This window comes from Catenuloplanes niger, assembly GCF_031458255.1.
Lineage (GTDB): Bacteria > Actinomycetota > Actinomycetes > Mycobacteriales > Micromonosporaceae > Catenuloplanes > Catenuloplanes niger.
Genome location: NZ_JAVDYC010000001.1, coordinates 978,495 through 1,209,180, shown reverse-complemented (window position 1 = coordinate 1,209,180; position 230,686 = coordinate 978,495). Strand labels below are relative to the sequence as shown.

The window sequence follows — 230,686 nt, the reverse complement described above, 5'->3', positions numbered from 1 at the left end:
TGCCCGGCGGATGCAGCTGGCCGTAGCGGTCGATCCGGCCGTTGCGCTGCTCGATCCGGATCAGGCTCCACGGAATGTCGTAGTGGATCAGCTCGTGGCATTGCGAGTGAAGGTTGACGCCCTCCGAGGCCACATCGCCGGTGACCAGGATCCGTACCGGCGTGTGTGCTTGTTTGAAAGCGTCGACGACCCGCTGCTGGTCGTCGTCCGGCAGCCCGCCGTGCATGATCTCGACCGCCTCGGCCGGCATGCCGAGGTCGGCGGGTAGGTGCTCGTGCAACCAGGTGAGGGTGGCGACCCGTTCCGCGAAGACAACGGCACGCGTCGACGATCCCTTGCCGACGCCGAGCTCTCGAAGCCGCGAGATCAGGCGGGCGTACTTGGCGGAGCCCTCGGCCTGGGAGACCGCGTTGAGCGCGGCAAGCCGCTCCAGAGCAACTCGCTCAGCCTTTGCCGCAGCTTCAGCGCCGAGTCGATCTATACGCTGTTTGACCGTCTCGGCAAGGGCGGCCGGTGAGGACAGAAAGGCCTTGGCAAGAGTCCATGGGAAGAGCGATGCGTTCTGGCCGGAGTACGGGGTGCGTTCGTTCGAGGGCCACAGCCAGACGTGCTCCAGCTCCGCGGCGACCGCGTTCTCCGCGGGACCGGCCGGGATCAGGATGTTCTCCGGTTCGCGGCGTTCGGCCCAGTCGGCGCCGACCTCACCCGCCACCTCAGGGCTGTGCCGGTGGCGGCGGACGCGGAGACGTTTGATCTCGGCATCCATCAGCTCGCCGTTCGGCGGGATGGCAGACGGGTCGAGCAGCCGGATGAGCTCGGCGAACGACTCCGCCCGGCCGTTGTGTGGCGTCGCTGAGGCGAGGATCAGCGTTTCGGTGTTTCGCGACAGAGTCCGCGCCAGCTTGTTGTTCTGTGTGGTCGCGTTGGAGAGGTTGTGCGCCTCGTCGATAACGACCGCATCCCACCGCTGTTTACGCAGGCTGGCGGCGTACCGCTCCGACTTCAGTGTGTCGATGGAGATGATGGCACGACGGAAATAGGTGAAAGGATTCCTGTTCGCCGGCAGTTTCTGCCGAACCCGCTGAATTCCCGCCGAGTCGAGCCTGACGAACGGCAACGCGAAACGCGACCACAATTCCTGTTGCATCTGCTCAAGGACGTGGCGCGGGGTGACGACCAGGATGCGGTCACCGCGGCCACGCCGGACGAGTTCGGAGAGGATCATTCCGATCTCGAGGGTCTTGCCCAGGCCGACCGCGTCGGCCAGCAGGATCCGTGGCCGAAGATTGGCCGGATCGAGCGCTTTGCGCACAGCGGCCTGCTGGTAGCGCAGCGGCTTGGCCAGCGCCTGCGTGGACACGGAGAGGGATTCATCGCCGAGCGGGACCGCGGTTTTGCGGAACGTGGATTCGAGCCAGAGGCGCGCCCGGCGGTACTTCGGGCTGTCGTCGGCCACGACGAGTGCCTCGGCCGGGTCCAGCGGCTCGATGCGGTCCAGCGACCTGTAGAAGACGGCAGTGGTGTCCCGGACCAGCTCGCTGAGGCCTCGGGCCCGGATGAGCAGTCCGTCCGCTGTGTCCTCGGCAGTCTGGACGAGCCACTCCTCGTCCCGGACGACCACAACCGACCCCGGCGCTATTTCCAGCGGTTCCCCGGAACGATTCTCGCTCATGGTCGCCTCACCTCTGTCAGTCGTTGGGCAGCGTTGATCGTATCCAGATCAACACAGCCGGATGGAACCGCACGTACGGATTCTTTGCCGTCGTTCGGTTGTTGCGCCTATCAGCCGAAAGAGGGAATCGTCGCTGGCAGAGACCTCATATTTGCGTTGTCTCGTCCAGTATCTCGACGCTGGTTACCCTTTCGATGCGGCCTCGCACAGCAACCCCGGTGATGCGCACCTGCTGCTGGCGTCCATGCGCGCTGACGACGCTCTGGTACAGGTGATCGGGCAGCAAGACCCTTACCGGGCGTTCCGACGAGCCGTAGGCCGTCGAGAGCGGACCGCGGACCGTGGCCTGACCGCCCTCGCCGATATCCCGCCGGAGCTTGCTGACCGTACCCTCGATCGTGGTTTCACCGTCCGGGACCGCAACCTTTAGCTGCTCGGCGGCAGTCCGCAGCACTTCGATCCTGGCGGCATTGAAGCGGAACGAGCGCGCGGGAACGCTGGCCGGCAGGGACCGTGCCCAGCTGAACCGCATGTCATACGGGACGTTGTCCCGACCGAGCTTGGCGAGCGCATCGCACACATTCGAGGAGACCCCTTCGCCGGTACGACTGAGGAAGAGCCCGATGTCGTAATCGCGCAACGCCTCACCGGACGCGGCGTAGCACGCACGGACCGCGCTGTGCATCCGCAGTGCCACCTGACGGGCTAGAGGTATCTCGCCGTTCGTTGCGTTGTCGGGCAGGGCCAGTTGTGCCGCGATGGCCCAGCTTCCGGCCCGGGGCGTTCCGAGCCGAACAGACTTCGCGAAGTCGAGCACCGCGTCTGGCCGGCGCCCCTGTACGAGCATCGGTTCGGGGCTCAGCAGGGAGAAGGTCGATGAGACGACGAGCTCCTTCACACCAGCAAGCGCATCGGTCGCGTTAAACAGCGGGATGGTGCCGGAGGGGCCGCCGGGCAGGAGCCGGAACGAGAGTGTGTCGACACCGCCGGACTCCAGCTCGTCGAGCAGTAGCCGAACCGGTCGTTCCTCGACGGTGGCGACCGTGGCGAGGAGATCGGACACCCGGCTTGCGTAGTCCCGGAGAGCCCGGTCCCCGGGCACCAGCACCTGAAACTCTCCATCGGTCTCGCTGCGAGTCCATAGGGTCGCTCGTTCGAGCTGCTGTGCAAGAGACCAGCCGGTGGTCGACAGGTACTGGGCGAAGGCCTCGGGCTCAAGTGCCTCGGCGGTGCGCAGCTCATCCGCGCTGACGGGGGTCATGATGCGGGCACCCGCTGAATCGGCACCGGCTGCAGCAGAGTGCGGAGCGCCTTGACGGTCAACAGGTTCTGCTTCGGCACCCGCACCGTGATCGTCTTCTGGGAACCGTCCTCGATCACCGGTAGGTTGCGAAGGGACGCCCAGTAGCCGCAGTGGCTGAGCCGCGTGGCGGTCTCGTCCACGTGTGCGTACTGGTCAACGTCATCCGGCACGACGATGAGGAACAGATAGCGGGGCACCGAGAACCCCTCACCCGCCAGGTTGTTGTAGTTGCCGACTTCCATCGGGTACTGCCAGTAGAGATCGTTACCCTTGGGCGCGGACCATGACTTGACCTGCGCCTCGATCTTGGGAAATCGCGCCGTGCCCCGAACGCCGGGAAGATCAATCGAGAAGTCCACACCGGTGTGATCGACATCCTGCTGGCCGGCGATCAGGCCGGCGGCACTGACCAGCACCCGGACGAAGCTCTCTCCGAAGTAGCCCTGATGGTTGAACTTGTTGTACGCCATCCACCTTGTCCCGAGCCGGCAACCGAAGCAATCCGTGGGCGTAAAGATACTTCTTGTTACCTTGCGGGTGAAGTCCTGATGCCTATTGGCGGGATGGTCGTGCGGATGGCGGGTGCAAATTTTGGGTGATTTTAGAGGAAATGTCGCCTCAAGTCGACTGTCGAGTGGAGTTCTGGAAGGCGCTCGGATCCGTGTCGATGGCGGCCAGCCCTGGCGTCCTGTTTTGGACGACGGTCGCACGAAGATCGCTGACGCGGCCGGCGCGAGAGCTGATGCCCGGTGCCCCGCCATCTCCCGGACATCGACTTGCCGGATGGGGCTCGGGCGCGCAGTCTGCTTGTCCGAACGGCGATATCGTCCATGCGCGTCAGATTTGAGCCGGGGCTCGCTCGGGTGGGCGCGGTCGCGCGGTTGCGTGGACCAGGCGTCCCGCAACTGCGGTTGTGGAAATCGGGACACGACGATCAGTTGACGTCGCTCAGTGACTTATTCGGGTTATGGCGAGAGCGATGCAGGTATTCGGCTACTCGCGAGTTTTGCCTGACCGTCGAGGAGTGCGGGTTTGTTGCCGTGAGCGGGGGCGCGGAGGCTGAGTAACCTCGGGTGCCCGCATTTCGTTCACCATTACCCAGGCCACCTGTTCGACTGTCACATCGATTTGTGAGCGGCGAAGATCAGACTTGATCCGGGACGGGCTGACTTTGGGTCGATTCGGTCCCTTTGCGCGACGCCTCACGGCCCGCGCGATGGCATCAACAATGGCTGGTAGCGGCCGGTTCGACATTCTCGCGGCCAGTTCCTTCATGCTCTCTAGCGGCAGGCTTAGATGCACTCGCCGCCCGGTGTCATCGTCATAGACCACTGTGAACCCCTGAATTCGACAGTAGGAATGTTGCCGCGCGCCGGTCTATGACAGATCTGGGTCATGGCCCTGCCAGATGGTGTCCCGGGCGCGCCGCCCGCAACGCCCCCGCGGTGCGAAATGATCCAGGGTGCCGGACTAGAGAAGGGATCACGCCACGGCTTACGTCGCGATCATCGACCCCCTCCCGATGTTCAGAGAGGGGGTGGCCAACGTGCTGTCCGCCGCCGGCCATCAGGTCGAGACGCCCACGGACCCCGTTAGCTGGGCCGCTCGACGGCCGTCGGCCTTGGTTCTGCTGACCATGGCTGGCATACCGCAATGGCGACTACTTGACGGCCTGCGGACGGTTCAGGTCATCGCACTTGTCGACGAAGGTTCCGCCTCTGACGGCGTCCGCGCGGTGCGGGCTGGCGCACGCTCAGTTCTCCCACGGGGCGTTGCCCATGACTCGCTGCGCCGAGCTGTCGAAGCCACCATAGACGGCCAGTCAGTCCTGCCTACGGCAGTGGTGTCTCTGCTCGCCAACGGCGGTGAACAGCAGGCCGGGGCAGTCGATCCGGATCGGATCGCATGGCTCGGGAAGTTGGCGTCGGGCATGACGGTGGCTCAGCTGGCTACCCAGATGGGGTACTCCGAGCGAGCCATGTTCCGGTTGCTGGCCGCGCTGTACCGGGAGATAGGCGCAAGTAACCGGATAGAGGCTGTCGTGCATGCCCGCGATCGCGGCTGGATCTAGGGGCTTCGGAGGGCGTCAATCGCGGGCTGGAGCATCCCGGGCCGGGGCCCGGACTCATCGAGTTTCTGCACGAGGAACACCATCCGGGCGATCAGTCCAGGCGCGTGTGGTTTGTGCCGCAGGTCTACCACACCCAGCGAGCGTTTGGCCGTTTCCATGTCACCGTGACCGGCGACGAACAGCCCGCACATCGCGAATCCGTGGAAGTGCCGGGCGCCGAAGTCGCTCGGGGCGCCAGGTTCTCGGTCGATGCGAGTTGCTGCCCCGGCTCGGAGTTCGTTGAAGTGCTGGGTAGCTGCGTCGTGATCGCCGACCAGGCGGGTGGTCAGCGCGAGCAGGGCCGGTATGACGAGATGACGGCCTTCAGGGCGGTATCGTACGGCTCTTCGGATCTCCTGAGCGGCCTGCGGGTATCGTCCACGCTGCAGCTGAGCGACGCATAGGGTTGTTCGGGATTGCAGCAAAACTGCTTGGTCCTGGACACGGTAGGCGAGGCTGATGGCTTCGCGGGCCGCGGCCTCCGCCTCATCGACATTGCCGTCTACCAGGCCTTCAGTCAGCCGTAGGTCGGCTAATGCATCCAGGTAGACAGCCCGGTGCCAGGCTTTCCCGCTGCTAGAGAGCTCTTCGGCCCGCGCCAACCACTGGCGAGCTTGGCCGAGGTCGGCGGACCCATCGTGTTCGGCATGCCAGCGGGCCAATCGCACGGCCGCAGTGACCGCTTGGACTCGGGCCTCCCAGTTCGTCGTGACCAGCTTCGCGAGCTCGTCGATGCTGAAGACCTGATTCGCGCGCGTGATTGCGGCAGTGAAATCGCCCCGACGTCGATGGCAGTCGGCCAGGCCGATGAGCGACTTCATCACGGCGAGCTGGTTGCCCGCCTCGGCCGCCTTCGCCAGCGCTATCTCGTTGGAGCGCTGCGCACGGCCCATATCGTTGGCGGCCCAATACATGTCGGCGATGTTCGCCTGCAATTGGGCCATGACCGCGGGCGGGGTATCAGGTCCGGCGAGCCGCAGTGCACGTTTGTACGCTTTGCCAGCCCGGTCCAGCTTGCCCATGTCGACGTAGATGCCGCCGAGAGCATCCTCGTTGTGCATCTCCTGCCGCGTCGTGTCGAGTCGCCCACGAATCTGCTCGCGCCGGCGCAGCAACAGCCTGGCGCAGTTCCACTGCACCAGGTACTTGTCGATCTTAGCAATCTCGTCGCAAGCAGCGCCATGAGCGCTGGCATCGATCAGGCAGTCCACCTCGGCGAGGTGGTAGCGGAGGTCGTCCACCCGCCGCGGAGCGGGCTGAGATTCCCTGTACGCGGCCAGGACATCGGCGGCGGCGTCGTACAACTCCAACCGCTTCGACTGCCGGACGGTATGGATAACAATCGTCGCTTCCGCAGGTGAGATGAAGTAAAAATCTCCCTGTTGGCCGATCACTCGACGGCCTGAGAGGTTATCGAGGGACTGGCGAACCATGCTCTCTGGCTCTTCCACCAGCTTCGCGATGATCACGGCAGGCAGCGGCACTCGGAGCGCGGCGAGTGCGCGCATAGTTCGCCTCGCGACTCGGGGCATGCCCTTAAGAAGTCGCTTGATCAGCCAAGCAACTGGCTCTTCGCGGTATCTGTACAGCTCCACGACAAGTTCCGGCAGGGTCATGACGGGGTGCTCGCACACCGAGGCACAGATGAGCTCAGCCATCCGCGGATTACCGCCGGCCGATTCCCACAACGACCCCTGCTCGGCGTTCGGCAGGTCGTCCAGCTGTCTGCCCATACGCGGATGCAAGGCGCGCAGCATGTCTAGGAAGTCGTTCTCCTCCATAAGGGGAACGACCACAGGCTCATTGTCGGGCCAGGACTGTGTCGACGGCAGCACGGCACCGTGCTCCGTTTCGAGCACAACCGATACGCGGTGGCCCGGTTCCGTGCTGATCATGTCAAAGGCTTCGGCTAGGTCAGGATCGGCGATCTGATGGGTATCTGGCTCCAGCAGGTTCTCCGCTTCCGCGACGGTGACGACGACCGGTGTGTTCCGCAGCTTGCGCAACACGGACTCGAGTAGCACCAACGGTGAACCGGATCTGACCGGAGCACGTCGGGCACTGATGAGCTCAACCAAGGTCCGCAGGTCCAGGCTTCGATTTGCGGTAGCGTGGTGTCGCTCGGCCCGCAGCCCATCCCTACCGTGATGCTTGGCCACATCCTCCAGCACCACATCGACCAGCTTGGTCTTGCCGATGCCACGCTTCCCCTCGACGGAAACGACCCCATGCGGGCCGTACGCCAATCGATAGGTTAGGTCTTCACGCTCGAAATATCGGTCGATGATTGGAGGCGTGGGCCCGTCGGGGTCCCGAGAGATCCGCGGGGGGTCCTCGTACTGCTCGCATACCTCCTCGAACCGGTGCGCAGCGGCGACCGCGAGCTCATAACACCAGCGCTTGACTTCCTCAGGATTCTTCACTCGCCGATCACGTCCGACGTGGCGGAGGGCGACACCGACCAACGCGAGCAGACATTGCTCGCGCATGTGCCGGGAGAGTCCCCGCCGTCTCGGGAAGCTATCGGCGCAGGCGTTATGGATCGCCGCACTGACAAGAGCGAAGTCGCCGACCTCGGGAGAAATATCCGGGTTGCCGGGGTTGACGATCGCCTTAATAATCTCTCCGCGTACCGCCGGTCGATCGGCGAACTCGTCGAGAGCTAATCCCACAAGCAGATGCATCGGATCGCGGGCCAGCGGGGCGTCCTGGCTGAAGTGGTCGTAGTCGATCAGGTGAAACCCGCTGGACTCGACCCGAAGGTTGGCAGGGATGAGGATGTTACGCGAGCTCAAGTCACCGTGCGCCTTGCCCAGTAGCACGCTCTGGACCACCTGACGGCCCGCCTTGCCAGCCAGTAGGGCGATCGGCGAGAAGTCGTCCAAGTGCGATGCTGCACGAATCCAACGGAGCGCTGGCCCACGCCATCGACCGACGATGCGGGCGACCACAGATCGTGCGGACCGGTTGACCGGGATCGGCTTACCTTCGTTCCATTCACCAACCACCGCCCGGACGATGAAGCCGTAGTCGACCGTCCGGCCTCGGGCACGGAGGTCCTCCAACGACAGAAGATCATCAACGTCGTCGCCGGCGATCTGCATGTAGACGGCGCATCTGTTGCCGCCGAGCGGGATCCGCTCCCTCTCGACCGTGGCCAGATGTTGCGCGACGAAGGCGTTCTCCCCAAGTAGTGCTGCTTCCATGCGCTGTTGTTGCTCATCGGTGCTGAACTTGAGGATGCGGTGGTCGGGCCCGTCCTCGTAGCGGATGATACTGGCTACCGGGTAGTCACTGCGGCCGGCGCCGAACCACTTCACGTGCTGGAGTTGGCAGTTACGTGTCTCCAGAGCCTTAGCCAGCGCATCGAGAAGCTTCTTGTGTGCCTTACCCGGTCCCCGGTCCCATGCAGGCCGGTCCATGAGGCGCTCCATCTTGTCAATCTAACCGGCCATGGATATCAACTGAACCGGTGAGGCGTGGCAGGCTTTCGGCATGAGGATGAGTGCCTGGCGACCACGCGGAATCGTGGTTCTCGCCGTCGTGCTGTTTCTGCTCGCGACCGGTGTCACGGTCGCCGGGATCCTGTTGTTGATCGGCGCGCCGACAGCCTCCGGGGTCTGGTCTGAGATCGGACGGTGGTTGCTTCAGCTCGGTACGGTGCTGGCCGGCACTGGCCTCATCACTGCGGTGTTTCGGCAAGTCGACATCACCCGGGCGAGGAGGGAGTCGTGGACGGCAATCCTGCAAGACCTCGTCGTAGGTCAAGACGCGATCGAAGGCGCGGCGATGCGTCTGGTCTCGACACCGGATGCCAGGACATACGCGGATCTCGTGGAGCGATGCCGCGAAATGCGGGCGTTGCTGCGGCGGGTCATCGCCCTGCCTGAGGTGTACAACAGTGACGGCACGCTGCGGCAGCAGATCCACCGAATGCGGCACTACCTCAAGCCGATCGTGAAGGAGCACGAGCTCAGGCTGCTGCGCGTCAGCCGGCAGGAATCGCTGGACAAGAAGATCTTGGAGATGAGGATCCAGAGCTTGGCGAAGAACACCGATAGATCCCAGTCAGCAAACTCTGAGCAAATGTTTCGGCCGATGGGAGTCAGTAAGATCCTTCGCGACGAGGACGAGTTTCCAGCTCTGGCAGCATTTCTCCGCGACTTCGACGATACCGAAGGAGAATTTCGGCCACAAAGCGAGATCGACAAGGCTTACGAAGACGTCAAGGTCATCCTGCGGAGGAACTCGGGCGCCTACAGAACGCGGCGTGCGGGATGATCCGGAAGCCGTCTACGTGCCTGAGGAGGAACGTGGACCGGCAGGGGTCTCTGCGCTGCTGAGATGCCAGTGGTCGGCCCTGAGTTGGGCGCCGCTGGCGCGCGGTCGGCATCCCGGCAGCATTTGTCGTCATTTAGCGGCTACTAACTCGATCCACGTTGACCATGCTCCGAGCACCGGCGTGTGTGTTACGAGTTCGAGTCGATCCTCGGACACCAGTCATGGTGGAATTTCACCATGAGGGGCGGCAGCCGAATCGGTTGATCGATTCGGCTATTAGTCGTTACCGGCTTTTGGGATATGTGCGCGCGGCTGCCTGCGGGCGGCGATCATGGACGGTATGAGCCCCGAGCGGTCTCACGATGCCGGCCGCGAGCAGGTGATGGGGGCGCTTCTGCCGCCTGATCGGCCGTCTGCTGATCTCAAGCGGGCTGCGATGCCGGCCCTGCCCCGTCCTTCGCTAGTTGGTGTTGCTGCCGCTGACGGCGGCGCGCTCGACGTGGCGCGTTGTGACCGATCGGGCCGGGTGTCCGCGCGACGACTGCTCCGGGCGCTTGGCTGGCCGCCGGGACACCGCATCACTGGACGTTTTGTTCAGGGATGCGGTGATTAGGAGGGCTTCGCATGTCGACTGGGGCCTCGCCTGGCCCGATCCGGCCGATTTGCCTCACTCGTCCGCATGGGCATTCGTCCGATTGACGTCGGCTCTCGCCCAGCAACGGTGTGCGGCGAGTGTCTGATCTCGGTTCGTGTCCCCTGTAACCGGCGCGGCTCCGGTTCGGACCGCGGGAGTGCCTCCGGGCGGCGGTCCACCACCATCAACCCGTCTACATCTGGTGGTGGTCATACTGGCACCGCGCCAAGCTTGACTCAGCCGCTACAAACGCCGTGGCTGAGCATCCAGCTGACTGCCTTTGCAGTTTCAGTGGCGCGCGGGTGCTTGCTGCCGCATGACGAATGTGGCGTGGAACAGCTGGTCGCCGATGAACTCGCCGAAGGCGTAGAAGCCGGAGTCGTCAAGGTAGTCGATGCGATCCCCGTCGAGCCAGTAGCGGCCGGTGTAAGCATGTTCGCGCCCACCGCGGGTCTCGTCGTAGCGTCCTCGCGGGAGCAACTCCTGATGGAGCCAGTCGTTTTGGTCGACCCATACTCCGATCCGGGCGCCTTCGGGGTTCGCCGGCCGGTCCAGCGGGTCACCATCGCGGATCATCACCTGGCCCCGGGTCAGCAGCGCGCGGACGTCACGGCGGGTCACGATGACACGCCACCAGGGCGTGCCGAGTTCAGGCATCGCCGCCTGAGGTACCAGGAGCAGGTCGGCCGGGATGCCCGGTTCGACGCGCCCGACCATGTGCCCCCGATTCCCACCGATCGCGGGCACCACCGCAACCAGGCCGAGACCCGAGCCGTCGATCACCTCGGAGTCCGGTCCGGCGGCGGTGACGTAGCCGTCCCTCACCCGTACGTCCGCGAGCAGGCTCCCCGCAGGGCCATGGACCTGAACGTTTTTGAACAGCACGGTTCCTCCTGCAGAAGTGGTGGCCGACGTCCGGGTGACCCCGGCCGAGCACGCCTGCTGAGATATGACCGTCACGGCTACGACGGTCGCGGCAAGCGCACGAAGACCTCCGCGCACCACGGTTCTCCTCTCGGCCGGACCCTGCATCCAGGATCGGAAGTTCGCGCCCGGTTCGCATCGGTGATTGTCGCCTATCGCCGCTGGGACAGGCGACCAGCACGGATACCCGGGACTCGGCAGGCGGCAAGTGTGTTACCTACCGCGCTCACCTCAGCGGGGCCGGCAGGCCGGCATCCGCCCGCGGCCAAGGCCGGAGCCGCGCGTGGGGACCGACGGTCGGGAACCGTCTGACGATCACCTGCGGCGACGGTGGCAACGAGCTGGGCAGCTTTGAACAGGGCTCAGGGCGAACCCGCACCCGTCCGGCATCACCGTCCGCCGTCCGCCGTTTCTCGGTACATGTCGCGCAGTTCGCGGCGCGATTTGACACCGAGCTTGGCGAAGATGCTGCGCAGGTGCGCGTCGACCGTACGCGGACTGATGAACAGCTCGGCCGCCGCCTCCTTGCTGGTTGCTCCGCGCGCGACCAAACGGGTCACCGCCTGCTCCTGAGCGGTCAGCGCCGCCTCTCCGGCGTTGTGGCGCCGGACCACTCCGGTGGCAGCGCGCAGTGCGCGACTGGCTCGGCCGGCGAAATCCCGGGCGCCCATGGACAGGAACATCTCGTGTGCGGCTTCCAACTGCTCGCGTGCCCTGCCCTTGTGCTCCTCGCCGTGGAGCCATTCGCCGTAAGCGAGACGGGCTCGCGCCAAGTGGATTCGGCCGCTGGTGCGGGCCAGATATGTGATCGACTCCTGGTAGGCGGTGTCCGCCTCGTCGCCGGCACTCACCAGCGCACGGATGTAGCGCGCTGTTCCGGTGCACCAGTCGGTGTCGAGTCCGGCAGCGACCTGTTCCAGACGCCGGACCACCTCGAGCGCTTCCTCCCGCTGGCCGGACCGCGCGGTGGCCTCGACGAACTCCGGGATCAGCCAGACCGGGAAGCTGGGCTCGTCGAGGTGGACCGCTGTCCGGCAGGCGTCGGCCGCGGCCTCGAACTCGCCCATGCCGTTGAAATGGACAGCGGTGGCGTACTCCGCGGCGGTCAGCAGCCGGCCCTCGCCGCGGGCGGTCGCGTCGGCTGCGGCCTGCTCGGTGAGCTTCCGTACCCGCTGCCGATCGCCCTGCCAGGCGGCGATGGCCATGTCGACGAAAGCCATTCGCGGCGCTCCGATCTCGTCCGATACGGCGTACGCCTCGTCGACGAGACGCTGGGCCGGCGGGAACCGGCCCTCGTGGACGAGACTCAGCGCCCGATAGCTCAACGCGACCGGCATCGCGGCGAGCGCACCGTTGTCCCGGGCGTAGTCGAGTTGCTGGCGGGCGAGCGCGACGAAGATCCGGTCGTCCCAGATGTCCTCGGCGGCGCTGCACGCCAGCCACAGCTCGCCGATGCCGAAACGCTCGTCGGCCCGAGTGTCCTGACCGGCTTCGCTGCCATGCTTCATGTAGAGGGCGAGAACAGGCCGAATAGCCTGCTGGTCGACCTTGCCGCCGTTGGTGATCCTGGAGATCAACCCGTCCAGCAGCCGGTCCAGCGGGCGCTTACGGTCCTCAACGACCGGCAGACCCAGGACGGCCTCGGCAAGGTCCACGGTCAGTGACCAGGTGGCGATCCGCCCCAGGAACGTCGCCGCAGCGAGGGCATCGAAGAGGACGTCGCGGCCGAGCAGTACGTCGAAGGGACCGACGGCCTTGGCGGCCGCGATCAGTTCACGAACGGCCGACTCGTCGCGGCCTCGGTCGAAGGCGACCCGGGCGCGGACCACCTGCGCTTCGGCGTGCACCACCGGATCGTGCCCGGCGGCCTCGGCCTCGGCGACCAGCCGCAGAGCGCGGCTGAAGTCGCCGCATTCGCGACGGGCGAGGGCGGCGGCAAGAAGGCGCCGGGCCCGGGCGCCGATGTCGGGCGTCAGGGCCGCGGACTGTTCGAGAAACGCCCCGGAGGCGGCCAGGCCGCCACGGGCCCGGGCCCGGTTTGCCAGCCGCTCGAGTTCCTCTGCCAGCCGCTCGTCCGGCTCGACCGCCGCCTGCGCCGCATGCCATGCCCGGCGTTCGGGGTCGATGAGCGGATCGGTGGCCAGGGCCAGCGCGTCGTGTACGGCACGGCGGTCGTCACTCGTGGCCGATTCGTAGATCGCGGAGCGCACCAGCGGGTGCCGGAACCGGATCCGGATGTCGGTCTGCATCAGCCCGGAGTCCACCCCGTGCGACGCCGAGACCGGGTCGAGCCCGAGATGACGCGCCGCACGCCACACGACCACCGGGTCGCCCGTCGGATCCGCCGACGCGACCAGCAGGAACAGGCGGGCGTGGGCCGGTAGCCGTTCCAGGCGCTCCTGGAAGCCCGCCTCCAGGGTGCGGGGCAGCTGAGCGCCTGCGGGGATGCCGAAGCCGCCGGCCAGAGCCCCCATGTCCGCGCTGCGCGGCAGCTCCAGCAGGGCCAGCGGATTGCCTTGAGCCTCGGCGAGGATGCGATCCCGAACGCGTGGGTCGAGCGGAGCACGCAGACTGGTCCGCAGCAGGATGCGGGCGTCGGTGTCCTCGAGGCCGTGCAGCCGTAGCACGGTCACACCGTTGAGCACGTCCGAGGTGAGCGGCTCCCGGGCCACGAAGATCAGGGACACCGCCATGCCGCCCAACCGGCGGGCTACGAAGGCCAGCGCCTGCGACGAGGCGTCGTCCAGCCAGTGGGCGTCGTCGACGACACAGATCACGGGGAGATCCTCGGCCGTCCCGGCGAGCAGATTCAGCGTCCCGAGGGCGACCAGCACCGACGACGGCGCCACGGTCTTCCCCATCCCCATCCCCAACGCGGAGGCGACCGCCTGGGCCTGTTGCTCCGGCAGGGACTCGATGCTGTCGGTCAGCGGCTGTAGCAGCTGTTGCAGGGCCGCGTACGGCAACTCCATGTCGTACTGAGCGCCGACGGTCTGCAGGACTCGCACACCGGTCACGGCTTGGATCGTCTCGCCGACGAGTGCGGTCTTGCCGATGCCGGCCGGCCCGGTGACGAGGATGGCGCCGCCGGTCGCACGACGGGCCGCCTCGATGTGTTCGCGTAGTGCGGCGCGCTCCTGGCGTCGTCCAAGGAAGGTCATGCTTGATCGGGCACCGGGGTCCACGCGCCGGCAGAGTTCAACATTCGGACGAGCCTACGAGCGGAAACGGTCCACACCTTTGCCGGCGTGCGTCGACCTGATCACATCCGGCCGCCAGCACGTCGCTTTGCCTACCCAAAGGGCGTTTTCGGCCATCCTGGGTGTCCAGCGTCACCCCCACCGGTCCTCCGGCAGGCGATACCAGGCGAAGTGCGGTCCGTAGCCGTTGCCGGCGATGGCACGGACCAGGCGCAGGTGCTGCTCCAGCAGTGCGGCACGGCTGAGATCCCCGATGAACACCGGGGTGAACCCGATGTCGCGGATCAGATGCTCGGTGACCGGCCGCGCCGCCGCGTCGGCGGCGTACAGGTGGCTCGGGCGGATCGGCTGGCGCTCGATATCGTCGTACAACAACGCGTAGTCGGTGTTGAACGCCTTCGCGACCGGACCACCGACCAGCGACTGCACCAGGTGCGCCAGGGACGGGTGCCCGGCCGGCGGCGGGCCCTGAAGGTTCGTCGCATCGATGGTCATCGCGCCGCGATAGCCGCGCACGTGCCACAGGGCCCGGGGAATCGCGGCAGCCGGCACGGCGATGACGAGTACGTCGGCGCGGGTGACGTCCCCGCCGTCGCGTCCCAGCGTCGTGACCTGATGGCCGGTCTTCGTCCAGAACCGGGACAGGGCTGAACCGAGATGCCCGCGCCCTACGACTGCGATCTCCATCTGGCACCCTCCTGATTCCTCTGACGCGGCAGCGGTGGTGCGATGGCGGCTCACTCTCCCGGACCTCGGTGCGCGTGGAATCGGTGACGTCGCCTATCCGAGCCGTCGGAGTCCGGCGACGGCGCCAGGCTCCCGGAACAGTGGATGGGCTCGGCACTTCTAGGCGAAAGCCGCCGATTCGACGCGGTCGCCTCGGCTGTCATCGTCGGATCAGCCGATCACGGCCGCCGGTGGTACGACGCCGGCCTCTCTCCCCGCAGTGCCAGAACCAGGAGGAACAACCCATGACCGACCGCACCGCCACCCTGGCCGGCCTGCGTCAGCGGGCAGCTGACCCGCAGCGCCGGATCCTGTTCACCAACGCCACAATCATCTCGATGGACCCGCAGATCGGGATCCTCCGCCGCGGCGACTTGCTGGTGGAGGGAGCCCGGATCGCCGCGGTGGCTCCCGACCTGCGCTCGCAGGGTGCCGGCGACGGTGCGGTCGTCATCGACGCGACCGGCGCCATCCTGTGCCCCGGCTTCGTCGACACCCACCGCCACTCCTGGCAGGCGGCCCTGCGGCGGATCATGCCCGATGTCAACGACCTCGGCGAGTACGTCATGTCCACCCTCGCCCGGTACGCGCCGGTCTATCAGCCCCAGGACATCTATCTCGGCACCCGGCTCGCCGCGCTCAGCGCCATCGACAGCGGCATCACCTGCCTGCTCGACTTCTCGCACAACGCCCGTACCGCCGCGCACTCCGACCACGCCATCCAGGCGCTGCTGGACAGCGGCATCCGCGGTGTCCACGCCTCGATGCGGCCACACTTCGGCGACTGGGACGGGCAGTGGCCGGCCGACCTCACCCGCCTGCAGCAGCAGTACTTCAGCTCCGCGGACCAATTGCTCACGCTGCGCCTGGCGGCTCTCGCCACGGACGAAATCGCCGGTCCGGACCTGGCCTACGGGCCGCGGCTGGCGCAGGTCGCCCGCGACCTGGGCATCGGCGTCAGCATCGACGCCGTCTTCGGTACCACGTCGTCCACCGCGATTCTCGGCTGGGCGCGCGACGGTCTGCTCAACCCCGGCGTCACCCTCATCCATTCGACCGGCCTCACCGGTGAGGCCTGGAAGGTGATCGGGGACACCGGCGGCACCGTGGCGCTGGCCCCGGTCTCCGAGGCCCAGATTGGTCTGGAGACCGCGGTGCCCGCCGTCGACGAAGCCCTCGCCGTCGGCATCCGCCCGGGCCTGAGCATCGACGTGGAGGTCGCCCTGCCGGGCGACATGTTCATCCAGATGCGCACCCTGCTCTCCATCCAACGCATGCGCGCCGTCAGCGCCGGCTACGGCACCGATCAGATCCCTCCCCGGATCACCACACACGATGTGCTCGACTTCGCCACCCTGCAGGGTGCGCGCACCAACGGCCTGGAATCGGTGACCGGCTCGCTGACCCCCGGCAAGCAGGCGGACCTGCTGCTGATCCGCGCCGACGACCTCAACAACATGCCGCTCAACGACCCGATCGGTACGGTCGTGCTGGGCAGCGACGCCCGCAATATCGACGCTGTCTTCATCGCCGGGCAGGTCCGCAAGTGGGAGGGCGCCGTTCTGGACGTCGACCTGCCGGCACTCAGGAACGACATCGAGGCGTCCCGCGACCGGCTGCTCGCCGCCGCGCAGTGAGGCCCCGCAGTCCCCGGGTCCGCCCGCCCGGGGACTGCGCCGGCGCGGCGTTCAGGCCGGAATCGCCGTGAGCGCCGCGTCGGTCGCCGGCCCGGTGAGGTCGCCGAGGTCGGCAAGCTCCCGCCGGGAGGTGACACGCAGCTTGGCGAAGACGTTACGCAGGTGCGCCTCCACGGTGCGCGGGCTCAGGTACAACGCCTGCGCCACCTCCCGGTTCGTGGCGCCGCCGGCGACCAGCCGGGCTACGGCGAGTTCCTGAGCGGTGAGCTGGCCGGCGGACTGACCACCGCCCCGTCGCAGACTCATTCCCGTCGCGGCCAGTTCCCGCGCGGCGCGCTCGGCGAAAGCGGCGGCCCCGATCGCGGTGAGCTGACGGTGCGCCAGACGCAGCTGGACGCGGGCCTCGCGTTTGCGCCTTTCCCGGCGCAGCCACTCCCCGTAGAGCAGGTGCGCCCGTGCCAGCCGCGGCACGGCGTTACTGTTCGTCAGCTCGTCAAGCGCCATCCGGTAATGGTCTTCGGCCTGGGCGCCGGGTGTGACCAGGGCACCGCACAACGCGGCCAGCCCGCGGCTCCAGGCGGACGGGTGAAGCTGTGCCCGCTGCGACAGCCGCCGCGCCAACGGCTCGGCGATCTCCGGCCGGCCGGCCCGGACCGCGGCTTCGACGACCTCCACCGGCAGCCAGGCGTGAAAGCCGCCCTCGTCGAGTTCAGCCGCGAGCCGGCCCGCCTCGAGGGCGTCGGCATACCGGCCCAGCCCGTTGAACAACACCGTTCTGGCGTAATCGAAGCCGGTCAAGGACCAACCCTCACCGCGGGCGACCATGCCGGGCGTCCGCTCGGTGATCAGCCGTTCCACATGGCTCTGCCCGCCCTGCCATGCGGCGACGGCGACACTGACGTGCGGCAGCGGGGGGACCCCGATGGCGGCGGCTGACGTGTCACCGTCGTCGGCCAGAGCTGCTGCCTCCGCGAACTCACCGGCGTGCAGATGCCAGAGCGCCTGGTAGGCGGCGATGACCGGAACCGATCCGAGGGCGCCGTCCTGCCGGGCCCTCACCAGCTGATGCCGCGTGGCCGCCCGGAATCCGTCCTCGTCCCATGCGTCGCCGGCCTGCCTGGCGAGGTGTCCCAGGACGGCGAGATCGCCTTCGCCCGCACCGGCTGGCGTCGCGGTGAGCGTTGCCCTGAGCTGCGTCACGATCTGTGGGTCGGCGAATCGTCCCTGCAGAACGGTGACCGCGTACGCATCCCGCCGGATTCGGCGTGCCTCGGCGGGATCGCTGAGCTCCGCCGCCTCCGCGGCCGCTAGCAGCATGCGCAGGGCTTCGCGGTTGTGTCCCTTGGCCAGGACTATCCGCGCTTCCAGTACGTCGGCCGCGGCCGAACTGCCGGTGTACGTGGCATGTGTGCGCGCCGCGATCGTCAGCGCCGTCGCGGCTTCAAGGTTCCCGCTGAGCCGGTGGGCGTCCGCCGCGGCCAGCAGACGGCTGCGCCGCCGATCCGCGTCCGGTGTGCGGGCGGCCGCCAGACCGAGCAGGACGGCCGCGGCCGGCAGCCCGCCACGCCGCCGTGCGTCCGGAGCCGCGTCGGCGAGTTCCTGAGCGACGTCTTCGTCGAGGGCGTCGCTGGCGAATGCCCGGTGCCAAGCACGCCGGTCCGGGTCAGTCCGCGGGTCGATGACCGCGGAGATCGCCCGGTGCACTGCCTGACGGCCTTCCGGGGTGGCCGCGTGATAGACGGTGTGGCGGGTGTGGGGGTTCGGGAACCTCACATGCGAGTCGATGGTGAGCAGACCCGCCTCTTCCACCGTGCGGAGCGTGTCCTCGGGCAGGCCGAGGTGCCGCGCCGCGGCGGCCAGCAGCGCCGGATCACCGGTCGGGTCCGCGGCGGCCACGGTGAGCAGTTGTCTGGTCGCATCGGGCAGTGTGGCCAGCACCGGAAATGGGGTTTCCAGCGCATTGGTCCAGCTCGGCGGCGGTGGGCAGTCGTATCCTCCGCCGAACGCCCACGGCGTCGTCGCGGTGAAGTCGGTCAGCAGGCCCGGATTGCCGCGCGCCTCGGCGACGAGGCGCTCTCTCACCCGGGGATCCATCGGGGTGAGCGCGCGGGTGGTCAGGAAGTCCCTGGCGGCGGCATCGCTGAGCCGGGCCGGGGTCACCGCGGGGAGTCCGTCGAACGACGTGGCGGCACCGTCGCGGTGCGCGAACAGCAGGAGCACCGGGAGCCCGGCCAGCCGGGGTGCGACGCTGCGCAGCACGGCCAGCGTGGCGAGGTCGATCCATTGAGCGTTCTCGACCACGCACACGACCGGGCCGCACCGCGCGGCGTCCGCCAGCCAGCTCAGTAGCTCCGCGATGAGGACCGGGGTCTTCTCCAGCGGCAGATCGGCGGAGTTCACCACCTGGTGCAGGACGGGCGCCGACGAGGCGAGGTTGTCGCCGCGAGGGCCGAGCGCGCAGGACAGCAGGTGCAACCCGGCGAAGGGCACCTTGCGCTCGTGGTGGCTCCCCACCACCCGCAGGATCGTGAAACCCGCGGCGTACGTCCTCAGCGAGTGCTCGACGAGTGCGGACTTGCCGATCCCCTCGGCGCCCCGGATCACGGCCGCGGTGCCCGACCCGGCGCGCACGGCGTCGAACAGCCGGCCGATACGGGCGAGGTCCTCGTCACGTTCGTACAGCGTGGCGCTGGCGCTCATCGGCCGGTTCCCAGGTCACATGGTGCGGCGATGGTGCGCATTCGGCTTCCCCCACGTACGGCTGTCTTCTCCTGGTCCCTTCATCGAAGCCGTTCCGCCATCCGGAGACCAGGAAGAAGACACGAAGAGTTGGCCCGCCGCGGGCTCGGCGCGCAGCTGCCGGTGGAGGTCGCCCCCCACGACCTCCACCGGCAGCCGCCGCCCCGCGCGGTGCTGGACCTAGATGATCTGCTCGGTGGGCAGGATGGTGATCTCGGTGAGGTTCACGTGCTTGGGTACCGAGGCCAGGAACGCGACGGTCTCGGCGATGTCAGCGGACTGCAGCACGTCGATCTGCTTGATCAGGTCCGCCATCAGCTTGGTGGCGTCGGGATCGGTGACGTGCAGTGGCAGCTCGGTGTCGACCATGCCGGGCTCGACGGCCGACACACGCACCTTCTTGCGCCCGAGTTCGGTGCGCAGCACCCGAGCCAGGTGACTGAGGTAGGCCTTCGTGCCGGAGTACACCTGGAACTTCTCCAGGACGCGGGTGGCGGCGATCGACGACGTGAAGATCAGGTCTGCGGAGCCACCGGCAGCGGCCGCCGACTCGAGGTCGTGCACGAACGCCTGAACGGTGTTCATGACACCCTTGACGTTCAGGTTGATCTGCTCGTCCCAGTCGTCGATCGTCAGGTCGCCGATCGGGGAGACGTGCTGGACCCCGGCGTTGGCGAACACCAGGTCCACGGTGCCGAACTCGTCGTGCACGGCCTCGACGGCGCGGGCCAGCGCGGCGCGGTCGGTGACGTCGGTCGGCACCGCCAGCGCGTGGCCGCCGCGCTCGGTGATGCGAGCGACGGCCGCGGTGAGGCGGTCCTCGCGGCGGGCCAGCAGAGCGACGTTGGCGCCCAGCACGGCGAGCCGCTCAGCGGTCGCCTCGCCGATGCCACTGGACGCGCCGGTCACCACCGCGATGCGGCCGGAAAGCGGGCTTCCCGTCAGAACGGTGCTCATGGTCGGTTTCCTTTCCTGGGGTGAACTGGTGTCAGTTGTGAACGGGCAGACCGGCCGACTCGCCGCCGTCGGCGATGAACTCGGCCCCGGTGCTGAAGGCGGAGTCGTCGCTGGCGAGGAAGAGCACCAGCGGGGTCAGCTCGGTGTCGGTGGCGGTGCGATGCAGCGCGACGTTGGCGGTGTTGTCACCGAGCTCCTCCGTCATCGGTGTGCGCACGAAACCGGGGTGCACCGAGTTGACGCGGATGCCGTACTGGCCGAGGTCGAGGGCCGAGGTCTTCGTGAGGCCACGGATGCCCCACTTCGAGGTCGTGTACGCGGGTAGCCACGCATATCCGGTCATTCCCGCCGTCGAGGAGACATTGATGATCGAGCCACCGCCGGCTGCCTTCAAGGCCGGGATGACCGCTTTCGTGCCGTTCCAGATGCCGGTCAGGTTGACGCCGATGACCTCGTCCCACAGTTCGTGGGAGTGCGTCTCGATGGACTCGCGCCGGAAGATGCCGGCGTTGTTCACCAGCACATCGAGCCGGCCGAACCGCTCCACCGTCTGCGCGACGACGTCGGTCCAGCGCGCGCGGTCACGGACGTCGAGTTCGGCGAAGAACGCCCGGTCGCCGAGCTCGTCGGCCAGCTCGGCACCGAGATCGGCGAGCACGTCGGCGATGACGACGCTCGCTCCCTCCCGCACGAACCGGCGGGCGTGCGCCGCACCCATGCCGCGGGCGCCGCCGGTGATGATGGCTACTTTGCCGTCGAGCTTTCCCATTGCTCCTCCTTGAGCCTCAGTGCCGGATGAGTGATGTGGTGCGTGCTGCGAGCGCAGCCGCAACAGAGGGATCGCGTGCCTCGTCGCTCGGCGCCACGATCTCTCCGTCGTCTATGTAGGTACCGGTGGGCACCTCTGCGGTGATGGCCTCGATGACGCGCCGGCCGCCGTGCTCCACCCGGACCCCGCCGCCGCCGAACATGGCGTGCAGCAGTCCGGTGCTGATGACGCCGGGGCTGATGGTGACGACGTCGACACCGCGACCGGCCAACTCGCCGGCGAGCCGTAGCGAGTAGCTGAGGATCGCCAGTTTGGACTGCGCGTAGGCCCGCACGGCGTCGTAGCCGTCGGTCAGGTTGAGGTCGTCCAGCGCGAGCCCGGTCATCCGATGCGTGGTGGAGCTGACGTTCACGATGCGTCCGCCGCGGTGGATTGCGGGCAGCAGCCGCTGGGTGAGCAGGGTCAGTGCGAGATAGTTGACCTGCAGGGTCCGTTCGTTGCCGTCCGTGGTGACCCGCCGGCGGCCGGCGCCGGGCACGCCGGCGTTGTTGACGAGGACGTCGATCGCGGGCACCGCCGCCCGGATCTCGGTTCCCGCCCGCCGCACCTGAGCGAACGACGTGAAGTCGGCGCGCACGTAGTGGACGTCGGTCTCGCCGCCGAGCTCCTTGATCAGCGGCGCGACGTCCGACGCCGGCTCCGGCCCCTGGATGACGAGCGTACGAACGGACGGCGCGAGCAGCCGCGCGGCCGCCTCCCCGATGCCGCTCGTCGCACCCGTCAGAACGACGGTCTTGTCGTCGAGTCTCATCGTTGGCCTCCTTCCGTGTCGGGCAATTCGACTGTCCCAACCGGCGGGGGTTGCCCGTATCCGTGTCTGTCGCCTAACAACACGGGCCGCGATCGCGCCGGCCACCGGGCGAAGGCGACGCCAGAGAAGCCGCGCCGGGCCGTACCGACATCGGCGATGACACCTATGCCGCGGTCTCACCGGAGATACCGGTCCGGTCCGGCTCCCCGCCGGTGTCCACGACCACAGGCCCGCCGCATGTGACGTCTTTGGCACGCCTTCATCGGATTCGCCGGCTACGACATACCGTGTACGTCTCCGGAGCGACCGCGCGAACGGACCGGGACCGATCCGCACGGAGGTGGGCGACATGAACGGCGAGGCGCTCGCGCCGATGCTGCGCCGCCTGCGCGTGGCGGCGGACATGACGCTGGAGGAGCTCGCCACCACCGCCGGTGTCACCGATCGCGCGCTCAGTGACCTGGAGCGAGGCGCCAGCCGGGGCGCGCGAGCCAGCACCATCGAGGCCCTCGCCGACGCCCTCCGGCTCGACGCGACTGCGCGGGCGGCGTTGTCCGCTGCCGCCCACGCCGGCCGTAGACGCGGTCAGATGGCTATGGCGCAGACTCTGCCGCTACCTTCGGCGCTGGCGGATTTCACCGGCCGGGCCGCGGAGCTGGCGACCATTCAGGCCGTGGTGAGCCGCACCCCGGCTGGCAGTGCGTGCCCGGCCGTTCTGATCAACGGCGAGCCGGGGATCGGGAAGTCCGCGCTGGCCGTGCAGGCGGCGACGCGGCTGGCGCCCCTGTTTCCGGACGGCCGGTTCTTCGTCGACCTGCAGGGGCTCGCCGACCATCCGTTGAGCCCGGAGGTACTGCTCATGCGCCTGATCCAGGCGGTGGAGCCCACGGCCGGCTCGTTCCCTCCCCGGCTGGCCGATGTCACCGCCGTCTGGCGCAGTGTCAGCAAGGGCAAACGGATCATCATCGTGCTGGACAACGCGGCGAATGAGGCACAGGTCCGCGCCGCGATGCCGGCACACGGGCCCGCCCTCGTCATCGTGACGAGCCGGCGGTTGCTCAGCGGGCTGGAAAGCGTGGACCGCGTCGTGCTGTCCCCGTTCCAGGAGCGGGAGGCGGTCACCCTGCTCGCGGAGATCAGCGCTGACCGCCCCGCCGGCGAGGCGGAGCTTCGCGAGCTGGCCCGCCTCTGTGCCAACCTGCCGCTGGCGATCCGGGTCGCCGGCAACCGTCTGGCGAGCCGGACCGACAAGGCGGCGGGTGACCTTCTCGCCCGGATGTCCGATCAGCAACACCGGCTGTCCGCGCTCTCCGCGGGTGAACTGAAGGTCAGCGCCGCCTTCTCGTTGTCGTACGAGCAGTTGTCCGTCGACGGCAGACGACTCTTCCGGCGGCTCTCCTTGACCTATGGCGCGACCTGCGGGGCAGCGATCGCCGCGATCGTCGAACCCCAGTCCGTCGTCGAGGCGGAGGACGCCCTGGACGAGCTGATCGAGCTCGGCCTGCTCCAGGAGTCGGAGGGTCACCGCGTCACGTTCCATGACCTGCTCCGGCTGTATGCGAAAGCCAAACTACGCGAGGACGACGACCCCGACGATGTCACCGCGGTCCGGACGCGGCTGCGGAACTGGCTGCTGGACACCACTATCGTCGCGGGACTGTGGTACGAGCCTGACAGTGCCGTGGAGCGGCCCGACGTGCGGGGCACCGCGATCGACTCGCCGGAGGCCGCCAAGGCGTGGCTGAAGGCGGAGGCGGAGAACTGGTTCGGCGCTCTGGCCGAGGCCGCCGAGATCGGTGACCACCAGCGGGTCGTCGACGTCGCCGAGTCACTGCACTGGTTCTCCGACCACTGGCTCGGCTGGGGCCGCTGGCATGAGGTGTTCGCCCTGTCGAGCGCGGCGGCCAGCAGTCTCTGCGATGACCGATTGCAGGCCACTCACCTGGGCTATCTCTCCTGGGCGCACAATTTCTGCCTCGCTCAGTACGAAGCCGGCTCCCGCTTCGCACAACGCGCGTTCTTCTTCGCCCAGCGGGCCGGTGACCGTCAGCAGATGGCGTGGGCGCGGACGTATCAGGCGTGGGCGCTGCTGCCGCAGGACCGCTACCTGGAAGCACTCGCCCCCGCGCGGGAGTCGGTCGAGCATTTCGCCGCCGCTGGTGACCGCGAAGGGCTGCCCCAGGCCCTGATCGGCCTGGGCAACGTGCTGCGCTCCCTGGGGCGGCACGAGGAAGCGCTCGATGCGATAGAACACGCCCTCACGCTGGTGACGGACCCGCGGACCGCGCCGAGATCGAGCATCGCCTACTTCACGACGATATCGGCGCATGCGCACGCCGCCCATGTTCATGTGCACCTGCGGCAGTGGGAGAAGGCGGTGGAATCGGTCGACACGGCACTGCGGCCCCACGAGACGCCGATTCCGTTCCAGCATCGGATCCGGCTGCTCGGGCGGCGAGCCGAGGCATACCAGCACCTCGGGGAGCATTCGGCTGCCCGGGACGACCTGGAGACCGTCTTGCGGCTGCAGGAGGCCGCGGATGACGAGGACGGCGCCGCGCGGACGAGGAGGAGGCTGCGGCACCTGCCCGGTTCCGATCAGGACACCGCGACGAGCGTCGTGTAGAAGCGGTCCCGCGCCACCGCCCGCTCCAGCAGAGGGAGGACTCCGGCGATGTCCAAAACTCTCCGGACGAAGCCCCGCGAGCCCGCGATCTGCAGGTCCACCCCGGCGCAGGCCGCGGCGGCGCGGCACCTCAGCAGGGCGCCGGTGGCGGCCATGTCGAGAAAGGCCAGGTGATGCAGGTCGACGAGGAGATAGCGTCGGCTGGCGGAGAACAGAGTCTCGACCGCTTCCGTGACCGCGTCCACACCGCTGATGTCGAACTCGCCGTGCAGGGTGATCACCGCGGCACGGCGGTACCGGTCGTCGACGGTGATGAACACAGAAGAGGTCATGGCCCGGCTCCCGGTGAACTCGTCCCCATCACTCCGCTGCGGGAAGGGTGAGGGACGTCCGGCGCGGTTGCCGCGCCGGAGGCGACGACCCGGACGGGTCGTCTGTCGGCGTTCACCATGCCGGCCGGCTGGCCGGCGGCGAATCCGTGGCGATCACCTATCTGCTGGACGACAACGAACGCGGTGGCCCGGCGGGTCCCGGTCAGGTGCCCCGCCGGGCCCGGTGTCACTGCCGCGCGCCCAGCAGGGCGACGGGATGCTCGCGGGTGGCCGACCAGGTGGTCAGCGCACTGCTCACCCCGGTGACAAGCACCGTGCCGGCAACGACGGTACCCACCAGCAGCCAGGGCACGTCCACCGTGACGATGCCCGTGACGGCCGCGGTCGTGGCGATCGCCCCGATCACGGTTCCCGCCGCCGCCAGCAGGCCGAGGAACAGCCCTGCGACGGCGACCAGTACGGACTCGGTCACCGCCGTGCGGACCACCTGTCGCCGGGTGAGTCCGGTGATGCGGACCGCGGCGAACTCCCGGGGCCGCGTCGCACCCGCGACCACGACCGAGTTGACGACCCCGATCAGCGCGTACAGTCCGCCCAGACCCATGACCATGATGAGGACACCGGTGCTGGTGGCCGTACGGGCCGCGCTGTCCCGCTCCAGCCACGCACCCAGGCCGGAGACCGTGCCGACCTCGGCGAGGGCCGAGACCGTCCGCTGCCGGGACACCCCTGGCACCAGCCGCACGAAGGTGTGCGACGGCACATCGGTAAGCTGCTCCGCCGGCATCGCGCCGGCCGGGAGCAATACCGTGGCGCCCCCACCGATCGCCTGCGGTACCGCGACCACAACCGGCAGCGGACCGAGGTCACGGTCACCCACGCGGACGCTCACCATGTCACCGACCGAGAAGCCGTCGGCGCCGGGCCCCGCCGCCACCGCGCCTTCCCGCAACGAGGTCAGGTCACCGGACGCGGGATGCGCCCGCGCGTACGCCGCGGGGTCGATCAGCAACGCGGTGGCGGACCGGGTGTAGGCCAGTTCGCCGCCGCCGGTGGTCAAGGCGATCGGCACCTCCACCTCGGTCGACGCGCTCTCCACACCGGGGATGGCGGTGACCCGCACGCCGTCCGGTGCCGGCCCGTCGACCACCAGGTCGGCGGAGATCAGCCGCTGTTGCTCCCGCTGGCCCGCGGCGGTGAACGACGACGACGCGGCGGCCTGTCCGAGCACCAGCGCGACCAGGACTATCACCGGTGCCGCGGTGGACGCGGTGCGTCGCCGGTCGTCGCGCAGGTTCGCCGCGGCGAGCTCGCCGAGCACACCGGCGGCCCGGACCGGAAGCAGGCGCGCCACCGCCGGCACAAGAGCCGGCCCGAGCAGGGTCAACGCGATCGCCGCGCAGACCGACACGGTCATCGCCATGGCCTGTCCGCCGACGGCCCCTCCCACGGGGGACAGCCCGATCAGGGTGATCGCGCCGACGAGGAACAGCAGCCCGGTCAGCAGCCGGGGCATGGTCATCACCCGCGCCGCCTCCCCGGTCTCCCGCAACGCGTCCAACGGCCGGACCCGGGCGGCGCGGCGGGCGGCGAGCAGCACGCCGGTCACGGCCAGCACCACCCCGGTGCCCACGGAGACGGCGACGATCCAGCCACGCCACTGACCGGTGAACCCGTCCGGCACGAATCCGAGACGGCGCAACAGCGAGGTCTGCACCGCCATGAGCGCCACCCCGGCCGGCACACCCGACGCCGATCCCACCAAGCCCAGCAGGACCGCCTCACCGAGCAACAGCCGCCGTATCTGACGGCGGGCTCCCCCGACCAGCCGCAGCAGAGCCAGCTCTCGGCGGCGCTGTTCGACCGTGAACGCGAAGGTGGAGCTGATGATGAAGACCGTGAGCAGCGCCGCGAACCCCAGGGTCACTCCCAGCAGCGCCACCGCCGCCTCGGTGCTCGCGTCGAACCGCATGCGAGCGAGGGCGGTAGCACCGGGTGGTGCGCTGGTGGTGGCCGCCGAGACGAGGAGCAGCACCGACGATTGCACCAGTGCCACGCCCAGGCACACCGTCAGCACGGCACCGGCGAACAGCGCCCGGCGTTCACGGAAGCCCGCCCAGCTCAGTCGCAGCATGTCACGTCTCCAGCGCGACGAGACGGTCCGCGACGGCACGCACGTCGGCACCGGCGAGCCGGTCGACGATGCGTCCGTCACGCAGGAACACGACCGCGTCGGCGCGGGCGGCGGCCGCCGGATCGTGTGTCACCATCACGATCGTCTGCCCGCCGTCGGCGGAAGCCCGCAGCAGCCGCAGCACATCGCGGGCCGAGCTGGTGTCGAGCGCGCCGGTCGGTTCGTCGGCGAACAGTACCTCCGGCCGCGTCACCATGGCACGGGCGATGGCGACCCGCTGCTGCTGGCCGCCGGACAGCTCGCGGGGGCGGTGTCCGGCCCGTTCCTCCAGTCCGACGGCCGCCAGCGCGTTTCGCACCTCGGCACGGGGTGGCCGCCGACCGGCCATCCTCAGCGGAAGCGCGACGTTCTGCTCCGCGGTGAGCGCGCCTACCAGGTTGAAGCTCTGGAAGATGAAGCCGATCCGGGTACGGCGCAGCCGCGACAGCGCGTCGTCGTCGAGGGTCGTCAGGTCGGTGTCGCCGAGCATCACCCGGCCGGCGTCGACTTGTTCGAGGCCGGCGGCGCAGTGCAGCAGGGTCGACTTGCCCGAACCCGACGGACCCATCACCGCGGTCCAGCTGCCTCGCCGGAAACTGATGTCGATGCCGTCGGCGGCGCGGACCGCTGTCGGCCCGGCCCCATAGGTGCGGCTGACGCCCTCCAGGGCGATCACCGTGTCTGATTGCATCTTCGGTCCTGTCGCGTGAGTCGATGGTGGCGGCGTCGACCGGCCGTGCCAGCCGGTCAGGCCCCCCGCCCGACACGGGCGGCAGTGTGACGATCGCGAAGGTGCGGTGGGATCGAATCGGTGGTGATCGCCTACGGTCACCGCACCGTGCAGGCTGCCCGCACGTGGTCGCGGTCCGCCGGCCGCCGCTCGGAACGTAGTGATGCCGGTCGAACGTCGTGTCCGTCCCAAGCTCTCGTGGCCGGCCGACGAGCGCCCAGCGCGCGGTCCGCTAACCGAATACGTCCGCGGTCATGAAGGCCTCCCACACCCATTTAGGTAGCCGTCACCGATACGACAGGGCGCGACATGGCGAACCATCGAGTCGATCTCGACTCGATGGAGGGCCCGCCATGCAGGTTCAGCTTCTCCTGGTGATGATGGTGTGCCTGATCGCCGTGTCGCCAGCCCTGGCCCGGCTCGTTCGGCTGCCGGCGCCCACCATCCTGTTCCTGGCCGGGTGCCTGCTCTCGGCCGTCCCCGCCGCCGCGCACGTCGAACTCCCGCCGGAGGCCGTGCTGCTGATCGTGCTTCCGGTGCTGCTGTTCTGGGAGGGCTACTCCACCTCCATCCACCATCTGCGCCGCTACTGGCGGCCGGTGCTGCTGCTCGGCGTGCCGCTGGTCCTGCTCACGGCTGCCGCCGTGGCGGTGGCCGCGCGCGCGGCGGGACTGCCGTGGATCGCCGCGTGGGCGCTCGGTGCGGCGGTCGCGCCGACTGATGCGAGCGCGGTCGCGGCGTACGCCCGGGCGCTGCCTGGCCGATGGATGACGGTGCTGCGGGCGGAAAGCCTGATCAACGACGGTACGGCGCTGGTCGTGCTGGCGGCCGTGATCGCGGTGAGCCAGGGCCACGCCACCGACGGCTGGTCGTTCGGGGTGGACATGCTGCGCTCGTACGCGTCCGGTCTGGCCGCCGGTCTCCTGGCCGGCGCGCTCGGGTTACTGGTGTTGCGCCGGGTGGTGGATCCGGTGGTCACCGGTGCGGTCGCGCTGGCGTTGCCGTTCGCGGCGGCGGTGCCCGCCGAGGCCGTGCACGGGTCAGCTGTCGTCGCCGTGGTGACCTGCGCGCTGACCGTCAGCCGCAGGTCTCGTCGGATCACGGCGGGCCGGACCCGGCTGCAGGCCTTCGCTTTCTGGGAGATCACCACCTTCCTGCTCGGCGGTGCGCTGTTCGTGGTCAGCGGTCTGCAGGCACGCCGGTTGTTCACCGCGGTGGAGCCTGGGGCGGCGCTGCGCCTGGTGGGGTGGGGCGCGCTGATCGCGGTGGTGGTGCTGGCCGTACGGATCTCCTGGCTTTTCGCCAGCGCCTGGACTATTCGGCTGGTGGACCGCAGGCCCGTCCAACGGGAGCTGCGGGCGCCGGCCCGGACCCTGCTGGTGCTGGGCTGGTCCGGCATGCGGGGCGGCATCTCCATCGCGGCCGCGCTGACGGTGCCTGCGGTGGTGGCCGCGGCTGCTTTCCCCGGCCGGCCAGAGATTCTGATCCTGACGTTCGTGGTGGTCGCGATGACCCTGCTCGTGCAGGGCGCGACGCTGCCGCTGGTGATCCGTTGGTCGCGTATCGGTGCGGACCACGACGATCCGCGGCCGGCGCTGCGGGCGGTCAATCGACTCCTCGCCGACCGGGCGGTCACCGCCCTGGACCAGGCCGCGGTGCGGGGTGACGCGTCGCCGGAAGCGGTCGAGCGGGTGCTCGCAGACCTCCTGGACGAGCGGGAGCGCGGCGGCGGGCTGTCCGACCACGATCGGCACACCGCACAGGTACGGCTGCGCCTGCTCGAGCATCTCCGGCGCGAGCTGGTGACCATGGCGTCGCGCAACGAGGTGGAGGATTCGCTGATGTGGCAGGTCCAGGAGCGACTCGATCTCGAGGAGGCCCGCTGGGCGGCCCTTCTCGGCAGTGCGGGCCCGGAGGACGATCCCGGTCAGGCTGCTGCCGGCGTGCGAGACGAGGCACGGGACGTGGCGCGATAGCGACCCGGAGGTTCATGGCCGGGCGCGGTCAAAGGCGGCTGTGCCGGCCCATCTGCAGCAGCCGTTCATGCGGGACAACTTCGCTCAGCTACCGGCCTCATCGTGTCCGGCCTGGAGGCGTACCGGCTGATCCCGGTCGCCGTCTGATCCCCGGACGTGGATCAGGCGGTCGACACCCCGCCCAGGTCGTAGTCGTGCTGGACAGGTTCCTGCCGCCGAGTGCGGCGGAACCGGCCCGGTGACACCCCGAATCGCCGTTTGAACGCGTTCGCGAAAGCGAACTCCGAGGCGTAGCCCACCCGCCGGGCGATGGATGCCAGTGGCGCGTCCTCGCGGACGAGGAGCTGGGCCGCGCGGTTGAGCCGCCACCAGGTGAGGTAGGCGAGTGGTGGCACGCCCATGGCAGCGGCGAACCGCCGTGCGAACGTGGTGCGGGACAGATCGGTCAGCGCCGCGAGTTGCTGGACGGTCCATGGCCGCTGCGGTGCGACATGCATCTGGCGGAGGGCGGCCGCGACTGCGGGATCGTCGAGGGCGGCCTGCCAGCCCGTACCCGGACGCCGCGTCGCCTCCTCCCTCAGCCAGGCACGCAGCACGTAGACGAGCAGCAGGTCCAGCAAGGCCGGCAGGGCCGCGTCGGCGCCCGGCTGCGGGTCGGACAGGTCGGCGGCCAGCAGGTCGACCGCCGACCGCAGTGCGGGGTGGTGCCCGAGCTGCGCCGGAAGGTGGATGACCTCCGGCAGGGACCTCAGGAACGGGTGCGGCTGCGCGTGATCCAAGCGGTAGGCGCCACAGAGCAGGGTGGCACAGTCGGCCTCCTCGTCGCCGTCACCGCGATCGGGGCCGCCCGAGTCCGGCGGCAGGAGAGCGAGATCCCGGTCCGGGCTGCCGGCCAGACCGTGCACCGCTCCGCGGGGCAGCAACACGACGTCACCGGCGGACAGACGCACCGGCGGCTCCGAGTCGGTGAGCAGCCAGCAGCTGCCGGCCAGCACGACGTGGAAGCCCATCCCCGGCTCCGGGCCGAAACGGTTGCCCCACGTGCCCAGATGGCGGGTCCGGGCGAACTTGGCCCGGCCGGTCCGCAGGGAGCCGATCACCTCGCTGAAGATGTCCACGTATCCAGCGTATCGCCTACTGGTACGACCACGTATGAAATGGGCCGTATCAAGCATGGAGGCGCTCAATTCCGGTACTTAACGTGGAGGGCAGGTCGGTAACCGTGCCGACCAAGATCTAAAGGAGCCAGCATGTCCGCATTCGTCGTCATCGACCTCGACATCGCCGGCCCGGACGGGTTCCGTCAGTACGTCGAGGGCGCCGGGCCCCTGATCGAGCGATTCGGTGGCCGCAACCTCATCACTGACGAGAACGCCCTGGTCCTGGAGGGCGACTGGAAGCCGTCGACGCTGGTGATCCACGAGTTCCCCGACCGGGAGACCGTCCAGCGGTTCTGGGACTCCCCGGAGTACCAGCCGCTCAAAGACCTGCGTCGTAAGCACTCCACGGTGAAGGTCGTCGTCGGCGAGAACCCGTCCTGAGCAGGGCCGGGACGGCCGCGGAGCCCGGCGCCGAGCCTCATCGGCGCCAGGCGTCCCGCCGGAACGGACAGGTCAGGGGGCGAGAAGTCCGGAGCGCCGCTCTGGCGACATCACGTGCAGCACCCGCTTGCCGCGAACGCGGCGGGTACCCAGATCCCGGTAGGCGTCCTGAATCTGGTCCATCGGGTAGGCCCGCGTGATCGGAATGACGAGCTGTCCGGTCGCTGCGAGGCCGGCGATCCGCTCCCAGATCTCCGGGGTGTCCGCCTGCTCCTGAGCCGCGGAGCGGACACCGTACTTCCTGATGGCGTTTCCGTCGGCGATCGTGTTGATCCGGTACGGCGGCACTCCCAACGCGATCGCCACGTCGACGTTGCCGGCACCGAAGGTGTCCAGGTACGCGTCCACCCCGTCGGGCGCCGCCTCCTGGAGACGCCCGAGCAGGCCCGGGCCGTACCGGACCGGGGTCACGCCCAGGGAGGCGAGGTAGCCGAGGTTGCCCTCGCCCGCGGTGCCGATGACGTGGGCGCCGCGCAGAGCCGCCAGCTGTGCGGTGATGACGCCGACCCCGCCGGCCGCCGCGGACACGACCACGGTCTCACCCTGCTGGGGGGCGACCACGCCGACACCGGCCCACGCGGTCGCGCCGGCACCCGCAATCGTCGCCGCCTCATCCCAGCCGAGCCCCGCCGGCTTGCTGGCGAGTGCCGAGGGGGCGGCTACGACGAACTCGGCTTGCGCGGCCCGCGGTGCGAAGCCGAGCACCGGCTGACCGACGCGGAATTCCGTCACGCCCTCCCCGACCTCGGCCACGACGCCGGAGTAGTCGTTGCCCTGCCCCTCCGGGAACGCCGCCGGCCAGATCGCGGCGAAGACGCCCTCACGGATGCCGATCTCGCCGGGATTCATGGCGGCGGTGACCACCTCGACCAGCACCCGACCGGGCGGAGTCTCCGGCCGAGGGACGTCCACCACCCTCAGCACCTCGGGACCGCCGTACCGCTCGAATCGCACTGCTCGGGGCACTGTTCTCCTTCAGATGGTTGTCGGCGCGGTGACGTCCGCGTTGCCGATTCTGCCGATCCGGCCGGGCCCTGGTATCCGTGTGACTCGCCTAATCACCACACCCCGGCCGCCTTCGGCCGAAGCACCTCGGCCGGCCACGCGCCCCTCGATCAGCTGGGTGCCCGCCGCGATTTGCGCAGACGGGAAGAGCGTCGGCAACGTCACGCCCGCACGGACCGTCCCGGTCACTCCGCCGCTGTGATCATGGAAGCGTGGTAAATGTCGTGGGTGAACCAGCCGCCGTCGAACGCGCCGAGTTCGGCCCACTGCTGCGCCGGCTGCGCCTGGCCGCCGGGATGACCCTCGAGCAGTTGTCGGAGGCGTCCGGTGTCAGTGACCGCGCCATCGGTGACATGGAGCGCGGAATCAGCAAGGGCCCCCGGGCCGGCACCGTCACCCTGCTCTGCACGGCGCTGAGCCTGGACGACGAGAACCGGCACGCGCTGACGGCAGCGGCCCGGGCCGGTCGGCAGCGCGACCTTCCGCAGACCGGCGGGTACGCCGGCCTGCCGCTACCGCGCGCCGTGCCCGACTTCACCGGCCGTAACGACGAACTGAACAGCATCCGCGAACGGGCCACAGCGGCACACCCGCCTCGGGCGGTCCTGATCAGCGGGCCCGCCGGGTTCGGTAAGACCTCGCTGGCCCTGCACGCCGCCGCCGAACTGACATCGGCCTTCCCTGACGGGCAGTACTTCGTCGAGCTGCAGGGGCTGGGCCCACTCGACGTGCTGACCCGGCTCATCCGCGCCGCCAACCCACGCTCACCCGCCGTCCCGCAGGACCTGATGAAGGCCACCGCGATGTGGCAGCGCATCAGCCGCACCCGGCACATTCTGCTCGTGCTGGACAACGCCACTGACGAAGCCCAGATCCGGGCCGTGTTATCCGACGACGGCCCGGCATTGACGATCGTGACGAGCCGCCGTCTGTTACGTGGCGTCGACGGGCTCGAACGACTGCCGTTGGAACATCTGAGCGAACAGGATTCCTTGGCGCTTCTCGGCCGGCTGACGGCTGGACGCACCGTGGCCACCGACGAGCTACGGCAACTGGCCGAACTGTGCTACCACGTGCCGCTGGCGATGCGCGTGGCCAGCAACCGGCTGGCCAGCCGCCGGTACTGGACCGCGGCCGATCTGATCGCCCGGCTGGCGACCGATCGGCGTCGCCTGGGCGCACTCTCCGCCGGTGATCTGCAGGTGAACGCCGCGTTTGCGCTGTCCTACGACCGGTTGACCCCGGACGCCCAGCGATTGTTCCGCCGGCTGTCACTCGCGACGGGTGCCACCACAAGCCTCCAGACGGCCGCGGTACTCATGGACCGGTCCACCGGCGAGACCGAGGATCTACTCGACGAATTGATCGAGGCGAGCCTGCTCGACGAAGCGTCACCCGGCCGTGTCCGCTGCCACGACCTGTTGCGCTACTACGGCGAACAGAAGCTGCGGCAGGAGGAACCGTCCGAGCAGGTCCAGGCAGTCCGCCGACGGCTGCGGCAGTGGCTGCTGACCACGACCGTCACCGCCGGCCGGTGGTTCGCGCCTGACCCCGCCTCGGTCGCTCGTACCGCCGCACTGCCGAAGATCACGTCGCAGGAGACGGCGGAGGCCTGGCTGCAGGCTGAGAACGACTCCTGGTTCGCCGCTCTGCGACAGGCCGCCCGGGACGGGGAGCATCGGCTGGTGGTCGATGTCGCCGAGTCCCTGCACTGGTACTCCGACCGGTGGCCGTACTGGCACCGCTGGCACGACGTCTTCGCGCTCTCCGCCGAGGCCGCCCGTGCGCTAGGCGACGATCGGCTCCAGGCCACCCATCTGGCACACCTGTCCTGGACCCGGCTGCACTCGATGGTGGATTACGAGCACGCCTTGCGGTATGCCGATCAGGCGTTCGATATCGCGTCTCGCGTCGGTGACCGCGCCCAGATGGGCTGGGCACGCGCCTACCGCTGTGCGGCGCTCGCGAAGCTCGGGGAGCGCGACGAGGAGCACCTGTCGGCGGCGCAGCAGGCCGCCGACTACTTCACCGACGCTCAGGACTGGGTCGGACTGTCACAGGCCATGATCGGTCAGGGTGTCACGCTGCACGCTCTGGGCCGCTATCACGAGGCGCTCGCCGCCTTCGGACGTGCCGTGGCGCTGACCGAGGACCCCGCCACGGCACCGAGCGAGTCGTCCGCGGCCATGACCATCGCCGGAGCGCTGTCCCTGTCGGCCCTTGTGCACGTGGAGCTGCAGCAATGGGACGCCGCGATCCGGGTCACCACCCGAGCGATGCGGACCCCGGGCTTGTCGGCCGCGGCCGCCAGCCGCAGCCGCAGCCTCAATATCCGCGCGCGGGCCTACCAGGAACTCGGCGATCCGATCGCGGCCCGCGCCGATCTCGTCGCGGTACGGGACATCAAAACTGTCGACGGCGATACAGCGGGTCTGCGCGAGGTGGAGGAGCGACTACGCACTCTCCGCACACCGCAGCAGCATTGAACCGAGCGCGCGGGTAACCGGCCTCGACCCCGTCTCCGACCTGCCGGCTCGCCAGGTCTTGGGCTTCGTGGTGGTTCCACGGCCCTCCGGCTCGTCGACGACCGTAAGGTTGGCCGCCCGGGGTATGCGATGCCCCGGCCGGCCATGTCGTCAAGGAGGCGCGGCGGTGGGGCTCGGGGTGTATGTCGAGAACCAGGTGCACGAGCGACGCTATGCCGGCACGGAGGCGAGCTCTTCGCTGCAACGCCTGGTGGCGGCGAGTGACCGGGAGCGGCACCACCTGGTGTCGAGGGTCGATTCCTACGGTGACACCATGATCAACCTGATCCAGCTGCCGCAGCTGACCGTGGAGCTGGACGAGATCGCGAGCCGCAAACCGGAACTGCGGGCCGACGTGCAGGCGTTGGGGGCGCTCATCGAGGAGGCGACCCGGGCGCGCGGATATCTCTGGATCTGCGGTGACTGAGTGGGACCCGCTGCCGGCAGCGCAACTCACGGAACGATTCGTCTACCGCCCTCCCGGCAACCTCGACGTCCCGGTGCCGCGCCGCTGATGTGTGCCGGCGTCACGGTGGGGGAGCCGCTCAAGCGCTGAAGGGTCGGCGGTTGGGTTGAGCTGGTCATGGGCGAGCGGAAGGCATATCCCAGTGACCTCACCGATGAGCAGTGGGCGGTGGTGGGCCCGTTCTCGGACGCGTGGAAAGCGAAGCATCCGTCAGTGTCGGGACACACCGGTCGCTACTCGTTGCGGGAGATCCTCAACTCGATCTTCTACCAGAACCGGACCGGATGTCAGTGGGCATGTCTGCCGCACGACCTGCCGCCGAAGTCCGCAACCTACTACTACTTCGCGTTGTGGCCGTATCGCGGGGGCAGGGCATCGTCGCCAAGGGGGCGAGCGCCATCGGCAACGGGGCTCGCAAAGCGGCTGGCGTTCTCCCGGCCAGCGCGGTGGACTGGAGCGGAACCGCGCTGGGTTCGCTGCAGCGCACGCTGGCCAAAGTCTCGCGCGCGGGACTTTCGCGGGCTCAGTAGGACGCAGCCTGGGACCAGGTGACGCTCACCAACAGGATCCGGGCGGTGCTGCGTCTGTTCTTCCCGGCCGCGCTGGCCGCGTTCGAGCGCGGTGGTCGACACCGGCTCGACTCGCCGGCCGCACGGGCCGTTCTGACCGCGGCGTCCACGCCGGAGGCCGCGGCCGCATTGACCGTCGACGAGCTGGCGTCGTTGCTGCGCACTGCTGGCCGCCAGCGCGGCATCACCGCAGAGGCGGCCCAGCTTCATGCGCACTTGAGCAGCAAGCAGATGCGCCAGTCCGCGGCAGTGGAAGACGCGATGGGGCTGCAGCTGCTGGGCCTGGTCGGGCAGCTCGATGCGCTCTGCCGAACGTTGGAACGGCTAGAGCAGCGCATCGACGAGATGTTCACAGCGCACCCTGACGCGAAGATCGTCACCAGTGTGCCGGGGCTCGGGGTCCAGCTGGGCGCGCGGCTGCTGGCGGAAATCGGCGACGACCGGGGCAGGTTCGCCGACGCACGAGCGCTTCGGGCGTTCGCTGGCGCGGCCCCGGTAACGAGGGCGTCAGGCAAGAGCAGCTTCGCGTGGGCGCGGTTGACGGCCTTCTGTCGGCGTGACAGCTTCGGCCGGCGGCAGTGCCGCTTGAACGGTGTCCGGACGGTGCCGCAGGCGCCCTGATAGCCCTTGTCCGCGAAAGTCATCACGTTCGCGCTGTTCAGCGCGTCGATGATGCCGTGGGCGTGAGCGGCGGTCAGGTCGTGAACGGCACCGGGCAATGCGGCCGACGCCCAGACCGGACGCCCGGCCGCGTCCGCGACGACCTGCACGTTCACCCCGTGACGTTTGTGTTCTCCCGAGTAGTGAGGCTTCTGGTCGGCGACCCGGTCGATCGGGATCAGGGCACCGTCCAGGATCGCGTAGGCCAGCAGCCTGATGCGCCGCATCGCGGCATTCAGGTCGTCGGCGGCGGCGCTGAGCAGGGTGATTGCTTCCTGGACGTAGCGCCAGGCGGTCGCGATCCCGATCTCGGACCCGGCGGCGAGACAGGTGTAGGTGTCGCCGTTGCCCAGGTGAGCCAGGGCGAGCAGGGCCTGGCTCACCTGAGGCCAGTCGGTCTCCACCGGGATTTGCGCTGCCGGCGGTGGCTGCGGACGCGGTCGGCGAGGCGGTGCAGGGTCCGGCTGGACAACGAGATCGTGGAGGGTAAGACAGCATGGCGAGGCTCCCGGTTGGGGCATCTGATCTTGGTCGATTGCTGTCTTACCGGGAGTCCCGTCCTACATGGACACCGGCCTCCCACCCCGCCCGTGACCTACACCATCACGATGAAATGGCTCCATGATGACGAATGGCGGCTGCCGTACTAAGCGGGCCGGAATGGGCGGAGCAAGGTGATTCCGTCCTCGATGGAACCCTCGATCAGCTCGAGCATCTGCGGCACGAGCTCTTGCATACGGGGCGCGCCGAGGTGCGAGTCGAGGGCCTCGCGATTCTCCCAGCGTTCGTAGATGACGAAGGTGTCAGGCCGGCCTTCGACCTCGTAAGCCTCATAGTCAATGTTGCCGGCGTCGTTGCGGGAGGGCGTGACGGCGGCCGTGATGAAAGCCTTCAGATCGGCCTCCCGCCCAGTCCTGGCCCGGGCCTGCCAAATTACAGTCACATAGCCGTTAGACGTCGTGGTCATTGTCGAATTTCCTTTGCTCGTTGGTGATTCGAGTCTTCTGCCTGCCCACATCCGTTGCCAGTGAGGTGATCTCAACGAGGACTTGCGGCGCGGTTCTGCTGTAGACACGGGCATATCGGGTCGAAGCGGATGGTGCTGGATATGGGCGTGGAGCCATCGATAGACAGGTTCTTGCGACGGAACAGGTCTACGAGAGGGCTCCACGTGATCGCTTATCCTGCCATGCTCGACGTGCCCAGGGAACTGGTGCGCTACCTTGCCCAGCTGCTGTCCGCCGAACGGCGGGCGAGGGGCACCCGTCGCGGGACACGGTCGTTGACCTGCTTCTACCAGGCGCTGCTGGTCATAGTGTGGTTCCGCAAAGCCGAAGACGCCACGGTGCTGGGCGCCGGGTTCGGGATCTCCCGGGCCACCGTTTACCGGTATCTCGCCGAAGGCATCACCGTGCTGTCCGCCCAGGCACCTGATCTGCATGAGGCGTTACAACGGGCCGCCGACGAGGGCTGGGCGTTCGTCATTCTGGACGGCAAGCTGTTCGACTGTGACCGCCTCGCGGAGACCGCCACCAGCGTGAAGGGCGAGACGATCGACGCCTGGTACTCGGGAAAGCACCGGGACTTCGGCGCGAACGTCCAGGCCGTCATGCGCCCTGACGGGCTGATCATCTGGACCTCACCGTCACTGCCCGGGCATATGCATGATCTCAGCTGCGCTCAGCAGCTGGGCGTCACCGCCGCGTTGAACTGGGCCGCCGCCGAACTGCAGCTGCCGGCCCTCGCCGACGCCGGCTACGAAGGAGCAGGTCACGGCATCAAAACCCCCACCAAACAACCGGCCGGCGGCCGGCAACTCGCGGTGGCGAACCGGACGGTGAACCGGCTGCTACGCGGCCTGCGCTGGCAAGGCGAACGCGGCTTCGCCATCCTCGTCGGCCGCTGGAAAACGCTACGCCATACCACCGCCAGCCCACGACGAATCGGTGACATCGTCGCCGCCGCACTTCACCTCACCCACTTCGAATACCGAATCCTGCCCGAAACTCACTGAGATCACCTCAGTGATAGATAGTCCCTGGATAAGAACTCAGGTCATCGAGATCAGGCGCTGCAACTTCTCCTCGGTCGGCGAGCCCGGCTCGGCCGCGAAGGCCAGCAGACCCTGGGCCCTCGTCGGGGTCCACCAGATACCTGGTGTACAGCTCCAGCTAACCCAGCTCCGGATGCAGATAGCGCTTGAGGTCGAGATGGTGCCTGACGTCCACCTCGTGCCAGGGCCAGACCTCGGCGGACTCAGGGCTGACTCCGAAGCGGGACAACACCATCGCGGGCCCGTCGGCGAGCTGTTCGATGATGCGCTCCATGGCCGGGCTGACCTTCTCGTCACGCGAGGTGCCTCGCGGTGCCGAATGCCCGCCGAGGTCGACCAGATGCCTCTGCTCACTCGGGCTGAGACACAGCCCCGCGCCAGGGCCGTCCGCATCTGCTCAGACGGCATCGGACTACGCTGCTGCTCAAGGCGGCTGTAGTAGTCAGCTGACATCCCGGCGAGAACAGCGACCTCCTCGCGCCGCAGTCCGCCCGTACGATGACGCGGTCCCCGGGAAAGCCCGACATCCTCCGGCTGCAGCGCTTCGAGGCGCCCGGAGCATGTCCGCCAGCAGTGCTCGATCGATCGGCAGGTTGGTCTTTCTCATCGTGGTCCCGAGCGCGACGTTATCCAGTGCGGCGATGCGGTACAACGGACCGAGGGACCGGCGGCGACCATCGTGGCCGATGCTCGATTGGCGGCGGAGAGCGGCAGTACCCGGCGCCGAGGTCCCACACGAAGTCGAGAAGGGCAGACTGGATGCCTGGGGACTGCCCCCGGTTTGGTTGACTCCTGACCTGTGAGAGGGCGGTCCGTGAGGTTATGCCTGTTTCTCGGTGAGCGTGAATAGGCCGGGTTGCGCTTCGGTCAGGATGTGCTGGTTGACCAGGCGTTTCAGCTTGGCAGGTCGCGAAGGATTTCGGGATCTCCGCGTCGTGTCTGCAACGGTGGCTGAAGATCGCCGACGTCGATGACGGGAACCGTCCCGGGGTCACCACGACCGAGCCGACGGAACTCCGTGAACTGCGTAAACGCAACAAGCTCCTGGAGCAGGAGAACGATCCTGCGCCGGGCCGCGGCGTACTTCGCCAAGGAGATCTCCCCAAAATGATGTACCCGCTGGTCGATGACCTGGCCGTCGACGGGATCCCCGTCGCGGTGACCTGCCGGGTGCTGGGGTTCAGCAAGCAGGCCTACTACCATTGGTAACGCCACCCGATCACCGCACGTGACCGCGATGACGCGTACCTGATCAACGCCGCCCGTGGCATCCACGCCGACGATCCGGCGTTCGGGCATCGCTTCATCGCCGACGAGTTGTCCGCTCACGGGATCACCACCGGGATCAACCGGGTGGCAAGGCTCTGCACCCAGAACAAGATCTGGTCGGTGTTCGCCAAGAAACGCGGCCTGACCCGCCGGGCCGAGCCACCAGTACACGATGACCTGATCCGTGAACAGTTCACCGCCGACGGCCCGAACCGACTGTGGCTGACCGACATCACCGAACACCCCACAGCCGAAGGCAAGCTGTATCTGTGCGCGATCAAAGACGTGCACTCCGGCCGGATCGTCGGCTACTCCATCGACTCACGGATGGAGGCGTCTTTGGCCGTTGCCGCGCTGCGTCACGCGGTCCAGCTCCGTGACCCGGCCGGGACCGTGGTCCACTCGGACAGAGGCAGCCAATTCCGGTCCCGGCAATTCGTGAAAGCGTTACACCGCAACGGGTTGATCGGATCCATGGGCCGCGTCGGCGCCTGTGGTGACAACGCCGCGATGGAGTCGTTCTTCGCCCTGCTGCAAAAGAATGAGCCTTTTTCAACCTGATTTTGCAGTTCAGGCCGGACTGGAGGGGGCCGGTGATCGATGAGGGCGACGCTCCAGGTAGGACAGCTAATCGCAGGCCGTCGGCCATGTGCGGTTCCCGAGCCCTCAGCGAAGTGCTTACCGTCAGCGGGCTACCAAAGGCTGGACCGCCGTGAAGGCGACGCTCAGCAGGCCGGCCCTGGTGCGGACCTGGTAGCGGCTCCGGCCGCGTTTCTCGACGGTGCCGGTCAGGCCCGCGTACCTGCCTGAGCCGTCAGCCGTACGCGGTCGCCTATCGCGACGGGAGCCGGCGTGGGCTGTGGCCGGGTGTCGAGCAGCCACGACAGTTCGGCCTCGTAGCGCGGGTCCATCTGCGCGGGGTGGCCGTGATGAGTCCAGGTGTAACGGGCGGCCGGGTCGAAGCGGGGAGCGCACTCCAGGCAGGACCGGACGCGGATCGGCCGGCGATGGGCCGTCGTGCGATGACCGGCCGGGCAGATACCGGCCCAGGCGCCCTCGACCCGCGGCGCGTCCGGCGGCATGCAGCGCGCGCCCGAGCAGCCGATGCGCCGGGCGACCGTCCGCCAGACCCGATCGTGCCCGTGCCGGGGGCCGGCCAGCGCGTGCGCGATCTCGTGCAGCACCGTCTCGGTGACCTGTTCCGGAGAGTAGAGCCCCATCAGCGGCCGCGAAAGCGCGATCACCCGCTGATCCGCACGGCAGACCCCGGCCCTGGTCTTGGCGTTGTCGAACCGCAGCCGCCAACCCGTCAACCTGTGCCGCGCCATCAGCCCCGTGGCGAGTTCCCGCACGTCCGTGAGATCCAACCCGCCGCCTTTCGCACACCCGTTCCCCGAACGATCGTGCCACGTCGCCGTCCTCACAGCGTCGTGCCACTCGTCACGTGCGACAGCAGACCGTCGAGCGTACGCCCGGCGCGAACACGAACCTCGGTGCTGCGCTCGCGGCGGCGGTGACCAGGCTCGCGGGCCTGCCGAGGCATTGGTTCGACCGGACTGATCTCGAGCGACCGCTGACCCGGGTCTTCGGTCTGGCCACTGACGCCGCGCCGGCCGATCGCTACCGTCCGGTGCGCGCTCAGCTGTCCGCCGGGCCGGACCTTGAAGAAACCACGGCGTGCGCACACCCGGCGAAGGAGCGGGCACTCAGTCCTGGACCCAGCCGAGGTCGTCGCCGAAGGCGTCGCGGGACGAGTTCAGGCGGCAACCCATCGCGGGGGCGGCGCGCTGGGCGGCCTCGCGCACGAGGTCGGTGTCGGTGGGTGGAAAGGCGAAGCGGATCTGGTGACGGTAGGCCGTCTCGTACATCACGTGCCAGCGGCCGTCGGCGGCGGCGAGTGTGTCCTGCCGGGAGGCGTCCGGGCCGGCCGTCATCAGTAGCCGCGCCGCGGGCAGCGCCTCGAGCAGGGCGGTCAGGCGTGCCTCGAAGGGTGGCAGGTTGCTGCGGGACAGGCCGACGGTGGCGTACGCCAGCTCGGTGAACGGGGTGAACCACTGCGCGGCCGCGGTGAACTCGGTGGGGAACACGCCGCCGGTCCGGCCGGACAGCCAGCCGTCGAGGAAGTTCGCGACGCCGCCGGGGTGGAGCGTCCAGCCGGCGCCGCGGGGCTGCCAGACGACGATCGGCCAGGTGTCCGGCTCGCCCTCGGTCAGCCAGCACAGCCGTTCGCCGTTGCCGGTCTCGCCCCACAGCAGGATGCCGCCCGGTTCGGGGTGCAGCGGGTACGGATAGTCCTCGGGGTCGTCGTCGCGGTAGTCGCGCTCCTCGCCGAGGATGTCCCGGTTCTGCGCGGCGAGCCGCTCCGGCGGGTGCGCGGAGACCAGGCCGCAGAACTGTCCGGCCCCGTACCGCCGGGTGATCTTCTTGAAGTCGGCCGGGAGCGGTGTGCCCAGCGCGGCCTCGATCGCGTCCCAGTCGGCGTGCGCGTCGACCGGCGTGGCGGGCGGGGGCACCCGTCGCACCAGGTCGTCGATGATCGTCATGACCGGTGACACTACGTCACCAGGCTTCGGTCGGGTGGCGGCGGAACGCGCTGCGCAGAATGGGTGCATGGGTGACCTGGACGGGATTGTAGGAACGTGACAGTCCCGATGATGTCGCCGTGATCGGCGGCTTGCCGCACGAGGGCTTCAGTCGTAACGGGGTCGCGACCGCGCGGTGCTGCTGCAGTCGGCCGATCCCGCGTTCGATCGTGTTCCGTTGTTTCCACTGCCCAGCATCGAAGTCGTAGGGCAGACTGCCGGCCGCACCCCGTTGGGCGTGGCCGACAGTCCGGTCGGTCTTGATCCTGAAGATCGGTCGCACATCACTCGAACCGGGCATGTCGGCTCAGGCGCCTGTGACCTGCCGCTGCCTTGATCCTTGCCGGCGACGTCACCCTCTATGGCCTGCGAGCGCTCATCGCCTGATCCGTTTGCAAGCGGTAGCGTATTCATCACGGTAAACACCACGGAAGGATCAGCGATGACGCTGCGCGACATCCCGCCGTTCCGTGCCGACCACGTCGGCAGCCTGCTTCGCCCGCCCGTTCTGCTCAAAGCGCGCGAGCAGAAGGCCGCCGGCGAGATCAGCGCCGACGAGCTGCGTGCCATCGAGGACGACGCCATCCGCGACGTGATTCGCATGCAGCGCGATGTGGGTCTGCGCTCGGCCACCGACGGTGAGTTCCGGCGTACCTCGTGGCATATGGATTTTATCTACCGCTTAGGTGGGATCCGTCCCACCGATGAGAAGATCCAGGTGCACTTCCGCAACGAGCAGGGCGAGCTCGATTTCGAGTCGGCAGCGCTGGCGATCGACGCCCCGGTCCGGCTCATCGAGACGATCTTCGGCGACGACTTCGCCTTCCTGGCGAACGAGGTGGATGACGACATCACCGCCAAGCTGACCATCCCGTCGCCCAGCATGGTCCACTACCGGGGTGGCCGCGCGGCCATCGACCCGAAGGTCTACCCCGACGAGGAGCGGTTCTGGGCCGACCTCAGTGCCGCCTACGCCGAACAGGTTCGCCGGGTCGCCGACCTGGGCTGCCGCTACCTACAGCTTGACGACACCAGCCTCGCCTACCTGAACGACCCCGCCCAGCGGCAGCTGCTCAACGAACGCGGCGACGACGCCGAACACCAGCACCTGCGCTACATCCGCCAGATCAACGCCGCGATCGCCGATCGCCCCGCCGGCCTGGCCGTCACCACCCACATGTGCCGTGGCAACTTCCGCTCCTCCTGGGCCGCCCAAGGCGGCTATGACTTCGTCGCCGAAGCCCTGTTCAGCGAGCTGGCCGTCGACGGCTTCTTCCTGGAGTACGACGACGATCGCTCGGGCGGTTTTGCCCCGCTGCGTTTCGTCCCGCCCGGCAAACTGGTCGTCCTCGGCCTGGTCACCACGAAGAAGGGAGCCCTCGAATCCAAGGACACCCTCAAGCGCCGCATCGACGAGGCTGCCAAATACGTCCCGCTCGACCGAATCTGTCTCTCGCCGCAGTGCGGTTTCTCCTCAACGGTCGAGGGCAACGTGCTGACCTACGACGAGGAGGTCGCCAAACTCCGGCTGATCGCCGCAACCGCGGAGGAGATCTGGGGCTGACCGCTCACGTTCCTTTCCGATAAGCGTGACGGTGCCGGAGAATGCACGGCACCCGACTGTCACAAGGGCCGGTCAGCCTCCGGCCGCCAGTGGCGCGTGGTGGTCCTGCTCCGTGGACGTATCGGTGACCGGGCCCCATGCCCTGGCGAAGATGTACAGAACGCCAATCCGGAGCTTGATCAAGATGCGCCGGCCTCGGAGCTGGCGTGCCTCTTGCTGAGGCGGTCCGGGCGCCGCTGCGGGACTGAGCGCCGGATCATCGGCTGTTGCTCGTCAGTTCGATCGGGGTCGACCACGCACCAAGGTATGAGCTTGGCCCCGCGGGGCGGACACCTGAGGTGAGGTGGCCGGCGGTAGCCATGAAGGATGTCGTCTATGCCTGCCCCACACCCTGCTGAGTTCCGTGAGCGAGCTGTCGCGTTGGCCCGTGCCGGCGATAAACCGGTCGCTGAGATCGCGAAGAGTCTGCGGATCTCGGAGTCGTGTCTGCGTAACTGGATGCGTCAGGCCGATACCGATGACGCGCCCGGCGGTGCGGATCGGTTGAGCAGCGCGGAGAAGAAGGAACTCGCGGAGTTACGCCGCCGGAACCGGCAATTGGAGATGGAAGTCGACGTCCTGAAACGCGCCGCCGCGTATTTCGCCCGGGAGAACGTCCTCCCAAAGTGATCTACCCGCTGGTCCGTGAATGCGCCGACGCCGGTATCGACGTCGCCGTGGCCTGCCGGGTCCTCAACGTATCGCGTTCCGGCTACTACGGCTGGAAAGACCGGCCGCTTTCCGCCCGTGCCGCCGAGAATGAACTGTTGACGAAACATATCGTGCAGATCCACGCCGAATCCCGTCATACGTACGGGTGGCCGCGGGTACACGCCGAACTGCGTCTGGGGCTGGGCTGGGCTGGCATGTCAACCACAAGCGCGTCGCCCGGCTCATGCGCCAGGCAGGCGTTCAGGGCCTGTACCGGCGCCGGACCAGGTCCGGGCCGGCTCGGCCGGCGACGGAGGACGACCTGGTCCACCGCCGATTCGCCGTGGAGGCACCCGACCGGTTGTGGTTCACCGACATCACCGAACACCCAACGAGTGAGGGGAAACTGTACTGCGCCGCGGTCATGGACGCCTATTCACGCATGATCGTCGGATGGTCAATCGCTGACCATATCCGCACCGAGTTGGTTACCGACGCGCTCGGCATGGCCCTGATCCGCAGGAACCCGACCAAGAACGAAACAATTCTGCACAGCGACCACGGGACGCAATACACATCCTGGGCATTCGGGCAACCCTCCGCGCCGCGAACCTTCTCGGTTCCATGGGAACCGTCGGCGACTGCTACGACAACTCGATGATGGAATCGTTCTGGGGCACTCTGCAACTCGAAGTCCTCGACAAGCAGTCCTGGAAAAGCCGAACTGACCTTGCCAACGCCATATTCGAGTGGATAGAGTGCTGGTACAACCCGGTCAGACGCCATTCCAGCATCGGAATGCGCAGCCCCATCGACCACGAAACGCTCTACAACCCGCCACGCCACGACCGTTGACCCCACACCGCGGGTGTCCGGACTGCGGGGTCAAGCTCAGGGCTCCCGATCACCTGGGCCCTCGCCAACGCCAAGATCGACGAACGCCAGGTCCTGACCGTGATCCTCGACCACAACCCGACCCTGACCACCGACCGGCACGAACTGCTGATCATTGCCGACAAAGGTTACGTATCGAAACGCCACGACCGAACCTTGCCGCACGCGGCATACAGCTACTACGCCCGTCCCACCGCAACAAAACTCCACGCCCCGGAGAACACCAGCTCAAAGTCGTTCGCCACTCATCGAATCGATCAACGACACCCTCAAAGGCCAACTCGACCTCGCACTCCACGGCGGCCGAACCCCAGACGGCGCCGCCGTCCGCATCACCCAACGCCTCCTCGCACTGACCGCCGCGGTTTGGCACAACCGCGCGGCGTGAGCACACCGGGCCGGATACCGCCGCCCGAGCGCCCGGCGCCGGCGGGCAGCTTGGCGCCGTGGCGGCGGTCCCAGGTGCGCCTGCGGCGCCGGAATGCTCCTGCTGCCGGGGCTGGGCGTGCCAGCGCACACGGACGGCGAGAGCGTCGACGGCAGGTTCGGCCCTGCTGCTGGCGCGTCCGGCCTGCAGGTGCGGGCCCGGTGGAACGCGGCGGCCGCGCTCGCCGCCGGTGTCGTGGACCTGGCGCTCCCGCGTCCTCGGACCGAAGATCACCCACCCGGCGGTCCTGGACCTGCTGTCGGCCTGCGGCGGCCCGGCCGGCCTACGCAAGACCGCACCAGGTGACTTGGCAGAGATCGTCGCTGCGAAGGCGCCGAGAATGGGAACCCGACTGATTGAGGCTGTCCGGGCCGCGCTTTCCGGCGTCCTGCGGGTCGGCCGTCGCGTTGTGTGTCCCGTCCGATGTGGAGCGGTTCGGTAGGTGGTCAGGCGATCGATTCGGCCGTGCTCCAGGAGGCTCCGTCCGCCGATGTCGTGTACAGCAGCTGATTGCTGTTGTTGTTCGCCTTGTAGACGAGGAGCAGCCTGTTGTTGAACGTGGCGAGTGCCGGGCTCAGGTTGCTCGACTGTGATCCGACCGTCCGCCCGGGGCTCCAGTCGTTGCCGTCCACGGAGTTCGTGACCAGCAAGGTATGACTGGGATTGTTGGCGATGAACGCCATGAAGAGTTTGCCGCCGAGGGCGGCGAACGCCGGCCCGGTGGGACTCGACTCCCGTCCGACGTTCTTGTTGGCTGTCCAGGAGAGTCCGTTGCCCGAGTTCGTGGTCTGAAGCCGGTTGCTGCTGTTGTTCGCGCCGTACCCGAGGACCAGCCGATCGTTGAACGCGGCCAGTGCCGGGACCGCGTTGCTCGACTGAGTGCCGACGGTGCTCTCGGCATTCCAGCTGATCCCGTCGGGCGAGCTCGCGACCAGTAGTGTCCGGCTGCTGTTGTTGGCGCGATAGGCGATGTTCAGGCCGCCGTTGAATGCCACCAGCGCCGGGCTCGCGTTTGTGGACTGCGATCCCACCGTGCTGCCGCCGGTCCAGTCGAAGCCGTTGGGTGAGTTCGCGACCAGCAGGGTCCGACTGCTGTTGTTGGCGCGGTAGGCGAGATACAGCCTGCCGTTCATGACCGCCAGTGCGGGAGCCGCATCGCTCGACTGGGATCCCACCGGGAATGGCCCGGACCAGGTCTCACCGTCCGTGGAGACCGCCAGCAGCAGATCCCGCCGGCTGTTGTCGGCTGTGTAGGCGACGAAGATGACACCGTTGAAGACGGCCACTGCAGGAGAGTGCCCGGACCGGTGACTCACCGCCGCGAAGGCGGGCGCCTTCGTCGTGGACAACGCGGCGAGAACGACGACGAGGATCGTCGCCAGGTGACGCCTCAGTGCGGGCACGACATTCTCCTTCTTCTGCGAAACGCGGTGTCAGGGCTGGGTGTGGAGGCTGCCGCGTCGGTGGATGACCGCCTCCCGTGAACACCGATGATGAGGTGCGGACGAGAAGCCCCGAAGTCGTTTTGCCGGAATTACCGCTAATGAGACGGGAGGGCGGCTTCACGCCGATCGCTGCGGCAGCGCTGCGCAGGATGACGGAAGCCGGTGCTACGTCGGCGAGCGGATCGTCACCGAGCCGTCCACCGGCCGCCCCGACCACGGTCTCGGCATGCGGCGCCCGGTGCGCGGCGGCCGGCCTCACGGTCGTGTCGGTGGGTTCGGTGCCGACGAGGTCCCCGGATGTGATTCCGGGCGCCGTCCTCAGGTGTTCCCTGGGTGGGCCGGCTGCCCAGGGAACCATCGGCGACGGGCGGTCAGGAACAGGCGGTGCCGGTGACGAAGACGTCCGCGGCGGCGTTGGTGTCGGGTGCGGTCAGATTCGACGCCTCGGACGTGAACGCGACCTCCGTCCCGTCCGGCCGCAGCGACACCGCGCTCTCGCCGCCACCGTCGCGCCCGCCGGCGTCCGTGTCACCGTCGGCGTCGCCGGTCAGCCGGGTGGTGGTGCCGGTCAGCCGGTCCCGGGCGAACAGGTCGGAGCGGCCGTTGGTGTCGCCCGGGACGAGCGTGGTCGCGTCCGAGACGAACACCACGCACCTGCCGCCGTCGCTGACCCGCTGGCCCCAGCTGTCCCCGTCCGCCTGCGTGCCGTCGGAGGCGACGCTGACCAGCTCGACCTCGCCGGTCAGCCGGTCCCGTACGAAGACGTCCATCGCGTCGTTCGTGTCACCCGGCACCACCTGGTTCGACGCCGACTCGAACGTGACGTAGCGGCCGTCCCGGCTCAGCGACGCCGTGTGCAGCTCGTAGGCGCGGTTGCCGTCGGCCGGGTCGCCGGTCGCGGTGAGGCTTTCCCGGGTGGTGACGCCGGTCTGCAGATCCCGCACGTACAGGCCGACCACCGGCAGACCGTCCGGCATGATGTCGGTCGCGGAGGTGGTGAACGCGACGTACCGGCCGTCCGCGCTGATTCCCCGGCTGTAACTCGGCCAGTGCCCGTTCAAGCCGGTCGTCGCCACGCTGATCAGCGTGGTCGTGCCGAGCAGCCGGTCCCGGACGAACGCGTCCGCGCCGCGCTTGTGGTTCGCGTCCCGGCCCGGCAGCAGGTTCTGCGCCCGCGAGGTGAACGACACGAACCGGCCGTCCGCGCTGATGTCCGCGCCCCAGCTGATCGACCCGGTCGCCTCCGCGCCCGCGCCGGTCACGTTGATCCGCTCGATCGCGCCGGTGGTCAGGTCCATCAGGAACACGTCCGCGTACCCGTTCGTGTCACCGGGGACCAGGTCCGGCGCCCACGACGTGAACGCGAGGAACCGCCCGTCCGCGCTGATCTCCGGGTCGAACAGCCCGTCCGTGACGAACCCGGTCGCGGCGGTCGTCGCCGGCCGCACCGTGGTCCCGAGCAGGCGGTCGTGGACGAACACGTCCGAGACACCGTTGACGTCCCCCGGTACGAGGTCCGGCGCCTGCGACTCGAACGCCACGAACCGCCCGTCCGCGCTCATCGACGGCGCCTGACTCACCCCACCGCCCGGCCCGCCACCGCCGGCCACGCTGACCAGCTCCGTCCCGCCCTGCGACGCCACCGCCACACCCGGCACGGCGACGGCCAGCACCGCGCAGGCAAGCGCGATCCATCGAGATCCCACCGCACACCTCCATCGTCCAATGTCGATCGATGGCTTCACGGTAGAGTGCGCCGCCCGGCCACTCCTGTCGTCTTGCCGACATCGGCCGATCTCCACAAGAACTGCACGACCCGCGCGGGTACGGGGCCGTGCCGCACCGCATCGCAACCGGCGATCTCGAGCACGCGGTGCACCGCCGGTGGCTCGGCAGCGGCCCTCGGATCCTGCCCGGCGGCCACCTTCCACTCGTTAACGGTGGAACAGGGCGGGAGTGCCCCATATAACCGCGAAAGTGCATATCGTTGGCGCCTGAGCGAGGAGCGGCTGGTTCTGCCCCGCGACCGGTCTGATTTCGTGACGGCCCGCCGACCCGCGCCCGCGGACCATGCACGCTTCCGTCCCTCCCGGCGTTCCGTCATCGGCCTCGGGACGGCGGCCGCGGCCACCTGTGGACTGGGCTCCGTGCGGTCGCGACCCGCTTCGACAAACTCGCCGTCCGCTACGAAGCCACGGTCCGGATCGCCTGCATCAACGTTCGACTGGCGATCCAGTCCGGGAGAGGGCCTGCGTCCACCTTTGTCGCCTTGCCGGGCTTTGTCGTGAGTGGCGACCGCGCGGGCGGGAGTCTGTGGTGCCGTGGATCGGTAGGCCATGGGGAGGGCTTGTACGCGTTCTGGGCCGAGCGCTACCGGCAGGAGCCGCGGTCGGCGATCCTGTCGATACGGCGGCTCGTCACGGTTTGCCGTGAGGTGTCCGGAGCGGGCGACGCCCGCCCCGGACACCGGTGCGGTCAGGAGGCCGTGCAGGTCGGGGTGATGCCGGTCGCCGATCCGGTGCCCTGGAAGCCGAACTCGGTGGTCTGCCCGGTGCCGAGGCGTCCGTTGTGGCCGACGTTGGCGAAGCGGACGGCGCCGCTGGTGCCGCTCGGGGTGCTGTTCCACGCGTTGGTCACGGTGGCGCCGCTGGGCAGGTTCACCCCGACGGACCAGCCGTTGATCGACGCGGAGCCGGCGGTGACCCGTACCGTGGCGACGAAGCCGCCGTTCCAGGAGTTCAGGGACGCGGTGGCCGTGCATCCGGCCGGTACTACCGGGCTGGGTGAGGTGGAGGGCGTCACCGTCGGGGTGACCGGTGGTGTGGTGGGCGTGCCGGTGCCGCTGCGGCCCTTGTTCAGCTCGTCGAGCACGGCGTGGTACGCGGCCTTTTTCTGGTAGTTGCCGTTGCCGCCGGTGAAGAGCAGGCCCCGCTCGGAGGAGCGCCACGACTCGCTGTCCGCGATGCCCCACACGGTGATGCCGGTGCACCTCGTGACGTTCAGGCAGGCGCGGACGACCTTGCGGTAGTTGTCCGCCTGGCCCTGGCCGATGTCGTTGTTGCTCAGGTCGTCGTCGATGTCCAGCTCGGTGATGTGCACCTCGACGCCCAGGTCGGCGAAGCGCTGGATGTTGGCCTGCAGGTCGTCGCTGATGATGCTGTTCGGGTTGTCGTTGAAGTGCGCCTGGAAGCCGACGCAGTCGATGTACTGCCGGTAGTTGCTGACGATGTCGTACAGCGCGTTCGCCTTGCGGTTGGGGGTGCCGCCGCGGACGGTCAGCCCTTCCACGTCGTAGTCGTTGATGCACAGCTTGGTGGAGAGCCCGTTGGCCTGGACGACCTGCTTGGCCCGGACGAACGAGTCGCGGATGACGTCGGTGTCGCCGGCGTCGAAGAGGTCACCGTCGCCGTTCGCGTCCCGGTTCAGGGTGTGCGGCCACTCGCCGCGCCGGGTGCCCGCGTTGTTGTCGGCCAGCGCCTCGTTGACCACGTCCCAGTACGCGATCCGGTTGCCCCAGCGGGTCAGCGCGTTGCCGATGAAGGTGTTGAGCGTGGCCTGGTTGGTGCCTTGGAGGGCGCCGGCCTGCGAGTGCCAGACCAGCGTGTGGCCGCGGACGAGCATGTTGTTGGACTGCGCGTAGTTGACCAGCGTGTCGGCGGCCCCGGTGTTCTGCAGCCCGCCGCTGGACGTGGCGATCGTGGCCGGTTTCATGTCGTTCTCGGGGGTGAGCTGGTTGAACTCCTGGGCCACGATCGGGCTGAGCCGGCCGGGTGAGGCCGCCACCCCGAAGAAGAGGCCGGCCTTGGCGGCGGCCGCCCGCAGCGTGGTCTCGGCCGCGGCGGCCGGCGTGATCCCTTGGACGATGGCCGCGCCACCGGCCAGCAGCAGTACCGCCGCCGGCAGGGCCATTCTGGTACGTCTCCTGCGCTGGTCCGGGCTGCGGCTCACGGGGACTCCCTCCAAATCGATCGTCATGCGTCGATATGTTTCACCGTCGCAAAGTATCGATACCGGTACGTCGGGATGTCAACTCCCGGAAAACTTCCGGAATGCCGTACGCGCCGATCCGGCGGAAATGACCCGGCCGCGGCCGCCAACCCGGTCACCGCGGCAACGGACCGAAGCCGGAGTTCCACCGCCCACCGGCGCCGTTCTGCGGCGCGCGAGTCGTCAGCTCGGCTCCCGCGTGACCACCGCCCGACGCGGTCACGCGCCACAGCACCAAGGCCGGCCCGCGCCGCGGCGGCCACGGGCCGGCGGGCGCCGCGGCGAACGTAGCGGCCCGCTACCCGGCATGCTGCACCTGACACGCACCCCGCGCGGGTCACGCGGACCGGGAACGGCGGCAAGCGCGTCCAGCGGTCCGCCGTGTTCCCGTGGGTGACCGGTGCGGCGGGGATGTGGGGGCGCGCTGCTACCGCGAGTGCAGGGATGAGAGATGATGCCGTCCCGGCGACAACAACCCACATCTCCGCGGTACGGCCGTGAGCACCCGACAGTACGTACGGTGATTTCTCGTGGGCGGCCGATGGCCGGCGCGCGGGTCCCGGGTCGTGCCCACCTCCGCAGTCGCCGACTGCAACCTCGTGCGTCCGCGCTCGTCGCGGCCTCTTCGGCGCGGACGGTGGCGCCGACCGTCGGTGGGGCCGCGCCGCCCGGCGCGCGACTGTTGCGGTGCGCCGTCACCCGGACCGGCCTGCACGACGGCGCGGAGGAAGCCGCCGCTGCTCGCGGCCTGGCTCGCCGCCCTCGCCCGCTTCGGCCGGCCTCCGGCAAAGAGCAGATATCTGACATAGCGGGCGGTAGCGTAGCGCTAACACTCGGCAATGAAAGTGGGGGTCGCTCGATGATCGAGGTCGATGGGCGGGCGCCGTGCACCGAGGACTATCCATCCGCCGCGGTGGCGGCGGCCCGGTGGAGCGACCTCGCCAAGGAGATCACTGAGGCGGCCCTGCGTCGCGATGACGGTGGGCCGAGCCCGTCGTCCGCCGGACCGGGTTCGCTGCTGATTCTCGGATCCGGCATCGCCAGCCTGGGCTTCACCCGCGACGCCGAGGCCGAGTTGCGCGCCGCCGACCGGGTCTTCTTCTGTGTCGCGGACGTGCCGACTGCGGTGTGGCTGCGCCGGCTGCGGCCCGACGCGTTCGACCTCTACGTCCTCTACGAGGACAGCAAGCCGCGCTACCACACGTACGTGCAGATGACCGAGGCGATCCTGCACTACGTGCGGGCCGGGCAGCGGGTGGTGGCGGTCTTCTACGGCCACCCGGGTGTCTTCGTGCTCTCCACCCACCGGGCGATGAAGATCGCGCGGCAGGAAGGGCACCGTGCGGTCATGCGGGCCGGGATCTCGGCGCTCGACTGCCTCTGCGCCGATCTCGGCGTCGACCCGGCGCAGCCCGGTCTGCAGACCTACGAGGCGACCGACATGCTCATCCGCGGACGCCGCCTGGACACCAGCATGCACGTCGTCCTCTGGCAGGTCGGCCTGATCGGGGACATGGGTTATCGCCGCAAGGGCTTCCACAACCGCAACCTCGGGGTCCTGGTCGAATACCTGCAACGTGCGTACGGCGAGGACTACGAGGTCACCCACTACATCGCCGCCCGCTATCCGACGATGGAGCCGACGATCGCGGTGCACCGGCTCAGCGAACTCACCGACCCGCGGGTGCACCGGACGGTCACCGGCATCTCGTCGCTGTATCTGCCGCCCAAGGACGGCATCGCGACCGACATGGAGATGGCGGTGCGGCTCGGGCTCGCCCGGCCGGGTGACACGCCACTGCCGCCCCGGCCGCTGCGGGAGATCGACCAGCACGGGCCGCGGGAGAGCCGTGCGGTGCGGGAATTCGCCGGTTTCGAAGTGCCCGAGGACTATCAGTACCAGCATCCGACCGCGGCCTGTGACTTCCTGATCCAGCTCGCCGACGACATCGAACTGCAGCGCCGCTACCGTACCGATCCGGCCGGTGCCCTGTCCCCGGAGTCGTTCCCGGGCCTCAGCGACCGGGAGCGGAGGCTGCTGCTGACCCGCCGGGAGGGCGCCGCGCAGCTCGCGGCGAAGGGCGCCGTCGTGTCGGACGCGCCGAACGAGCGCCTGGTCCGTGGCGCGCTGCGCCGGGTGCACACCGCGCGACAGCTGGCCGACGCCATCACCCGCTGCGGACGGGAACGCAGCCGCCGGCCACTGCTCGCTTTCGCCGACGGCCTCGGCTACCGGGTCCGCTGGCCGAGCCTGGGTACGGCGATCGACGACGTGCTGAGCGACTCGCTGCAACCGTGGAGCGGTGTATACCTCGACGAGGCGAGCCGGGCGGTGCTGACCGTCGTCGGCAGCGCCCGCGCGAACGGCGCCAGCGTGGTGTTTCTCGACGGCGTTCGGCTGCGTGACGTCACGTTCGTCGACGGCCGGCTGCGGTGGGACGGGCCCGGCGGGGTGGGGTTCGCCTCGCTGACGTTCGGCTGCGCCGATCGGGTGCGCCGGGTGACGGGCACCTGGCGGACCGGCGCGGACGGGCCGGCACGGGAACTCGACGCCGCGGAGCCGACGGCGGCCGGCCCCGCACTGGCCGGGTGGACCGGCCGCTACCTCGTGCGTTCCGGCACCGGCCCGGCCGTACCCGTGGAGATCGGTGTCGGTTCCGACGGCAGGCCGGTGCTCGGCGTGGCCGGCGAGCGGATCGCCGGGGCTCTCCCGGCGGACGGCGCCCTGCGCTGGGCCGGCGGCTCCGTGCGGGTGCAGGCGCCGACGGGGCAGAGCCGGCGCCTGACCGGCACGATCGACGGCCTCGGCCCGGTGCAGGGAGACGAGGATCCCGGTTACATCGCGCCCTACGCCGGCGTCTACCACGTCCGCGGCGGCGGCCGCGTCGCGACTCTGACCGTCACGGCCGCGCCGGGCCGGGTGCTCGTCGGCGGATCCTGCCTCGACGGTGAGCACGAGGCCGTGTTCCACAACCGGGAGCTGACCTGGGACTCGGGCTCGGTACGCCTGTTCGTCGATCCGCTGACCGGGGCGCCCTCGCTGTACGGCACGCTCGCCGGCGAGATCCGCATCCAGGGCATCACCGCGGGAGGAGCCGGCGGGACCGGTGGTGACGAGCCCACGGTGTGGCACGTCGGGGCCGGGTCGCTGCCCGCGTGGTCGCTGCCGGGCTGGGCCGTCGCGTCGTTGCGCGCCGTCGCCGAGCCGTGGCGCCCCCACGGCGGCCTGCAGCTCTACTCCGAGTGGCTGAAGGTCACCGCCACCCACCAGCTTCTGCGCGGCGTCGCCGAGCGGCTGCCGCACCTGCGCTCCGTCGTCCACGACAGCTGACGGGCGCACCGGCGCCGGCCATCACCGGCGCCGGAATGCCACCCACCAGAGCCGACTGCTGAAACGAGACCACACCATGTCGCAACCCGTGCTGCCCGCCGTACCCGACGGCACTCAGATGGATCCGATCAACGTCGACGTGGATGTCGACGTGGACGTCGACGTGGACGTCGATGTCGATGTCGACGTGGATGTCGACGTGGACATCGATGTGGACATCGACGTCGACGCGATCGCGGTCGTGGACGTGGACATCGACGTGGACATCGACGTCGACGTGGAGGTCGACGTGGACGTGGACGTGGACGTCGACGTGGACATCGACACCGACGTCCCGGCGCAGCCGGGCAACTTCACCCGGATCGTCAGCAGCCTCAACACCTGGGTACAGGCGAACCCGATCAAGGCGTCGCTGCTGAAGTATCTCGGCGGTGCGGTCGGCTCGTACTTCGTCAAGAAGCTGATGGCGTGGGCAGAGGGCCAGGGTGACACCGACGCGCCCAACACCGACCCGCAGACCACCCAGGGCCTCGTCATCATCCTCAACTACATGCTCACCGATGCGGTGCCGGCGCAGGAACGGTGGCAGACGTTCGGCTCATTCGTGCAGAGCGAGTCGCCGGCCGTCGGCGACCAGGAGCTGATCCTGGCGATGATGATGTCCACGCCCGACCAGACCTCCGACACCCAGGCGGCGGCCTGGCGCTGGACCGAGGCGGACAAGACCGCTCTGGTCAACCAGCTGGCCGCGATGACGCCCGTCTCGTCGATCTACACCTTCGTCTCCACGTACCAGTATCAGGGCCGCACGTTGCCGGTGAAGACCGCCGCAGCGGTGATCCTCAGCGCCCTGCGGCAGACGCACGGCTAGCCCCGATGGTGAGAACGCTGCTACCGCTGAGCCCGGTGCCGGACGCCCGCGGTGCGATGCGCGATGCGCGCCTGGTGCGCTACGACACCGGCCGCTATCCCTTCGCCGCGCTGGCGGCCCGGGCGTTCGAGGTCGACGACCTCGGCCGTCTGCACGACAAACCCGGCCTGTACGACGACGGCGCCGGTCGCCCGACCTATCAGGACAACGTCGCGCTGCGCACCCAGCTGCGCGACCGCCTGGCGGATCTGGGCTTCGGGACGGTGTACACCGCGTTGATGCGTGAGGTCGTCGCACCGATCTTCGGCTGCGGGCTGGCCTTCTCCCGCAATCCTCAGTTACGGGTGCACCTCGCCGGTGGGCCGAGCGCCAGCGCGTGGCACACCGACCACCAGGTGCTGCACCGTACCGACCAGATCAACGCGTGGCTGCCGTTCGTCGACGCCTGGGGCACCAACACGCTGTGGGTGGAGAGCGACTACGGCACCCACGACTACGCGCCGGTACCCGTGCGGTACGGCGAGATCCTGCTGTTCGACGGCACCTTTCTGATGCACGGCAGCGTCGCCAACGACAGCGGCCACACCCGGGTCGGGATGGACTTCCGATTCGCACCGAAGCAGCCCGGGGTGCTGCACGACTTCCTGCCCAGCCGTGCGCGCAGCGAGACGCTCACCTCTCTCTCCTCAAGCGGAGGCTGACATGACAGTGGTAGCCAATGGTGTCGACTTCTCCGGAGCACGACCGAGCGTCGACACGCTGAAGAAGAACGGCAAGTCCTTCGTCATCCGGTACCTCGCACCGAGCAATCCGGACACCGCCTGGAAGCTGCTCACCAAGGCCGAGGTGCAGGAGTACCACAGCGGCGGTATCCACATCGTCAGCAACTTCGAGTGGTACGGCAACCGCGCCCTGGAAGGTCATGCCGCCGGCGTGGAAGACGCGAAGGTCGCGGCCGCGCAACACCTCGAGGTCGGTGGGCCGGCCAACCGGCCGATCTATTTCAGCGTCGACACGGAGACGTCCGGTGAGAGCGTGTCCGACTACTTCACCGGCGTCGCCGGCGTCATCGGTCACGAACGCACCGGCGTGTACGGCTCGTACGACGTGGTGAAATACCTGCTCGACCACAAGCTCGTGGCATGGGCGTGGCAGACGTACGCCTGGTCGAATGGCCAGTACGACCAGCGGTGCCAGCTGGCCCAGGACAAGGACGGGGTCACCATGGACGGCAACGCGGTGGACCTCGACACGGCCCACGCGTCGGACTACGGACAGTGGTGACCTCGCGCATCGGCTGAGAAACGATGACCTGAGCCGGGTGGGCGCCCGCGACATGGTCCGGCACGGCATCGGCTACGTGCCGGAGGGCAGGCACGTCTTCCCCGGACTGCCGGTGGAGAAGAACCTGCTGCTCGGCGCGTACGCCCGCAGGTGGAACGCCGAAACCCGGACCACCCTGGACGAGGTCTACGCGCTGTTCCCGGTGCTCGCCGACATGCGGTCCCGGCTGGCCGGGGCGCTCTCCGGCGGCCAGCAACAGATGCTGGCCATCGGCCGCGCGCTGATGTCCCGCCCCCGGCTGTTGCTGCTCGACGAACCGTCGATGGGCCTGTCGCCGAAGCTGGTCGAGGACATCGTCGCGGTCCTGCAGCGGCTGCGCACCGAAGGGCTCGGCATCCTGCTCGTCGAGCAGAACGCCAAACTCACCTTCGAAGTCACCAACCGATGCCTGGTGGTCGACAACGGCGAGGCGGCGATGACCGGCACCTCCGGCCAGCTACGCCGCGACCCCCAGGTGCGCCGCATCTACCTGGGCCTATGAGGGCCACCCGGTTCATGTACTCAGGCCGCGGCGACACAGGCGACACGTGCCGGGCGGGGGCGCGACGGCCTGGAACAGCCGTGGCCGACCGTCATCGCGCCGGCGGGTCGTCGGCCGGTGCGCCAGGGCAACCGGGCAGACGCACTGCCACGACGAGGCCGCCGCCGGCACGCGGAGCGGCGGACCATGCGCCGTCGTGCGCGCTGACGACGGCGTCGACGATGGCCAGCCCCAGGCCGGATCCCTCGGCGCCGCGTGTGTGCCGTCCGCCGCGCTGAAACGCCTGCCGGAGCGTGGGAATGATGTCGGCGGGAACGACCGGTCCGGTGTTGGCGATCTCGAGGACGGCGGCACCGCCGACGGTGCGGGTGGAGAGCCAGACGGTGCCGCCGGGGATGTTGTGCCGGACCGCGTTCTCCACCAGGTTGCGGACGGCCAGGCCGATCAGGACCGGGTCGGCGGTCGTGGTGGCCGGGGCGAGCTCCGCGTGGATCACGGGGAGGCCCGCCGCGCGGATGAGCTCGGCGGCGGTGTCGGCCAGGTCGAGGCGGCGGGGAGCGGGAGGCTGCCGGAGGCGGGCGAGCGTCAGCAGGCTGGAGAGCAGGCGTTCGCTGCGGTGCGCGGCGGAGACGACGGTGGTCAGGGTCGCGCGGTACTCGTCCTCGGAGCGATGCGGCCGGGACAGCGCGCGTTCCGCGGCGGCCTGGATGATGGTCAGGGGCGTCCGCAGCTCGTGTGAGGCATTCGCGGCGAAGAGTTGCTGGGCCTGGAAGGCCGCGCCGAGTCGGTCGAGCATCGTGTTGAACGTCTCGGCCAGCGTGGACAGTTCATCGCGCGGGCCGGACGCCGTGATGCGCTCCTCGAGCGTCTCGTGCGACAGCCGGTCGGCGACCTCGGTGATGGTCCGCAACGGGCGCAGGGCGCGGCTCGCGACGATCCAGCACAGCAGCAGCGCGACGACCACGCTGATGGCGAAGACGATGCCGGACTGCAGCAGGATCGACCGTAGTGCCTCCTCGCGGGCACGGTCGATGGCCTCGTAGACGTGCGGTGCCCAGGCCACGTCCACCTGGCCGGCGGTGTCCGGCGGCGGGAGGTCCGACACGCGGGTGGCGGACGGCGCGACGGCCGGCGTCGCGGCGATCGCGCCGACCGTCGAGACCAGGTCCGCGTCGGCGGAGAACAGCGAGCGCCGGGCGAGAAGGTGGACCACGGACAGCAGGACACCGCCGGTGATCGCGGAGACGGCCGCGTAGGCGAGCGTCAGCCGGGTGCGGATGGAGAGCCGGTACGGGCGCACGGTCACGGCAGCCGGTAGCCACGGCCGATGACGGTCACGATCGGGTCGGGATCGCCGAGCTTCTGCCGCAGGGTCTTCAGCGTGGTCCGTACCGCGCCGGTGAACGGGTCGGTGTGCTCGTCCCACACGGTGTCGAGCAGCCGTTCCGCGCTGACCAGCTCACCCTCGGCCCACAACAGCGCGGCGAGCACGCCGAACTCCTTGCGGGTCAGGTGCAGGGACCGCTCACCGCGGCGCACCTCGTGCCGGCCGACGTCCATGGTGATCCCGGCCCGGCGCAGCACGGTCGGGCGGCGTGGCGGGGTACGCCGGCCGAGCGCGGTGACGCGCGCGACCAGTTCGATGAACGCGAACGGTTTCGGCAGGTAGTCGTCGGCGCCGATGGACAGACCCTCGACCCTGCTCTCCACCGCGCCGTCCGCGGTCAGCATCAGCACCCGGGCCGGGGAGCCCGCACGGACCAGGGCCCGGCACACGTCGTCGCCGTGCAGGATCGGCAGGTCCCGGTCGAGCACGATGACGTCCGGTGCGATCTGTCCGGCGCGTTCCAGCGCCTCGGCGCCGTCGCGGGTCACGTCGACCACGAGATCGTGCTCACGCAGCCCTTCCGCGATGATCTCCGCCAACGTCTCGTCGTCCTCCACCACCAGCACCCGCATGGTGGCTGATTCTCCTCCGGTGATGTGGCGTCCGTGTGAGCCGGTGGGACACCGGGATGTCACATCCGGCCCGGCACGGTGGCGGTCATGAGAAGACGACACCTCGCCGTACCGCTGCTGCTTCTGACTGTTGTCCTGAGCGGTTGTGGCGGTGGCCCGGACGAAGCCGCCGACGGTGACCATGAGAAGCAACTGGCATTCGCGCAGTGCATGCGGGACAACGGCGTGACCGAGTACGAGGATCCGAAGCCGGCCGGGAAGGGCGGCGTGGTCGCGGCGCAACCGGCGAGCCCGGATGATCCCGAGTTCAACGCCGCGGTGGAGAAGTGCCGGCCACTGCTGCCGAACGGCGGCGAGGCGGAGCCGATGTCCGAACAGGAGCGTGCGGAGGCGCTGACGTTCGCGGCGTGCATGCGCGAGCACGGCATCGAGGACTACCCCGACCCGGACGCGGAGGGCCGTCCCGGTGACTTCGACATGCCGGAGCCGGAGGACCCCGGGTACGAGGATGCGATGGAGCGGTTCACCACGGCCAGCGAGGCGTGTGGCGCACCGGCCGGTGCGGTCCGCGCGGTGCCCGGCAAATGAGCCGCACCCGGCGGTGGATCCTGGTGACCGGCATCCTGGTGGGTGCCGGTACGGGTGTGGTGCGCTATGTCCGCACCACGCAGCCGCGCGAGACGCCGGCGGCGCCGCGGGCGACGACCGAGGTCCGGCTCACGACGCTGGTCGAGGGACAGACGTTCAAGGGCCGGATCCGGTACGCCGAGGCGCCGCCCCTGCTCGGCCGGCTGACCGGCACCGTGACCTCACTGCCGAAGGTCGGTGCGGTCCTGAAGGCCGGTGACGAGGCCTACCGGGTCGATGACGTGCCGGTGATCCTGCTCGCCGGTGATACGCCCGCGTTCCGGGCGATGGTCCCCGGGATCAGCGGCCCCGACGTCCGGCAGCTGGAACGCGCGCTGACCGGGCTCGGCTACACCGGTTTCACCGCGGACGGCGTGTACCGGTACTCGACCGCCGAGGCGGTCAGGTCCTGGCAGAAGCGGCTGGGCGTCGCGCAGACCGGCACGGTGCCGCTCGGCCACGTCATCTTCACCACCGGGGAGGTACGGGTGGGCGAACACCGGGTCCGTGTCGGCGAGCAGGCCGGGCCGGCCCCACTGTACGAGGCGACCAGCACCGAGCGGCGGGTGACTTTCCCGATGGACCCCAAGCACCAGCGGCTGGCCCCGGTCGGCGGCCCGGCCACCGTGGTCCTCGCGGACGGCCGGGAGATAGCCGGCACCGTGGCCGCGGTGGAGAAGCCCGCCGAGGCCGGAAAGGACGCGACGGTCACCGTGAAGGCCACCGACCCCAAGGCGCTGGACACGCCGGAGGGCGATCCGGCCGATGTGCGGCTGGTCGTCCAGGAGCGCCGTGACGTGCTCGCCGTGCCGGTCGTCGCACTGCTGGCGCTGGACGGTGACCGCTACGGCGTGGAAGTCGTCGACGGGGACACGGTCACGCTCGTGCCGGTCGAGGTGGGGCTGTTCACGGACGGCAAGGTGGAGATCCGCGCGGCCGGGCTCGCCGCGGGCATGCGGGTCAGCGTGCCGGCGTCATGAGCACCGCGATGATCGAGCTGCGTGACGTGGTGAAGTCCTACGGTGCCGTCACCGCCCTGGCCGGTGTGACGGTCCGCGTCGAGCCCGGCGAGCTGACCGCGATCGTCGGCCCGTCCGGGTCCGGCAAGTCCACCATGCTGCATCTGGCCGGCACACTCGACCGGCCCACCAGCGGCAGCGTGCACGTCGCCGGCCATGAGGTGTCCGCACTGTCCGACCGGCAGCTGTCCGCGCTGCGCGCACAGCGGATCGGGTTCGTGTTCCAGCAGTTCCATCTCGCGCCGGGCGTCAGCGTGCGGGACAACGTGGCGGACGGTCTGCTCTACACGGGCCTGCCCCGGCGGGAACGGCAGGCACGGGCGGCCGGGGCACTCGGCGACGTCGGCCTCGCACACCGGCTGACGCACCGGCCGCACGAGCTGTCCGGCGGCGAACGGCAGCGGGTGGCGATCGCGCGCGCGGTCGCCGGCCACCCCTCGCTGCTCCTGGCGGACGAGCCGACCGGCAACCTGGACACCGCGTCCGGCGCGGAGGTGCTGCGGCTGCTGCGGGCGCTGCACGATACCGGCACCACCGTCGTGATCATCACGCACGACCGGGAGCTGGCCGCCGGCCTCCCCCGGGTGATCGCGATGCGGGACGGGCGGGTGACCACGTGAAACCGGCCCGGATGTCCCTGCCGGACGTGGCCCGGGTGGGCGCGGCCGGGCTCGTCACCCGCCCGCTGCGCGCATGCCTGGCCGCGGCCGGCATCGCGATCGGGGTCGCCGCCATGGTGGCCGTGGTCGGTATCTCCGCGTCGAGCCGCGCCGGCGTGGAGCGGGAGCTGGCCGCGATCGGCACGAACCTGCTCACGGCCGCGCCGGGCCAGACGTTCGGCGGCGAGGCCGCGCGACTGCCGGACGAGGCGGTCGAGATGGCCGGCCGGATCGACGGTGTCACCGGGGCGTCCGCGACCGGGCCGGTGGACGTGGCCGTCTACCGCTCCGACCTGATGCCGGTGGGGGAGACCAACGGCCTCGGGGTACGCGCCGCCCGCACCGACCTGCTCGGGCCCGTCGGCGGCGCGCTCGCCTACGGCTCCTGGCTCAACCAGGTGACGCTACGCGGCCCGGCGGTCGTGCTCGGCGCGGAGGCCGCCCGGCTGCTCGGCGTGCACCGGGTCGACACCGACGTGCGGCTCTGGCTCGGCAACCGATGGTTCGTCGTGGTCGGCGTGCTCCAGCCGATCCGGCTCGCGCCGGAGCTGGACACCGCGGTCCTGGTCGGCTGGTCGGCCGCCGAGACACTGCTCGGCTTCGACGGAGGCATCGGCACGGTCTACGTCCGTACCGACCCGGACCGGGTCACCGACGTACGGACGCTGCTCGCCCGCGCGGTCGCCCCGGCCCACCCCAACGAGGTCCTGGTCGAACGGCCGTCCGACGCGCTCCTCGCCCAGGCGGTCACCGATCGTGCGCTGACCGGGCTGCTGCTCGGGCTCGGCGCGGTCGCGCTGCTGGTCGGCGGCGTCGGCGTGGCCAACACGATGATCGTGTCGGTGCTCGAACGCAGGGCCGAGGTCGGGCTGCGCCGCGCACTCGGCGCCACCAGAGCGCAGATCCGCACCCAGTTCCTCGCGGAATCGCTGCTGCTGTCCGCGCTCGGCGGCGCGACCGGTCTACTCCTGGGCGCGGCGGTGACCGGGGCGTACGCCTGGTCCCGGGGCTGGCCCCCGGCCGTGCCCGCCTGGGCGCACGCCGCCGGTTTCGCGGTCACCGTGCTGATCGGCGGCGTGGCCGGCCTCTACCCCGCGGTGCGCGCAGCCCGCCTGCCACCGACAGAGGCGCTGAGCGCGCCGTAGCCGGATGCCGGCTATCGATGCCGGTATCGCACTGCCGATCCGAGGCGTGCTTGCCGTGCCGCCGTTGCCACGGCGCCACGGCAAGCACGCCCGGTCGCCGTGTTCGAGGACCTCATTCCCACCTACGACCTGCTGGCGTTCGCACGCGCGGACAACTGGTTTCGTTCGCGAGTTCATGGGCGCCGGATGTTCGCGACTCTCGGCACCACGTTGCTGTCGCCACCTGCCGAGACGGTCGCAAGAATCGGTCGGCCGTAGTCTGCGTGATCATCCCCGCTGGAGAAGGAGGTCCCATGGGCGCGAAGACTGCACTGCTCGCTTTCACGGGAGGCGATCTGCGCCCCGCTCTCCGGGGAGCGGTGCGAGCCGACCCCACCGTCGCAGCTACCCGCCCGTCTGCTTCGTGCCGCAGGCGACCGGCGCATCATCATGCACGGGATGCACTCGGCCTCTGACTGGCTGTGCTTTGCGGTGTGGGAGAGCGGTTCTCTGGTCCGCTCGCTCACCGTTTCCCCGGACGGCGGCATCGGGGAGAACATCGGCGCACCATACGACTTCGAGCATCCGTACTGGGCGGGCGAGCGGCCGGTCGAGTCGACGCTCTCCGGAGATCCGTACCCGCTGCCGTTTCATCCGCTGGAGTTGGGTCAGGACGCCTTACGCGCCTTGTTCGGTTTCATTCTGGAAGGCCGTCCGGATCCTGACGACGTCGACCCGTACGAGGTTCCCCTGCAAGGATTCCGGGTCGCTGACCCCACCGGCCACGAACAGGCCGAACGCGAGGCCCGCATGCAGCAGTTACTGCAACAGATGGGATCGCCTCGCCGCTACCGCATGATGCCCGACGGCACATTTCAGGAGATCGCCGACGCTTGTTCCTCGTAGACGTGGCCTCGACAAACCGCGGGACCTGCCGCCGATCGACGCGCGGCGCCCCAGCTCGCGGGGAGCGGCACCGGCTGGGAGGAGGATCAGCGGGCATAGGCGACCGGGCCGGCTTCCACGACGTGGTGCCGACCCCTGCGCACTGCTCATGCCGAGAAGGGTTTCGCAGCGTCTCGCTTCACCCCGAGCCGGGGCTCGGTGGTGAGGTAGGTACCGGGCGTCTGGCCGGTCACCCGCTGGAAGACCGCGATGAACGCACTCGTCTTCCGATAGCCGACCTGCCGCGCCGTCGCCCCGACCGGCGTGCCCGTCGAGAGCTTCTGGATCGCCGCGCGGATCCGCACCCGGGTGCGCCACTCGGCGAAGCTCAGCCCGGTCTCGGAACGGAACAGCCGCGTCAGCGTCCGCACGCTGGCGTGCGCGAGGTCTGCCCAGTCCGCCAGTTCCCGCTGGTCGGACGGTGTCGTCAGGAGCTGTTCGGCGATCATCCGCAGACGCTGGTCGGTTGGCATCGCGATCGCGATGTCGTGAGCCGGACACGGGGTGATCAGGTGGAGCATCAGCGATTCGGCGGCCGGCCGGGCTGGATCGACCGGGTCCGCATCGAGCACGTAGGCCAGTAACTCGCGCAGCAGCGGGGTGACCCGTACCCCCGTGACCGACGTCCAGGCGATGGGGCACCGCCCGGGGTTCATGGCCATGAGTCCACCCTCTCCGGGATGCCGGACGGCGCCCGCGTGCGGGACGTGGGCGGGGATCCAGATCCCGTATCCGGGCGGCAACAGCCAGTCGCGGGACTCGGTCGTCACCGTTACCGTCGCGGTGATCGTCCACAGGAACTCTGGTCCGGCGTGGGTGTGGGTCTCGCGGACATCTGGTTGCCCGTTCTCGTACGACGAGCCGCGCTCGATCGTGAGGATCGGCGAGCTGTCCGGTGCGGGGTATTGGATGTCTCCTATGCGCATCCGGGCCACTCTAACGTCGGACCCATGATCACCAAGTCCCCGAAGAGGGGGATCGCCGACCGGATCCTGATGCTGCGTCATGTCACCGCGACCGAGGTGGAGCGGCTTCGGCCGAGAATCCTGCGAGTACGGCTCAGCGGCCCGCAGATCACGCAGGTCAGGCCGGGGCAGCACATCCGGGTGAAGGTCCGCGGGGACGGCGTGGTGCTACGCACCTACACGGTCGCCGACATCAACCTCCGCCAGCAGTGGCTCGACCTGTGGATCTACCAACGGAGCGACGAGAGCACCCCCGGCCTGGACTGGAGCCGAACCGTCGCCCCGGGCGATCCTGTGACGTTCATGGGTCCCTCCGGTCGCCTTGTGGTCCAGCCGGACGCGCCTTACCACCTCGTCGTCGGCGAGGAGACCGCACAGGTCGCGTTCGCCGCGATCCTCGGCGCGACAAAGCCTGGCGCGGACGTGCGAGGAGTTGTCGAGGTGTCCACCCCGGATGAGCGTGTCGACTTTCCCCGGGCCGACGAGCTCACCTGGACCTACCGCGGTGACGCCCCGGCGGCGGAGTCGGCCGGCCTGCTCGAAGCGGTCCGCGCGCTGCCGCTCCCGTCCGTCCCCGGCGTGGCGTACCTCGCCGGGGAGGCTAAGACCATCGCCGCCATCCGGACCCACTTGGTCGCCGAACGACGCTGGTCTCGCCGCTCGGTGCTCACCAAACCGTTCTGGACACCCGGCCGCAAGGGCCTCGACTAGTGCGGCGACGGCAGCCAGCGTGCGCAGCCTCTGCCTTGGTCATAGTCACAGCGGCTGCGGGAATCCGCGCGCGAGCCCCCTGACTGGCACCCGGCCGGCCTCAGCTCGGCCGGAACGCCCTGTGTGCGGGGCCTGCGGCACCGCATCGCGACCACCGATCAGCACCCTGCGAGGAGATCCTCCATGTCCGACTTCGAGCCCGCCGTGACGGCGTTCATCCTCCTCAAGACCAATCGCGCCTGGTTGGAACTGTCCGTACCGGAGCGTGTCGCCGCCTTCCGGGAAAGCGTTCTGCCCGCCATCGAGGACAAGGCCAAGGACGTACGTTGGCGCTACTATGACACCGAGTTCTACACGGCCCGCGTGACCGACATCTGGGTCTGGGAGGCCCGTGACCACGATGCTTTCCAACTGGTCATCGAGGCGTTACGCGAGACGCCGTTCTGGGACCACTACTTCGAGGTCGTCGAAATCCTGGTGGGCGTCGAGAACGGCTACGCCAAGCACTACGGCGCCGACCTTCCAATGACCGTCAACGCCTGAGCGTCGCCTGGCGGTCGCCTTCCGCCGCCCGGGGTAGGCGACCACCGGGCGAACCGCGATGCCACTCCGTCCGCGTGTTACCCCAGCAAGATCTGTGACCCGTCCGTAAACGGCAGGCCGGCACCGTCACGATCTCCGGTGCCGGGCCCTCCTGGACGTCCCACCGGGCCGAGCCGGTTCACCGGTCACGCTTATCCGGCGCTTATGGGGGTTTCGCCACTCTGTCCCGGTGACGATCGACGAGGGGTGCGGCGGGATGTACCCGAGACTGTCAGTGGTGGTCCCCGTGTTCAACGAGGAGGACGTGCTGCCGTTGTTCGCCGAGCGGCTGCGCCCGGTGCTCGACGGGCTGCTCGTGACGTACGAGGTGGTGGCCGTCGACGACGGCAGCCGGGACGCGACACCGGTGGTGCTGGAGACGATGCGCCGCCGCTGGCCGCAGCTCCGGGTCGTCCGTCTGCGCCGTAACGCCGGGCATCAGAACGCCCTCACCGCCGGTCTGCACCGGGCACGCGGCGAGTACGTGGTGAGCATCGACGTCGACCTGCAGGACCCGCCGGAGGTCATCGCCCGGATGCTCGCCGTGGCCGAGGGCGGAGGGCTCGACGTCGTCTACGGCGTACGCGCCGATCGTGGCACCGACAGCCTGTTCAAGCGCTGGACCGCCGAGTCGTACTACCGGCTGATGCGGCGGCTGACCGGCAGCGCCGTGCCGCACAACGCCGGCGACTTCCGGATGCTCAGCCGCAACGCCGTGAACGCCCTGCTGGACCTGCCGGAGGACCGGCCGGTCTACCGGCTGCTCGTTCCGTGGCTGGGCCTGCCGAGCGGCGAGGTGCCGTACGCCCGCGCGGAGCGTGCCGCCGGCCGGTCCAAGTATCCGCTGGCCAAGATGGCCCGGCTGGCGTTCGACAGCGTCACCGGGTTCTCGGCCGCGCCACTGCGGGTCGCGACCTGGCTGGGCTGCGTGGGCATCGCGCTCTGCTTCGTCATGGGCGGGGCGGTCCTGGCCGCCTACCTGTGGGGGAGCGTCGTGCCGGGCTGGACGTCGATGTTCGTGGCGCTGGTGTTCCTCGGCGCGCTGCAACTGTTGTGCCTCGGGCTGCTCGGCGAGTACGTGGCGCGCGTGTTCACATCGATGCAGAACCGCCCGGCGTACGTCGTGACCTTCGACTCCGCCGCGCCGAGCACCCGCCGGCCGGTCCGGGTGCCGTCGTGACCGCGACGGCCACCGAGGAACTCACCGTACCGTCCGGGTCCGTCACGCCGGTCCACCGGCCGTGGCGCGCGGCGCTGCTGGCCGCGTTCGCGGTGTGGTCGGCCGCGGTCGCCGTCCACCTCCTGGTGAGCGCGCTCGCGTGGATGACCTACCGGGCCCGTACCCCGGCCCCGGCGCTGTCGTCGATCCTGTTGGACTGGAACCGCTGGGATGCCGGCCACTACGTCGCGATCGCCCAGCACGGCTACCACCTCGGGCCGGGCTTCCCGGCGTTCTTCCCGCTCTACCCGGTCCTGATCCGTGTCTTCGACCCGGTGCTGCCGGGGGACGGCGTGATCAGCGCCCTGGTGGTGGCGAACGCCGCCGCGTACGGCGCCCTGGTCATGCTGCACCGGCTGGCCGACCACGAGTTCGGGCCGCGGGTCGCGCAGCGCGCCGCCTGGTACCTGGCTTTCTTCCCGATGGGGTTCTTCCTGTTCCTGGGCTACAACGAGTCGCTGTTCATGCTGCTGGCGATCGGGGCGCTCTACGCGGGCCGGCGCGGGCACTGGTGGCTGGCCGGAACGTTGGGCGCCCTGTCCTCGGCCACCCGGCTGTTCGGCCTGCTGCTGATCCTCCCGCTGGCGGTCGAGTACCTGCGGCAGATCGGCTGGCGGCCACGCGCGATCCGGCTCGACGTGCTGTCGCTGGCCATGGTGCCGCTCGGGGTGGCCGCGTACAGCGTCTACTGCCTGATCGAGTTGGGTGATCCGCTGCAGTTCAGCATCGCCCAGGACCAGTGGGGCCGCCGCTACACCCTGCCGGGCGGGGCGTGGCTCACCTCGGTCGGGCAGATCGCCGGGCACGGTCCCCTCGACCCGGTCACCCTGGGTGCGGTGCTGGAGGCCGGCACCGTCCTGCTCGCGGTGATCCTGCTGATCCTCTGCGTGCGCGGACCGTTCCGGTTCCGGCGCGACCAGGTGTACCTGGTGGTGCAGGCCGGCATCACGCTCGTCATGCTGACGTCGACCGAGGTCGGGGGCCGGGCGATGCAGTCGTCGGCGCGCTACGTCATGGAGGCGGTGGCGATCTTTTTCGTCCTGGCGCGGATGGGCGCGGATCAGACGGTCGACCGCACCGTGCTGGTGATCGGTGCCGCCCTGCAGGCCGTGTTCCTCGCCGTCTTCATGGCCGGTACGTTCCTGGTGGCTTGACGTGGGCGCGGTGCCGCGTGCCGACGCCGTCATCGGGTGAGCCGTTGAGGGGCACGGTCGGCGAGGATCGTCATCGTGCAGCTCTGCCTGATCGCTCGGGTACGTGCGGTCTCTGTGCTGCGGTGAGAGGTCCGGGCAGCTACGGCGGATTTACGGCCGGTGGTGGCGGAAGGTGTGCCGGTAGTCGCGCGGTGGCACGCCGCGGTGCTGGACGAACTGGTCGCGCAGGGCGGCCGCGCTGGCGTAACCGACGCGGTGGGCGATCTGCTCGACGGGCAGCTCGGTGGTCTCGAGCAGTTCCTCGGCGTTGTGCAGGCGCTGAGTGGTCAGCCAGGCCTGCGGTGACGTTCCGGTCGCCCGCCGGAACCGGCGCAGGAACGTGCGGCGGCTGGTCATCGCCCGGGCCGCGAGCTGGTCCACCGAGAGCCGCCGGTGGAGGTTTTCCCGGGCCCAGCCGAGCACCTCGTCGAGCGAATCGTCGCCGCCGGGTGGTACCGGGGTGTCGAGGTACTGGGCCTGGCCGCCGGCCCGGTGCGGTGGGGTGACCAGGTTCCGGGCGATCCGGTTGGCGACCGCCGCGCCGTGGTGGGTTCGCAGCAGGTGCAGGCTCAGGTCGAAGCCCGCGGTGGCACCGGCCCCGGTGGAGACCTGGCCGTGATCTATGTACAGCGCGTCGCGGCGGACCGTGACCTCGGGGTATGCGGCGGCCATCTCGTCGGCGTACTGCCAGTGGGTGGTCGCGTCCAGCCCGTCGAGGAGACCGGCGGCGGCCAGCAGGAACGACCCGACACAGTGGCCGGCCACGATCGCTCCACGCCGGTGCGCGGCCCGCAACGCGTTCAGCAGGTCGTCGTCGCGGTCCTGGCGGAACCCGGTCCCGGGCAGCACCATGATCAGCTCAGCGGTGCCGAACGCGTCCAGGTCACGATCGATATGCAGCGGTACGCCGCTGTCGGTGCGCAGCACGCCGGTGCGTCGGGCGCAGATCGTCAGGTCGAAGACCGGAAGGCCGGGACGGAGATCGAAGACGCCGTTCGCGGCGAAGACCCCGGTCACCACGCCGAGGCCCAGGCCGGTCACGCCCGGTGGGGCGTAGGCGACGACACGACTGAATGCGCTCACCGTCGCATATTGGCACGAAACCCGCGATCGATGGCCCTCGCGCCGCTGTTGTGCCGACGACGGGAGCGCCAAGATCGGAGTACCGCGACGATCGGCGGAGAGCGCACGGTGCTCACACGTGTGGTCCGCGGCCGCGACCGCTGACACCGCGGCGGTGCATCGCCACCATGCCGGTGGGGTTACGGGGAAACGGGGGCCGGCATGGTGGCGAACGGCGGCCGTTCTCGCGGGCGGGCGTGTGGCCGAGGTGGGCGGCCGGCCCGTCTTTGACATAGACGTTATTCGATGTAGCGTGGGGTCCTCTGCATACTCATCGAGGAGCCGCCATGTCACGACGGAGTCGCCGCCCGGCCACCGTGCTGTCCGGCCTGCTCGCCCTGGTGCTGACCGCGCTGGTGCTGCCCTCGGCGTCGGCCGCCGGCACCGCAGCGGCCGACGCCCCGCCCGATCGTGCGGCGCCGCTCACGGAGCTGACCGTGGTCTCCGAACAGGTGGCCTCCGGCCTGCGGCGCCCGATCGCGATCACCGGGCTGCCGGACGGGCGGATGCTGATCGCGGAGAAGAACGGCACCGTCCGCGCCTACCATCCCGACACCGGGCTGGCCGCCGACCCGGTGCTCGACCTGACCGCCCGGGTCGACACGTCGAACAACGAGCGCGGCCTCCTCGGCATCACCCCCGCGCCGACCTTCGCGCGCACCGGGATCGTCTACGTGGCCTACACGAGCCTGCCGGCCGGCGCGCTGACGCTCGCGCGCGTGCCGCTCGGTGCCCCGGACCGGTTGCAGGTGCTGCTCACCCAGGAACATGCCGAGTACGGCAACCACAACGGTGGGCAGGTGGCGTTCGGCCGCGACGGCTACCTCTACTGGTCCACCGGCGACGGCGGTCACTCGAACGACCCGTACAAGGCCGGTCAGGACCTCGGCACGCTGCTCGGCAAGATCGTGCGGATCGACGTCAGCCGGGCGTGCGGGGCGAAGGCCTACTGCGTTCCCGGCGACAACCCGTTCGTGCGTACGCCGGGCGCGCGGCCGGAGATCTGGCTCTACGGACTGCGCAACCCGTGGCGCTTCTCCGTCGACCCGGTCGACGGCTCGCTCTGGATCGGCGACGTCGGCCAGGGCCTGGTCGAGGAGATCAACCACGTCCGCCCCTGGCAGGGCGGGGCGAACCTGGGCTGGTCCTGCCGGGAGGGTACCCCGATCTTCGACCCGGAGCAGTGCCGGCCGGGCGTGCGGTACACCGACCCGGTCTTCGAGTACGACCACTTGAACGACAACTGCTCAGTGACCGGCGGCGTGGTCTACCGGGGTTCCCGGACCCCCGAGGCGCGGGGTACGTACATCGCGAGCGACTACTGCTCGACCCGCGTGTTCGCGGTGCGCCCCAGGGCCGGCGGCGGCTACGACTCCGCCGTCATCGGCAGTCTCCGCACCCAGCCCACCGCCATCGCCGCCGACGTGTCCGGTGAGCTGTACTCCCTCAGCGACCTGCCGGGCTGGCTGAACAAGGTGAGCTTCGTGCACGTCCCGCCCGCCGCCGGCTGACCCGGAGACCCGCACCGCCACCGCCACCGCCACCGCGTCGACGTCGACGCGGTGGCGGTAGTCGTTGGCCGGGCTGCCTTTTGCACTCTTGATGTGGTCGTCGGCGTCGCGCTGCCGACGCAATATCGGGGGCATTCGTTGACTCGGGTCCACGTCGCACCCAGACTCGTCAGGGCCGCGACCCGTGCGATGTCCACCTTCTTCGACGAGGTCCGGACCGAGCCGCGAGTCGCCGGCCGTAATCGACGCCGCGACGGCCCGCTACCGCCGGCGCTGCGCGGCTGGCCAGGGCGATTTGCGCCTCCGGCGGTTCCGGTCAAGGGGGGATGAGGAGATTCGCCGCTGTCCGGACGGTCCTGGCCGCGGATCGGCGAAATCCTCCACCCCCGCCGCCACGGCCATGCCGTGGTCTACACATTCACGCTCCGAATGGAGACCGGCGTGCACCGGGTGTGCGCCGCGGACCCATTGCATTGATGAGGAAGAGATCGATTGAACGAGCTGGAGAGTCGCTGATGGGGACGCAGCAGGACGAGTCAGGACTCGACGCGGAACTGACCCTGCAAGGGGTAGCCGGCTCGATCCGGTACAGCCTGGAGAACTGGCCCACCAGGGAGGTGGACGAACACGAGCTGCAGGGCTTCATCAGGCAGGTGGCCCTGGTGTACGTCTGGACGCCGGCCGACCGGCGCGCGGCGCTCCTTGCCGCGTTCGCCGATCCGCAAGCGCCGATCCCGCTTCTTCCCGAGCAGCGCCGCGCGTTGCCCGCGGCCGTCGAGCGTGCGGAACGACTCGCCGCCCCCGTGGCGTTGCTCGAGGGATCCGACGCGGATCACGACCAGCGGGTGGCGGCGGCACGGGAGATGATCCGCTCCCTGCAGGACGCTCGGCGGGAGACCGTCTACGGCCCCGACCGAGGCCCATGGCCGTCCGCCGTGGACGCCATGCGTACCCAGGCGATCGGTGTGCTGCGCACGCAGCCGGCCGGTGTGCGTCAGGTGCTGTTCGACGAGTGGACCGCCGCGGCGTTCTCGACGTACGGCGCAGGCCCGTACGACGACCTAGCCTTGCACATGCTGGGCGGCGACGTGGACGGCACCGCCTGGCTGGACGCGGTGGGCGGCTTCCACTCCCACGGCGCTGAGGGCCTGACATGGGAACTCGTCGAGGCGGAGCATGCCGCCGGGCGAACGCACTCCTGGGCGCTCGCCGTCCGGCGGCGGGCGCAGATCGAGGACTACCGCGACCTTGACGTGTACGCGACGTGGTGGCCGGTTCCGAATCCGGGTGAACCGTGGGCCGAACGCGCCGTCGCCGAGGTCGAGGGGATGCCCGCGGAGCGCCGATCCGCCTGGCACGCGTTGCTCTCGCACTGTGTGCCGGCCGTGGACTCCACGCGCCCGTCCGCCCTCTGGCGCAAGCAGGTGAGACCGCTGCTCGACGCGGTCGGCACGGAGGAGTTCGCGGCCCGGGTCGACGGCTGGCTCGAGCTGGTGGGCGCGCCACGCACCCGGCCGCTGTACGACCCTGGACCCAGGGGCGGGTGCGGGTGCGGGTGCGAGCCCGGGCGCGTCAGAACGCTGAGGAAGGCACGCTCGCCACGGCATTTCGACCGCTACAACGTACGGTTGCTGGCCGGTTTGCTGTGGGCACGCGCGCTGTGCCCGCCGTCGGAGGAGTTGCTGCGACACCTCGGCCGGATCGCGGAGCGCGCCACTGCGATGATCTCCGGTCACGGGGCGGCCAGCCCGAAACTGGCGAACGCGGCGGTCGCGGTGCTCGCCGGCACCGATCATCCGGTGGCGGTCGCGCAGCTGGCCCGCCTGGCTTCGCGGGTGAAGTACAAGGGCACGCTCCGGCTGATCGAGAAGGGTCTGGACGCGCGGGCGACCGCGCTCGGCATCCCGCGGGAGGACGTCGAGGAGATGGCGCTGCCGGGGTACGGGCTGCCGCTGGCGGACAGCCTCGGTGACTGCTCCTACGAGGTCGCGCTCCACGGCATGAACGCGACGATGACCTGGCGTAACGCGAACGGTAAGCCGGTCAAGGCCGTTCCGGCGCAGGTGCGCGCCGAGTTCGGCGAGGAGCTGAAGGAGCTGAAGGCGACCGTCAAGGACATCGGCGCCACCCTGATCGCCACCCGGGACCGGCTCGAAGGACTGCTGCGGCGCGATCGGAGGTGGACCGCCGGAGCATGGCGGGAGCGGCTGCTGGACCATCCGCTGGCCCGGGTGCTGGCCCGCCGGCTGATCTGGACGGTGGACGGCGTCGCGGTCTGCTGGGCCGGTGACACCCTGCGCACGGTGGACGACACCGCGCTGGTGCCCGGGGACGACGCCGAGGTCCGGCTCTGGCACCCGGTGGTCGAGGAGGCCCCCGTGGTGGCGGCGTGGCGGGAGTTCCTGGTCCGGCACGAGATCACCCAGCCGTTCAAGCAGGCGCACCGCGAGCAGTACCTGCTCACCGACGCGGAGCGGGCCACCGGCACCTATTCCAACCGGTTCGCCGCGCACGTCGTGCTGCAGCACCGCCTGCACGCGGTGATGTCCCGGCGCGGCTGGTGGTACGAGCTGTGGCGCAACGATCCGTACTCGAAGGAACATCCGCATCTGAAGCTGCCGGACCTGGCGTTGCGCGCCGAGCTGACCCTGGCCGGCATGGACGTGCGGGAATCCGACGACATCACGTTCGACACCATGGTGACCGATCAGTTGCTGTTCCTGCCGAGCGTGCCGTTGGAGCGGATCCCGGCCGTCGTGCTGAGTGAGGTGATGCGCGACGTCGACCTGTTCGTGGCCGTGGCGGGCGTGGGCAGCGACCCGGACTGGTTCGACGGCGGGCCGCACGGCCGGTACCGGGAGTACTGGACGCGCAGCAGCTTCGGCGAACTGGCGCCGTCCGGGACCATGCGCCGGGAGGTGCTGGCCGGGCTGATCCCGCAACTGGCGATCGCGGATCGGTGCACGCTCGGTGAGCGGTTCCTCGAGGTTCGCGGAAGCCTCCACACGTACCGCATCCATTACGGCTCGGGCAACATCCTGATCGCTCCGGACGACCGCTACCTGTGCATCATCCCGGCATCGGCGAAACGCGCGGCGGAACCGGACCTGTACCTGCCGTTCGAGGGGGACAGCCGGCTCTCCGAGATCATCAGCAAGGCACTGTTGCTGGCCGCGGACGAGAAGATCGAAGATCAGGTCATCCTGCATCAGCTGTGAGCCATGGTCGTGGCTGTGTGTCCCCGGTCCGGTTCGTAGGAGTCGACGGGGAGACGGGCCGGGTGGCCGATCGTTCGGCCACCCGACCCGTCGGATGGGTCAGCCGGCGCGGTAACCGGGGGACGGGACCGTCGCCGGGCGGGGATCACCCGGCTGCCGGGCGGTCGATGCACCCTCGGACCCGATCGGCTCGGTGAACGGTTGCGGCGCGTCGGTGCAGACCGTGCCCGCCGCCGGCGGCTTGCCGGTCAGCAGGTAGCTGTCGACCGCCTCGGTGACGCACGTTCCGGTGGCGTACGCGGTGTGGCCCCAGTTGTTGCTGGAGAGCAGCCGGGAGTTGGGCAGTAGACGGCTCGACGAGACGGCTCCGTCGTAGTTCGTCACCGGGTCCAGGAACGACCACCAGGACCGGGGCGGCGGTTCTCCGGTTGAACGGCCCGGTGTAGGCGTCCTCGTCGCGCACGGTCCAGCCGTCGGTGCCGCACTGCGGCTCGTTCCAGCCCCAGAGCCGCCCGAAGTGCGGCGCCTGCCGGTCGACCCGGGCCACTGCGGCCGGGTAGGCGGGCGCCGGCGGGGTGGCGGGCGTCGGTGCAGGTCACCGCGCTGAGGGCCTCAAAACTGTTGTCGTACGTGTCCTCGTCCTCGGCGGCGGCCGCGATGGCCCGGAACCGCTTGCTGATCGCCTCGGTGGAGCCGCCGTCGAGCGCCGTCCGCACCTCGGCCGCGAACCGGGTGACGTCGGCGACGTCCTCCGCCAGCAACCCGTCCAGTGCGAAGGCGACGAAGTCGGCATAGGTCAGCGTGAACGTCTCGTCGCCGTCGGTGAGCTCTAGCTGCGGCCCAGGTAGCTCAGCTTCGTGTCACCGACCGCGCGGCGTAGGACGTCCATGTCCCGGGCGACCTCGGCGGTCGACATCGCGCCGGCCAGTGGCCTGCCGTTGGCTGAGCACGCCTGGCTGAACGCCTTCGCGCCCCGCACCCACGACCTCTCCTCCGCCGCGCCGAACGGGAAGATGACGGACTGGTAGGCGAAGGCCTCCGCCTGCTCCTCGACGGAGCCGAAACACCGGACCTGGGTGCTCCGGCCGACGCCGCGCGGATCGAACCCGACGATGTCGAAACGCTCGAGCAGCCCGGCGCTCAGATGGCCCGGGGCTTCCAGCGCGAAGCGGGTGCCGGGCAGGCCCGGGCCGCCGGGGTTGACGAACAGGCTGCCGATCCGGCGGCTCCGGTCCTTGGTCTTGAGCCGGAGGAGTGCGACATCGACGGTCGCTCCGCCGGGCTGGTCGTAATCCAGGGGCAGCGCCACGGTGGCGCATTCCGCGGTCTCCTCGCACGGCTGCCAATCCAGCACCGGCGTGGGCACCCTGTCGACCCGGGAACTCTCGGTCCGGCTCGTGGCATTGTCGTGGGTGGTGGCCGCATCCGCGACGACAACCACGGTGGCCACCGAGGCGAACACCGCCCCGGTCAGAGCCGCCGCAAGCAATCGGCGTTTTCCTGACGCCATGCAACATTCCTCTCGCTGGGGACCGCGGAACTCTCGAGAACCTGGAGAAGGGGCCGAACTGCGCGACTGCTCCGCGCCGCAGGAGGCCTCCAGGCCCACGAGCACACCACCGCCACCGGTTGTCACCTCAGACTGCCGCGATCCGACGCCTCGTGGACCGGCGTGGACACAGTGGACGGTCACCATCGGGCTTCGGTCGCAACGATTGTTCGTATGGTGCGGAGGCGAGGCAACGAATGCTCCCGTTATTGCTCTCATGCCGGCCCGGGGCGGGGACGGCGCGGTGCGTCGGGCTGTGTCGCGGGTTGCCGGTGGGGTGGGTGCCGGCCTCGGGCTGTGGAGCGCATGTCGGACGTAATGACGGTGCGCGGATTGGTGTCGACCGGACAAGTCCACCTGATACGGGCAGTTGATCACACCGTAATCGAAGATCCTCATAGTGGGCGGTGCTCGATTCATCGATCATCCGCGAGGTTTCATTGTCACTGTCACGCTTGCGTGGGCTCGGGCTCGTCGTGCTGACCGCAGGTTCGGTCACGTTCGTCCCCTCGGTCGCCCATGCCGCCCCGTCCGCGCCGCCGCCCGAGATCGCGCCGGCCGCCACCGTCACCCTGATCACCGGCGACATCGTGACCGTCGCCGCCGACGGTGGTGTTCAGGTCCGTAACCCGGCGGGCCGGATGGCCGGCTACGTGTCGAACGTCAAGGACGGTGACACGTACGTCTATCCGCACGAGGCTTTTCGTCACCTGGCTTCCGGCCTGCTCGACGAGGACCTGTTCAACGTCACCGAGCTGGTGGCCGACGGCTACGACGACGCGCACAGCTCCGGCATCCCGCTGATCGTCACCTACGGCGACCCGGGCGCCGTCATGCGTACGACGGCACTGCCCGGCGCCACCGCTGTCCGGCCGTTGGACAGCATCGGCGGCGCCGCGCTGACCGCGGACCGTTCCGGCCGGTTCCTGGACTCCGCGATCGGCGCCCGATCGGCATCGGGGGTCAAGAAGATCTGGCTGGACGGCAAGGCCAAGGCGGCCCTGGCCGACAGCACCGCGCAGATCGGCGCGCCGGAGGTCTGGCAGAAGGGCAACACCGGTACCGGCGTCGACGTGGCCGTCCTCGACACCGGGATCGACACCTCCCATCCGGACCTGGCCGACGCGGTGGCCTCGACCACGTCGTTCGTGCCCGGCGAGTCGGTCGAGGACGGCATGGGCCACGGCACCCACGTCGCGTCCACGATCGCCGGCAGCGGTGCCGCGTCCGGTGGCAAGGAGCGCGGCGTCGCGCCGGGCGCCCGCCTGCACGTCGGTAAGGTGCTCGACAACGAGGGCTTCGGCCAGGCGTCGTGGATCATCAGTGGCATGGAGTGGGCGGTCCGTGACCAGCGCGCCCGCATCGTCAGCATGAGCCTCGGCGGTGACCCGACCGACGGTACGGACCCGATGAGTGTGGCCGTGAACCAGCTCAGCGAGGAGACCGGCGCGTTGTTCGTCATCGCGGCCGGCAACGCGGGCCCGAGCAAGTACACCGTGGGTACGCCGGGTGCCGCCGACGCGGCGCTGACCGTCGGCGCCGTGGACGGCCACGACGTGCTCGCCGGCTTCTCCAGTCAGGGGCCGCGGGTCGGTGATCGGGCGCTCAAGCCCGACCTGACCGCGCCGGGCGTGAACATCGTGGCCGCCCGTTCCCACCTCAGCGCGACCGGTGAGGGGCCCTACCTGTCGATGAGCGGCACGTCGATGGCGACGCCGCACGTCGCCGGCGCCGCCGCGCTGGTCGCCGCGGCGCATTCCGAGCTGAAGGGTCAGCAGCTCAAGGACGCCCTGGTCAGCACGACCAAGGCCACCCCGGACCTGAACGCCTACCAGGGTGGTACGGGCCGGCTCGACGTCGCCGCGACGGCGCGTGCCACGGTCTTCGCGACGGGTTCGGTCAACTTCGGTTATCCGTCCTATCCCACCGCGCCGACCGGCCCGGTCGACCGGGAGATCACCTATACCAACGTCGGCGCGGCTCCGGTGACGCTCGATCTGACTTCCTCGCTCGACCTGGTCACCCTGTCGGCGAAGCGGGTCACCGTGCCGGCCCACGGCACCGCCACGGTGACGGCGACGACGTCGTTCGACCGGGTCCCGCCCGAGCAGACCTTCTCCGGCTACGTGACCGCGACCGGCGGCCTGCGTACCTCCGTCGGTGGTGGCAAGGAAGGCCCACGCCATCAGCTCGCGCTGCGGGGCCGGGACCGCAGCGGCAAGCCGCTCGGTGGCGTGGTCGTCGTGTTGAGCCGTGACCGGACGGTCATCCAGATGATCGACGAGACGGGAGCGCTCGACCTGCGGCTGCCGGTGGGCACGTACACCGCCTATCTGACCGGCGACGTCGAGGGGACCCACGGGCCGAGCTCCATGGGTCTGGCGATCCTGCCGGTGACCGGCATCCAGCTGGACGGGGACCGCACGGTGGTCTTCGACTCGGCCAAGGCCCGCCGGTTGACCGCGAGCACCCCGCTGCCGTCCACGGTGACCGCGTCCCGGTTCACGCTCATCCGGGACATCACCGGCGGCAATCCGTGGCTGGACGCGTGGTATCCGGGACCGGAGTACGACAGCGTCTGGGTGTTGCCGACCGGCAAGGTTCCGGACGGCACCTTGACCGCGTCGGCACGCTGGCGCCTCGCCCAGCCCGAACTCACCGTCGCCGGCTATGACGACCTGCGGGTGCGGCAGGGCGCGACACCGTTGCCGGCCACGGTGCGCAGCCTCGACGCGGTGCTGGGCGGTGCCGTGCGCGGCAAGGCGCTGGTGGTCCGGGCCGGTGGCGAGACCTCGATCCAGGACCGGGCCGTCGCGGCGGCCGCGGCGGGCGCCAAGCTGCTGCTCGTCGTCAACGACGGCCCGGGTCGCCTCGAGCCCTGGCCCGGTACGGTGTGGATGCCGTCGGATCCGCCACCGGTCACCGTCGCCACCCTCACCCGTGACGAGGGTGAGAAACTCATCGCCCGCATCCAGCGCGAGCGTGGTGTGCGGCTGGACGTCACCTCGCACCCGGTCACCGAGTACGCCTACGACCTGGTCACCGACTACGTCGGCGCGGTGCCGGCGGACCTGTCCTACCGGGCCACGCCGGGCAGTCTGGCCCGGGTCGACATGTCGTTCGACAACTGGCGCCCCGGCCGCGCGATCGAGCAACGGTCCGAGATCAATTCCCTCGGGTTCCCGATGTTCCTGGACCACGCCGAGGCTCCGGCCCGCGGTGACCGCACGGACTGGGTCACCGCCGGCCGGAAGTGGATCTCCAACGTGGCGATACCGGGGGAGCAGGCCCAGCACACCGCGCCGACCGCGTACCGGGCCGGTTCGGTGCAGCAGCAGCGGTGGTTCGGCCCGGTGCAGCGGCCCCGCCTGGTGGACGAGCCGGACGGCCTCAACGTCTTCCGCCAGGAAGGCGGCTGGTTCTTCGCCAACATCCCCGGCTGGGGCGACTCGGGCGCCGCGCACGCGGGCAGCACCGGCGACAACCCGGGCGCCGACAACCGGCTGACCCTTTATCAGGGTGACAAGGTGGTGGGCGCCAACGACCGGTACAACGCGCTGCTGGCCGCCGGTTCGCTGCCGGCGCAGGTGCTTCCGTACCGGCTGGTGTCGGAGAACAACCGGGACGCGTGGCCCGGGCCCTACTCGACCAGCACCCGCACCGAGTGGTCGTTCAGCTCCGGTGACGTGCAGCCGGGGACGGTGATCAGCCCACCGCTGATCCAGCTCGACTACGACGTGGACACCGACCGGGACGGCCGGGCGCGTCGGACCTTCGACCTGACGATCGCCGCCTCCACGCTGGCTACGGCGACCGATCCCGGAGTCGTGCGGACGGTCACGCTCGACGTCTCGTACGACGACGGGGCCACCTGGCACCGGACGACGCTCCGCCGGCAGCCGGACGGCTGGAGCACGCGGATCGCGGCGCCCAGGACGGCCCAGTTCGTCACGTTGCGCACCAGCGCCCGCGACGCGCGGGGCAACACGGTCGAACAGCGCATCACGAGGGCGTTCGGCCTGCGGTGAGCCGGGCAGCGGCTCGGGCGCCGGCAGCGCGCCCGAGCCGCTGTGCCGTCCGCCGCGACGAGCACGGCGGCCATCGATCACCGGCCCGCCGACCGCGGCCGGCGCCGGCCGCGGCGGCCACGGCTCAGCCACCGCCCGGCGCGCCCACGTCGGCGCGCGCTCCGCACCGGTCCGGACCGGTGCCGGTGCGCGTCCGGCGAGCGGTGACCACGCCGCGTCCCGTCGTCAGCGGCCCGCGGAAGACGTGTCCGGGCCGATCGGGGTCATCCCCGTGGCCCGTTGTTGATGCAGTTCAGCCAGTCGTCGTCGATGCCGAGATACACCGGGACCTCTTGCGTCTCGGAGCCCGAGGTGGCGCGCACCGTCAGCACGTACTCGGACTTCTCCGGGATCGCGGGCATCCAGGCCGACGCCGCGCCCACGGCGCCGACGTCGTCCGAGTGGCCGGGCGGGACGTCCGGGCCCGCTGTCGGCTCGAACCCCGGCGGAGTGTCCACGAGCCGGATGCGGAGTTCCTGCGACCAGGCGCCCTCGATGAAGACGGGGAAGTAGATGAGGCGCGCGAGGCCGGTGGGCGTACAGAAGCGCTGATGCAGGTCTCTGAGCCGCCACGTGACCGGTGACGCGCTCGCCGCGGCCGCGGCGGTGGGTGGGCCGGCGGTCACGGTCAGCGTCAGTCCGATCGCGATACCGAGAATCGAGCGAATGAGGATTCGACGTGCTGTCACGGTCGCCTCCGAAAAGGATGGGTGTCTCCGTACGGAGGAACGTAACCGGCAACTCTCAGCCCGAATTCAGAACGGACCCGGCGCCGTGGAGTCGATTCGGTGCGGGGGTGCCGGCGGCCCGCTGTTCCCGGAACAGGTGTCGTGACCGGTCGGCAGCCGCGTTCCTAGCCTGAGGGCACCGGCCGGCGCCGTCCGCCCCGGTCTGACACGCACCCGAGGGAGAACGCTCGTGAAGGTATGGAAGCCCACCAGACTGCTCACCGTGCTCGTCGCGGTCCTCGCGCTGATCGTCGTCGGCGCGGCTCCCGCGAGCGCGGCCACGGGGTACTGGTACGTGAAGAACAGCGCCGGTGGCTGCCTGGACCACTCGGTGCAATTCGGCTGGCGGGTCTTCTCCGGCTGCAACGGCGACTTCCGCTATCAATGGCAGTACTTTCAGCACACCACCGGGGACCCCGACGTGTATCGGATCATCGGCAACAGCGGATCGGCGAACTTCAACTCCTGCTTGACGGCGTACGGAAACGGCCGGCAGGCCGTCGGTTACTCCTGTGTCACCAGCCCGCAGCAGTACTGGGCCGTCCGCTACGCGGGCGATCGACCGTACTTCGACAGCGTGGCCTACCCCGGCCTCTGCCTGACCAGGTCGAATGATGACAGCTACGGCGGGTTCCTGCTCACCACGGAGCCCTGTGCGGGCCGGGAAAGCCAATACTGGCAGTGGCTCGGAAACCGCTGACCGAGATTGTCATGCATCCGGGAGCGGCCGCGGCGGGCGTCACGTCCGCCGCGCTGATCGTGCGACGCGGGGGACAGCCGCGCGCTCCTCACCCCGCGCCGTGCACGATGCGCTGACCGCCTCCCCACATCTCCACGACCGTTCCGCCGTTTCCCCGCGCGACGAGGTCCAGGACGACGGCGACGACCTCGGCCGGAGGGATCAGCGGGCGGGATGCGGCGCGCTCCCCGGCGCTCATGCGCTGCCACTGGGCGTGCGCCCGGCTCAGCCCGATCCAGTCCGGAGCCACGCACATCATCCGGACCCCGTGGGTGTCCGCCAGGCCGGCCAGGGTCGCGGTGAAACGGATCAGGCCGGCCTTGGCCGCGCCGTACTCGGGTGAACCGTAGGCCTCGAAACCGATTCCACCGCTGGAGGCGATGTTGACGACGGCGCCGCCGCCCCGGGCCCGCATGGGTTCGAGCACGAGCTGGCTGAGCCTCATCGGCGCGATCAGGTTCAGGTGGATCGTCGCCGTCCACTCGTCGGCCGCCGCTTGCGGATACTGTCGCTGCGGTGTCCAGCCGCCGGCGTTGTTGACGAGCACGTGCGGCCCGCCGAGCTCCCGCGCGAGCGTCACGACGCGATCGAGGTCCTGGGGCTGCCGGACGTCGGCCCGCAGCGCGTGGGCCGGTGCGCCGTGCCCCTCGATCAGGTCCGCGCACGTCCGCGCGGCCCGCTCGTCGACATCGGTCACGACGACGCCGTACCCGGCCCGGGCCAGGCCGAGCGCGATCTCGCGCCCCAGCCCGTCACCGGCACCGGTGACGATCGCGGTATCGGCCATGATCGGGTCCCTTCGCGCGCTCCGTCAGGATCGCCCTTTACCCAGAGCCCCGCTGCTCGAGACGCATCCGGCCGGCACCGCCGCAGTAGACCGGGCCACGCACTCACATGGACCAGGGGCCGAAGGTCGTGATCTTCCCGCTTCCGGCGTGGTGCGGCCCGCATGCTCCCGCGGGCCAACCTCGCCGGCCGGCAAGACTCCGCTCGCGCTCCGCTTGCCGGCCGGCGTCGGAGCCGGTTCCGCGCGGCACCGGGACGAGCCGCGACCGCCGTCGCGCCGCCGGATCCGCGGCGCGCCCCGGGGCCGGCGGCCGGCACCGGGTGGGGTCGTGTCGTCGGCGCCGTTGACAACGTACAACTGATTGGTTGTATATTGGGGTGGTGACCGAGGAGAACGTGGAGCGGGCGGACGCTCTGTTCCATGCGCTCGCCGACCGCACCCGGCGTGACATCCTGCGTCGCGTGCTGGTCCGGGAGCTTTCCGTCTCGGCCCTCGCGGCGGAGTACGACATGAGCTTCGCCGCGGTCCAGAAACATGTCGCCGTGCTGGAGCGAGCCGGCCTGGTGACCAAGCGACGCGTCGGCCGTGAGCAACTGGCCAGCGGTGACGTGGCGACCGTGCGGTCGGTGGCGGCCATGCTGGCCGAGCTGGAGGAGATCTGGCGCGGCCGCGTCGCCCGTATCGACGCGCTTCTCGCATTCGACCCCGAGCAGGAGGACTGACCGATGCCCGTGACCGATGTCCGGCACGACCTCGACGACCTGACCCTGACGATGACCGCGGACTTCGCCGCGCCGGTCGAGCGCGTCTGGCGGGTGTACGCCGATCCGCGCCAGCTGGAGAAGATCTGGGGGCCGCCCGGCTACCCGGCCACGGTCGTCGACCACGACCTGTCGCCCGGCGGCCGCGTCACCTACTACATGACCGGGCCCGAGGGCGACAAGCACGCCGGGTACTGGCAGGTCACGGAGGTGGACGAGCCGCGGTCGTTCTCCTTCCAGGACGGGTTCGCCGACCTGGACTTCAACCCGCTGCCGGGGCTGCCGGCCTCGTCGAACGTCTACACCTTCACCGCGCACGACGGCGGCACCCGGGCGGTCTACGTCAGCCGGTACGCGTCCGCCGACGCGCTGCAGCAGGTGCTGGACATGGGAGTGGTGGAGGGCGCCACCACGGCGATCAACCAGATCGACGAGCTGCTCGGCGCCTGATCCGGGGCTCGGCTCTCGGACGTGCCACCGGCGGCGTGCTGCCGGCCCGCCGCCGAGCCCGCGCACGGCCACGCCGGGACCGGCAGGGAGGAGCGCCGGCGAGCGGGCCGGTCGTCCGCTGCCTGATACGCCACCCTGCCGCGCCCGTGACCAGGCATCGACATGTATTGCTAGAAAGTGGGCATGCGCAGAACCCTGTTGACGGCCGCGCTCGCCGCGGTCCTGGTGGCCGGCACCGGCGTTCCGGTGTCGGCCGCCCCACCGAATGCCGCTCCCGGCTGGTCCATCGAGGACGGCAAGCTCACCTGGCGCTCGGACTCGTTGGTGCCGATCGGTGACGCCATGGTCGAGTTCTGGGCCGGTGACCGACTGCTCGGCCGCCCGGCACCCGACGCCGACCAGCGCACCCTCCGCCTCGACGTCGGCACCGGGCCGCTCCCGGACGACCTGACCGTCAAGGTCGGCGGCCGTCCGCTCGACGCGCGGCCGTCGTCGAGCCGGGCGCAGGCCCCGGTCACCGAGATCCCGCCGCTGCCCGCGAATCCGGTCGACCCCGGCATCAGGGGTCCATACCGGACGGTGCGCGGCGGGTACGAGCTGCCCGCCGCGACGCTGCCCGGCCTGCCCGCACCGGTCGAGATGGTCGCCGAGGTCGTGGCCCCGCGTGACGCGCCCGGCGCCCGCCCGCTCGCGCTGTTCCTGCACGGCCGGCACCTGTGGTGCTACGCCCCGGACGGCGGCACCGACTTCACGCTCGACTGGCCGTGCGCGCCCGGCAGCGTGCCCGTCCCCAGCCACCTCGGCTATCTGCAGGCCCAGGAACTGCTCGCCTCGCAGGGCTACATCACCGTGTCGATCGCGGCCAACGGCATCAACGCCCAGGACGGCGCGCTCGACGAGGCCGGCGCCGGCGCCCGGTCCGCGCTCGTGCGCCGGCACCTCGAGGTGTGGGCCGGCCGGGCCGGCGCGCCGCCGATCGTGCGGTCCGTGCCCGCCGCGGACCTGTCGAAGGTGTTGCTGATCGGCCACTCCCGCGGCGGTGAGGGCGTCAACCGGGCCGCGATCGACTCGCTCACCCCCGGCACCCGGCCCCGGTGGACGATCCGCGGTCTGCTGCTCATCGGCCCGACGATCTTCGGGCAGAACCCGGCCCCGGACGTACCGTCGGCGACGATCCTGCCCGGCTGCGACGGCGACGTGGCCGATCTGCAGGGCCAGATGTTCGCCGACGCGACCCGCGGCGTCAGCAAGGGCCGTGCCCTGCACAGCGTGCTCTACGCGGTCGGCGCGAACCACAACTACTTCAACACCGAGTGGACGCCCGGCCAGGCCGCCGCACCCGCGAACGACGACTGGTTCCTGCCGGACGACGCGGTGTGCGGGCCGGACGCGCCGACCCGGCTCGCCCCGGCCGCGCAGCAGACCATGGGCGCCACCTACATCGCGGCCGCCGCCCGGCTGTTCGTCGCCGGTGACGACCGGGTCCGGCCGCTGCTGGACGGCACCGGCCGCCGCGCGCCGTCCGCCGACCCGGCCCGGGTGCTCAGCCACGCGGTCGGCGGCAACCGGACCACCGCGATCCTGCCCGCCGACGGCTACCGCACCGGCGGGGGAGCGCGGCTCTGCGACCAGGTCACCCGCGACGACGACGCGTGCGAACCGCTCCCGTTCTACGGTTCGCCGCACGCCGCGATGTTCCGGCTGCTGTACGACGAGCCCGGCCGGCAGGCGATCCGCTACGACTGGACCGCGGCCGGCACCCCGATGACGGTCAGCCCGCCCACCGCCGCCCGGCTCGGGTCCGCCGAGCGGCTGGCCCTGCGGCTGGCCGTGCCGCAGAACACGCCGCCGGCCACGTTCGGCGTGTCCGTGACCGACACGGCCGGGAGGACCACCGCGCTCGGCGACGTGACCGTGACCGGGCTGCCCGCCGGCGAGTTCGGCACACCGGTGTGGGCGCAGGAGGTCCGGGTGCCGCGCCACGGCGTCCGTGACGTCGCCACGCTGACGCTCACGCCCCGCGCCGCGTCCGGCACCGCCTGGCTGATCGACGCCTGGGGTTGGTCACCGGGCACCCCCGACCCGCGCACGACCCCGCTGCCGCGCGTCGACGTGGCCGGCCGCGTGGTCACCGAGGGCGGGCCCGGCGAGGATCGGACCTACCGGATCCCGGTCGCGGTCACCGGCGCCGGCGACGCGCGCCTTCGCCTGTCCGTGGTGCAGCCCGACGGTGCCTCCAGCGTCAGCTGGACCACCACCGTCCGGCCGGGTCAGACCAGGATCGACGTGCCGGTCACGGTCCGCGGTGACGACGTCTGGAACCACACCGCGGAGGTCATCGAGGTGCTCGCGAAGGCGGAGACCGGCGTGCTCGTCGGCGACTACGTCGGCACCGTCGACGTCGTCAACGACGACCCGGCCGGCACCGTCACCGCGGGCCCGGTCACCGGCAGCGTCACCGAGGGCGGCACCCTCACCTGGCGGCTCACGCTCTCCACGCCGTCGGAGAGCTACTACGCCGAGACCGTGTACGCCGCGTTCCCGCCGGCCGGGGGACCGGAGCTGTCCACGGTGGACGTCGACCCGCAATGGCTGCTCGACACGTTCGGCGTGCCCGCGGAACCGGCGAGGCCGCTGCACGAGGTCGTGTACTGGTGGCCGTACATCCCGGCCGGCTCGCTGACCGCGGAGTTCAGCATCCCGACGATCCGCGACGACCTGGCCGAACCGGCCGAGACCGTCGAGCTGCGGCCGATCTCCGACGAGCGGCCGCCGCTGACCGGCGTCGTGACCGACTAGAGCGTGTATCGAAGTCCACGAGGGTTGCGGCGCGTCGTGGCTGAAATAGGCGAGGTCTCCGGTAGAAGGTTTTTCGACCAAGAAACACCTGAATACCGGAGACCTCGTGGACACCTTAGCGGTGTTGCGGCGGCATGACCTGACCGACGTGCAGTGGGCGCGTCTGGAGCCGTTGCTTTCTGTTCCTGACCAGCGGCGTTCCGGCCGCCCGCCTGCGACGTGCCGACGGACGGTGATCGACGCGATCCGATGGCGGGTGAGGGTCGGCTGTGCGTGGCGGGACATACCGCCGTGTTACGGGTCATGGTCCGCGGCATACGCTTTGTTTCGCCGGTGGCAACGCAACGGGACCTGGTCGAGAATCCTCGCCCGGCTGCAAGCTTTGGCCGAGGCGGTGGGCGCGATCATCTGGAATCTGTCGGTTGATTCGACCATCGCGCGGGCGCATCAGCATGCCGCCGGAGCACGCCGCGACAGCGCCGGGCAGGCGGAGCCGCCGGGCGGTGTCGGTGATCCGGAGCCTGACGATCACGGGTTGGACCGGTCGCGTGGCGGCTGGACGACAAAGGTCCATCTGGCCTGTGAGCAGGGATGCAAGCCCATGGCGATCGTGGTCACGGCCGGGCACCGGGGCGACAGCCCGCAGTTCGTCAAGGTCTTGGAACGGGTGAAGGTCGTGAAACTGTCCGGCCGGACGAGAACCCGGCCGGAGGCGGTGATGGCCGATAAGGCCTACTCCAGCCGGGCCAACCGCGCCTATCTGCGCCGCCGCCGGATCACCTGTGTCATCCCGATCAAGACCGACCAGGCCGCCGGCCGCACCCGGAAGGGTGCAGCCGGCGGCCGGCCCTACGACTTCGATGCTGAGCGGTACAAACAACGGAACACCATCGAACGCGGGATCAGCCGGCTGAAGCAGCACCGCGCGGTCGCGACCCGGTACGACAAACTCGCCGTCCGCTACGAAGCCACCGTCCAGATCGCCTGCATCAACATCTGGCTCTGACTTCGATACACGCTCTAGACCCGATTCGGGGGTACGCCGTGCGGCTACCCCCGGACGGTTCCCCGCGGGTCCGGCTCGGCCGAAGCGCGCCCGGCGCGCTGTCCCGCCGCTTCCAGACCGCCGTCGGTCTGCCCGCCGACGGCATCGCCGGCCCGCGCACGGTGCACATGACGGTCACCACGCTCCGCCAGGCCCGCCCCGCGGTCTGACGCCCGCCGCGGCGTGGCTCCCGGAGCGGTCCGCCTCGGCCGTGCCGGGCGGTGCGTTCGCTGTCGCCGGGTCAGACGGATCTGAGGACGCGGACGCGGTCGGCGGTGGCGCGGCGGGCGATGTCGCTGTGCGGGAGGATCTGGTCGAAGCCGTGGGGGACGCCCGGGTGCACGTGCAGCTCGACGTCGATGCCGGCGCGGCCGAGGAGCGTCGCGTAGGCGATGTTCTCGTCGCGGAGGATGTCGAGCTGGCCGATCTCGAGGTATGCGGGCGGCAGGCCCGCCGGGTCGGTGAGGCGGGCCGCCGCGGCGGTCGCGGGGAGGTCCGGAGATTCGGCGAGGTCGCCGAGGTAGGCCTGCCAGACGGTGGCGTGGTCCTGGTGGGACCAGATGACGTACGGCGGCAGGTGGTCGTCGGGGATCGTGGCACGGTCGTCGAGCATCGCCTGGATCAGGATCTGGCGGGCGATGGCCGGGCCGCCGCGGTCGCGGGCGAGGACGGCCAGGGTGGCGGCGAGCCCACCGCCGGCGCTCTCGCCGAGCACGGCGATCCGGTTCGGGTCGACGCCGAGGTCGCCGGCGTGTTCGTGCAGCCAGGTGAGGGCGGTGCAGGCGTCCTCGAGCGGTGCCGGGTACGGGTGTTCGGGGGCGAGCCGGTACTCGGCGGACAGCATCGGCACGCCGCTGGCGGAGACGTACCGGGCGACGGTGGTGTCGAACGCGTCGACCGAGCCGGAGATCATGCCGCCGCCGTGCAGGAACAGCACGGCCGAGCCAGGGGCCGCGCCGTCCTTGGCGTACCAGCGCAGGAGGATCGTCGTTCCGTCCGCGGCGGTCGCGTGGTGGTCGGTGCGGGTGACGTCGGCCGGGACGGCGTTCGCGGCGAGGGTGTGCGCGACGGCCTGGTTCATCGACGTGCGCAGGGTGGTCACGTCGCGGGCCGGGGCGGGTGTGCGCGCGGCGGCGAGGTCCGGTGCGGGGAGGACCGGGGCGAAATCCGGATCGATCGTGTACGGCATGCGTGGACGCTATCGACGGCGTGTGCGGTGGACCATGCTCGACGATGCCGGATCCTTGCCCGGCAGTGTCAGCCCTACCGTGGTGACATGGACGTGCTGTCGCAGGTGCTGGCGGTCTCCGGGGTGCGGGGCAGCGCCGGGGCGTGCCTCGACGCGGCCGGGCCGTGGGGGTTCGGCCGGCCCGGTGTGGCCGGCGAGGCCACCGTGTACGCGCTGACGTCCGGGTCGGCGTTGCTCACCGTCGCCGGGCGGACCGTGGTGCGGCTGCGGCCGGGGGACGTGGCGCTGCTGCCGACGGGTGCCACGCACACGATGGCGGGCTCGGCGGGCGCGCCCACGCCGGTCTGTGACGGTGCGGCGGTCCGGGTGGCGCGCGAGGCCGGGGTGCCGGTGGCGGCCGGCGGAGGGGGTGGCGGTGCGGTCACCCGGCTGGTCGGGGTCTCCTACGTCCATGACGCGCCGCTGCTGGCGATGCTGCCCGCGGTCCTGCACGTCCCGGCCGAGCGGGCCGGCCCGCTCGGCGGCATGGTCGGCGCGGTGGAGCGGGAGTTCGCCGATCCGGGCGCGCCGGCGTCGTCGTTCGTCCTGGACCGGCTGGTGGATCTGTTGCAGGCGCATGTCCTGCGCGGCTGGATCACCGGCACGCCGATCATCGATGCGGCGTGGTGGGCGGTGCTGCGCGACCCGCAGCTGAGCGCGGTGGTGGCGAGCATCCACGACCGCCCGGACCTGCCGTGGACGGCGGCCGGGCTGGCCGAGGTGGCGGCGATGTCGAAGTCGACCCTGCACCGGCGGTTCCTGGCCGCGACCGGCATGAACCCGGTCGGCTATCTGACCCGGTGGCGGATGAGCGTCGCCGCGAACCGGCTGCGGGACCTCGACGAGCCGGTCGAGCGGGTGGCCCGGGCGGTCGGCTACACGTCGGTGTTCGCGTTCACCCGCGCGTTCCACCGGGAGCGCGGCATGCCGCCGTCCCGCTTCCGCCGGTTCTCCCGTGAGCCGCGCCCCGCCGCGCCCGCCTGACCGGTTCTTCCGGCAGCCGCGGCCCCGCCCTCGTGCGTCACCTCGGGTTCGGTGCGCGTCCCGCCGTCATCGGTGTCGGGTCAGGGGCCCGGCTGCGGCGCGGGCGCGGTCGCGCAGCCAGTGCTGGGCCGGGTCGGTGTCCAGCCGGGGGTGCCAGACCATCGCGTACGCCATCACGCCGATCTGCGGCGGGACCGCGGCCACCCGGATGCCGTCGTGCGGGTGGACCAGGCGCTCCGGCATCGTCGCCACGAAGTCGGTTCCGGGCACCACGTGCAGAGCCGCGCTGTGGTACGGCACGGTCAGGGCCGGGCTGCGGCGCCGGCCGGCCCGCCGCAGGTCGGCGTCGACCACGCCCTGCTCGCCGCGGGACACGTCGACGACGACGTGCCGGACGCCGAGATATTCCTCCAGGTCCAGGGCGGGACGCCCGGCGAGCGGATGGTCGCTGGAGAGCACGCAGACGAACCGCTCGTCGAAGAGCCGTTCGGCGCGCAGCGGCCCGGACGGGATCACACCGCAGAACGCGAGGTCCAGCCGGCCGTGGTCGAGCTCGTCGAACACGCTGTCGTGCCAGGTCCGGTAGTGCAGGCGGGACCGGGGCGACTGCCGCAGCACGTCACGGAACAGCGGGTCGCCGAGCACGGTGGCGGCGTAGTCGCTGCCGGCGACGCGGAACGTCTCCGCGGCGCCGGCGGGCGCGAACGGCCCGCGGCCGAACATGTCCGCCACGTCCGGCAGCAGGGTGGCGAGCTGCCGCCGGATCCGCTCGCCGGCCGGGGTCAGTTCGTACCCGCCGGTCCCGCGCACGAGCAGGTCGTCCTTGAACGCCTTGCGCAGGCGCTGCAGGGTGCGGCTCATCGCCGGCTGGCTCATGTGGGCGCGGATCGCGGCCCGGGAGACGCTGCGTTCGTCCAGGAGCGCGGCGAGCGGCTTGAGCAGGTTGAGGTCGACCCCGTCGATGCCCCCGCCCGCGCTCATGATCGTGAGGATATGTCAGCAGGTATGTGCCCGTGGCATGACGGACATGCCAAAAGCGAGTGTGCCGGTGTGCCGGATCGCGGGCACCGTGGTACGCGATGACGGCGCGGCCGTGCACCGGCCGCGGATCCCGTCCCACCACACCGGACGATCAGAGGAAAGGCACTTCATGAGCTTCCGTCCGACCCGGCGCCGGGTCCTCTCCGCCGCCCTCGTCACGACGACCGCCGCGACGCTCGGCGCCGGCACCCCGGCGTCCGGCCGGGAGCGCTGGCAGACCCGCGCCCCGATGGCCCTGGAGCGACAGGAACTCTACCCGGAGTCGTGGAACGGCCGCGTCTACGTCGCCGGCGGGCTGCTCAACCCGAACACCGGCGCGTCCGCGCACTTCGACGCGTACGATCCCGCGGCCGACCGCTGGGTCCAGCTCGCCACGCTGCCGGACGCGCGCCACCACATCGGCCTGGCTGCCGCCGGCGGGCGCATCTACGGCGTCGGCGGCTTCAGCGGCGGCTTCCCCCGCTGGCAGGCACAGGCCGACACGTACGTCTACTCCCCGGCCGAGGACGCCTGGTCGGCCGGTCCCGCGCTGCCCGCGCCACGCGCCGAGTTCGTCATCGAGAGCGTCGGCGACCGGGTCCACGTCATCGGCGGCCGGGTCCGGGCCACCCCGGACGCGAGCAGCTTCACCACCCACGTCGACTCCACCGTCCACGAGATGCTCGACCCGTCCACCGGCCGGTGGACCACGCTCCCGCCCGCGCCGACCGCCCGCAACAGTGCCGCCTCCGCCGTCATCGACGGCCGGATCTACGTCATCGGCGGCCGCCGGTTCTCCCTCGGCCCGGACGGCACCCCGATCCAGCGCAACCTCGCCACCGTCGAGGTCTTCGACCCCCGCACGAACCGCTGGGAGACGCGGGCACCGATGCCCGGCGCGCGTGGTGGCCTGGCCGCGGCCGCGCACGACGGTCACCTCTACGCCTTCGGCGGCGAACGTCAGGGTCCCGAGCCGGCGGTGTACGACGACGTGTGGCGCTACGACCCGCGCCGCGACCGCTGGACCCCCGCCGGCCGGCTCCCCACCCCCCGTCACGGCCTCGGTGCCGCCGCCGTCGGCGACACCGTCTACACCTTCGGCGGTGGTACGCGCGCCGGCGGCAACTTCGCCAGTGACGTGACCGAGGCCCTGCTTCTCGGCTGACCCCGATCCCGGTTCGCCGCCTCTTCGATGTGCTGTCCCCAGTACGTGCCGGCGACCATGAGCGCCGCCCCGAGACCGGCGAAGGCGGTGAACGTCTCGCCGCCGAGTCCGATGCCGATCGCGACCGCCCAGACCGGTTCGGTGCCCAGCAGCAGGCTGGCGCGGCTCGGTGAGCTGTGCTGCACCGCCCAGGTCTGGGCGAGGAAGGCGAACACGCTGCAGAACAGCGCGAGGTAGAGCAGCGCACCCCAGGTCGCGGCGTCGGCCCGGGCGAGGGCCGGCAGGCCGCTCGCGGCGGGCCCGGCGAACAGCACGGTGCCGACGACCATCTGCACGGCCGTGAGCTGCAGGGGCCGTACGGTCCGGCTCTTCGTCAGCCGGCCGACCAGGACGACGTGCCCGGCGCGCACCACGGCCGCGGCGAGGATCAGCAGGTCGCCGATCCGGGGGCGGTGGAAGCCGCTGCCGAGCATGAGCAGCGTGACGGCGAGCAGGCACAGGCCGGTGGCGGCGAAGAAGCGGGCGGGCAGCCGGCCCGCGCCGGCCGCGCGGTCGAGCAGCGGGGTGAGCACGATGGTGAGGCTGATGATCAGTCCGGCGTTGGCGGCGCTGGTGTGCGCGACGCCGTACGTCTCCAGCACCAGCACGGCCGCCTGCGTGACGCCGAGCAGCGCGCCGATCCGGATCTCGTCCGGGGTGAGCCGCCCGCCGCGGCGGCGTGCCTCGACCAGGGCGAGGCAGGCGATGGTGGAGATCGCGTACCGGGCGAGCAGGACCGTGAGGACGGGCAGGTCGTGGGTGGCGGTCTTGGCGGCCAGGTAGCTGGACCCCCAGACGATCGCGACGAGGAGCAGCACTGCGTCGGTGCGGCGGCCGGGGAACATGCGCACAGCCTGCGGCGGGCCGATCGTGAAGCCAAGAGCGACCTTCTTCAGGAACGCTGAAGGATCACTACACTCAGCGGGTGAACGAGCGGCAGTTGCAGATCCTGCGGGAGGTCGGCGAGCTGGGCAGCGTCACCGCCGCGGCCGAGGCGCTGGCGATGACGCCGTCGGCGATCTCCCAGCAGCTGCGGCTGCTGCAGCGCCCGATCCCGGTGCCGCTCACCGAGCGCGACGGGCGGCGGCTGGTGCTCACCGACGCCGGGCGTGCGCTGGCCGGTGCCGCGATCGAGGTGGAGACCGCGCTGGCGAGGGCGCGGAGCGTGGTGGAGGAGTTCGTGGAGCGGCCGGACGCGAACGTGTCGGTGGCCGCGTTCCACAGCGCGGCCGCCGCCTTCTTCCCCCTGCTGCTGCGCCGGTCCGGGCCGGGACGCCCGCGGCTCGCACTCACCGACGAGGACGTCGCCGAGGACGAGTTCCCGCGGCTCACCCGCGACCACGACCTGGTGCTCGCGCACCATCTCGGGCACGCGTCACCGTGGCCGGACACGGTCGTCGCGAGCCCGCTGCTGCGTGAGCCGCTGGACGTGGCGCTGCCCAGCGACCATCCGCTGGCCGCGAAGCGGCGCCTCAGCCCGTACGACGTGGTGGACGAGCCGTGGATCAGCGTGCACGAGGGCTTTCCGCTGTCGGCCACCGTCGACGCGATCGCCACCGCGGCGAGCCGGCCGCTGACCGTCGTGCACCGCATCAACGATCTCGCGGTGGCCGCCGAGGTGGTGGTGGCCGGGGGCGGTCTGGCGCTGATGCCCCGCTGGACCACGCGGGCACACGCCGGGATGGTCCTCCGGCCGCTCAGCGGGGTGCGCACGCGGCGCCACATCGACGTCCTTCACCGGCCCGAGCGGGCGGCACGGCGCGCGGTCCGGGTCGTGCTGTCGGAGCTGCGCCGGGCGGCGGCGACGATTCAGGGCGACGAGGAGCGCACCCCGGTCACCGGGTAGCGGCGACCGGGGTGACCGGGCCGTCGGTCAGAGCGACGCCGCCACGTCCCGGCGGATCGACTCGAGGGTGGGGTGGAAGGCGTCGCCGGGGCATTCGGTGGCGCCGGCGCCGATCGCCGCCCAGTCGCGGTGTCCCTGGATGGTGCGGACCTGGCCGCCGAGCCCGTTGCCCGGGTTGAGGTAGGCGGTGCTGCCGGCCGGATCGAGGCCGGAGACCTTGGACAGCAGCGCGAGCACCTTGACCAGCGACTCGCGGGCGGCCGGCGTCGGCTGCACGGAGGTGAAGCGGCCGAGCAGGACCACGCCGATGTTGCCGGCGTTGAACGAGCCGACGTGCGCGCCGTTGGCCATGTTCAGTTCGCGGTCGTAGACGGGCAGGCCGTCGTCGCCGGAGACGCGCCCCTCGTAGACCGCGCCGGCCTCGTCGATGAGCAACTGGTACCCGATGTCGCCGTAGTCGTCGACGACGCAGTCGTCGTAGTAGACGGCGCGGACGGTCGCGGCCGGGTCCGGGTCGTCGTTGTGCGCGTAGAGCCCGGTGTGGTGGACGGTCAGCGTCTGCACCGGGAAATACTGCACCGGCCACAGCTCGGTGGTGCCGTCCGCGGCGAAACGCAGCGTCTCGTCCGCGCCCCACGCGGCCCGGGACAGGTAGGCGGGCAGGTCGCAGGCGCCACCGCGGGTACGCAGCTGCCGGGTGCTCGCGCCGGCGACCGGTCCGGCGGGCCCGTCGACGGTGTTCAGCTCGGTGACCACGGCGGTGCTGCCGTCGCTGGTCTGCACCTCGTAGCCGGTGACGTCCCGGGCCAGCACCAGTGAACGCCGTCCGGCGGGCGCGGTCCGGCCGTCGCGCGCGCCCGCACAGGAACTCGCGGCGAGGTCGACCCAGTCACCCCAGCCCGCGGCGGTACGCAGCCGGACGCCCGCGGCGGCCGAGGAGACGACCGACAGGTGGGTGAGGCTGAAGTCGGCCACGTCGGTCCGTGCCCGGCTCGCCACCCGGGGCCGCCGGTGGGCGAGCGTGGTCGGCAGGCGGCGCGCGGCCGGCGAGGCGGCGGTCGTGGTCTCGCCGGCGAACGCGTTGGCGCCGGCGGCAGCGGCCAGCGCGACCGCGCCGATGCCGGTCGCACCCGCGAGCAGGTTACGTCGTGACAGCATCTGATGCCTTTCTCCTGGTAAGTCCGGCCGCTCCCCACCGTGCCCGGACTTCCCGACATGCGCATCCGGCGAAAGTCGTAGTGGCGAAGCGACATATCCGGTGCCCAGCTCATCCCGTCCGTACCCCGGCGATGTCTTCGGGTTGCTCCGACAGCGGTGCGAGGCGCACACGGCCGGGCGGCGGCTCCAGCGCGACGGTGACGCCGGCGTCGTGCGCACCACACCCGTACAACGTGTCGGCGGGGCCGTGTTCGATCGTGCTGCGGTAGTTGATCGGGCCGACGAGGAAGGCGGCGGCGTCGCGACCGGGCACGGCGAGACTGACCTCGCCGCGCTCCCGGGCCGTGTCCAGGGCGTCGGCGAGACGGCCGGCCAGGATCGTGGCGATCGCCGGCGTGACCGGCCGCTACTTCAACCGGGGCTCGACAGCGGTCACACCACCGATCTCCCATGACCCCGCCGCCCAGCGGAAACTCCTCGCCTCAGCGAGGCCCACCTCACCCGATGACTACCCCCGCGCGTAGCGGAGTTCTCCCACCGGAACGCACGTCGCGGCCGAGTCCTCGTACCGCCCCAGAGCGGAGCCATGGCGGCCGGATCTCCCGCACTCCGCGCGCTACACAGAATCACACCGAGGCGACCGGCTGATGCACGGACATGCCGATGAGAGTGCGCTTGCACGTATGCGCCTACAACTGCGCTGCGGGTTCCGCATCCACGACCTGAGGCGGCGCTCCATTCGATTCGCCGGCGGCGGCGGACGCGGCGAACGCGGACGGCGCCGCGGACGGCGAGGCCGCCCACGCGGGCAGCGCCGGATGTCCGAGCCGAGCCGGGTCGCTCATGCGGCGGCCCGCCCGTTGAGGCTGGATCTGACGTGGCGAACCGCGGAGGCGGCGTTGAGTCCGAGTTCGGCGAGGCCGCGAAGACCGGGCCGGTCGAGACGGTCGACACGGGACAGCCAACGCAACGGCAGCATGGAGAAGCGGATCGCGGCGGGCGCGTAGCCGGCCATCTCGCGATGGAAACGGTGGGTTGCCAGGGCGATGGTGCTGTGTCCGTCCCGAGCGGCGAACAGCTCGCGGGCGAGGTGGTCCGCGTCGATGATGGCGGTGGCGGCGGCGCGTCCGCCGGTGGGAGGCATGGCGTGCACGGCGTCGCCGAGTGCGGTGACCGGTCCGGCCGGCCACGGCGTCAGGTCCGCATTGGGGTCGGCGGCGGAGAACCGGAACGCGGCCGCGGAGCCGGGGTCGGTGGCGGCGATGAGCTCGCGCACGGCCGGCGGCCAGCCGCGAACGGTGGACAGCGTGAACTCGACCAGTTCCGGCTCGGTCATCCCCTGCACGGTGGCGGGGGGCAGCACGGTCTCGGTGGCGCTGAATCCCCACACCAGGGACGGGGCCTCCGTGATGGCCGGGACGGTGGCGCAGGAGGCCGGATCGATTGCCGGGCCGCCACTCGGGTCGTGGACCTGCATGAACACCGATGCTCCCTTGAGGCCCAGGGCGAGCACCGGCCCGTCGTTGACGATGTCGGGCAGCAGGGCGCGGGTGCGTGCGGTGAGCGGAGTGCGGGCCGCGATGCCCCCGAACCCGATGGGGTTCGCCAGGTCCCGGCCGGCGAGCGAGGCCGCCACCCGGGAGTGGGTACCGTCGGCGCGTACGAGGACATCTGCGGTGTCGGTACTGCCGTCGGCGAAGTGAGCGGTGATCCGGCCGTCGGGCAGAACCTCATGAGACACGTATTCGGCCCCGAACCGCACCTGATCCTCCAGGCCGTGGGTCAGCAGGGTGCGCAGCGGCACTCGTCCGATCATGAGAGTGTCGGTGCCCTGATCGGAGGGGCGGGTGACCAACGGGCGCAGGTGGTGGTCGGTCCAGGTGTAGCGGCGAAAGCGACGCACGGGAGACCGAGCTGGCCAACAGGGCGTGGTAGTGCTGCGGGCTGAGGTGGCGGCGCAGGACTTCACAGGCGCGATCGTCGAGATGCAGCCGGTAACCGCCGGTAGCTCCCACCTGGGGGTCACGGTCGTGGACGGACACGTCGATACCGCCGTGGTGCAGGGCCTGGGCGAGCGTCAGCCCACCGATCCCCGCCCCGATGATCATGACTTTTCAGTTACGCAACGTGATATCAGTCGATGCTGTGCTCGCCAATGACGGCGTCCAGGCGTGACCCGGCGATGACGTGGTCGTCGTCGGGGTGATGCGGGCGGGGCGAGGGTCTACCGTGGAGCCCCGCGGCAGACCCTCGCGCACCGCGCTGTCGATGACCAGGCGGCCGGCGCGCGGGAGATCTCAGGAGAACCGTTACTGGTGCCGACGCCGGCGCGTCACTTCACGGGCACTGTCATCTTGAACAGTTTCTCCGCGTTTCGGAACGCGATCTTTTCCTTGTCCTCGCGGGGCAGATCGAATCCGCGGAACCAGTCGGTCTGGGCCTTTATGTCCGCGAACGGATAGTCGGTTGCGAACATCACTCGATCCACGCTTATGAACTTCAGCAGGAGATCGAGCAGCTCGGTCTGGGGGAATGCGCTGGTCGTGATCCAGAAGTTGTCCTGGAAGTATTGCTCGACAGGCTTCTTGAGCGAGTTCCTGGTCGGCTCGCCCATGTCTTCGATGATCCGCTTGTAGTAGAAGGGGAGACCTTCGCCCATGTGGCCGATGATGATTTTCAGTGCGGGGAATCTGTCGAAGACCCCGTACGCGATCATCCGAATGCATTGGGTCAGCACCTCTTGGTGCCAGCCATATCCGGACCCACTGAAAATGTAGTCTTGGAACTCTTTGGTGTATTCGGACCGCGTGGTGCTGTAGTAAATCTTGAAGACGTCGTCAGCCGGATAGCCGGGGTGCAGGTAGATCGGCACATCGAGCGCAACGGCACGTTCCAGCACGGGCTCGAATTCGGGATGATCGAGATACTTCTTCGTGATGTGTCCGTTGGTCAGCGCGCCCACGAAGCCGTCTTCCCGGACCGAGCGTTCCAGCTCGTCCGCCGCCGCCTTCGGGCTCTGCAGGGGCAGGGTGGCGAAAGCCTTGAAGCGGCCCGGATATGTGGCGATCGGCCCTTCTACGAGTTGCCGGTTAAGGCGATAGGCAAAGTCGATGCCCTTCTGCCCGGGAACGTTTTGTACGGACGGTGTATGAGCGGAGAGGATTTGAACGTTGAGTCCCCCCGCGTCCATGTCGCCGATGCGGCGCTGGCCCAGATCCGCAAGACCGGTTTCCTCGAGGAAGGCTATGTGATCCTGGTTGATGGAGTTCAGCTTCAGCAACTCGGGAGTGGAAAATGTCTCCTCCGTCCCGATGAAGGGCAGGTCCCGGTCCCGCTGGTAAATTTCCGCGGTCTTGTCCGCGTTCTGGTCCGGAGCCCGGCCCGGAGTCTTGTCGTCGCTCACTGCCGAGGCAATGGCATGCGTGGAGATGCCGGCGCCGACGCCGAGTGCCGTGGCGGCGGTCAGGAAGCTGCGGCGTCCCAAGGGCCTCATGTCAGTCTCTCCTCAGGTGTTCGTGTGGTGGTATCCCCGACGGCATCGGCGCGGCATTCACTGCCATGACCAGCCTCCTGCCGGCGGATTACCTCGCTTGTTCGACGCCGACTTCGTACCGAGCGAATCTGAGACGACCATTAATGCGGTGCTCAGGCCGGTTGTCCGCGCCAGGTGCGGCGCACGCGTCAGCTGTGGAGGCGAGTGCCCGGCTGCGCCCGGACGCCGTCGGCGCACGGTCGCGGCACGTCTTCTGCAGGCCACTCGGGACCAGATCGCCCCGATGCGGTCCGACCCGGACGTCGTGACTGCGGCGACCAGGCCGGCGTCGACGCCTTACTCACCCGGCCCGACGGCTGTGTCACCCAAGACGTACCCATTGAGCGTGATCATGAAGTCACCGGGTTGGCGCGTACGCCGCGCACCTGGCTCGAACAACCGGCCTGAGCACCACATTAATGGTCGTCTCAGATTCGCTCGGTACGAAGTCGGCCTCGGACAAGCAACGTAACGCCTACGCAGGAGGACAGATGAAAGTCAACGTAGCGCCGACGAAGGAAACACCGCCCGGCCGGCTGGCCAGCAGGTGGGTACCGTGGTTGGTGATCGGCCTGTGGGTGGCGCTGGCGGCGGTCATGGTGCCGTTGAGCGGGAAGCTGAGCTCGGTCACCACCGACAAAGCCGTGGACGCCCTGCCGGCCAGCGCCGAGTCCACCAAGGTGGCGGTGCTGGAGGAGAGTCTTCCCGGCGCGGAGGACAACACGTTCGTCTTCGTGTACCGCCGCGCCGACGGCTTGACCTATGCCGACCGCGCGACGGTCGAACGCCACTACGACACCCTTGCCAAGCGGTACCCGCCGAAGACGGTGACGTCCGGCGAAGAGGATGACGACGGACCCTCGATCAGTCCGTCCACCAACGGCAAGGCGATGATGTTCACCATCGACATGAGCACGACCTACGGCCCGCCGGAGGAACTCGTCGGCCCGTTGCGTGAGGCCACGAAGGACCGCCCCGCCGGCCTGGAACTCGACGTGACCGGCCCGGCCGCGATCGACGGCGACCTGGACGCCGTCTTCGACGGCATCGACCTGCAGGTCTTCCTCACCACCGTCATCGTCGTCACGCTCCTGCTCATCCTCACCTACCGCAGCCCGGTGTTGTGGTTCATCCCGCTGATGGCGGTGGGTGTGGCCGCGCTGACGTCGATGGCGACGGTCTACCTGCTGGTCAAGGGCTTCGGCATCGTGGTCGACAACCAGAACTCGGCGCTGCTGACGATCCTGGTGTTCGGCGTCGGCACGGACTACGCGCTGTTGCTCATCGCCCGGTACCGGGAGGCACTGCACCAGCACGAGAACGTCCGGGTCGCGATGATCCACGCGCTGCGCGGAGCGGCGCCGGCCATCGTCGCGTCCGCGGCCACCGTGGTCGCCGGCCTGCTCTGCCTGCTCGTCGCCGACCTGAACAGCATCAGCGGGCTGGGCCCGGTCGGTGCGGCCGGCATCCTGTGCGCACTGGTGGCCATGCTGACGCTGTTCCCCGCGATGCTCGTGCTGCTCGGCCGGCGAATCTTCTGGCCGGCCATCCCCCGGTTCAACGCGGCCATGCAGGAGAAGCCGGGGCTGTGGGGACGGCTCGGCACCGCCATCAACCGCCGCCGGTGGGTGGCGACGCTCGGCTCGCTCGGAGTCCTCGGCGTCCTCATCGTCGGGCTGACGGGCAACACCGGCTCCCTGCGGGAGCAGGACCAGTTCCCGTCCCCGCCGGAGTCGGTCACCGGCTTCACCGTGCTGCGCGAGAACTTCCCGGAGCTCGGCGGCCAGCCGATGACCATCTACACGCGGCCGGCGTACCAGAAGCAGATTCTCGAGATCGCGAAGCGCACTCCCGGCGTCGCACAGGCCGAAGCGGGCGCGACCGTCGGAGGCTGGACGGACATCTCCGTGTACCCGGCCGACGCACCGGACACCCCCGCCGAGTACGACACCATCAAGCGGGTACGCACCGCCGTCCACGCGGTGAATGGCGCGGAGGCGATCGTCGGCGGGCCGAGTGCGGAGAACCTCGACACCGAGGTGACCACCACCCGCGACGAGAAGCTGGTGATCCCGCTGGTGCTCGCCGTCGTCCTGCTCGTCCTCGCGCTGCTGCTGCGCGCGATAGTGGCACCGCTGGTCCTGATGGCCACCGTGGTCGTCTCCTTCGCCGCGGCCTTCGGCGGCAGCGTGTTCGTCTTCGACACGATCCTCGGGTTCAAGGGCATCGACTATTCGGTGCCGCTGCTGGCATTCCTGTTCCTGGTGGCGCTCGGCGTCGACTACAACATCTTCCTGGCCAGCCGGGCCCGGGAGGAGACCGCACGTCTCGGCACCCGGGACGGCATGCTGAAAGCCCTGTCCGCGACCGGCGGCGTCATCACCTCGGCCGGCCTGGTCCTGGCGGCCACCTTCGCCGTCCTCGTCTCCCTTCCGCTGGTGATGCTGATCGAGGTCGGTTTCCTGGTCGCCTTCGGCGTGCTGCTCGACGCCCTGCTGGTGCGGTCGATCCTGGTGCCCGCCCTCACCCTGCTGATCGGCCGGCGGATCTGGTGGCCGAGCCGGCTGTCCCGCCCACCGGCGGAGCCACCGACCGGGCGACCCTCGGGCGCCGACGACAAGGAGCCCGCACTGCAACGGTGAGCGCGGCAGCGTGAACGAGATCCGGGACGGACCCAGGCCCGTCCCGGATCTCTTCCTGGGCCCGGCCCTGTGCGGTATCTCGACGCCCTCGCTGCAGCACAGATCCCACGCATGCATTTCGGCTCGGCGCGCGGCCCCGGTGCACGCTCGTGCCGAGATGAGTGCGCCCCGACGCGAGCTTTCATAACCGCTACGTTGGGCGCCATGGGGACATTCGGCCGGTTCGCCGGCGTGACGATCGACTGTCAGGATCCGCGGAGGCTGGCCGATTTCTGGTCCGCGGTTCTCGGAGGAGGGGTGACGGAGTCCCTTCCGGGCTGGCGGCGGGTGACTGTCGACGACGGCACGCCGGTGTTGACGTTCCAGCCGGTGCCAGAACCCAAAGTCGGCAAGATCCGGCTACATCTGGACATCGCCGTCGATGACGTCGGCGAGGCGGTGGATCTGATCGTGGCCCTGGGCGGCCGTTGGACCAGCGAACGGCACGACTATCCCGAAGGCGCCGTCCTCGTCATGGCCGACCCGGAAGACAATGAGTTCTGCATCGTGGAGTACTACAAGACGTAGGGACCGGTTCTCTCGTCGACCGAAGTACCGGTCGGCGTCGTGCAAACGGGTTGGTTCCACGATCCTGCCTGTGCGGTCGATATCCGGATCTGCCGCGGATCGTGCACGTCGGCCATCAGGAGCGGTCACGCCGAGTGATCGGAGCTTGCCCGGCCTGGACGCACGCTCGTGCCGAGGAGTGGGCGTTCTGGGAAGGCGACCAACGCGATTTACCTTGGATGTCGGAACAGCTGCTTGACGGGCGTGTTCAGCTCGTCAGTGGGCGGCTGACGACGCTGTTGGTCCTGCCGCTCAGTTCCCGGTCGAAAGTTTCCTGCGCCTCACGCATCGCCTCGGCGTACGCGGGCTCGGCGAGCCGGCGCAGGCCCACCTCGGGCGGGACCACCTCGACCACCGTGACGATCCACCAGATGTTGCCGAACGGGTCACGCACGCGACCGCCTCGCTGGCCGAACGCCTGGGTCGCCGGCGCGGTGATCACGCTCGCTCCGGCGGCGACGGCCCGCTCGATCGTCGCGTCCGCGTCGGCAACGAAGACTCGCAACAAGGACGGCATCACGGGCCAGTCCGGCTTCCGATCGAAGGCGAGCAGGACGGTGTCACCAACGCGGATCTCGGCGTGGCCGATGGTCCCGTCCTCCAGCGGCACCCGGCCCATCTCGACTCCGTCGAAGACCGCAGCAATGAAGTCCAGCAGCCGGCCGGTATCGGACGTGACGATCCACGGTGCGACGGTCGTGTAGCCGGAAGGCTGGGTGCTCGACATAGCGACTCCCTTTCGGACGAGGTGAACCACAACCGACCTTAGATCCCGTATAGGTCAACAGCGGTCCTCGTGCGATGCGCGAGGGCGTTGGGCCGCAGGCTTGCGGCGGAAGACAATTACGATGGCCGCTCAGCGGGTCAGGTAGGCGAGGACGCGTCGGTGCGTGTCCTGCGACCCCCGGCCGCAGCGCCTGCGGGACGTCCAGATCACCGCCCGCCGGAACCTCGGCCGGCACCCCCCGACTACATCCTCGCCGCCTACCTGGCCTCCGGAACATGACCATGGTCAACGCGCGACTCCGCCGAGAAGAGTGCGCTGGTCCGCGAGTCCGCGCGGTGCGTCACGGCGCGGAGGGTGGCCACTCCCCGCGCCGCGCGAGGCGATCCAGGTAGTCGAGCAGCGTCACCTCGCTGCGGGCCAGACGCTCGCGTTCCGGTGCCGACAGGTCTGCGAGGAGATCGCCCAGGTGCTCGGTCCGGGGCACGTGCACCATCGCGCCTGAATACTCGCGGCAGACCGAACACCAGGCCAAGCCGACGCAGCGCTCGTAGAACCGGTCGGATGGCGGGTAGAGGCGGTACCGATACGAGTAGATCTCGCCATGACACGCAGCGCCTCGCGGGGGACGAGTCCCGTGGATCTCGCTCACCTTGGACCATGTCCATCTCGTGTCGCGGCCCATGTCCCGATCTTCCGTCGTCACGTACCCGCATCGCCATCCGGATCCGCCGGTCACCTCGACCAAGCCTGGCCGGGCTGCGGTCGTACGGCCAGGAAAGAAGTCGTACGGCCAGGAAAGAAGTAGCGCTGTCCGGGTGGTCGTGCTGGTCTGCCACCGTCGTTGCGAGGCGGCGGATCCTGTCTACGGTGGGGGGATGACGAACATCCCTACCGGCGTCGCATGGCGCCCCTACCTGCGCGCTCTGGCCGAGGCCGGGTTTGACGTCGCGTCCGTCGGCGCCTGGATCGCCGCCGGTGAATTGCCCCCAGCCCGTCGGCGTCTCGCCCGTGGGGCGTTGGTGGCGGTCACCGCTGCCGTGGCGATCCCGGGGGTCCGCGCCATCCGTGCCGATGTCGAGGGCGCCGCCGAGCCGGTGATTGCGGGTGCCCGCTCCGGGTTGCCGTTCGTGGACGCCGGTATCAGGGTCCCGGCCGGTGAGCCGTCCGGAGGAAGAGCATCAGCGCGGCGGCGGGTTGTCCTGGTAGGTGCCGCCGGGCTCACCGCCGCCGTGGCCGTCTCCGTCGGTGGGGCCGTGGCCGTCCGCCGGCTGGAGCGACGCTGGCTGGAGCGGCTCACCCGGCAGGGCCACCCGCACCCGCACCGGGCTCTGGGCGTGCGGATGGCCGCGTTGTACTCGGTAGTGGTCGTGCCCAGCCGGCTGCTCGCGGTCCGGAAAGCCGCGGAGGGCGACCGCCGGGAGCACATGACGGGCAACGGAGACGGCACCACCGGCACAGGATGACCGACTTCGGGTGGCGCGAGCTGCCGGGGCCGTTGCCGATACGAGCGGGTCCCGGCCGCCCCCCGAGGGGAGACGGCCGGGGTTGTCTCGACCACGCGAGATCATCGGTCGGGCCATCGGCCGGAACGGGACCGCTCGCCGGCAGCCAGGGCCGGCATCACACCTGACCAACGCAATCACCGGACCACGCCTGACACAGCGGCGACTCGATCACGGAGACCGCCCCCGAACATGTTGGTCGAGCCGGAACTGCCGTCACGCTTCATATCTCCACGTTTCAGCCTAGTGGGCTGTCCACGAACGTTCACCGGGTCTGAGACACGCCGGGCGGCTTGCGCCGCCCGGCGGTGGTTCGGGGGCAGTCTCGGCAGCGTTGTTCGCTGACGAGGGTGGGTGGTGTGGGGTGGCTGAGCCGGTACGGGCACGGCGGTTGACCCAGGACGAGGGCCGCAGGCTGCAACAACTCGTCCGGCGCGGGAAGCACGACTCGGTCCGGGTCCGCCGGGCGTTGATCATCATGGCGTCCGCGTCCGGGACCCCGGTCCCGGCGATCGCCCGGCTGGTCGCCGCGCATGAGGACACGGTCCGGGACGTGATCCACATGTTCAATCAGATGGGGCTGGCCTGCCTAAACCCTCAGTGGGCGGGCGGCCGTCCCCGCCGGATCAGTGAAGACGACGAAGCGTTCATCGTCACGACGGCCACGCAACACCCGCGCCGGCTCGGGCAGCCCTTCACCCGGTGGAGCCTGCGGAAACTCGCCGACTACCTCGCCGGCCGTGATGCCGCCCGGCGGGTGGTCGTCAGCCCGGAGCGGCTGCGGCAACTTTTGCATGACAACGACGTGTCCTGGCAGCGCACACGCACCTGGAAGGAATCGTCGGATCCGGACTTCGACGCGAAACTCGACCGGATAGAGCAGGTCACGAACGCGTTCCTGGACCGGTGTTTCGCCTTCGACCAGTTCGGGCCGCTATCGATCCGCCCGCACCACGGCAGCACGTGGGCACCGCGATCCGATCCGGGCCGGCTGCCCGCGACCTACACCCGCACGCACGGCATCCGCTACTTCCACGGCTGCTACAGCCTCGGCGACGACCAGCTCTGGGGAGTCGTCCGCCGCCGCAAAGGCGCAGATCACAGCCTCGCCGCGCTGCAATCGATCCGCGCGGCGCGGCCGGACGGGGCACCGATCTACGTCATCCTCGACAACCTGTCGGCGAACAAGACCGCGAAAATCCGCCGGTGGGCGGCCCTCAACAAGGTCGAGTTGTGCCTGACCCCGACCAGCGCGTCCTGGGCCAACCCGATCGAGGCCCAGTTCGGACCACTCCGCACGTTCGTCATGGCCGGCTCGGACCACCCGAACCACACCGTCCAGACCGGCGAGCTGCAGAAATACCTACGCTGGCGCAACGCCAACGCCCGCCACCCCGACGTCCTGGCCGCCCAACGACGCGAACGCGCCCGCATCCGCAGCGAACGCCAACACCGCTGGGGTCGACCACGCACCCAGACCGCCGCCTAACCCCGGACCCGGCAAACGTTCGTGGACAGCCCACTAGTGACTACCGGTCATGCCGAGTTGAGTACGTTCACGGAACGTTGCCTGCCGGGCGCGGCCCGGCCGCTCGGAACGTTCCCGTGCATATTCGGATCGCGTTTGCCCGACCGGAATGTCACACTGCCGCCGTGGAGACGTTTCGGTGTGCGGGGTGCGGAAACGCGCTGAGCGTCCCGGTCCGGCTGGTGCCGCTGCCAGCGCAGCCGCACTGGTCGCGTCTGGACCACCACCACGTAAACCCTCCACTCCTCGAGCCCCGCACCTACGCGATCGACGAGGCCGCATACGGCGATGATCAGGTGGCCGGCACCTTCGTCCTCTCACCGGGTGACGTTCGCGGTACACGGATCATTCACGACCTCGTCCGTACGGGCTGCTGGTCACTGGTGGAGTGGAACCGGTGTGTGGCCTGCGAGGATTGCGGTGCCTTGGTCGCTTCCCGGACGGACGACTGCAATGTGGCTCAGGAGACGCGCCTCTACCCGTCCATGGTCGTCCGCGAGACCTGTGACGATGAGGCCGCACGCGCCACGGATCCGTTCACACTGATCGCCGATTGGGACAGCAAGGCACCCGACGCGCGACTGTACGACTGGACGCCGGCCCTGATCCGCCCTCGACCCGAACTGACGGCAACGCGCTGGCGCACCCGACGGGTAAAAGAGGATCTCTATCGAGACGATCCACCGGCCTGACCGATACTCGTCCCATGTCCACCTGCGCGAACGAGCTTGCGAGCGACTCCGGTTCCGAGGTCTCGTACACGAATCCGTAGACGTTGTTGTCCACCGTGGCGAGTTCCGCGGTGACCAGCGGAGCGCACGCCAAATGAGAGTCACACCGACTACGGTGGGCAGCCGATGAGTTGTCTGCCGACGCCCGCCCGAAGAGATCCTCCGATCTTGTCGGTGGTGCTTGTTACGGTGCCTTCGTGAGTGAGGCGTACACGGTCTTCTGGCCGCAGGACCGTTGGCGGCGCGCGCTGGGCATGTATCGACCGCTTGAGATCATGTTCGGTGGACCGCACGTGTCCGAGCCGAGTTTCCGACGCGCAAAGGTCAATGCGGGTGACCTGCTCTACCCCATCGGCGTGCATCGCCAGGTGCTGTTCGTGTTCGGCCGCATGCGCGTGCGGGAGATCGTGGAAGCTGCTGGCGCTCGACTGGAGGAGTACTACGAACGGTATCTCCCGTGGCGTTTTCTGGCGCCGACCTGCACGGACGAGGTAGTGCTCGGCGAGGAGGGCACCATGGTGTACAGCGAACGGGCCGTCCCGGGCGAGACGCTGAAGACACTCACGTACATGCCGCGCCGAGGTCCACGGCCGATCAAACATGTCAGCGAGGATGGCCTGCTCACAAGCGCGATCAGCGTTCAGGGGATCTATCGACTGGCCCCAGCGTCGGCCGTCGAACTCGATGCCGTACTGGATCGCTCCTCACCCCTGCTGTCCATCGTGCCGCCCCCACGCCTCAACTCGGCTGGTTCCGGCATCGAAACTCTCTTCTAGAAGTCGCGCCAGGGGCTGAACCTGAGCTTCCCCCGCTTCGATGGAGTGATATTCCCGGTTTTGGTGGATTCGTGACATCTGGCCGCCGGCTGGCTCCGAGCCTGATCGTGGGCTCGGTCTGGCGAGTGCGGTCGCCGGGTGTCGTCCCGTTCTCGCGTCCGATCCGGGTGGTGGCGCACCCGGATCGGCCGCGTTCATATCTGCGCTCCGGCACCCTTGAGGAGGCCCGGCCGGTCGAGCTTGCCGGCGGTCCCGTCCTGGATACGGCGACGCGCTACGAAAAATCGTCGTTTATGGGGCGCGCGGTTGATCCATCGCAGCCTGCGGTGCGTACCCATGGTCATGCGCACACTGAAGCGGAAGATGGCCGTCGTTGCAGCCGCCGTTGTCGCGGCAGGCGTCTCCGCGGTCACGTACCAAGCGTCCGCCGCCGAAGGCCCGTCGCTCCAGCCACCGGCCGGCCTGACCATCATCGGCCAGTTCGTGGTCGGCAACGGCACCCAGACCTACACCTGCTCCGGCGGCAAGTTCACCGGCTCCTCGACCCCCGAGGCCGAGCTCTACGACGGTGCCAACCGCAGTATTCACCACTTCGGCGGCCCGAGCTGGCAGTCCACCTCGGACGGCTCCCTGATCACCGCCGCTCCGGTGGCCAATTCACCGGTCCCCGGCGCGATCCCCGAGCTGCTGCTCGAGGTGAAGACCCGCACCGGAACGGGATTCCTCAGCCGGGTGACCCACATCCAGCGAATGAACACCTTCGGCGGCGTGGCCCCATCTGCTGCCTGCACCGACGGTCAGAAGTCCAGCGTTCCCTACAACGCCAACTACATCTTCTGGGGTAACTGAGACACGTTCGCGCCGGCCGGCCGGCACCCCGGCCGGCCCGGTCGCCTACCGCACCATGCCGCGGCCGGCTGTGGCAACTCGGGTCGTGCGCTCAGCCAGGCGCGCATCTCCGCGCGGCGGCAGCCGGTGCTGTAACAAAGTCACCAACCGCGCCTCGTACTGCCCGCGTCGCACTGTTCTGCCGCGGAGAGCACCTTGCTCTCCGATGATCAGCGCGGCGGGTGGTCGAGCACCAGCGCGTGCGGCCGGCCTGGCTGCCGGGGTTTCCAGCCGTCGGCGAGGCCAAGAAGGACACCGGCCTTGACGATGGCCGGGGTGACCGGCCCGCCCGGCAGGTTCATCCAGTTGCCGGGATGCGCGTACGGCAGCTTCACCAGCAGCAGCGACCCGGAGATGTCGGCGGCCTCGACCGCGACGGTCAGCGGCGACCAGCCCATCCCCTGGACGTAGGTCGGCCTGCGCCGCACCCGCCAGCGGTATGGAGCGCCCTCGATGACGATGTGGCGTGAGCCCTTCGTGGCCAGCGTCATCGACAGCTCCTGTCATGGTTCCCTCTACCGGAAGGTCACGCTATCCCCGACCCGCGTGCATCGGACAGCGGGATTTGGACCGTGCACTCTCCGGAGACAGATCGATCTGCCTCATGACCGGAACCATGATCAGGTATCCGGATCTGCCGCGATCCGCTTACAGTCCCTACAGCCCTGCTGCCGGTGAGCCTTGGTCCCGCCGTCGCAAGCAGACACGGCCGGGAGTGACTACCGCATACGGCTGTGTCACCGACCCCATCAGCCTACGATCACGGAGGGGCGTGGTCAGTGCAGGTGGATGGGTGCGCTGACAATCGACGTGACGTTCATCAGGGAGCGGCAACGATCGGGGTGCTATATGGGGACCTTCGGTACGGGTGCGTTCTCCAGCGATGGTGCGATGGATTTCCTTGACGATCTGGTCGCGCATCCACTCGAAGAGCGCACTGCAGTGCTGGCGCGCGAGTTCTCGTCCGTCAAGGAGCATCCTGAGCTGTTGTGGCGGGAATTTTTTCCGGACCGGGTTGTGGCGTGTGCAGCGGTGGTCGCCGCGACCTTGCCGGGCGGCGATGTCTTCGCCGAGCGCTTGCGATATTTGTACGACGAGGACTTGCTGGAGGACATACCGCTACATGCACCCGCACCGGGCCTGGCCGGCGATGCGTTGACGGCACTGCTCGTCGTGGCGAGCCAGGACGGCCCTTGGCATCAGGGATGGCGGAACGAGTCTGACGCCGCGGAAGCACGCAAGACCACGGACACGCTTGTCCGCGTTCTCGACGAAGCCGCGCGTTGAGCACCGACGTACTCATATGCCGTCGAAAAAGTCCGGTTGATACGCACAGTGTGCCCCAGAGTCAGGTCCCACAGTTGGCTGTGGCCGGGGTCCCTCGGTATCTGTGTTCGCTGCCGGACGTGATCGTCGTGTCCCCGGACCATGGGCGCAATCCGCAGTTGCGGCCGCTGCCCGACCTGGTCTTGACGCATGTGCTGAAGTAATGGCTGTCGGACAACCGCGGCGGACCGGCGTCGGAGGTGACCGGCGCGGCGATCGCCGAGGTCCTGCATCGGATTCACGCGGCCCCGGACCGCTCGTGGACGGTCTTCGTCAGCCGCTCGCGACCGTGATCGGCCGTCCGCCGAAGCGGTATCTGACCGAGTGGCGGCTCACCTGCGCTGCCCGCCTGCTGCGCGAGACCGACACTCCGCTGGCGGCGATCACGCGCCGCGTCGGTTACTCCACCGAATTCGCTCTGGGCCACGCTTTCCGGCGGCAGTTCGACGTCCCTCCTGGCCGCTTGCGCGCCACCGGCCAGCTACCCTGCGGCTTGACCGGCGGGCCGGCGGCAGCCATCGCTCAGCGCGCCGTTGGGCCGATGCCGTCCCTGGCGCGGGGCATGGTGCGCGTGAGGAGGGCGGCGGTGTGGCCGAGGAGGTCGCGAGCTGCCGGTCGTAGACGGGTGCGGGGGACCAGCAGTGCGGCGGCGAGTCTGACGTGACGCTGTCGGGGGGTGACGTGGCGCCGGTGTTCGCGGTCGGGGAAGACTTTCCACCGGTGGCCGGACGGTGCTCCGCTGCCGGCCGCGGTTTGTCCGTGGGTGTTGCCGGGGTGTGCGGCACCTAGGCTGGACGTGGCCTTCCTGTCCCGATTCCTTCCACCGATGCTGGATTCACGCCGGCCCGGGGAGGTCTACATGGACGACAGAACGCTCGGTGGGTTCCTCCGCCTGCGACCCGAGGGTGTCGGCCTGCCCGGTGACGGCCTGTGCCGCATCCCTGCCCTGCGCCGGGACGAGGCCGGGAGTCCACCTGACCCGCGTGCCGGTATCGGCGGCGTTCGGCGGTCGACCGCGGTCGAGCGGATCCGGCAACCAGCCGCGTTGAGCGAACCGGAGGGGACAACCTGGGTCGCCGGCTCGTCCGCAACGGGCTCCGTGGAGCAGGCGGTCAGACTCAGCGTCGCGGCCAGGCCGGCACCGAGCAGGGATCGGCGGGGGAAAAGTCGCATGGGGCGGGTGGTGATCTCGGTGGGTTCGCCGAGCGTGGCGAGCGGGCCGGCGGATCCGTTGACGGTCGTGGCGGTGCGGATTGACCGTGCCGTGGGGCCTGACCTTCCTGCCCGACGGGTCCGCGCTGGTCTCCGAACGTGACTCCGCCCTGATCAAACGGGTGCCGGCCGGCGGCGGCCCGGCACGGACCGTCGGCCGGGTTCCCGGGGTCGTGCCGAAGGCGGAGGGCGGTCTGATGGGCATCGTCGCCTCTCCCGGCTTCGCGGACGACCGCACCGTCTACGCCTCCGTCACCGGCGCGGACAAGAACTCGATCGTGGCGCTGCACATCGCCGCGGACTACCGGTCGCTGCGCCAGGACCGGGTGCTGCTCGACGGCATCCGGACCGCGCAACGCCACCACGGCGGACGCCTCGCGATCGGCCCGGACGGCAATCTGTGGATCGGCACCGGCGACGCCTTCGAGCCGGCCAACGCCGCCGACGACACCAGCCTCAACGGCAAGGTCCTGCGCACCCGTACGGACGGCACGGTGCCCGACGGCAGCGCCGGGAACAGCCCGATCTACTCGTCCGGGCATCGCAACGTCCAGGGCATCGCGTTCGGCCCGGACGGCACCGCGTACGCCTCGGAGCTCGGCCACCGCACCTGGGACGAGGTCAACGTCCTGCGGGCCGGCGCCGACTACGGCTGGCCCGAGACCGAGGGCATCGAGGGCAGCACCGGAACGGCACCGATCTGGACCGTGCACCCGGACGACGCCTCGCCCTCGGGGATGGCATACACCGCCGGCTCGCTCTGGATCGGTGCCCTCGGCGGGCAACGCCTGTGGCAACTGCCCGTCGACGGCGGCCGCGCGACCGGTGAGGCGGTCGCGCACCACAGCGGCGAGTACGGCCGGATCCGTACCGTCGAGGTGGCCCCCGACGGTGCGCTCTGGCTGATCACGTCCAACACCGACGGGTCGACCTGGGGCGGTGTCGACCCGAGACCCGGCGACGACCGCATCCTGCACATCGACGTCAGCCGGTAGAAGAAATTCTTTGCTGCGAGGGTACGTGGCCGTGGGCGGCTCGCAACAACGCATCGGATCGGTCACGCGGCCCGCTGGTTCAGTCGTTGACGTCGGCGACCATGCTGACCGTGTCGTACCGGCCCGCGGCCAGGTCTTGGGCGCGGATGACGTAGTTCAGCCGGGAGTTGAACAACGGGTCCGAGTCGCTGAGCAGAAGTACTCGGTACTCGCCGCGAAGCTGGGTGTACGTCGGCCGTTCGCCCCGTTCGGCCGGCCACTCGCCGATCCCGTCGGGGATGTCCCACTCGGGTCCGCCGGTGCAGTTCGGGAAGCCGCCCAGGGCGAAGTCGCACCAGGGGTCCTCCCAGGTCGCCTCCACGGCCTTGGCGACGTCGTCGAGTCCTTCGAAGGCGACGTCATCGTAGAAGCCGGTGTCCCACGGCAGATGGACCTGTGGCGTCGCGAAGTAGTCCACCGGGTCGGCGTACGCCCCGGGCCCACCCGGCCGCTGTCGTGGCGACGCCGTCGACGGGTCCGCGACGTGGATCACCTCACCCCACGGCTCGAAGACGTTGTCGTGGCCCTCCCAGAAGAACAGCAGTTCGCCCGATTCCGGGTAGGGCAGATCGAGCTGTGCGCGGGGTATGGCCTCGCAGTCGAGTGCGCCGAGGAAGCTGGCGCTTCCGGGCCAGTCGACGCCGTCCGGCATCCGCGGCAGACCCCCGTAGCGGAAGACGACGCCCCCGTCGTTGGGTGTGCTGATCAGCCCGACGCGGGGCCGCATGACGGCGAGGAAGGCCTCGGCCCGGGCCTCGGGGACGCCCCGCGCGGCCGCCTCCCGCCGAAACCGTTCCTTGTAGGTGGGGAGGTCGATTCCGGTCGTGGACATGCCCCGACGCTGACACCGGCCCCACTGCCGAACCGCGGCCGGAGAGGTTCAGCACCGAACGGTCGCGCCGGTGCGGCTCTCGAGGACTCGGCGGAACCGGTGTGGTCACCGCCGGCTGATGACGATGCGCCTGTGCCGGGTGTCGATGACGGCGTGTTCGGCCGTCGAGCCTTACCTGCCGTGCAGCGACATGAAGTATCAGAGCCGGCCGTCGGCGCCGCGTCCGACGCCGTCGATGCCGCTGCCTTCATGGTCGGGTCACCCGGTCGAGAAGCGCGGCCAGATCGGCGGCGGTGGCGGGGCGGGCGGGTGCGGTGAACATGCCGTCGGGGTCGAGGTAGGCCAGTTGGGCGGGGGTGCCGGGCGCGAAACGGTGGCTCTCGGCGAGCGGCCCCACGTCGTACGCGTCGAAGCCGAGCGAGTCGATCAGGGCGGCGACCGTCGCCTTGGCCGCCGCGTGGTCACCCGCGACGGGTACGGCACTGCGGTCGGGCGCGCCGGCCTGCCGGGCGAGTTGCGGCAGGTGCCGGAAGAACACGGTGCTGAACGCCTTGACCACGTACGCGTCCGGTAGGTGCGCCTGCAGCAGCAGGTGCGGCGGGACGGTGCCGGCTTCGATCTCGGGGACGGTGCCCTGGCGGGCCGGGTCGTAGTTGAGCGTGTCGATGACGACCCGGCCGCGCAGCGGTTCGACCGGCACCTGCCGGTACGCGCGGATCGGGACGGTCACGACGACCAGGTCGCCGGCGGCCGCGGCCTCGGTGCTGCTCGCGGCGTGCGCCCGGGAGCCGAGCCGGGTCACGGTCTCCCGCAGGCTCTGCGGTCCGCGGCTGTTGCTCAGCACGACGTCGTGTCCGGCGGCGACGGCCAGCCGCGCGAGGGCGCCGCCGATCCGTCCGCTGCCGATGAAGGAAATCGTTGTCATGGCTCGAATCTAGGTCGCTCGGGTCGTACCTTCTATGCTTGGAAGTCGGTGTTTTGTTCGCGATCGTCCGGGAGGTGTGGTGGACCCGCTGAGTGAGGTGCTGGCGCTGCTGAAGCCGCGCAGCTACATCACCGCCGGGTTCGACGCCGGCGGCGACTGGGCGCTGGAGCTCGACGATCTCGCCGGCCGGATCAAGTGCTACGCGGTCGTCGCGGGTTCCTGCTGGCTGACCGTGGCCGGCGAGGCGCCGGTGCTCGTGCCGGAGAACGCCTGCTTCGTGCTGCCCACCGGCCGGACCGCCGTGATCGGCAGCGCGCCGGACGTCGTGCCGGCGCGGGCGTCCGAGGTGCTCGACCCGAACCGCAGCGGCCAGGTCGTCACCTACCAGGGCGGCGGCGACGTCTACCTGGTCGGCAGCCGCTTCGAGGCCGGCAGCCCGCACGTCGAGCTGCTGCTGCGGAGCCTGCCGCCGCTGATGCTGGTCGAGACGTCCGGCGATCGGGCCCGGCTGCGCTGGTCGATCGAGCTGATGATGGAGGAGTTCCGCGAACCGCGTCCCGGCTCGGCCCTGATCGCCCAGCAACTCGCGCACATGATGCTGGTCCAGGCGCTGCGGTTGTATCTGACCGGGCCCGCCCGCGAGGACGTCGGCTGGTTCGCCGCGCTCGCGGACCCCCGCATGCAGGCCGCGCTCACCGCGATGCACGCCGATCCGGCCCACTCCTGGACCGTGCGGGAACTCGCCACGACCGCCGGCATGTCCCGCTCCACGTTCGCCGAACGCTTCCGGACCCGCGCGGGGGAGACCCCGATCGCCTACCTGGCCCGCTGGCGGATGATGCTCGCCGCGGAACGGCTCCAGCACGGCGACGACACCATCGCCCGGATCGCCGGCTCGCTGGGCTACGAGTCCGAACACGCGTTCAACACCGCGTTCAAACGGATCATGGGTACGCCACCGCGCCGCTACGCCAGCCGCGTCAGGTCGAACGGCTCCGGCGTACCCGTGGCGTGAGCGCACGCAGCTGAAGGCCGCGCACGCGACCAGGGCGAACATGGGACGCCGCCGGCATTGTCGGAAAGGTGCCTTTGTTGCGCCACGATCCGGCTCCGGGCCGCCCGACCTTGCCGCCGCTGTAGCTTCTGCGTGGAACAGAACGGTAGAAGACGGGAGATAACGGGCGATGCGCTTGCAGAGTGTGGTACGGACGCTGATCGCCGCCGGCGTTGCGCCGCTGATCATGATGGGCGCCGGTCCCGCCGCGGCCGCCTCCTGGCCCCTGACGCCGTTCGAGGAGTGCCAAGGGGTCCTCAAGTCGGGCGGTCCTGTGTCGCCGAACCTCGTGATCTCCAACGAGACCAAGGAGCCGGGGTTCTGGACGACCCTGAAGCGCGGCGACACGGTGCTCGTGCGGGCGCGACTCGACTCGCGGATCGACACCTCGCCGGGCCAGTGGTTCTTCGGCAACGGTGCGTGGACCGCGGCGGGCAACGGCCGCCCGGCACCCGGCGACTGGCTGATCCCGGGAGCGAGCGAGTTCGCCGTCGCGGTGAAGGGCATGGGCAGAGAAGCCGTGATCGCGGGCGCGGAGGGCGCCTGCGCTTCGTATCAGTACGACGGTGGACTCGCCTTCCCGCGGGTCGGCCTCAATGTCGTGCAGCACGGGTTCGCCACGCCGCTCAGGAACCGGTGGGAGGGCTCCATCGGCGTACGGCTGACCATCTTCCGATAGCGAGTGTGCCGTTCCGTCACCCACTGGGCCGTCCCGCACGCTCGGGCGTCCCCGTGAGCGCACGGACTCCGGCCGTCGACGCTGTCTCGCCGGCTATCGGATCGCCCAGAGGTGCTGCCAGTCCTTGGAGTAGATGACGAGGTTCCCGTCGGACTGGATCGCCAGTTGCCCCTCGGTCGCGCGGGCCGGCCGGTGCGATGCCCACAGCTCGGTGTTCGTGACGTCGTAGGTGCTCAGCCGTCCGTCCGCCGTGAACACCGCCCGGTCGGTCGTCGCCTCCGCGCCGCTGAACCAGCCTGACTTCCACTCCACGTCCCGCTGGCCGACGACGCGAACGGTCAAGCCGTCCGCCTCCACCGTGACGTGTGCCCTGCCGATCCGGCAGACCTCGCCTCGCCTCAGGGTGCCGCCGGGGGCGATGACGAACGCTTCCAGCCACAGGGCCTTGCCCATCTCGCTGTGGCTGAACTGGCACATCGGTGACGTCGGGTTGTCGGGTGCGGCCCCCGGCGGCGCCGGTGGGGAGGAGGCGAGCGCCGCGGCGGTTCGCTCGCGTGCGAAGCGCTCCTCCATCGACGTGATGGTCAGCCGGTGCACCACGATTCCGGTGGCCGCCATCAGCATGATCACTCCGAGCGCCGCCGCTGCCAGCCGTATCGAGCGCTGCCGCGACACGCCGGGCCGGCCGGCGGGTGTCGCGTTCACCGACGCGGCACCGTGGGGATGCTCCGGGGGCGGCGACGGCCGGCCGGCCGATCGGTGGGCCGGCCCCCGGCTCTGCAGCTTGTCCAGGATCCGGACGCTGCGGGCCTGGTTCCACAGCGCCTTGACCGTGCCGGGATCCTCGCCGGCGATGTCGCACAGCGTCTCCACGGTGCGCCACGGCGGCACGACCTGCCCGGTCAGATAGCGAGAGAGCGACGAGTCGCTGCTGTGGGTGCTGACGGCCAGCTCTCGTAGGCTCTTGCCGGACCGGACCCGTAGTCGCTGCAGCTCTTCGGCCAGTTCCTGTTTCGCGCCCGTGCGGGGAGCCCCGCCGTTGGGTTCGTCGGTCATGTGCGGCGACTGCACCCCCTCCCCGTCAGGCGCCCGTACGGCTCAGGATCTTATCGATACCCGTGGATTGCCATGTCGCTGTTGGCGGTTACCCGACACTCAAGCAATGGGCGCCGATGGATGCGTGCGGCCCGCCGGTGTGCCCCTGCCCCGACTTCGTCCCGGATCCGTCCCACGGGGTCGAGCAGCCCTTACGCGGCCCCGGCGCAACGGCCAGACTCCGCACAGTGGCATTCCAGCGCCTGGCGTTCGGGGAACCCAGGGCTGAATTCATCTACGGGGGACAGATGTCGGTGAGGCAACGTTCGCGCGTATCGACCCGGTTCGGTTCGGGGCGGGGGAGAAAGCTCTCGAAGGGGATCGCGGTCACTGCCGCCGCCGTCCTGCTGTTGACCTTGGCAGATCAGGTCGTGCTGCGTGCCGACGCGGCGGCGAAGCCCGCCTGCCCGGCGGAACAGCCGGATCCGCCGGCCGCCGTGACGGCGGCGAAGGGGTGCGGCGGCCGGGTGGAGGTGGCCTCGCAGCGGACCGAGACGACCCGGGTGTGGGCCCGCCCGGAGGGTGGCTTCAGTACCGAGATCCACGCCGGCCCGGTCCGCTTCGAGAGGGGCGGCACCTGGCAGGCGGTGGACCTGACGCTGCGGCTCACCGCGGACGGCGCGGTGGAGCCGGTCGGGCACCCGCGCGGCCTGCGCTTCTCCGGCGCCACGACCGGCTCCGGCGAGCAGGCGCTCGCGCGGATGGCGACCGGTGGCGACTCGATCAGCATGCTGTGGACCGGCCCGCTGCCCGCCCCGGTGCTCGCCGCTGACACGGCGACGTACCGGGAGGTGCGGCCGGGCGTCGATCTGTTGCTGGTGGCGACCCGGCTCGGCTTCACGCAGTCGCTGGTGCTCAAGGATCGGGCGGCGGCCACCCGGACGGCGGCCATGACCGTGCCGTTGCGCAGCGACGGCCTGCGGTTCGTCGCCGACGGCGCGGCCTCGTTCGCGATCCGCGATGCCGCCGGGGCCACCGTCGGCCGGGTGCCGACGCCGATGATGTGGGACTCCTCGGTCGGTGCGAGCGGCGAGCGGACCCGGGAGAAGGCCCTCACCGTCCGGGCCGCGCCGCGCGGATCCGCGACATCCGCGGCGGCACCCGCGCGGGGTGCCGACGCCGCGGCCGGCACCGGCGCGGTCGACCTGCGGCTCGCCGCCGACCAGGCCTGGCTGCAGGACCCGGGGACGAGGTATCCGGTCACGCTCGGCCCGCAGGTCGAGATGGGCGCGGCCGGCGACACCATCGTCCGTGACGACGAACTCTCCACCGACGGCAAACCCGACCACTCGGGCGCCGACTACCTCGCCTACGGCAAGGCCACGGGTTACCTCGCGCGATCCTTCATGCAGTGGCCGTCGGCGCAGTTCGCCGGTGCCCGGATCACCAGCGCCACACTGAGCCTGTGGAACTGGTACTCGGGCAGCTGCGCCCAGACCGGCTGGCTCGTCTGGAACACCGCCCCGTACCGCAACCCGATCTACTGGGATACCGCGCCCGCGCTGCTGACCAACGACGGCTACTCCACCCAGACGGCCGGCTACGGTTCGGCGTGCGACGACGCCTGGGTGAGCGCCGGCGTGGTGCCGCTCTTCCAGCGCGCGGCCGACTCCGGCAGTCCGACGGTCTTCATGGGACTCACCTCGTACAACGAGAGCGATCCGCGGCTGAGCTGGAAACAGGTCCGGTCGGTCCAGGCACCGAACACCGCGCAGGTCCCGGTGGTACGGATCGACTACGACTACCCGCCGCAGACCGGCCTCTACCGGTACGGGATCAACTATCCGTACGGACTGAGCGCGGTCGACTTCGCCTACTCGGCCGAGGGAATGTGGCGGAACGTGGACGGACTCATCTACGACTACAACTACTACGACGACAACGAGTTCCTGACCCCCGAGCCGACCACGATCGACTCGCCGGGGCACAGCTTCAACAAGCCGGAGCTGATCAGGCAGGCGTCGCGGGAAGGATTCCGGTACACCGCCCGGGACAAGAACGGGCACCTGCTCTTCGACGCCAACCGGGACGGGCAACTGGACCAGCCCACCGGCGGGTCCGCCTTCCACGAGCACTACGGCTACGGCAGGAACGCGGTGCGAGCGGCCGGCCAGACGCCGTTCTATCAGTTCTGGTTCGACGACAACTGGCTGGCCCGGCACATGGCTCAGGCCTACGGCCGGCCCCAGCCCAACGGCCTGAGCGACAACGGCGACCACATCCGGTGGCGGATCCTGTCCGGCGACCAGAACTGGACGCCGCACGACCGGGTCGACCCGCCCATCAAGTCCGACAACGTGGACCGGCTCGCGCTGGACGGGCTGTACTACCTGTCCAAGGGCCCGCAGCAGACCGCTCTGGCCAAGTGGAGCGACATCCTGGGCAAGTCCGGATACACCCGGAACCCCGAGACCCGGCTGTGGGAATACCCCGCACTGACGGAGAACTACCACATCGGCCTGCTCAAGCTGCTGAACGACCAGATCCTCGTGCACCACACGGGGTTGAGCCCCGCCCAGCAACGTACGCTGGCACACCACTCGGTCTCCCTGCGCGCGCAGCTGATATCCCACCAGCAGCGGGTGAACGGCACCGGAGCACTCACCGGATGGACGTCGAGCGCGCACCTGGACGCGGAGCCCAACTCACTGATGAACATCGAGTCCCTCGCGGTGAACACGCTGGCCCTCGGCGCGGGCGCCAAGCTGGTCTACAGCCCCGGCCAGGCGCCCCTGCAGACCCATGCGGCGGGCAACTACAGCCGGACCGCGGGCGGGCTGCTCTCCGCCACACCGGGCGTCAGCGCCCCGGGCCACATGACCTTCGGCCCGAACCACTCGCTGAGCCCGGGGTCGTACACCGTGGAGTTCGTGATGCGGTCGAGCGATCCGGTGGCCGGCTCGCAGGTGGCCAACATCGAGGTCTACGACGCCCGGACCGGCGCCTCGGTCGCGCCGATCAAGGTCCTGCAGGCCGGTGACTTCGCGTCCATCGGGTTCATCCGGTTCACCGTGCCGATCACGATCACGTCGTCCGACAACAGCCTCGAATACCGGGTCTGGTGGTACGGCGGCGCGAACGCGTTGGACATCGCCGAGATCCGCGTGCGCTGAACAGGAGGACCGGAACCGCTCCGGCCCCGGTCCGTACGGACCGGGGCCGTGAGCGTGGCCCCGTGGTCCGGCCGCGGCGGCAGCGACGGCGCGGTCGGCGCCGGCCGGGCTCAGCCCGGGCCGCGGAGTGCGTCGACCGGTTGCATGCGGGCGGCGCGAATCGACGGATAGAGACCGGCGAGCAGGCCGACGACGGCGCCGACCAGTGGGGACGCGGCGGCGAGGGTGCCGTCGACGACAGGCGTCCACTGGCGGGCGACGCTGATGCCGACGACGGCGAGGATGCCGGTGCTGGCGCCGATGATGCCGCCGAGCAGGCCGATCACCGTGGATTCGCACAGGAACTGGGCGGCGATGTGGTGACGCCGGGCGCCGAGGGCCCGGCGCAGACCGATCTCGGCGGTACGTTCCATGACCGTCACCAGGGTGACGTTGGCGATGCCGAGGGCGCCGACGACCAGCGAGACCAGGCCGAGGATCAGCAGCAGGCCGCTGACGTCCTGGGCGACTCCGGTGCGGAGGGTGGCCGGGTCGGGTGGCGCGTCGACCTGGAGGGCGACCGGGTCGTTGGGGGCGAGGGCGAGCGGCGCCTGCTCGGCGATCAGCGATGCGCCGCCGAGGACCGTCGTGATCGCCACCGTGGTCACCGGCCCCAGGCGCAGCCCGTCGTCCGCGGCGGTCCACGGCAGGATCACGGCGGTGGCCAGCACCTGCTGGTCGGTGCGGCCGACCGCGCCGAGGATACCGATCACGGTGAACGGCTCCCCGTCCACCAGCACGGCGGGCTGGTTGTCGATGCGGGTCAGGCCGAGCTGCGCGGCGGCTTCGGCACCGAGGACGGCGACCCGGTCGCGGCGTTCCACGTGGCCGGTGTCGAAGAACCGGCCCGCGGACATGCCGGCCCGGGCGGCGTCGAGCAGCGACGGCGTGGAGCCGACGACGGGCAGCAGCCGGTCCAGGATGCGGGTGGGGTCCTTGACGGCGTTGGCGCGTACCGGCAGGTCCTTCCCCTCCTGGGAGCGGGAGTAGGCGGCGACCGCGGTGACGCCGTTGAGCCGGGCCACGTCGTCGGCCGCGCTCCAGCGCACGGCCGGTGGCGCGTCGGGGTTGCCGGGCCGCGGCACGTGCACGGTGACCTCGGTGGCCGTGGCCGCGTCGAACCGGCCGGCGATCTGGTTGCCCGCGGTGGCGGAGACGCCGAGCGTGGTGACCAGGGTGCCGATGCCCACGACGATGCCGGCGATGGTGAGCGCGGTGCGGGCCGGGCGGGACCCGATGCCGCTGATCGCCTCGCTGACCAGGTCCCGCCAGGTGAGCCGGCTCATCTGCGGGCCCGTTCGAGGTGCGTTAGCCGGCCGTCGGCGATGCGCACCTGCCGGTCCGCGCGGGCCGCCACCGCCAGGTCGTGCGTGATGACCAGCAGGGTGGCGCCGCCGGCCCGGAGTTCGTCGAAGAGGTCGAGCACCGCGGCGGTGTTGGCGCTGTCGAGGTTGCCGGTCGGCTCGTCGCAGAGCAGCAACGCGGGGTCGCCGATCAGGGCGCGGGCGATGGCGGTGCGCTGGCGTTCGCCGCCGGAGAGCCGGCTGGGCAGGAAGTCCTGCCGATGTCCCATGCCGACCCGGTCGAGCGCGATCGTGGCCTGCCGGCGCCGGGTGGCGGCCGGTACGCCGGTGTAGAGGCCCCCGAGCATGACGTTCTCCAGCACGGTCCGGTACATCAGCAGGTGGAAGGACTGGAAGACGAAACCGATGCGGGAGCCGCGTACCTCGGTGCGGTGCCTGTCGCTCATGGTGGTGGTCTCGGCGCCCTCCAGCGTGTAGCGGCCGGCGGTCGGCACGTCGAGCAGGCCGAGCACGTTGAGCAGGGTCGACTTGCCGGACCCGGACGGGCCGACGATGCCGACGTAGTCGCCGCGCGCCACTCGCAGGTCGATGCCGGCGAGCGCGGTCACCGGCGGATGGGTGGGGAAGGTCCGGCTGACACCGGCCAGTTCGAGGACGTCCGTCATGAGCCGCTGACCACCACCCGGTCGCCCTCGGCCAGCTCGGCGCCGTCGCGCACCCGCACCTCGACGTTGCCGTCCGCGGTCAGCCCCGGTTCCACCGGCACGTCCCGGGTCTGGCCGGTCCCGGTCTGGACGGTCACCCGGGACTGCCCGTCCGCGGCGGTGAAGATCGCCGCGACGGGTACGGCCAGGACCTCCCCGCCGGTGTCGCCGACGGTGATCCGCACCTGCACCGACTGCCCGGCGAACGCGGCGGCGGCCTTGGCGTCGTCCGGTTTCAGCTGGAGCGGGATGCCGGGCGCGGCCGGCTCCTCGCCTTCCTCGGCGGTCTCGGTCGCGTACTCGGCGCCCAGGCCGGTGACCTTCGCGGTGAGCGTGCCGCCGGTGGAGCCGTGCAGGGTCGCGGTCATGCCCGGCTTGAGAAGCTCGGCGTCCTCGGCGGACACCGTCGCGTTCACCACCAGGCCCGGGTCGGCGACGGTGCCGACCGGGCCGGTCGGTGCGGTGCCCGCCTTCGCGGTGACCGTGGTCAGCTGGATCGGCAGCTGGGGCAGGAACAGGATCTCGCCGCTGGGGACGCTGATCCCGTACGTGCGCCGGAACTCGGCGAGGTCGGCCCGGGCGTCGGCGAGTGCCTGGCCACCGGCCTCCTTCGCGTCGGCGGCGGCCCGTTCGAGCAACCGCAGTTGCGCGCGCTGCTCGGCGGTGGGGGCCGCGGCCGCATACCCGTGCGCGGTGTAGAAGTCGTCGACGGCACGGAGCGCGTTCTCGTCGAGCGGACCGGTGGCCGCGACCCAGCGGGCCGGGACCAGGCGGCCCAGCGCGGCGCGCAGCTGATGTACGTCGTCTCCCTCCGCGCCCCGTACCAGCGTGCGATACATCGGCACCGGGCCCTTCAGGACGAAGACCGGCCGGCCGTTGACCTCCAGGAGGACGTCTCCTTCGCGCAGCGTCCGGCCGGCCGTGGCGGTCTTGGTGACGAGCTGCGGTCCGGCCTCACCGTTGCCGGCGGCGACCGTACCGGTCAGGGTGATCGGTTGTTCCTTGCCGTAGGTGACCGAACCCCGCGTGGTCACCGTGGAGGTGAGGATGCGCTTCTCGACCGGCACGGTGATCAGCGAGGCGGGCGGTGGCTCGCGGTCGGCCGCGGCGTCGGCCGGTGACTTCACCCGGGTGGCGACCAGCCACCCGGCGGCGCCGGCGGCCAGGGCGACGGCGGTGGTCAGGGCCACCACCCGCACCGGCCGCCGGCGGGGGAGACGGAGTCGCACGGTCAGCCCACCCCGCCGCCGCGGGTGACGACCGTGGCGTACGTGGTGCGGGCGAGCGTCGCGTAATTGCCGCGGCAGTCCAGGTCGGCCAGCGACGCCGTGATCTCCTCGGCGAGACGGGTTTTCGCCTCGGCGGCACTGACCTGCTCACCGCTCAACAGCGGTGCGTTGATCAGGTCGTAGACGCCGGTGTCGATCATGCCGGGTTCGGTCGACGCGACCTGGTAGCCCTTGCCGCGCAGGCAGTCGCCGTACTGATGGGCGGCCTTCACCACGGCAGGGTCGGTGCGGTACTTCTCGTAGGCGCGCTGGTCCTCGGCCTGCTCGTCGGGGTCGTACTCGGCCTTGCCGTACACCTGCTCGTTGGCGATGTCGGCGCAGCCCGGCTCGGTGCGGCCGTTCTTGCCGTCGGAGCTGAACGCCGCGTCCCACGCCGCCTGCCGGGCCGGGTCCAGCGCCTCCCGGATCCTGTTGTTCGGGTTGTTCGCCGGGTCGATGTCGGGCTGCTTGACCATCGGGTCGTCCGGGTAGAGCTGCGCGCTGTAGATGCCGAAGCCGTACTTCTGCCGGTACTGCCGCAGTTCCTCGTCCGTCTTGAGCAGGCTCGACGCGCCGGTGAAATCGGCCGAGCGGGAGTTCATCTCGATCGGCGGCGTGACCTCGTACTGGAAGCCCTTCTCCTTCATGCAGTCGGCGATCAGCTTCTGGACGGCCTGCTGCTTGGCCGCGTCCTCGGACATGCCACCGGCGGCCGCGGTGGGCTCGGTGGACGAGGGGGTGTCGGTGCCGGTGCCGCCGCAGCCGGTCAGCAGGGTCAGACCGGTGACGGTCACGGCGATGGAGATCAAGGTACGTCGCATGCGGAGAACTATCGGCGGCGGCGTGGTCCGGCACCGTAAGCGTTCTGCTTATGCGTTCTTTATCGTCGGGCGCGGGTTCCGCCCGGCCTGCGGCAGCGAGACCTCGACGCGCAGCCCGTCGCTGCCGGTGGACGTCCCGGTGATGCTCCCGTCGTGCGCCTGCACGATCGACCGGACGATGGTCAGCCCCAGGCCGACGCCGCCGCTGTGGTCGATGCGGGCGCCGTTGAGCCGCCGGAACGGCTCGAACAGGCGGGCGACCGCCTCGGCCGGGACGTCGTCGCCGGTGTTCTCGACCACCAGCGCCGGTGCGTCGGCCACCACGACGGTGATCGTCCCACCCGGCCGGTTGTACTTGATCGCGTTCTGCACCAGGTTCGACACCAGGCGTTCCAGCAGCACCCGTTCACCGATCACCGTCCTGGGCGCGAGCTGTGGGGTGATGGTGACCTGTGCCTGGGCGGCGCTGTGCCGGTGCTCGGCGAGGACCGCGGCCACGATCGTGTCCAGCCGCAGTTCGCTCCTGGACGCGAGGCCCCGGTCGGTCTCACTGAGCACCAGAAGTGCCTCGATCAGCCGTACGTTTCGCTCGTTCGTCTCGAGCAGTTGCTCGGTGAGGACCCGCAGCTTCTCCGGGCTCGGGTTGCGGGCCAGGCCGACCTCGATCAACGTGCGTTGCACCGCGAGCGGAGTGCGCAGCTCGTGCGACGCGTCCGCCGCGAACCGGCGCTGCGACTCGTAACCGACCGCCACTCTGCTGATCATGGAGTTGACCGCGTCGGCCAGCTCCGCCATCGCACCGCGACGCGAGCCGCTGTGCACCCGGTAGGAGAAGTTCTGCGGGCCCAGCCCCCGGATCTGCGCCGCCAGCTCGCGGATCGGCTGCCCGACCGCCCAGCGCATCCCCACCACGGCCGCCCCGGACAGGAAGACAAAGATCAACACCAGCATCACCTGGTACGTGACGTCCTCGTCCACGCCGGCACTGCACCACCGGCCGCCCGCGAAGGTGCCGTCCTCGCGCGTACAGAACCGGGAGAACAGGAGCTGGATCCACTGACCCGAACCGCCGGCGGCCTCCCGGGACAGGTAGGCGCCGACCATCAGCACGACGCAGATCAGGGCCGCGCGCTGGAACGGGGAGCGCAGCCTCATCGGCCGAGCCGATAGCCCACCCGGGGCACCGTGTGGATCACCGCTGGTTCACCCAGCTTCTTGCGCAACGTCATCACGGTGACCCGTACGCTGTTGGTGAACGGGTCCGCGTGCTCGTCCCACGCCTGTTCCAGCAGGTCCTCCGCGCTGACCACGTTGCCGTCCGCGCGCAGCAGCACCCGCAGCACCGCGAACTCCTTCGGGGACAGCCGCAGCGGCAGCCCGTCGCGGGACACGGTGTGCCGAGGGACGTCGAGCACGATGCCGTCCCGCTCCAGCACCGGTTTCTGCGCCTGGTTCGCCCGCCGGCCCAGCGCCTGCACGCGGGCCACCAGCTCGGCGAACGCGAACGGCTTCGTCAGGTAGTCGTCGGCGCCCAGACTCAGGCCTTCGACCCGGTCCCGGATGCCGGCCGCGGCGGTCAGCAGCAGTATCCGGGTGTTGATGCCGGCGTCGACGACGTGCTGGCACACCTTCTCACCGGTCAGGATCGGCATGTCCCGGTCGAGGACCGCCACGTCGTACCGGTTCACCGTGAGCCGTTCCAGCGCCGCGTCACCGTCGTAGACGACGTCGACGGCCATCGCGAACTCCCGCAGGCCGTCGGCGACCGTGTCCGCCAGGATCCGTTCGTCATCGGCGATCAGTACCCGCACGTCAGCACCCCCCAGCCGCATACTGTGACAGCGCCGACATAAAGATACGATAAGCGCGGTCACCTCAGGCAGATCTTGTCGGGGCGGCCGGCCCTCGAGCGGGCACGGCCCGCATGGTTCACGCCGGGTTCATGCCACGCCTCCTGACGTCGGCGGACGTGAACCATCTGTCCCCTTCCCGCGCCGGTGCGGCGTCTTCGCGACGTCTGCGGCTGCTGTGGCCACCGACGGCCACGGCCGCCGCCGCCGTCCCGGCCGCCACCGGCACACCGCGCCCGTCACCTGTCCGGCGATCCTGCCGTCACCGGCGCGTGTCGTCGCCGGTGCCGGTCCGTGCGCCGAGCGCGTCCGCCAGCGCGGTGAGGCGGTCGCGGTAGTTGCGGATGGCGCCGTCGTTCTCCATCGCCCGGCTGGCGGCCGTCGCGCGTTCCAGGGCGCCGCGGGCCTCCATGGTGCGGCCGGCTGCCAGGTACGCCTCGGCCAGCTGGATGATGCCGATGTAGAAGCTCAGCTCGTTGCCGGTCTCCTCGTCGAACCGGACCGCGAGCAGCAGGCAGTCGATGCTGTCCCGGACCCGGTCCGGATGCCCGGCGAAGCCGCGGCCGAGCTGGTAGAAGACGAACGCGTTCTGGTATCCGCGCGGCGGCTCGCCGAGGATCGTCTCCACCCGTGCGAACGCGGCGATGCCCTCGTCGATGCGGCCCTGCCGGATCAGGCTGCCGGCGACCCCGGCCGTGCTCATCGCCTGCGGCACCCGGTTGCCGGCCCGCGCGTAGAGCTCGGCGGCCTGCCCGTAGTGCCGGGCGCTGGCCACGCCGTCCCAGTCCGCCGTCAGCTCACCGTGCACGTGTCCCAGGTTGAGATGGACACCGGCCTGCTCCTTGGGCAGGCCGAGCCGGACGAAGAGGTCCAGCGCGGCCGACAGGTGGAGGGCGGCACCGTGCTCGTCGCCGGACTGGTGGAGCGCGCTGGCCAGCAGCCGGTGCAGGTGCCCGGCGGCCAGGTCGTCACCGGCCGCGACCGAGGCGGCCAGCGACTCCCGCGCGGTGGCCTCCCACTCGCGCATCCTGCCCGTCCACTGGAAGAACGGCATGGCGTGCGCGGCGACCTGCCACGGGTTGGCGCCCCGGGCGTAGGCGTGCCGCAGCGCCGCCTGCAGCCCGGGCAGCTCGGCGGCGAACCAGGCGGCGGCCGCCGGCGCGTCCGCGAACTCCTCCGGCGTCACGTCCGGGCGCGGCGGCGCGTACTCCGGCGCGAACCGGATGGCGAGGTTGCGGGCGCTCGCGGTGCGCAGCGTCGCACCATAGTGGACGAGAACCCGCTCGAACGCGTCGTCCCGCTCCGTCTCCGGGTCGTGCGCGGCGGCCAGCTCCGCGGCGTACACCCGGATCAGGTCGTGCGGCGCGAAGCGCCCGGCGGCCCGCTCGGTCAGCAGGCCGGTGCGGGTCAGCTCGCGGGCCAGCCGGGCGGTGTCGCGGCGCGGCGACCCGGCGAGACTCGCCAGCACGGGCAGCGTGACGTCCGGGCCGGGGAACGCCGGCAACAGCCGGAACAGGCGGGCCGCGTCCGGGCCGAGCTGCCGGTACGACCAGGACAACGCGGTGCGGACGTCGCTGAGCGGGTCGTCACCGTCGAACGCGTCCAGCGTCCCGTACGTGTCGTGCAGCTCGCGGATGACCTCGCCGAGCCCGCCGGTGCGCCCGGCCGCGCGCGCCGCGACCACGGACAGCGCCAGCGGCAGCCGCCCGCAGTACGCCACGATCGTGTCCAGCTCCGCATCGGTGCCGCCACCGAGCCGATCGCGGAGCTCCGTGCGGGCGTCCGCTGCCGAGGGCAGGCCGAGCGCGAGCAGCTCGGCGCCGGAGACTGCCAGCCCGGTGAGCCGGGCGCGCGCGGTGACCAGCGTCAGGCACCCGTCGCCGGCCGGCAGCAAGGGCCGGACCTGGGCGACATCGCGCGCGTCGTCGAGCACGACGAGCAGCCGCCGGCCGGCGGTGAGCGTGCGCAGCAGGGCGCCACGCGCGTCGGTGCCGGCCGGCACGTCCGGTTCGGCGACGCCGAGCGCCTGGAGGAAGTGCAGCAGCACGTCGTCCGGCCGCTCGGGACCGGCCGGGTCGAAGCCACGCAGCTGCGCGAAGAGTTGTCCGTCCGGGAACCGGTCCGCGACGCTGTGGGCCCAGTGCACGGCCAGCGTGGATTTGCCGGCACCGGGCAGGCCGTCGACGGCGATGACGCCGGCACCCCGGTCCGCGGCGCCGGTCAGCGCGGCGAGCTCCACTTCCCGGCCGGTGAACCAGCGCAGGTCCGGCGGCAGCTCGGCCGGGCGCCGCACCGCCCGGACCGGTTCCGGTGCGGCCGCGGCCAGCTCCGGGCCGGGATCGACGCCCAGCTCGTCGCGGAGCCGGCCGACGGTGAGCGCGAGGTGCGCCCGTGCCTCCGCGGTCCGGCCGGCCGCGTCGAGCAGCCGGACGACCCGGGCGGCGAGCGACTCGTCCAACGGGTCGCCGTCGGCGACCGCGCGCACCAGCGGCAGCACGCCGTCCGTGACGCCGCTGCGCAGGGCCGCGTCCGCGAGGTCGCACGCCGCGGCGGCCCGCTCCCGGTCGACCGCGGTGAACTCCGGGTGCCGGCCCGGCTCGCCGCCGAACGGGCCGGACCACAGCGAAAGGGCGGTGACCAGGCCGGGTACGGCGTCGCCGGGCCGTCCGTCCGCGGCCGCGTCGCGGGCTCGGGCGACCAGCTCGCGGAACTCCAGCACGTCGGCGGTGCCGGCGTCGGCGCGCATCCGGTAGCCGCCGGGCGTGCCGATCAGCCGGTCGCCGGCGGCGCGGGGCGGCAGGCCGGGATCGATGATCCGGCGGATCAGGCCGATCTGCTGGTGCACCACGTTGACCGCGCTGTCCGGCGGGTCGCCGTCCCACAGCAGCGCGAGCAGGCTGTCCCGGGTGACGATCTCGTTCGCGCGGGCCAGCAGCAGCGCGATCACCAGCCGGGTGCGGCCGGTCCCGGTGTCGACCTCGGTGTCGTCCCGGTGGGCGCGTACCTCCCCGAGCACGGTGAATCGTGTCTCCATACCGTTTTCGATCCTAGGTCGGGCGAGAAGTGCGTCGTACGGCGGCAAATACGACCTTGGGCCGGCAGTGGGCGTGCTGCCGCCCGGCGGCACGCGCCGGGCGGCGGTGATCCCGGCAGCGATGTGCGCGCCGCCGGTCGGCTCGCTCGCACCGGTCCCCGGGGCGCCGCACGACCTGGCGGGCGAGGGTCCGCTGTCCGTCAGCGACCGCGGCGGTGGGCACCTACGGCGCGGACCGGCCACCTCGACCGGGTGGGGGACGGGCGCGGACCGGGCCGGGTGCCGCGGCCGCGCCGGTTCCGGCTCCGGGCGTGCCATGGCGGGCTGCCGTCGGCCTGCGGGAGGACCGGCCGGGCCGGCGGCCGCCGGACGAAGCGGACTTCGAGACGGTCCGGCCGCCGGAGGACCAGGTGCTGTCCGCGTACGCCGCACCAGGTCCTGGATCTCACCGGTGAGGCGGGGAGGGGCGGCGGGAACTGCACCCGCGGGAGTGTGCGGGGACGAATGGATGAGCTGGATGTCATGTCGGACACCGATCTGCTGAGACGAGGGCATGACGCGGAAGCGGGCGGGGTGAGCCGCTCGCTTCGGGGCGAAGAGTCTCAGCGGGTGTACATGCGGCGACCGTAGCAGCGAGCCGGCGGCCGCCTCCATCCATTTCCGGCCGCGGGCCGGGCTCGGTGCCCGCCGTCCGGGTTGCGCGGGGAGGCCGGTTCCTTGTCCAGCACCTCGAGGGTGGCGGCGCCGTCCGCGCGGACCAGCAGCGCGTTGCTGCCGTTGCCGTCGTGCATGACGCGGGTGACGACACCGGTCGTACCCCGCGGGGTGACGTGGGCGCGGGCGACGCCGTCGACGATCTCGGTGCGGTCGTCGAGGGGCAGGCCCCACCGGGCGAAGGGCAGGTCCGCGCTCGCGGGCCGGGCGGGTGGGGCGGTGCCGGCCAGCTCGGCCGGGAATGCCACCCAGTACTCGGGGTTCTTGTCGCCGGGCGCCCAGAAGTTGGTCACGGCGGTGCCGTTGTGGAAGTAGGGGCCGTCGCGGCGCTCGGAGAGCCTCGCCAGCCACGGTGCCTCCGTGGCGACGTCGACGCCGCGCTCCGGCGCGTACTCGTAGAAGAGTTCGTTGACCGGGTTGAACAGCCGCCCCCGGTAGGCCTGGGAGACGGTGCCGTCCCAGCCCTCGCCGCGTTCGTCGGCCCAGGGCACCCAGGCACCGAGCATGAAGCCGTAGAAGGCGTTCGCGCCGGCGAGCAGGCGCCGGCCGAGGAAGTCGTAGCTGCTGACCGCGTCCGCGCGGGTCGAGACGGTGCCGGCACCCGGGTCGACCCGGGTGCCCTGGACCTCGAGGATCCGGGCCAGCCCGGTGAAGTTGTCGATGTTGCACTCGCCGTGCGCCTGGTCCCGGCCCATCTCCCGCACCTGGACGATGTCGTGGCCGTACGGGTTGTCCGGGTCGTCGACCTCGAGGAGCGGGATCTGCGGGGCGAGGGCGCCGTTGTCGTAGCCGGGGTAGGCCGAGTTGACGGTGAACCACTCGACGCCCGTCGCGTAGCCAGCGGCGTCGTCGGCGTAGATCGCCGTCGCCAGCCGGCCGAAGAGCCCGAAGTTGTGCTGGTTCATCCAGCGGGTGTTGGAGTGCAGGAACGTGGTGACGACCGGGTCGGCGAAGTTGGTCAGCAGCCGCCGGTCGTCGGTGGCGCTCCAGACGACGTCGTAGCCGCCGTAGGTGCCGGGGGTGTCGTCGGCCAGCGGCCGGGTGGCGCGGATGATCTCCGCGGCCATCAGGAACTGGTACAGCGGATGCCCGGTGTGGATGTGCGCGTCCGGGAAGTACGCGTACCGCTCCGGGTCCATGCCGGCCCAGGTCCGCAGCACCTGGACGGCGTTGCGCCGATAGACCTCGTCACCGGTGACGGTCCACATCAGAGCCTGGGTGAGCGCCCCGAAGGAGTCGTTGGTCTCCCAGGATAGTCGATCGTGTGGAGAACACGTTTTCTGCGGCCGTCCGCCGGCCGTTCACCGCTCCGCCGCCCGCGGCCACCGGCGGCGGCGTGAGCCGTCCGCGGCATCGGGGCGAATTGCCGGAACCGGGTCCATGGCGCACCGGTGAGGAGCGATGGTGGTGGAAGCACGGCCCGCGATCGAACGGCCCGGGACATGGCTGTCGGCGGGACCTCGGGGCGGGAAGGTCGACAGTGGCACGGTTCGAGAACCTCAGCATCAACGTCAAGAGCCTCACGGCGGTGGCCACCGCGGTGCTGGTCGCGGTGGTGGTCGGCCTCGTCGGGCTGACCCGCCTGTCCGACAGCAGCCGGTCGGCGTAGCTGATCTACACCAGCAACGTCGCCAGCATCAAGGCGGTCGGGCAGATCAAGTCCGCGATCTATCAGGCGCGTCTGGCCGCGGCGAATCAGGCGGTGTCGACAGCCGCGACGGAGGTCGACTCCTACACCGAGGCCTTCACGGCCCAGGCCGAGGCGTTCGGGACGGCGCTGGCCACCTACCGGGGGACCAATCTCGCCGCCGATCCGGCTCTCATCGGCAAGGTGGAGTCGTTGTTCGGCGCGTACGTGACGATCGCGCAGGAGGAGTTGCTGCCGGTGGGCGAGCGCAACGCGTCCGCCGAGTGGTCCGCGGTGCGAACCGCGAAGGTCACGCCGTTGATGAAGGAGCTCGACGCGGACCAGGCCGAGCTGGACGCGGTGGAGACCGCGGATGCCGCGAAGAACGCGAACGCCGCCGCGGCCGGCTACCGGTCCGGACGGACCACCTCGATCGTGGTGATGGTGGTCGGCGCGGTGCTCGCGCTCGGGCTCGGTGTCCTGGTCGCCCGCCGGATCGTTGCCTCCCTGCTCAAGGTCAAGGACGTCTGCGACGCGCTCGCGGCCGGTGACCTGACCCGGCACAGCGGCGTCAGCAGCCGGGACGAGCCCGGCCGGATGGCGCAGGCGCTGGACACGGCCGTGGACAACCTTCGCCGTACCGTGCACACCATCGACGGCTCGGCCACCTCGCTGGCCGGCGCGGCCGAGCAGATGACCAGCACGTCGATGCAGATCGCCGAGTCGGCGCAGGAGGCGTCCACCCAGGCGCAGGCCGTGTCCACGGCCGCCGAGGAGGTCTCGCGCAGCGTCGAGACGGTCTCGGCCGGCGGCGAGGAGATGGGCGCGTCGATCCGGGAGATCTCGCAGAACGCGGCCGAGGCCGCGCGGGTCGCCGCGGAGGCGGTCAGTATCACTGGTGCTCGACAAGTACAACGCCGCCAAGCTGGCCGTCATCCTGTTCTCGCTGGAGCTGCAGCGGCAGCTCACCGCCGCGGGCAGCCGGATCCGCTCGGTCGTCGCGCACCCGGGCGTCGTACGCAGCGAGCTCAACGCGCACTCCTGGCTGAACGTCGTGAACCGTATGCCGTTCCTGGTCCAGAACGTCGAGCCGGCCACGGTGCCCATCGTCCACGCGGTCTCGCGGGATGTCCCCGGTAACGCGTACGTCGGCCCGGACGGCCTCTTCAGCTTCACCGGCCGCCGCGCGGCGGTCCGCCGGCCCAGCCGCGCCGCCCGGAACCCCGCCACCGCGGCGCGACTCTGGCAGCGGACGGCGGCCCTCCTCGACGTCGCGCCGGCCATCCGCGTCCCGGGCGAGTAGAACGGCCGGGCGAGGTCACCGCGGCTACGTCGCGATCGCCCACCGGATCCGGCGCGAATCCGGCGTCAGGCGTCCCGGCGCCGGACCAGCCCGACGGCCACGGCGAGCACGGCCGCCACCCACGCGAGCATGACTCCGTAGCCCGCCCAGGGGGACAGCGCCGTACTGGTCGACGCCGCGACCACCGATCCGGCCTCCTCGGCGAGCAGCAGCCGGCTGCCCGCGCTCGCCGGTAGGTAGGCGCCGAGCGTCTGAAGGGGTGCCCACGGGACCAGGGCCAGGACGCTCTCCACCACCAGCAGCAGGCCCAGCACGATCACGAGCCCGCCCGCCGAGCTGCGCACGATCGTACCGATGCCGAATGCCAGGGCTGTCGCGGCGGCCAGGTAGAGCGGCACGCCGAGCATGATCCGGAAGTCCTGCTCGCGCGACAGGTCGATGGACAGGCCGGTCTGGCCGAACCAGGGGATGCTGCCGGCCCATGCCAGCGCGACGGCGACGAGCGAGGCGGCGACGACCGCGGCAAGCGTGACGAGGAGCTTGGCGGCCAACGCCGGTACGCGGGTGGGAGCCGCGACGAAGGTCGAGCGGATCTGGCCGGTGCCGTACTCACCGGTGATCGCCAGGACTCCGAGGGTGCAGAACGCGAGCTGGGTCAGCGCGACCCCCGAGGTCACGTAGACCGCGCCGAACATGCCCGGCTTGCCGACCAGTTCAGGCACCTGGGCGATGCTCACCATCCTCGACACCGCGAACGCCGGGATGACGAGCACCCCCGTCGCCAGGATCCACCAGCTCGACCTCAGCGTGCGGAACTTGATCCACTCCGCGGTGACGAGCCGGGGAAAGGTCGCCGGGTGCACGCGCGTCCGATGGGTCGAGGGTGTGGTCGCGGCGGTCATCGCGCGTCTCCCCGCGTCGCCCGGGTGCTCGTGGGGGCATCCGGGGCGGCAGTCGAGCGGTACTCGACCTCCGTGGCGGTCAGCTTCATGTAGGCGTCCTCCAGGGAGACCTCGACGGGAGTGAGTTCGTACAGCACGAGTCCGGCGGCGGCGGCCAGGGTGGCGATCTGTGGGGCGGTGCTCCCCGTGACGTCGAGGACGTCGGGGCCCACGGACGTGACACCGATCTCGGGCCGCTCGCTCAGCACGGCACGGAGTTCCGCGGACATGGGCGTCCGGACGCGGACGCTGGAACCCCGCGCGCGGGAGACGATGTCGCCGACCGAGGCGTCGGCGATCACCCGTCCGCGCCCGACGACGATCAGGTGGTCCGCCGTGAGCGCCATCTCGCTCATCAGGTGCGAGGACAGCAGGACGGTCCGGCCCTCCGCGGCCAGCCCGCGCAGCAGCCCGCGTACCCACAGCACGCCTTCGGGGTCGAGTCCGTTGACGGGCTCGTCGAGGATGAGCGTGTGCGGGTCGCCGAGCAGCGCGGTGGCGATGCCGAGGCGCTGTCCCATGCCGAGCGAGAACGTGCCCGCTCGCTTGCCCGCCGCGGTGCCCAGGCCCGTGGCGTCGATGACCTCGTCGACGCGCGACCGGGGGATGCCGTGCGTCGCCGCCTGGGCGAGCAGGTGGGCGCGGGCGGAGCGTCCGCCGTGCAGTGCCTTCGCGTCGAGCAGCGCGCCGACCTCGCCGAGTGGGGCGTGGTGCTGCGCGTAGGGCTTGCCGTTGACGGTGACCGAACCGGCGGTCGGCCGGTCCAGACCGACGATCATCCGCATCGTCGTCGACTTGCCGGCGCCGTTGGGCCCGAGGAATCCGGTCACCATTCCCGGGCGGACGGTGAAGGAGACCTCGTTCACGGCGAACTTCTCTCCGTACCGTTTCGTCAGGCCGATGGCCTCGATCATGGTGTCTCCTGGTTCGATGTCACGTGGGTGGCGGCGATAGCGGGCGCTCGGGACGGCACGGCCTGGCCGGCGCCGCGGCGGGCGGGTGCAGCGGCAGCGTGATGTCGAAGGGCTGGCACGTCGCCGGCGGATGCCTTGCCGACGCGGGTCAGGACGACGGCCGGGTCCACCGTGGCGCTCACCGGCGGCGTAGGTGGCGGGAGATGAGCAGCGCGCCGCAGAGGATCGCGATGGCGCCGGTGGCGAGCTGGACCCGCAGCGGCCAGCCGGCGATCGAGGACAACACGTTGAGGCCGACAGCCACGACGAGCGTCGTCCACATGATGTCCGGAAAGCCGGGTGGCGTGGGGTCCGTGGGGCGGCCGGGGCGGTGCTCGCCGGTGGCGTAGGGGTCGGTCATGATTCCGTCCTCGGGGTGGTCGGTTGACGTGGCCGTCAACCGGACTGCGTCGCGACGTGGCCGGCGGCCGGATCCCCGCCCTCCCGGTGACCGCCGCGGTTCGCCACCGGCCGGCGGCGAACCGCGGTCCCCGGGGCGGGGGGAGCGGGTCAGCCCGCGGCGCGGAGGATGAGCGTCACGACCGGACCCGGACGCGAGACCGCCACCGCGTGCGAGGCGCCCTCCACCGTCACGGTGGCGCGTGAGCCGGCGCGATCGGCCATGAACCGCTGCGCCCGCAGCGGGATGTTCTTGTCCGCGCCGGCCAGCAGGAACCACGAGGGGATGTTCGCCCAGGCGGGCTTGCCGGACACCTCGTTCAGCGCGACGTCCCGAATGGGGCGCTGGGTGCTCGCCATCAGGGCGGCCCGGTGCGCCGGGACATCCGCGGCGAACTGCTGCCGGAAGAGCGAGGGCTTGATGTAGAGGTCGTTCGAGCCGTCGGGCAGCGGGACCGGGGCCAGTGTCTCGCCCAGCGTGCTGCCCGGGTACTTCGCGGCGAGCTGCGCCGCGGCCTCCCCCTCGGCGGGGGCGAAGGCGGCAACGTACACCAGCGCCGTCACCTTCGGGGACCGTGCCGCGACGTTGGTGATGACCGCGCCGCCGTAGGAGTGGCCGACCAGCACCACGGGACCGTCGATGCCGGCGAGGCGCGCCTCGAGGGCGTCGGCGTCGGAGCGGACCCCGCGCAGCGGGTTGGCCACGGCGACAGCGGTGTAGCCGCGCCGGTGCAGCTGCTCGATCACCGGTGCCCAGCTGCTGCCGTCCGCGAACGCGCCATGGACGAGGACGATCGTGGGCTTCCGCCCACCTCCGTGCGCGGCGGCCGTGTTCGACGCGCCGAACAGGGCGAGCCCGGCGACGGTGACGAGCGCGGCCAGCGCGGCGATGACGCGGTTCTTCAGCGGGTACATGTCGGACTCTCAGTCTGCGAGGAAGGCGATCAGGGCGGCGTTGACCTCGGCCGCGTGGGTGAGCAACAGGCCGTGCGGAGCACCGTCGATCTCGACGTAACGCGCCCGGGGCAGGCGGCGGCGGAACTCGCGGGCGGTCGCGTCGATCGGCAGGATGCGGTCGGCGGTGCCGTGCAGGATCAGCGACGGTACGTCGATGCGCTCCACGTCGGCCCGGAAGTCCGTCAACCACGCGGGCACGCACGCGTACGCCGCGATCGGGGCCGAGCCGATGGCGGTGGCCCAGTTCGCCCGCAGCGCGGCCTCGCTGAGCCGGGATCCGAGCGTCTCGTCGGTGTTGAAGAAGTCGACGAAGAAGTTCTCGTACCAGGCGTACCGGTCGGCCTCGGCCTGCTGGGCGATGCCGTCGAAGACGCTCTTCGGCACGCCGGTGGGGTTGTCCTCCGTCTGCAGCAGGAACGGCTGGAGAGCGCCCAGGAACGCGGCCTTCGCCACCCGCTGCGAGCCGTAGGTGCCGAGGTAGCGGGCGACCTCACCGGAGCCCATCGAGAAGCCGACGAGGACGACGTCACGCAGGTCGAGCTGGGTGAGGACGGTGTTCAGGTCACCGGCGAACGTGTCGTAGTCGTAGCCCGTCATGGTCTTGCTCGACCGGCCGAAGCCCCGGCGGTCGTAGGTGATGACGCGGTAGCCGGCCCTGACCAGCGCGTCGGTCTGCTTCTCCCAGGACTGCCCGTCCAGCGGGTAGCCGTGGATCAGGACGACCGGCTGGCCGGCGCCGTGGTCCTCGTAGTACAGCTCGATGGCGGTCGAGCCCTCGGTGCCGACGGTGATGGTCCCCATGGTGTGCCTTTCCGCCCGTCCGCCGGGTGCGGAGCGGGCATGACACGAACCTAGGGAGCGGGCGGGACCGGTCGCGTCCGTCAGACGACGTCTTCGGCGTACGTCATCGGGCCGCGCAGCACCGTCGCGAGCTCTCCGCGGGACGTCACACCCAGCTTGGGGAACATCCGCTGGAGGTGGGTGCTCACCGTCCTGGGCGAGACGTACAGCCGCTCGCCGATCTCCCGGTTCGTCAGCCCCTGCGCGGCCAGCTGGGCGACGTGCAGTTCGGTCGGGGTCAGCTGGTCGACCGCGTCCGGGTCCTGCCCGGGGGACGACGCACCGGCGGTACGCAGCTCCTGCCGTGCCCGCTCCGACCACGCCGACGCACCGAGCGCGTCGAACACCTCGCGCGCCGCCTGCAGCACGGCCCGGGACTCCGCGGGCCGGCGGTTACGGCGCAGCCACTCACCCAGGGCGAGGTGCACTCGCGCGCGCTCGAACGGCCAGTCGGCGGGAACGGCGTCGAGCGCCGCCCGGTAGAGCGGCTCGGCCAGGTCCGGCGGGCTGAGGAGGGCGCGGGCCAGACGTAGCCCGCAGAGCAGCGCGGGGACCGGGGTCAGCACTTCGAGCGGGGCCAGCTCCGCCAGGATGGCCCGTGCCGCTTCCGCGGACTCGCTGCGCACGGCCGACTCGGCCAGCTCGGCGACCGCGTAGAAGCGCAGCCAGGGATGGAAGGCGGGGTCGGCCGGGTCGAAGACCCGGTGCAGGTGCCCGAACGCGTCGCCGTAACGGCCCTGGCAGAGCGCGGCGTGCCCGCGGGCCGTCTGCACGATGGCCAGCACCGGGCGCACGCCGCCGGGAAGGGCCGCGCCCTCCGCCTTCGCCGCCCAGACCTCCGCCTGCGGGTCGCCGCAGACGGCGGCCAGCTGCGCGCGGATGGCGTTGACCATGGCGTGCAGGAGAGGCTGACCGGTCTCGCGGGTCAGCTCGGCGGCCTCCTCGGCGGCGAGCTGACCCGCACGCACGTTGCCGAGCCGTGCGGCGGCCCCGGCCTGCACGCAGAGTGCCCGGGCCAGTATCGACAGCTGACCCTGCGCCCGCAGGGCGTCCATCGGCCGGGCGGTCAGCCGGCTCGCCAGGGCCGGAGCGCCCACGGTCACCGCGGCGCCGCCCAGGAGCTGATCCCCCTCGGTGTCCTCCGACGAGCGGTCCAGCTGCCGGGTCAGGGACTCCATGACGGCCTGCCCGCGCTCGACCGGCGCGCAGTACGCGCGCAGCGCTACCAGGTAGGGGGTGTCGGCGTCCACCGGCATCCGGTCGGCGGCGGCGGCGACCCGCTGCCGCGCGGCCGGCCCCGGCTCCCCGTAGTAGCAGTGCAGCATCGCGCCCCACAGCATGCGCAGCCCCAGTAGGGGCTCGCCGGCGGCGATCTCGACGGCCAGCTCGGCCAGCTCGGCGGTGGCGACGCCCTCGCCCCGCGCCCACTCACCCCGGACGACGGCCACCCACGCCGCGCGGCCCCGGTCGCGGACCGACAGGTCCAGCGACCGCGCCCGGGCCAGCAGGTGCGCCACGACGTCGACCCGGCCCGATTCCAGTGCGAGCTCGGCCGCGCGCAGCAACCGGTCGGCGCGCGCGGACGGGTCCTCCGTCAGCTCCGCCGCCCGCGTCAGCGCGGCCAGTGCCGCGGCGACACCGCCCCGCCGCAGGGCCCGGCCGGCGGTGGAGTCCAGGTCGCGCGCCGCCCGCTCGTCGGGACCGGCGGTGGCGGCGGCACGGTGCCACGCCTGCCGGTCCGGCTGTCCCTCGAGTGCGACGGCGAGAGCGGCGTGCGCGGCCTGTCGTTCCGCGGCGGACGCGGCATGGTGCAGCGCCGACCGGACCAGCGGATGCCGGAAGGCCATCCCCCGGCCCTCCACCAGGCCCGCGCCGACCGCCGGTCCGAGGGCGCCGACGTCGACCGGCCGGGCGAGCATCCGGGCCGCCGCCGCGAGACACTCATCCATCGTCCCGTCACCGTTGAGGGCCGCGAGCAGCAGGACCGCCCGGGTGTCGACCGGAAGGCGGGAGACCCGTGCGGTGAACGTCCGCTCCAGCCGCTCGGTCAGGGGAAGCGGAGCCGGGGTGAGCGCGTAGACGCCGCCCACCGACCGCAGCGCGGCCGGCAGCTCGGTCAGCGCCAGCGGATTCCCGGCCGCCTCCGCCAGCAGCCGCTGCCGGACGTGTTGTCCCAGGCCGGGGGCCACCGCGTCCAGCAGCTCACCCGACACCTCGTCGGTCAGCGGCTCCAGGTGCAGCACCGGCACGCCGGCGCATCCGAGCCGGTCGTCCGTGTCCCGGGCGACGGCGACCATGACGAGCGGGTCGGACTCGATCCGCCGCCCGACGAACCCGAACACGTCCAGGCTGGCCTGGTCCATCCAGTGGGCGTCCTCGACGATCACCAGCAGCGGTGCCTTCGCCGCCGCGTCCGACAGCAGGGTCAGCGCGGCCAAGCCGACGAGGTACAGGTCGGGGACGGCCTCGTCGACGAGCCCGACGGCGGCGCGCAGGGCGGCACGCTGCGGCCCCGGCAGCGCGTCGATGCCGTCGCGCAGCTGGTGCACCAGTTGGTGCAACCCGGCACAGGCCACGTGCTCCTCCGACTCCACCCCCACGGCGGTGAGCACCCGGATCCCGCTGCTCGCGGCCTGTGCCGCGGCCTCGGCGACCAGTGCCGACTTGCCGATCCCGGGGGCGCCGAGGACGACGACCGCGCCGCCCGACCCGGCTACCGCCTGGTCGACCAGGGCAGCCAGTACGCGGCGTTCCTCATCGCGACCTAGCAGCGCCCGTCGTCGCATCCCACGCTCCGTCTTCTCCGTGCCACGTCCGCTCCTCCCGGGGGCACCGGACGCCGCATCCGCGTTCCCCCCATCCGCGCTCCGGAAGTCGACCGGAGCCGGATAAGCACCGAGACCTGTACAAACGACGCTCGTCGGCCCTCGGGTGTATTCGAGCACCAGCCCCGACCGATCCACGAGCCTCATGCTGAACGAGGTGGCGCGGCTCACATCCCTGCCGGCGGCCGGGAGCATCTCGGCGGGCCGGCGATGGCAGGCGGGAGACGTCGCGGCTCTGCGGTTCGTCGCATCCAATAAGGAGTGTCGATATCAAGCGGCTTTCTCTGCATTGATGTCCGCAGGGCCATTGTTTTCCGGAATCCACTTCCAACAGCTGAAACGTCTCCAGCGGTACGCTTCGCGACCAATGTGGAGCGGCGTGGACAACACTTTTTTGGCGTCGATTAACGTCGATATTTTGCCCATGGCGGTGACGATTTGACGGCCGTTATGTGATGGCTAACATCGATGCAAGCCAATGGATTTGGAGATCCTCATGAGCGCAGTGACACGACGGCACCTGCTCGCCGCCGGTGCGGTCGGCGCCGGCGCCGCGCTGACCCCGCCCGGGCGGAGCGCGGCCCACGGCACCGGTCCGTCCGCGGCCGCGGACGATCTGGTGCTGCGCTACGACGGCCCGGCCGGCACCGACTGGCTGCGCGCGCTGCCGATCGGCAACGGCCGCCTGGGCGCCATGGTGTTCGGCAACGTCGATGCCGAGCGGCTGCAGCTCAACGAGGACACCGTCTGGGCCGGCGGGCCCTACGACTCCGCCAACCCCCGGGGCGCGGCCGCGCTGGCCGACATCCGCCGGCTGGTCTTCGCCGACCAGTGGAGCCAGGCACAGAACCTGATCAACCAGACGATGCTGGGCAGCCCGGGCGGCCAGCTTGCCTACCAGCCGGTGGGCAACCTGCGGCTGACCTTCCCGGCGCCCGGGACGGTCACGCAGTACGCGCGCACCCTGGACCTCACGACCGCGACCGCCGCGCTGACCTACCTCGCCGGCGGCGTGCGCTACCGGCGCGAGGTGTTCGCCAGCGCGCCCGACCAGGTGATCGTGGTGCGCCTGACCGCCGACCGGGCGAACGCGCTCACCGTCACGGCCGCCTTCGACAGCCCGCAACGCACCACGGTCGCCAGCCCGGACGGCACGACGATCGCGCTGGACGGCATCTCCGGCAGCATGGAGGGCATCGCCGGCAGCGTCCGCTTCCTCGCGCTGGCCCAGGCGATCACCGACGGCGGCACCGTCACCGGTTCCGGCGGCACGCTGCGGGTCACCGGCGCCACGGCCGTGACGCTGCTGATCTCGATCGGCTCCAGCTACGTCGACTTCCGCACCGTCAACGGCGACTACCAGGGCGTCGCCCGCAACCGGCTGGCCGCCGCCCGCGCCGCCGGGCACGACCGGCTGCGCGCCCGGCACCTGGCCGACTACCAGGCGCTGTTCGGCCGGGTCACGATCGACCTCGGCCGGACGACCGCGGCCGGCCAGGCCACCGACGTGCGGATCGCCCGGCACGCCGCCCAGGACGACCCGCAGTTCGCCGCGCTGCTCTTCCAGTACGGCCGCTACCTGCTGATCAGCTCGTCGCGGCCGGGCACCCAGCCGGCCAACCTCCAGGGCATCTGGAACGACCAGATGGCGCCGTCCTGGGACTCGAAGTACACGCTCAACGCGAACCTGCCGATGAACTACTGGCCGGCCGGCCCCACCAACCTCGCCGAGTGCCAGCTCCCGGTGTTCGCCATGATCAAGGACCTGACGGTGACCGGCGCCCGCACCGCCCGCGCGCAGTACAACGCGGGCGGCTGGGTCGCGCACCACAACACGGACGCGTGGCGCGGCTCCTCCGTCGTCGACGGCGCGCTGTGGGGCATGTGGCAGACCGGCGGCGCCTGGCTGGCCACGCTGATCTGGGAGCACTACCGGTTCACCGGCGACGCCGAGTTCCTGCGCGCGAACTACCCGGCCCTGCGCGGCGCCGCCCAGTTCTTCCTGGACACGCTGGTCACCGACCCGGCCCACGGTTACCTGGTGACCAACCCGTCGAACTCGCCGGAGCTGCCGCACCACCCGGACGTCAGCGTCTGCGCCGGGCCCACCATGGACAACCAGATCCTGCGGGACCTCTTCGACGCCTGCGACCGGGCCGCCGAGGTGCTGGCCACCGACACCGACCTGCGCGCCCGGGTTCGCGCGGCCCGTGACCGGCTGCCCCCGACGCGGGTCGGCTCGCGCGGCAACGTCCAGGAGTGGCTGGCCGACTGGGTGGAGACCGAGCGCACCCACCGGCACGTCTCGCACCTCTACGGCCTGCACCCGAGCAACCAGATCTCCCGGCGCGGCACCCCGCAGCTGCACGAGGCCGCCCGCCGCACCCTGGAACTGCGCGGCGACGACGGGACCGGCTGGTCGCTCGCCTGGAAGATCAATTTCTGGGCCCGGCTGGAGGACGCGGCCCGCGCCCACAAGCTGCTGCGCGACCTGGTGCGCACGGACCGGCTGGCGCCCAACATGTTCGACCTGCACCCGCCGTTCCAGATCGACGGCAACTTCGGGGCCACCGCCGGCATCGCCGAGATGCTGCTGCACAGCCACCTGGGCGAGCTGCACCTGCTGCCGGCACTGCCCGCGGCCTGGCCCACCGGGCGGGTCACCGGCCTGCGCGGGCGGGACGGTTACACCGTGGCGATGGCGTGGAGCGGCGGGCAGGCCGACGAGTTCACCGTCCGGGCCGACCGGGACGGCACCGTACGGCTGCGGGCGCGGCTGTTCACCGGCGGTCACACGCTCACCGACCTGACCGGCGGCGGCACGCCCGCCACCACCCGGCCCGAGACGGACGTGATCGCGTTCGCCGTTCAGGCCGGACACACGTACCGGGCATCCCGGTCCGGCGCGACCCGTTCCTGATCGACCGGAGAGGAAGCAGCGCATGACATCCCCCGATCCGAGGAGCCCGCCGCCGATGGACGGTCACCGCCGCCGTCCTCACCGTGGCCGCCGGCACGCTGGTCGCGGTGGCGCCACCGGCCGCGGCCGCGACCGTCGACCCCACCGCCTGGTACGTGCTGGTGAACCGGGGCAGCGGCAAGGCACTCGACGTGTCCGGCGCGGCCACCACCGACGGCGCGGCCCTGGCACAGTGGACCCGACACGACGGCACCAACCAGCAGTGGCAGTTCGTCGACTCCGGCGGCGGCTTCTACCGGCTGAAGGCGCGGCACTCCGGCAAGGTGCTCGACGTCTCCGACGCCGCCACCGCCGACGGCACCGCGCTCGTGCAGTGGTCGGACACCGACGCCACCCACCAGCAGTTCCGGCTGGCCGACTCGGACGGCGGCCAGGTGCGGCTGATCGCCCGGCACAGCGGCAAGGCCGTCGAGGTGCAGGGCGCCGCCACCACCGACGGCGCCCGCGTGGTGCAGTACACCGACTGGAACGGCGCCAACCAGCAGTGGCAGCTCGCCCGGGTGGCCGGCGGCGGCACCACACCGCCCCCGGCCGGCAGCGGGTGCGGCCGCACACCCCCGGCCGGCGGCGTCCACACCATCTCCAGCAACGGCAAGAACCGCTCGTACACGCTGCGGGTCCCGGCCGGATACGACGCCACCCGCCCGTACCGGCTGATCTTCGCCTTTCACTGGCGGGGCGGGACCATGCAGGACGTCTCCTCCGGCGGCACCAGCGGCACGCCCTGGTCCTACTACGGCCAGCAGGAGCAGTCGAACAACAGCGCCGTCCTGGTCGCACCGCAGGGGCTGGGCAACGGCTGGGGCAACGCCGGCGGTGAGGACGTCACCTTCGTCGACGACATGATCCGGCGGCTCGACGGCGAGCTGTGCATCAACCCGGCCCAGCGGTTCGCGACCGGCTTCAGCTGGGGCGGCGGCATGAGCTACGCGCTCGCCTGCGCCCGGGCCGGGGTGTTCCGCGCGGTCGCGGTGATCGCCGGCGGGCAGATCAGCGGATGCAGCGGCGGCACGCAGCCGATCGCCTACTTCGGCCTGCACGGCATCAGCGACAACGTGCTGTCCATCGCCCAGGGCCGGGCGCTGCGCGACACGTTCGTGCGCAACAACGGCTGTGCCGCGCAGAACCCCCAGTTCGCCTGACCCCGGCGGGCGGTCGTCGGCCGTGCCCTCGGCCGGCGACCGCCCTCACCTCGTTCCCCGGTGTGTCGCTGAGGCGACGTCCGCATCCACCGCCGGTGGCGTCTATCGAGGTGGTGACGACATCGCCAGCCCGTCCGCGCCCGCGCAGTATCTTCGCTCCATGAGTTCGGCCCTCGACTCCTTTCGTCGCCGGTGGGCCGCGGTGATGGGCGAGAGCTTCCGGCTGCCGGCGTTCACCCCGTCGACCGTCGCCGGTTTCCGGGGCACGATCCTGGCGTCCCGGGTCCATGACGTGGCCATCAGCAGTGTGCGGGACGCGCCCGCGTTCAACACCGCGAAGTTGCCCGACGTCAGCGCCGGCAAGGTGCGCCTGTGGATCGTCCGCCAGGGTGCCTGGGCGCTGGAGGAACGCCACGGCGTCACCCGGACCGTACGGGCCGGCGAGTTCCTGCTGCATCGCGGCGCGCTGGAGCGTTTCCACTCCGAACCCGGCGCCAACTCCCTGCACATCGTGATGCCGGCCGGTGCCCTCGCCGCGCCGACGGCCTGCGGCGCCGCGTCGACCCCGGAGATCCGGATGGTGGCCGCACACGCCGAGATGGTGCGCACGATGAGTACGACGCTCGGTCCGGCCGGGCTGCAAGCCGCACGCGACACCCTCGTCGAGTTGGCCGGCGCGGTGCCGCGAGGGGCGTTCGACGACGTGGAGCCCTTGCTCGCACCGGCGCTGGCGGAGGCGGCGAAACGGCTGGCGGACAGCCGGCTCCTCGATCGCGAACTGTCCGCCGTGACGCTCGCACGGGAGTTCAACGTTTCCGTGCGTACGCTGCAGCGCGCGTTCGCCCGGACCGGGGAGAGCGTGGCCTCGTACATTCGGCACCGTCGTCTGGACCGCGCGCGGCGTGATGTGGCCGCGGGGACGCTGACCATCACGGAGGTCGCCGCACGATGGCATTTCGCGGACGGCAGCCACCTCACGCGCGCCTTCAAGAAGCGCTTCGGTCACGCGCCGAGCGCCACGCTCCGGTGACCGTTGTCCGCCGCGGCTGCGGTCACGTCTCAGCCCACGGTGTACCTGTCGGACAGCACCGGAGGGGTGTCGTCCAGGTCGTGGTAGTAGAAGTCCGCCTGATCGCGCGCGACGTGCAGCCTCCAGTACTCCTCGGCGATGACGTCCGGCTCGGACCGGGGGCGTCCCTGACCGATGTTGGCGGCGATCGACACGTGCGCGGCGAAGACACCGCTGCCCGCCAGCCCGGCGTTCAGGTTCAGGGCATAGCTGCGCAGGGCGGAGACGGCGATGGCGACGTTGGAGATCTGAGGCACCACCATGCGGCTCGACACGGCACCGGTCCGCCGGGAAGACGCCGACGCGCCCGTCGGGGATGCTCTCCGCGATCGACTCCAGCCGGTCCCTGTCCCGTGCGATCAGCGCGATGTCGAAGCCCTCTGCGGCGAACCTATGTGCGATGGCGCGGCCCATCAGGGAACCCGCGCCGACGATGGCGAGCGTACTCATGGCGGGAAGGCTAGTGAGACCGGCCGCGCCGCGACTTGGACCACGGCGACTCGTCCTCGGAACATCCGCGACAGACCGAACCCGGTCAGCGCCGGGCCTGCGGTACCGGCGGACGAATCCGGTGACCCGATGGTCGCCTCGAACGTCCTAACCGTCGCGCGCGTACGGCCCGGCGCCGCCTCCGACGGCTCGGACCCGCGGGATGTAGCGGAGCAGCCCGGCCCGTTGCTCCCCGGTGCGGGCCGGGAACGAGGTACGGGAGCCGGGCGAGCACGGATCTCGGCATGCCCGGTGCGCGGCAGTCGTGGGTCAGCACCGTCGGTGACGTGTGCTGACCCGCCCGCTACAGGTTGTTGATCCGGGCCAGCAGTTCTGCCTCGGTCAGGTTCTCCAGGGCCGCGTCCTGCTTGCGGCCCAGGATCTCCAGCAGCTTCTCCTTCTCCAGCTTGTTGGCCGCCGCCGCCTTCGCCGCCCGGTCATCCGCGATGCGGACGGCGATGACGTGCTTGACGATCTCCAGCTTGGTCTCCAGGGTCGCCTTGGCCGGGTTGGTCTCGGTGGCCACGAACGACTCGGTGTCGACGGCCTTGAGTTCGGCGTTGACGGCCTTGGCCACCTCGTCGAGGCTGAAGCCGGACTTCGCGGTCAGCGGAAGCTCCCACAGTTGCTCCGTGGTCAGCTGGCCCTTGGCCGACGGGTAGCGGAACTTCTCCCGGGTGGCCTTCTCGAAGATGTTCATGACGGTTTCTTCCTGTGTCGGGGGCGGGTGTTCAGAACTGGATGCTCAGGAGGCGACGCCGGCCGCCGGTCATGGTCACCTTGGCGAGCACGGAGTTGCGGACGGTGGAGCTGAAGCCGAGGCCGGACAGCTGATCCGGGGTCGGCTCGCACTTGGTGCGGTCGCCGAGGACCTCGAAGACCTTGCGGTGCGGTTGCAGGTCGCCGCGGAGGAACTCGTTGTAGATGCCCCGGGTCGGCTGGTCGTTCACGCACCCTTTCAGCATGAAGAAGTAGTGGCGGTTGCCGACCTCGTTGCCGTCGAAGTAGTTCGGCGAGTACATGACGGTGGACACCGGTACGAACTGTTCGGTGGTGATTCCCCACAGGTCCTTTCCGGTGCTGCCCGACTGCATGTCGCTGCCCGGCCGGAAATCGGTGATCACCTCGTTGGTGACCGTCATCCGGCCCACCTCGACGGTGTCCTTGTGGCCGACCGCCCGATCGTGGCTGTAGTGCTCGATCCGCCCGTTGCTCTCGGTCTCGATCACGAAGCCGACGTCGTTGCTCTCCCGCTTGTTGTACTGGTTCACCTCGATCCGGTACTCGCCGTCGGGGATGATGCCGGTCCAGGTGACGTTCTCCACCGGCTCGCGCGAGAACGCCCCGCCCGCGTTCATGTCGACGTCGAGTTTGTTGCGCTTCTCCCGGTACCAGATGTGGTCGCCGTTGGGCTCGAACACGTGCAGGTCGAGGTCGTCGTGATTGAACCAGGACAGGCTCACCCGCAGCTTGCCGGTGACGTTGCCGCCGGCCCGCTTGACCCTCTCCTTGATCGAGTCGGTGACGTTGCCGCCGTACGACCAGGCGAAGTCGTTGTCCCAGGTGAACAGCCGCGGGGCGGCCGGGTGCCGGCCGGTGGTGAGGCTGACGAAGTGCGGTTCGTGGCTGTTGGCCACCCACAGGTCGATGGTCGCGGCGCCGGGCAGGACGTCCTTCATGAAGGCGACCACGGGGATCTCCTCCGGTTTCCCGTCACGGGCGCGCGCCGTGGACGGCCTGCTGGTGGCCGCCCGCATCAGCAGCCCTTCGAGGCCGTCCTTCATCCGCGGCTGGGTGTCGTTGTCGACCCACAGCACGTCGGTGACCGACACGTCGGACAGCCGGGCGAAGCGGCGCTCCAGCGACTCCTCGATGCCCAGCTCGTCGATGGTCCGCATGGCGGCCTTGACCATGGCCGGGGTGATCAACGCGGTGGGGCGCTTGTAGTTCTGCGGCGCCACCTTCGTCTCGAACGACCGGACCGCCCGCTCCAGGTCGACGCCCTCGGAGAGATCCTGGACGAGGGTGCCGATCACCGTGTTGCGGAACCGGGCCGCCGGGTTCGCCGCGTTGGCGAACACGAAGGCCCGCCGGTCGGCCGCCCGCGTCCATCGGTGCTGCAGCGTCCGGAACTCGGTCACGGCCCGGCGGTGCTCCGTGCCGCGGTAGAGCGCGTCGCCGTCGATGAGGTCGACGACGGTGTCCAGGGCCTGCGGGGTCAGCTCCGCCAGTCCACGCTCGAACACCCGCACCGCGGAGTCGAAGGTGCCCCGCGCCGTGCCGACGTCCGTGGTGCGATGCCGTTTCGCCACCCGGCCGTGCAGGTGGTGCCACGTCTCGACCCGGCCGTCGCGCAGCGTCCGGGTCGTCCTCGCCCCGTACTGTGCCTCCGCGGTGCGGAACACGCCGGTCAGCGGCAGCGTGCGGACGAACGCGTCGAGCGCGGCGGCGACGACCGAGAACACCGGGTCGGCGGCGGACACCCCGGACCAGACGGTACGGATCCGCCCGTCACGGATCTCGACGACGTTTCCGACGTTCTTGATGAACCCGCGGCAGGTCGAGCAGTCGTACTCGGAACGCTCCCGGAACCGGGGATTGGTGCCGGCCGGGAAGGAGTCGAGGAAGGTGAGCCAGATCGAGTCACGGTCGAGGTGGTCCCCGACGACGTACAACTCACTCTCGGACATCGCGGACAGACGCCTCGTCACGTCCGCTACGAACTGCTGAAAATCGCCCACCGTGTCATCCTCCTCAACGCCCGCAGATCCTATTGATCGCACGCGGACGGAGAAACGCATTTCCGGCCTTCTGCCACGGCGTGGGGGCACGGGACAGCGGATGACATCGACGGACGTCATACTCGGAGGATGTCCGAACGACCGTTTCGTTTCGGTGTGGGCCTGACCGGCGTCGGGTCCCGGTCCGCCTGGCTGGCCAAGGTCCGGCACGCGGCCGACCTCGGGTACGACGTGTTGCAGATCCCCGACCATCTGGGCATGACCGCGCCCTTCCCGGCCCTGGTCGCCGCCGCGGAGGTGGCGGGCCGGATGCGGCTGGGCACGTTCGTGCTCAACGCCGCGCTCTACCGCCCGTGGGTGCTGGCGCGGGACGTGGCCGACACCTGGCGGCTCACCGACGGCCGTCTCGAACTCGGCCTGGGTACGGGGTACATGGAGCACGAGTTCGCCGCGGCCGGGCTGCCGTTCGGCTCCGGTGCCGAGCGGCTGGCCCGGCTCGCCGACACGCTGCGCGAGGTGCGGCAGCGGCTGGCCGGGGAGCCGGACCGGCCGGCGCCGCCGGTGATGCTGGCCGGTGCCGGTCGGCGACTGCTCGAGCTGGCCGGCCGGGAGGCGGACATCGTCGGGTTCTCCATGCAGGCGGCGGTCGTCCCGGGGGTCGCGCCGGAGCGGGCCCTGGCGGACCGGATCGCCGCGGTGCGCGCCGCCGCCGGTGATCGCTTCGCCGACCTGGAACTCAACATGATCGTGGGCGCGGCCGGCCGCACCCCGGCCGAGGCGGACCTGACCATCGCGCGCGCGGCGACCGGCATGCGCGACGAGGACCTGCTCGGTCTGCCGAGCGTGCTGTGCGGTTCGGCGCCGGAGATCGCGGACCGGCTGCGGCGCTACCGCGCCGAGTTCGGCATCTCCTACTACGGCGTGCTGGAACCGCACATGACGGCGTTCGCCCAGGTCATTCCGCTGCTGCGCTGACGCCGCACCCGCTGGTGGGGGACGGGTTTCGCGCGCCGCTATGCCGCGTTGATCCGATGTAGTCGTGGGCGCTGTCGACTGGCGTGGCCGCGGTCACGCGGCGGAAATCAGCGACAGGAGAATCATGACGACGGCAGGAAGACGAGCATCGGCGGCGCTGCTGGGAGCGCTGGTCGGCGTCGTGGGCGTCGCCGCCGCACCGGCGCGGGCCGCGGAGCCGGCGTTCACCTCACGGGTGCTGGTCTCGGGGCTGGCGAACCCGTGGGAAATCCTCACCGGGCCGGACCGGCATCTGTGGGTGACGGAGAAGTCGGCCGGCCGGGTGACCCGGGTCGACATGGTGACCGGTGAGAAGAAGACCGCGGTGACGATCCCGGACGTGGTGGCGACGCCGGGCGGCCCGCAGGACGGTCTGCTCGGCATGGCGCTGCACCCGGATCTGCTGGAGGGGACGAACAGCAACCCGTACGCCTACCTCACCTACACCTACGACGCCGATCCTGCCGCGGCGGTGCTGCTGCGCCGACAGAAGATCGTCCGCTACACCTACCAGCGTTCCACCGGGACGCTCGGCGCACCACTCACTCTGATCGCCGGGCTCCCGGTCACCATCGACCACGTCTCGGGCCGGCTGGTCATCGGCCCGGACTCGAAGATCTACTACACGATCGGTGACGGCGGGCACAACCAGGCCACCCTCTACTGCCAGCCGATCCTCTCCCAGGCGTTGCCGACGCTGCGGCAGGTGCTGACCGAGGACTGGAGCGCCTACCAGGGCAAGGTGCTCCGGCTGAACCTGGACGGCACGGTTCCGCTCGACAACCCGGTCATCAACGGGGTACGCAGCCACGTCTACTCCTACGGGCACCGCAACGCCCAGGGGCTGGCGTTCGGGCCCACCGGGCTGCTCTACTCCACCGAGCAGGGCCCGAAGTCGGACGACGAACTCAACCTGATCACGGCGGGCGGCAACTACGGCTGGCCGCACGTCAACGGGTACCGCGACGATCGGGCGTACACCTATGACAACTGGTCCGCGGCACCGGACTGCGAGAGCCTGACCTACAGCGACTTCGTGACGCCGGCGTCCGTGCCACGCCAGCGGGAGACGGCCTTCACCGATCCCCGGCTGGTCGGGCCGATGCGGACGTTCCACACCGTCCCGAACGGCTTCAACTTCCAGGATCCGCGGTGCGTCGTGGGTGGCGTAGCGGTCTACCACATGTGCTGGCCGACCATCGCGCCGTCGAGCGCGGCCTTCTACGCGTCGTCGGGTGTGCCGGGTTGGCGGAACTCGGTGCTGGTGCCGTCGCTGAAGTACGGCACGGTCTACCGGGTGCCGGTCGGTGCCGACGGGATCAGCGCCGGTGAGCCGACGGCGTTGTGGCGGACGGTCAACCGCTACCGCGACCTCGCGTTCGGCGCGGACGGCCGGACGTTCTACGTCTCGACCGACGTGTCCGGCATCGCCGCGGACCTGGCCGGCACCCCGACCCTGGGCCTGGCGAATCCCGGCTCGATCCTGGTGTTCACCCTCACCTGATGCGCCGCGGCGGCGCCCGCCGGTGAGACACCGGCGGGCGCTCCCGGGCCCGTCTCAGTGCGGCATCGGCGTCATCTGCCGTACGTCGAGGCGGACGTCGACGAGGAGCGGGCGGGTCCGGTCCGCTATCGCCTTCTCGGCGTAGGCCAGGTCGTCGGTGCTCCGCACGGTCACCCCGTCACCGCCGAGCGCGCCGGCGACGGTCGCCAGGTCCGGCCAGGAGAACAGCGACAGGCGCGGGTCGAGGCCCCGGTCGACGAACTGGACGTGTTCCGCGCCGTACCCCCCGTCGTTGCAGACCACGACGATCAGATCCAGTCCCTCGCGTACGGCGGTGGCGAACTCGCCGATCCCGCCGTGCATGAAGCCACCGTCGCCGCAGACGAGGACCACGGGATCGGCCGGGTGCACGGTGGCCGCCCCGATCGCCGCGCCCATGCCGGTGCCGATCGACCCGAAGTTCTCCGGGAACACGAAGCTGCGCGGATCGGAGACTCGGATGAAGCGCAGCGACTCCATCATGAAGCGTCCACCGTCGCTGACCACCACGCGCGGTGACGGCAGGATCTCGTCGATCCGGCGGAGCGCGGTCTCCACGTCGACGGTCCCCGAAGAGGTGGCCGGACGGCTTCGGGGGAACCGGTCGAGGCGCCAGGCGACGGCGTCCCGGAACCGGCTGCCCGGCACCGTCGCCGCGTCGAGTTGCGTGATCAGTGCCTCGGCCACCACGCCGGCGTCGCCACGTACCGCAGCGTCGTATCCGGTGTGCCCGTCCGGCGCGGTGTCGATGACGACCACCCGCCGTCCGGTCAGCAGCGCCCCGTTGTCCGTGGTGTACCGGTTCAGTCCGGCGCCGACGGCGATCAGCAGATCGGACTCCTCGATCAGCTGCCGGGTGGCCGGAGCGGCCAGTCCGCCGGCGAGACCGAGGTCGCCGGGCTCCCCGTCGAACAGGCCGGTGGCCTTGAGCGTGGTGGCGACGGGCGCACCGATGCGGGCCGCCAGCGCGAGGACCTCCCGGCGGGCCGCGATCGCGCCCCGCCCGGCGAGGACGAGCGGCCGCTGTGCGACGGCGATGTGTGCGGCGGCATGCCGGACCGCGGCCGGGTCGGGGTACGGCGTCTGCGGCTGCGGCAGGTGCAGGGGCACTTCGTCGTAGCGGACGTCGGTCCACATGAGGTCGGACGGGACGTTGAACACGACGGGGCGCTGCTCCACCAGTGCGCGGCGGACGGCGATCGCGAGGTCGGCGAGCGTGGTCTCCGGCGTTCGGGCCTGCTCGAATCCGGCGCCGGTCGGCAGGACCACGTCGCGCTGGGGGATGTCCTGGATGTTCTCCCGGCTGGTGGTCGCGGTGTCCCCGGCGATCAGCAGCAGCGGCACCCGGCCGCGGACCGCCTCCACGAGGCCGGTGACCGTGTTGGTCAGCGCCGGGCCGTGCGTGACCGTGACGACGCCCAGCCGGCCGGACAGCGCCGCGTAGCCGAAGCCCATGAACATCGCGCCGGCCTCGTGAGCCGCGGCGACGTACCTGCCCTTCATCTCATGCACGAAACTGTGCACCAGGAACATGTTGGCGTCGCCCATCAGCCCGAAGACGGTGTCGACGCCGTGCCCGGCCAGCGCGCGTGCCAGTGCGGCGTGCAGCTTCATGGTGGTTCCTCCTGAGAACGTACGGCGAAGCAGGTCAAGCGCAACGCCCGTGCGTCGACAGCGGCTCAACACCGGGTCGCTGCCGGTGCCGGTGGACGCACCGGTCCGTTCACCGGCCAGCACGCTCGATCAGGGTCGCGGCCTCACCGGTGGAGTCCTCGGTGCGCAGGTGCTCGGCCAGCGCCGCGGCACGGGCCGCGGTGCCGTCGGCCAGCAGCGGCAGGGTGGCCCGGACGAGCCGGTCGGCGGACAGCGCGGTGTACCGGAATGTGTCGCCGACGCCGAGGCGGCGGACGACCCTGCCCCAGAAGGGCTGGTCGGAGAAGACCGAGCAGATGACGGTGGGCAGGCCCGCGCGCAGGGACGCGGCGGTGGATCCGGATCCGCCGTGGTGCACTGCGGCACGGCAGCCCGGCAGCACCGCGTCGTGATCGACGGCGGTGACCACCCGGACGTCGGGATCCCGTGCCGTGTCCGCCGCCATGTCGCTCCACCCCGCCCCGACGAGTGCCCGCACGCCCATCCGGCGCGCGGCCGTACGGATGAGGTCCAGGACCCGGGCCGGGTCCTGGACCGGCATGCTGCCGAAGCCGAAGTAGACGGGTGGATCACCGGCCGCCAGCCAGTCCGTCAGGCCCGGGTCGTCGTCGCCGTCGCCGAGCGCGGCCCGCTGCGTCGCCGACAGCCGCGGACTGCCGACGAGTGGCCTGGTCGCACCCCATCCGGCCAGTTCCGGGAGCAGGAACCGGCTGTAGGCCTGAATGTCCGTCACGCCGGCGGCGGCAAGCCGTACATCGGCCGGTGCGGCGGCCGGGGGCAGGCCGAGCGAGTGCCGGAAGGCGTTGAGGTCGGCCCGGCTGCTGTGCCAGAGCCGTCGCTGGTAGATGACGTGGGTGAGCCGGTTCAGCGGGGCCGGGAGCCTTCGGGGCGTGACGATGACGGAGGCGAAGCGGCTGTTCGGGCGTACCGGCGCGTAGTGCAGGCCGAGGAACGGGACACGCTGCCATTCGGCGAGCGTCGATGCCTCCTCCTCGATCAGGCGAGTGCCGACGACAACGTCCGCGCCGCCGGCGAGTGGTCCCATGTCGCGTTGTACGTCGCGGATGATCCGGTGCCGTTCCGCGATCAGCTCCCGCAGGTACGCGCGCACGTCGCCACCGGCCAGCCACTGCTGGCCCGCCGGTGACCGCAGGAACCGGTGTGCGTCCACGCCCAGCGGACGGGCGTCCACGCCGGCCCGCCGGGCGAATCCGACCAGATCCTCGTTGACCCCGACCACGACCTCGTGACCGCGCGTGGTCAGCGCCCCGGCCAGCGCGACAACCGGTTGCACATCGCCGCGGGTACCCACGGCGTAGAAGACGATCCTCATGATGTTCCTCTCTGTCATGCCGGTCGCCCGGCACCGGCCGGCCGTGGCCCGGCCGACGGCGCCGCACACGGCACGCGTGACGTGTGGGGCTGTCGGGGAGAACCGGTCGTGCCGTCGGCGATGCCGGGTGCCCGCGGTCGGCACCGGATGCCGTCGCGCGGGCGCGCGGTGACCACGGCTCCGGCCGGTGAGCGGGCCGTGGCCACCGCGCGCCCGTCCGCGTGGGCCCGGTGATCACCCAATCGGTGGCGGGTCAATGATCGGTCGACGTGCCCTCGACCGGCCGTGCGCCGGACCGCGTCGGCCCCTGTCGTCGCGCGGCGCCTATCGCACGTTGACGTCCGGGTGCTGCAGTGGCGGGTATGCGGACGGAGGCGCTGCTCGCGCTGGTGGTGATGGTGCTCGTGCTGACCGTGGCCGGTGCGGGAATGTACGCGGCGGCCATGGTCGGCCCCGGTGCGGCCACGCCGGGATGGTGTCTCACCCCGGTGTTGTGCCGCGGCTGACACTCGCGGTACACGCGGACGTCTGCCGTGACCCGCCGCATCCGGTCGCCCACGCGTGAGGGGACCGGATCCGATCGGACGGACGGAATGGATGCGCGGGATGGGACTGTTGCGTCGGCTCATGACCGCAGCGGGGCCGCTGGGTGCTCTGGGGTTGTTGTGTTTGCTGGCCGCGCTGCTGATCACCGGCCTGATGCGGGCGGTGAGCGAGCGGACCGACGTGGGCCTGGTGGCCGATCTGCCGCCGCGCGTACGGGATCTGCGCCTGGTGCACGACAGCGGTGGCGGGGAGACGGCCGACGTGGCGGCCGCGGAGGCCCAGCTCGACGGCCGTCGCGCGAGTTTCCCCGAGCCGTTGCCGGAGGTGCTGGCGCAGGGCTGGTTCGGCGCGCAGGCCGGACCGGCACAGATGAGCATCCCGGTCGACGGCGACTGCGAGCCGCCGGTGACGCTGCGTTTCCAGACCGGCACCCTCACGGCGTTGCGGTGGGTGGAGGGCAGGCCGCCCGGCCATCCGGGCGGTGAGGTCGAGGCGGTGTTGTCCCGCTCGGCCGCCGACGCGATCGGCGCCGAGGTGGGGTGGTCGTTCACGGTCGCCGGCACGGTACCGATCCGCATCGTGGGAATCTATGAGCCGCTGGACGCCGCCGACCCGGTGTGGGACGACTTCGCGGTCACCACCGTGCCGTGCGCGGACGCCGGCACCTTCACCCATCGCGTCACGCTGCTGACCGACCGGTCAGGACTGGCCGCGGCCGCGTCCCGCACCGGCGTGTTCCGCTACGACTGGCGGTACCGGACCGGGGACGCGCTCACCGCCGCGTCCGCGCCCACGGTCACCACGGCCGTCGTCGAGTCCCGGCGCCGGCCACCGCAGGGCACGGTCCTGGTCACCGGCCTCGACACCGTACTGGCCGACTTCGCCGCCCGGCTGCGCGCCGTGTCCGCGTTGCTCGCGGTCGTCCTCGCCGGTCTGGCCACCGCGCTCACCGGGCTGATCCTGCTGACCGCACGGCTGGCCGTGGACCGGCGGCGGGACGAGTTCGCGTTGATCCGCGCCCGGGGCGGCAGCGCAGCGGCGATCGCGGCCCGATGTCTGGCCGAGGTGCTGTGCGTCGTCCCGCTCGCGGTCGGCGCCGGATGGCTGGCCGGTACCTGCGTGCCGGGCCGGCCGGCCGCATGGGAGGTTCCGGCCGTCGTCGCCGTCGCCGTGCTCGGTGTCGCCGTCGTCCCGGTGCTGTCGGCACGGCCGGTGCCGCGCCACGCGGATCCGCTGCGCCGGGCCGCACTCGAGACGTTCGTGGTGCTGCTCGCCGCGCTCGGTGTGTTCCTGCTGCGCCGGCGCGGGCTGAGCCAGCAGTCCGGGGTGGACTGGTTCCTGGCGGCGATTCCCGCCCTGGTCGCGATCGCGGCGGCCCTGTCCGCCGCCCGTGCGATCGGACCGGTGTTGCGGCTGGCCCGGCGTGCGACGGCCCGCGTCCGCGGGCCGGTGCTGCTCCTCGGGCTCGGCCGGGCGGCACACGGCCGGCCGCTCGTGCGCGCTCCACTGGCGGTGCTGGTCGTAGCGGCGGCAACGGGTGCCTTCACCGCCACCGTCGCGTCGGCCGTCGACCGGGCGCGGGACCACCACGTGGACCTCGCCGTCGGCGGCGACTCGTCCGTCCACGGCCTGGCGTTCAGCGCGCCGACGGCGGGCCGGCTCGCAGTGCTGCCGGGCGTGCGCGGGGTCGCCGCTGCGTCGGTCGAGGCGGGGACACGGCTGCGCATCGACACCCCGACCGGCACCCGGGAACTGGTGCAGGCCCAGCAGATGGTGCTGGACGGCCCGGCCGCCGCGGCGGTTCTCGAGGCCGCCGGCGTGCGGTACACGCTACCGGCGTTCCTGACCGACCCGGCCGCGGACGGGTCGGGCCCGGTCCCGGCCGTCGTCTCACCCGCGATCGCCGCCGCGGTCGGCGAGGGGGCCCTCACCGACGTACGCGGTCGTCGGTTCGCGTTCCGGGTGGCCGCGGTCGCCGATACGTTCCCCGGATTCATACCCGGTGCCCGCGAGTTCATCGTGCTGCCCTGGCAGACCGTGCCGGCCGAGCCGATCGCCAACCGGTATCTGCTCGCCGGCGAGGCGGCTGACCCGGCCGCGTTGCTCCGTGTCGCCGACGACGGTCAGATCGGCGCGCTCGCCGTGGAACTCGGCCGTGAGCTCAGCCCGGCCGAACTGCCGGTCCCGAGCCGCGTCGTGATGGCCGGCGACCAGCGGGCCGCGCTCAGCCGTGGCGGCATTAACGGAGTGCTCAGCCTCGTCCACGCGGCCGGGGCCGCCGGTGGCCTGCTGCTCGCGCTGCTGGCCGTGGCGGTGTCGGTCACCGCGGACGGGGTGGCGCGCGGTCGGGCCCTGTCCCGGCTCAGGACCATGGGGATGTCCGTGAGTCAGGGGCGGACGGTACTCGCGATCGAGCTGTTGCCGCTGGTCACGGCGGCGGTGTCGACCGCGGCCGCGGTCGGCGGCGCCCTGCCCTGGCTGGTCGGGCCCGCCCTCGGCATGGCCGCGGTCACGGAGGGACTGGACATGCCGCTGCGCGCCGATCCGCGTCTGCTGGTGGCACTGCCGGTGCTGGTCGTGGCCACGTTGCTGTTCGCCCTGCTCGTCGAGGAGCGCCTGCACCGTGCTCGCGGTCTCGGTGCGACGCTGCGGTTCGGCGACGACCGCTGAACCGGGCCGGCTCATCGCCACCTCACCGCTCGCGGCGGCACGGCGGGGGCGGACGTCGATCGTCCGTGCCGTCGATGGAGACGGTATTGCTAACGAACGTTGACTCTCGTCCATTTCGATGAAGGGAATCGGGTTCCCGGCGGTACGGAGCCGACGGGACGGAACACTGGGGAGGATCACGGCATGGCAGCATCCGCGACGGCGGGCAACAGGACCGTCCTACTGACCCGCTCCGGCATTCGTGTCCTGCTGCGGAATGCCGGCGCCGGTGATCTGGAAAGCGTGAACGAGTTGCATGCACGCTGCTCCGTACGGTCGCGGGAGGGCCGCTATCTGCGCCGGCGGGAGACCTTACGGGTATCGGAGTGGCAGCGGCTGGTCGACCGCCGGCACGGACTGTGTCAGGTCGCCTTCGTCTCCCGGGCCGAGGACCGGCCGATCGGCTACGCGACCCTGACACCGACCGGCCGTCCCGGCGACTGGGAGGCGTCGGTGCTGATCGAGGACCTGTGGCAGAACAAGGGTGTCGGCACCGCGGTCGCCGGCCGTCTGATCGACCTTGCCGCCGAGAACGGGGTGCGATTCGTGATCACGCACGTGGCGGTCGGGAACCGCCCCGCGCTGTGGCTGTTTCGCCGGCTGGGAGCCGAGGTGACGGTCCGGCATGACCTCGTGGAGGCCCGCGTCGCCGTGGCCGGGCCCCGCGGGCGCACCACACCCGCGCCGCGCTGACGCCGGACGCCACCGCGGCTCGCCGGACAGCACAGGCGCGGCCACGCCGCGTGTCACCGTGACGGGTCGGGCCGGCTGTACCGGTGCTTGATGCCGGGTGGGAAGAACTCCGGGTCGTCCGCGGCCCGCAGTTCCACGTCGGGCGTCTGGTAGCCGGCCGGTACGTAGTGCGCGAACTCGTTGTTGACCCGCAGCAGCTCGGCACGGATCGCCTCTGCGGCGGCCCGGCGCCGCGTCTCGGTGCCCGAGGCGCCGCCGGCGACCTCGACGACGACGTTCAACCGCCGGTCCCGGTCCACGTCCTCGAGCGTGCGCAGCACGAACCGGCCGGTCGCCCAGTCGGCGATGCCGGGCTGCTCCAGCGCCACCGCCACGTCCTCGGGATAGACGTTGGCACCGAAGAACGACACGGTGAACATCGACCGGCCGAAGACGAAGACGAACGGCAGGTCCGCGCCGTCGCCGGGATCGAAGCCGTGGCCGCGGCACAGCGCGATCAGGTCGTCGTAGCCGATCAGCCCGCCCTCGTCGGCGATGTGGTAGCGGATCAGCGGCACCGTGCCGTCGGTGCTGAAGGCCAGGGTCCCGCCGGGAACCGTCTCGAACAGGTGGGTCGCCGGATCGAACTGGGCCAGGGTCGGCAGGCGTGAGTCGCCGAAGACGGCCGAGGCCAGGTCCGGCCGCCCGGCGAGGAACCGGCGGATGCGCACGCTCAACGGTGTCTCGGTGGCCAGCACACCGCCGTCCGCGGTGCCGTACATGTTGGCCACGTCCGACGCCGGATCGGTCATGCCGGCGCGCAGGCCGATCAGGTCACGCCACTGCTCGCTGATCACCTCACCGGCCATCACGATCTTGATCCGGTACGCCGCCCAGTCGACGCCGCGGGCCAGGCCGGAGTCGATCACGTTCTTCACGAACGGCGGATAACCGAGCAGCACCACCTGCTCGTAGTGGCCGCCGAGTTCGTCGACGACTCGCAGCACCTCGTCGATGTCGTTGCCCGCCGGGGCGACCGTGATCGGATAGCCCTCCGCCGCCAGCCGCCGGCAGATCCCGGCGACGTACATGCCACCGACCCAGTGACCGAGCGCGAAGCAGACCACGGCCAGCGTGGTGCGCTCGTCGGCGTGGAACGCGTCCCGGAGGATGTGCGCCATCCGGGCGGCGCCGCCGCGTTCGTCCCGTGCCGATCGCGGCCAGACCGTCGGGGTGCCGGACGACCCGGACGACAACGCGACGATGTCACCGCCGGTGACCCGGCCGCCCCGGCAGCGCTCGGGCAGGGGGTACCGATGGTGGTAGTCGGACTTGCTGGTCAGCGGTATCTGGTCGACGCTGACGACCGCGTCCGGATCCACGTCCCGGGCCAGCAGGAACTTCCGGTACGCCGGCACGTCGGACACCGTGTCCCGGAACAGACCGAGCAGGTCCATCGGCTTACCGTCACCCATCCCCGCGCCTCCCTGCCGACCGCGTTCCGGTGCCCGCATCATCCCGCCCGCCCCCGATGGACACCGGGTTGACGATACGTGAGCGGTTCCGGCCGGCCGTGGGCGTAGCATCGCGTCGATGGGGACGCCGCGACCGACGCAACCGGTGCTGCTGGGCCGGGAAGCCCACGTCGGCGTCATCGACACGGCGCTGAGCGCCGCCGGCACCCGAGGCGCGGTCGTCATCGTGCGCGGCGAGCCCGGCATCGGTAAGACCGCGCTGCTGTCCGTGGCCCGCAGGCATGCCGTTTCCCGGAACATGCGGGTCCTCGGCTGCGCCGGTGTCCCGATCGAGTCGGATCTGCCCTACTCCGGCCTGCATCAGCTGCTGCGGCCCATCCTCCGCCGGGACCCCGCGCTGACCGGTGTCCCGGCGCTCGCCCCGGACCTGCGCGACACGCTGCTGAACGCGGTCGGACTCCGCGACAGCACGCCGATCTCCCGTTACGACGTGAGCCGCGCGGTTCTGGCGTTGCTCACCGCCGAGGCGGCCGCGGCACCGGTCCTCGTCACCGTGGACGACACGCACTGGCTGGACCGGTCGACGTCGGAGGTGCTCGCGTCGTTCGCGCGCGGCCTGGCCGGGCACCGCGTCGTCCTGATCGCCACCCAGCGCGACGCCGTACCGGCCGGCCCGTTGGACGGCGTACCGGCGGCACACGAGCTGATCCTCGAAGGTCTCGCCACCGAGGACGCCACCGCGCTGCTGGCGACGCACGCGCCGCAGCTGTCCCCGCGCTGGCGGCAACGCCTGCTGGAGGTCGCCCGCGGCAACCCGCTGGCGCTCGCCGAGCTGCCGGCCGCGCTGCGGCACCACGACGAACCGGACGGCGACCTGCCGCTGACCGACCGGTTGGAGCGGGCGTTCGGGCTGCGGCTGCACGGGCTGTCGCACGCCACCCGGATGCTGCTGCTCACCGCCGCCCTGCACGACCGCGACGACCAGCACGAGATCACCACCGCGGCCGGCCGGGCCACCGGACGGGCGCTGCGCCCGGAGGACCTCCGGGAGGCGGTCGACGCCGGCCTGCTGGAGACCGGCGACGGCACACTGCGGTTCCGGCACCCGCTGATGCGCTCCGCGGTCCGCCGGTCCGCCACCACCGCGCACCGGATCGGCGTGCACGCGGCCCTGGCCCGGATCCTGGCCGCGGACCCCGACCGGCAGGTGTGGCACCGGGCCGCCGCAGCCCTGGCACCCGACGAGTCGGTCGCCGCCGAGCTCGAGCGTGCCGGCGCCCGGGCCGCGCAGCGTGGCGCTCCGGACACCGCGTCCGTGGCGCTGGAACGGGCGGCCCGGCTGAGCCCGGACACCACCGAGCGGGTACGGCGTCTGGTCGCGGCCGCCGACATCGGGTTCGGCGCCGGCGGCGGTCCCCGGTTCGCGCGCCTGGTGGCCGAGCTGGACGTGCTGGCGATCGATCCGGTGGACCGCGCCCGGCTTGCGTACTGGCAGGAGGAGCTGTTCCGGCGGGACTGGTCGGGCGACAGCGGGATCGCGGCGTCGATCGCCCTCACCGCCCGGCTGCACGCCGCCGGCCACCCGGAGCAGGCCGTCTCCGCCCTCGCCTCGTCGGCGGTGCGCGCCTGGTGGGCGAGCCCGGCCGCGCCGGCGCTCCGGCACCTGGTCGACGCGGTCCACGATCCCGCACTGCCGGCCGACGACGTCACCCGCGGCGCACTTCTGGCTCTCATTGCACCGGACGAGTACGCGAAGACCTTCCTCGACCGGTACGCGGCCGTGCGTGACGCGCCGCGTGTTCCGGCCGACGACCTGCGGCTCAGCCAGGCCGCCGGCGCGGCGGGGGACATGCCGGCGGTCATCCGGCTGCTCGACCGGGTGACGCCGGTGCTGCGGAGCCGGGGGCAGTTCGGCCTGCTCGCCCAGGCGCTGTCGTCGTACGCCTGGGCGAATCTGCACATCGGTCACCTGGACGCGACCCGCGCCGCGGCCGCCGAGTGCCGCCGGCTGTCCGATGAGGTCGGTCAGCCGCGCTGGGCGGTGATGGCCCGCCTGGCCGACGCGATCGTGGCGGGGCGGCGTGGTGATCGGCAGGCCGCCGAGTCGGCGGCGGCGGAGGCGGAGGCGGTGCTGCTGCGGAGCCGGGCACATCCGCTGCTGGCCAAGGTCGAGTTCGTCCGGGGCACCGCGGCGCTCGGTGCGGGCGACTTCGCACTCGCCCACGATCGGCTGTGGCGCATCTTCGACCCGTCGTCGCCGGCGCACCATCGGCAGATCCGGGCGTGGGTGCTGCCGGAGTTGGTCGAGGCGGCGGTGCGCAGCGGGCAGGTGCCGAGACTGAGGCCGGTGCACGCGGAACTGACCACGCTCGCCGACCGCACCGGATCACCCCTGCTGCGAGCCGCGGTCGTGTCCACCGCACCCCTGATCGCGGACGACCCGGCGTCCGCGTTCGACGAGGCGCTGACGTACGACCTGGCCGGATGGCCGTGGCACCGGGCGCGGCTGCTGCTGGCACACGGTGAACGGCTGCGCCGGGAACGGCAGGCTGCCCAGGCCCGCGGCGTCCTGCGCGAGGCGCACCGCATCTTCCGTGAACTCGGTGCGATCCCGTGGGCGGAGCGCGCTGCGGCCGAGGCTCGCGCCTGTGGCGAACGTGTCGGCGCCCGGGCGCTCGCCGAGCCGGGTGCGCTGACGCCACAGGAGCTGCAGATCGCCCGACTCGCCGCGGCCGGGTTGACCAACCGCGAGATCGGCGACCGGTTGCTGCTGTCGCATCGCACGGTCGGCACCCACCTGTACCGCATCTTTCCGAAACTGGGCGTGACCGCGCGCGCCGGCCTCGCCCGCGCACTGGAGGCCCACGACGGCAAGGCCGCGCCGCCGCCGCAGTAACATCCGTTGGCATGGCCTCAGCACTCGTCGGCCGGGCGGCCGAAATATCCGCGCTGATGGAGGCGCTGTCTCGGGCCATCGGTGGTGAGGGCGGAAGTCTGCTGCTGGTCGGGGACCCCGGGGTCGGCAAGTCGGCCCTGCTGGCCGAGGCTCACGAGCAGGCGGTCCGGCACGGAGCCCGAGTGGTCGGCTGCGCCGGCGTGCCGTCCGGCCGCGGCCGCGCGTACGGCGGCCTGCGCCAGCTGCTGCACCCCCTGCGTCCCGAGATCGGCGCGCTGCGGCCCGCCGCCCGTCAGGTGCTGCTGGCAGCGCTGGGCGACGGTGCGGACGGTGCCGGGACCACGCCGCAACGGGTGGGCCTGATCCTGTTGCAGTTGCTGACGGACGCCACGCAGCAGGACCCGATCCTACTGAGCGCCGACGACGTGCAGTGGCTCGACGATGCCACCTGCCAGGTGCTGGCCTTCGTGGTCCGGCGACTGACCGATGATCCGGTGCTGTTCGTCGCCGCGGCGCGCAGCACCGACCTGGCGGGCAACCCGCTGACCGAGTCTCAGTTCCAGGTGCTGCCGGTGGCGCCGCTGGACGACCGGGACGCGGCAGATCTGCTCGACGCACAGGCACCTGACCTGCCGGAGCTGGTCCGCGCGCACGTGCTGACCGCCGCCGCGGGCAACCCGCTCGCGCTGACCGAGCTGCCGCTGGTGGTGCGTGACGAGCGCGACCTGCTGGTCACCGAGGAACTGCCGTTGACCGAGCGGCTGGCCCGCACGTTCGGCGACCGGGCCGCCGGTCTGCCGGCGGCGACGCGGACCCTGCTGCTCGTCATCGCCATCAACGACGACGACTCGGTGGCCGAGGCGCTCACCGCCGCCGGCGAAATCACGGGTACGCCGGTGACGCTCGACGACCTGGCCCCGGCCGAGCTCGCCGGACTGGTCCGCAGCGGGGACGGCCGCATCGGATTCCGGCATCCCCTGATGCGGACGGCCGTCGAGCGGTCCGCGACCCCGGAACGTCGGCGGGCGGTGCACGCCGTGCTCGCCCGGGTCGCCGATGACGAGGAGCGCGTGTTGTGGCATCGGGCGTCCTCCGTTGCCGGGACCGATGAGCCGGTCGCCGCGAGCCTGGAGCGGCTGGCGGAGCGGACGGCCCGCCGCGGTGTCGGGGTCGCCGCCGCCCGTGCGCTCGAGCGCGCCGCAGAGCTGAGTCCGGACCCGAACGAGGCGGTCCGGCGCCGGGTCGCGGCGATCCACGCCTACGGATTCTTCGACTCGGGGTCTCTGGTCGACTTCGTCACCGAGTACGCCGACTCACCCGCGGTCGACCCGATCTCCCGGTGCCTGCTGCGCCTCGTGCGCGACTCCCTGTCCGAGGACAGCTGGTCCGGCGCGGCGGGCCTGATCGACGCCGCGGAGGTGATCCTGGAACACGGCGCCGACTACCCGGACGAGGCCATCAACCTGATCGAGTTACGCGGCACCCACGCCTGGTGGTCGGACCTGGACGACTCGCAGCGCCGGCTGGTGCTGCGGGCGGCGGAGTCGCTGCCGCTGGCGCCCGGCGACATCCGCCGGGCGATCATCACGGCCCGGATCGCGCCGTGGGAGCGGGGCCGGGCGATGCTGGCCCGGCTGGCGGAGCAGACGCCGGGCGCGCAGTCGGTGCAGCGGGACCTGTCCCTGGCGGAGACCGCGCTCAGCATCGGCGACGCGCCGACGTCCGCGGAGTTCCTGCGAGTGGTCGTGGAGCGGCTGCGGGCGGCGGGCCTCTTCGTCCATCTGCCGTGGGCGCTCGTGTTCGAGGCGTGGGCCGGTGTCCTGCTCGCCCGGCACCCGACGGCCATCGCCGCCGCCGGTGAGGCCGCGCGGATGGCGGAGGAGACGAGCGCTCCGCGCTGGCAGCTGACGGCGATGCTGGCCAGCGCTATGGTCACGGCACGGCACGGTGGAGTGGACGAGGCGCGGGCGGTGGCCGACCGGGCGGAGGCGGCACTCGTCAGAGCGGGTGCGACGCCGTTGATGGCCATGGTGCAGCTGGTGCGGGGCACGGCCGGACTGGCCGCCGGTGAGCCGGAGATCGCGTGCGACGCGCTGCTGCGGACGTTCGATCCGGACGGCGGCGCGCACAACCGCAACTCGCGGGACTGGGGACTGACCGATCTGATGGACGCCGCGGCGCTGACCGGCCGGCTCGACGAGGTTCGTGCCGTGCACGCGGAGATGTCGGCACTGGGTGCGCGGACCGGCTCACCGCTGCTGCTGGCGTCGGCCACGGCGAGCGCGCCGCTACTGGCCACGGATGATGCGGCGGAAGCGGCGTTCGAGGCGGCGCTGGCCTCGGGCCTGCACGACTGGCCGTGGCAGCGCGGATCGGTGCTGCTGCACTACGGAAGCTGGCTGCGGCGGCAGCGGCGCCGCGCCGAGGCACGCGGGCCGTTGCGCGCCGCCTATGAGCTCTACCGGTCGCTCGGTGCGATCCCGTGGGCGGAGCGCGCGGCCGAGGAGCTCCGTGCGACCGGGGAGAACGTCGCCGGGCTCGTTCGTCCGGCGACGCACGCGCTCACCTCGCACGAGTTGCAGATCGCGCACCTGGCGGCGCAGGGGCTGACCAACCGCGAGATCGGCGAGCGCTTGTTCGTCTCTCCGCGTACGGTGCGTAACCATCTGTATAACATTTTTCCGAAGCTCGGCGTCTCTTCCCGGGCTGAGCTCGCCGAGGTGGTGTACGCCACGGCCGGGAACGGCTGAAGATGGGTCACCTGACGTAAGCGCGTAGGGCGGGCCCGCACCTACGGTTCACCACATGACAGTCAGTGATCTACGGCCCGCCTCGTCGCGGACCAGGCTCCACGTCGTACGGCCGGCGGTGCAACCGGAGTGGCGGTTCGCCGTCCTCGGGCGGGTGCGGGCGTGGCGGTCGGGCCGAGAGGTCGAGATCGGTTCGCCGCAGCAGCGTGCGACGCTGGCCATGCTGGTCCTGCGCGAGGGCGCATCGGCGACATTGGACGAACTGATCGGTGGGTTGTGGGGCGAGGAACCCCCGTCCGCCGCGGTCGGGACCGTGCGCACCTATCTGTCCAGGCTCCGGCGGGTGTTGTCCCCGGAGCGCCAGGACGGCCTGATCCTGTCCGGGCGCAGCGGGTACCGTCTGCCGCTGGACCGGGCGGAACTGGACTTCGTCCGGTTCCGCGGGATGGTCGCCGAGGCCACGGCCGCGTCCGCCGAACGGCGTTTCGCGGACGCGGCACGCCGGCTGACCGACGGTCTCGCCCTCTTCGACGGCACGGCGCTGGCGGGGGTCCCGGGACCGTACGCCGGTGCACAGCGCGGCCGGATCGAACAGTTGCGCGGTACGGCAGACGAGGATCGTCTCGCCGCCGACATCGAGCAGGGCCGGTACGCCACCGCCCTGGCCGACCTGCTCCTGCGCATCGCCGCCGAGCCGATGCGCGAGCGCCTGCGCGAACTGCAGATGCTGGCCCTGTGGCGCGACGGCCGTCAGGCCGAGGCGCTGGTCGCGTTCCAGCACGCACGAGCCGTCCTCGCCACCGAGCTCGGCGTCGACCCGGGCCCCGGGCTCCGCCGGCTGCACGCCGAGATCCTCGCCAACGACACACCCGTCGAGAGCGGCGGTCCTCGGTCTCGCGTGCCGGCACAGGTGCCCGCCCCGCCATCCGACTTCATCGGCCGCACCGCGCTGGTGAACCGGATCGCGGCGTCGCTCGACCGGCCCGGCACGATGCCGGTGGTCGGCGTGGCGGGCCTGCCGGGCAGCGGACGAACCGCCGTGGCCGGCATGGTCGCGCAGCGGGTATCGCACCTCTTCCCGGACGGCGCGCTCTACGCCGACCTCGGCAGCGACCCGGCCGGGCCGGGGGAGGTGCTGGCCGGATGGCTGCGGGCGCTGGGCGTCCCGGGGTCCGCCGTCCCGGCCGCCCTGTCCGAACGGGCGGCCTGCTGGCGCACCGTGCTGGCCGGCCGGCGGGTACTGGTGGTCGTCGACGGTGCGGCCGGCGACACCGTACTCGGTCCGCTGCTGCCGGCGACTCCCGGCTGCGCGGTGCTGTTCACCACCGGCCGGATCAGCACCGTCACGGCCGGCGCCGACTGGCACCGGCTCGGCGCGTTCACCCCGGCCGAGGCACTGGACTACCTGGGCCGGCGGATCGGCCGTGACCGGGTGGCCGCACAGCCCGCCGCCGCGACCCGGCTGGTCGTCTCCCGGGGATGTCAGCCGCTCGCGCTGCGTGCCCTGGCCACCCGGCTCGCCGCACGCCCGGCCTGGACGCTGGCGGAGGCGGCGGACCGCCTGCACGCCGATGACGACGCCGCCGAACTGTATCGCCGGCTCGACCCGGTCCGGGAGTCCCTCGGCTGCGTCGCGGCCGACGTGCTGGCCACGACCGCCGGCGCCGCCGGCGACACGGTGACCGCGAGCCAGGTCGCCTACCTGCTGGGCTTGGTCGAGCGCGACGCGGAGGCGGCGCTGGACGAACTCGCCGAGCGACTGCTCGTCGAGGCGTTGCAGCCCGGCCGGTACGGCGTCGACCGGCTCATCCGGCGGTACGCGAGCCTGCGCCGGGCCCCGGACGTGGTGCGCCGGCTCGTCGCGACGGGCGGGGTCGCGGATGCGGTCGCCTGACCCGGCCGGCCAAGCGTTGTTGACCGTGCGTCTAGCGCCGCGGGATGTCCTGGCCGGGTGCGAACAGGCGGCGTACCCCCGCGGTGGGGCCGGTCCGGTTCGGCCGTGAGGCCCCGTGGTCCGCGTGCCGCCGCGTCGAGACAGGAGCTCTCATGCAGGATCCCGCTATGCCCGCCGGTGACCTCCCGGTCCTGGAGCTGTTCCGGGACGTGGCCGGCACCGTCCCGGCCTACCGGCGCTTCCTCCACGACCAGGGGGTCGATCCGGCCACCGTACGTGACCCGGCCGCGGTCCCGCTGATGACCAAGGCCGGTTACCTGGAGCGGTACCCGCTGGCCGAGCGGTGCCGCGGCGGCCGGCTCGACACGGCGTCGGTGGTGGCGCTGTCGTCCGGCTCGTCCGGGAAGGCGATGGTGTGGCCGCGCACGGCCGGCGACGAGGAGCCGGTCACGGCACGGTTCGCGCAGGTCTTCGGCGACGGCTTCCAAGCGCGGTCGCGCCGTACGCTCGCCGTGGTGTGCTTCGCCCTCGGCAACTGGGTGGGTGGCATGTACACCGTGGCGGCCTGCCGTCGCCTGGCGGACGACGGCTGGCCGGTCACCGTGGCGACGCCGGGCAACAACGTCGACGAGATCGTGCGGGTGATCGAGGAACTCGGCGGCTCGTACGACCAGACCGTCCTGCTGGGCTACCCGCCGTTCGTCAAGAACGTGATCGACGCGGGCCGGGCCTGGGGCGTCGACTGGCCGGCGTACCGCGTCAAACTCGTCCTGGCCGGCGAGGCCTTCAGCGAGCAGTGGCGGGACCTGATGGCCGACCGGGCCGGGATCGACGACCCGGTCAGCGGTGTGGCGTCGCTGTACGGCACGGCGGACGCCGGCGTGCTCGGCAACGAGACGCCGTTGAGCGTGCGCGTCCGCCGGTTCCTGGACCGGCGTCCGGACATCGCGTCGCCGCTGTTCGGCGACTCCCGGCTGCCTACCCTCGTGCAGTACGACCCGGCGGATCGCCGGTTCGAGCCGGGCCCGGGCCGGACGCTGACGTTCAGCGCCGACGGCACGGTCCCGCTGGTGCGCTACCACATCGCCGACGAGGGCGGCGTGCTGCCGCACGGCGAACTCCTCGGGCTGTGCCGCGCGCACGGGTTCGATCCGGGTGACGGACCGGACCTGCCGTTCGTGTACGTCTTCGGCCGGTCGATGTTCACCGTGTCGTTCTTCGGCGCCAACGTCTACCCGGAGAACGTCACGGCCGGCCTGGAGCGGCCACCGGTCAGCGACTGGGCGACCGGCCGGTTCGTGCTGAGTACGGCCGAGGACGCCGATCGTGACCGGGTGCTGTCCGTGGTGGTCGAGCTCGCGGCCGGGGAGAAGCCGTCGGCACCGCGGGAGCGGGCCGCCGGTCAGGCGATCCGCGCCGAGCTGCTGCGGCTCAACAGCGAGTTCGCGCACTACGTGCCGGCCGACCGGCAGACCCCCCGGATCGAACTGCGCCCGGCCGGCGATCCGGAGTTCTTCCCCGCCGGGGTCAAGCACCGCTACACCCGTGGCCATCGCGGATCTCGATGACCGCCATCGCCGTTCTCGCTCGGCGGGACCGCCGAACACGGACATTCTCGAACACGACGAAAGGAAGATCTGATGTCCCGCAAACTCATCCGCGGCGGCCACGTGCTGTCCATGGACCCCGCGATCGGTGACCACCCGCACGGCGACGTCCTGATCGAGGGCGGTGTCATCGTCGAGGTCGGCACCGGGCTCGACGTGACCGACGCCGAGTTCATCGACGCGAACGGCATGGTCGTCATGCCCGGCCTCGTCGACACCCACCGGCACACCTGGCAGGGCGCGCTCGCGCAGATCGCCACGGACTGGACGCTCAACGAGTACTTTACCCAGCTGCTCGGCCGCTTCTCACCGCTGTTCACGCCCGACGACGTGCGGGCCGGCACCGTCTTCGGCGCGCTGGAGGCGCTGGACAGCGGGGTGACCACGCTGTTCGACTGGGCGCACGTCATGAACACCCCGGAGCACGCGGACGCGTCCGTGCAGGCGCTGCGCGACTCCGGCATCCGGGCGGTCTTCGGCCACAGCATCCCCACCTCGGACCCGTCCTGGTACTACGCCAGCACCCGCCGGCACCCCGACGACGTCCGCCGGCTGGCCACACGGTACTTCAACACCACGGACCAGTTGGTCACGCTGGCGCTGGCCCTGCGCGGCCCGGAGATGTCCACGATCGACACCGTCGCCGACGACCTGGCGCTCGCCCGCGACCTCGGCGTGCGCTCGTCGATGCACGTCGGGATCGGGCTGCTCGGCGGTCAGCGAGCGATCACCCAGCTGCACGACCACGGGCTGCTCGGCCCCGACCTGATCTTCCTGCACGCCAACACCTCCACCGACGACGAGCTGAAGCTGGTGGCGGACACCGGCGGCCACGCCTCGGTCTCCGCGCGGGTGGAGATGATGATGGGGCACGGCTTCCCGGCCACCGGCCGGCTCCTGGAGGCCGGTATCCGGCCGTCGCTGTCGGTCGACGTGGTCGCCGGCGTGCCGGCCAACTTCTTCGACGAGATGCGCGCCGTGCTGGAGGCGGAACGGCTGCGCCGGTACGACCGGCTGCTCGCCCGCGGCGAGCAGCCGGCCTCGGTGCCGCTGACCAGCCGGCAGGCGATCGAGTTCGCCACCGTCGAGGGCGCCCGCACGTTGGGGCTCGAGGACCGGATCGGCACGCTCACCCCCGGCAAGCGCGCCGACGTCATCCTGGTCGACACGTCCCGCTCCGCCGTGCGGCTCGCCGGCCGGGACGTCACCGCCGCGGTCGTCTCCGCGGACGCGCGGGACGTGGACACCGTGCTGGTCGACGGCGAGTTCCGTAAGTACCACGGCGTCATGATGGGCAGCGACATGGCGTCGGTGCGGCAGCGGGCGGAGACCTCACGCGACCGGTTGCTGGCCACGCTGTCGGCCTGACGCCACCCGGCCCTCGCCACCGGACCGCCCGCACGCCCGGGCGGTCCGGTGGCGAGGGCCGACGTGTATCGCGGATCGCGATCGGCACCAGCGTCAAGTACGGGAGCCGCCCCGAACTGCCGCCGCAACGATAGACGGACAACGTTCTCTCGCCGAAGGAGTTCTCGTGTCCGGCACCACCCTGGTCACCACCCCCGCCGTTCGGGTCTCGCCCGGTGGCGGGTTCTGGCTGACCGCGTACGCATTCGCGATCATGATGGCGTTCTCCGCCGCGCCGACCCCGCTCTACGTCATCTATCAGCAGCGCGACGGGTTCGGCCCGTTCATGGTGACGGCGATCTTCGCCGTCTACGCGGTCGGCGTGGTGCTGAGCGTGTTCGGCGGCGGTCACGTGTCGGACTGGCTCGGCCGGCGCCGCGTGCTGATCTGGGCACTGTCCATCAGCATCGCCTCCGGCCTGCTGTTCTTCCTGCCCGGCCTGGCCGCCCTGCTCGCCGGCCGGTTCCTGTCCGGCATCGGCGTGGGCCTGCTCACCTCCACGGCGACCGCCTTCCTGATGGAGTTGCACCTCGCGGACCGCCCCGCGGCGGACCGCCGTCGTGCCGACCTGGTCGCGACGGCGGCGAACATCGGCGGCATCGGCCTCGGCCCGCTGCTGGCGGGTCTGCTCGCCGAGTTCGTCCCGTACCCGCTGGTCGTGCCGTTCGTGGTGTTCGAGATCCTGCTCGTGATCGCGCTGCTCGGCGTGCTCGCCGCACCGGAGACCGTGACCCGTCGGCACCTGCCCTGGCGCCCGCAGCGGGTGTCGGTGCCGGCCGGCGACCGGGGCAGGTATGTCGCGGCCTGCCTCACCGCGTTCGCGTCCTTCGCGATCTTCGGGCTGTTCACCTCACTGGCGCCCGGCTTCCTCGTCGGCGTGCTCGGCGAACGCTCCCACGCGGTCGCCGGCCTGGTCACGTTCTCCGTGTTCGCCGCCGGGGTCGCCGGCCAGCTCGCCATGCTGCGCCTGAGCCTGCAAGGGGCGCTCAGCGCCGGGTTCGCGGCGCTGGCGGTGGGCCTGAGCGCGCTGATCGCCGGGATCTGGCTGCCGGCCTTCGCCGCCTTCCTCGCCGGTGGGCTGCTGACCGGCGTCGGTGCCGGCGCCGCGTTCAAGGGGGCGGTGGCGACCACGCTGACTCTCGCCGAGCCGCACGCCCGGGGCGAGGCGCTCGCCGGGCTGTTCCTGATCGGCTACCTCGGCCTGGCACTGCCGGTGCTCGGCCTCGGCCTCGCGGCACAGCGCTGGGACCCGCGCGCCGCGGTGCTGCTCTTCGCCGCCGGGCTCACGCTCCTGCTGGTGGCGGCGGTGCGGCCGCTGTTCCGGACATCCGGGGCGCGATGAACATCGATGACGGGGATCTCGCCCGGCTGGCCGCGCGGGTGGTCGGTACGACCCGGGCAACATGTTCCGGGTGAACCACAACATCCCGCCCGGCCACTGATGGGTGTCACGGCCGGCGCGGCGCGGGCCGGGCCGCGGCCCGCAGGATGCTGGTGAGCAGAGCCGCGGTGGCCGCCGACGGCTCGCGGTCGCTGGGCATCGCGACCGAGACCGGCAGATCGAGGTCGCCGTCGTCCACGTCGACGACGGCGACCTCGTCGTCGTCGACGCCGGTGCGCGGCAGCAGTGCCACACCCAGACCGTTACGGACCAGACCGAGCACGGTGTCCTGGTCCGCGGCCTCGAACGGCACGTTGCGCACCACACCGGCGGCCGCGAACGCCCGGTCGCTCATCGCCCGGTTGCCCCACTGGCGCGGGAAGTCGACCCACGTCTCGTCGGCGAGATCCGCCAGGCTCACCGAGCTGGCGCCGGCCAGCCGGTGCCGCAACGGGCACACCAGGGACAGCCGTACCCCGCCGAGCCGGTGCAGCCGGATCCCGTCCGGCCGGTCGACGGTGCCCACCAGCGCGAGGTCGAGGTCGCCGGCGAGCAACGCGGCGAGGTGGCCGGCCGAGCCGCGCCGTGCCGTCCGGAGCTGGAACGTGACCAGCGGATGGGTGACATGGAAGCGGCCCAGCACCTGCGGCAGGTCGAGGACGAGAAGGCCCCGCGAGGCGGGCCGGGCGCCGATCATCACCAGCGTCCCCATCCGCACGGTCCCGCGCAGCCCGCCCCGCACCTGATCCACGGTGTCCCGGGCCCGCCGTTCCGCGCTGAGCAGCGCGCGGGCCTCCGGCAGCAGGGCGGTGCCGGCGTCGGTGAGCGCCACACCGCCGGCCTCCCGGGCGAACAGCGGCACTCCGAGCTCGCGCTCCAGCTTCTGCACGGTCGCCGACACCGCGGACTGGGCGACGCGCACCCGCCGTGCGCCCCGGGTGAAGGTGCCCTCCTCGGCGACGGCGACGAAGTACTCCAGCTGGCGAAGTTCCATGGCCGGACTATCTCTGATCGCGATAGACGACAGCGCAACGTACGGGATGCAACGGGCCGTGCGACGGCGATGCTGGTCATCGAGCGCCCGGGACCGTGCGCGACAGACCGTGAGGAGTGACGTGCCCGTCGAACCGCAAGATCCGAATCACCCCGCCGCCGGCCTCCGATTGGCCGTGCTCGGCCCGGTCCGGGCCTGGTTCGGCGGTACCGAGCTGGACCTGGGCGCACCGCAGCAGCGCAGCGTGATGGCGATGCTCGTGTTGCGGGAAGGGACGGCGGTCACCGCCGACGAGATCATCGCCGGGATGTGGGGCGACGATCCACCCCGGACAGCGCTGACCACCATACGTACGTACGTCTGCCGGCAGCGCGCGACGCTCGGCCGGGCCGGTGCGGACCGGGCCGTCCGGATCGAATCGGCCAGTGGTGGCTACGCGCTGCACGTGCCGCCCGGCACCGTGGACCTGTCCCGCTTCGCGCGGCACGACACGCGTGGCACGATCGCGGCCCGCGCCGCCGACTGGCGCACCGTCGTCGCCGAGAAGAGCGCGGCGCTGGGGCTCTGCCACGGGCAGCCGCTGGCGAACCTGCCCGGTCGGTACGTGGGAAACCAGCGCGTCCGCCTGGAACAGCACATCATGACGGCCCGGTTCGACCTGCTCCACGCCCGGGTCAACCTCGGGCAGCACCGCGAGGTACTGCCCGAGTTGACCGCACTTGCCGCCGACCAGCCGCTGCGGGAGGACGTGCAGGCGCTGCTGATGACCGCGCTCTACGCCTCCGGCCGCGTCGCCGACGCGCTGATGCAGTACCAGCGCGCCCGCCGCACCATCGTCGAGGAACTGGGCGTCGAACCGAGCGTCTCGCTGCGTCAGGCCCAGCAGCGGATCCTCGTCGATGACCCGTCACTGGTCGTCGCGCCGGTACCGCCCGCCGCACCGGCGCGTCAGCGGCCACCGGCTCGCCCGCTGCCGCGTCGTGTGGTCCGGCGGTCGCATCGCCGGCTGTCGCGCTGAGCCACGACCAGGTGTATCGAGGCCGTCCGCCCGCCGGGGTACGGACGGACGGCCTCTCCACCCCTCAGCAAGGCTTGATGTTGTGGTTCAACCGGAACGTGTTGCGGGGATCGACGCGCCGCTTCAGCGCCTCGAGGCGGCGGTACACGTCGGGCCGGTAGGCGCTGCGCACCGATCGATCCGAGGTGTCGTCGGTGTTCATGAAGTTGACGTACATGCCGCCGGTGCTCCACGGCCGCAGGACGCGGACGACGTCGGCGGCCGCCTTCCGGATCACCGGCGCCGCCTCCGGGCCGCCGACCCCGGCCATGAAGAGCGTGAACGCCGCGTCCCGGTGCGAGACCGCGTTCGGGTGCCGGGGCGGCCGGGCCAGTGCGCCGCCCAGATGCCGGATCTCGACCGCGGCCAGCGGCACGTCGCGACCCGGTCCGGCGATCGACAGCAGCGCGTCGACGGTGTCCGCGCCGAGTTCGCGGAGCAGGCCGGTGCGTTCGTACGCGGGGGTGGGCGTCGTCGGATCGCCGTGGATGGCGGGGAACGCCGCGTACGGCATCTCGGCGACCGAGTCGATCATTGGGACGGCGACCGCGCGCAGCGGCCGCACCAGCGCGGCCCCGGTGTCCGGCCGCCCCGTGTAGGAGATGCGCAGACTGGCGACGAGTTTGCCGCGCAGCGCCGTCGGCACCTGCGGCAGGTCGGGCAGGCGTAGCAGCGCCACCGACGAGGACATCGCGTCCGGTACGGTCCTGACCCAGCGGCGGTAGGCGTGCAGCAACCGTCCCGCGTCGCGGCCGTCGAAGATGATCGCGCCGCCGTAGAGCGTGGTGACCGGGAACAGGTCGAACTCGAGCGCGGTGACGATACCGAAGTTGCTCTTCCCGCCACGAAGGCCGAAGAACAGCTCCCGGTCGCTCTGCGCGGTGACGGTCCGCAGCCGGCCGTCCGCGCTGACCAGGTCGATGCCGCGCACGTGATCTGCGGCGTACCCGTACTTCCGGCCGATCGTGGGGCTGAGACCGCCGCCGAGCGTGTAACCGACGACCCCGACCGTGCCCGTGGACCCGTTCAACGGGGCGAGACCGTGCTTCAGCGACGCGGTGACCACGTCGTCCCAGAGCGCGCCGGCCTCGACCCGCGCGGTACGCCGCCGCGGATCGATGTGCACCCCGCGCATCGCTCTGGTGGACACCAGCACCGCATCCGGTCCGATCGGGACGGACGGCTGGTGACCGGTGGCGAGGACGCCGGCCGGCGCGCGCCGGCCGGCTGCGAACCGGACCGCGGCCTGCACGTCGGTGGCGGCGGCCGCGGCGAAGACGACCCCCGGGCGCGGGATCTGGTTGAGGTTGAACGGGCTGACCGCGGCGTCGTAGCCGGGATCGCCGGGTAGCAGTACCGCGCCCCGCACGCCCGTCGGCAGGTCGCCCCGGCCGAACGGCGTGGCCCTTCCGGGGCCGGCGACGGCGGTGCCGGGTGCGACCGCGGCGATCGCGGCCGTGGCGCCCACGGTGACGCCGGCGCCGAGGACGGCGCGGCGGCTCAGCGCCGGCCGGCCGGCTGAAGAGTTGTTCATCTGGGTGACTCCGGGTGGTCTCGAGGCGGCTTCCTCCTGCCCGTTCAGCACAACGTGCCGACGTCAACAGGAGGTCGCCGCGGGGTTGATGGGTCGCGGGCCAACGGGCGATCAGCTCACGATGTTGTGATTGAGCCGGAACATGTTGTCCGGGTCGACCCGCTTCTTCAGCGTCAGCAGCCGGTCGTACACCTCAGGCCGGTACGCCCGGCGCACCGAGTCCGTGGACGTGTCGTCGGTGTTCATGAAGTTGAGGTACATCCCGCCGGTGCTCCACGGCTGCATCGCCCGCACGATGCCGGCCGCGGCCTCCCTCAGGTGACCGGCCTGCTCCGGGCTTCCGACGCCGGCCACGAACAGCGTGAACGCGGCGTCCCGGTGCGAGACTGCGCTCTCCGCCTGCGGCGGCCTGGCGAGCGCGCCACCGAGGTGCCGGATCTCGACCGCGGTGACCGGTGCCGGCGCGTCCGGGCCGGCGGCCGTGAACAGCGCGTCGACCGCGTCCGCGCTCAGCTCGCGCAGCAGTGCGGTCCGCTCGTAGGCGGGCGTGGGCGTGGTCGGGTCGCTGTGGATGGCGGCGTACCCGGACCAGGGCATCTCCGCGACCTGGTCGATGAGCGGTGTAGCCGCCGCACGCAACGGTGCGACCAGCGCGGCGCCCTCACCGGCCGGCCCGGTGAACGCGATGCGGACGGTGGTGACCAGCTTGCCGCGCAGCGGTTCCGGGACCTGGGGCAGGTCCGGCAGGCGCAGCAGCGCCACCGACGACGACATGGTCTCCGGCACCGTGCGGACCCACTCCCGGTAGGCGTGCAGCACCCGGGCGCCGTCCGCGCCACCGAACATGATCGCCCCGCCGTAGAGCGGCGGCACCGGGAACAGGCCGAACTCCATCGCCGTCACGATGCCGAAGTTGCTCTTGCCGCCGCGCAGCCCGAAGAACAGCTCCGGGTCGCTGCCCGCGGTGACCGTCCGCAGTTCGCCGTCCGCGCCGACGACGTCGATCGCGACCACGTGATCGGCGGCGTAGCCGTGCACCCGGCCCAGCAGCGGGCTGAGCCCGCCTCCCAGCGTGTACCCGACCACGCCGACCGTCCCGGTCGAACCGTGCAGCGGGACCAGCCGCTGCCCCAGCGACGCGGTGAGGGTGTGGCCCCACAAGGCGCCTGCCTCGACCCGGGCGGCCATACGGCCGGCGTCGATCGTCACCCCGCGCATCGCCCGGGTGCTGATCAGCACCGCGTCCTCGCCGATCGGCGCGGACGGCTGGTGACCGGTGGCCAGCACGCCGACCGGTGCGCGCCGGGCGGCGGCGTCACGCACGGCGTCACGCACGTCGTCCGCGGTCCGGGCCCGCACGACCGTGCCGGGACGCGGGATCTGGTTCGGGTTGAACGGGCTGACCTCGGCCCGGTATCCGGGATCGCCGGGCCGTAGCAGCCGGGCCGGGGCCGGAGCGGTCCCGGCCCCGCAGGCGGCGAGCAACGCCGCGGTACCCAGAGCGACGCCGCCGCCCAGCACGGTGCGGCGGCTGGCAGACAAGTGCTTCATCGAGAACGTCCGTTCCGTCGGTGGCTCACGCGCCGGAGAGCCGCGACCGCGGTACCCCGGCGGCTCCCACGACGCAGGCGGGCGGTGCGTTGTTCACCGTGAGTGGCGGTGGCGTCAGTCGGGGGCGCGGCGTGAACAATGCTCGGTCGGCGCGCGTCGTGGGCCCGGAAGCCACCGGTTCGAAAGGAACTCCGAGCACATGACGTCACTTCTGGCCAGGGTCGGCCGCGCCTGTGTCGCCCACCCCTGGCGAACGATCACCGGCTGGGTTCTCGTGCTGGCCACCGCCTTCACGGTCGCGGGCGCGGTCGGTGGCGTGCCACAGGACAACTACGACGTACCCGGCCTTCGCGCCCAGGCCGGCACCGAGCTGCTGCGGCGGGTCTTCCCCGACACGTCCGGCACCGAGGCGCGGGTCGTGCTGCACATGCCCGGCGGGCAGCCGGTCGCCGAGCAACTGGCCGAGGACGTGACCGGCCGGCTCCGCGAGGTCGCAGACGTCGGGAACGTGGGAACGCCGCGCTTCTCCGACGACCGAGACACCGCGCTCATCGACGTCCGCTACACCGCACCGGTCACCGACCTCGGTGACGACATCGTGCAGCGGCTGCGGGACGCCACCTCGGCCGCGACCGCCGCCGGCGTGCAGGTCGAGTTCGCCGGTCAGGTCGGCGAACAGGAGAAAGCCGGCGGGGGAGCCGGTGAGGCGATCGGCCTCCTCGTCGCCCTCGTCGTGCTGCTGATCGCGTTCGGTTCGGTGCTCGCGGCCGGACTGCCGATCGTCTCCGCGCTGTTCGGTCTGGGTGCCGGCACCGCGCTGACGCTCCTGGTGGCCGCGTTCACCGACGTCAGCACCCTCGCGCCGACCGTGGCCACGATGGTCGGCCTCGGCGTCGGCATCGACTATGCGCTGCTGCTCGTCACGCGGTACGCCGAGGACGTGCGCGGCGGTCTGCCCCCGCGCGTCGCCGCGGTCACCGCGACCGGGACGGCCGGCCGGTCCGTGCTGGCCGCCGGCGCGACCGTGCTGGTGTCACTGTCCGGCCTGCTCGTCTCCGGCCTGCCCGACTTCCGGTCGATCGGCTACGCCACCGCGCTGGTCGTCCTGGCCACCATGGCCGCCGCGCTGACGCTCGTACCCGCCCTGTGCGCCCTGTCCGGACAGCGGATCGTCAGCAGACGGCACCGCACCCGGACATCGGCCGCCGCCGCGATGCCGACCGGGTCGGAGCGGTGGGCACGGCGAGTGGCCCGCCGCCCGGTGCTGTGGGGACTCGGCGCACTGGCCGTCCTGCTGGCGCTGGGTGCCCCGATGCTCGGCATGCGGACCTGGCCGGACGACGCCGGCTCCGGATCGGTCGACACCACGGCACGGCGGGCCTACGACCTCATCGCGGCCGAGTACGGTCCGGGCGCGTACGCACCCGTGGTCGTCGCAGTCGACCTGTCCACCATGGACCCGGCCGAGCTGCCCGGCCTGGGTGCCCGGATCGCCGCCGAGCCGGGCGTCGCCGAGGTGTCCCCGCCGCTGGTCTCCGAGGACCTGACCGGCGCGATGATCGTGGTGCAGACCGACTACGCCCCACGGGACGAGCGCTCGGCCGAGGTCGTCACCACCCTGCGGGACGTCGTGCTGCCCGACGGGGCCGAGGTGACCGGTACGACCGCGCTCTACATCGATCTGGCCGGCCTGCTGGCGGAACGGCTCTGGTGGGCGATCGGCATGGTCGTCACGCTGTCCGTGACCGTGCTCGTCGTGGTCTTCCGGAGCATCCTGGTACCGCTGAAGGCCGCGCTGGTCAACCTGCTCAGCGTGGCCGCCGCCTACGGTGTGCTGACCGCGGTGTTCCAGTGGGGCTGGGGCGCCGGCCTGATCGGCGTGGACCGGCCGGTCCCGGTGTCGACGTTCGTACCCCTGGTGCTCTTCACCGTCCTGTTCGGGCTGTCGATGGACTACGAGGTCTTCCTCATCTCGCGGATCCGGGAGCACTGGCAGGAGTCGGGTGACCCGGTTGACAGCATGGTGCGCGGCCTGGCCGCCACCGGCCGGACCATCACCAGCGCGGCGCTGATCATGGTGGCGGTCTTCGGTGGTTTCGTCGCCGCGGGCGACACGGTGACGAAGATGATCGGCCTCGGGCTGGCCACCGCGGTCGCGGTCGACGCCACCGTGGTCCGGCTGGTGCTGGTGCCCGCCGCGATGGTGTTGATGGGCCGGGCCAACTGGTGGATGCCGCGCCGGCTCGGGCGCCTGCTGCCGGGCCGGCCGCGTACATCCGCGTACGTGCCTCAGGAGGAGGACGGGACGCCGGCGCCGGTCGGCTGATGACACGCGCCGTCCCGCCCCGTCGTGGGGCGGGACGGGCGTCACCTAGCCGGTGTTGACCGGGTGTATGCGCCGGCATGCGAGGGTCCCGGCCGTGACTGACCTCCATGACCTGATCACCGCCTACCGCACGTGCGAGTTCGCCACGCTGGCCAGGGACGGCACGCCGATTCTCTGGCCGACCGTGGCCCTGCCCCGGCCGGACGGCACCTTCCTGATCACCACCTCCCTGGGGTTCCCGCAGAAGGCCCTCAACGTCCGCCGTGACGAGCGCGTCGCGCTGCTCTTCTCGGATCCGACCGGCAGCGGCCTGGAACGCCCCGACCAGGTCCTGGTACGCGGCACCGCGACCTGCCCGGACGATGTCGTGGTGGACCCGGCCGGGCTGGAACCGTACTGGCGGCTGCTGTACGAACGGCAACCGAGCAGTCGCGCGTACCTGTCGTGGCCCGCGACACGGTTGATGGACTGGTACCACATGCGACTGCTGATCACGGTCACGCCGGAGACGACGACGCGCCGCCCGACCTTCGTCGCGGGCCCGCGCCCGCACGGCGACGACGCTCCGCTCGGTGCCGACCGGGTGCGTGCGTTCCCGTCCGCGGTGCTCGGCGCCGTCGACGCCGGCGGAGCGCCGGTCCTGCTGCGCACGGTGCCGTTGCCGGACGGGGACGGCTACACGTTGCACGTGCCGGCCGGCACCGCGATCGTGCCCGGTCCTGCGGGCCTGCTCGTGCACGGCCACGACGAGAAGCTGTCCGCGTCCCGGAACATGCTGCTGCGCGGCACGCTGACCGGGTCCGGGGACACCTGGAGACTGCACCCCACCAAGCTGATCGAGCCGAGTCCGTCGGACTCGCCGGCCGCCGTCATCCGGTTGCTGCGCACGACGCGGCGCAACACGCGCACGTATCTGACACGGCGGAGTCTTCCTCGCCCGCGGGTGCCGTGGCGGGCCTATCGGGCGCTGGCCGCCACGGCGCGCGACGGCCGTCACCCTCCGATGAGGAACGACTCACAGTGACGTCATTCTGCGGAACGCCGATGAACCATCGTCATGCGATCGCGTCGTTGGTAACGGTGCTCTGACGGCACAGACACGTGCGTGTAAGGAGATGCGTGGTCATGGCTGACTCGCAGATGTACTGGTCGGCGAATCCAGAGAGTAGCGGAGGGATTCGGCATTTCGACGGCGAGCCGGTGTTCCAGCCGCCCGCGTTCCCCCCGATGACGGTGATGCCGCCGGAGGCGGCGGTGCTACGCCTGCTCGACGAGGCACTGGCCGAGCTCACCAACGAGGAGAACAAAGCGGGCCGGGTCACGGCCGCCTTCACCGTCGCCACCGGTGCGCTCGTCACCGGTTTCCTCGCCGGGCGCTGGTCGCCGGCCGGGCTGTCCGTCCCGGGCGCACTCATCTGGTGGTGCGGCGCGGTCTGCGTGTTCGGTGCGCTGGCCCTCGTCGGTGCCGCCGCGTTGACGGTGGGATACCGCTCCTGGCGCGAACCCGCGCTCCCGGGAGACCTGGCGGCCGTGCGGCGCTGGGCCGCCGCGGTGGTGAACGCGCCGGGCGAGGACGCGGCGTCGCGGCTGATGCGCATCCGCCGCCGGATCAGCCGGAAGCGGCAGCTGCTGACGTGGGGGCTCGCGACCATGGCGACGGGCCTGATGCTCTGCCTGCTGGGGGGCCTGGCCGCACTGTGACGGCGGGGGTGAGGTGCCCGCCGACCCGCTGTCTAGGAGCTGTTGATGTCAACCGATTGCACTGCACTCCGAGGGCCGGCCGATCCGGCCGGCCGTTGTGAACCAGGAGGTGCGGCCGTGCGCCGTAGACCATCGCTATTCGCCGCCGCCGTGCTGACCGTGGCCGCCGTGGGAGTCCTCGGTGCGGCACCGGCCGGGGCGGCGGCGGGCGGCTTCCGCTACGTCGCGCTCGGCGACTCGTATTCCTCAGGGGTGGGCAATCCGCCGTACTCCGAGGCCACCTGCAAGCGCAGCACCGCCGCGTACCCGGTCCGGTTCGCCGCGGAGCAGGGTGTCCGGTTGTACTCCTTCGCCGCGTGCAGCGGTGCCACGACGCAGTCGGTCGCCGGCCAGCTGAAGACCCTCGGACGGTTCACCCGGCAGGTGACCGTCACGGTCGGCGGCAACGACGTGGGCTTCGGTACCGGTGTCGCGATCTGCCTGCAGGGTACGGACGCGGACTGCCTCGCCGCGGCCCAGGCCAGCAACACCACCGCTACCACGGTGCTGCCCGGCCGGCTCGACGCGCTGTTCGCCTCGATCCGTGCGGCGGCACCGCACGCCGACGTCGTGGTCGCCGGCTACCCGCGATTCTTCGAGTTGACCGACGCATGCGCGACCGCGCCGCTCAACCTGACCAGGCGCACGGTGATGAACGCGGGGGCGGACGTCCTCAACGGCGTCCTCGCCGACCGCGCCGGCGCGGCCGGGTTCGCGTTCGCGGACGTCCGCCCGGCCTTCGACGGCCACGGGGTGTGCGGCGCCGACCCCTGGATCAACGGCATCGTGGCCGACGGTGCGCTGCACCCGAACGCCGCCGGTCACGTCCTGGGCTACCTGCCCGGCGTGCGGGAGGCGTTCCGGACGGCCTGATGTCACGGACGACGGCGCTCATCGGTGACTGAGGACTCCCGGTGGGCGCCGTCCCTCCGGTCCGGCCGCGCACGGGCGCCGACGCGGCTCCCGCGCCACTGCTCCGTCGCGCCCCGTCCCGGCTCAACGGCGGGTCGGCGGCAGGCCGGTGTCACCTCCGCCGGACCGGGCGACACGCAGCAGCAACGAAGGATCGAGGAGCCGGGCCGGGGGATCGATCAGGTTGGTGACGCGCCGGAACGCCGCGCTGAGCACCGGGTCGGAGTGTGCGGCACGTTGGTAGCGGCCGAGGTAGGGGCCGGTGAGCCGGGTCAGCAGGGTGCGGTTGCCACCGACCTCGGGAAAGCGCAGGTCGCCGCCGGTCGCCACGGCCCACGGCGTGTCGATGAGCCGGGCCGCGCCGCGGAAGAAGCGATGGGCGAGTGCGCTGGGCGGCCCCGCGCGGAGCAGGTCACGCAGTGACAGCGCCTCCAGCGCCGCGACGGTCATTCCCTGGGCGTAGATCGGGTTGACGGAGCACAGCGCGTCGCCGGTCACCAGATATCCCTCGGGGAAGCGGCGCGCTCGCTCGTAGCGCCGGCGGACACTGGCCGGGAAACGCATCCGTACCGGCTCGTCGACCGGCTCACCGTGACGCAGTACGGCGGCGAGGGCCGGGTCCGGTAGCGTGCCGGCGATCGTGAGCATCTCGGCGGGGTCCGCGGGCAGGGCGGCGTCGAGCATGGCCTGCAGGCCGAGCACGATGCGGTCGGCGTCCTCACGGCCGACGGCACCGCCGTAGGGCCGGCCGGGGTGAGACGGGACGATGACGCCGAGCGGAGCGTCCAGCAGCGCCGGATCGTACCGGTAGCGCCGGGACACGTACGTCATACCGATGTGCACGGTCTCCACCGGCGGCGGACAGCCGTGTTCGGCCAGCCACCGCATGCTCTGGCCGCCACGGCCGCCCGCGTCCACCACGATGCTCGCGGGCAGGACCTCACCGCCGGCGCGTACGCCCGTGATCCGATGACCACCGGCCGACGCGGTCAGACCGGACACCGCCCGGTCGGGGACGATGTGGATCCGCGGGTGAGCGGACACCCGGGCGCGGGTCAGGTGCTCCAGCAGCACGCGGCTGACGGCACCGGTGGTACGGCCGGCCGATGATCACGGCGTGGTCGGTGTCCATCCGCACAGCAGGTCAGCCCGAGGTCGACAACGCATCGACGACAGGTCAGCGGCCGGAGCGTCGGGGCACCCGCGCCTCGACGCCGTATCCGGTCGGTGCAATTGCGTGTACGTATATCTCCACCGTCCGTGCCGACCCGGCCGGCGGTCGACCGAATGACGTCGGGTTGACGCGTTCGCCTATGCCGCCCCTACCTGTTGTTGACGTCCGGGATATCGGATCGCATATGGGTCTTCTGCCGAAGGTCCATAGATGACATTCCTGGCCGAAACATGCCTTCACCAGGCCGGACTCAATGAGGGAAGATGCCCGGAAATCGCCAGTCAGCCTCGACCGGCTGCTCCGCCGTGGACGAATACGTGCTCATTGGAACGGGCCTGTTGCTCGTCGCGTTCGCGTATGTGACGTCGAACCACTATCTGCAGATAGAATGGAATACCGGCGTGCCGGTCCCGGTGCTGTGGGGCCCGCTCGGGCTGGCAGCCGGGGTCGCCGGCGTACCGCTGCTGTTCGCCGGCGCCGGGTTGTCCGCCGGTCGCGCACCGCACAGGTCCTGGCCGGTCCTGCTGCTGCGGGTCGGCGCGCCCTGTCTGGCACTCCACACGGTGGCGGTCGTCGGCACGGCCTGGGTGCTGCGCCGGTTCAGTTCGTCGTTCGCTCCCGTGGCGCTCTACGAACCGGCGGAGATCCGTGCCGCCCTGCTGCTGCCTCCGCCGGAGCTCGCCGTGCCGTACACCCTGGCGGTGGCGGCGGTGGTGGGGCGGCTGACGTCGGGGCTGCCGAGGAACGTCGTCATCGTGGCCGCGGCGGTGCTCGCGGTGACCTGCGCCGCCTTCGCGCCGCAGAGCGTCGGCTCCGTCGCGGCCGCGGTGCTGTATTTCGTGCTCGGCCGGCGGATCCTCACCGCGGGCCCTCACCTCGGCTGGGCCGTGCCGGCCGGCGGCGCCGCCGTCTCGCTCGCGGTGCTCGTGCTGGCCGGCCCGCCGATCGCGCCGTTGCTGACGTTGCTCGCCGGTCTCGCGGCGATTCCGCCCGGGGTGTTGTGCGTGCGCGCGATGCGATCGTGGAATCCGTTGCGGGCGATCGGCACGGTGCCGGTCGTCGCGGGCGCCGCGCTGGTGCCCGCGATGGCGATCGTCAATCACGTGGCGCTGCCGCGGCTCTCGCTGACCTCCGGTGGCGTGCAGGCGCTGCTGGCGATGGCCGGGCCGATCCTGTTGTCCCTCGGGTTCGTGGCCGGTGCCATGCTGATCCAGCGAGCGACGACCCTGACGGGACGGACGGCGTGAGGCGGCGCCTGACCGCGGCGCTGCTGGCCGGGCTGCTTCCCGTCACCGCCTGCGCCCTGACCGGCAGCTCGGACGCGACGTGGCATCCGGCCGGAGAGCTCACGCTGGTCTTCGGCGGTGACGCGCACTTCCACGCGGAGGTCGCCGACCTGCTGGTCTCACCGGAGACGGTTCTCGCGCCGGTACATCCGCTGCTGCAGGGTGCCGACCTGGCCCTGATCAACCTGGAGACGCCGCTCACCACGAGGGGGGAGCGCCAGGACAAGAACTACGTGTTCCGCGCGGATCCGGTCGCGGCCACGTCGCTGCGGGCGGCCGGGATCGACGTGGTGTCCCTGGCGAACAACCACACGTACGACTGGGGACCGGATGGCCTGACCGACACGATCGACGCGGTGAGCGCGCAGGGCGTGGGCACCACCGGCGCGGGCCGAAATGTCGAGGAGGCGTACACGCCGTGGCGGGTCACGGTTCGTGGCGTGCGCGTCGCGGTCTTCGGGTTCGACCAGATCGACGAGCTGCACGGCCGGGCGGCCGCGACCACGGACCGTCCCGGGACGGCGATGGCGACGGACGTGCCCCGGGCCGTCGCGGCGGTGTCGAGAGCGCGCGGCGACAGCGATCTGGTGGTGGTCATGCCGCACTGGGGCGTGGAGGGCAACCCGTGCCCCACCCCGGTGCAGAAGGACTTCGCCGCGCGGATGATCGAGGCGGGTGCGGACGTCGTCGTCGGCGCGCACGCCCACGTACTGCAGGGCGCGGGCCGGTCCGATGACGCCTACGTCGCGTACGGCCTGGGAAACCTGCTCTTCTACTACCACCCGCTGTACCAGCCGTTCAGCTCCCGCTCCGGGCTGCTGCGGTTGACCGTGCACCGGCGCCAGGTGACGAACGCGGAGTTCCTTCCGCTGCGCATCACCCGGACCGGTCAGCCGGAACCGGTCGCCGGATGGCAGGCCGGAGTCGCGGCCGACAACTTCCACGCCCTCCGCCGGTGCGCGGGGCTGGGCTGAGCCGTGGGCGGGAGAGCCACCACCGTGACGGCGGGCGCCGACAAGGAGATCGAGACGGACGGCAGGCGACGGCCGGGTGCGAATGCGGACGCGTGGCTGGAGGACCTGCATGCCGTACACGCGGATCCGCTGTTCTGGTTCCTGCTCAAGCTCGCGAAGGGGGAACGGCAGCTGGCCGAGGACCAGTTGCAGGAGACGATGCTGCGGGCGTGGCGGAACATGGACGACGTCCCGGAGGGCCGGGAGAGCCAGCGGCGATGGCTGTTCACGGTGGCCCGGCGGGTCGCGATCGACGCGGCACGTGCGCGGGCGTCCCGGCTGACGGAGGTCGGCACGATGGATCTGACCTGGATCCCGGACGAGGTCGACCCCACCGAGGCGGTCGTGGCGGGTGAGACGGTCCGCGCGGCCCTGCCGAGGATCAGTGCCGAGCACCGCACGATCCTGGTCGCGCTCTACATCGACGGCCTGACCATCGGGGAGGTCGCGGCCGGACTCGGGATCGCGGAGGGCACGGTCAAGTCGCGTGCGCATTACGGCCTGCGGGCGCTGCGTGCCGCCATCGGCACGGTGGAGGCCGAATGAGCCGTCGACGGCCGGTCGCGGGCGGGACGGCGACCTGGAGTCGGACCTGCGCCACAACCGTCACCCGGCGGTACGGGTGCTGTCCGCGGAGGGCATGACTCGTCGTCGTAGGGGCCCGGTAGCCCTGACGGGCGTTTCCTGAGCAAAGACCGGCGCCCGCCGTACCCCTGGTGGATCGTCTGGATCATGCGAATCAGGAACGCGCTCGTCGTCGTGGGGATGCTCGCCGGTGTCGCCGCCGCCGTGCCGGCACAGGCGGCGGCGACACCGGGGGGCTGGCCGCAGACCGGCTACGGCCCCGGGCACACCGGGTACAACCCGTCCGAGTCGGTGATCAACGCGCGCAGCGTCGGCGGGCTCACGAACCGCTGGACCGTGCGGGCGTCGCTGTATCCGGAGGGGTGCGAGCCGGTGCCGGAGCCCCCGCTCGTGTGGGACGGGCGGATGTTCCTCCTCGATTCCGGGTCGATCTCCGGATATGACGTCGTCAGCGGCAAGAAGCTCTGGACGTACGAGGCCACGTACTTCGACGGGTTCGGCATGGCGGTGTCCGGCGGGCTGGTGCTGGGGACCGAGCGCAACTGCTTCTCGAACAGCAACTACGACACCAACGTGGTCGCGATCGACCCGCGGACCGGCAAGGAGGTCTGGCACCAGCTGCAGGGCTACAGCATCGAGACGTCGGTCGCGGACGCCGGCGTCTTCGTGGTCTCCGGGTACTGCGGGGTCTGCGACGACGAGGAGCACGGCGTCACCGCGTTCCGCGTGTCCGACGGCAAGCCCCTGTGGAGGCAGGTCAGCCGGGCGCTCGCCGGCCCGGTCGCCGCGAACGGCAAGATCGTGCTGCGGGATCCGCGCAACCATCGCATCGAGGTCGTCGACATCCGGACCGGTGACCCGCTGGTCGGCGGCGTGGAACGCCGGGTGGCCGCCGCCAGCCCGGCCGGGGACCGGTTCTACCTGTTCGACACCGCCGGGATCGCCGCCGTCGACGCGTCGACGCTGACGGTCAGGTGGACGGTGGCGAGGGAGTCCGGTGACCTCATCACCGACGGGAGACGGGTCTTCGTCGCGTCCGCCAACCGCATCAACGCCTACGACGCGAACACCGGCAGGTTGAGCTGGACGAGGGCGCTCGCCGATCCCAGCCACCTCATCCGCGCCGGCGGTCTCCTCTACGCGCTCTCCGGCCGGAAACTGGTGATCCTCGCTCCGGCCACCGGCCGCTCGGTCGTCTCGGCGGCCGCCTACGGCACCGTGACCGACCAGGTGGTGGTGACCGGCGGCCGCCTCTTCACCACGAACGGCGCCACGGTGCGCGCCTACACACCCTGACGGTCCGGGCCGGGACCACGCCGTAGGCGTGGCCCGGCTCAGCTTCCGGCCATGGTGATGACCAGTTTGCCGCGCTTCGGGTGCTTGTCGCGCTCCAGTTCGGTCAGGGCGAGAATCGCCTCGGACAACGGGACCGTACGGGCGACGGGCAGGCGCAGGGTCCTGGCCATCTCCTCCAGGTCGGCGGTCACCGGCCGGCCCATCATCGCCCGGAACGGCCCGGGCAGGGCGCTCCGGATCATTTTGGCCGGGGTCGGGACGATGTCGAGGATGGTGCCGCCGGGCTTCAGCAGCGTTCGGGCCGTGGCGAGGGGAAGCATGCCGGGTGTGTCGAAGACGAGATCGAACCGTGCGGCGAGGGCGGCCGGGTCGAAGCCGAAACCGACCACCGGGTCGACGCCGAGCGCGCGGGCCTCGTCGGTCGCGGTGTCCCGGCAGCTGCCGGCGACCGAGGCTCCCCGCGCCCGGGCGAACTGGACGGCGGCCCGGCCCACCCCGCCCAGGCACCCGTTGACGAAGACCGCCTGCCCGGGACGGACGTCCACCGTGGCCTGGTAGGCGGTCACGCCCACGGTCGGCAGCGCGGCGGCCTGCTCGTACGAGAGGTCCACGGGTTTGAGCACGACCGCCTTCTCCGACGCCGTCACCACGTCGGCGAACGCCCCGGCCCGGCGGAACCGGGCCGCGCCGAGTACCGCGTCACCGGCCTTCAGGCGGGTGACGCCGGCACCGACCGCCTGCACGACTCCGGCGAAGTCGTGGCCCATCGCGCGGGGGAAGGAGCGACCGGTCATCAGCTTCATCTCGCCGTTGCGCATCTTCCAGTCCAGCGCGTTGGAAGCCGCCGCCCGGACGCGGACCAGCACCTCGTCCGGACCCGGCCGGGGTGGCGTGAACTCCGCGAGCCGCATCACCTCCGGGCCGCCGTAGCGGTCGTACTGAAGGCGCTTCACGAGGCGTACTCGCTGGAGATCTCGGTGGCGTAGTTCTTCCACAGCGGTGCCATGGTCTCGGCGTTGACCGGCTGCCCGGAATCGATCATGGCCTTGAAGTCGCGGAAGTACTGCACGTACAGGTCCGGCGTGAACGTGTTCAGCATGACCGCGTTCTCGTCGCCGACGTTGGCGAACGTGTGCGGCGCCCCGGTCGGCACGATGACCCAGGTGCCCGGTCCGGCGTCGTACTGCTCCTCGCCGACGGTGAACCGGAACGTGCCCGCCAGCACGTAGAAGCCCTCGTCGTGCTGGGCGTGGCGGTGCTGCAACGGGCTCGGTGTGCCCGGCGGAATGGTGACCTCGGCGAACCCCAGCCGGTGGTCGGTGTGCTCGCCGCTCTCCAGGATCCGGATCCGCTGCGCCCCGCTGCCGAGGATCTCGCCCTCACCTGGGCGGACGATGTTCACCTTCGCCATGATTCTCCCATCGCTACTGCCTGCCTTGGTGACCACCATCCTGTTCCGGGCCGGCCGTGCGCGTCCTGGTCGTCCGCGCACGGTTGCTGGTCACCAGTGCGCGGGCGTTGTAGCCGTACGTCGTCTTGAAAAGCTTGCTGAAATGGGTGGGATCGGCGAACCCCCACCGGGCGGCCACGGCGGTGACCGTACGTTCGCCGCCGGCCAGCTCCGCCCGGCAGCGCTCCAGGCGGCGGCGCCGGATCAGGGCCGCGACGGTGAACGGCTGATCCTCGAACAGCTTGTGCAGCCGGCGTACGGAGATGTGGTGGGCGGCGGCGATGCCGGGCGGGGACAGGCCGGGATCGGCCAGCCGTGCCTCGATGTAGCCGGCGATCCGGTTCCGCAGCCTCTCGTCCGGCGCGGGTTGCTCGTCGCCCAGCCGGGCCTCCAACGCGACCGCGATCAGCTCGACGACGGCCGCCGCCGACCGCAGCGCCTCCGCCTCGCGGAACCCGCCCGCCGTCCGCGCCGACTCCCGGGCCAGCACGGAGACGAGAGCGCCGGGACCGTGACTGCCGTCGATGCGTACGCCGATGAGCCGGTCGAGCTGCGCGGGCCGTATCCGAAGCTCGCGGCGCGGCACCAGGATGGTGACGTGCGCCGAGGCGGTGCTCTCGAACCGGAACGTACGCGTGGGATCGAGCAGCACCAGGTCGGCCGGCCCGAGGTCGGCGTCGCCGCGCCCCTGCGCGATCCGCGTCCGGCCCCGGGCCATCACCTTGACCGCCAGGTTCTCGCCGTCGGAGGCGTCGCGCTCCCGCCCGACACAGGCGCTCTCGGGCGTGTCGAGGGAGACCAGCCGCAACGGCCCGAGGTCACGGGTGGCGACCCGGCCCCGGAAGCCGGCCCCGGCCAGCTTGTTGACCATCGGCGGAAACCCGCTCGCGGCCAGCTCGTCCTGGAACGTCTCAAGGTTTCCGGGCACGGGCCAACCATAACGCCGTCAGCGCGGTGGGACCTGGTCGGCGTCGATCTGCTCGTCGAGGTGGCGTAGTGACTCGCGGACGGCGGAGGCGCTCGGGTGGTCGAGCGCGGTGAACAGCTGTTCGGCCTCCGTCCACGCGGTCCGCGCGGCCGCGGGCTGGCCGGCTGCCCGGTGCGTGTCGCCGAGGTGGACGAGCAGTTCGGCGACGAAGTAGTCGTGCTGGAGGGTGCGGGCCAGCGTGATGCCCTGCCGGTAGCAGTCGATGGCCTCGGTGTGGTGGCCGAGATGGTGGTGGGCGTACCCGAGGCTGTCCCAGGTGCTGGTGGCGCCGTGCAGGTCGCCGTCGGCCTCGAAGATGTCGAGCGCCTGGCGGCAGTGCGTCAGGGTGTCCGCGAACTCGCCGAGCATCGCGTGGTACCAGCCGATCGCGTTCAGGGCCTCGGCCTGGCCGGCCCGGTCGTCGGTGCCGGCGAACAGGGCCAGGGCCTGCTTGGCGTGCGCGAGCGCGGGTGCGGGCTCCTTGCGCTGACCCCACAGGTACGCGAGGTGGTGCTGCGTGCGGGCCTGGCCGATCCGGTCGCCCAGCGTGGTGAACAGGTCCAGCGCGTGGCCGAGATTGTCGTTGGCCTCGGTCCAGCGGCCGAGTTTGATGTCGGCCTGGGACAGGTTGCGATGCGCGTAGGCGCGGGCCGGCAGTTCGCCGAGGCGGGCGGCGCACTCGATGGCGGTCTGCCACGACTCGACCTGGTCGTGCAGATGGCCCTTCCGGGAGGAGTAGGTGTCCAGTGCCCAGGCGAGTTGCCAGGCGAGCCGGTCGAGCCCGGTCGCGGCGGCGTGCCGGAGCGCGGCGAGCAGCACCGCGTGGTGCTCGCCGAACCAGGTCATCGCGGCGGTGAGGTCCGCGAACCGCCTCGGGGACGCGCCGGCGGCCGGTTCGCCGAGGGGCAGGAGAATGGGTTCGCGGGGCGGGTTGAGCAGGCGATCGGCCGCGTACGCGGAGTGCGTGTAGTGGTCGAGCAGGCGGACGGTGGCCGACCGGCGGACGTCCTCGCCGTCGTCGCGGCGGGCGAGTTCGGCGGCGTACTCGCGCAGCAGGTCGTGCAGTGTGTAGCGACCGGGCGCGTACTCGGTCACCAGGCTGGCCCGGGTCAGTTCCCGCAGCGGTACGCGGAGGTCGCGCTCGGGCACCCCGGCCAGGCCGCTCAGCGCGGGCGCGTCGATGTCGGGCCCGACGGCCAGCCCGAACAACCGGAACAGCCGGGCCGCGGGTTCGCTCAGGGCGGCGTACGACCAGGAGAGAACGGCCCGGACGTCACCGGCCGGATCGCCCACCTCCAACGCGTTCAGCCGGTCACTGGCCTCGTCGAGCTCGGCCGCGAGCGCGCTCAGCGGAAAGTTCGACTGCCGGGTGCGGGCCACGGCGATGCTCAGCGCCAGCGGCAGCCGGGCACAGGCCGTGATGACCTGGTCGAGGGCGTCGCGCTGCGCGACGACCGCCGGGCCGAGCCGGTTGGTCAGCAGCTCCTCGGCCTCCACTCTGGACAGCAGGTCGAGGGGTACGGAGGACGCGCCGTCGGCCAGCAGACCGGTGAGCTGAGCCCGGCTGGTCACCACGACGACGACCGTGGCGGTGCCCGGCAGCAGCGGCCGGACCTGCTCGACGTCGCGGGCGTTGTCCAGCACGACGAGCAGCCGCCGGCCGGCCACCACGCTGCGGTACAGCGCCGCCTGCGCGTCGAGCGTGGCCGGCACCCGCTCGGGTGCGACACCGAGCGCGTCGAGCAGCCCGCGGAGCGCCTCCTGCGGGGAGACGACCTGTCCGGTGGGGCCGAAACCGCGCAGGCTCACGAAGATCTGCCCGTCCGGGAACCGCGACCGCACCGCGTGGGACCAGTGCACGGCCAACGCGGTCTTGCCCACGCCGGCCGTGCCGGACACCACCGCGACGGCCATCGCGGTCTCGGTGAGCAGGTTGTCCAGCGTGTGCATGGGCAGGGTGCGGCCGGCGAAGCCCGGAACGTCGGCCGGCAACTGCGCCGGCGTCCCGGCGGCCACCTCGACGGTTTCCCGCGGCTCCACCGGTTCACCGCGCAGGACGGCCTGGTGCAGTCGCTGCAGCGTGGCGCTCGGGTCGACGCCCAGCTCGTCGGCGAGCCGGCCGCGGAACTCGGCGTAGTAGGCCAGCGCGTCGGCGGGCCGCCCGGCCGCGACGTACGCCCGGATCAGCACGTCGGCCAGCGGCTCGGTCAGCGGGTGTTCGGCCGCGAGCTCGGCCAGCGGTCCGAGGGCCTCGAGCGGGTTGCCGGCGCGCAGCTCGGCCAGGCCCCACGCCACCGTGGCGGCGAGGTACCGCTCCCCGTACGTGTACCGGAGGCGCTCCACCCACTGCCCGGTCAACCCCTCCAGCGGTATGCCTCGCCACCAGGAGCGGGTCGTGCGCAGCAGGGTCAGCGCCTCGGCCGGCCCGGCGTCGCGGGCGCGCCGGACGTGGTCGGTGAACCGGTGGACGTCGACCCGGTCGGGCGCGATGTCGAGGACGTAGCCGCTGGAGCGCCGGACCAGCCGGGCCGGTGGCGCGCCCGCGTCGGAGGCCAGTAGTCGCCGCAGGTGGGTGATGTGCACCTGCAGCACCCGTGCGGCCTTCGGCGGCGGTTCGTCCCACACCCGCGCGGCCAGCGTCTCGATGGTGACCGGTCGTCCCGCGTCGACCGCCAGGGCCGCCAGCGTGTGCCGTCGCTGCGGTGGACCGAGTGCAGCCGACCGGCCGTCCGCCCAGATCTCCACCGGACCCAGCAGGCGGACCTCCACCGCGGCCTCCCGTCCTCGTCCGCCGCCGGGCCACCGCGGGCCGGACGACAACTTTTCGTTAACCGTACGGGACCACACTCGGTGTCGCGCTGATCGAGCCTTCCAGCGACGACGGTGGACGGGCCGGGACATGGTGAACGGGGGTGTCCCGGCCCGCTCCTCGCCGGTCAGTCGAGTGGGAGCTCCATCGTGTAGAAGCTCGGCTGGGCCTCCCGGTACTGCCCGCTCTTCGGCACCGCCGGGAGGGTGTCCGTGGCCTGGCCCAGGCCACGGAACTGGAACGGCCTCGTGGTCTGACCCTTGGCCCGCAGGTTGACGGTGAAGTAGGCGATCGAGCCGTCGCCGTACAGCTCGGCGCCGAACGTGGCCGTGCGGGCCTCCGGGGTGTCGAACCGTTCCGGCACGATCGCGGTCAGGTCCACCGTGCCGGAGATCCGGCTGGGGGTCTGCTGTTGCGCGGTCAGGATCGCGGCGGCGACCTCGTCCGGCGTGACCGCCAGCTGGTCGGTGCCGGTCGTGATGCGTGCGGGGCGCTCCGGTCCGGTCCGTACCCACGTGCTGATCTGGCGGTCCTCCGGCACCGTGCCGGGCGGCAGCTGGCTCACGTCGAGCCGGGAGAACACGTCCTCACCGACCCGGTAGGTCTGGAACGCCATGGCCCGGTCGTCGTCGGTGACCGTGATGGACAGTGTCGTGAACGTGGCGTCCGCGGCGTGGTCCCGCTGGACCCGCACGACGGCGCCCAGCTGCTCGTAGGTGATCGTGTACATCGGGGTACCGCTGGTCAGTGGCGCGAACGCGGCGACCACGGCCGCCTTGGCGTCGGCCGTGGGGGAGGGCGACGGGGCGGTGCGCTCGGCGGCTTCGCCGGCGCACCCGGCGAGCGTGAACGACACCGCGAGCGCGGCGATGGACTTACGCATGAGGATTCACACCCGGGGAGAGGGGAGACGGCGCGTCCGGCGGGAGCGCGCGCAAGATCGTAACGGACGCACGTACGCTCTCGCCGTCGGTTTCCGCGGCGGTTCGCCCGGGCGCGGGCTTCCGGTCCGCGACACCGGTGGTGGGCGTGGCCGGTCGTCGCCCCGAGGTCAGGTGCGCAGCGTGCGGCCGGGGGCGGTGCCGTAGGCGGCGCGGTAGTCGATGGCGAACCGTCCCGGGTGGGTGAAGCCCCAGCGGGCGGCGACGGCGGCGACGGTGAGGCCGGTGGTCGGGTCGCCGGCCACCAGGTCGGCGTGCGCGCGGGCGAGACGGACCCGGCGTACGTACCGCATGGGTGTGGTGTCGTGGTGGCGGCGGAACCCGGCCTGCAGGGCCCGGCGGGTCACGCCGGCCGCGGCGGCGAGATCGTCGATGGTCAGCGGCCGGTCGGCGTGGCTGTCGGCGTAGGCCATGGCGCGGCGCACGGCGCGTGGGGTGACGGCGTCGTCGTGCGGCCGATACGCGTCGAGGCTGGTGTTGGGGAACACCGCCAGCGCGGTGGCTGCCAGCAGGTGGCGGGCCTGCTCGGCGATCAGGGTGTTGCCCTGCAGCGCCGGATCGGACAACACCGTGTCGCGTACGTACGACACGGTGTGCACCCAGTGCCGGGCGAGGCGGGCCGACATCGGCAGGAAGCCGTCGAAGCGCAGGTCGGCGGGCCGCATGCCGGTGCGGGCCGCCGCGACGTCCTCGAGCAGGCCGCGGGGCAGCCGGACGGCGACGACGTCGACGTCGACGTCGACGAAGTCGAACTCCTCGCTGTCATCCGGCAGGACCAGCCGGACACCGCCCGGCCCGGTGCGCGAGCGCAGGCTCCCGGTCAAGAAGCGGCCGGGAGCCCCGGCCCGGCCGCCGATCCCGGCCGGGTCTACGTACCGTCCGCGTGCGCGGTGGTCGCCAACGGCTCCGCGGCCGGCAGCGTCAGATGAATCCGGGTGCCGCCGCCCGGGTTGTCGTCGATGGCGATGCTTCCGCCGTGCCGGTCGACGATCCGCCAGCAGATGGCCAGCCCGAGGCCGGTGCCGGTATAGGGCTGTTCGGGGTGCGCGCGGTGGAACGAGGTGAAGACGCTGTGGCGTTGCTCAGCGGGAATGCCGATGCCGCGGTCCGCGACGCAGATGGTCGCCCACTCGTCCGTGGACTTCTCGGTGGTGATCGAGATTTCGGCGGGCTGCTGTGCGCGGGTGTACTTGAGGGCGTTGCCGATGAGGTTGTCCAGCACCTGGCGGATCATCGGCGCGTCGGCGCGCAGGACCGGTAGCGCGCCGGTGGTGATGCTGGGCAGCGGCGGCGAGGTCTCGCTGGGGCGGGCCGCGTGCAGGTGGGCCGTGCGCTCACTGACGATGTCGTCGACCATGGGCTGCAGGTCGACCGGTACGGGGCGGATGGGCGCGTCGCGGGCGGTGGCGTAGGCGAGCAGGTCGTCGATGAGCTGGCCCATCCGCCGGGTGCCGCTCTCGATGCGGGCCACGGTGGGTCTGAGCACGTCCGGGTCGATCTCGGTGCCGGCGTCGAGGTCGTGCGTGAGGACGTCGGCGAACCCGGCGACGGCGGCCAGCGGTGCGCGCAGGTCGTGCGCCACGATGCCGGCGAAGGCGGTCAGTTCCGCCTCGCGGGCGCGCAGCGTACTGACGTCGTAGCCGGTGACGACCGCGCCGATCAGGTGACCCGCGTCGTCGCGCATGGGACGGGCGTCGACCATGACCGCCTTGTGGGATCCGTCGGGCTCCTCGAAGGTCATCTCCAGCCCCGCCACCGTCTGCCCGGTGAGCGCCCGGGCGAGGGGATGGTCCTCCGGCTGGACGTCGTTGCCGGTGTGGACCACGTGGGTGAGGTCCCGGATGTGGGCGGGGATGGGCTGGCGGGCGAGCCGGCGCGCCCTCTGGTTGACGCTGACGATCGCGCCGTCGGCGTCGCAGGTCATCACCGCGACGTCGATGACGTCGAGGACCTGGCGGACGTAGGCCTCCTGCCGGAGCAGGGTGTCGTGTGCGGTGCGCAGGCCGGCCTCGGCGCGGGCGGTCTCGTCCAGGCAGGCGTTCAGCGTCTGCGCCAGGAGTTTCACCTCGGGCGGGCCGACCACCGGCGCGCGTGCGGACCGGTCACCGTCGGCCAACCTGCCCAGGACGTCCTGGAGCGCGGAGAGCGGGGACAGCAACAGGCGCCGGGTGCGCTCCGACAGCCGTAGCGCGAGCACGACGGCCAGCAGCGCCAGCACGGCGAGACCGCCCTGGAGGATGCTGTTGGTGGTGCGCAGCTGATGTGCCGCCGCCTGCCGGCGTGCGGTGAACACGTCCTCGGTGCGGGTGTGCGCCTGCCGGTAGGCGTCGAACAGCGTTTTGCCGTGAGTGCTGACGCCGGGACGGGGCCCGGACGTGTCCGGTGGCGCCGCCGCCGCCGGCGCGGCGAACTGCGTGATCCACCGTTGCGCCGCCGCGTCCTCCTCGGCCAGGCGCTGTCGTGCGGCGGCGTCGCCGGTGTAGGCGGCCGCGGTCCGCAGCGCCTCCGGATAGCGTGCGACGCCGGCGGTGTACGGCTGGAGGAAATCCCGGTTCGCGGTGAGCTGGTAACCGCGGATGCCCGTCTCCGCGTTGATCATCGATTGCAGCATGACCTGGTGGGCGGTCTGCGCGACGTCGATGCGGGTGGTGCTGCTCTCGAATCGGGACACCAGGATCTGACCGCCGGCCAGCTGCATGATGCCCACCAGGACCAGCGTGGTCACGAGCCACGCGAACCGGCGGCGCAGTGAGGTCACTGTCGGCTCCATCGCCACCCCCGCGAGACCGATCGGTGCTTCCAATCTAAGACTCGCGGAGTGCGATTCGCGCCGGATTGCCAAGTTGGTGCCGCCGGCGGACGGCGTCGTGCGCTCTAACGCAGGTGTTCCACCGCCCAGCGGGCCAGCTCGTCGAGGGCCGGGCGGATCGCGGACCCGCGCTCGGTGAGCGCGTACCGCACGCGGATCGGGCGGTCGTCGATCACGGTACGCGTGGCGAGGCCGAGCGCGACGAGCTCCACGAGGCGCTCGTTGAGAATGCGGTCGTTGATGCCGGGAATGCTGCGTTTGAGGTCGCTGAAGTAGACCGGGCCCTGCATGAGCGTGCCCCAGACCACCCCGGTCCAGCGTTTCCCGAGCAGCGTCATCACCTGGGACAGCGGCTCGCTGAGGGTCTCGCACGGGCTCGCGTCGGTGTCGCGGACGGCGGCGAACAGTGGCGTGGGAACCGCGCTCGACTCCACGATCACCTCTCTTACGTAAGAGAAGCACTCTACCAAATGAAAGCTACGTACATTATGTCGCGACCGCGGCATGCCTGGTCACGTCGGATGTCCGGTTCGGTGACGCCGCCGGGCCGGTGGTCCTGCGTCGGCCGTGAGCCGGCCCGGGCCCCGTCCACGGCGGGCGTCGGCGCGTCCTCAGGGCTGCTGCGGCGTGGGCGGGGTGGGCTGCTCCAGGGCGTTCGGGTTGCCTTCGAGCCAGCTGACGTGCTGCGTGACGCCGGTGATCCGCCAGCCGTCCGGCGTGCGGACCAGTTCGTTGTCGTAGGAGCCGCGCATCAGGTAGAAGTCGCCGCCGGGCGCGTCCTTCTTGTAGTGCTGGGCGTACATGTACGAGTAGCAGGTCGCCCGGTCCGGGTCGGTCTCGTCGAAGACGACACGGTGGTTGGGGCTGATGTGCTGCCGGGCGGTCCAGCCGTCCAGCACGCCGGAGGCGAACCCGACGAACCGGTCGCGGGGAAAGTCGGCCGCGGGCAGCCCGGCTTCGGAGAAATCGATGTGGACCGGGTCGGTCATGGTCGCGGCGAACGCGGTCCAGTCGCCTTCGTCGATGGCGACGGCGTAGGCGACGACGAGGTCGATGATCGCGGTGCGGTCCTCGATCCGCTGGATCCTGGCTTCGAGGCTGTCGGTGCTCATGGTTTCTCCAGTCGTTGCCGGACCGGGTTCTTCCGCCGGTCCGCGAGATATCGATATGTGGCCGGTCCCTCGGTGTGCGCGGCCGGCACATTTGGAAGGTAAGCAGCAGACTGTTTCATTTGCTGCTTGTAAAAAGTAAGTTAGCTCGATCCGGAAGTCAACCGGGCATCCCGCGTCGCCGTTCGCCGCGGCAGGCCCCGGTCCGAGGGCGCGCGTCCGTGGTGGCCGGGGGGTGTTAGCTACGGCACTACTCCACTGTGATCGGTCCGAAGTTCACTTTCGGTCTATAGCCTGCATCCGATGCGTCACTCTGACCCATGGGAGACACGTGCACCGCTTACGTCCGCTACTCGCCTCAGCAGTGGTGATCTCACTTCTGACCGCCACCGCGGCGATACCCGCCCACGCCGCGGAGGTCGCACCCGCCGCGGTTCCCGAGGCCCCGGCCGCGGGGCAGTACCAGCCGCTCGTGTCGGCCCGGATCGAGTCGTTCTCCCTCGCCGCCGCCACCGGCACGACCTTCAGCCCGCTCGGTAAGGGCGGTGTCCCGGCGAGTGGCGTCGCCGCGGTCGCGTTCCAGCTGCACGCGCAGAGCACGGGCAACGGCCTGCTGCAGATCTACCCGAGTGGCACCACCCGGGCCGGCACGTCCACCGTGAACTTCGTGGCCGGCCAGCCGGCCGACAACGCCGTGATCTCCGGGCTGGGCGCCGACGGCCGGATCGCGGTCCACAACGGTGCCACCAGCGGTGCCGCGGCGACGGTGTCCGTCGACGTCATCGGCTACTACACCTCCGACGAGGCGACCACCACGCACTCGACGTTCGTGCCGCTGCACCCGGCGCGGCTCGTCCCGGCCGGCACCGCACTCAAGGCGTCGACGCCCACGCCGATCGCGCCGCTGGGCAAGGGCGGGATCCCGAGCAGTGGGGTGACGGCGGTCGTGGCCGCGGTGTCCGTGCTGCCCGGCAACACGACCGCCGGTCAGATCGTCGCCTATCCGAGCGGCGCGCCGAAGCCGGTCACCTCCTGGGACCTGAAGTACCCGGGCAACACCGGTGCGCGCTACACCACCCAGATCACCGTGCCGATCGGTGCCGACGGCAGGTTCGTGCTGGAGTCGACCACCCCCACGACCGCCTGGGTCGAGGTGGCCGGCTACTTCCAGGACTCCTCCGGCGCGGCCGCCGGGTCGGTGTTCCGGCCGGTGACGCCCGCCCGGATCGGCGGCGAGCACATCGTCGCCGCGGACGAGGACCCGACCGCCGTGGTCACGTTCGCGGGGCAGGCCGGCGTGCCCGCGTCCGGCGCCTCCGCCGTGGTCTTCAACCTGACCGCGAACTCGGTCATCAAGGACGATCGCACGTACGAGGCCGGTGCCGTCAACGTGTACGCCGAAGGCGCCTCGCCGCCGGTGGCACGGCAGCTGTCGTACCAGGCGGACGCGCGCCGCTGGCCCACCCAGCAGGTCTCCCGGCTCGGCGCCGGCGGCCGGGTGGTGCTGCGCAACACGGGCGTCGGCACCGTACGGCTGCTGGCCGACGTGCTCGGCTACTACGTGCCCGTAACGACGCGGCTGAGCGGGCTGCCGTGGAACTCCGGCGCCGGCGTGCAGCCGATGGACCAGGGTTTCATCGACGTCTTCGCCACCGAGCGGGGCGCGCCCGTCGACAACGTGGTGCTGTTCCCGCCGCGGCAGCACTGGGACTGGATGCTCGACTACAAGCTCTGGGAGCGAAGCCTGCCGGACGGCTTCGACAAGGAGCGGCAGGACCTGGTCATGACGGTGCCGCTGTGGGCGGAGGACCGGACCCTGGAGACCTTCGGTACGCAGGCGGAGTGGGAACTGCTCGCCACCCGGATGGCGGCCATCGACCCGGACACGTACGTACGGCTCGGCTGGGAGATGAACCTGCCCAGCTCGTACTGGGCGCTCACCGACGACAACCGGGTGGAGTGGCAGGCCGCGTTCATCCAGGCCGTGCAGTGGATGAAGGGTGTCGCGCCGGGGCTGCGCATCGTCTGGAACCCCAACAAGGGCGACGACCACCAGACCTGCCCGAACGACCCGGACTGTGCCCGCGACGCGTTCCAGGTCGTGAAGGACTACGTCGACGTGTACGCGATCGACTCCTACGACTCGTACCCGGCGGCCGACACGCCCGCCGGCCGCGCCACCCACCTCGACGGCGAAGGCTACCTGAACAAGTCGCTGCAGTACGCCGTCGCCAACGGCAAGAAGTTCGCCGTACCGGAGTGGGGCATCTCCTGCAAGGTCTCGCTCTACCCGGAGCCGGACCGCGACTGTGACTGGGCGGGCAACGCGGGCGGCGACAACCCCGCCTACATCGAGCTCTACCAGGACTTCTTCGCGGCCAACGCGGGAGACCTGGCGTTCGAGTCCTACTTCGACGAGCCGGCCCTCTACATCCAGTCGTCGCTGATCCAGTCGCCGCTGGGTCCGAAGGCGCCGGCCGCCTACCGGGCCGGTATCGCGGCGAACCAGCAGTAGCCCACCGGGTGTCACCGGGCGCCGGGGTCAACCGACTCCGGCGCCCGGCGCGGTGGGCCGTGGCGTCACCGCGGCTCGCTGGTCCCCACGATGATGCCCCGGCCCAGGGTGTGCGGGATCATCGCGATGTTCAGCAACGCCCGGCTCGCGTCGTGGGGCACCTCCAGCGAGTCGACGGCGAGGGCGGTGACGCAGATGAACATCCGGTGCGTGCCGGTGCCGGCCGGTGGCTTGGCCCCGGTGTAACCGGTGACGCCGAGGTCGTTGACCAGTGCGGTGCCGGCGCCGCCACCGTGCGGGATCCCGCTCAGGGTGGCCGGGACGTCCTTGACCGCCCAGTGCCACAGGCCGCCGGGGATCGGGGCGTCGGCGTCGAACGCGGTCACCACCAGGCTCCGCGTGCCGCCCGGCAGCGGACCCCAGGACAGCGCGGGCGACTCGTTCAGCGGCTGGTAGGCGGAGTCGGGCAGCGCTCCGCCGTGGGTGAAGTCCGTGCTGGTGACGGCGAACGCCGGTGCGGGGAAGGCCAGGGCGTACGGGTCGTAGGTCATGCGGTGCTCCTCGGGACAGAAGTGCAGCAGTGCTGTATTTCTCGGAAGACTACAGCATTGCTGTACGCTTGCCGGTGTGAGCGACCTGGAACTGGCCGAGGAGCTGCGCGCGGCGATCGGCGACTTCGTTCGCCGTGCCCGTGCCCACGACGAGATGCCGCCCGGTCAGGCTGCGGTGCTCGGCCACCTCGACCGCTCGGGGCCGCTGTCGATCGCCGACCTGGCCCGTCTCGAACAGGTCAAGCATCAGTCGATGGCCCGCACCGTCGGTTTGCTGACCGACCGCGACCTGGTCACCGCCGGCCGGCACGAAGCCGACCGCCGCCAGGTCGTACTGAGCCTTACCCCGGCCGGCGGTGCCGCGCTGGCGAGCGTCCGCCACGCCCGGGCCGCGGGGATGGCCCGAGCGATCCACGACCTGGACGACGCGGAACGGGAGATCGTCCGCCGCATCCCGGCCGTGCTCCGCAAACTCCAGCCCTGACGTGTCCACCCGGCCACCGTGCGCCGACCGCGCACCCGGCCGCCGCGTAGCCGCCATCACCCGGTCCGCGCGTCCGTGACCCGGCGCGGGTGGTCAGCGCGAGCGGTGCGCCCTGATGCTGGCCGGCGCGGTGCCGGAGCTCTTTCGGGCCAGCGCGGCCTCATCGGCGGTGAGTTGTACCGTGACCTCGCCGCGCACCGGACCGGAGCTGCCCCGCGGACGGCCCGGCCGTGTCAGGTTTTCCCGCCGGGGGAGCGGAGTGACCCTTACGGCCGGTACCAGATCTGGAACCGAACCTCGGACGGCGAGTCACGGCGATCGGCCGAGATCCGCAGGCGCGCCACACCACCGACGTCGGTGGTGACGGCAAGCCGCACGTCTTCCGGTGAGTCGTGCAGGACGAACTGTCCGTACGCTGACGAGATGTCGCCGTCGTACAACACGGGACCCTCAATGGCCACGTCGGGGTCGCCGTCCTCGTACACGTCGACCAGGACCGGGCCCACAACGGAAGGCTGCACGGCAACATAGACCGAGTCGGACGCGGCATGAACGGTATCGTTCCCCGAGTGCCCGTCATGGACAGCGCGCGATTGCACGTCTCGAAAGATCAACAGACCGTGCACGTTGAATGCGCAGAACGATCCGACGAAACCTTCCTCGACGCCCTCCGGAAGATCCGTTCCCGCCGGCACGACGCTCGACATGCCACCGCCCGCAGATCTGACTCAACAATGAGGCGGCTGATGCTATCAGCCGCGGCTCGGACTCCGCGGGCGTGACGACCGTGAGCGCTGCCGTTCAGGTGCCCACCTCCGGTCGCCGTGTCCGAAGTGGGGCCTGGTCATGATCCATGTTGCGGCGGTCGCCGGGGACGTTGTCGCACGGGACGCACCCGAGATCGATTCGCTGATCTCATGTGCCGTTGCCGGCAGGTGGCCGTACGGTGCGTCCTTTCTCGTGGGTAGTGTCTGTCACTTCACGGTGCTGGAGCGGGCGCCGGGTGCCGCGGAGTACGTGCGCGACAACCACCTCACTGTCTCGGTCAACCCGGAGACCGGCTACGGCGCGCTGATGTGGTGTGTCAGTGACCGGGTGGCCGCGGAACGGGGTGGCGTCTTCGGCCGGGTATGGCTTTCGGACAACCCGATCCCGCCGGATGCCGATCCTGAGGTCGTGGCGGATCCGGGCGACGGAATGCTGTTCGACCCCGGAAGCACCCTCCCGCTCTCCTCGGTCCGGGCCGCACTGGCGGAGTTCTGCCGGGTCCGCAGCGGGGAACGCCCGCAGGGCATCGCCTGGGTCCCCGGCGACCTGCGGGGCCGCCGGTCCGATCGTCGTCATGAGCGGCCGGTGACCGCGGCGGGCGACTACTCCAGCCCTTGGGTGTGAGCCCGGCCGGCCGGTGTCCCCACCCACCGCAGGCCGGTCAACGCGCGGTGCACGCGATCGTCACCGGACCGCGGCGGCGGCTGCCCACCGCGAAATGTCCGTGTCACGGTCGAGCGCCGGACGGGTGCGGACCGTCCGGCGTGGCGAGTGTGTGGATCTCGCGTTCCCAGAGCCAGTCGGTGATGTCCGCGACCGCCCTGTCGCGGTGCCGTCGGTAGGTGCTGAACGACAGGTGCAGTTCCGCCGCGACGCGTTCCTGGGACTTGGCCGGCGTCAGGAACGTGCGGTCGATCAGGTCGCCGTGGTCCGGGCGCAGCGCGCCGGCGGCGGTGCGCAGCAGGTCTCGTACGCCGTCGGCCGGGGTCTGGCCTTCATGGAGCCGGGCGCGCACGGTGCGTGAAGCCAGGAGCGGATTGTCGCGCAGCCGGTCCGGGGTATGCAGGTCGCGTAGGGCGCGGCGCACGGCCTCGGCGAACACCGGCCGGGACAGTGCGATGCCGTCGGCGGCGGGTCGCGGCGGGGCGCCCTGCTGGCGTTCCCGGGTCTGTCTGCGCCACGCGTCGACGCCGGCCCGGCGCCAGTCGTGGGCGAAGACCGGGTAGTGGGTGCCGCCGACGGTGAAGCCGGTGACCTGGGCGAAGGCGAAGCCGCCCGCCATCATCTCGGTCCACTCGTGGGCTTGCGCGTAGGCGCCGACCATCGTCCACGCGGTGTCGTCCAGGAGCATGTTGTCGAGGGTCTGGGCGGCGATGAACAGCGTCGACGACGGGCAGGGCCGCTGGCCGTGGTCGCGGTCGACGAAGAAGCGCCACGCGCGTATCTTCTCGCCGGGCTGTGCCGGGCTGTTGTGGTGCGCCCAGCGCCACATCGTGTCGGCGCCCGGGTCCGTACCGAGGTCGTGTTCGGTCAGTTCCAGGCAGGCGGCGTAGCCGGCCGGTTCGCCCGACGGCGTGCGGAAGACCCGGAAGGCGCCGGGCTGATGATCCAGCCAGTACGCGGCGAGCGCGGCCTGCTCCGCGCCCTGCCACGCGGAGGTCATGGCGACGATCGGCGCCGAGTCGTGTTCCCGCAGCCGGTCGGCCCTGACCCCGAGAACCGGCGGCGGGTGGTGGCAGGACGTGAACCGGGTACGCGCCGCGCCGAGCAGGATCCCCCGCTCCATCAGCGCGAAACGCTCGTCCTCGTCGACGGTGACGCGCAGCCGTTCGAGCTGCGCGGCGGCGAGCGTGGCGGCCATGGCGGTGTAGCCGTCCGGGTCGCGCCAGCGCAGGTCCGCGTCGAGGGCGTCGCGGACCACGTCGTGGGGGTGCAGGCCGTAGCGTCCCGCCTCGACGAAGGGCAGCGATCGCAGCCAGGCGAACAGCTCCGCGGCGTCGGTGCCGACCACCGAGCGCAGCAGGTCCTCGGTCGTGACCGGTGTGTGCGCGCAGACCTCCAGCGCGGTGCGGTGCCGTGGGGTGGGCACGGTGCCGACTACGCGGGTCAGCAGCTCGCCGACCAGGTCCGGCAGGTCGGCCAGGGTACGCGGCCGCGCGCCCCGCCGTACCGCGTCGACCAGCATCGACAGCGTGAGGGGATGCCCGTGGCTGATGTCCAGCAGCCGCGTGACGTGGTCGGGGGCGATGCCCTCGGCGCTCAGGTAGGCCCGGGCCGGCTCGGGTGGCAGGTTGCCGAGCGGCATGACCGTCGTCAAGCGGCGCCAGGCGGGATCGGCCGTCCACCCAGGCCCGGGCGCGTCGCGGCCGGCGAGCACCACGAGGCTGCCGGCGGGCAGCGAGGGCAGGTAGTCCTCGCGCATCCAGCCGTCGGGCCGGCCGAGACGCTCGTAATTGTCGATCAGCAGGACCGGCTGCCCACCCGGCTCGGGCGCCGGCAGCGGGTGCCGGGTGTCGGCGCGCAGGACCGCGCGGCCCTCGGCGGCCGCGTGGTGCGCGAACGCGTCCAGCAGCGCGCTCTTGCCCACGCCGCCGGCGCCGTGCACGAAGAGCACGCCGGGTGCGGCCAGCGCGGCCCGGAAGGTCTCGATCTGCTCGTCACGGCCCACGAACGACCGCTGCCGCTGTCCCCGCAGCAGGTCCGCGATCTGCGCCGTGGCCGCGCCCGTGGTGGACACCCGAGGACCAGGATCCGGACAGGCCGTGGCCTGTCCGCCGCTGCCGGACCGACGAAGGATCTCAGCCATGAGTCAACTCCCTCTCGCTCTCGGTGGCACCACCTTCGGCTGGACCAGTGACGAGGACACGTCCCACCGCGTCCTGGACATGTTCGTCGACGCCGGTGGCACGTTCGTCGACACCTCCGACAGCTACTCGTACTGGGCTCCCGGGCACACCGGCGGCGAATCGGAACACATCATCGGTTCCTGGCTCGCGCGCGGTGACCGCGACCGGATCGTGCTCGGCAGCAAGGTCGGTGACCGTCCCGGGTTGAGGGGCCTCGCCGCGGACACCGTCGCCGCCGCGATCGACGGGTCACTCCAGCGGCTTCGAACCGATCATATCGACCTCTACTGGGCGCACTTCGACGATCCCGGCACGCCGCTGGAGGACACGGCGGTGGCGTTCGACGGCCTGGTCCGCGCCGGGAAGGTGCGTCAGATCGGTCTGTCCAACTACACCGGCGAGCGGATCCGCGCGTGGGTCGAGTTCGCGCGCCGGGAGGGACTCGCCGTGCCCGTCGCGCTGCAGCCGCTCTACAACCTGGTCAGCCGCGAACCGTACGAGCGGGACGTGGCTCCGGTCGCCGCGGACCTCGGGCTCGCCGTCTATCCGTACCAGGCGCCGGCCTCGGGCCTGCTCACCGGCAAGTACGCCAGTGCCGCCGATCTGGAGGGCGGCGGCCAGCGGCGCTACATGGCGCGTGAGTTCCTCAACGACAACGACAGGGCCCTGGCCACCGTACGGGTGGTGCGGGAAATCGCGCGGGAGCGCGGCACCGTGGCGGCCACCGTCGCGATGTCCTGGCTGCGTGGGCGCCCGGGCGTGGCGGCTCCGATCGCGAGCGCCCGGACCGTCGCGCAGTTGCCGCCGATGCTGGCCTCCGCCACGTTCGAACTGACCGTGGAGGAGCGCGACCGGCTCGACCGGCCCGCGCCGGACTGACCGGGGCGGAGGCGCGAGCCTGGGATCGGGAGTCGGTGGAAGCGACGGCCGGCCCGGAGGAGCCTGTAGGGCGCATCCCCGGGCCGGTCGTTCCGCGCGGGGACGCGCCGTTCAGTGTTCCCCGAGGAGGATCGTCAAGGATGCGCACCGACCGTCGAACAACGACTCTGTGGTGGTTCATCGCCGCGCAGCTGGTGCTGGCGGTGGGCACCACGCTCGCCGGGTGGCCGCAGCCGATCCTGAACGTGGTGCTGCTCGTGGTGATCGTGGCGATGCACGCGCTGCGCCGCTACACGCTCGCCTCGTTCGCGGTCTTCGCGGGGATCACGTTCGTGGTGAGCAATGTCTACGAGAACCTCAGCATCGTGACCGGCTTCCCGTTCGGCGACTACTACTACTCGGACGCCCTCGGGCTCAAGCTGTTCCTGGTCCCGCTCGTGATCGCGCCCGCGTACTTCGCCACCGGATACTTCTCCTGGCAGATCGCGCATGTCCTGCTCGCCGTCCGGGACGCGCGGCCGCGTGGCCGGGACGTCGTCCTCGTACCGCTGATCGCCAGCTTCGTGATGGTGATGTGGGACCTCGTCATGGACCCGAACGCGGCGACCGCGGGTGGCTCGTGGATCTGGGAGGACGGTGGCGGCTACTTCGGCGTGCCGGTCTCCAACTTCGCCGGCTGGTTCCTGTGCGTCTACACGATCTTCCAGCTCTTCGCGTTCTACCTCGCCCGACGCGGTCCGGCCGCGATCCGGCCCGAGGCCGAGACCGTCGGTGACGCCTTCTGGTACCAGGCGATCGTGCCGTACGTCAGCGTCGCCCTGGTCCTGACGGCGCGCTTCCTCACCCGGGAGGACGGGATCGTGACCGACCCGGCCGGGCAGAACTGGCAGCTCGCCGATCTCGGTGAGACCACGATGCTGGTCTCCGTCTTCACCATGTACTTCGTGGCCCTGCTCAGCACGCTGCTGGTGGGCCGGTCACGGCGGGACCGCACGCCCGTCTGACCCGCGGTCCGCCGGGCGTCGCGGCGGGCTCGGCCGGGACGTGCGAGTCGCGGCCGTGGCACGCCCGACGCCTTATCCGGGGACTGACGATCCGTGGTAGCGCACCGGCGCGGGCGGCCACAGTGGACGAGCGCCCGATCGCTCGGTCGGTAACGGTGCACCTCGATCACCTGTCCACAGTCAGGAGTCATGCATGCCTGTCTCACCCCTCGGCCGCGAGATCGACCGCGTCGACGGCCGGTCGAAGGTCACCGGTGCGGCGCAGTACGCGGCGGACTATCCGGTCGCCGATGTCGCGTACGCGTACGTCGTCACCAGCACGATCGCGAAAGGCCGGATCCTGGCGATGGACACGGCGGCGGCGGTGGCCGCCCCCGGGGTCCGCGCGGTTTTCCACCCGGACCGGAACCTGGGCTTCAGGCCACCGCGGGCCGGCTCGCCGGCGCTGATGGTGGAGAACTATCTGCCCCTGCAGGACCGTGAGGTCCGGTACTACGGCCAGGCCGTCGCCATGGTCGTCGCCGAGACGTTCGAGCAGGCGCGGGACGCGGCGGCGCTGATCACCACGACCTACGAGTCCGCGCCCCCGCGGATCTCGCTGGAGGCGCACAGTCCCGGTGTGCAGCCGCCCCTGCCGCCCAACATGGGACCGGCGAACGTCACGGTGCTCGCGCCGGGCGTCGACTCGATCGACGCGGCCCTGGCCGCCAGCGACGTGCGGGTCGAGGCCACGTTCCACCAGCCCGTCCAGCACCACGTCGCGATGGAACCGCACGCGTCCGTCGCCCGGTGGAACGAGGCGAGGACCGAGGTGACCGTCTGGACCGGCTCGCAGTCCCCGATGATAGCCGCACAGCTGCTCGCGGACCGGCTGCACCTGCCGCTGGAGGCGGTCCGGGTCATCTGCACCTACACCGGCGGTGGCTTCGGCAGCCGGGTGCGGTCGTGGAACGACTCGATCCTCGCCGTCGGCGCCGCCTACCAGCTGGGCCGTCCGGTGAAAGTGGTGATGACCCGCGAGCAGGTGTTCACCATGGTCGGGCACCGAGGCCAGATCAACCACACCGTCCGCCTGGGCGCCTCCCGCGCCGGGGTGCTGCAGGCGGTCAGCCACGAGAGCGACGCCGAGCTGCCGGCGGTCGGTGGATGGCCGATGCTGCCCGCGACCGACACCACCGACACGCTCTACCGGACCCCCAACCTGCACGTCCGTCAGCGGTTCGTCACGCTCGACATGCCGCCGAGCTGGGCGATGCGGGGACCCAACGAGGCACCCGGCGCGTTCGCGCTGGAGACGCTGATGGACGAGATCGCGGTCCGGACCGGCGTCGACCCGGTCGAGGTGCGGCTGCGCAACTACGCCGCCGTCAGTCCCAGCACGGGTAAGACCTTCTCCAGCAAGCACCTGGAGGAGTGCTATCGCGTCGGCGCGCGGCGCTTCGGCTGGTCGGCCCGCCGGGCCGAGCCCCGTAGCCGGACCGACGGCGAGTGGCTGATCGGCATGGGGATGGCCACCGCCATCTATCCCGGTAACCGCATGCCGGTCAACGCCAGCGTGGAACTGCGCGACGACGACACCGCGGTCGTGTCCACCGCGACCAGCGACATAGGCACCGGCGCGCTCACCGTGCTCGCCATCGTCGGGGCAGACCAGCTGGGCATCCCGATGCGGAAGGTGACTCCGCGCCTCGGCGACTCCTGGTTGCCGCCGGGGGCGACCGCCGCCGGCTCCGCGGCGACCTCCAGCACCGTACCGTCGGTCGTGGCCGCCGCCGAGGGGGCGATCGCCGAACTGCGGCGGCTCGCGGTGTCCGAACCGGCCTCGCCGTGGCACGGCGCCGACCTCGCCGACGTCACCTACGCCGAGGGGCGCCTGAGCGGGGCGGGCCGTTCGATGACCTTCGGGCGGCTGCTGGCCGTCCTCGGCCGCAAGAGCCTGGTCGTGGACCGGCAGACGGCGCTCGCTCCCGAGATGATCGCGCAGTACGAGTTCCACAGCTTCGGGGCGCACTTCTGCGAGGTGCGCGTCAACCGGTTCACCGGGGAGCCGCGCGTCACCCGCTTCACCACGGTGGTGGACGCCGGCCGGGTCGTCAACGCGCAGGCCGCCCGCAGCCAGATCGTCGGCGGTGTCATCTTCGGCATCGGGCAGGCCCTGCTGGAGAAGAACCCCGTGGAGACCGGCACCGGCCGGCTGGCCGCGTCGAACATGGCCGACTACATGGTGCCGGTCAACGCCGATGTCCCGGACATCGACGTGCACCTGCTCCGCGAGCCAGATCCCCACGTCGGTGCCCTCGGCACCCGCGGACTGGGGGAGCTGGGCGCGGTCGGCTCGGCCGCCGCGATCGGCAACGCCGTCTACAACGCCACCGGCATCCGCCGCTACGACCTTCCGATCACGCTGGACAAGCTGCTGCCGTGACACCGCGCGACGGTGCCGGGACGCGGGATCCCGGCACCGGGCCGGCGCGTCCCACCCGGGTCGGCCGAGCGACGGATGCGCATATTCGCGTGCATGAACTAGAAAGTCAGGCATGCGAAGAACACTGGTAACGGCCGCGCTCGCCGCGGTCCTGGTGGCCGGGTCCGGCGTGCCGGCCTGGTCCGCGCCGGAGCCCGCACCGAGGTCCGCGACCACCGGATGGTCGGTCGAGGGGGAGAAGCTGATCTGGCGGTCCGCCGCACCGGTGCCGATCGGTGCCGCGGTCGTCGAGTTCTGGGCGGGTGACCGGCCGCTCGGCCGTCCGGTGCAGACCGACCTGCACACGTTCGCGCTCGACAAGGGCGCCGGCGCCCCGGTCTCCACACTGTCCGTGCGGGCCGGCGGGCGGCGGCTCGACATCTCCCCGCCCGCGCGGAGGCGGGCCGCGGCCGAGGTGACCGTGCCGCCCGCGCAGCCCGCGAACGCGGTCGACCCCGGCGTGAAGGGACCGTACCGGACGGTCCGGGGCGGGTACGAACGTCCCGGCATCGCGCTGCCGCGGCTGCCGGAGAAGGTCGAGATGCTCGCGGAGGTGGTGGCGCCGGTCGGCGCGCCCGGCAAGCGGCCGCTGGCGCTGTTCCTGCACGGCCGGCACATGTGGTGCCACCTGCCGGGCAGCGACGATTTCTTCGTCGAGTGGCCGTGCGCGAACGGCACCGTGCCGATCCCGAGCCAGCTCGGTTACCTCCAGGCGCAGGAGCTGCTGGCGTCGCAGGGCTACATCACGGTGTCGATCGCGGCGAACGGGATCAGCGCGCAGGACAACGCGGTCGACGAGTACGGCGCGGACGCGCGCTCGTTGCTGGTCCGGCGGCACCTGTCGCTGTGGGCGGACTGGGCCCGCGACCGGGCCGGCGCGCCGGAGATCGTGCGCTCCGCTCCCGTACCCGACATGTCCAAGGTCTTCCTGATGGGTCACTCGCGGGGTGGTGAGGGCGTGAACCGGGCCGCGATCGATTCGCTGAGCCCGCCGCCCGGTGATCCGGTCCCGTCCCGGTGGACCATCCGCGGCCTGCTGCACATCGGGCCGACGATCTTCGGGCAGAACCCGGCGCCGGACGTGCCGTCGGTGACCGTCCTGCCCGGTTGCGACGGCGACGTGGCCGACCTGCAGGGTCAGCTGTTCGCGGACGCCACCCGCGGGGTCGGCGGCGGGAAGGCGCTGCACAGCGTGCTGTTCGTGGTGGGCGCGAACCACAACTTCTTCAACACCGAGTGGACGCCGGGGCAGTCGGTCGCGCCGTCCGGGGACGACTTCCCGTTCGCCGAGGACACGGTCTGCGGGCCGTCCGCGCCGACCCGGCTGACCGCGGCGCAGCAGCAGACCGTGGGCGCCACCTACATCGCGGCGGCGGCCCGGCTCTTCGTGGCCGGCGACGACCGGGTACGCCCGCTGCTGGACGGCAGCGGGCGGAGCGCCCCGTCCGCCGGGCCGGCACGCGTGCTCAGCCACGCGGTCGGCGGTGAGCGCGTCCCGGTGCTGCTGCCCGATCCGGCGCAGACCACCGGCGGTGGCGCCCGGATCTGCGACCAGGTGAGCCGGGACCCGGCGGCCGCGTGCGGAACCTTCCGAGAGTTGATCTTCGGGCCGCACTTCGCCACGTTCCGGGAACTGTACGACGAGACCGGCCGGCACGCGGTCCGCTACGACTGGACGGCGGCCGGCACGCCGGGCACCGTCACGCTGCCGGCGCCCGCGCGGCTGGGCTCGTCCCGGGAGCTGGCGCTGCGGCTGGCCGTACCGGAGAACAGTCCGGCCACCACGGTCGGCGTGTCCGTGGTGGACTCGGCCGGCCGGAGCACCGCGCTCGGCGACGTGACGGTGACCGGACTGCCGGCCGACCTGCTCGGCGCGCCGGTGTGGGCGCAGGAGGTCAGGGTGCCGCGCAAGGGTGTGCGGGACGTGGCGCGCCTGGTGCTCACGCCGCGGACCGCCACCGGTACGGCCTGGCTGATCGACGCCTGGGGCTGGTCGCCGGGCACGCCGCAGCCGCGACCGGTGGCCCTGCCCCGGGTGGACATCGGCGGGATCGTGGCCGACGAGGGCGACTCGGGGGAGCGGACGTACCAGATCCCGGTGGACGTCGGCGCGGGCGCGACCGGCCGGATGCGGCTCTCCGTGGTGCAGCCGGACGGCGTGAGCAGCGAGAGCTGGGTGGTGGACGTGCGGCCCGGCCAGCGCCGCATCGACGTGCCGGTCACGGTGCGCGGTGACACGCTCTACCGGGACTGGCGGGAGCGCGTGGAGGTGCTGGCCAAGGCGGAGCGCGGGCTGGTGATCGGCGACTACGTCGGCGGCGTCGACGTCCGCAACGACGATCCGCGGCCGACGCTGTCGGTGACCCCGGTCGCGGACCGGGTCACCGAGGGAGCGGCGCTGAGCTGGCGGTTCACGCTGTCCGCGCCGGCCGAGGACGACCTCTGGCTCTTCGGGTTCTGGGCCGAGCCGCCGGCCGGCGGGACGGAGCTGACCAGCGCGGACGTCGATCCGCAGTGGCTGCGCGAGACCTTCGGGCTGGAGCCGCTGCCGGAGGTGCCGCTGTCGGCGTTCCTGGCCATGTCGCTGCCGTTCCCGGCCGGGCAGACCACGGCCGAGTTCTCGCTGCCGACCGTGGCGGACGGCGTGGCCGAACCGGACGAGCAGGTGGCGCTGTGGGTCTACAACGCCGATCTGCCGCTGGTGATCGGCACGGTCACGGACTGAGGCGGGCCGGGCCGGCCCGGTCACCGTTCAGCGCGGTGGCCGGGCCCGCCCCGGCGGCCGGCGGGCGTTGGCCCGGACGAAGCAGCTCCGTCTCAGTCCTCGGTGACGGCGTGGTAGGCGTAGCCGTCCGTGGGTGCGAGGCGCAGGAGACGGTCGAGGACCGGTTCGGTGTTGGTGCCCCACATCTTCGACAGCACCCAGGTCCGGTCGGCGTCGTGCAGGGGTGCCTCGGTGAACCAGCGGCCGACGCGGTTGTCCGCCCCGGGATAGGTGGCGACGAACGCGGCGACGAGGTCATCGCCGGTGAGTGTGCCGTCTACGGGCAGGAACCGTGATCGTGGGATGGCGGTGGCGAGGGTGGCGCCGGTGACGCCGTTCTGGTGCAGTGCGGTGACCAGGGCGAGCATGGCGCGTCGTTTGCGCAGCGGTTCGGTACGCCCGGCCGGGGTGATGATCTCGTACGGCGTCCAGTCCCGGGTGTCGGTGCTGGTCGCGCGGGCCTGGGTCTGGCGGCGTTTCAGCTGTACGGTCAGTTCGCCGGCCTCCGGCAGCGGGATGACCTGTTGTACGTCCAGGAGCAGACGATCATCGACTTTGTACGGGGTGAGGCGCACGCACCGGATGTCGAGGCCGTAGACGTCGTTGAGCCACAGGACCGTGGTGGTGATCTCGCGGTCGAAGCCGGCGGCGACCAGGACCAGGCGGACCTCGCGGCTGAGGACCGTCTCCTCGCCGTCGTCGAGGAAGGCGGCCAGCAGTTGCCGGGCGTCCTCGACCGCGTCCGGGTCGACCTTTGCCAGATACGACTCGTAGTGCTCGACGAGGTCCTCGAATGTCATGACGGAGACCATGGCCGCGTACCGCAGTGCCTGTAGTTCGAGGTGGCCGCCGTCGGTGGTGCGTTTGAGTTCGATGACGACGAGGTGCCCGGCGCGGTCGACGCCGAGCAGATCGACGCGGCGGCGGGCGTCCGCGAACGCGCCGAACTCCTCGGAGACGACCAGTACGTCCTTGACGATCATGTCGAGCCGGGCCCGTAACAGCCGTTGCAGGTCGGCGCGTTCCAGCACCTGTTCCGCAGCGAACGTGGTCGACGGTACCGGCACCAGCTCATCAGCGGTCATCTCGAACAGCGGCATCCGTACATCCTGGCGATCACGCCCTGCCGGTGGAAGCACGAAACGGCCCATGTGAACCACCCGACCGGGCCGGTCGTGATCCTGCCATCCGGCGGAGCCGTCGGTCAGGCCGTGGCGGGTGGCGGGGGCCGGTCGCCGCCGGTCGGGTATGCCGATGGGCGGACGCCGGTCTCCCGCAGGAAGGCCGCCGAGAACTGCGCGGTGCCGCCGAACCCGCAGCGGATGGCGGTCTGCCCCACGCCCATGCCGCGCTCCAGGCAGCGCCGGGCCGCATCGATGCGTAACCGGGTCAGGTACCGGGCCGGGGTCAGCCCGGTGGTCTGCCGGAACACCCGCAGGAAGTGGAAGGTGCTCAGGTGCACCTCCCGTGCCAGGTCGGCCAGTTGCAGGGGTTCGGCCATCCGCTCGTGCATGATGTCGATGGCGGCGCGGACCCGCCGGTCCTCATGCCCCGCTCGTCCGGCGCGCCCGGTCCGGCCCAGCAGGTGCACCGCGAGGAACTCGGCGGCCGTCTGCGCATGGAGGTCGCCGGCGCCCCGGCGTACCGCGTCCGCGAGCGAGGTCAGCATCGGCGGCAGCAGTCCGTCGTCGGCGGGGACGTGGGTGGCGGCCGGGGCGGCCATCTCGGCGGACACTCTGCGTACCGTGTGGTCGGGCAGGTGCACGTGAACGGTGGTCATCGGCTCGGTGACCTCGAACAGCAGGCGGCTCGCGTCGCCGCCCACGGCGCCGCCGATCAGCCCGGGCGCGATCGGTACGGTCCGCCGCCCGTCTCCCTGCTCGACCCGCATGGTGCCGCGTCCGGACACGACCAGCCACACGTGGTAGCTGGACGTGGCGGGCAGGTCGATCACGCCGGTCGAGTCCAGGTGCGTGAAGCCCTGGACGAGCAGGGCCCGCCAGCCCGCCGCGTCCCAGCTGTACAGATTCGTATGGAGTCGCGACGTGTCGTAGCCCGCATAGGCGCCGAAGTCGAAATGGTTCTGACGATCCACCGGCGCACGTTAACACCGCAAGATCAGTGTCGCTGTCCGCAATCCCACGCATCGACCACCGGTACTCCCCGCTCCTACCGTCAGTGGCGGAAAAAGCAACCGATGACGTACGCAGGGAGCCGGATCAATGGCCGAAAAACGCTTTCTCGACAGGGTCGCACTGGTGACCGGTGGCGGGTCCGGGATGGGAGCGGCGATCGCTCTGCGACTCGCCGCGGAAGGCGCGACGACCGTCATCGCCGGTCGTGACCCCGAGAAGCTCAGCCGAGTCGCCGAGCGGGCGCCCGAGGGCAGCACCGTCATCCCGCGGTCGGTCGACGTCGGCGACGAACCGGCGGTCGTCGCGCTGGTCGACGACATGATCGAGAGGTTCGGCCGGCTCGACGTCCTGGTGAACTGCGCGGGGGTCACCGACATCGGCCTGTTCGCCGACCTGGACGCCAAGACCTGGCGCGACACGTTCGCCGTCAACGCGGACGGGTTGTTCCACGCGGCTCGTGCGGCGATCCCGCACCTCAAGGCGACCAGGGGCAGCATCGTCAACATCGGTTCGTCGAACGCGCTGCGGAACAACTACGGCCAGGTCGCCTACGGGGCGTCCAAGAGCGCGGCGGAGAACCTGAGCGCCAGCATCGCGATCGAGTGCGGCGCGGACGGCGTCCGCGCGAACACGGTGCACCCCGGCGTGATCTTCCCGACCGGCATGACCGGGCAGATGGCCGACCACCCGGGACTGCTGGAGTCCTATGCGGCCCACATCCCCATGCGCCGTGCGGGAACGCCCGAGGAGATCGCCGCGGTGGTCGCCTTCCTGGCGAGTCCCGAAGCCGGTTACATCAACGGTGCGTCCATCGTTGTCGACGGCGGTCTCAACCAGGTCATGCACCTTCCGGCCGTGGTCCCGGTTTCGGCGGCCACGCCGGACCACGGCGGCCGGCGGGCGTGAGAACGACCCCGTGGTGCGGTCCGTGACGTCCTGGACGGCGGTGAACCGCAAGCCGGATGGCAGCCGTGGAGAAGCCCGGGCGCCCCGGACGGCGGTGCTGATGTGGTCGTGTCCGCTGTGCCGGCATCGCGATGCGGGCAAGCGTGTGGCCGCTCCCGGCCGCACGCTTGCCCGGAAGCTGTCCGCGGTACGCCGGGCGCCCCGGCGTACCGCGTGGCTCTGGGGCGGCTGACAGTGCCCCGGCGTCACGAAGTTGGTGTGTACCGCATGGCGGTGGCTCAGCCCTGCGCGGCGTGGGAGACGTGCTCCCAGTCGGCCCAGGTCTGCAGGCGCTGTGCGTAGAGGTGCTTGACGAGGCCGGTCGGCTGGCTGCCGAACAGCACGCGCAGCGGCGGCTCGTCCGCGTCGACGATCTGCAGCAGCGCCGGGCCGGCGGCGGCCGGGTCGCCGTACTGCGCGCCGCCCGCGCGGGCGGCCATGGCGTCGCGCAGTGGCTGGTAGGCGGGGTTCGGGGTGGCGTGCACGGCGGAGGAACCGGCCCAGTCGGTGGCGAAACCGCCGGGCTCGACCAGCGTCACCGCGATCCCGAAGCCGGCGACCTCCTGGGCGAGGGCCTCGGAGAAGCCCTCGAGGGCCCACTTGGAGGCGTGGTAACCGCCGAGGTTCGGGAACGCGCCGACCCCGCCGATGGTGGAGATCTGGATGAGGTGGCCGCTGCCCTGCGCGCGCAGGATCGGCAGGACCGCCTGGGTGACGAAGAACGCGCCGAACAGGTTCGTCTCCAGCTGGTCGCGCAGCTGCTGCTCGCTGATCTCCTCGATCGCGCCGAACAGGCCGTAGCCGGCGTTGTTGACCACCACGTCGAGCCGCCCGAACCGCTCGTGCGCGGCGGTCACCGCGGCGGCGACCGCGGCGGAGTCCGTGACGTCCAGCGCCAGTGGCAGGACGTTGTCCCCGTGCTCGGCGACCAGGTCGTCGAGGGTGGCGGTGTCGCGGGCGGTCGCGGCGACCCGATCGCCGCGGTCGAGCGCGGACTCGGCGAAGGAGCGGCCGAAGCCGCGGGACGTACCGGTGATGAACCAGACCTTGCTCATGGGGATGCCCTTTCCTGATCCGGGGCGCACGGCGGCCGACGGTGCTGGTCGAACGACTGTCCGGCCGGCTGCGCTTCCACGACGATACACGAAACTTGGACTGGGTCTAATGTTGGACGCCGTCCATCACCGTTATGATCGTCACCGGAGGGTGACACCGATGAACCTGCGGGAACGGAAGAAACTGGCCGCGTGGCGCGCGATCCGGGCCGCCGCGCTGCGGCTGTTCGACAAGCACGGCTACGACGCCGTCACCGTCGAGCAGATCGCCGCCGCCGCGAACGTCTCCCGCGCGACGTTCTTCAACTACTTCGCGAGCAAGGAAGCCGTCGTCTTCGACCAGGACCCCGAGGAACGCGACAACTGGCGCGCACTGATGGACGCCCGCCCCGCCGGCGAACCGCTGTGGGACTCCCTGACCGCGATCATGATCGGCTTCAATGAACGCCTCGCCGACCGGATGCCCCTGCAGCGCCGCCTCAAGGCGCGGTCACCGGCGCTCGCCCAGTCCACCCAGGAACTCGGCCAGCAGTTCCGCACCGACCTGCACGACTGGATCACCGCCCGGGCCGGCGACACCGACCCCATGCCGGCCGTCCTGCAGCTCAACCTCGCGTTCGCCGCGACCTCCACGGCCTACCAGACGTGGCGGGCCGACGAGACCTTCGACGCGTACCTGCACCGCCTCCGGCACTGCCTCGACCACGCCGGCGCCGGCCCCGCCACCACCCCTCGCTGACACGCTCCCCACCGACGGCCGTCACCGGCCTCCACGACAAGCCGACCACGCGGTACGCGGGCTTTGTCGGGAATTCCTTCCGGGCCGGCGTCCACAGTCGCCCGGAACGTGCGCGGGTCTCAGCCGTGCAGCCGACCGAAACCCGGCCGTACGCGCTGTAGTTTCGATGGTGCAACGCCACCCCTCCCGATCGGCTGGCCTGGGAGTGCCGACATGCGCGACGAGCCACTGGAACGGGCCGCGGCGCTGCTTCGCGAGCGCAATGCCATCGACGCCCTGCTCGCGGACCTCACCGGCCGGCCGATGACCTCGGGACACCTGGGTGAGTGGATCGCCGCGCGGATCTTCGACATCGCGCTGGAGCGGTCCGCGACCACCGCCGCCTACGACGGTCGGTTCACCGGTGGTCCGCTCGCTGGCCGGACCGTCAACGTCAAGTGGTACCTCAAGCGCGAGAACCTCCTCGACGTCACCACATCCGACCAGCTCGACCACTACCTCGTCCTGACCGGCCCGGCCTCGCCGCCGGCGCACTCACGCGGCACCACCCGCCCATGGCTCATCCACGCCGTCCATCTCTTCGATGCCGCGCAACTTCTCGCCGAACTCCGCACCCGCGGAACCAAGGTCGGTACGGCCACCAGTGTCCGTGCGGCGCAGTGGGCCGCGGCCGAGATCTACCCGCGGCGGCGAAACCATCGCCTGCCCGTCTCCGCGGACCAGGCGGCACAACTCGCTCTGTTCGGGGCGGCCGGCAGAGCGGTGTAAATCGATGGTGCGAGGGGCGCCGGCCCGCGATCGCACACCGCCTCGCGGAACATCGCCGCGTGCGCGCCGGGGTGCCTGTGGTTCTCGGTGCCGGCAATCGCGTCCCGATCCGGGTGCGGCTTCCGGCGAGGGTTCGCCATCACTGTGCCGGGCCGGCAGAAAGCGGCTGCGCGGGCCGGTGTGTCGTGACGGTCAGTGGGGCTCGCCGATGCGTTCGAGCCAGCGGTCGAGCAGCGCGGTTTCGACCGGCTCGAGGGTGTCGGTGCCGGTGAGGGTCAGCTGGGAGCGCAGCTGGCGGGCGGCGGCGCGGAGCGGGTCCGGCGCGCCGGGGGTCGTCGATTCGGTGAGCACCGCGGCGAAGATCGCGTCTCGGGTCCGGTCCGGCAGGGCCGGGTCGTCGAACAGGTCCGGCCGGGCGATGCGGCTCAGCGCCGCCCCGATGTTGGCCGGCAGGATCAGCTGGGCGGCCAGGCGCGGTGTGGTGGCGAGGGCGCCGGTGGCCGCGCAGCGCGTCAGGGTCGCTTCGAGCAGATCCAGGATCCGGCGGTACGCGGTCGCGGCGGAGTGCGGGCGGGGCGCGAACATCAGCTGGTAGAGCGCGGGGTTCTCGGCCGCGAACGCCATGTGGTCGTTCCATCCGGTGTGCAGGTCGGCCACGGGGTCGTCGGTGACCTCGAGGTCCTGTTTGCGGCGCGCGTAGCGCTCGAAGGCCGCGTCGGCGACGGCGTCGAGCAGGCCGTTCTTGTCGCCGAAGAGCCGGTACAGCACCGGCTGGGTGACGCCGACCTCCTCGCACACGGCCCGGGTGGCGATGTCGCCGTCGGGTGCCGAGGCCAGCTGTCGCTGAGCCGCTTCGATGAGCGCGGCGCGTACCGAGGCGTCGTCGGCCGGTCCGGTGGAGCCGCGCCGGCGCCGACGCGGCTCGGTGTCGGCAGTGTGTTCCCGCTCGGTCATGAATCAATGCTACGTCACATCGCTAGCGCTGATTCGATCGGCGTGCTACGTTCGCCGTATCAGCGAAACGCTGGTTCACTATCACCGCTATCTGATGGGGAGTGGACGTCATGGAAGATCAGCGGGTTGCCGTCGTCACCGGGGCGTCGCGGGGCATCGGGCGGGCCATCGCGCTCGCCCTCGGCGCCACCGGTCACGCCGTCGTCGTGGGCTATGCGAGCAACGACGCGGCGGCGGAGGAGGTGGTCAACGAGATCACCGCCGCCGGGGGCCGGGCGGTCGCCGCGCGGGCCGACGTGGCCGAGGAGGGCGACGTGGCGGCGATGTTCGACACCGCGGTGGCGGCGTACGGCGGCGTCGACGTGGTCGTCAACTCCGCCGGTCGCACGGCGCTCGCGCCGATCGCCGAGCTGGAGCTCGACGTGCTCGACGCGGTGCACCGGACCAACATCCGCGGTTCCTTCGTCGTCGCCCGGGAGGCCGCCCGTCGCGTTCGCTCCGGTGGTGCGATCGTGCTGCTGTCGACCTCGGTGGTCGGCCTCCGGTTCCCGCGCTACGGCGCCTATGCCGCCAGCAAGGGCGCGGTCGAGGCGATGACGCTGATCCTGGCGCGGGAGATGCGGGGCCGCGACATCACGGTGAACGCCGTCGCGCCGGGCCCGACCGCCACGGAGCTGTTCTTCGAGGGCAAGGACGAGGCGACCGTCGAGCAGCTGGCGAAGCAGCCACCGATGGAGCGGCTCGGCACCCCGGCCGACATCGCCGCCGTCGTCGCCTTCCTCACCGGGCCGGGCGGACGCTGGGTCAACGGACAGGTCCTGCGCGCCAACGGAGGCATCATCTGATGGCCGCCACGGAGAAGGTCATCCTGATCACCGGCGCGTCCAACGGCTTCGGCCGGCTGGCCGCCCGGACGCTGGCCCGGTCCGGTCATGTGGTGGTCGCCGGCATGCGCGGGACACGGGGACGCAACGCGGCGTCGGTGCGCGAGATCGAGGAGCTGGCCGCCGTCGAAGGGCTGTCACTGTCCGCGGTGGAACTCGACGTGCAGTCACCGGACTCGGTGGACGCGGCGGTCGCCGAGGTCGCCGAGCGCCGTGCCCGGCTCGATGTGGTGGTGCACAACGCCGGCCACATGGTCCTCGGGCCGACGGAGGCGTTCACCCCGGAGCAGATGGCCGCGGTCTACGACGTCAACGTGGTGGGCACCCAGCGGGTCAACCGGGCCGTCCTGCCGCTCCTGCGACGTCAGGGCTCCGGGCTGCTGGTGTGGGTCGGCAGTTCATCGACCCGGGGCGGTCATCCGCCGTTCCTGGCGCCCTACTTCGCCGCCAAGGCGGCGATGGACGCGCTCGCGGAGAGCTACGCCGCCGAACTGATCCGCTTCGGCATCGGCACCACGATCGTGGTGCCCGGCGCCTTCCCGTCCGGTACCAACCACTTCGTGAACGCCGCCGGCCGCCCGGACGACGACGTCACGGCGGCCGACTACGACGCGCGGTACGGCGACATCCGCGCCCTGATCGACCGGCGCCTGCCCGCACTCGTTCCACCGGAGGCCGACGTGCAGTCGGTGGCCGACGAGATCGCCCGCGTGGTCGACCTGCCCGACGACCGGCGGCCGTTCCGCACCCACGTCGATCCGAGCCGCGACGGCAGCGAGGTCGTCTCCGTCGTCGCCGACCGGATCCGGGCCGAGTTCTACCACCGGCTCGGCATCGAGGAACTGCTGTCCCCGAACGCCGCGCTGTAACGCCCCTACCAGCAAGGAGAAAGAACATGCCGTTCGCCAACCTCAAGGTGCCCGCCGACACCCTGACCCCCGAGTCGAAGAAGAAGCTCATCGACGCCGTGACCGACGCCTACGTCGACGTCTACGGCGAGCGTGCCCGGGCGACCACGCTCGTGCTGGTCGACGAGGTCGTCGAGGGCGGCTGGGGACTCGGCGGCACCGTCCTGACGGCCGAGATGCTCGGCCGCAGCTGACCGGGCGCCGGAGCGCGGCGGGGCGGCAGGGCCACCACGCCGCGCTCCGGCATCCCGACGGGTCAGTCGACGGCGTAGGAGCTGATCAGGTCGATGTCGGCTCCCCAGGAGTCGATCAGGTCGCCGTGGCCGGGCCGGCGGACGAGCCTGGCCGCCGCCGTCCGCGGAGCCGTCAGCGCCACGTGAGGCGTCGGGCCGAGCCGGTCGTGTTGAGCAACTCACGGAAAAAGTCCAGGAGTACGCCGGGCTAGGCTGGGTCCATGGCGGTGGACGAAGTGGCGGCGTCGTTGTTGTACCAGGTGATGGCCGTGGCCGGTCAGATCACCGGCCGGATGCAGGAGGGGCTGGAGCGCCTGGACCTCACCGGGCCCACGGCGAACCTGATCTGGATCCTCGATCCCGGCGCGGAGCCGCAGTCGTTGCGCAAGCTCGCCGCCCTCATGCACTGCGATCCGTCCAACATCACCGTGCTCAGCGCGAAGCTGGAGGAGCGCGGGCTCGCCGAGCGGCGACCGCACCCCCGGGACGGGCGCGTGCGGACGCTGGTGCTGACCGACGCGGGCCGGGAGGTGCGCGACCAGCTGCTCGGTGTCGTCGCCAAGCGCTCGCCCTTCGCCGATCTCGACGCCGAGGAGCAGCGGGTGCTGGACCGCCTGCTCGGCAAGGCGCTCGCCGGCCTGTAGGTGGCGCCGCGCACAGCCGGTCAATTGCTTGAAAATCTCATGTACATTCTCAACATGACGATTCAAGCGGGTCCACGACGCGTCCGGTTGACCTCCGTGGGCGGTCCCGACGTGCTGCGCGTGGAGGCCATGACGGTGCCGGAGCCGGGGCCGGGGCAGATCCTGATCACCACCGAGGCCGCGGGGGTGGCGTTCCACGACGTCACCACCCGGCAGGGCCTCACCCCCGGCGTGCTCCCCGACGTGCAGGGGTTCGACGTCGTCGGCCACGTCGCGCAGCTCGGCGCCGGCGTCACCGACCTCACCGTCGGGCAACGCGTCGGCGCCCTGATCGGCACCGGCGGGTACGCCACACACGTGCTGGCACCAGCGAGACGGGCCGCCCCGCTGCCCGAGGACCGTCCCGCGGCGGAACTCGACGCCCTCGTCCTCAACTACCTCACCGCGTGGCAGATGTTCCACCGGCTGGCCAGGCCCGCACCCGGTGACGCGGTGCTGGTGCTGGGCGCGGCCGGCGGTGTGGGATCGGCGCTGACGCAGATCGCCCGCGCGGCCGGCGTCACGGTCTACGGCACCTCCGGCTTCGGCCGGCGAGCCCGGGTCGAAGCCGCCGGCGCCACCTGGGTCGCCGACGCGACGGCGGTGCCCGTACCGGTCGCGGCGACGTTCGACCCGGTCGGCGGCCCGTCGCTGGCCCGCTCCCGCCGCGCCACGAAACGCTCGGGCGTGGTGGTGTCGTACGGATTCAGCTTCGCCACCGGCGCCGGATACTCCAGGACCGGCGCGATGGCGCGTACCGTCGGCGCCCTCCTGCGGGCGAAACTGACGCCCGGCCCGCGCGTGGTGATACACACCGTGGAACCGGCGGTCGACCGGGACCCGGCCGGATTCCGGGCCGACATGGCCGCACTCGTCGAGCAACTGGCCGCCGGCGCGCTGCAGCCCGACGTCACCACCCTGCCCCTGGACCAGGCCGCCGAAGCCCACCGCCGCCTGGAGAACCGCCAGGTCGACGGCAAGCTCGTCCTCATCCCGTGACCGGTGGCGCGGGCCCGGCACGGGGAGGGTCCCCCACCGGACAGCTCGGAAGGGCTATGGTCTGCGGCATCGCGTTCGTGAGCAACCGGCTGTCGTCCCTGGCGCGATCCACCCCCGCGCTGTGAGGACAACCATGCATCCGCGATTCGCCGAGCTCGGCTGGGCAGAGACACACATCGGCGAGATCAGCCTGCGCCGGCGCCTCGAGCCCACCACCAACACCGAGGTGTACGAGGTGAAGCTCGGCGACGAGTACCTGATGTCGAGCATGTTCACGGTCGCCGAGGAGGAGTTGGCCCGGCTCGCGCTGGCCCTCCTGCCGGATGCGCCGTGCGACGTGGTCGTCGGTGGGCTCGGGCTCGGCTACACCGCCCGGACGGTCCTCACCGACGACTGGGTCCGTTCGCTGGTCGTGGTCGAGGCGCTGGCGCCGGTGATCGACTGGCACCGCCGGGAGCTGCTGCCCGACGCCCGCGCACTCACCTCCGACCCGCGCGTCACGCTGCTGGAGGGCGACTTCTTCGCGCTGCTGCGGGACGGTACGGGCTTCGACCGCTCCGCGCCGGACCGGTGCTTCGACGCCGTCCTGGTCGACATCGACCACTCGCCGGTCAACGTCCTGGACCCCGCCCACGCCGACCTCTACACCGATGCGGGCCTGCGGCGGGTCAGCGACCGGCTGCGTCCGGGTGGCGTGTTCGGCCTGTGGTCCGACGACGCCCCCGAGGAGACCTTCCTGTCGCTGCTCCGGCAGTGTTTCGCCACGGCGGACGCGCACGTGGTGCCGTTCGCCAACCCGCTGACCGCCGGCCGGTCCGCCAACACCGTCTACGTCGCGCGCAAGGCGGGCCAGCCCGTACCGTGATCGGCTTCTCGGTGTCGAGGAAGGCCCGCGTGCCCGGTCCGGGAAGGCCTCAGCCCGTGCTCAGCTCACGTCGCACCGTGGACTCGTCGAGACCGTAGCGGGCCAGCGAGGGCCGCGATCGGTGACCGGCGCGCCCGGCGTCCCGGCCGCGTTGCGCCTCCACGGCCGCGAGCTGCTGCCACGCCGGGGAATCGGCCAGGCCGAGCCGGGCGGCCACCTCCACGACCGTGGGAACGGGTGCGCCGGCGAGCGCGGCATAGTCGACATCGACGAAACGGTCCGGGTGCGCCTGCCGGACGGTGCGCGCCCGCGTGGTCGCCCGGGCCCAGATCTCGAACCAGGTGGCGCCGATCTCGTGCAGGTCGACCACGGTGTTGTACAGCCGGCGGCTTCCCTCCATGAAGTAGCACCAGGAGAGCATGGCCGCCGCCGGGTCGCGACGGGTGACGACGATCGTGGTGTCCGGGAAGGTCTCGAGGACGACGTCGAGATGGTCGAGGTGATAGGGCGACTTCAGCACCCACCGGGCGGGGTCGTCGCCGTTCTGCATCGCCTGCAGCTGTAGCCGGTAGTAGGCGTAGTCCGGCCGGACGTCCCGGTTCGCGTACCACGCGCGGTAGCCGGGGACGGGCACGACGCCGTCGAACTGGTTGCTGTGCGGCAGCAGGAACACGCACTCCTCCGGCCCGAACGGGTCGAGCGGGTGCACGGTCCGCATCTCGGGCATGCTGCGGTGGTACATCGAGGACATCCGCCGGGCGGCTCTGATCAGCTTTCGGTCGTCCCGGCCGAGCGAGGCGGGGCCCAGAAGTTCCCACAGCCGCGGGGCGCGGGCCGCCGGGTGCGCACCGAGCATGCGGTGCAGCAGCGTCGTGCCGGTCCGCGGCAGCCCGGTGACGAGGATCGGCCGGTCGACCGGCCGTTCGGCGACACCGGGATCCCGGTCGAGCAGATGCCGCATCCGCAGCCGGGTCTCCAGCCGGCGGGTGAGCTCCTCCTGCGTGCCGAGCCGCCCGATCGGGCTCAGTGCGGGGGCCGCCCCGATCGCCTCGCACAGCACCCGCAGGTCGTCGACGAAGGACTGATCGTCCGCGCGGGCGGGCAGGCCGCTCCGCCGGCTCGCCGCGTGCTGCGCGGCCTCCATCGAGGCGGCCGGGCTCACCGGCCCCAGCACGGCGTTCAACGGCCGCACCCAGGAGGCGGGTCGCGGCCCGTCAACGGCTGATTGCCTCATGCGTCCTCCGGTACGGTGCGGCGGGCGGGGGATGCCGCAGGGGATCATCGCACGAACTCTCATCGGTGGATGCGTGGCGGCTCGCCGGCCCGTTACGCGGGGGCCGGACCTGCCGGTACGGCACTGCGTCGACGCGGAGACCGTGACGTGGCTCGCATCCCTTGCCCCTGACGTCAACGTCAGGTCTTAGCGTGGCGGTATGCAGATCAACGGCACAAAAGCACTCGTAACGGGCGCCAACCGCGGGCTCGGCAAGGCCTTCGCCGAGGCGCTCGTCGCCCGCGGCGCCACCACCGTCTACGCCACCGCGCGCAACCCCGACCGCATCGACATCCCCGGCGTCGTACCCCTGCGGCTGGACATCACCGACCCGGCGTCCATCGAGGCCGCGGCCGCCGAGGTGGGCGACCTCGACATCCTCGTCAACAACGCCGGCATCTCCACGAACGCGCCGCTGCTCGGGCCGTCCACGGAGAACATCCACCGCGAGTTCGACACCAACTTCTGGGGCACGCTCAACGTCACCCGCGCGTTCGCCCCCCGGCTGGCCGGCGGCGCCATCCTCAACGTCATCTCGGCGCTGAGCTGGTACACCTTCAGTCCCGCCAGCAACGGCTACGCCGCCTCCAAGGCCGCGGAATGGTCGCTCACCAACGGGATCAGAATGGAGCTGGCCGAGCAGAAGACCCAGGTCACCGCGCTGGCCCTGGCCATCGCCGACACCGACATGATGGCCGCCTACGACTTCCCCAAGATCCCGCCGCGCGAGGTGATCGCCATGGCCCTGGACGGGCTGGAGGCGGGGGCGTTCGAAGTGATCGCCGACGCTCCCACCGCCAACGTCAAAGCGTCCCTGTCCGGCGACCCCGCCCTCTTCTACGCCGACATTCCCGCCGCGCTCTTCGGCTGACCCGCGCCACGGCCGTGAGTCGTCACCGCACCCGCGGTAGCGACTCACGGCGGCGCACGAAACCCGGCTGGCCGGTCCGCGCCGGCCCGGCGGTGCCGCGAGACGCGTTCAGCGCGGCCGCAGCCCGTCGACGTCGACGGGATCGATGTCGTCGCGCAGTTCCCCCGCGCCGGCTCCGGCGTCGAGCAGTGTCTGCCGGATCTGCTGGACCTCGTCGCAGACCGGGCCGGTCTGCGAAGCGGCCGGTGGCGCTCATGGCGACCAGCGCCTCGCTGATGCCGCGCCGCTCACCCGCCCACCGCGCGAAGCAACCCATCCAGGCGTGCAGGGCCTCGGCCGGTGTTCTCGTCGACAGCAGCTTCCGTGCCTCGAGGCGCAGCGGGCGGATCTGGTCGCGATAGACCTCCTCGACCAGGTCCTCCCGGGTCGGGAAGTGCCGGTACAGGGTGGCGTTTCCCACGCCGGTGCGTTTGGCGATCGAGTCCAGCGAGATGGCCACCCCCCCGCTCAGGCGGCCCGGCTCAACGAGGTCAGCGCGATCGACCTCGGATTCCCCCACGCCATGCTGGCCGGCGACCACATCCGCATCCAGACGCGCGGCGACCTGAAGATCCAGGAACGCCACTGACCGTCCACATCGCACCGGCGGGCGCGTACGCCGCCTCCGGGTCGTGGCCCCCGGAGGCGGCGTACGTGGTGCTACGGTCGGGCGGCGCCCGCGGGTTCGGGCCGCGGCTGGGGGCGGAGGCGCAGCCCGGTGGGGAACGCGGTGAACGCGAGCTTCTCGCCGACGTCGCCGCTGTCCGGCAGGAGCTGGAAGTCGCGGCAGGCCAGGCCGACGACCAGCGTGGCCTCCAGCATGGCCAGGTTGTGTCCGGGGCAGAACCGGGGGCCGGCGCCGAACGGGAAGAACGGCTGGGCCGTCATCCGCCCGGACCAGCGCTCCGGGCGGAACTCGTCCGGGTCCGGCACCGCACGCGCGCCGTGCGACAGCAACAGCAGGATCGACTGTCCCTCGGGCAGGCTGAGGTCGTAGCCGGTGCCGTGCAGCACGGTGTCCCGGGTCGGCCGGAAGCCCATGACCGGCACGACCGGCCGCAGTCGCAGCGACTCCTGGATCGCCGCGTCGGTGAAGCGCAGCCCGCGCAGCGCCGCGGGGCCGTCGGGCGGGCCGGACGCGCCGAGTGCGGTGGAGGCCTCGGCGCGCACCCGCTCCTGCGCGCCGGGATCGCCGGCGAGGTGGTGCAGCGTCCAGGCGATGGTCGACGAGATGGTGTCCTGGCCGGCGAGCATCATGGTCAGCACGTTGCCGACCAGTTCGTCGTGGGTGAAGGCCGGCTCGTCGCGGAGCGGGGCGACGAGCGCCTCCAGGAAGGTGGCCGGTTTCGCGCCGGTCGCCATCCGCGTGCGGGCGTGCGCGTATCTGTCCCGGACCAGCGCGTCGACCTCGCGCATCGCGAGCCGGCGCCGCCGGTCGCGGGGGAGCGTGACGAACCTGTGCAGCGGCAACGGTGCGTACAGGCGCCGCCCGATCTCCGGGAACAGCTCGGCCAGCCGGCTGTGCAGCCCGCCGCCGGCCGCCTCCAGGGAGTTGAGGTCGTGGCCGACGGTCAGCGCGGTGGACACGTCCAGCGTGAACCGCCGCACGTCGTCGAGCACGTCCACCGCCTGACCGTTCTCCGCGGCGGTGGTCCACCGCGCCTGCAGCCGCGCCGCGGACCGGGCGATGACGGTGAAGTACTCCCGCAGGTAGGCCGCGTTCAGGCTCTCGGCGGCCATCTTGCGCAACCGCCGCCACCGGGCCCCCTCCGCGCCGAACACGCCGTCGACCCCCAAACCCTCGAGGACCGGCCCGACGCGGGTACGGGTGAAGCCGTCCGGCCGGTCGCGCAGCACCGCCTCGACGATCGGACCGTCCCCGCTGACCACGATCGGCATCTTCCCGAACCGCAGCCGGTAGGTCGGCCCGTACTCGTGTGCCCACCGGTCGTAGGCGCGGTGCCCGTCCCGGTCGGTGCGCATCTGCACCAGGTTCCCCACCACGGGCAACGGCCGGGGCCCGGTCAGATCATCGACGGTACGAACGGGTTGCACGGACACTCCTCCAGCGGTTCCTGCGGTACTGCTCCACCGCACCTCCTCCGCATCAACGACCGGTTGACGTCAGATCGGCACGGTGCCGCACCGGGAACGGTCGCACGCGGGCCGGCGGCGGGGACTGTAAGAACCGTTTTCTTGACAGACCCCGGCGGCGCGATACGCGCGGCCGGCTGGGCACCCGGCCGCGCGCGGGTCAGGAGCGGTACCGGCCGCTGAGCACGCCGAGGACGTCGGCGTAGCGGCCCTCGGCCACGGCGTTGCGCTGCCACTTGGCCCGCTCGACCACGATCTGCTCGGCCTTCGGGTCGGTCTCGAGCAGCTGCATCACCTCGTCGAGGAGGTCCTCCAGGGGCATCGCCACGGCGGAGTCCTGCTGGTTCATCAGGGTGGTCCGGGTGGCCGGCGGGACCAGCTCGATCACCTGGACGTTGCTGGAGTGCAGCTGCACCCGCAGGCTCTCGGTGAAGAAGTGGATCGCCGCCTTCGTGGCGTTGTAGCTCGGCGTGGCCGGCAGCGGCACGTACCCCAGGCCGGAGCTGACCGTCATGACGGTCGCCGACGGCCGGGCCAGCAGGCCGGGCAGGAACGCGTGGATCAGCCGGATCGGGCCGAGCAGGTTGACCTCGACGGTGCGCTCGGCGACGTCGAGGGACGCCGGGTCGCGGAGGTCCTCGAGCTCCATGATCCCGGCCATGGTGATGAGCGTGTCGAGGGCCGGGTGGCGGGTGGCGAGTTCGTCCCGCGCGGCCGTGATCGACGCCGGGTCGGTGGTGTCGACGGCGATCGTGTCCAGGCCGGGGTGCTCGGCGGCGATCTGCCGCAGCAGCGCGGTGCGCCGGCCGCCGACGATGACGGTGTTGCCCCTGTCCCGCAGGCGCAGGGCCAGGCCGAGGCCGATGCCGGAGGTCGCGCCGGGGATGAAGACGGTGTTGCCGCTGATGTTCACGGGGTTCCTTCGGTTCGGTGACGGATGGGCGCGCGACGGCGCCCGCGATGTCGCGGTGATGCATGAGGGGGGGGCGGTTCAGGCGAACTTCTGGTTCCCGAGGACGTCGAGGAACGCGATCCGCTCGTGCGCGTTCGACCCGGGACGTGGCCGGAAGAGAACGAGGCGGTGGCCGGTGGCCGGGCTCAGCACGACGTCGCACTGCAGGTCGAGTTCGCCGATCAGCGGATGCCGGATGAGTTTGGGCGCCGACGCCAGCGCGGCCACCTCCTGCCGCGCCCACAGCGCACCGAACTCCGCGCTGCGGTCGAGCAGGTCGGCGACCAGCCCGTGAGCGAACCGGTCGCCGGGCGCGCGCTGGGCGACACCGGCGCGCAGGTCGGCCACGTAGGCCCGGCCGATGCGTTCGTGCTCGGCCGGGTCGTTGCCGTCCCGCGACGCCGGGTCGGCGAACCAGCGCCACGTGACGTTGGATTCGTAGCCGGGCAACCCGGTCCACACACCCAGCAGGTTCTCCGCGGCCCGGTTCTGGGCGACGACCGTGAGCAGGTCGTCGGCCACCTGGGCCGGTGTGTGCGTGAGCACGTCCAGCAGGTACGTCATCGCCGGATCGACGTGGGCCAGCGGGGAGCGCGGCTCCGGCGGCTGCTGTCCGGCGAGACGGAACAGGTAGTCCTGTTCGTCGCCGGTGAGGCGGATGGCGCGGGCCAGGCTGGCCAGCGCCGCCGACGACGGGGTGCGGACCCTGCCCTGCTCCAGCCGGGAGTAGTAGTCCGGCGACAGCGCCGCCAGGCTCGCGACCTCCTCCCGGCGCAGGCCGGGGGTGCGGCGCCAGCCGCCACCGGCCAGCCCCACGTCCTCGGGGCGTAACCGTTCCCGCCGGTGGCGGAGGAACTCGCCGAGCGCGTTGCCGTCCATGTCGGCCTCCCTTCTGTCCGGCGCGGATCCAGCATCGCCGCAGACAACCGGGATATGAAGGCCACGTTCAGCCTAGGTGTCCCACACCCTGGCTGGCGCCCGATCGCCGGCCGTCCGACGAGGTGAGGGGGCGGTGCCGGTGCCCCGGACTACGCGGGGTCGTCCCGGCGTGGGGACGTCCGGCCGACCGCCTGCATCGCGGCGGAGGCGCAGGGCTGACCCACGTACGCCGTCAGCAGGATCATCAGCTGGGTGAGGCCGGCGTCGTCGAGCCCGTTCCGGCGGGCCAGACGCAGGTAGACGTCGAGGCGCTCGTCCACGACGTCGGACGCGACGAGGGCGGCGATCACCGCGACGGCGCGGTCCCGGTCCGCGAGCGCGTCGCCGTGCCATCCGGGTCCGCCGGCGGCCTCGTACGCCTCGGTGACGTAGTCCTGGCCCGCCCGGTCCGTCATCAGGCGTTCGGCGGTTCGTTCGTCGAGCCCGAAGTTGTGGGCGTAGACCCGCAGGCCGTCCCGGGCCCGTGCGCTGTACCGGCTCACGAGGCCGCCGCCGTCTCGGCGGTCAGCCGTGGGATGCCGTGATAGGCGCGGGCGTCATGGGCGGGGACGAGGTGCACCCGGTCGGCCAGGGCGATGACCCGGGAGAGGTCGGCGCGCACCGCCGCGGCGTCGCTGTCGGCGAGCGTGCGCAGCAGCAGCGGCCGTTCGGCCCGGCGGGTGATGCCGTCGAGCTGCCAGGTGAGGTCGCCGATGAACGCGAACCGCTGCCCGGCGGGCAGGGTCACGAAGACCACGACCGATCCGGGGGTGTGCCCGGCGGCCGGGACGATGACGACCGAGCCGTCGCCGTGGACGTCGTAGCTGGATGCGAACCCGAGGTAGGCCGGGCCCTCGAAGGTGTACTCGCGGATCGTGTGGTGGCGTGTGACGAGGGAGAAGACCCGGTCGTCCGTGGCGCGACCGGCGTACTGCCGCTCGCCCGGTGCCAGCCAGACCGGGACGTCGAGGGAGTCCAGGCCGCTGACGTGGTCCCAGTGGGAGTGGGTCAGGACCACGCCGAGCAGCCGGCGACGGTCGTAGCCGGCGGCGTCCAGCTGCTGCCGGGCGGTGTCGCCGAGCCGATGGCGTGACCTGCGGAACGCGGGAAGCGTCCGGATGTGCCGCGCCGCGTCGGCCCCGAAGCCGGCGTCGATGAGCACGTCACCGTCCGGGTGCCGGACGAGCACGGCGGTCGAGGCGAAATCGCGGTGCTCCACCCAGCGGCCGCCGCGGAAGGCGAGCGCGGCCCGGGTGAGGTAACTGCCGGTGGGCAGCTGGAAGAGGCCCGTGCCGGCCGGCGGGGACGCCGGGGGGAGGGGGCCGGTGTACGGAGTTGCTTCGATCTTCGGCATGTAGACATCATGGCAACTACTGAACAACCTGTCCAGTAGTGATCCGGTGTCATCACGGCGTCTAAGCTTCGGTGGTGCAGACCGACTCGTCCGCCGGGGTCGATCCCCGGATCTTGCGAACCCACCGGGACGTCGTGCGGGCCACCGCCGAGCTGCTCGTCGCGGGGGGATGGGACGCCGTGACCCACGCGGAGGTGGCGCGCCGGTCCGGCTACTCCAAGGCGACCGTCTACGCGCACTGGCCGACCCGGTTCGACCTCATCCGCGCCTCGATCGAACTGATCTGTGACGAGGCGGACCACCCGGCCGCCACCGGTGATCTGCGCGCCGACCTGCGCGCGTCCCTGCTCGACTTCGCGCACGACCTGGCCGAGGGCCATCTGGACCGGCTCCTGGCCGGCGTGGTGGAACACGCCGGCCAGGGGCAGGACGTGGCCGACCTGCGCCAGCGGCTCTACGAGACCGGCACGCGCGCCATGCGGGCCGTCCTGACCACCCACCTCGGCCCCGCCGACGTCGAACCGGTCCTCGCCCTGCTCACCGGTGCGGTTCTGGTCCATGTCACCTATGCCGGGCAGCCGGCCTCGCCCGCGTTCGTCGACGACCTGATCGAACGGGTGATCGGCTCCGCGCGGCGCGGTGCCGCCTGACCCGAGGGGGCGCTGAGAGACCCTTTCGGGGACGTAGACCGGTCATACCGATCCCGGCGAGAGTGAGGGTTATGCCGGGTAGAGACTTTTCCTTCGCGGGACGCAGTTCGCTGGCCGCGGTACTGACCGCCGTCGCGGTGCTCCTGCTGGTCGCCAGCATGCAGATCGCCGGGCTCACCGACGGGTTCACCGGTGAAACGAAGGCGGCCGCGGCGGCGAACCACACGGTCACGTTCGTCAACGACAGCGGCGAGAAGCTCTGGATCGGCAGCACGGTCAACGCCGACGGGTCGCAGAACTTCGGCAGCCTCCCGGTCCTGGAGCCGGGACAGCGGGCGACCATCGAGATCCCGGAGAACTCCGGCCCGGGGCACTGGCGGGGCAAGTTCTTCGCCCGGCAGGGGTGCGCCGGCGAGCCGGGCAGCACGTTCCACTGCGCGGTCGGTGACTGCGGCAACGCGGCCGACCACTGCGCGATCAACTCCGAGCAGCCGGTGAGCCTCGCCGAGTTCAACTTCGATCCGTCCGACGCGCTCACCGCGGTCTGGTACAACATCAGCTACGTCAACGCGGTGTCGCTGCCGGTCACGATCACGCCGACCGGTGGGGCGGCGCCGCAGGAGGGCTCGCAGCACTGCGGCGTGGCCGGCTGCGCGAAGCCGTTCCTGCCCAGCTGCCCGGCGGCGAACCTGGTCCGGGACGACCAGGGGCGGGCGGTGAACTGTGTCAACCCGAACCGGGACGCGGAGACCGACTACAGCCGGGCGGTCGCCGGCGTGTGCCCCAAGGCGTACAGCTGGTCCAAGATGGACGCGATGGCGGGCAACCAGACGATGTTCGAGTGCGACGAGTGCACGGGCTTCACGGTCACCTTCCACGGGAACGGCACCACGCCGCCGCCGGCGGGCCCGGTCGAGCAGCCGCCGCAGCAGATCCAGCAGCAGGAGGCCCCGCAGGCCGAGCCGGCGCCGCCCGCCCAGCGGGGCGCGGCGGACCCGTCCACCGGCGGCACGCTCGTCAGCAACTGGAACGGCAAGTGCCTCGACGTGCCGAACGCGGACTTCGCGGACGGCGTACCCCTGCAGATCTGGGACTGCAACGGCACCGACGCGCAGCGGTGGGCCTTCTCCGGCGGGACGCTGATGACGAGGGACAACCTGTGCGTGGACGTCGCCTGGGGTTCGAGGGACAGCGGCGCGGCCGTCCAACTGGCCCGGTGCAGCGGGAACCCGGCGCAACAATGGGTGCTCACCGAGGCCGGTGACGTGGTCAACCCGCAGGCCGACAAGTGCCTCGACATCAAGGACTGGTTCCCGGAGAACGGCGCGCGGCTGCAGATCTGGGACTGTGCGGGCAGCGTCAACCAGAAGTGGCACCGCGCCTGACGGCATGACGCGGCGGCCCCCGGGGCGCGTCGCGTGGTGTGCCCGGCCGGCGACTCGAGGCCGGCCGGGCACCGCCGTCGTCCGAGCGGGTGAGTAACGCACTTCCAAGTGCGTACTCCCCGATGGAGAGTTGCCCTCCTAACGTGTAGAAGCAACCCGCTGGGCGGTACGACCGCCCGCTACTACACGAACGAAGGTGCACGCATGTCGTCTCCATCCCTTCCCGGCGGCGCCTGGAACCTCGGTGACTCCACGGTCAACCGGTTCGGCTACGGCGCCATGCAACTCGCCGGTCCCTGGGTCATGGGACCGCCCGCCGACCGCGAGGGAGCGCTGGCCGTCCTCCGCGCGGCGGTCGAGATCGGCGTCACCCACATCGACACCAGCATCGCCTACGGGCCACGCGTCACCAACGACATCATCCGGGAGGCGCTGCACCCCTACCCGCCGTCGCTGCTCGTCGCCACCAAGGTCGGTGGGCGCCGCGAC

The 230,686-nt window shown here is 71.2% G+C and carries 188 protein-coding genes and 8 pseudogenes (2 of these 196 only partly in view); 101 read left to right on the top strand and 95 right to left on the bottom strand.

Translation table 11 applies throughout. The annotated features are described in order from the left end of the window. From J2S44_RS05290 to J2S44_RS05280, 3 genes are all read right to left on the bottom strand, one after another. Nucleotides 1-1,672, bottom strand: the 5' portion of a protein-coding gene (locus J2S44_RS05290) for an SNF2-related protein (protein WP_310409478.1). The gene continues 1,193 nt to the left of window position 1, outside the view; the window shows 1,672 of its 2,865 coding nt (coding positions 1-1,672); the start codon lies at nt 1,670-1,672; its stop codon lies off the left edge, out of view. Nucleotides 1,673-1,817: 145 nt separating this feature from the next. After that, the gene (locus J2S44_RS05285; protein ID WP_310409476.1) at nt 1,818-2,933 is read right to left on the bottom strand and encodes a hypothetical protein; all 1,116 of its coding nucleotides are present in this window, start codon (nt 2,931-2,933) and stop codon (nt 1,818-1,820) included. Beyond that, nucleotides 2,930-3,445: a DUF4365 domain-containing protein gene (locus tag J2S44_RS05280; RefSeq protein ID WP_310409474.1), complete on the bottom strand. Its 516-nt coding sequence runs from the start codon at nt 3,443-3,445 to the stop codon at nt 2,930-2,932. Before J2S44_RS05280 ends, J2S44_RS05285 begins: the two co-directional genes overlap by 4 nt. A 1,067-nt stretch (nt 3,446-4,512) precedes the next feature. On the opposite strand from J2S44_RS05280, the gene J2S44_RS05275 reads away from it, so the two are divergent. Further along, nucleotides 4,513-5,046, top strand: a complete 534-nt coding sequence (locus J2S44_RS05275; protein ID WP_310409473.1) for a DNA-binding response regulator — start codon at nt 4,513-4,515, stop codon at nt 5,044-5,046. Here the strand turns inward: J2S44_RS05275 and J2S44_RS05270 are convergent. Beyond that, complete coding sequence (locus J2S44_RS05270) at nt 5,043-8,519, bottom strand: tetratricopeptide repeat protein (RefSeq protein WP_310409472.1); 3,477 nt, start codon at nt 8,517-8,519, stop codon at nt 5,043-5,045. The two genes, J2S44_RS05275 and J2S44_RS05270, sit on opposite strands and share 4 nt — an antisense overlap. Before the next feature lie 109 nt (nt 8,520-8,628). Here J2S44_RS05270 and J2S44_RS05265 point away from each other — a divergent pair, with 109 nt between their 5' ends. Beyond that, nucleotides 8,629-9,366 (top strand): hypothetical protein, encoded by a 738-nt coding sequence (locus J2S44_RS05265; RefSeq protein ID WP_310409471.1) that lies wholly within the window; start codon nt 8,629-8,631, stop codon nt 9,364-9,366. 922 nt (nt 9,367-10,288) lie between these two features. Here the strand turns inward: J2S44_RS05265 and J2S44_RS05260 are convergent. From J2S44_RS05260 to J2S44_RS05250, 3 genes are all read right to left on the bottom strand, one after another. Further along, entirely contained in the window at nt 10,289-10,885 is a 597-nt protein-coding gene (locus tag J2S44_RS05260) for an Atu4866 domain-containing protein (protein ID WP_310409470.1), read from the bottom strand. Nucleotides 10,886-11,313: 428 nt separating this feature from the next. Further along, nucleotides 11,314-14,085, bottom strand: a complete 2,772-nt coding sequence (locus J2S44_RS05255; protein ID WP_310409468.1) for a helix-turn-helix transcriptional regulator — start codon at nt 14,083-14,085, stop codon at nt 11,314-11,316. Between the two features lie 171 nt (nt 14,086-14,256). Then, nucleotides 14,257-14,811: an NADPH-dependent F420 reductase gene (locus tag J2S44_RS05250; protein ID WP_310409467.1), complete on the bottom strand. Its 555-nt coding sequence runs from the start codon at nt 14,809-14,811 to the stop codon at nt 14,257-14,259. A 284-nt stretch (nt 14,812-15,095) separates the two neighbouring features. Between J2S44_RS05250 and J2S44_RS05245 the strand changes: the two genes are divergently transcribed. After that, nucleotides 15,096-16,487, top strand: coding sequence for an amidohydrolase family protein (locus J2S44_RS05245; protein WP_310409466.1), 1,392 nt, complete (start codon nt 15,096-15,098; stop codon nt 16,485-16,487). Between the two features lie 51 nt (nt 16,488-16,538). Here the strand turns inward: J2S44_RS05245 and J2S44_RS05240 are convergent, their stop codons facing one another. The 4 genes from J2S44_RS05240 to J2S44_RS05225 all read right to left on the bottom strand — a co-directional run bounded on the left by J2S44_RS05240 (nt 16,539) and on the right by J2S44_RS05225 (nt 21,763). After that, on the bottom strand, nt 16,539-19,187 hold the full coding sequence (locus tag J2S44_RS05240; protein ID WP_310409464.1) for an AAA family ATPase: 2,649 nt from the start codon (nt 19,185-19,187) through the stop codon (nt 16,539-16,541). Nucleotides 19,188-19,406: 219 nt separating this feature from the next. Further along, nucleotides 19,407-20,183, bottom strand: a complete 777-nt coding sequence (locus tag J2S44_RS05235; RefSeq protein ID WP_310409463.1) for an SDR family oxidoreductase — start codon at nt 20,181-20,183, stop codon at nt 19,407-19,409. Nucleotides 20,184-20,214: 31 nt separating this feature from the next. Then, nucleotides 20,215-20,952, bottom strand: coding sequence for an SDR family NAD(P)-dependent oxidoreductase (locus J2S44_RS05230; protein WP_310429483.1), 738 nt, complete (start codon nt 20,950-20,952; stop codon nt 20,215-20,217). Nucleotides 20,953-20,968: 16 nt separating this feature from the next. Continuing rightward, a complete protein-coding gene (locus tag J2S44_RS05225; protein ID WP_310409462.1) occupies nt 20,969-21,763 on the bottom strand; it encodes an SDR family NAD(P)-dependent oxidoreductase in 795 nt (264 codons plus the stop codon). A 349-nt stretch (nt 21,764-22,112) separates the two neighbouring features. Here J2S44_RS05225 and J2S44_RS05220 point away from each other — a divergent pair, with 349 nt between their 5' ends. Further along, on the top strand, nt 22,113-24,389 hold the full coding sequence (locus tag J2S44_RS05220) for a helix-turn-helix domain-containing protein (RefSeq protein ID WP_310409461.1): 2,277 nt from the start codon (nt 22,113-22,115) through the stop codon (nt 24,387-24,389). On the opposite strand, the gene J2S44_RS05215 is transcribed toward J2S44_RS05220, so the two are convergent. The 3 genes from J2S44_RS05215 to J2S44_RS05205 form a co-directional block, all read right to left on the bottom strand. After that, a complete protein-coding gene (locus J2S44_RS05215) occupies nt 24,362-24,709 on the bottom strand; it encodes an STAS domain-containing protein (protein WP_310409459.1) in 348 nt (115 codons plus the stop codon). The genes J2S44_RS05220 and J2S44_RS05215 overlap by 28 nt on opposite strands. 238 nt (nt 24,710-24,947) lie before the next feature. Beyond that, nucleotides 24,948-26,855: an FtsX-like permease family protein gene (locus J2S44_RS05210; RefSeq protein ID WP_310409457.1), complete on the bottom strand. Its 1,908-nt coding sequence runs from the start codon at nt 26,853-26,855 to the stop codon at nt 24,948-24,950. Nucleotide 26,856: 1 nt separating this feature from the next. Then, complete coding sequence (locus J2S44_RS05205) at nt 26,857-27,585, bottom strand: ABC transporter ATP-binding protein (RefSeq protein ID WP_310429481.1); 729 nt, start codon at nt 27,583-27,585, stop codon at nt 26,857-26,859. 293 nt (nt 27,586-27,878) lie between these two features. Here J2S44_RS05205 and J2S44_RS05200 point away from each other — a divergent pair, with 293 nt between their 5' ends. Then, nucleotides 27,879-29,600: a Na+/H+ antiporter gene (locus J2S44_RS05200; RefSeq protein WP_310409455.1), complete on the top strand. Its 1,722-nt coding sequence runs from the start codon at nt 27,879-27,881 to the stop codon at nt 29,598-29,600. Between the two features lie 161 nt (nt 29,601-29,761). Here the strand turns inward: J2S44_RS05200 and J2S44_RS05195 are convergent, their stop codons facing one another. After that, nucleotides 29,762-30,718 carry an AraC family transcriptional regulator gene (locus J2S44_RS05195; RefSeq protein WP_310409453.1) on the bottom strand — a complete coding sequence of 319 codons (957 nt, stop codon included), beginning with the start codon at nt 30,716-30,718 and terminating at the stop codon, nt 29,762-29,764. A gap of 132 nt (nt 30,719-30,850) precedes the next feature. Between J2S44_RS05195 and J2S44_RS05190 the strand changes: the two genes are divergently transcribed. Then, nucleotides 30,851-31,141, top strand: coding sequence for a DUF1330 domain-containing protein (locus tag J2S44_RS05190; RefSeq protein WP_310409452.1), 291 nt, complete (start codon nt 30,851-30,853; stop codon nt 31,139-31,141). A gap of 72 nt (nt 31,142-31,213) precedes the next feature. Here J2S44_RS05190 and J2S44_RS05185 read toward each other — a convergent pair whose 3' ends face one another. Beyond that, a complete protein-coding gene (locus tag J2S44_RS05185) occupies nt 31,214-32,116 on the bottom strand; it encodes an NADP-dependent oxidoreductase (protein ID WP_310409451.1) in 903 nt (300 codons plus the stop codon). A gap of 314 nt (nt 32,117-32,430) precedes the next feature. Between J2S44_RS05185 and J2S44_RS05180 the strand changes: the two genes are divergently transcribed. The 4 genes and pseudogenes from J2S44_RS05180 (at nt 32,431) to J2S44_RS42845 (ending at nt 36,387) form a co-directional block, all read left to right on the top strand. Next, on the top strand, nt 32,431-34,692 hold the full coding sequence (locus J2S44_RS05180; protein WP_310409449.1) for a helix-turn-helix domain-containing protein: 2,262 nt from the start codon (nt 32,431-32,433) through the stop codon (nt 34,690-34,692). A 166-nt stretch (nt 34,693-34,858) separates the two neighbouring features. After that, a complete protein-coding gene (locus tag J2S44_RS05175; RefSeq protein ID WP_310409448.1) occupies nt 34,859-35,158 on the top strand; it encodes a hypothetical protein in 300 nt (99 codons plus the stop codon). Nucleotides 35,159-35,314: 156 nt separating this feature from the next. Further along, nucleotides 35,315-35,551, top strand: a pseudogene (locus tag J2S44_RS05170) (transposase); the annotation flags it as partial. 446 nt (nt 35,552-35,997) lie between these two features. After that, on the top strand, nt 35,998-36,387 hold the full coding sequence (locus J2S44_RS42845; protein WP_374727958.1) for a transposase: 390 nt from the start codon (nt 35,998-36,000) through the stop codon (nt 36,385-36,387). Here the strand turns inward: J2S44_RS42845 and J2S44_RS05165 are convergent. Beyond that, nucleotides 36,285-36,924 (bottom strand): annotated as a pseudogene (locus J2S44_RS05165) (transposase family protein); the annotation flags it as partial. The gene J2S44_RS42845 and the pseudogene J2S44_RS05165 sit on opposite strands and share 103 nt — an antisense overlap. 148 nt (nt 36,925-37,072) lie before the next feature. Further along, on the bottom strand, nt 37,073-37,393 hold the full coding sequence (locus J2S44_RS05160) for a putative quinol monooxygenase (RefSeq protein WP_310409447.1): 321 nt from the start codon (nt 37,391-37,393) through the stop codon (nt 37,073-37,075). Nucleotides 37,394-37,615: 222 nt separating this feature from the next. Between J2S44_RS05160 and J2S44_RS05155 the strand changes: the two genes are divergently transcribed. Beyond that, complete coding sequence (locus tag J2S44_RS05155) at nt 37,616-38,440, top strand: transposase family protein (RefSeq protein WP_310409445.1); 825 nt, start codon at nt 37,616-37,618, stop codon at nt 38,438-38,440. A 157-nt stretch (nt 38,441-38,597) separates the two neighbouring features. Here J2S44_RS05155 and J2S44_RS05150 read toward each other — a convergent pair whose 3' ends face one another. Then, nucleotides 38,598-38,753 carry a hypothetical protein gene (locus J2S44_RS05150; RefSeq protein WP_310430161.1) on the bottom strand — a complete coding sequence of 52 codons (156 nt, stop codon included), beginning with the start codon at nt 38,751-38,753 and terminating at the stop codon, nt 38,598-38,600. A 629-nt stretch (nt 38,754-39,382) separates the two neighbouring features. Between J2S44_RS05150 and J2S44_RS05145 the strand changes: the two are divergent. After that, nucleotides 39,383-40,291 (top strand): annotated as a pseudogene (locus tag J2S44_RS05145) (IS3 family transposase); the annotation flags it as partial. A 245-nt stretch (nt 40,292-40,536) separates the two neighbouring features. On the opposite strand, the gene J2S44_RS05140 reads toward J2S44_RS05145, so the two are convergent. The 3 genes from J2S44_RS05140 to J2S44_RS05130 all read right to left on the bottom strand — a co-directional run bounded on the left by J2S44_RS05140 (nt 40,537) and on the right by J2S44_RS05130 (nt 42,631). Further along, complete coding sequence (locus J2S44_RS05140; protein ID WP_310409443.1) at nt 40,537-41,100, bottom strand: SprT-like domain-containing protein; 564 nt, start codon at nt 41,098-41,100, stop codon at nt 40,537-40,539. A 354-nt stretch (nt 41,101-41,454) separates the two neighbouring features. After that, the gene (locus tag J2S44_RS05135; RefSeq protein WP_310409442.1) at nt 41,455-42,291 is read right to left on the bottom strand and encodes an SMI1/KNR4 family protein; all 837 of its coding nucleotides are present in this window, start codon (nt 42,289-42,291) and stop codon (nt 41,455-41,457) included. 16 nt (nt 42,292-42,307) lie between these two features. Further along, nucleotides 42,308-42,631, bottom strand: a complete 324-nt coding sequence (locus J2S44_RS05130; protein WP_310409441.1) for a hypothetical protein — start codon at nt 42,629-42,631, stop codon at nt 42,308-42,310. Between the two features lie 141 nt (nt 42,632-42,772). Here J2S44_RS05130 and J2S44_RS05125 point away from each other — a divergent pair, with 141 nt between their 5' ends. The 4 genes and pseudogenes from J2S44_RS05125 to J2S44_RS05110 all read left to right on the top strand — a co-directional run. After that, the gene (locus J2S44_RS05125) at nt 42,773-43,894 is read left to right on the top strand and encodes a 5-methyltetrahydropteroyltriglutamate--homocysteine S-methyltransferase (RefSeq protein ID WP_310409439.1); all 1,122 of its coding nucleotides are present in this window, start codon (nt 42,773-42,775) and stop codon (nt 43,892-43,894) included. Between the two features lie 375 nt (nt 43,895-44,269). Then, a pseudogene (locus tag J2S44_RS05120) lies at nt 44,270-45,439 on the top strand (IS3 family transposase). Between the two features lie 36 nt (nt 45,440-45,475). Further along, nucleotides 45,476-45,866: pseudogene (locus J2S44_RS43105) on the top strand (transposase); the annotation flags it as partial. Between the two features lie 250 nt (nt 45,867-46,116). Then, a pseudogene (locus tag J2S44_RS05110) lies at nt 46,117-46,284 on the top strand (IS110 family transposase); the annotation flags it as partial. 67 nt (nt 46,285-46,351) lie between these two features. Here the strand turns inward: J2S44_RS05110 and J2S44_RS05105 are convergent. The 3 genes from J2S44_RS05105 to J2S44_RS05095 all read right to left on the bottom strand — a co-directional run bounded on the left by J2S44_RS05105 (nt 46,352) and on the right by J2S44_RS05095 (nt 51,298). Further along, entirely contained in the window at nt 46,352-47,308 is a 957-nt protein-coding gene (locus tag J2S44_RS05105; protein WP_310409434.1) for a DUF6242 domain-containing protein, read from the bottom strand. 413 nt (nt 47,309-47,721) lie between these two features. Next, nucleotides 47,722-49,056: a TolB family protein gene (locus J2S44_RS05100; protein ID WP_310409432.1), complete on the bottom strand. Its 1,335-nt coding sequence runs from the start codon at nt 49,054-49,056 to the stop codon at nt 47,722-47,724. Nucleotides 49,057-49,825: 769 nt separating this feature from the next. Further along, the gene (locus J2S44_RS05095; protein WP_310409430.1) at nt 49,826-51,298 is read right to left on the bottom strand and encodes an endo-1,4-beta-xylanase; all 1,473 of its coding nucleotides are present in this window, start codon (nt 51,296-51,298) and stop codon (nt 49,826-49,828) included. Between the two features lie 898 nt (nt 51,299-52,196). Between J2S44_RS05095 and J2S44_RS05090 the strand changes: the two genes are divergently transcribed. The 5 genes from J2S44_RS05090 to J2S44_RS05070 all read left to right on the top strand — a co-directional run bounded on the left by J2S44_RS05090 (nt 52,197) and on the right by J2S44_RS05070 (nt 57,364). Continuing rightward, the gene (locus J2S44_RS05090) at nt 52,197-54,668 is read left to right on the top strand and encodes an SAM-dependent methyltransferase (protein WP_310409428.1); all 2,472 of its coding nucleotides are present in this window, start codon (nt 52,197-52,199) and stop codon (nt 54,666-54,668) included. A 76-nt stretch (nt 54,669-54,744) separates the two neighbouring features. After that, nucleotides 54,745-55,539, top strand: coding sequence for a hypothetical protein (locus J2S44_RS05085; RefSeq protein ID WP_310409427.1), 795 nt, complete (start codon nt 54,745-54,747; stop codon nt 55,537-55,539). Nucleotides 55,540-55,574: 35 nt separating this feature from the next. Next, the gene (locus tag J2S44_RS05080) at nt 55,575-56,240 is read left to right on the top strand and encodes a 2OG-Fe(II) oxygenase family protein (RefSeq protein WP_310409425.1); all 666 of its coding nucleotides are present in this window, start codon (nt 55,575-55,577) and stop codon (nt 56,238-56,240) included. A gap of 1 nt (nt 56,241) precedes the next feature. Next, nucleotides 56,242-56,823: a DUF1906 domain-containing protein gene (locus J2S44_RS05075; protein WP_310409423.1), complete on the top strand. Its 582-nt coding sequence runs from the start codon at nt 56,242-56,244 to the stop codon at nt 56,821-56,823. After that, a complete protein-coding gene (locus tag J2S44_RS05070) occupies nt 56,711-57,364 on the top strand; it encodes an ABC transporter ATP-binding protein (protein WP_310409422.1) in 654 nt (217 codons plus the stop codon). The genes J2S44_RS05075 and J2S44_RS05070 overlap by 113 nt, the downstream gene beginning before the upstream one ends. A 91-nt stretch (nt 57,365-57,455) precedes the next feature. Here the strand turns inward: J2S44_RS05070 and J2S44_RS05065 are convergent, their stop codons facing one another. Together J2S44_RS05065 and J2S44_RS05060 are read right to left on the bottom strand one after the other, a co-directional pair. After that, nucleotides 57,456-58,670 (bottom strand): HAMP domain-containing sensor histidine kinase, encoded by a 1,215-nt coding sequence (locus J2S44_RS05065; RefSeq protein WP_310409421.1) that lies wholly within the window; start codon nt 58,668-58,670, stop codon nt 57,456-57,458. Then, on the bottom strand, nt 58,667-59,323 hold the full coding sequence (locus J2S44_RS05060; protein ID WP_310409419.1) for a response regulator transcription factor: 657 nt from the start codon (nt 59,321-59,323) through the stop codon (nt 58,667-58,669). The genes J2S44_RS05065 and J2S44_RS05060 overlap by 4 nt, the downstream gene beginning before the upstream one ends. Nucleotides 59,324-59,410: 87 nt before the next feature. Here J2S44_RS05060 and J2S44_RS05055 point away from each other — a divergent pair, with 87 nt between their 5' ends. The 5 genes from J2S44_RS05055 (at nt 59,411) to J2S44_RS05035 (ending at nt 63,658) form a co-directional block, all read left to right on the top strand. Beyond that, the gene (locus J2S44_RS05055; protein ID WP_310409417.1) at nt 59,411-59,911 is read left to right on the top strand and encodes a hypothetical protein; all 501 of its coding nucleotides are present in this window, start codon (nt 59,411-59,413) and stop codon (nt 59,909-59,911) included. Beyond that, entirely contained in the window at nt 59,908-60,930 is a 1,023-nt protein-coding gene (locus tag J2S44_RS05050) for a peptidoglycan-binding protein (RefSeq protein ID WP_310409415.1), read from the top strand. Before J2S44_RS05055 ends, J2S44_RS05050 begins: the two co-directional genes overlap by 4 nt. An 8-nt stretch (nt 60,931-60,938) precedes the next feature. Further along, nucleotides 60,939-61,589, top strand: coding sequence for an ABC transporter ATP-binding protein (locus J2S44_RS05045; protein WP_310429480.1), 651 nt, complete (start codon nt 60,939-60,941; stop codon nt 61,587-61,589). 11 nt (nt 61,590-61,600) lie between these two features. Further along, nucleotides 61,601-62,773: an ABC transporter permease gene (locus tag J2S44_RS05040; protein ID WP_310429478.1), complete on the top strand. Its 1,173-nt coding sequence runs from the start codon at nt 61,601-61,603 to the stop codon at nt 62,771-62,773. Between the two features lie 276 nt (nt 62,774-63,049). Continuing rightward, entirely contained in the window at nt 63,050-63,658 is a 609-nt protein-coding gene (locus J2S44_RS05035; protein ID WP_445343969.1) for a DUF6928 family protein, read from the top strand. Between the two features lie 146 nt (nt 63,659-63,804). On the opposite strand, the gene J2S44_RS05030 is transcribed toward J2S44_RS05035, so the two are convergent. Next, nucleotides 63,805-64,623: a helix-turn-helix transcriptional regulator gene (locus J2S44_RS05030; protein ID WP_310409411.1), complete on the bottom strand. Its 819-nt coding sequence runs from the start codon at nt 64,621-64,623 to the stop codon at nt 63,805-63,807. Between the two features lie 24 nt (nt 64,624-64,647). On the opposite strand from J2S44_RS05030, the gene J2S44_RS05025 reads away from it, so the two are divergent. The 4 genes from J2S44_RS05025 (at nt 64,648) to J2S44_RS05010 (ending at nt 68,328) form a co-directional block, all read left to right on the top strand. After that, on the top strand, nt 64,648-65,373 hold the full coding sequence (locus J2S44_RS05025) for a siderophore-interacting protein (protein ID WP_310409409.1): 726 nt from the start codon (nt 64,648-64,650) through the stop codon (nt 65,371-65,373). Between the two features lie 183 nt (nt 65,374-65,556). Beyond that, nucleotides 65,557-65,916 carry a darcynin family protein gene (locus tag J2S44_RS05020; RefSeq protein ID WP_310409407.1) on the top strand — a complete coding sequence of 120 codons (360 nt, stop codon included), beginning with the start codon at nt 65,557-65,559 and terminating at the stop codon, nt 65,914-65,916. Between the two features lie 229 nt (nt 65,917-66,145). Beyond that, a complete protein-coding gene (locus tag J2S44_RS05015; RefSeq protein WP_310409405.1) occupies nt 66,146-67,135 on the top strand; it encodes a glycosyltransferase family 2 protein in 990 nt (329 codons plus the stop codon). Then, a complete protein-coding gene (locus tag J2S44_RS05010; protein WP_310409403.1) occupies nt 67,132-68,328 on the top strand; it encodes a mannosyltransferase family protein in 1,197 nt (398 codons plus the stop codon). The genes J2S44_RS05015 and J2S44_RS05010 overlap by 4 nt, the downstream gene beginning before the upstream one ends. Nucleotides 68,329-68,478: 150 nt before the next feature. Here the strand turns inward: J2S44_RS05010 and J2S44_RS05005 are convergent, their stop codons facing one another. Beyond that, a complete protein-coding gene (locus tag J2S44_RS05005; protein WP_310409402.1) occupies nt 68,479-69,450 on the bottom strand; it encodes a GlxA family transcriptional regulator in 972 nt (323 codons plus the stop codon). Between the two features lie 326 nt (nt 69,451-69,776). On the opposite strand from J2S44_RS05005, the gene J2S44_RS05000 reads away from it, so the two are divergent. Both J2S44_RS05000 and J2S44_RS04995 read left to right on the top strand, forming a co-directional pair. Continuing rightward, nucleotides 69,777-71,000: a PQQ-dependent sugar dehydrogenase gene (locus tag J2S44_RS05000; protein ID WP_310409400.1), complete on the top strand. Its 1,224-nt coding sequence runs from the start codon at nt 69,777-69,779 to the stop codon at nt 70,998-71,000. A gap of 515 nt (nt 71,001-71,515) precedes the next feature. Further along, nucleotides 71,516-74,218: a DUF4132 domain-containing protein gene (locus J2S44_RS04995; RefSeq protein ID WP_310409398.1), complete on the top strand. Its 2,703-nt coding sequence runs from the start codon at nt 71,516-71,518 to the stop codon at nt 74,216-74,218. Between the two features lie 99 nt (nt 74,219-74,317). Here the strand turns inward: J2S44_RS04995 and J2S44_RS04990 are convergent, their stop codons facing one another. The 3 genes from J2S44_RS04990 to J2S44_RS04980 all read right to left on the bottom strand — a co-directional run bounded on the left by J2S44_RS04990 (nt 74,318) and on the right by J2S44_RS04980 (nt 75,728). After that, nucleotides 74,318-74,602, bottom strand: a complete 285-nt coding sequence (locus J2S44_RS04990) for an alpha/beta hydrolase (protein WP_310409396.1) — start codon at nt 74,600-74,602, stop codon at nt 74,318-74,320. Beyond that, entirely contained in the window at nt 74,599-74,979 is a 381-nt protein-coding gene (locus J2S44_RS04985) for a hypothetical protein (RefSeq protein WP_310409395.1), read from the bottom strand. Before J2S44_RS04985 ends, J2S44_RS04990 begins: the two co-directional genes overlap by 4 nt. A 68-nt stretch (nt 74,980-75,047) precedes the next feature. Continuing rightward, nucleotides 75,048-75,728, bottom strand: a complete 681-nt coding sequence (locus J2S44_RS04980) for an alpha/beta fold hydrolase (protein ID WP_310409393.1) — start codon at nt 75,726-75,728, stop codon at nt 75,048-75,050. Between the two features lie 494 nt (nt 75,729-76,222). Between J2S44_RS04980 and J2S44_RS04975 the strand changes: the two genes are divergently transcribed. After that, entirely contained in the window at nt 76,223-79,795 is a 3,573-nt protein-coding gene (locus J2S44_RS04975) for a S8 family serine peptidase (RefSeq protein ID WP_310409392.1), read from the top strand. A gap of 263 nt (nt 79,796-80,058) precedes the next feature. Here J2S44_RS04975 and J2S44_RS04970 read toward each other — a convergent pair whose 3' ends face one another. After that, a complete protein-coding gene (locus tag J2S44_RS04970) occupies nt 80,059-80,523 on the bottom strand; it encodes a DUF5980 family protein (RefSeq protein ID WP_310409391.1) in 465 nt (154 codons plus the stop codon). Nucleotides 80,524-80,752: 229 nt separating this feature from the next. Between J2S44_RS04970 and J2S44_RS04965 the strand changes: the two genes are divergently transcribed. Continuing rightward, the gene (locus J2S44_RS04965; RefSeq protein WP_310409390.1) at nt 80,753-81,262 is read left to right on the top strand and encodes a ricin-type beta-trefoil lectin domain protein; all 510 of its coding nucleotides are present in this window, start codon (nt 80,753-80,755) and stop codon (nt 81,260-81,262) included. Nucleotides 81,263-81,350: 88 nt separating this feature from the next. On the opposite strand, the gene J2S44_RS04960 is transcribed toward J2S44_RS04965, so the two are convergent. Further along, nucleotides 81,351-82,088: an SDR family NAD(P)-dependent oxidoreductase gene (locus J2S44_RS04960; RefSeq protein WP_310409389.1), complete on the bottom strand. Its 738-nt coding sequence runs from the start codon at nt 82,086-82,088 to the stop codon at nt 81,351-81,353. Between the two features lie 380 nt (nt 82,089-82,468). Between J2S44_RS04960 and J2S44_RS04955 the strand changes: the two genes are divergently transcribed. The 5 genes from J2S44_RS04955 to J2S44_RS04935 all read left to right on the top strand — a co-directional run bounded on the left by J2S44_RS04955 (nt 82,469) and on the right by J2S44_RS04935 (nt 87,313). Continuing rightward, nucleotides 82,469-82,810 carry an ArsR/SmtB family transcription factor gene (locus J2S44_RS04955; RefSeq protein ID WP_310409387.1) on the top strand — a complete coding sequence of 114 codons (342 nt, stop codon included), beginning with the start codon at nt 82,469-82,471 and terminating at the stop codon, nt 82,808-82,810. A gap of 3 nt (nt 82,811-82,813) precedes the next feature. Continuing rightward, on the top strand, nt 82,814-83,299 hold the full coding sequence (locus J2S44_RS04950) for an SRPBCC family protein (RefSeq protein WP_310409386.1): 486 nt from the start codon (nt 82,814-82,816) through the stop codon (nt 83,297-83,299). Between the two features lie 183 nt (nt 83,300-83,482). Beyond that, nucleotides 83,483-86,098 carry an alpha/beta hydrolase gene (locus J2S44_RS04945; protein ID WP_310409384.1) on the top strand — a complete coding sequence of 872 codons (2,616 nt, stop codon included), beginning with the start codon at nt 83,483-83,485 and terminating at the stop codon, nt 86,096-86,098. 124 nt (nt 86,099-86,222) lie between these two features. After that, complete coding sequence (locus J2S44_RS04940; RefSeq protein ID WP_310429476.1) at nt 86,223-87,104, top strand: IS5 family transposase; 882 nt, start codon at nt 86,223-86,225, stop codon at nt 87,102-87,104. Nucleotides 87,105-87,142: 38 nt separating this feature from the next. Further along, on the top strand, nt 87,143-87,313 hold the full coding sequence (locus J2S44_RS04935; protein ID WP_310409383.1) for a peptidoglycan-binding domain-containing protein: 171 nt from the start codon (nt 87,143-87,145) through the stop codon (nt 87,311-87,313). Between the two features lie 71 nt (nt 87,314-87,384). Here J2S44_RS04935 and J2S44_RS04930 read toward each other — a convergent pair whose 3' ends face one another. After that, entirely contained in the window at nt 87,385-88,332 is a 948-nt protein-coding gene (locus J2S44_RS04930; protein ID WP_310409381.1) for an alpha/beta hydrolase, read from the bottom strand. 87 nt (nt 88,333-88,419) lie between these two features. On the opposite strand from J2S44_RS04930, the gene J2S44_RS04925 reads away from it, so the two are divergent. Beyond that, a complete protein-coding gene (locus J2S44_RS04925; RefSeq protein ID WP_310409379.1) occupies nt 88,420-89,355 on the top strand; it encodes an AraC family transcriptional regulator in 936 nt (311 codons plus the stop codon). 66 nt (nt 89,356-89,421) lie between these two features. Here the strand turns inward: J2S44_RS04925 and J2S44_RS04920 are convergent, their stop codons facing one another. After that, entirely contained in the window at nt 89,422-90,336 is a 915-nt protein-coding gene (locus tag J2S44_RS04920) for a LysR family transcriptional regulator (protein WP_310409378.1), read from the bottom strand. 169 nt (nt 90,337-90,505) lie between these two features. Between J2S44_RS04920 and J2S44_RS04915 the strand changes: the two genes are divergently transcribed. Beyond that, entirely contained in the window at nt 90,506-91,540 is a 1,035-nt protein-coding gene (locus tag J2S44_RS04915; protein ID WP_310409376.1) for a Kelch repeat-containing protein, read from the top strand. Here J2S44_RS04915 and J2S44_RS04910 read toward each other — a convergent pair. Next, entirely contained in the window at nt 91,465-92,424 is a 960-nt protein-coding gene (locus tag J2S44_RS04910; protein WP_310409375.1) for a DMT family transporter, read from the bottom strand. The two genes, J2S44_RS04915 and J2S44_RS04910, sit on opposite strands and share 76 nt — an antisense overlap. Before the next feature lie 80 nt (nt 92,425-92,504). Here J2S44_RS04910 and J2S44_RS04905 point away from each other — a divergent pair, with 80 nt between their 5' ends. Continuing rightward, nucleotides 92,505-93,425 (top strand): LysR family transcriptional regulator, encoded by a 921-nt coding sequence (locus J2S44_RS04905; RefSeq protein ID WP_310409374.1) that lies wholly within the window; start codon nt 92,505-92,507, stop codon nt 93,423-93,425. Between the two features lie 27 nt (nt 93,426-93,452). On the opposite strand, the gene J2S44_RS04900 is transcribed toward J2S44_RS04905, so the two are convergent. From J2S44_RS04900 to J2S44_RS04885, 5 genes and pseudogenes are all read right to left on the bottom strand, one after another. Beyond that, the gene (locus J2S44_RS04900; RefSeq protein WP_310409373.1) at nt 93,453-94,583 is read right to left on the bottom strand and encodes a peptidoglycan recognition protein family protein; all 1,131 of its coding nucleotides are present in this window, start codon (nt 94,581-94,583) and stop codon (nt 93,453-93,455) included. A gap of 109 nt (nt 94,584-94,692) precedes the next feature. Continuing rightward, nucleotides 94,693-94,896, bottom strand: coding sequence for a hypothetical protein (locus tag J2S44_RS04895; protein ID WP_310409372.1), 204 nt, complete (start codon nt 94,894-94,896; stop codon nt 94,693-94,695). A 528-nt stretch (nt 94,897-95,424) separates the two neighbouring features. Beyond that, nucleotides 95,425-96,552: an FAD-dependent oxidoreductase gene (locus J2S44_RS04890; protein WP_310409371.1), complete on the bottom strand. Its 1,128-nt coding sequence runs from the start codon at nt 96,550-96,552 to the stop codon at nt 95,425-95,427. Between the two features lie 46 nt (nt 96,553-96,598). Further along, nucleotides 96,599-96,691 (bottom strand): annotated as a pseudogene (locus tag J2S44_RS42840) (NAD(P)-binding protein); the annotation flags it as partial. 224 nt (nt 96,692-96,915) lie between these two features. Further along, the gene (locus J2S44_RS04885; RefSeq protein ID WP_310409369.1) at nt 96,916-98,076 is read right to left on the bottom strand and encodes an amidohydrolase family protein; all 1,161 of its coding nucleotides are present in this window, start codon (nt 98,074-98,076) and stop codon (nt 96,916-96,918) included. Nucleotides 98,077-98,606: 530 nt separating this feature from the next. On the opposite strand from J2S44_RS04885, the gene J2S44_RS04880 reads away from it, so the two are divergent. Then, complete coding sequence (locus tag J2S44_RS04880; protein ID WP_310409368.1) at nt 98,607-100,757, top strand: MMPL family transporter; 2,151 nt, start codon at nt 98,607-98,609, stop codon at nt 100,755-100,757. Between the two features lie 204 nt (nt 100,758-100,961). Then, entirely contained in the window at nt 100,962-101,324 is a 363-nt protein-coding gene (locus J2S44_RS04875; protein WP_310409366.1) for a VOC family protein, read from the top strand. 247 nt (nt 101,325-101,571) lie between these two features. Here J2S44_RS04875 and J2S44_RS04870 read toward each other — a convergent pair whose 3' ends face one another. Beyond that, on the bottom strand, nt 101,572-102,090 hold the full coding sequence (locus J2S44_RS04870; protein WP_310409364.1) for a VOC family protein: 519 nt from the start codon (nt 102,088-102,090) through the stop codon (nt 101,572-101,574). A 340-nt stretch (nt 102,091-102,430) separates the two neighbouring features. Beyond that, the gene (locus J2S44_RS04865) at nt 102,431-102,583 is read right to left on the bottom strand and encodes a hypothetical protein (RefSeq protein WP_310409363.1); all 153 of its coding nucleotides are present in this window, start codon (nt 102,581-102,583) and stop codon (nt 102,431-102,433) included. 322 nt (nt 102,584-102,905) lie between these two features. Between J2S44_RS04865 and J2S44_RS04860 the strand changes: the two genes are divergently transcribed. The 5 genes from J2S44_RS04860 (at nt 102,906) to J2S44_RS04840 (ending at nt 107,476) form a co-directional block, all read left to right on the top strand. After that, entirely contained in the window at nt 102,906-103,553 is a 648-nt protein-coding gene (locus tag J2S44_RS04860) for a hypothetical protein (RefSeq protein ID WP_310409361.1), read from the top strand. A gap of 403 nt (nt 103,554-103,956) precedes the next feature. After that, nucleotides 103,957-105,081 (top strand): IS630 family transposase, encoded by a 1,125-nt coding sequence (locus J2S44_RS04855; protein ID WP_310409359.1) that lies wholly within the window; start codon nt 103,957-103,959, stop codon nt 105,079-105,081. 164 nt (nt 105,082-105,245) lie between these two features. After that, the gene (locus J2S44_RS04850; RefSeq protein ID WP_310409358.1) at nt 105,246-105,812 is read left to right on the top strand and encodes a hypothetical protein; all 567 of its coding nucleotides are present in this window, start codon (nt 105,246-105,248) and stop codon (nt 105,810-105,812) included. Nucleotides 105,813-106,048: 236 nt separating this feature from the next. Next, a complete protein-coding gene (locus J2S44_RS04845) occupies nt 106,049-106,627 on the top strand; it encodes a hypothetical protein (RefSeq protein ID WP_310409357.1) in 579 nt (192 codons plus the stop codon). Nucleotides 106,628-106,969: 342 nt separating this feature from the next. Beyond that, nucleotides 106,970-107,476, top strand: coding sequence for a DUF3455 domain-containing protein (locus tag J2S44_RS04840; protein ID WP_310409356.1), 507 nt, complete (start codon nt 106,970-106,972; stop codon nt 107,474-107,476). A 209-nt stretch (nt 107,477-107,685) separates the two neighbouring features. Here J2S44_RS04840 and J2S44_RS04835 read toward each other — a convergent pair whose 3' ends face one another. Next, the gene (locus tag J2S44_RS04835; RefSeq protein ID WP_310409355.1) at nt 107,686-108,006 is read right to left on the bottom strand and encodes a hypothetical protein; all 321 of its coding nucleotides are present in this window, start codon (nt 108,004-108,006) and stop codon (nt 107,686-107,688) included. A 298-nt stretch (nt 108,007-108,304) separates the two neighbouring features. On the opposite strand from J2S44_RS04835, the gene J2S44_RS04830 reads away from it, so the two are divergent. The 3 genes from J2S44_RS04830 (at nt 108,305) to J2S44_RS04825 (ending at nt 111,048) form a co-directional block, all read left to right on the top strand. After that, nucleotides 108,305-108,802 (top strand): DUF4259 domain-containing protein, encoded by a 498-nt coding sequence (locus J2S44_RS04830; RefSeq protein WP_310409353.1) that lies wholly within the window; start codon nt 108,305-108,307, stop codon nt 108,800-108,802. 202 nt (nt 108,803-109,004) lie between these two features. Then, nucleotides 109,005-109,505, top strand: coding sequence for a helix-turn-helix transcriptional regulator (locus tag J2S44_RS42835; protein WP_374727802.1), 501 nt, complete (start codon nt 109,005-109,007; stop codon nt 109,503-109,505). A gap of 595 nt (nt 109,506-110,100) precedes the next feature. Further along, complete coding sequence (locus J2S44_RS04825) at nt 110,101-111,048, top strand: PQQ-dependent sugar dehydrogenase (protein ID WP_310409351.1); 948 nt, start codon at nt 110,101-110,103, stop codon at nt 111,046-111,048. A gap of 79 nt (nt 111,049-111,127) precedes the next feature. Here the strand turns inward: J2S44_RS04825 and J2S44_RS04820 are convergent, their stop codons facing one another. Both J2S44_RS04820 and J2S44_RS04815 read right to left on the bottom strand, forming a co-directional pair. Continuing rightward, entirely contained in the window at nt 111,128-111,919 is a 792-nt protein-coding gene (locus J2S44_RS04820) for a DUF1963 domain-containing protein (RefSeq protein WP_310409350.1), read from the bottom strand. A gap of 247 nt (nt 111,920-112,166) precedes the next feature. Then, entirely contained in the window at nt 112,167-112,844 is a 678-nt protein-coding gene (locus tag J2S44_RS04815; RefSeq protein WP_310409349.1) for an NADPH-dependent F420 reductase, read from the bottom strand. A 79-nt stretch (nt 112,845-112,923) separates the two neighbouring features. On the opposite strand from J2S44_RS04815, the gene J2S44_RS04810 reads away from it, so the two are divergent. Next, on the top strand, nt 112,924-113,859 hold the full coding sequence (locus J2S44_RS04810; protein WP_310409347.1) for an AraC family transcriptional regulator: 936 nt from the start codon (nt 112,924-112,926) through the stop codon (nt 113,857-113,859). Nucleotides 113,860-114,043: 184 nt separating this feature from the next. After that, nucleotides 114,044-114,577, top strand: a complete 534-nt coding sequence (locus tag J2S44_RS04805; RefSeq protein ID WP_310409346.1) for a hypothetical protein — start codon at nt 114,044-114,046, stop codon at nt 114,575-114,577. Nucleotides 114,578-114,670: 93 nt separating this feature from the next. Here the strand turns inward: J2S44_RS04805 and J2S44_RS04800 are convergent, their stop codons facing one another. Next, on the bottom strand, nt 114,671-115,633 hold the full coding sequence (locus J2S44_RS04800) for a helix-turn-helix domain-containing protein (RefSeq protein WP_310409345.1): 963 nt from the start codon (nt 115,631-115,633) through the stop codon (nt 114,671-114,673). A 395-nt stretch (nt 115,634-116,028) separates the two neighbouring features. On the opposite strand from J2S44_RS04800, the gene J2S44_RS04795 reads away from it, so the two are divergent. After that, nucleotides 116,029-118,785 carry a DNRLRE domain-containing protein gene (locus J2S44_RS04795; protein WP_310409344.1) on the top strand — a complete coding sequence of 919 codons (2,757 nt, stop codon included), beginning with the start codon at nt 116,029-116,031 and terminating at the stop codon, nt 118,783-118,785. A gap of 110 nt (nt 118,786-118,895) precedes the next feature. On the opposite strand, the gene J2S44_RS04790 is transcribed toward J2S44_RS04795, so the two are convergent. From J2S44_RS04790 to J2S44_RS04755, 8 genes are all read right to left on the bottom strand, one after another. Continuing rightward, nucleotides 118,896-120,110 carry an ABC transporter permease gene (locus J2S44_RS04790; RefSeq protein WP_310409342.1) on the bottom strand — a complete coding sequence of 405 codons (1,215 nt, stop codon included), beginning with the start codon at nt 120,108-120,110 and terminating at the stop codon, nt 118,896-118,898. After that, nucleotides 120,107-120,793, bottom strand: a complete 687-nt coding sequence (locus tag J2S44_RS04785; protein WP_310409341.1) for an ABC transporter ATP-binding protein — start codon at nt 120,791-120,793, stop codon at nt 120,107-120,109. Before J2S44_RS04785 ends, J2S44_RS04790 begins: the two co-directional genes overlap by 4 nt. Next, a complete protein-coding gene (locus J2S44_RS04780; RefSeq protein WP_310409339.1) occupies nt 120,790-122,061 on the bottom strand; it encodes an efflux RND transporter periplasmic adaptor subunit in 1,272 nt (423 codons plus the stop codon). The genes J2S44_RS04785 and J2S44_RS04780 overlap by 4 nt, the downstream gene beginning before the upstream one ends. A 2-nt stretch (nt 122,062-122,063) precedes the next feature. After that, on the bottom strand, nt 122,064-122,921 hold the full coding sequence (locus tag J2S44_RS04775; protein WP_310409338.1) for a hypothetical protein: 858 nt from the start codon (nt 122,919-122,921) through the stop codon (nt 122,064-122,066). 48 nt (nt 122,922-122,969) lie between these two features. Continuing rightward, nucleotides 122,970-124,076 carry a HAMP domain-containing sensor histidine kinase gene (locus J2S44_RS04770; RefSeq protein WP_310409336.1) on the bottom strand — a complete coding sequence of 369 codons (1,107 nt, stop codon included), beginning with the start codon at nt 124,074-124,076 and terminating at the stop codon, nt 122,970-122,972. After that, complete coding sequence (locus J2S44_RS04765) at nt 124,073-124,732, bottom strand: response regulator transcription factor (RefSeq protein ID WP_310409335.1); 660 nt, start codon at nt 124,730-124,732, stop codon at nt 124,073-124,075. The genes J2S44_RS04770 and J2S44_RS04765 overlap by 4 nt, the downstream gene beginning before the upstream one ends. Nucleotides 124,733-125,033: 301 nt before the next feature. Next, the gene (locus J2S44_RS04760) at nt 125,034-127,805 is read right to left on the bottom strand and encodes an AfsR/SARP family transcriptional regulator (protein ID WP_310409333.1); all 2,772 of its coding nucleotides are present in this window, start codon (nt 127,803-127,805) and stop codon (nt 125,034-125,036) included. A gap of 602 nt (nt 127,806-128,407) precedes the next feature. Further along, the gene (locus J2S44_RS04755) at nt 128,408-129,727 is read right to left on the bottom strand and encodes an alginate lyase family protein (RefSeq protein WP_310409332.1); all 1,320 of its coding nucleotides are present in this window, start codon (nt 129,725-129,727) and stop codon (nt 128,408-128,410) included. Between the two features lie 272 nt (nt 129,728-129,999). On the opposite strand from J2S44_RS04755, the gene J2S44_RS04750 reads away from it, so the two are divergent. Together J2S44_RS04750 and J2S44_RS04745 are read left to right on the top strand one after the other, a co-directional pair. Then, nucleotides 130,000-130,128 (top strand): hypothetical protein, encoded by a 129-nt coding sequence (locus J2S44_RS04750; protein ID WP_310409331.1) that lies wholly within the window; start codon nt 130,000-130,002, stop codon nt 130,126-130,128. Between the two features lie 93 nt (nt 130,129-130,221). Further along, nucleotides 130,222-131,286 carry a methyl-accepting chemotaxis protein gene (locus J2S44_RS04745; protein WP_310409330.1) on the top strand — a complete coding sequence of 355 codons (1,065 nt, stop codon included), beginning with the start codon at nt 130,222-130,224 and terminating at the stop codon, nt 131,284-131,286. Nucleotides 131,287-131,514: 228 nt separating this feature from the next. Here J2S44_RS04745 and J2S44_RS04740 read toward each other — a convergent pair whose 3' ends face one another. The 6 genes from J2S44_RS04740 to J2S44_RS04715 form a co-directional block, all read right to left on the bottom strand. Further along, complete coding sequence (locus tag J2S44_RS04740) at nt 131,515-132,351, bottom strand: hypothetical protein (protein WP_310409329.1); 837 nt, start codon at nt 132,349-132,351, stop codon at nt 131,515-131,517. Next, on the bottom strand, nt 132,348-133,304 hold the full coding sequence (locus tag J2S44_RS04735) for an ATP-binding cassette domain-containing protein (protein WP_310409328.1): 957 nt from the start codon (nt 133,302-133,304) through the stop codon (nt 132,348-132,350). Before J2S44_RS04735 ends, J2S44_RS04740 begins: the two co-directional genes overlap by 4 nt. Before the next feature lie 178 nt (nt 133,305-133,482). Next, the gene (locus J2S44_RS04730; RefSeq protein WP_310409326.1) at nt 133,483-133,704 is read right to left on the bottom strand and encodes a hypothetical protein; all 222 of its coding nucleotides are present in this window, start codon (nt 133,702-133,704) and stop codon (nt 133,483-133,485) included. A gap of 149 nt (nt 133,705-133,853) precedes the next feature. Continuing rightward, complete coding sequence (locus J2S44_RS04725) at nt 133,854-134,657, bottom strand: alpha/beta fold hydrolase (protein ID WP_310409325.1); 804 nt, start codon at nt 134,655-134,657, stop codon at nt 133,854-133,856. 9 nt (nt 134,658-134,666) lie between these two features. Further along, nucleotides 134,667-135,500, bottom strand: coding sequence for an alpha/beta fold hydrolase (locus tag J2S44_RS04720; RefSeq protein WP_310409324.1), 834 nt, complete (start codon nt 135,498-135,500; stop codon nt 134,667-134,669). A gap of 80 nt (nt 135,501-135,580) precedes the next feature. Further along, the gene (locus J2S44_RS04715; RefSeq protein ID WP_310409323.1) at nt 135,581-138,325 is read right to left on the bottom strand and encodes a helix-turn-helix transcriptional regulator; all 2,745 of its coding nucleotides are present in this window, start codon (nt 138,323-138,325) and stop codon (nt 135,581-135,583) included. Nucleotides 138,326-138,509: 184 nt separating this feature from the next. On the opposite strand from J2S44_RS04715, the gene J2S44_RS04710 reads away from it, so the two are divergent. The 4 genes and pseudogenes from J2S44_RS04710 to J2S44_RS04695 all read left to right on the top strand — a co-directional run bounded on the left by J2S44_RS04710 (nt 138,510) and on the right by J2S44_RS04695 (nt 143,516). Further along, nucleotides 138,510-138,806, top strand: coding sequence for a hypothetical protein (locus J2S44_RS04710; RefSeq protein ID WP_310409322.1), 297 nt, complete (start codon nt 138,510-138,512; stop codon nt 138,804-138,806). 54 nt (nt 138,807-138,860) lie between these two features. Then, nucleotides 138,861-141,284 (top strand): glycoside hydrolase family 95 protein, encoded by a 2,424-nt coding sequence (locus J2S44_RS04705; protein ID WP_310409321.1) that lies wholly within the window; start codon nt 138,861-138,863, stop codon nt 141,282-141,284. Nucleotides 141,285-141,319: 35 nt separating this feature from the next. Next, nucleotides 141,320-142,474, top strand: a pseudogene (locus J2S44_RS42830) (RICIN domain-containing protein); the annotation flags it as partial. Between the two features lie 172 nt (nt 142,475-142,646). Continuing rightward, the gene (locus tag J2S44_RS04695; RefSeq protein WP_310409319.1) at nt 142,647-143,516 is read left to right on the top strand and encodes a helix-turn-helix domain-containing protein; all 870 of its coding nucleotides are present in this window, start codon (nt 142,647-142,649) and stop codon (nt 143,514-143,516) included. A 29-nt stretch (nt 143,517-143,545) separates the two neighbouring features. Here the strand turns inward: J2S44_RS04695 and J2S44_RS04690 are convergent, their stop codons facing one another. The 3 genes from J2S44_RS04690 to J2S44_RS04680 all read right to left on the bottom strand — a co-directional run bounded on the left by J2S44_RS04690 (nt 143,546) and on the right by J2S44_RS04680 (nt 146,785). Further along, nucleotides 143,546-143,818, bottom strand: coding sequence for a hypothetical protein (locus J2S44_RS04690; RefSeq protein WP_310409317.1), 273 nt, complete (start codon nt 143,816-143,818; stop codon nt 143,546-143,548). Between the two features lie 530 nt (nt 143,819-144,348). Continuing rightward, the gene (locus J2S44_RS04685; protein WP_310409316.1) at nt 144,349-144,744 is read right to left on the bottom strand and encodes a hypothetical protein; all 396 of its coding nucleotides are present in this window, start codon (nt 144,742-144,744) and stop codon (nt 144,349-144,351) included. A gap of 31 nt (nt 144,745-144,775) precedes the next feature. Beyond that, the gene (locus J2S44_RS04680) at nt 144,776-146,785 is read right to left on the bottom strand and encodes a DUF8224 domain-containing phage-derived protein (protein ID WP_310409314.1); all 2,010 of its coding nucleotides are present in this window, start codon (nt 146,783-146,785) and stop codon (nt 144,776-144,778) included. 129 nt (nt 146,786-146,914) lie between these two features. Between J2S44_RS04680 and J2S44_RS04675 the strand changes: the two genes are divergently transcribed. Together J2S44_RS04675 and J2S44_RS04670 are read left to right on the top strand one after the other, a co-directional pair. Continuing rightward, nucleotides 146,915-147,760: a TIGR03621 family F420-dependent LLM class oxidoreductase gene (locus tag J2S44_RS04675; protein ID WP_310409313.1), complete on the top strand. Its 846-nt coding sequence runs from the start codon at nt 146,915-146,917 to the stop codon at nt 147,758-147,760. A 124-nt stretch (nt 147,761-147,884) separates the two neighbouring features. After that, on the top strand, nt 147,885-149,303 hold the full coding sequence (locus tag J2S44_RS04670; protein ID WP_310409311.1) for a glucose/sorbosone family PQQ-dependent dehydrogenase: 1,419 nt from the start codon (nt 147,885-147,887) through the stop codon (nt 149,301-149,303). A gap of 54 nt (nt 149,304-149,357) precedes the next feature. Here J2S44_RS04670 and J2S44_RS04665 read toward each other — a convergent pair whose 3' ends face one another. Together J2S44_RS04665 and J2S44_RS04660 are read right to left on the bottom strand one after the other, a co-directional pair. Further along, nucleotides 149,358-150,956 carry a thiamine pyrophosphate-binding protein gene (locus J2S44_RS04665; protein WP_310409309.1) on the bottom strand — a complete coding sequence of 533 codons (1,599 nt, stop codon included), beginning with the start codon at nt 150,954-150,956 and terminating at the stop codon, nt 149,358-149,360. Between the two features lie 109 nt (nt 150,957-151,065). Continuing rightward, nucleotides 151,066-152,328 carry a glycosyltransferase gene (locus J2S44_RS04660; RefSeq protein WP_310409307.1) on the bottom strand — a complete coding sequence of 421 codons (1,263 nt, stop codon included), beginning with the start codon at nt 152,326-152,328 and terminating at the stop codon, nt 151,066-151,068. A 362-nt stretch (nt 152,329-152,690) separates the two neighbouring features. Between J2S44_RS04660 and J2S44_RS04655 the strand changes: the two genes are divergently transcribed. The 3 genes from J2S44_RS04655 (at nt 152,691) to J2S44_RS04645 (ending at nt 156,276) form a co-directional block, all read left to right on the top strand. After that, entirely contained in the window at nt 152,691-152,834 is a 144-nt protein-coding gene (locus tag J2S44_RS04655; RefSeq protein ID WP_310409306.1) for a hypothetical protein, read from the top strand. Between the two features lie 121 nt (nt 152,835-152,955). Then, nucleotides 152,956-155,544, top strand: a complete 2,589-nt coding sequence (locus J2S44_RS04650; protein ID WP_310409305.1) for a hypothetical protein — start codon at nt 152,956-152,958, stop codon at nt 155,542-155,544. 99 nt (nt 155,545-155,643) lie between these two features. Beyond that, entirely contained in the window at nt 155,644-156,276 is a 633-nt protein-coding gene (locus tag J2S44_RS04645; RefSeq protein WP_310409303.1) for a GNAT family N-acetyltransferase, read from the top strand. Nucleotides 156,277-156,329: 53 nt separating this feature from the next. On the opposite strand, the gene J2S44_RS04640 is transcribed toward J2S44_RS04645, so the two are convergent. Next, on the bottom strand, nt 156,330-157,730 hold the full coding sequence (locus J2S44_RS04640; protein ID WP_310409301.1) for a phenylacetate--CoA ligase family protein: 1,401 nt from the start codon (nt 157,728-157,730) through the stop codon (nt 156,330-156,332). 118 nt (nt 157,731-157,848) lie between these two features. On the opposite strand from J2S44_RS04640, the gene J2S44_RS04635 reads away from it, so the two are divergent. The 6 genes from J2S44_RS04635 (at nt 157,849) to J2S44_RS04610 (ending at nt 169,626) form a co-directional block, all read left to right on the top strand. After that, complete coding sequence (locus tag J2S44_RS04635) at nt 157,849-160,626, top strand: ATP-binding protein (protein WP_310409299.1); 2,778 nt, start codon at nt 157,849-157,851, stop codon at nt 160,624-160,626. 11 nt (nt 160,627-160,637) lie between these two features. Further along, nucleotides 160,638-163,376: a helix-turn-helix transcriptional regulator gene (locus J2S44_RS04630; protein WP_310409297.1), complete on the top strand. Its 2,739-nt coding sequence runs from the start codon at nt 160,638-160,640 to the stop codon at nt 163,374-163,376. Nucleotides 163,377-163,431: 55 nt separating this feature from the next. After that, complete coding sequence (locus J2S44_RS04625; protein ID WP_310409296.1) at nt 163,432-165,270, top strand: AfsR/SARP family transcriptional regulator; 1,839 nt, start codon at nt 163,432-163,434, stop codon at nt 165,268-165,270. Nucleotides 165,271-165,422: 152 nt separating this feature from the next. Beyond that, nucleotides 165,423-166,838, top strand: a complete 1,416-nt coding sequence (locus tag J2S44_RS04620) for a phenylacetate--CoA ligase family protein (protein ID WP_310409295.1) — start codon at nt 165,423-165,425, stop codon at nt 166,836-166,838. 72 nt (nt 166,839-166,910) lie between these two features. Beyond that, entirely contained in the window at nt 166,911-168,245 is a 1,335-nt protein-coding gene (locus J2S44_RS04615; RefSeq protein ID WP_310409293.1) for an amidohydrolase family protein, read from the top strand. 166 nt (nt 168,246-168,411) lie between these two features. After that, nucleotides 168,412-169,626, top strand: coding sequence for an MFS transporter (locus J2S44_RS04610; RefSeq protein WP_310409292.1), 1,215 nt, complete (start codon nt 168,412-168,414; stop codon nt 169,624-169,626). A 106-nt stretch (nt 169,627-169,732) separates the two neighbouring features. Here J2S44_RS04610 and J2S44_RS04605 read toward each other — a convergent pair whose 3' ends face one another. Continuing rightward, a complete protein-coding gene (locus J2S44_RS04605; protein WP_310409290.1) occupies nt 169,733-170,659 on the bottom strand; it encodes a LysR family transcriptional regulator in 927 nt (308 codons plus the stop codon). 121 nt (nt 170,660-170,780) lie between these two features. On the opposite strand from J2S44_RS04605, the gene J2S44_RS04600 reads away from it, so the two are divergent. After that, nucleotides 170,781-171,677 carry an AfsR/SARP family transcriptional regulator gene (locus J2S44_RS04600; RefSeq protein ID WP_310409288.1) on the top strand — a complete coding sequence of 299 codons (897 nt, stop codon included), beginning with the start codon at nt 170,781-170,783 and terminating at the stop codon, nt 171,675-171,677. A gap of 64 nt (nt 171,678-171,741) precedes the next feature. On the opposite strand, the gene J2S44_RS04595 is transcribed toward J2S44_RS04600, so the two are convergent. Both J2S44_RS04595 and J2S44_RS04590 read right to left on the bottom strand, forming a co-directional pair. After that, nucleotides 171,742-173,250 (bottom strand): FAD-binding oxidoreductase, encoded by a 1,509-nt coding sequence (locus J2S44_RS04595; RefSeq protein ID WP_310409286.1) that lies wholly within the window; start codon nt 173,248-173,250, stop codon nt 171,742-171,744. A 111-nt stretch (nt 173,251-173,361) separates the two neighbouring features. Next, entirely contained in the window at nt 173,362-174,801 is a 1,440-nt protein-coding gene (locus J2S44_RS04590; RefSeq protein ID WP_310409285.1) for an FAD-binding oxidoreductase, read from the bottom strand. A gap of 199 nt (nt 174,802-175,000) precedes the next feature. Between J2S44_RS04590 and J2S44_RS04585 the strand changes: the two genes are divergently transcribed. The 4 genes from J2S44_RS04585 to J2S44_RS04570 all read left to right on the top strand — a co-directional run bounded on the left by J2S44_RS04585 (nt 175,001) and on the right by J2S44_RS04570 (nt 179,740). Beyond that, nucleotides 175,001-177,127, top strand: coding sequence for an MMPL family transporter (locus J2S44_RS04585; RefSeq protein ID WP_310409283.1), 2,127 nt, complete (start codon nt 175,001-175,003; stop codon nt 177,125-177,127). 94 nt (nt 177,128-177,221) lie between these two features. Then, complete coding sequence (locus tag J2S44_RS04580) at nt 177,222-178,151, top strand: pyridoxamine 5'-phosphate oxidase family protein (protein ID WP_310409281.1); 930 nt, start codon at nt 177,222-177,224, stop codon at nt 178,149-178,151. Between the two features lie 101 nt (nt 178,152-178,252). Next, entirely contained in the window at nt 178,253-178,828 is a 576-nt protein-coding gene (locus tag J2S44_RS04575) for a Pycsar system effector family protein (RefSeq protein WP_310409280.1), read from the top strand. Nucleotides 178,829-178,945: 117 nt separating this feature from the next. After that, nucleotides 178,946-179,740 (top strand): SGNH/GDSL hydrolase family protein, encoded by a 795-nt coding sequence (locus tag J2S44_RS04570; RefSeq protein ID WP_310409278.1) that lies wholly within the window; start codon nt 178,946-178,948, stop codon nt 179,738-179,740. Between the two features lie 123 nt (nt 179,741-179,863). Here the strand turns inward: J2S44_RS04570 and J2S44_RS04565 are convergent, their stop codons facing one another. Beyond that, a complete protein-coding gene (locus tag J2S44_RS04565) occupies nt 179,864-180,853 on the bottom strand; it encodes an NAD(P)/FAD-dependent oxidoreductase (RefSeq protein WP_310409276.1) in 990 nt (329 codons plus the stop codon). Nucleotides 180,854-181,270: 417 nt separating this feature from the next. Here J2S44_RS04565 and J2S44_RS04560 point away from each other — a divergent pair, with 417 nt between their 5' ends. From J2S44_RS04560 to J2S44_RS04545, 4 genes are all read left to right on the top strand, one after another. Next, nucleotides 181,271-182,200 carry a hypothetical protein gene (locus tag J2S44_RS04560; RefSeq protein ID WP_310409274.1) on the top strand — a complete coding sequence of 310 codons (930 nt, stop codon included), beginning with the start codon at nt 181,271-181,273 and terminating at the stop codon, nt 182,198-182,200. Continuing rightward, nucleotides 182,197-183,213 carry a CapA family protein gene (locus J2S44_RS04555; RefSeq protein ID WP_310409272.1) on the top strand — a complete coding sequence of 339 codons (1,017 nt, stop codon included), beginning with the start codon at nt 182,197-182,199 and terminating at the stop codon, nt 183,211-183,213. The genes J2S44_RS04560 and J2S44_RS04555 overlap by 4 nt, the downstream gene beginning before the upstream one ends. A 24-nt stretch (nt 183,214-183,237) precedes the next feature. After that, nucleotides 183,238-183,798 (top strand): sigma-70 family RNA polymerase sigma factor, encoded by a 561-nt coding sequence (locus J2S44_RS04550; protein WP_310409271.1) that lies wholly within the window; start codon nt 183,238-183,240, stop codon nt 183,796-183,798. A 186-nt stretch (nt 183,799-183,984) separates the two neighbouring features. Then, nucleotides 183,985-185,133: a PQQ-binding-like beta-propeller repeat protein gene (locus J2S44_RS04545; protein WP_310409269.1), complete on the top strand. Its 1,149-nt coding sequence runs from the start codon at nt 183,985-183,987 to the stop codon at nt 185,131-185,133. A 38-nt stretch (nt 185,134-185,171) separates the two neighbouring features. On the opposite strand, the gene J2S44_RS04540 is transcribed toward J2S44_RS04545, so the two are convergent. From J2S44_RS04540 to J2S44_RS04500, 9 genes are all read right to left on the bottom strand, one after another. Then, nucleotides 185,172-186,086, bottom strand: a complete 915-nt coding sequence (locus tag J2S44_RS04540) for an NADP-dependent oxidoreductase (protein WP_310409267.1) — start codon at nt 186,084-186,086, stop codon at nt 185,172-185,174. Next, the gene (locus J2S44_RS04535) at nt 186,083-186,544 is read right to left on the bottom strand and encodes a cupin domain-containing protein (protein WP_310409266.1); all 462 of its coding nucleotides are present in this window, start codon (nt 186,542-186,544) and stop codon (nt 186,083-186,085) included. The genes J2S44_RS04540 and J2S44_RS04535 overlap by 4 nt, the downstream gene beginning before the upstream one ends. A gap of 13 nt (nt 186,545-186,557) precedes the next feature. Next, complete coding sequence (locus tag J2S44_RS04530) at nt 186,558-187,511, bottom strand: AraC-like ligand-binding domain-containing protein (RefSeq protein ID WP_310409265.1); 954 nt, start codon at nt 187,509-187,511, stop codon at nt 186,558-186,560. 18 nt (nt 187,512-187,529) lie between these two features. Next, nucleotides 187,530-190,319 carry an AfsR/SARP family transcriptional regulator gene (locus J2S44_RS04525; protein ID WP_310409264.1) on the bottom strand — a complete coding sequence of 930 codons (2,790 nt, stop codon included), beginning with the start codon at nt 190,317-190,319 and terminating at the stop codon, nt 187,530-187,532. Nucleotides 190,320-190,486: 167 nt separating this feature from the next. Next, a complete protein-coding gene (locus tag J2S44_RS04520; RefSeq protein ID WP_310409263.1) occupies nt 190,487-191,242 on the bottom strand; it encodes a hypothetical protein in 756 nt (251 codons plus the stop codon). A 168-nt stretch (nt 191,243-191,410) separates the two neighbouring features. Continuing rightward, on the bottom strand, nt 191,411-192,124 hold the full coding sequence (locus J2S44_RS04515; protein WP_310409261.1) for a helix-turn-helix transcriptional regulator: 714 nt from the start codon (nt 192,122-192,124) through the stop codon (nt 191,411-191,413). A gap of 44 nt (nt 192,125-192,168) precedes the next feature. Continuing rightward, on the bottom strand, nt 192,169-194,058 hold the full coding sequence (locus J2S44_RS04510; RefSeq protein ID WP_310409260.1) for a CHASE3 domain-containing sensor histidine kinase: 1,890 nt from the start codon (nt 194,056-194,058) through the stop codon (nt 192,169-192,171). A 116-nt stretch (nt 194,059-194,174) separates the two neighbouring features. Then, nucleotides 194,175-194,543, bottom strand: coding sequence for a winged helix-turn-helix transcriptional regulator (locus J2S44_RS04505; RefSeq protein WP_310409259.1), 369 nt, complete (start codon nt 194,541-194,543; stop codon nt 194,175-194,177). A gap of 177 nt (nt 194,544-194,720) precedes the next feature. Further along, nucleotides 194,721-195,221, bottom strand: coding sequence for a nuclear transport factor 2 family protein (locus tag J2S44_RS04500; RefSeq protein WP_310409257.1), 501 nt, complete (start codon nt 195,219-195,221; stop codon nt 194,721-194,723). A gap of 364 nt (nt 195,222-195,585) precedes the next feature. Here J2S44_RS04500 and J2S44_RS04495 point away from each other — a divergent pair, with 364 nt between their 5' ends. Then, nucleotides 195,586-197,733, top strand: a complete 2,148-nt coding sequence (locus tag J2S44_RS04495) for a hypothetical protein (protein WP_310409256.1) — start codon at nt 195,586-195,588, stop codon at nt 197,731-197,733. 65 nt (nt 197,734-197,798) lie between these two features. On the opposite strand, the gene J2S44_RS04490 is transcribed toward J2S44_RS04495, so the two are convergent. Continuing rightward, on the bottom strand, nt 197,799-198,284 hold the full coding sequence (locus tag J2S44_RS04490) for a YbhB/YbcL family Raf kinase inhibitor-like protein (protein WP_310409254.1): 486 nt from the start codon (nt 198,282-198,284) through the stop codon (nt 197,799-197,801). Between the two features lie 76 nt (nt 198,285-198,360). Between J2S44_RS04490 and J2S44_RS04485 the strand changes: the two genes are divergently transcribed. Next, nucleotides 198,361-198,768, top strand: coding sequence for a MarR family winged helix-turn-helix transcriptional regulator (locus J2S44_RS04485; RefSeq protein ID WP_310409252.1), 408 nt, complete (start codon nt 198,361-198,363; stop codon nt 198,766-198,768). A 266-nt stretch (nt 198,769-199,034) separates the two neighbouring features. Here J2S44_RS04485 and J2S44_RS04480 read toward each other — a convergent pair whose 3' ends face one another. After that, a complete protein-coding gene (locus tag J2S44_RS04480) occupies nt 199,035-199,475 on the bottom strand; it encodes a hypothetical protein (RefSeq protein ID WP_310409250.1) in 441 nt (146 codons plus the stop codon). A gap of 139 nt (nt 199,476-199,614) precedes the next feature. On the opposite strand from J2S44_RS04480, the gene J2S44_RS04475 reads away from it, so the two are divergent. Further along, a complete protein-coding gene (locus J2S44_RS04475; RefSeq protein ID WP_310409249.1) occupies nt 199,615-200,160 on the top strand; it encodes an Imm1 family immunity protein in 546 nt (181 codons plus the stop codon). A 103-nt stretch (nt 200,161-200,263) separates the two neighbouring features. Here J2S44_RS04475 and J2S44_RS04470 read toward each other — a convergent pair whose 3' ends face one another. Then, the gene (locus tag J2S44_RS04470) at nt 200,264-202,273 is read right to left on the bottom strand and encodes an ATP-binding protein (RefSeq protein WP_310409248.1); all 2,010 of its coding nucleotides are present in this window, start codon (nt 202,271-202,273) and stop codon (nt 200,264-200,266) included. A gap of 67 nt (nt 202,274-202,340) precedes the next feature. Between J2S44_RS04470 and J2S44_RS04465 the strand changes: the two genes are divergently transcribed. From J2S44_RS04465 to J2S44_RS04450, 4 genes are all read left to right on the top strand, one after another. After that, nucleotides 202,341-203,261, top strand: coding sequence for an aldo/keto reductase (locus J2S44_RS04465; protein WP_310409246.1), 921 nt, complete (start codon nt 202,341-202,343; stop codon nt 203,259-203,261). Nucleotides 203,262-203,401: 140 nt separating this feature from the next. Continuing rightward, nucleotides 203,402-204,265 carry a carotenoid biosynthesis protein gene (locus J2S44_RS04460; RefSeq protein WP_310409243.1) on the top strand — a complete coding sequence of 288 codons (864 nt, stop codon included), beginning with the start codon at nt 203,402-203,404 and terminating at the stop codon, nt 204,263-204,265. A 193-nt stretch (nt 204,266-204,458) separates the two neighbouring features. Further along, on the top strand, nt 204,459-206,690 hold the full coding sequence (locus J2S44_RS04455) for a xanthine dehydrogenase family protein molybdopterin-binding subunit (RefSeq protein WP_310409241.1): 2,232 nt from the start codon (nt 204,459-204,461) through the stop codon (nt 206,688-206,690). A gap of 112 nt (nt 206,691-206,802) precedes the next feature. Next, nucleotides 206,803-209,454 (top strand): hypothetical protein, encoded by a 2,652-nt coding sequence (locus J2S44_RS04450; protein ID WP_310409240.1) that lies wholly within the window; start codon nt 206,803-206,805, stop codon nt 209,452-209,454. 92 nt (nt 209,455-209,546) lie between these two features. Here J2S44_RS04450 and J2S44_RS04445 read toward each other — a convergent pair whose 3' ends face one another. Continuing rightward, complete coding sequence (locus J2S44_RS04445; RefSeq protein WP_310409239.1) at nt 209,547-210,593, bottom strand: hypothetical protein; 1,047 nt, start codon at nt 210,591-210,593, stop codon at nt 209,547-209,549. A gap of 104 nt (nt 210,594-210,697) precedes the next feature. Then, nucleotides 210,698-211,588 (bottom strand): helix-turn-helix domain-containing protein, encoded by an 891-nt coding sequence (locus tag J2S44_RS04440; protein WP_310409238.1) that lies wholly within the window; start codon nt 211,586-211,588, stop codon nt 210,698-210,700. A 127-nt stretch (nt 211,589-211,715) separates the two neighbouring features. Between J2S44_RS04440 and J2S44_RS04435 the strand changes: the two genes are divergently transcribed. Continuing rightward, complete coding sequence (locus J2S44_RS04435; protein ID WP_310409237.1) at nt 211,716-212,534, top strand: SDR family NAD(P)-dependent oxidoreductase; 819 nt, start codon at nt 211,716-211,718, stop codon at nt 212,532-212,534. 278 nt (nt 212,535-212,812) lie between these two features. Here the strand turns inward: J2S44_RS04435 and J2S44_RS04430 are convergent, their stop codons facing one another. Beyond that, nucleotides 212,813-213,628, bottom strand: coding sequence for an SDR family oxidoreductase (locus J2S44_RS04430; protein WP_310409235.1), 816 nt, complete (start codon nt 213,626-213,628; stop codon nt 212,813-212,815). 160 nt (nt 213,629-213,788) lie between these two features. Between J2S44_RS04430 and J2S44_RS04425 the strand changes: the two genes are divergently transcribed. Together J2S44_RS04425 and J2S44_RS04420 are read left to right on the top strand one after the other, a co-directional pair. Further along, nucleotides 213,789-214,367 (top strand): TetR/AcrR family transcriptional regulator, encoded by a 579-nt coding sequence (locus J2S44_RS04425; protein ID WP_310409233.1) that lies wholly within the window; start codon nt 213,789-213,791, stop codon nt 214,365-214,367. Nucleotides 214,368-214,580: 213 nt separating this feature from the next. Next, the gene (locus J2S44_RS04420; RefSeq protein WP_310409232.1) at nt 214,581-215,135 is read left to right on the top strand and encodes a hypothetical protein; all 555 of its coding nucleotides are present in this window, start codon (nt 214,581-214,583) and stop codon (nt 215,133-215,135) included. A 192-nt stretch (nt 215,136-215,327) separates the two neighbouring features. Here the strand turns inward: J2S44_RS04420 and J2S44_RS04415 are convergent, their stop codons facing one another. Beyond that, complete coding sequence (locus tag J2S44_RS04415; RefSeq protein ID WP_310409230.1) at nt 215,328-216,089, bottom strand: TetR/AcrR family transcriptional regulator; 762 nt, start codon at nt 216,087-216,089, stop codon at nt 215,328-215,330. Between the two features lie 110 nt (nt 216,090-216,199). Between J2S44_RS04415 and J2S44_RS04410 the strand changes: the two genes are divergently transcribed. The 6 genes from J2S44_RS04410 (at nt 216,200) to J2S44_RS04385 (ending at nt 220,661) form a co-directional block, all read left to right on the top strand. Beyond that, on the top strand, nt 216,200-216,934 hold the full coding sequence (locus tag J2S44_RS04410) for an SDR family oxidoreductase (RefSeq protein ID WP_310409228.1): 735 nt from the start codon (nt 216,200-216,202) through the stop codon (nt 216,932-216,934). After that, nucleotides 216,934-217,842, top strand: coding sequence for an SDR family oxidoreductase (locus J2S44_RS04405; protein ID WP_310409226.1), 909 nt, complete (start codon nt 216,934-216,936; stop codon nt 217,840-217,842). Before J2S44_RS04410 ends, J2S44_RS04405 begins: the two co-directional genes overlap by 1 nt. 26 nt (nt 217,843-217,868) lie before the next feature. Further along, nucleotides 217,869-218,075: a tautomerase family protein gene (locus J2S44_RS04400; protein ID WP_310409224.1), complete on the top strand. Its 207-nt coding sequence runs from the start codon at nt 217,869-217,871 to the stop codon at nt 218,073-218,075. A gap of 260 nt (nt 218,076-218,335) precedes the next feature. Continuing rightward, complete coding sequence (locus J2S44_RS04395) at nt 218,336-218,758, top strand: MarR family winged helix-turn-helix transcriptional regulator (protein ID WP_310409222.1); 423 nt, start codon at nt 218,336-218,338, stop codon at nt 218,756-218,758. 54 nt (nt 218,759-218,812) lie between these two features. Continuing rightward, nucleotides 218,813-219,796, top strand: a complete 984-nt coding sequence (locus J2S44_RS04390) for a zinc-binding dehydrogenase (protein WP_310409221.1) — start codon at nt 218,813-218,815, stop codon at nt 219,794-219,796. A gap of 133 nt (nt 219,797-219,929) precedes the next feature. Next, a complete protein-coding gene (locus J2S44_RS04385) occupies nt 219,930-220,661 on the top strand; it encodes a spermidine synthase (protein WP_310409219.1) in 732 nt (243 codons plus the stop codon). Nucleotides 220,662-220,710: 49 nt separating this feature from the next. Here J2S44_RS04385 and J2S44_RS04380 read toward each other — a convergent pair whose 3' ends face one another. Then, nucleotides 220,711-221,835, bottom strand: a complete 1,125-nt coding sequence (locus J2S44_RS04380; protein WP_310429474.1) for a sulfotransferase family protein — start codon at nt 221,833-221,835, stop codon at nt 220,711-220,713. A gap of 259 nt (nt 221,836-222,094) precedes the next feature. Here J2S44_RS04380 and J2S44_RS04375 point away from each other — a divergent pair, with 259 nt between their 5' ends. Then, the gene (locus J2S44_RS04375; protein ID WP_310409217.1) at nt 222,095-222,805 is read left to right on the top strand and encodes an SDR family oxidoreductase; all 711 of its coding nucleotides are present in this window, start codon (nt 222,095-222,097) and stop codon (nt 222,803-222,805) included. Nucleotides 222,806-222,827: 22 nt separating this feature from the next. On the opposite strand, the gene J2S44_RS04370 is transcribed toward J2S44_RS04375, so the two are convergent. The 6 genes from J2S44_RS04370 to J2S44_RS04345 form a co-directional block, all read right to left on the bottom strand. Further along, complete coding sequence (locus tag J2S44_RS04370) at nt 222,828-223,430, bottom strand: TetR/AcrR family transcriptional regulator (protein WP_310409215.1); 603 nt, start codon at nt 223,428-223,430, stop codon at nt 222,828-222,830. A gap of 74 nt (nt 223,431-223,504) precedes the next feature. Beyond that, complete coding sequence (locus J2S44_RS04365) at nt 223,505-224,899, bottom strand: cytochrome P450 (protein ID WP_310409214.1); 1,395 nt, start codon at nt 224,897-224,899, stop codon at nt 223,505-223,507. A 199-nt stretch (nt 224,900-225,098) separates the two neighbouring features. Then, on the bottom strand, nt 225,099-225,851 hold the full coding sequence (locus J2S44_RS04360) for an SDR family oxidoreductase (protein ID WP_310409212.1): 753 nt from the start codon (nt 225,849-225,851) through the stop codon (nt 225,099-225,101). Nucleotides 225,852-225,929: 78 nt separating this feature from the next. Further along, nucleotides 225,930-226,769 (bottom strand): helix-turn-helix transcriptional regulator, encoded by an 840-nt coding sequence (locus tag J2S44_RS04355; protein WP_310409210.1) that lies wholly within the window; start codon nt 226,767-226,769, stop codon nt 225,930-225,932. Nucleotides 226,770-226,918: 149 nt separating this feature from the next. Further along, the gene (locus tag J2S44_RS04350; RefSeq protein WP_310409208.1) at nt 226,919-227,311 is read right to left on the bottom strand and encodes a carboxymuconolactone decarboxylase family protein; all 393 of its coding nucleotides are present in this window, start codon (nt 227,309-227,311) and stop codon (nt 226,919-226,921) included. Then, a complete protein-coding gene (locus J2S44_RS04345; RefSeq protein WP_310409207.1) occupies nt 227,308-228,162 on the bottom strand; it encodes an MBL fold metallo-hydrolase in 855 nt (284 codons plus the stop codon). Before J2S44_RS04345 ends, J2S44_RS04350 begins: the two co-directional genes overlap by 4 nt. Nucleotides 228,163-228,236: 74 nt before the next feature. Here J2S44_RS04345 and J2S44_RS04340 point away from each other — a divergent pair, with 74 nt between their 5' ends. The 3 genes from J2S44_RS04340 to J2S44_RS04330 all read left to right on the top strand — a co-directional run. Further along, nucleotides 228,237-228,812 (top strand): TetR/AcrR family transcriptional regulator, encoded by a 576-nt coding sequence (locus J2S44_RS04340; protein ID WP_310409206.1) that lies wholly within the window; start codon nt 228,237-228,239, stop codon nt 228,810-228,812. A 71-nt stretch (nt 228,813-228,883) separates the two neighbouring features. Beyond that, complete coding sequence (locus J2S44_RS04335; protein WP_310409204.1) at nt 228,884-230,197, top strand: thaumatin family protein; 1,314 nt, start codon at nt 228,884-228,886, stop codon at nt 230,195-230,197. Between the two features lie 204 nt (nt 230,198-230,401). Continuing rightward, nucleotides 230,402-230,686: the 5' portion of an oxidoreductase gene (locus tag J2S44_RS04330; protein WP_310409202.1), read on the top strand. Its footprint extends 603 nt past the window's final position; 285 of the gene's 888 nt are visible here — the first part of the coding sequence; its start codon is at nt 230,402-230,404; its stop codon lies beyond the right edge, outside the window.

What these genes read in the sequence shown, in the direction of transcription:
- J2S44_RS04880 (WP_310409368.1), top strand. Translation starts at nt 98,607, where the DNA reads ATGAAAGTCAACGTAGCGCCGACGAAGGAAACACCGCCCGGCCGGCTG.
- J2S44_RS04800 (WP_310409345.1), bottom strand. Translation starts at nt 115,633, where the DNA reads ATGACCGACGAACCCAACGGCGGGGCTCCCCGCACGGGCGCGAAACAG.
- J2S44_RS04790 (WP_310409342.1), bottom strand. Translation starts at nt 120,110, where the DNA reads ATGAGCCGGCTCACCTGGCGGGACCTGGTCAGCGAGGCGATCAGCGGC.
- J2S44_RS42845 (WP_374727958.1), top strand. Translation starts at nt 35,998, where the DNA reads ATGCGCCAGTCCGCGGCAGTGGAAGACGCGATGGGGCTGCAGCTGCTG.
- J2S44_RS05160 (WP_310409447.1), bottom strand. Translation starts at nt 37,393, where the DNA reads ATGACCACGACGTCTAACGGCTATGTGACTGTAATTTGGCAGGCCCGG.
- J2S44_RS04590 (WP_310409285.1), bottom strand. Translation starts at nt 174,801, where the DNA reads ATGAAGCACTTGTCTGCCAGCCGCCGCACCGTGCTGGGCGGCGGCGTC.
- J2S44_RS04355 (WP_310409210.1), bottom strand. Translation starts at nt 226,769, where the DNA reads ATGGACGGCAACGCGCTCGGCGAGTTCCTCCGCCACCGGCGGGAACGG.
- J2S44_RS05230 (WP_310429483.1), bottom strand. Translation starts at nt 20,952, where the DNA reads ATGGGAAAGCTCGACGGCAAAGTAGCCATCATCACCGGCGGCGCCCGC.
- J2S44_RS04840 (WP_310409356.1), top strand. Translation starts at nt 106,970, where the DNA reads ATGCGCACACTGAAGCGGAAGATGGCCGTCGTTGCAGCCGCCGTTGTC.
- J2S44_RS04920 (WP_310409378.1), bottom strand. Translation starts at nt 90,336, where the DNA reads ATGAGCGCGGGCGGGGGCATCGACGGGGTCGACCTCAACCTGCTCAAG.
- J2S44_RS04670 (WP_310409311.1), top strand. Translation starts at nt 147,885, where the DNA reads ATGACGACGGCAGGAAGACGAGCATCGGCGGCGCTGCTGGGAGCGCTG.
- J2S44_RS04980 (WP_310409393.1), bottom strand. Translation starts at nt 75,728, where the DNA reads ATGGCGTCAGGAAAACGCCGATTGCTTGCGGCGGCTCTGACCGGGGCG.
- J2S44_RS04615 (WP_310409293.1), top strand. Translation starts at nt 166,911, where the DNA reads ATGTCCCGCAAACTCATCCGCGGCGGCCACGTGCTGTCCATGGACCCC.
- J2S44_RS04720 (WP_310409324.1), bottom strand. Translation starts at nt 135,500, where the DNA reads ATGGGGACCATCACCGTCGGCACCGAGGGCTCGACCGCCATCGAGCTG.
- J2S44_RS04520 (WP_310409263.1), bottom strand. Translation starts at nt 191,242, where the DNA reads ATGCGTAAGTCCATCGCCGCGCTCGCGGTGTCGTTCACGCTCGCCGGG.
- J2S44_RS05050 (WP_310409415.1), top strand. Translation starts at nt 59,908, where the DNA reads ATGAGCCGCACCCGGCGGTGGATCCTGGTGACCGGCATCCTGGTGGGT.
- J2S44_RS05205 (WP_310429481.1), bottom strand. Translation starts at nt 27,585, where the DNA reads ATGCAATCAGACACGGTGATCGCCCTGGAGGGCGTCAGCCGCACCTAT.
- J2S44_RS04870 (WP_310409364.1), bottom strand. Translation starts at nt 102,090, where the DNA reads ATGTCGAGCACCCAGCCTTCCGGCTACACGACCGTCGCACCGTGGATC.
- J2S44_RS05155 (WP_310409445.1), top strand. Translation starts at nt 37,616, where the DNA reads ATGCTCGACGTGCCCAGGGAACTGGTGCGCTACCTTGCCCAGCTGCTG.
- J2S44_RS05075 (WP_310409423.1), top strand. Translation starts at nt 56,242, where the DNA reads ATGACAGTGGTAGCCAATGGTGTCGACTTCTCCGGAGCACGACCGAGC.
- J2S44_RS05085 (WP_310409427.1), top strand. Translation starts at nt 54,745, where the DNA reads ATGTCGCAACCCGTGCTGCCCGCCGTACCCGACGGCACTCAGATGGAT.
- J2S44_RS04535 (WP_310409266.1), bottom strand. Translation starts at nt 186,544, where the DNA reads ATGGCGAAGGTGAACATCGTCCGCCCAGGTGAGGGCGAGATCCTCGGC.
- J2S44_RS04865 (WP_310409363.1), bottom strand. Translation starts at nt 102,583, where the DNA reads ATGGTGCACGTGCCCCGGACCGAGCACCTGGGCGATCTCCTCGCAGAC.
- J2S44_RS04635 (WP_310409299.1), top strand. Translation starts at nt 157,849, where the DNA reads ATGGGGACGCCGCGACCGACGCAACCGGTGCTGCTGGGCCGGGAAGCC.
- J2S44_RS05135 (WP_310409442.1), bottom strand. Translation starts at nt 42,291, where the DNA reads ATGACGATCATCGACGACCTGGTGCGACGGGTGCCCCCGCCCGCCACG.
- J2S44_RS04425 (WP_310409233.1), top strand. Translation starts at nt 213,789, where the DNA reads ATGAACCTGCGGGAACGGAAGAAACTGGCCGCGTGGCGCGCGATCCGG.
- J2S44_RS04455 (WP_310409241.1), top strand. Translation starts at nt 204,459, where the DNA reads ATGCCTGTCTCACCCCTCGGCCGCGAGATCGACCGCGTCGACGGCCGG.
- J2S44_RS04695 (WP_310409319.1), top strand. Translation starts at nt 142,647, where the DNA reads ATGAGTTCGGCCCTCGACTCCTTTCGTCGCCGGTGGGCCGCGGTGATG.
- J2S44_RS42835 (WP_374727802.1), top strand. Translation starts at nt 109,005, where the DNA reads ATGGCTGTCGGACAACCGCGGCGGACCGGCGTCGGAGGTGACCGGCGC.
- J2S44_RS04405 (WP_310409226.1), top strand. Translation starts at nt 216,934, where the DNA reads ATGGCCGCCACGGAGAAGGTCATCCTGATCACCGGCGCGTCCAACGGC.
- J2S44_RS04900 (WP_310409373.1), bottom strand. Translation starts at nt 94,583, where the DNA reads ATGCTGTCACGACGTAACCTGCTCGCGGGTGCGACCGGCATCGGCGCG.
- J2S44_RS04605 (WP_310409290.1), bottom strand. Translation starts at nt 170,659, where the DNA reads ATGGAACTTCGCCAGCTGGAGTACTTCGTCGCCGTCGCCGAGGAGGGC.
- J2S44_RS04885 (WP_310409369.1), bottom strand. Translation starts at nt 98,076, where the DNA reads ATGAGGCCCTTGGGACGCCGCAGCTTCCTGACCGCCGCCACGGCACTC.
- J2S44_RS04430 (WP_310409235.1), bottom strand. Translation starts at nt 213,628, where the DNA reads ATGAGCAAGGTCTGGTTCATCACCGGTACGTCCCGCGGCTTCGGCCGC.
- J2S44_RS04460 (WP_310409243.1), top strand. Translation starts at nt 203,402, where the DNA reads ATGCGCACCGACCGTCGAACAACGACTCTGTGGTGGTTCATCGCCGCG.
- J2S44_RS04950 (WP_310409386.1), top strand. Translation starts at nt 82,814, where the DNA reads ATGCCCGTGACCGATGTCCGGCACGACCTCGACGACCTGACCCTGACG.
- J2S44_RS04925 (WP_310409379.1), top strand. Translation starts at nt 88,420, where the DNA reads ATGGACGTGCTGTCGCAGGTGCTGGCGGTCTCCGGGGTGCGGGGCAGC.
- J2S44_RS05285 (WP_310409476.1), bottom strand. Translation starts at nt 2,933, where the DNA reads ATGACCCCCGTCAGCGCGGATGAGCTGCGCACCGCCGAGGCACTTGAG.
- J2S44_RS04685 (WP_310409316.1), bottom strand. Translation starts at nt 144,744, where the DNA reads ATGAACATCTTCGAGAAGGCCACCCGGGAGAAGTTCCGCTACCCGTCG.
- J2S44_RS05130 (WP_310409441.1), bottom strand. Translation starts at nt 42,631, where the DNA reads ATGCCCGGTTCGAGTGATGTGCGACCGATCTTCAGGATCAAGACCGAC.
- J2S44_RS04500 (WP_310409257.1), bottom strand. Translation starts at nt 195,221, where the DNA reads ATGAGCACCGACAGCCTCGAAGCCAGGATCCAGCGGATCGAGGACCGC.
- J2S44_RS04755 (WP_310409332.1), bottom strand. Translation starts at nt 129,727, where the DNA reads ATGTGGACCGTCACCGGTGACGAGGTCTATCGGCGCAACGCCGTCCAG.
- J2S44_RS04760 (WP_310409333.1), bottom strand. Translation starts at nt 127,805, where the DNA reads ATGGAGACACGATTCACCGTGCTCGGGGAGGTACGCGCCCACCGGGAC.
- J2S44_RS05040 (WP_310429478.1), top strand. Translation starts at nt 61,601, where the DNA reads ATGTCCCTGCCGGACGTGGCCCGGGTGGGCGCGGCCGGGCTCGTCACC.
- J2S44_RS04835 (WP_310409355.1), bottom strand. Translation starts at nt 108,006, where the DNA reads ATGACGCTGGCCACGAAGGGCTCACGCCACATCGTCATCGAGGGCGCT.
- J2S44_RS05045 (WP_310429480.1), top strand. Translation starts at nt 60,939, where the DNA reads ATGATCGAGCTGCGTGACGTGGTGAAGTCCTACGGTGCCGTCACCGCC.
- J2S44_RS05070 (WP_310409422.1), top strand. Translation starts at nt 56,711, where the DNA reads ATGGCCAGTACGACCAGCGGTGCCAGCTGGCCCAGGACAAGGACGGGG.
- J2S44_RS04665 (WP_310409309.1), bottom strand. Translation starts at nt 150,956, where the DNA reads ATGAAGCTGCACGCCGCACTGGCACGCGCGCTGGCCGGGCACGGCGTC.
- J2S44_RS05000 (WP_310409400.1), top strand. Translation starts at nt 69,777, where the DNA reads ATGTCACGACGGAGTCGCCGCCCGGCCACCGTGCTGTCCGGCCTGCTC.
- J2S44_RS04995 (WP_310409398.1), top strand. Translation starts at nt 71,516, where the DNA reads ATGGGGACGCAGCAGGACGAGTCAGGACTCGACGCGGAACTGACCCTG.
- J2S44_RS04785 (WP_310409341.1), bottom strand. Translation starts at nt 120,793, where the DNA reads ATGACGGACGTCCTCGAACTGGCCGGTGTCAGCCGGACCTTCCCCACC.
- J2S44_RS04910 (WP_310409375.1), bottom strand. Translation starts at nt 92,424, where the DNA reads ATGTTCCCCGGCCGCCGCACCGACGCAGTGCTGCTCCTCGTCGCGATC.
- J2S44_RS04345 (WP_310409207.1), bottom strand. Translation starts at nt 228,162, where the DNA reads ATGCCGAAGATCGAAGCAACTCCGTACACCGGCCCCCTCCCCCCGGCG.
- J2S44_RS05220 (WP_310409461.1), top strand. Translation starts at nt 22,113, where the DNA reads ATGAACGGCGAGGCGCTCGCGCCGATGCTGCGCCGCCTGCGCGTGGCG.
- J2S44_RS04675 (WP_310409313.1), top strand. Translation starts at nt 146,915, where the DNA reads ATGTCCGAACGACCGTTTCGTTTCGGTGTGGGCCTGACCGGCGTCGGG.
- J2S44_RS04630 (WP_310409297.1), top strand. Translation starts at nt 160,638, where the DNA reads ATGGCCTCAGCACTCGTCGGCCGGGCGGCCGAAATATCCGCGCTGATG.
- J2S44_RS05025 (WP_310409409.1), top strand. Translation starts at nt 64,648, where the DNA reads ATGATCACCAAGTCCCCGAAGAGGGGGATCGCCGACCGGATCCTGATG.
- J2S44_RS04410 (WP_310409228.1), top strand. Translation starts at nt 216,200, where the DNA reads ATGGAAGATCAGCGGGTTGCCGTCGTCACCGGGGCGTCGCGGGGCATC.
- J2S44_RS04660 (WP_310409307.1), bottom strand. Translation starts at nt 152,328, where the DNA reads ATGAGGATCGTCTTCTACGCCGTGGGTACCCGCGGCGATGTGCAACCG.
- J2S44_RS04395 (WP_310409222.1), top strand. Translation starts at nt 218,336, where the DNA reads ATGGCGGTGGACGAAGTGGCGGCGTCGTTGTTGTACCAGGTGATGGCC.
- J2S44_RS05030 (WP_310409411.1), bottom strand. Translation starts at nt 64,623, where the DNA reads ATGCGCATAGGAGACATCCAATACCCCGCACCGGACAGCTCGCCGATC.
- J2S44_RS04705 (WP_310409321.1), top strand. Translation starts at nt 138,861, where the DNA reads ATGAGCGCAGTGACACGACGGCACCTGCTCGCCGCCGGTGCGGTCGGC.
- J2S44_RS04375 (WP_310409217.1), top strand. Translation starts at nt 222,095, where the DNA reads ATGCAGATCAACGGCACAAAAGCACTCGTAACGGGCGCCAACCGCGGG.
- J2S44_RS04820 (WP_310409350.1), bottom strand. Translation starts at nt 111,919, where the DNA reads ATGTCCACGACCGGAATCGACCTCCCCACCTACAAGGAACGGTTTCGG.
- J2S44_RS04445 (WP_310409239.1), bottom strand. Translation starts at nt 210,593, where the DNA reads ATGCCGCTGTTCGAGATGACCGCTGATGAGCTGGTGCCGGTACCGTCG.
- J2S44_RS04770 (WP_310409336.1), bottom strand. Translation starts at nt 124,076, where the DNA reads ATGAGGCTGCGCTCCCCGTTCCAGCGCGCGGCCCTGATCTGCGTCGTG.
- J2S44_RS05020 (WP_310409407.1), top strand. Translation starts at nt 65,557, where the DNA reads ATGTCCGACTTCGAGCCCGCCGTGACGGCGTTCATCCTCCTCAAGACC.
- J2S44_RS05210 (WP_310409457.1), bottom strand. Translation starts at nt 26,855, where the DNA reads ATGCTGCGACTGAGCTGGGCGGGCTTCCGTGAACGCCGGGCGCTGTTC.
- J2S44_RS04690 (WP_310409317.1), bottom strand. Translation starts at nt 143,818, where the DNA reads ATGGTGGTGCCTCAGATCTCCAACGTCGCCATCGCCGTCTCCGCCCTG.
- J2S44_RS04640 (WP_310409301.1), bottom strand. Translation starts at nt 157,730, where the DNA reads ATGGGTGACGGTAAGCCGATGGACCTGCTCGGTCTGTTCCGGGACACG.
- J2S44_RS04650 (WP_310409305.1), top strand. Translation starts at nt 152,956, where the DNA reads ATGACCGCAGCGGGGCCGCTGGGTGCTCTGGGGTTGTTGTGTTTGCTG.
- J2S44_RS04475 (WP_310409249.1), top strand. Translation starts at nt 199,615, where the DNA reads ATGATCCATGTTGCGGCGGTCGCCGGGGACGTTGTCGCACGGGACGCA.
- J2S44_RS04585 (WP_310409283.1), top strand. Translation starts at nt 175,001, where the DNA reads ATGACGTCACTTCTGGCCAGGGTCGGCCGCGCCTGTGTCGCCCACCCC.
- J2S44_RS04625 (WP_310409296.1), top strand. Translation starts at nt 163,432, where the DNA reads ATGACAGTCAGTGATCTACGGCCCGCCTCGTCGCGGACCAGGCTCCAC.
- J2S44_RS04335 (WP_310409204.1), top strand. Translation starts at nt 228,884, where the DNA reads ATGCCGGGTAGAGACTTTTCCTTCGCGGGACGCAGTTCGCTGGCCGCG.
- J2S44_RS04385 (WP_310409219.1), top strand. Translation starts at nt 219,930, where the DNA reads ATGCATCCGCGATTCGCCGAGCTCGGCTGGGCAGAGACACACATCGGC.
- J2S44_RS05125 (WP_310409439.1), top strand. Translation starts at nt 42,773, where the DNA reads ATGACGCTGCGCGACATCCCGCCGTTCCGTGCCGACCACGTCGGCAGC.
- J2S44_RS04730 (WP_310409326.1), bottom strand. Translation starts at nt 133,704, where the DNA reads ATGACCGACCCCTACGCCACCGGCGAGCACCGCCCCGGCCGCCCCACG.
- J2S44_RS04465 (WP_310409246.1), top strand. Translation starts at nt 202,341, where the DNA reads ATGAGTCAACTCCCTCTCGCTCTCGGTGGCACCACCTTCGGCTGGACC.
- J2S44_RS04490 (WP_310409254.1), bottom strand. Translation starts at nt 198,284, where the DNA reads ATGACCTACGACCCGTACGCCCTGGCCTTCCCCGCACCGGCGTTCGCC.
- J2S44_RS04875 (WP_310409366.1), top strand. Translation starts at nt 100,962, where the DNA reads ATGGGGACATTCGGCCGGTTCGCCGGCGTGACGATCGACTGTCAGGAT.
- J2S44_RS04480 (WP_310409250.1), bottom strand. Translation starts at nt 199,475, where the DNA reads ATGTCGAGCGTCGTGCCGGCGGGAACGGATCTTCCGGAGGGCGTCGAG.
- J2S44_RS04815 (WP_310409349.1), bottom strand. Translation starts at nt 112,844, where the DNA reads ATGACAACGATTTCCTTCATCGGCAGCGGACGGATCGGCGGCGCCCTC.
- J2S44_RS04715 (WP_310409323.1), bottom strand. Translation starts at nt 138,325, where the DNA reads ATGCGACGACGGGCGCTGCTAGGTCGCGATGAGGAACGCCGCGTACTG.
- J2S44_RS05200 (WP_310409455.1), top strand. Translation starts at nt 27,879, where the DNA reads ATGAAGGCCTCCCACACCCATTTAGGTAGCCGTCACCGATACGACAGG.
- J2S44_RS04620 (WP_310409295.1), top strand. Translation starts at nt 165,423, where the DNA reads ATGCAGGATCCCGCTATGCCCGCCGGTGACCTCCCGGTCCTGGAGCTG.
- J2S44_RS04775 (WP_310409338.1), bottom strand. Translation starts at nt 122,921, where the DNA reads ATGCGACGTACCTTGATCTCCATCGCCGTGACCGTCACCGGTCTGACC.
- J2S44_RS04595 (WP_310409286.1), bottom strand. Translation starts at nt 173,250, where the DNA reads ATGAACAACTCTTCAGCCGGCCGGCCGGCGCTGAGCCGCCGCGCCGTC.
- J2S44_RS05240 (WP_310409464.1), bottom strand. Translation starts at nt 19,187, where the DNA reads ATGAGCGCCAGCGCCACGCTGTACGAACGTGACGAGGACCTCGCCCGT.
- J2S44_RS04450 (WP_310409240.1), top strand. Translation starts at nt 206,803, where the DNA reads ATGCGAAGAACACTGGTAACGGCCGCGCTCGCCGCGGTCCTGGTGGCC.
- J2S44_RS04415 (WP_310409230.1), bottom strand. Translation starts at nt 216,089, where the DNA reads ATGACCGAGCGGGAACACACTGCCGACACCGAGCCGCGTCGGCGCCGG.
- J2S44_RS04930 (WP_310409381.1), bottom strand. Translation starts at nt 88,332, where the DNA reads ATGCCGTACACGATCGATCCGGATTTCGCCCCGGTCCTCCCCGCACCG.
- J2S44_RS04655 (WP_310409306.1), top strand. Translation starts at nt 152,691, where the DNA reads ATGCGGACGGAGGCGCTGCTCGCGCTGGTGGTGATGGTGCTCGTGCTG.
- J2S44_RS05235 (WP_310409463.1), bottom strand. Translation starts at nt 20,183, where the DNA reads ATGAGCACCGTTCTGACGGGAAGCCCGCTTTCCGGCCGCATCGCGGTG.
- J2S44_RS04740 (WP_310409329.1), bottom strand. Translation starts at nt 132,351, where the DNA reads ATGACCGCCGCGACCACACCCTCGACCCATCGGACGCGCGTGCACCCG.
- J2S44_RS05225 (WP_310409462.1), bottom strand. Translation starts at nt 21,763, where the DNA reads ATGAGACTCGACGACAAGACCGTCGTTCTGACGGGTGCGACGAGCGGC.
- J2S44_RS05255 (WP_310409468.1), bottom strand. Translation starts at nt 14,085, where the DNA reads ATGACCTTCCTTGGACGACGCCAGGAGCGCGCCGCACTACGCGAACAC.
- J2S44_RS04725 (WP_310409325.1), bottom strand. Translation starts at nt 134,657, where the DNA reads ATGTACCCGCTGAAGAACCGCGTCATCGCCGCGCTGGCCGCGCTCGTC.
- J2S44_RS05250 (WP_310409467.1), bottom strand. Translation starts at nt 14,811, where the DNA reads ATGGAGATCGCAGTCGTAGGGCGCGGGCATCTCGGTTCAGCCCTGTCC.
- J2S44_RS04945 (WP_310409384.1), top strand. Translation starts at nt 83,483, where the DNA reads ATGCGCAGAACCCTGTTGACGGCCGCGCTCGCCGCGGTCCTGGTGGCC.
- J2S44_RS05270 (WP_310409472.1), bottom strand. Translation starts at nt 8,519, where the DNA reads ATGGAGCGCCTCATGGACCGGCCTGCATGGGACCGGGGACCGGGTAAG.
- J2S44_RS04435 (WP_310409237.1), top strand. Translation starts at nt 211,716, where the DNA reads ATGGCCGAAAAACGCTTTCTCGACAGGGTCGCACTGGTGACCGGTGGC.
- J2S44_RS04960 (WP_310409389.1), bottom strand. Translation starts at nt 82,088, where the DNA reads ATGGCCGATACCGCGATCGTCACCGGTGCCGGTGACGGGCTGGGGCGC.
- J2S44_RS04400 (WP_310409224.1), top strand. Translation starts at nt 217,869, where the DNA reads ATGCCGTTCGCCAACCTCAAGGTGCCCGCCGACACCCTGACCCCCGAG.
- J2S44_RS05090 (WP_310409428.1), top strand. Translation starts at nt 52,197, where the DNA reads ATGATCGAGGTCGATGGGCGGGCGCCGTGCACCGAGGACTATCCATCC.
- J2S44_RS04710 (WP_310409322.1), top strand. Translation starts at nt 138,510, where the DNA reads ATGCTGAACGAGGTGGCGCGGCTCACATCCCTGCCGGCGGCCGGGAGC.
- J2S44_RS04830 (WP_310409353.1), top strand. Translation starts at nt 108,305, where the DNA reads ATGGGTGCGCTGACAATCGACGTGACGTTCATCAGGGAGCGGCAACGA.
- J2S44_RS05055 (WP_310409417.1), top strand. Translation starts at nt 59,411, where the DNA reads ATGAGAAGACGACACCTCGCCGTACCGCTGCTGCTTCTGACTGTTGTC.
- J2S44_RS05280 (WP_310409474.1), bottom strand. Translation starts at nt 3,445, where the DNA reads ATGGCGTACAACAAGTTCAACCATCAGGGCTACTTCGGAGAGAGCTTC.
- J2S44_RS05060 (WP_310409419.1), bottom strand. Translation starts at nt 59,323, where the DNA reads ATGCGGGTGCTGGTGGTGGAGGACGACGAGACGTTGGCGGAGATCATC.
- J2S44_RS04420 (WP_310409232.1), top strand. Translation starts at nt 214,581, where the DNA reads ATGCGCGACGAGCCACTGGAACGGGCCGCGGCGCTGCTTCGCGAGCGC.
- J2S44_RS05190 (WP_310409452.1), top strand. Translation starts at nt 30,851, where the DNA reads ATGTCCGCATTCGTCGTCATCGACCTCGACATCGCCGGCCCGGACGGG.
- J2S44_RS04575 (WP_310409280.1), top strand. Translation starts at nt 178,253, where the DNA reads ATGGCTGACTCGCAGATGTACTGGTCGGCGAATCCAGAGAGTAGCGGA.
- J2S44_RS04915 (WP_310409376.1), top strand. Translation starts at nt 90,506, where the DNA reads ATGAGCTTCCGTCCGACCCGGCGCCGGGTCCTCTCCGCCGCCCTCGTC.
- J2S44_RS05245 (WP_310409466.1), top strand. Translation starts at nt 15,096, where the DNA reads ATGACCGACCGCACCGCCACCCTGGCCGGCCTGCGTCAGCGGGCAGCT.
- J2S44_RS04545 (WP_310409269.1), top strand. Translation starts at nt 183,985, where the DNA reads ATGCGAATCAGGAACGCGCTCGTCGTCGTGGGGATGCTCGCCGGTGTC.
- J2S44_RS04390 (WP_310409221.1), top strand. Translation starts at nt 218,813, where the DNA reads ATGACGATTCAAGCGGGTCCACGACGCGTCCGGTTGACCTCCGTGGGC.
- J2S44_RS05150 (WP_310430161.1), bottom strand. Translation starts at nt 38,753, where the DNA reads ATGGAGCGCATCATCGAACAGCTCGCCGACGGGCCCGCGATGGTGTTG.
- J2S44_RS04735 (WP_310409328.1), bottom strand. Translation starts at nt 133,304, where the DNA reads ATGATCGAGGCCATCGGCCTGACGAAACGGTACGGAGAGAAGTTCGCC.